Below are 229,092 nucleotides of genomic sequence, written 5' to 3' on the forward strand. Positions count from 1 at the left end.
TGGCACGTGGGAACAACAGGGAAACAGGGAGGCGGCAAGGCGAAGAGCCCTGCCCCGAAGCGAAACCCCACATCCAAGGCAAAGTCAGCCCCCAACTCCAAGGTCCGGGCTTCAGCCAAGGTGTACAGGCGACGCCGCCTGGTTGCCCTGGTTCTTGTGCTGTTGTTCGTCGCCGGCATCGCCTTCAGTGGGGTCTATGTTGCCGGGCTGTTCGGCATGGGCCCGGCCGCCAAGACGGAGACCCAGCAGGACGGCAACGGCGCCGCGGCCAAACCCAAGGCGGCAGACAACGCCGGAACCAAGCCGTCCGCCGTGTGCGACGAAGCCGGCATCCAGGTTACGGCCGCCACGGACAAGCCCTCCTACACCGTCGATGAGAATCCCGTCCTGTCGCTGCGGGTCACAAACACAGGCGCCGCCCCGTGCGACATCAACGTCGGCACCAGCCAGATGGAATACGTCATCACCAGCGGCGACGACATCATCTACAACTCCAAAAACTGCCAGCTCGACCCCAACGACCTCGTCAAAAACCTGGCCCCCGGTGCCTCGGAAACAGCCAACTTCGTCTGGAAAGTGAAGCGCAACGCCCCCGACTGCGCCCCGGTCGTCAGCGAACCGGGCCGCGGCGGAGCCACCTACGTTCTCGTGGCCACGCTGGGCAAATGGTCCAGCGAACGCGTCCCCTTCACCCTGCAATAGGCGATTGCCGCGGCTCGACAGAACTGCGGCACAGGTACGACAGCGGAGCCCGGGTTGGGTGCCTAGAGGAACCTGTCCAGCAGGCTGGCCTCGGCGATGCGGGAAAGTCCTTCGCGGACATTGCGGGCGCGGAGCTCGCCAATGCCGTCAACCATCATGAGCTCGTCGATGGTGGCCGCCATCAAGTTCTGCAGGCCGCCGAAGTGGTCCACGAGGCGGCCGGCGACCGCGCGGGGGACAGCCTTCAGGCCGGAGACCAGGCGGTAGCCGCGCGGCTGGATGATGGCGTCCAGTGAGTCGTTGCCGCGGGGCAGCCCAACGATCTCGGCAATCAAGTTCAAATCGATCAGGTCTGCCTGGTCGATATCCTTCAACGCGGCCACCGCAGCGTCCACGTCGGTGGTTTCCGGGTCCGTATAGTCGCGAATGACGGTGTCGGCCCCTGAGCCGCGCGTGGCGGAGAGCTCTTCCAGCTGAAGCGACAGCAGCCGTCCGTCAACGCCGAGTTCCAGGACGTACTGGGCGATTTCCTCGGAAATGCGCCGGACCATTTCGTGGCGCTGCAAGGTGACGGCGACGTCACGGACGGTGACCATGGCTTCAATCTCAAGTGCGGAGAGCGAGCTGGTCACCTGGTCGAGCCGGGCGCGGTAGCGCTCCAGCGTTGCCAGGGCCTGGTTGGCGCGGGCCAGCACCTTCTCGGAACCTTCCAGCACATAGCGCAGGCCGTCCACGTACAGGGCGATGATTTGCATGGACTGGCTGACCGACACCACGGGCACGCCCGTCTGGATGGCAACGCGTTCGGCCGTGCGGTGGCGGGTGCCCGACTCCTGGGTTTCAATGCTGGGGTCCGGGACCAGCTGGACGGCCGCGCGCAGGATCTTTGTGACATCCTTGTCGCACACGATGGCACCGTCCATCTTGGCGAGTTCGCGGAGCCGGGTCGGTGCAAAGTCGATGTCAATCTCGAAGCCGCCGGAACACAGGCTCTCAATGGTCTTGTCGGAGCCCAGCACAATCAGTGCACCGGTGCGTCCGCGAAGAATGCGTTCCAAGCCGTCTCGCAGTGCCGTCCCGGGCGCGACACGGGCAAGAGTGGCCTTGAGGGCCTCTTCGGGGCTGCGCAGCATTTGCGGTTCCTTCTTTTCAAGCGCGGGAATCCGGGCAAGTCACAAGCCCATAATAGTGTCAAAACAACGTGGTGCGGGTTATTTGGTGTACGGGCCGTCCGAACCGTGCAGGATGAGCTCGGTGGCCTCGGCAATGTGTTCAATCTGCTTCACGGTGAAATCCGGCGGGATTGTTCCCGGGCCCGTGGAACTGCGCGGCACCAGGGCGTGCGTGTACCCCAGCCGGCTGGCCTCCTGGATGCGCTGGTTGATGCCCGGAACGGGCCTCACTTCACCGGCCAGGCCCACCTCGCCAAAGGCCACCATTTTGGGGTGCACCACCTTGTTGGTCTTGGCCGACACAATGGACAGGGCCACGGCCAGGTCCAGTGCTGGTTCGCTGAGCCGGGCACCGCCCACGGTTGCCACATAGCTGTCGTCGGCATCCAGGCGCAGCCCGGCGCGCTGTTGCAGCACCGCCAGTAGCATGCCGATCCGGGTTGAATCGAGCCCGCTGACGGTGCGTCTCGGCGAAGAGCCCATGGCCGGGGTCAGCAGGGCCTGGACCTCCGCCAGCAGCGGCCGCCGCCCCTCCATGGTGACCGTGATGCACGTGCCGGATACCGGTGCGCTGGTGCGCGAGGTGAAGAGGCCGCTGGGGTCAGCCAGCCCCTCGATGCCGTCGTCCGTGAGGTCGAAGCAGCCCACCTCATCCGTCTGCCCGTACCTGTTCTTTATGGCCCGCAGCAGGCGCAGGCGCGAGTGCCGCTCGCCGTCGAACTGGCAAACAACGTCCACCAGGTGCTCCAGAAGGCGCGGTCCGGCAATGGAGCCGTCCTTGGTCACGTGCCCCACCAGCAGTGTGGTCATGTTCAGCCGCTTGGCGGCGGCAATGAGCGAGGCCGCCACCTCCCGCACCTGCGACACCCCGCCCGCGCTGCCGTCCACCATGGCGCTGCTGAAGGTCTGCACGGAGTCCACGATCAGCAGGGTGGGCTTGATGGCCTCCACCTGGCCCAGCGCGGTGCCAAGGTCCGTTTCGGCGCCAAGATACAAGGTGTCGGCGACGGCGCCAATGCGCTCTGCGCGCAGCTTCACCTGTGCGGCGGATTCCTCGCCCGTCAGGTACAGGACCTTTTGCGGCTCGCGGCCGTGCTTGTTGCGGGCAAATTTTGCGGCAACGTCAAGGAGCAGCGTGGATTTTCCGACGCCGGGTTCCCCCGCCAGCAGGATCACGGCGCCCGGGACCATGCCGCCGCCCAGGACGCGGTCCAGCTCCGGCACGCCCGTGAGGTTGTGGGCGGCCTTGGAGGCGTCCACCTCTGAAATCAGCTGGGCCGGGGTTACGACGGTGGTGGCGGCGGTGGTCCGCACCACCACGGTTCCGACCTCCTCCAGCGTCCCCCACGCTTGGCATTCGCCGCAGCGGCCCACCCACTTCACGGCCGTCCAGCCGCATTCGGTGCAGCGGAAGTTCTGCCCGGCGTTGTTCTTTGTGCTCTTTGCTGCCATGGTTCAACCCTAGCCGCGGGCACGGACACGCTGCGACGCCGCAGGCGGGAACCCCGCGGTGCCGCACCGGAGGACCCAAGGCGGGCCGGGCGCCGTCGTGCATATGGGGGAGAGGCGCTCAGAGGTCAGGCAGGAGCGAGCGGGCCTCGACCGGGTCCATCTTGGCGGCCTCGAGCAGGTCCACCATGAGCGTGCGGAACAGCAGCACCACGGTCTCGCCCTCCATGCGCGTGATCTCCAGTTCGCGGGGGTGCAGGCGGGTGGCGATGTCGGCGAGGGCGTCGCGGGCGTGGGAGAGGGTGGCGCGGGAGGTGGTGTCGGAGAGGGCGGCGCCGAGCTCATCGACGGCGGCGGCGGTCTCGCTCATGACCTCGGCCAGGTGGACGGAGCCGGAATCCGAGAGCGCGGCGTTGTTGATGACGCTGGCGAGGCGGCGGGCCAGGACCCGGCTGGAGCGCATGGCGTAATCCACGCGGACCATCAGTTTGGACAGTCCCTCGACCTCCTGCAGGTGGCGGCGGTACAGGGGCGAAAGCCGTGCGATTTCCACCGAACCGCGCAGCCCCTGGCGCATTTCGTCGATGCGGGGCTGTTGGCTGCGGGCCCGGACCAGGGCGTGCCAGGCGGTGGTGGAATCGTTGTAGGACAGTGCGGAGGCGCACTCGCGCAGCACGAGTGAGAGCTCGCCCAGGACTTCCTTGAGGTCGTCCTTGGGCTCGCGGCGGGGGTCGCGGGGGAGCAGCAGCGTTGCGGCCAGGGCAAAGCAGCCGCCAACGACGGCGTCCAGGCTGCGGGTGAACGGGCCGCCGGCCGGGATGGGAAGCAGCACCACGAGCAGTGACTGCAGCGCGAGCTGGGTGGTGAAGATGGCGCCGCTGTCTAGGAAGCGGGCCAGCAGGATGGAGATGAACAAGACCAGCACGGCCTGCCAGATCCCTGTGCCGAGCCAGTGCAGGAGCATGTCGCCCACGGAGATGCCAATGGTGCAGCCCAGGCCAACCTCCAGCACGCGGCGCAGGCGGGGATCCCGTGAGAAGCCGAGGGCGATGATGGCGCTGGTGGCCGCAAACAAGGGGCCCTGGTGGCCCAGCACCAGTTCGGAGAAGTAGTAGGCGCCCACCGCGCAAAACGCCATGAGCAATGCAGGCAGGACGGAGCTGGCACTGCGGCGCAGGCCCAGGCGGATCCGGCGCCTCAGGAACAGCACGGTGGCGGCCGGTTGGGCGGACCCTGCCGCATCTGGTTGGGACATGCTGCAAGTCTATGTGCCCGGCGCCCCCATCCCCGGCGGCCTGCGGCGCGAGCCGGCAACAGCGCCAGGCGGGCGCACAACGGTCCCATTGTGACCGGCGTCGCACATAAAACGGTGGAATAAACGCTGAATTCCCAAGAGTCCGGGCGGCGTTAACCTCCCGTTCACCTTGGTGGGGCCTCTGCTTTACCTCCGGCTCTTACGCTCAAGGAGCAATGAATCGCAAAGCAACCCATCGAAGAGGTAAAAACGTGAAGGCACTTCACATCGGCCGCGTGGCAGCAGTTCTGGCAGTCGGCGCACTGGCACTTACGGCCTGCGGCACTGACAGCGTTGTTCCCCCGGCAGCCGGCGGATCATCCAGCGCAGCCACCGGCCCCTCCGTCACCGGCACGCTGACCGGCACGGGCGCCAGCTCCATCTCCGCAGCCATGGACGCCTGGAAGGCCGGCTTCGAGTCCGCCAACTCCGGCGCCAAGATCCAGTACTCACCCGAAGGCTCGGGCGCAGGCCGCAAGGCACTCATCGCAGGAGCCGTGCAGTTTGCCGGTTCTGATGCGTACCTGAAGGACGAGGAGCTCGCCTCCGCCCAGGAAAAGTGCGGCCCCGACGGCGCCATCGACGTCCCCTGGTACATCTCCCCGATCGCAGTTGCGTTCAACGTTGAAGGTGTCAAGGACCTCAAGCTCGACGCCGACACGATCGCCAAGATCTTCCGCGGCGACATCAAGAACTGGAACGACCCGGCGATTGCCGCCGCAAACCCCGACGCGAAGCTGCCGGACCTGGCCATCACGCCCGTGCACCGCTCAGACAACTCGGGCACCACCGAGAACTTCACCGACTACCTGGCCGCGGCCGCCTCCACCGTCTGGACCGATGCGAAGTCCGGCGACTGGCCCGCAGCACTGCCCGGCGAGAACGCCAAGGGCACCTCCGGCGTGGTCAAGACCGTCACCGAGACCGCCGGTGCGATCACCTACGCCGACGACTCGGCCGTCACCGATGCACTGGGCAAGGTTGAACTGAAGGTGGGCGACTCCTACGTCCCCGTCACCGCCGAGGCCGCCGCCAAGGCCGTTGACGCAGCAACCGTGGTTGAAGGCCGCAGCGCCAACGACCTGTCCCTGAAGCTGGACCGCACCACCACCGTGGCCGGCGCCTACCCGGCAGTCCTGGTTTCCTACGGCGTGTTCTGCGCGTCCTACCCCGACCAGGCCACGGCTGACCTGGTCAAGGCCTTCGGCACCTTCGCCGTGAGCGAGGACGGCCAGCAGCAGGCAGCCGACGCTGCCAAGAGCGCCCCGCTGTCCTCGGAACTCGCCGCCAAGGCCAAGGCAGCGATCGAATCCATCAGCGTCGCCAAGTAAGCCCGGCACACGCCAAAAGAAAGTACTGGATTGTCCACCACCAAGCTCGCACCCGCCAAGGGGGCAGGGCCGCAACGTTCAGGCCGCATCGGAGACAAAGTCTTCTCCGGTGCGGCACTGGGCGCCGGCGCGCTCATTGTCACCGTGCTGTTTGCCGTTGCCCTGTTCCTGGTCGTCCAGGCACTGCCGACGTTCACGGCAAACCCCGCAGACATCACCGGGGGAGAAGGCTTCTTCGCCTACATCTTCCCCATCGTCATCGGCACGTTGATCGCAGCCACGATCGCCTTGTTGATTGCCACCCCCATCGGTGTGGCCGTGGCCCTGTTCATCTCGCACTACGCGCCGCGGTCCGTGGCCCGCGGCCTGGGCTACGTGGTGGACCTCCTGGCTGCCATCCCCTCCGTCGTGTACGGCGCCTGGGGTGCAAGCTTCCTGGCCTCGCAGCTCAAGGGCCCCTACGCCTGGCTGGCCGACAACGCCGGCTGGATCCCCATCTTTGGCGGTCCGGCCTCCGGAACCGGCAAAACCATCCTGACGGCCGGCATTGTCCTGGCCGTCATGGTGCTGCCCATCATCGCCTCCCTCACCCGGGAGATTTTCCTGCAGGCCCCCATGCTGCACCAAGAAGCGGCGTTGGCACTGGGCGCCACCCGGTGGGAAATGATCCGCATGGCAGTGCTGCCCTTCGCCCGCGGCGGCATCATCAGCGCCGTCATGCTCGGCCTGGGCCGTGCGCTTGGTGAGACCATGGCGGTTGCGCTGGTCCTCTCCTCCGGGCCCTTGATCGCCTCCCTGATCCGCTCCGGCAACCAGACCATTGCCGCCGAGATCGCACTTAACTTCCCTGAGGCGTTCGGCCTGCGCATGCATGAACTCATCGCGGCCGGCCTTGTCCTCTTCGTCATCACACTTGCTGTGAACATGGTGGCCCGTTGGATCATCAACCGCCACAAAGAATTCTCGGGAGCCAACTGATGGCCACGCTCATGACTGAACGCAAGCGCTCGGCGCTGACCCGCAACCGCCTCCCGCGCTACACCCCCTGGGCCATCGCCGCCGCTGCCGTCGTTGTGGCGGCCGCACTGATGTCGCTCATCGGCTTCAACGTCTTCGGCTGGGCAGTGCTCTCTGCCGTTATCTTCGCTGCAGCGAACGTCACGGCCGCCGCCATCGTGGAGGGCCGCCGCAAGGCCGTCGACAAGATGATGACCTCCCTGGTCTACGGCGCCTTCCTGGTGGCCCTGCTGCCGCTGGTCTCGGTGATCTGGACCGTGCTGGTGCAGGGCATCCCCGGCCTGCTCACCCCCGGCTTCCTCAGCACCTCAATGAATGGCGTGACGGGCGCTGTCGACAATGCCTCGGTGAAAAACGGCACCCCGGTACTGGGCGGCGTCTACCATGCGCTGGTCGGTTCCGTGCTGATCACGTTCTGGGCCACCGTCATCTCCGTCCCCGTGGGGCTGCTGACGGCCATCTACCTGGTGGAATACAGTGCCGGAAACCGCTTCTCCAAGGCCATCACCTTCCTCGTGGACGTCATGACCGGCATCCCCTCGATCGTGGCCGGCCTGTTCGCAGCCGCCTTCTTCGCCATGATCCTGGGCCCCGGCACCAAGACCGGCTTCGTGGCCGCCGTCGCGCTGTCCGTCCTCATGATCCCGGTGGTGGTGCGCTCCAGCGAGGAAATGCTCAAGATCGTCCCGAACGAGCTGCGCGAGGCCGCCTACGCCCTGGGCGTGCGCAAGTGGCGCACCATCCTGAAGGTGGTCATTCCGACGGCGATCTCCGGCATCGCTTCCGGCGTCACCCTGGCCATCGCCCGCGTCATCGGCGAGACGGCCCCGCTGCTGGTCACGGCCGGTTTCGCCACCACGATCAACATGAACGTTTTTGCCGGCTGGATGGCCTCGCTGCCCACCTTCATCTACACGCAGATCATGACGCCCACCTCGCCGTCGAACGCCGACCCGTCAACCCAGCGCGCCTGGGCTGCGGCGCTGCTGTTGATCCTGCTCGTCATGCTCCTGAACCTCGGTGCCCGCCTTGTGGCCCGCCTCTTTGCGCCGAAAACCGGCCGCTAACTTTTGAACGGAATTCCTGCCATGTCCAAACGTATTGATGTCAGTGACTTGAATGTCTACTACGGCGACTTCCGCGCTGTGGAGGACGTGAACATCACGCTCGACCCCAAGTCCGTCACCGCCTTTATCGGCCCTTCCGGCTGCGGCAAGTCCACGTTCCTGCGCACCCTGAACCGCATGCACGAGGTCATTCCCGGCGCCCGCGTCGAGGGCAAGGTGCTCCTGGACGGCGACAACCTGTACGCCGACGGCGTGGACCCGGTGACGGTGCGCAGCCAGATTGGCATGGTCTTCCAGCGCCCCAACCCGTTCCCCACCATGAGCATCCGCGACAACGTGCTGGCCGGAGTGAAGCTCAACAGCCGCCGCATGCCGCGCTCGGATGCCGACGAGCTCGTGGAGAAGTCCCTCCGCGGCGCCAACCTGTGGAACGAGGTCAAGGACCGCCTTGAGAAGCCCGGCTCCGGCCTGTCCGGCGGCCAGCAGCAGCGCCTGTGCATCGCCCGCGCCATCGCCGTCTCACCCGACGTGATCCTCATGGATGAGCCCTGCTCCGCCCTTGACCCGATCTCCACGCTCGCCATTGAGGACCTCATCAACGAGCTCAAGGACGAATACACGGTCGTGATTGTCACGCACAACATGCAGCAGGCCGCCCGCGTCTCCGACAAGACGGCGTTCTTCAACATCGCCGGCACCGGCAAGCCCGGCAAGCTGATCGAGTTCGCCGAGACCGCCACCATCTTCAACAACCCCGCCGAAAAGTCCACCGAGGACTACGTCTCCGGCCGCTTCGGGTAGTCCCCGCTTGCCGGCCGGGATCACAGTTCGGACGGAATCGCAGCGCCGCAGGCGCGTGGCTACGCTGGGAATATGACTACTCTTCCGGCCGTCCACGGGGCCCATCTCGTCGGCTCCATCAACCAGCCCGCCGCCAAGGACACCTTCGCGATCGTGGCCGAGAACCTCGGCGTGCACGCCGCCCGCATCCCCGACGGTGAAGTCGGCGAACGCTTCCACTGGATCCTGTTCCAGGGCACCCGCTTCGCCGAGACGCCGGGCCTGAGCCGCGTGGCCGGGGAGCCGTTCATGATTGCCGGATTCGACCTGCGCAAGATCGTCCTGGACGGCACCGTGCCCGCCGCCGAGCTGGTGTTCGGCCCGCTGGGCTATGCGGAAGCCGCACTGGCCAGCTACCGGGACTTCACGGCCCTGCGCGACGCTGGTTCCATTGCCCCCGGCACCCGCTTCCAGGTGGCCATCCCGTCGCCGCTGGCACCGCTGGGCTCCTATGTGGCAGCCTCTGACCAGGCGGCCGTCTACCCGGCCTACGCCGCCGCCATGGAACGTGAAATCGCGGAGATTGCGGCGGGCATCCCGGCCGAAGACCTGGCCATCCAGATCGACCTGGCCGTGGAGTTCAGCCACATCGAGCAGGTCCCGGTGGCAGGCAACAAGCCCGACATCTGGTACGTCGACGGCGACAACCCCGCCACGGAGGCGATCATCGACGCCGCCACCACCCTGGCCGCCGACATTGCCGCCGCGGTCCCTGCCGACGTCCAGTTCGGCATCCACCTCTGCTACGGAGACGTCGCCGAGAAACACTTTGCCGAGCCTGCCGACGCCGGCCACCTCACCGAGGTTGCCAACGCCCTGTCCGCGAAGATCACCCGCCCCATCGCCTTCCTGCACCTGCCGGTTCCCATCGAGCGCGACGACGCAGCCTACTTTGCGCCGCTGGCAGGCCTTGCGCTGCACGCCGAAACTGAACTGTTCCTGGGCCTGGTGCACCACGAGGACGGCGTTGCGGGCGCAGCCAAGCGCATCGCCGCCGCACGTCCAGCCGTGGCGGAGGCAGGGTTCGGCCAGTTCGGCATCGCCACCGAGTGCGGATTCGGCCGCGGCCCGGCGGAACGCACAGCCCCGCTGCTGCGCCTGCACGCCGAGATCATCGCAGCCGCCAACTAGCCTTCGGGCCACCCAAAAACGGCGCGGAGGCAGTTGTTGTGCCAGGATGCCCGTCCACCGGCATCCGAACATGACAACTGCCTCCGCAGCCTGCTCGGGGTGTCAGGCGAGCGGCGAGAGGGCCAGGAAGAACACCATGCCGCCCAGCACACAGGCCACGGGAGTGGCCAGCCACGCGACGGCCACCCCGGCCAGCGCCCGGCCGTTGGTGGCCGAGAAGCGCTGGTTCTCGCCGGCCCCCACGGTCGCGGCAGTCACTGTATGCGTGGTGGACAGCGGCATGTGCAGGCCCAGGGCGCCAAAGAACAACAGCCCGGCTGCCACCAGTTGCGCAACGAATCCGCGCATGGGGTCGATCCGCACCAGCCGGTGCCCCAGCGTGTAGGAGATCCGCCAGCCGCCAAACAGCGTCCCCGCGGCGAGCAGCACCGCCGTGAAGATCGGCACCCACAGCGGCATTTCGCCGGCCCCGACGACCCCGGCAGCCAACAGCGCAAACAGGACAACCGCCGTCGTGCGCTGGCCGTCCTGCAGGCCGTGGCCAAAGGCGACAGCTGCACCAGCCACGGACTGCAGTTGCCGCACCCGCCGGTTGACCTGGTTCGGTGCCGTGTTCCGTGCCGCCCAGGAAGCGGGGTAGACGGCCGCGAACCCCAGCACAAACGCCACCACGGGCGATACCACCAGCGGCAGCAGCACCAGCGCAAACATGGTGGTGTTGATGCCCTGCAGCGGCGGATGGCCGATCACCGCCGACCCCAGGGACGCACCCACCAGTGAACTGATCAGCGCATGCGTGGACGAGGACGGGATGCCGCGCCACCACAGGTAAATGCCCCACAGGCATGCACTGACCAGCGCCGCCAGGAGCAGGATCAGCCCGTTCCGGCCCGGCGGGACCGTGAACAGCCGCTCGGCAAACGCAGCGGTCAGCACCACGCTCAGCAGTGCGCCCAGGCAGTTGAACAGGGCCGCGAGCAGCACCGCGACGGACGGCGTCAGGGCGCGGGTCCGGACGGAAAGTGCGACGGCGGCCGAGGCATCGCGGAAACCGTTCAGGAACGCGAAAATCGCCGCCGCGACGATCACGGCACCGAGCAGGAACGCGACCAAGCCTAGGATTCCTTAACGATGATGCTGCCAACCTGGGTGGCGATGGCGCGCATTTGGCGGCTGCCGGCCGCGAACTGGTCGGTCAGGGCCTTGTACTTGGCGAAGGTGGTGGGGCTGTGGGCGTCGAGGAGTTCGGCAACCACCACCCGGTGGGTGTGGTCGGCGCGCTTGGCCAGGCGCAGCACCTCAAGCCAGTAGTCCTCCAGGCTGTCCAGGTCGTTGAGGGACTTCATGGCCCCGATGGTGAGTTCACTTTGGCGGGAGAGGATTTCCAGCTGGTCGCTGACACGGTTGGGGTTGCGGTCCAGGGTGTACAGCTCGATGATTTCGCCGGCGCCGGAGAGGATTTCGCTGGTTTCGTTGAGCAGCTGCCCCAGGGCGTAGAGGTCTTCACGGGGCAGCGGGTTGACGAAGCTGGTGCGCATGCCGGTCAGCAGTGTGGCGAAGTCGGCGGTTGAGGCGGCCTCGTGCTGGCGCAGCGACTCGGCCAGTTCGCTAAAGTCATTGCGCCCGGCGCCGAGCATCTCGGCCAGGGTGTGGGTGCCGGCCAGGATCTGCTCGGACATGTGGGCCAGCGCCTGCAGTCCGGCGGTCTCCTGGGGGAAAAGTCGCAGCTTCACCATGCAGCCCTTACGTTGGCGGATCCCGTCAGGTTCCAGGACTTTCCGGGCAAAAAAGTGGTGTCGAACCGGGAGCGCCTCTCGGCACTGGGCCGCTCGTAGCGGCTATAAAATGGAGCCCGGGGGTTCCACGGTTCGACACCGCTTTCAGTCTTGTACGTCTTGCCCCAAGTGTCAACCGGGACCCGGTGGCTCAGTCCAGTTCGCCCTTGCGCCACGACTTCGCGGCGCCCTCCAAATCCTCGGCCGTACGCACCAGCTGGTGGGCTTTTTTGGTCAGCGCCGCCGAGTGCTCGGCGTGGGCAGCCTCACGTTCCGAAGCCAGGGTTGCCTGTCCCAGGGCAATGACCCGGCAGAAGGCGGCGGAGCGTTCCAGGGCAACGTCGAAGTCGCCGTCGAAGGCGCCGGACAGGATGGCGTTGGCCATGTCGGTGATCTCCTCTGCGCCCGGGGGCTCGGCCACGCCGGCAACGGCATTGGCCACCTGCGCCGTCTGCTGGCCGGCGCGGAAGAACACGCTGATGCCTTCGGGATCCTGCAAGGTTGCCGCCCGCAGCGCATAGAGCCGCCACAGGGCGCCGGGGAGCGAGCGAGCCGGGCTGGCGGCCCACATCTCCGCGATCGCCTCAAGGCCCTGCTTGTCGGCGAGCTTGACCAGGCGCTTCGTCACCTCGGGGTCGTTGCTTTCACGGCCTCCGCGGACCAGCGCCCGGGCAGCAAGGTGCGCTGCTTCGGATACGCGCGCCGGATCGGTGCCGCCTGCAAACGGCTCAAAGTCGGCCGGGGCAAAAGGAACCGGCTTGTGCGGTCGGGGTGCGCTGCTGGCTGGTCGATCGTTCATGACACGACACTACCCCCGCCGCCCGGCGCGGTCGAGGGAGGCCGCGGCTGTGGCGCGGATTCGAGCGCCGGGGGCCGTGGCGAAATTGCATTCCGGCGCCGCCCGTGCGGTAGTCTGATATGCGTCAACTTTTGCAGCCGTGGATTCATGGCTGTGCAGGCTGGCAACAGGTCGGGCCTTTAGCTCAGTTGGTAGAGCATCGGACTTTTAATCCGTGGGTCGCGGGTTCGAGCCCCGCAGGGCCCACCGACACAACCGCAGGCCGGTGCCGTTTTCAGCGGCACCGGCCTGCGGTTCTTTTTTGTCCCTGGGGAGTTTTGGTGGGAGCCGTCCCCGGCTCAGTACCCCCGCGAGGAATCGGCCAGTGCGGAGGATGACTCCAGGGCGGCGATGAACTCGTCCGAGGTGGTCGGCGTGGAGAACATGGGATAGTCAAACTTCACCGCAGACTCGCCTTCTTCAATGCTCGTGGCCGCCACGGCGTCGGTCAGGGTCACCACGTTGTAGCCGCGTTCGTAGGCGGTGCGCATGGTCGATTCCACGCAGCAGTTCGTCAGGAAGCCGGCCAGGGCAACGGTCTTGATGCCCTTGGAACGCAGGATGAAGTCAAGGTTGGTGCTGCCGAAGGCGTCGAGCCCGCGCTTGCCTTCAATGACAATGTCCGACTCCGCCGGCGCAAAGCGGTCCATGATCTCCGCGCCCCAGGCACCCTTCACAAAGGCGGTGGCGTCCACGACGCCCTTGAGGATGCCGTAGGGGTGCTTGGAGATTTCGTTGTAGCCGGGTGCAAAGCTGATGGGGGAGTGGATGACGACCGCCCCGGCACCGCGGGCCGCGTCCAGCACCCTGGCAGCATTGTCCAAGGTGGAGTTGGCCTCCATGGAATCCTTCACGGCGGCGTGCAGCACCCCGCCCTCGGAGGTGAAGTCATTTTGGAACTCAATGAAAACCACAGCTGTTGAATCCGTGTCCAAGGCTATCTCCTTTGATGTTGTGGCCCGGCAGTCCGGCACCAGGGCTGAATCTACCGAAGTGGCGCAGAACGGGGAAGGCCTGTCCAAGGTGGCAAGATAGTTCCATGACACAAAATGCACCCGCACTTGCCCTGACCATCGCCGGATCCGAAGCGACAGGCGGTGCCGGCGCCCAGGCCGACCTCAAGACGTTCCAGGAGCTGGGCGTCTTCGGCATCGTGAACCTGACCTGCATCGTCTCCTTTGACCCGAAGGACAACTGGAACCACCGCTTCGTCCCCGTGGACCAGCAGGTCATCGCCGACCAGCTGGAGGCCACCACGGCAGCGTACGGCGCAAACTCCGGAGCCCCCACCACCCTGGACACCGTCAAGCTCGGCATGATGGGCAGCCCGGCCACCATCAGCACCGTGGAAACCGCGCTCAGCAACGCAAAGTTCAAAAACGTGGTCCTGGACCCGGTCCTGATCTGCAAGGGCCAGGAGCCCGGCCACGCCCTGGACACCGACCAGGCCCTCAAGACTCAGCTGCTGCCGCTGGCCACCTTCGTCACCCCCAACCACTTTGAGGCGGAGCAGCTCTCAGGCATGGCCATCAACAACGTGGCGGACCTTGAAGCGGCCGCCCGGAAGATCCACGAAATCTCCGGCGCAGCAGTCCTGGCCAAGGGCGGGGTGCGGCTGGAAGGTGCGGACGCCGTCGATATTTTCTTTGACGGCGAGACACTCGAGGTGCTCTCCGCACCGAAGGTTGGCGAGGTGGCGGTGTCGGGTGCCGGCTGCTCCCTGGCCGCCGCCGTGACCGCCGAGCTGGCCAAGGGCGCCACCCCTCTGGAGGCCGCCCGCACGGCCAAGGCGTTCGTCACGGAGGGCATCGCCAACCGTGTTGCTTCGGGTGCGCCGTTCACCGCGCTGTGGCAGGGCGGCGCCGGGGCATAACACGCGGCGGAGGGTGTTGCCACGGCCAGTGCGGTGTGCCAAGCTCACTTCATGAGTGTGAATGAAGCCTTGGAACCGGACCCTTTTGATGCCAATGTGCGCATGAGCCGCAACGATGCCCGGCACCGCTACGAGCTGTACGCCGGTGACGACCTGGCCGTGATCATCACCTTCAAGGACCTGCCCGGGCACATCGACCTGGAGCACACCATTGGCCAGCCCGGCTTTGAGGGGCGGGGGCTGGCGAAGGTGCTGGTCCGCTATGCGCTCGACGACGTCGTGGCCTCGGGAAAGCGCATCATCCCCCACTGCCCGTACGTGGCCCGGTTCATCGCCAACCACCCGGAGCCGTACGGACAGTACACGGACCAGCCCGGGGACCAGTAGGTGGCCCGGCCGCTCGCGCTGGTCACGGGTGCCACGTCCGGCCTCGGCGCCGAGTTCGCCCAGCAGCTCGGCCGCGCCCGGCACGACCTTGTGCTGGTTGCCCGCGACGCCGCCCGGCTCGAGGCCAAGGCGGTGCGGCTGCGCAGCGACTTTGGCGTTGAGGTGCAGGTCCTGGCCGCCGACCTGGTGACGGACGACGGCGTTGCCGCCGTCGCTGCCCGGCTGGCGGACCCTGCCGTCCCCGTCTCGGTGCTGGTCAACAACGCGGGGTTCTCACTCGTGGGGGCCTTTGAGCAGAACACGGTGGGGGAAGAGGCCGCACACCTGCGGATCCTGGTCCAAACCCCCATGGAGCTGGCGCACGCCGCGTTGCCGGGCATGCTGGCTCGCGGGCACGGGCGGATCATCAACGTCTCCAGTGTCTCGGCGTTCATCCCGAGGGGGACGTACGGTGCCGCCAAGGCGTGGGGTGTCAGCTTCAGCCGCTTCGCCAACCTTCGCTACGGCCCGCGCGGGGTGAATGTGACGGCGGTGTGCCCGGGCTTTGTGCACACCGAGTTCCACGCGCGCATGGGTGCGGACATGAAGGGCGTCAAGCCGTGGATGTGGCTCAACGCCGAACAAGTGGTCCGCGAGGGGCTGGCCGACAATGCCGCCGGCAAGGCCGTCTCCATTCCGTCCCGCCGGTACAAGGTGCTTATGGCGGCCAGCCGGCTCATCCCCGACAAACTTGCCGCCGCGGCAGGCAACCGCGGCCGCTGACCGTGGCCCCGCCGTCGAAGGCATAAGAAAGCCCGCACGGCGTGAACCGTGCGGGCGTCCTTTTTGCCAGCTGTGGCTACTGCAGGGCCTTGGCCTTGAGCGCCTGGTACTCCGGCTCCGTGATGGTGCCGGCATCGAACAGGGCCTTGGCCTTGGCGATCTCATCCGAGGGGCTGGTGCCCGCCACGGTCTGGATGTAGCTGTCGGCGGCCGACCGTGCCGCCGCGGCCTGCTGCTGGTCGCGTTCGGCCATGCCCGGCCCCCGTGCGATCAAGTAGACCAGGACCGTGAGGAACGGCAGGAAGATCATGAAGATCAACCACACCGCCTTCCACCAGCCGTTGAGCGAGTGGTCACGGAACAGGTCTGCGATCGTCCGGAACAGGGCGAACAGATAGGCGATGAAGACGAAGCTCCACAAGAAGATCCAAATGATGTTCCAAAAGCTGGCCCAAAAATCCATTGGGGTGTCCCTTCACGCGACGTGGTGTTCGAGGTGGTGTTGCTGCAAGCAACTCTATCGATGCACCACAACGGTGGGAATACCCGCATGGGGTGATATTGGCTGATGCTGCCGGCCGCTTGGCGGGCTACGCGTCGACAGTTTCCGGGCGGCCCACTGTGACCGGGATGCCGGTGCCGGGCGTGGGAGGTTCGTAGCTGTCGTCAAAGGGCAGGTAGTCCATGTCCAGCAGCGGGTTTTTGTCCTGGGTGGCCACCAGCTCCCGGGCCTCTTCCTCTGTTGCCACGCTCGGCATGGAGCCGGGCAGCGGCTTCTGGGCGGACTCCCGCAGGAAGTAGATGGCCACCGCACCAATGGCCGAGGTCAGCATCAGGTAGTAGGCAGGCATCATGTCATTGCCCGTCATGGTGATCAGGCCCTGGATGATGAACGGGGCGGTGCCGCCAAAGATCGCCACGGCAAAGTTGTAGGAGATGCCCATTCCGCCGTACCTGCTCGACGTCGGAAACAGCGCCGGCAGTGACGAGGCCAGGTTGGAGACGTAGAACGTGACAGGGAAGGCGATCAGGGCCAGCCCCAACAGGGTGGTCCAGACCGGCCCGGCACCGATGAGCAGGAATGCGGGGACTGCCAGCACCACAGTGCTCAGCGCACCAACCCACAGCACCGGACGGCGCCCAACCTTGTCGGAAAGCCGGCCGGTCAGCGGGATGCACAGGGCCATGGCAACCAAAATGGGGATGGTCAGCAGGGTTCCGTGCACGGGGTCGTAACCCTTTGAATCCGTGAGATAGGTCGGCATGTAGGAGGTGAGCGCGTAACCAACCGTGTTGGCCGCAGCCACCAGCACCATGGCCAGCACGATCTGCCGCCAGTAAACCCTCACCAGGTGGATGGGTCCGCGCGAGGTGTCCTCATCATTGGCGGCAGCGGACTTGGAGTTCTCCTCGTTGGCGTCCAGGGCGGCCTGGAACTGGGGTGATTCCTCGATCTTCATGCGGAAGTACACGGCAATCAGGCCCAGCGGTCCGGCCACCAGGAACGGCAGGCGCCAGCCCCACGCCTCCATGGCTTCCTGGCCAAGGGTCAGCTGCAGCACCGACACCAGCGCGGCGCCAATGGCGAAGCCCATGTAGCTGCCAAGGTCCAGGATGCTGGCAAAGTAGCCGCGGCGCTTGTCCGGGGCGTATTCGCTGACGAAGGTGGTGGCACCGGCATACTCGCCGCCGGTGGAGAAGCCCTGGACCAGCTTCAGCAAGACGAGAAGCACCGCGGCCCAGATGCCGATTTGTGCATATCCGGGCAGGAGCCCGACGGCGAACGTCGAGGCGGCCATGACGATCAACGTGGCGGCGAGCACCTTCTGCCGCCCCACCTTGTCGCCGAGCCAGCCGAACACAACTCCGCCGAGGGGACGGGCCAGGAACGTGGCGGCAAAGGTTCCCAACAGGAACAGGGTCTGTACGGACGGGTCCGATTCGGGGAGGAACACGGGCCCCATGGTGGCGATCAAGTATCCAAAGACACCGACGTCGTACCATTCCATGGTGTTTCCAACGACGGTTCCGCCGAGGGCTTTTTTGAGCATCGGGGCATCAACGACATTGATGTCGTCGACGCCCAATCTGCGTTTTTTCAGTTTGGGCGTGCGGGGCTTTTTGGGCCGGGCTTGCGAGCGTTCTGCGGTGTCCTTAACACCTGTTTCCGGGTGAGTCATGCTTCGGTCTGTGGGCATTTGTTTATCCCCTTAAGGAGTTCATTTGCTTGCGACTTTCTGCTGCATCGTTACGGGCAGACGTAAAACTCTAGCAGATGGACTAATTCGGGCCCGGGGGAAAAGGTGCTGCCGGGAACGCAAAAACCCCGCCATCACGGCCCGGAAAGGGGTGCGACACGGGGTTGTTGCGGGTTGGCCTGGAGGGCGTGGGGATCAGGCGTCGTGGTTGGTTTCCAGGATCTTGACCAGGGCGTCCAGGGCCTCGCCGGCGGAGTCGTCGTCGGTGCGCAGCACGACGGTTTCGCCGTGTTCCACGCCCAGGCTCATGAGGGCGAGCATGCTGTCGGCGTCCACGGCCTCATCGGCGGGCTCGCCGGTGCGGGCAATGGTCACTTCCGCGTCCAGTTCCCCGGCGGCCTCGGCAAAGATGGAGGCCGGGCGGGCGTGCAGGCCCACGGTGCTGGCAATGGTGGCGGTGCGTTCAATCATGGTGATCTCCTAAAGTTTTGTAAAAAGTGGGTCAGAGGCCGAGTTCGGCCAGGGCCGGCAGCCCGGCACGGACCAGTTCGCGGGCCTCCGCGGCGGAGGCTGCGGCGACGGCCCGGTCGGCCAGTGACCGCGCCTGCGCCGGGGTGACGGTGCGCAGCACGGCGGCCACGGCCGGCAGTGCGCGCGGCGTCATGGACAGTGAACTGACGCCCAGCCCGGCCAGCACGACGGCGAGGGCCGGGTCCGCGGCAGCCTCACCGCACACTCCCACCGGCTTGGGCGAGGTGGTCTCGAGCGACCTCGAGTGCTTCACCTGGGACACGGCGCCCTCAACGGTTGCCTGGACCAGGGCCAGCACGGCCGGCTGCCAGGGGTCGTTCAGTGCGGCGAGCGGGCCCAGTTGCCGGTCGGCGGCCATGGTGTACTGCGTGAGGTCGTTGGTGCCGATGCTGGCAAACTCCACGCGGTCCAGGATGTGGCGCGAACTCAGTGCCGCGGAGGGCACCTCAACCATGACGCCGGGGGTGCGCAGCCCGGCGGCCGTGCACAGGGCGGCAAAGTCGGCGGCCTCGGCAGGTGTGGAAATCATGGGGGCCATGACCCACACCTCGGCCGACGAGGAAGCGGCCGCGTCGGCGATGGCCGCCAGCTGCCGGGCCAGGACTCCCGGGGTGGTCAGGTCGGTGCGGTAGCCGCGGACGCCCAGGGCGGGGTTGGGCTCGGTGGAATCGGTGAGGAACGGCAGCGGCTTGTCCGCCCCCGCGTCCAGGGTCCGGACAACAACCTTCTTGCCGGGGAATGCATCAAACACGCCCTTGTAGGCAGCCACCTGCTCGTCGTGGCTGGGCTCGCTGTCGTTGCCGAGGAAACAAAATTCGGTGCGCAGCAGTCCCACGCCCTGGGCGTTGGCGTCTGCCGCCTCTTGTGCGTCTTTCGCCCCGCCAACGTTGGCCAGCAGCGGCAGCAGTGTGCCGTCGGCCAGTTGGCCGCTGCCGTCAAAGGTGCTCAGCAGGGAGGACTTTTCCTGCCACTGGGCCACAGCGGCGTGTTCGGCCTGGCCGGGTTCGGTGCGCACCTCGCCGGCCGCGCCGTCGACAAAAATGGTGGAACCTTCGGCGATCCCGGCCACCCCTGCCGCGGCGACCACGGCGGGCAGGCCCAGGCTGCGGGCGATGATGGCCGTGTGGGACTGCGGCCCGCCGCCGGCGGTGACCAGGGCAATGACCTTGGCCGGGTCCAGGGTTGCTGTGTCGGCCGGCGCAAGGTCGTCCGCCACCAGGATGAACGGGTCGGCAGCATCAGGAATTTCCGGGGCGGGCACCCCGCGCAGTGCGGCCACGATCCGGGACCGCACGTCCAGGACGTCGTGGGAGCGTTCGGCCATCATGCCGCCGAGGCCCTTCAGCATGGCGGCCACGGAGTCCCCGGCCTCCCAGACGGCCCGCTCGGGCGAGGCGCCGGCGTTGACGAGCTTGATGGCGGCCTTGATGAGCATGGGGTCGGTGGCCATCAGTGCCGTGGCACCAAGGACCTCCTTCCCGGCACCTTCGGCCCGTGCGGCACGCTCCAGCAGCAATTCCTTCACTGTTGCCCCCGCGGACTTGATGGCAGCAGCGGCGGCCTCGGGCTCCGTCGAACTGTCCAATTTTTCACCCACCGGGGGTTCTGCCAGGGCGGGCGGCATGTGCCTGGCGGGGCCAATGACACGGCCGCGGAAGACGCCGACTCCAACAAAGTTCTGCACGGGTGCTCCTTCGAGATTCATGGTGCGGGCCTAGGCGGCCTGGCTGGCAAGCTGCGTTGCTGCAAGGGTATCAACGGGCTTGCGCACGGCCCAGCGTTTCAGCGCCACCACGGCGAGTGCGGCGACCACGGTGCCGACCACGATGGAGATCGCGAACATGGCCAGGTTGCCGATGGCGAAGAAGACGAAGAATCCGCCGTGGGGGGCCTGTGAGGTGACATGGAAGGCCATGGTCAGCGCACCGGTGACGGCACCGCCCAGCATGGAGGCGGGGATGACGCGGAGGGGATCGGCCGCCGCGAACGGGATGGCACCTTCCGAGATGAACGATGCGCCGAGCAGCCAGGCGGCCTTGCCGTTTTCGCGCTCGGCGAGGGAGAAGCGCTTCTTGTCCAGGACCGTGGCCAGGGCCATGGCGAGCGGCGGAACCATGCCGGCCGCCATGACGGTGGCCATGATTTCCCACGGGGCCTGGTTGGCAATGCTGCCGGCGCCCAGGCCGGCAACGGCGAAGGCGTACGCCACCTTGTTGACAGGGCCGCCCAGGTCGAAGCACATCATGAGGCCAAGGATGATTCCCAGCACGACGGCGGACGTGCCGGTCATGCCGGTGAGCCAGTTGTTCAGGCCGTCGGAAAGCGAGGCGATGGGTGCACCCAGGAAGAGGAGCATGGCACCCGAGGCGATGATGGAGCCCAGCAGCGGGATGATCACCACGGGCATGAGGCCGCGGAGCCAGCGGGGCACCTTCCAGCTGCCGATCCAGTAGGCAGCGAGGCCGGCAAGGATGCCGCCCACCAGGCCGCCGAGGAAGCCCGCGCCCATGAACACGGCGATGGATCCGGCCGTGAAGCCTGGGGCGATGCCGGGGCGGTCAGCAATGCCGAAGGCAATGTAGCCTGCCAGCGCCGGGACTAGGAACGCCATGGACAGGGAGCCGATCTTGAACGCCACGGCGCCAAGGTAGGCGCCGAGCGGGCCCCAGGCCTGCGGCGGGAAGTCCGTGGGCAGGTTGGTCAGGCTGTTGCCGGTGAGGATCTTGTCCGCGAAATCGGGGATCTGGAAGCCGCCCAGCAGGAAGCCCAGTGCGATCAGCAGACCGCCACCGGCCACAAACGGGATCATGTAGCTGACGCCTGTCAGCAGCACCTTCTTGACCTTGGCGCCCAGGCTTTCGCTGGAGGATTCGGCATTCTGGTCTGCTGCTTCCTCCGCGCCAAAGTGCGGCACGCGGTGTGCGTTGGGGTTCTCGGATGCCGCAACGGCCTCCTGGACCATCTTGGTCGGCTCATCGATGCCACGCTTGACGGGGGAGCTGACCAGCGGCTTGCCGGCAAAGCGCTCCTTGCCGCGCACATCGACGTCGACGGCGAAGATGACGGCGTCGGCTGCGGCAATCACGGCCGGGTCCAGCGGCGTCACCGCGCCGGATCCCTGCGTCTCGACCTGCAGGTCCACGCCGGCCTCCGCCGCAGCGGCCACGAGTGAATCGGCGGCCATGTACGTGTGTGCGATTCCGGTTGGGCACGCCGTCACGGCAACAATGCGCTTGCGGCGGGGTGCGGGTTCCTGCGGGGCCGGGCTGGTTTCGCCAGCTCCGGCGGCCGCAGTCGTCTGCGCCGCCGCTGCGGTTTTCTCCGTGGCCGGCTTTGGCTTGTCTGCGAGGGCTGCCGCAACCAGTTCAACAATCTCACTGGGGGTTGATGCCGCGCGCAGGGCCGCCGTGAAGTCCTTCTTGATGAGGGAGCGGGCCAGCTTGGAGAGCAGTTTCAGGTGTTCGTTGTCGGCGCCTGCGGGGGCGGCGATGAAGAAGATGATGTCCGCGGGGCCGTCCTTGGCGCCGAAGTCGACTGCCGGGTTGAGCCGGGCCATGGCGAGGGTCGGTTCCAGAACCGCCTCGGACCGGCAGTGGGGGATGGCGATGCCGCCGGGGACGCCGGTGGCGGTCTTCTGTTCGCGTGCCAGGGCGTCGGCGAACAGGCCCTCCAGGCCTGAGGCGCGGCCGGTGCCGGCGATCAGCTCGGCAAGTTTGCGAATGACCGAGGTGGTGTCTGAGCCGAGATTGGCGTCAAGGAGCACCAGGTCGTCGTTGATGAGTGTAGTCATGTCAGTTCTCTTCGGCAGGGGCCAGGACCGTCACGGTGACGGAGGCGGGGTTGGTTTGTTCAAGGGAGGGAACCATGGTTCCCGGGAGGGAAGCGGCGGCCGCCCCATGGGCCGTTGCTTGCTGAAGGCAGGCTGCGGGGGAGTCCCCGCGGAGCGTTGCCAGCAGATATCCGGCCAGGGCGGAGTCGCCCGCGCCGACAGTGCTTTTTGCCTTGATGGCCGGGCCTCGGCCGTGCCAGCTGCCGCCGGCCGTGACCAGTGCCGCGCCCTTGGATCCGAGGGTGGCCAGCACTGCGCCAACACCGTTGCGGACCAGGTCTCCGGCAGCTGCTGCCGCCGCGGCGGGATCCGCCTCAAGCTCCTGTCCGGTGGCAGTGCCGGTCAGTTCGGCCAGCTCCTCGCCGTTGGGCTTGATCAGGTCCGGGGCCGCGCGCAGGCACTCACGCAGCGGCGCACCCGAGGAATCAACCGCGATCTGCGGCGCCCGGGAACCGTGGGCGGCCCGGACAGCGTCGATGACGGAAGCGTAGAAGTCATCCGGTGTCCCCGGCGGAAGCGAGCCGGCCAGCACAAGCCAGGCAGCGCCGTCGGACTTCTCCACCGTGAGCGCCAGGAGCTCCGCCAGCTGCGAGGGGGCGAGCGCGGGGCCGGGCTCGTTGACCTTGGTGGTGGTGCCGTCGGGCTCCGTGATGGCGACATTGCTGCGCAGGGCCGCGCCGATCGGCATGGCCAGGTGCGGGATGTCCTCGAGTTCCAGGGCGCGGACGACGGCGTCATCGGCGTCCCCGGGGAGCAGTGCCAGGGCGTCAATCCCGGATGCGGAGAGGGCGCGGACGATGTTCACGCCCTTGCCGCCGGGATGCTGGGAGGCATGCGTTGCGCGCTGGACTTCGCCGCGTTGCAGGGCGGAGGCCAGCTCAATGGTGCGGTCCAGGCTGGGATTGGGGGTCAGGGTGATGATCATGCGATCACGACCTCTACGCCGGCCGCGGCCAGGGCGGCGGCGAGCTCCCGGTCCGGCTCGGCGGTGGTGATGAGGGTGTCGATCTGTTCCAGCGTGGCGAAGCGGACCAGTGTTTCGGTGCCGAGCTTGGAGGCGTCGGCCAGGACCACCACCTGGCGGGCGGCCCTGACCATGGCGGTCTTGGTCGCGGCCTCGACGGGGTCGGGGGTGCTCAGGCCGAAATCTGCGTGGATGCCGTTGGTGCCGATGAAGGCGATGTCCGGGCGGAGTGCGCCGAGCTGTTCGGTGGCGCGGGCTCCGACGACGGCGCTGGTCAGGCCGCGGACCCGGCCGCCGACGATGTCCAGCAGAAGGCTCGGGTTGGTGCTCAGCGAGGCTGCCGTGGGGAGGGAATTGGTGATGACGAGCAGTTCGTCGCCGGTGTTGGCGGGGGTCCAGCCGGTGAGGCGTTCGGCCAGTGCGGCGGTGGTGGTGCCCGAGTCCAGGAGGACAGACGCGGTGGGCGCATGGGGGATGAGGGCCATGGCGGCTGCGGCGATCCGCTGCTTTTCGTCCAGGCGCTGCGTTTGGCGTTCGCTCAGGCTCAGCTCCGAGCGGGTCAGCCGGTCCGTGCCGACGGCACCGCCGTGGACGCGGCGCAGCTGGCCGGCCTCCTCGAGCGTGGCGAGGTCGCGGCGCACGGTTTCCTGGGTGATGGAAAACAGCCCCGCCAGCTCATTGACGCCGACCCTGCCCTGGGCGCTGACGAGATCGGCGATTCTCTGGTGCCGTTCCTCCGCAAACATGGTTTTCCTTCCGGTGGCGGCACCCGCCTGGTTGGTGGGGGCCTTTCCCGAGATGCCGGCCACGTGCTCGTGACGGGCATCACAGGATGTTGTTTCAGATGACTTTATCTGTGTTTATCTTTGAATGTCAAGATGAAACCCACATAAACGCAGATTGAATGCCCTGGCCGCCGTGAACCGGGCGGTCGGGCCGGCGGGATGCGCAGCCCCGGCGCCGGGCCCGCCCGGTAGTCTGGCCCCATGGAAACTGTTGCGTGGTCGTGCCCGGAGAACGAACGCGCCGGCAGGCCGCTGCTGCTCATGCTCCACGGCTACGGCTCGGATGAAACCCGGATGAGCGCCCTGTTCAAGGACATGCCGCGGGGGTTCGTGTGCGCGGCGCCCCGCGCTCCAGTGGACATCTCGGGGGACTTTGGCTGGTTCCTGCTGGATTACTTCCTGGCCAACGACTTCGCCGAAGTGGTCGCCGCTGCCACGACAGTGCTTGCCTGGCTGGACACCACCATGGCAAAGCACCAGTTCAGCTCCGTCTCCGTCCTTGGTTTCTCGCAAGGCATGGCCATGGCCACCACGCTGATCCGCCTGCGCCCGGAGATGTTTGCCGCGGGCGTCGGGCTGTCCGGCTTCGCCCTGCAAAACAATCTCCTCGGGGCCCTGGAACCACTGGATCGCAAGATCCCGTTCTACTGGGCCCGCGACACCGCAGACCTGGTCATCAACCCCGACGCCATCGAGTTCACCGCTGACTGGCTGGCCGCCAACACAGACCTACAGCAGGGCCGCTACGAGGGCATGGGGCACAACTTCAGCCCCGGCGAAATGACCGACGTGGCATCGTTCCTGACCGCCAACGTGCCGGGCTCCTTCGTGCCGCGCGGGTAGGAGGAGGAAATGGCGGGCCAGGCCGGCGGCTTCGAATTCACCACGGCGCACAACGGCGAGGTGTCCATCACCCACCACGGGCACCACGCAGCGACCCTGCGCGGCAGTGCGGCCCGGAAGTTCCTTGCGGACGTCGAGACTGCCGACGCCCAGGCCCTCATGGCCCGAGTGACCGGCAACTACCGCCGCGGCAATGAGCGCACGGCCAAAAACCACCCGCGCAATGCGGGCCGGCGCCGCTGAACCAGGCCCGAAAGCACCGTCCTGAATGCGCCGTCCCAAAAGCACCCCAACGGCGCCGGCGATTCAACCAAAAGGTTGATGGCCGCCGTCGTGCGCGTCCTTATGCTGGAGACACAGCCAACTAGCAAAGGACACCCCATGAAGAAGCTCTTTTATTCGTCGTTCGCCTACATGGTCATCGGCGTGCTCTCCGGCCTGTTTTACCGCGAGTACACCAAGGGGAAGGACTTCACCGGCTTCACGCAGCTCTCGGTGGTCCATACACACCTGCTGACGCTCGGCTTCATTGTGCTGCTGATTGTGTTGATCCTGGAGAAGCTGTTCACGCTGAGCAAGTCGCGCCTGTTCAACTGGTTCTTCTGGACGTACAACGCCGGCCTCATCCTCACCGCCGCCATGATGGTGGTCCACGGCATGCTGCAGGTCCAGGGCGCCACCGACGTTTCCGCCGCTATCCCCGGCATCGCGGGCCTCGGCCACATCCTGCTCTCCGTCGCGATGGTGCTGCTGTTCCTGGCCCTGCGCACCCGCCTGTTTGGTGCCGCCGTGAAGCACGACGCCGAAACCTCCTCAGCGCTCGCAGGCTGAGGCCCGCACGGGGCCGGGTTGGGCCGCCAGCCGCCCGACGCTTGAGGGCGGTGGCGGTTTGCGGAAAGACCGTGCTGTTCTGCGCAGAGTTTGGCGCCGGCATGACGCACAACACTGTTCTGCGTCACACCGGCCGCTAACTTTGCGCAGAACAGCACGCTGGCCCCGGCGTTTCTGCCGCGAGTGGTTCTGCATGGGCTGTGCAGCCCGGATGTGCCCGCCCCGGAAGGCAGGTTCCACCACTCCTGCGTGCCATTGAACCTGAATGGTGCGCAACGGCGGCGGGTGCGCACCATTCAGAATTAACCACGCGCGGGAGTGGTGAAACTGGACGGTGCCGGGCCCACCCAAGACGAGTTGGCCGGCGTCGGGCAAGAAAATCAGGGAACTGCGTCCCAAGCCGCGCAAGGCCAGTGCAAGGTCCGCGGCCAAGGCATGTCACCCCGCGCAAATTTGGCGGACCACCATGTGCCGGACACTGCCGTCGGGCCTGGCAAGAATATGGGGTGGCGCACAGGAAACGCCGATACGCTTGGGGAAGATCGACGGCAGGGGAGTCAATGGCAGGCAGTGAATTGAAAAAAGTGGACAAGAAGTCCGGCTTTGCCAAGGGCAAGGTGAATCCGGCGGTGGAAATGGCGGCCGGCGCGGCGTTTGACGCCAAGGGGAATCCCACGCCCGCGGTCCACGGCATGCTGCTGCGGGCCGTTGAGGTGCAGCGCCCGCTTGTCCTGGCCAACCTGCGCAGGCTGCGGCGGCGCCACCCCAACGCCACAGCCTTTGAGCTGAGCCAGCGGCTGGAACGCGATTTCCTCAACGCCGTCAGCAGCGGCGGTGCTGCGATTGGCGCCACGGCCATCGTCCCGGGTGTGGGAACGGTCGCTGCACTGTCCATCTCGGCTGCGGCGACGGTCGTCTTCCTGGAGGCCACGGCGCTGTACGCCCAGTCCGTCGCGGAGTTGCACGGCTTCCGGCTGGCCGATCCGGAGCTGGCCCAGGTCACTGTCATGGCGATCATTCTTGGCGACGAGGGCCTGTCGCTGCTGGCCGGCCTCACCGGCCAGGCCCTCGGCAAAGGCAAGACGCCCATGCAGGCCTGGGGGAAAACGGTCAGCAAAAGCGTGCCGCTTTCCGCCATCAAGGGCATCGTGGCACCCATGCAAAAGAGGTTCCTGCGGAAAATGGCTGTCAAGGGCAGCGCCTCGATTGTTGGCAAGGCGCTGCCGTTCGGCATCGGTGCGGCGGTGGGCGGCGTGGGCAACTACATGATGGGGCGTGCCGTGGTGAATTCGGCCCTGCACGCCTTTGGCCCGGCGCCACTGGAAATCCCGCGCGGGCTGCTTGCCGAGCTGGACGCGCCGAAGCCTTTGAAGCCACCAAAGCCGGCCAAGGCGATCAATCCCGGCAAGGCGCCGAAACCCGCGAAGGCCCAGAAGGCGGCCAAGCCGGGGAAAACACCCAAACAGCCCAAATTCAGGGCCCCGAAACTGCCTGGGAGGTAGTAGTTAAGATTGGACGCCGGTGGGCGGGCCTCCAATCTTGACAGCGGCATCCGGAGGGCGCGGTGCCACCCACCCAGGGCGGGCCGGGCGCCGTCGGGCTATCCGAAGATGAGCGTGGCCAGGGCGAAAATGGCCAGGCCGGCCAGCGATCCCACCACGGTGCCGTTGATGCGGATGAACTGCAGGTCCTTGCCCACCTGGAGCTCGATCTTCTGGCTCGTCTCCTCGGCATCCCAGCGCTCCACGGTGTCCGTGATGAGCGAGGTGATCTCGTGCTTGTACGTGCCCACGAGGTAGGCGGCGGCGTTGGAGATCCACGTGTTGACCTTGCCGGCCAGCTCGTCGTCGGTGGTGAGGCGGACGCCGAATTCCTGCACGGCCGAGGTGAACTTGCGGCGCAGTTCTGAATCGGGATCCTCGACGGCGTCCGTCAGCGCCGACTTGATGGTCTCCCAGGTGCGGCCCGCCAGCTCGCGGACCTCGGGGTCGCCCAGCACCTGCTCCTTGATGCCCTCCGCCTTGGCAATCATGGCGGGGTCGTGCTGGAGTTCCTGGGCCAGGTCCTTCAGGTACTTGTCCAGCTGCAGGCGCACCTCGTGGTTCGGGTTGTCCTGGACGGCACGGGCAAACTTGTAGATCTCGGTGTAGATTTTGTCGCCCACCAGCCCGTCCACAAAGCCGGGAACCCAGCTGGGGGACCGGTCGGAAACGAGGCCGGAAATGGTGTCGTGGTTGGAACGGATCCACGTGGTGGAGCGGTCCACCAGCAGGTCAACCAACGCGTGGTGGTGGCCCTCCGCGAAAATCCGCTCGGCCAGCCGTCCCACGGGCGGGCCCCACGGCGGGTCCAGCAGGTGCTTGCGCACCAGGGACTCGATGACGTCCTGCACGTCGTCGTCCTTCAGCACGGCGATCGCGCCGCGGATGGCGGCGGCGCCCTCCGTGGCCACGCGCTGGGCGCTTTCCGGCTTGGCCAGCCAGGCTCCGACCTTCTCGGCAATCTGCGTGTTGGCGAGCTTTTGCGACACCACCTCCTCGGACAGGAAGTTCGTCTCCACAAACTCCGCGAGCGAGGAACCGATCTCGTCCTTGCGATTGGGGATGATGGCGGTGTGCGGGATCTTGATGCCCATGGGGTGGCGGAACAGCGCCGTGACCGCGAACCAGTCGGCAAGCGCGCCCACCATGCCGCCCTCCGCGGCCGCCCGGACGTATGCCAGCCACGGGAATTGCGGCTGCAGGGCGAACGCGAAGCAGAATACCACGGCCATGAACAGCAGCAGCCCCAGCGCAATGTTCTTCATCCGCCTCAGCGCAGCCGCCTTTGCCACGTCGGGGTGGGGTGGGTGTGCGGCCGTGCCGAGCTGTTGTGTCTGCGCCATGAAGTAAGCGTAGCGTGGAGCCATGACGGTAAAGATTTTTGCCCACCGCGGATCCAGCGCCGCCTATGCCGAGCACACCCGCGCCGCCTATCTGCAGGCCCTGGCCGACGGCGCCGACGGGGTTGAGTGCGACGTCCACCTCTCCGCCGACGGCCACCTGGTGCTGCTCCACGATGAAACCCTTGACCGCACCTCGAACGCGAGCGGGCCGGTGGCCAAACGGACCCTGGCGCAACTGCGCGAGATCGACTTCAGCTCCTGGCACGGGGCCGCCATCCCGCCCGAATACGGCACGGCGGCGCAGCAGTTGCTGACCCTGCCCGAACTGCTGGACCTCCTGGCGGCCGCTGGGCGGGACGTTGCGCTCGCGATCGAGTTCAAGTACGGAGCCGCCTTCGACCAGGACCTGGTCGATGCCGCCCTGGACACGCTGCGCGGCCGCGGCTGGACCCCCAAGCCGTCGCTGGCCGGGAACATCGAGGTATCCTTCATGTCCTTCCACCCCGCCGCCGTGAAATATCTTGCCGCCCGGGTGGACCCGACCCGGCTCTGCCAGCTCCTGGAGGATGTTGACGTGGCGGAAGTCCGCGAGCAGCTGGACCTGGGGCCGCTCGCCGGCAGGGCCGCCGCGGCCGCGCTGAACTGGTCCATGGGTGAAGGGGAACGTGTGCTGGACGACGGCGTGGCGCACCTTGCCGGGCCCGGCGTCGAGTATGTGGGTGAGCACCCGGGGGACGTGGCTCGCTGGGTCGCGGCCGGGCGGGTCCTGCGGGTCTGGACGGTCAACACTGCCGAAGAGCTGGACCTTTGCCTGTCCGCCGGCGTCGCCGAGGTGACCACCAATGTTCCGCGCGAAATCAGGGAGATGCTCATGGCGCGCCAATAGCTGGGGTGGTGGGCCGACCAGCCTCGCGGCTCGCCAGTGAACACCGGCTTACCTTGACGGGAAGCAGACACCGTGTGGTTGCATGGAACCATGGCATCGAGAATTGAAGACTACGCGCTCCTGTCTGACCTGCACACCGGCGCCCTGGTGGGCCGCGACGGCAGCATCGACTGGCTGTGCTTTCCGCGCTTTGACTCGCCGGCCGTGTTCACGGCCCTGCTGGGGACCCCGGACCATGGGCGCTGGCTCGTGGCGCCGAGCCATCCTGAAGCGGCCGTCAAGCACCGCCGCTACCAGCCGCGCACCTTCATCCTGGAAACCACCTGGACCACCCCGGAAGGCTCCGCCAGGATCACCGATTTCATGCCGCTGGGCGACCGCCGCGCCTCGATCGTGCGCCGCATCCAGGGCCTGGCCGGCAGCGTGGATTTCCGCCAAAACATCACCATCCGCCCCGGGTACGGAAAGATCCTGCCTTGGGTGCGCCGCATTGACGAGGCCGACGGCACCGAGGCGATTGTTGCCGTGGCAGGACCCGACGCGGTGGTGCTCCGCGGCGATGAGCTGCCCCACGCCGTCGACCATGAACACGCAGGCACCTTCACGGTGGCTGCCGGGGAATGCGTGGAGCAGGAACTGACCTGGTACCCCTCGCACCGCTTGGTCCCGCCCGCGATCGACATTGACGCGGCGCTGGCACAGACCGGCCAGTACTGGCGGGATTGGGCAGCGCGCTACAACCAGGACGGCAAGTACGCGGAGATCGTGGAGCGCTCGCTGCTGGTGCTGCGGGCCCTGACGCACGAGGACACCGGCGGGATCGTCGCGGCACCCACCACGTCGCTGCCGGAAGACTTTGGCGGTGCCCGGAACTGGGACTACCGCTTCTGCTGGCTGCGCGATGCCGCACTGACACTGGAGGCCATGCTGACCCACGGCTACGCGGACGAGGCGCTGAAGTGGCGCGACTGGCTTCTGCGCGCCGTGGCCGGGGACCCCGAAGACCTGCAGATCATGTACGGGCTCTCGGGCGAGCGGGACCTGGCCGAAGGCGAGCTGGGGCACCTGCCCGGCTACGAGGGCGCCCTGCCGGTGCGGATCGGCAACGGCGCCGTGGGCCAGTACCAAGCCGACGTGGTGGGCGAGGTGCTCGTGGCCCTCGAGAAGCTGCGCCTGGCCGGCGGGCACGAGGACCACTTCTCGTGGCCGCTGCAGCAGGCCATGCTGGGGTTCATTGAGAAGCACCTGCAGGCCAAGGACCACGGCATCTGGGAGATGCGCGGGGACCTGCTGCACTTCACGCACTCGCGCGTCATGATGTGGGCCGCCTTCGACTGCGCCGTGCGCGCCGTGAGCGACCACGGCCTGAGCGGCCCGGTGGAGCGCTGGGTTGAACGGCGGGAGGAACTGCGTGCGGAGATCATGGAGTTCGGCTTCAACAAGGAACTGAACACCTTCACGCAGACCTACGGCGGCACCGCCACGGACGCCTCGCTGCTGGTCCTGCCGCAGGTGGGCTTTGTGGGGTACGGATCACCGGAGATGCTGGGAACCGTGGCCGCCATGGAGGCGGAACTGGTGGACGGCCACGGGTTGATCCTGCGCTACCAGACCACCCACGGGGTGGACGGACTGGAGCCGGGCGAACACCCGTTCCTGGCCTGCTCGTTCTGGCTGGTGGAGCAGTACGCGCACACGGGCCGCCGCCCGGAGGCGGTGGCGCTCATGGACAAGCTGGTGGGGCTGGCCAACGAGCTGGGCCTGCTCAGCGAGGAGTACGACATGGAGCAGGGGAGGATGGCCGGGAACTTCCCGCAGGCATTCTCCCACCTGGCCCTTGTGCGTGCCGCCGACGCCCTGCACGGCACCGAACACCTGAGCCTCTCGGATGAGCCCATCGACACCCACACCAAGCCCATCGCCATCGTGGCGCAGTGAGCGCGACGGCACTTTTGGCGAGCCTCAGGGCGTCGCCGGCGGCGAAGATCGGCGCCTCCATCGCCATCGCCACGGGACTGTACGGGGTCTCCTTCGGGGCCCTTTCCGTGGCATCCGGGCTCAGCTTTTGGCAGACCATGGTGCTGAGCCTGCTGCTTTTCAGCGGCGGATCGCAGTTTGCGTTCATCGGCGTGGTCGCTGCCGGCGGCACAGGGGTGGCGGCCATGAGCGCCTCCGCCCTGTTGGGAATCCGCAACGGCGTCTACGGCATGCAGCTCAACGCCCTGATGCGCCCCACCGGGTGGCGCCGCTTCGCCGCCGCCCATGTCACGATCGATGAGTCCACGGCCACCGCCACGGGCCAGTCCGAACCGCGGGAGCAGAAGATCGGCTTCTGGGTTGCCGGACTCGGCATATTCGTTCTGTGGAATATTATGACGGCCGTGGGCGCGGTGCTTGGCGACGCCCTGGGCGACCCCAAGCAGTGGGGCCTGGACGGGGCAGCCGTGGCCGCGTTCCTGGGGCTGCTCTGGCCGCGCATCAAGGCCTTCCAGCCGGCCGCCATTGCCGTGGTGTGTGCCGTGGTGACGCTGCTCGCCGTGCCCTTTGTGCCGCCGGGCGTGCCCATCCTGGTCGCCGCACTCGTGGCCGGTCTCATCGGCTGGTTCCGCAGCGGCGGCACCCCGGACCACGCCCCCGGCCACGTTGGCGACGGCATGGAACCTGACATCGACCCCTACCCTCATGCAGGGAAGCACGACGCCGGCGTTGCCGGCCCGGGTGCCCCGGGGCCGGCAACGCCGGGCACCGGCCAGGAAAGGGAAGAACCATGAGCATGTGGTGGTGGCTGCTGATTGCGGCCCTGGTTGGCTATGCCACCAAACTTCTGGGCTACCTTGTCCCGGCGAAGGTCCTGGCGAACCCGCGCATGTCGCGGGTGGCCGGCACCCTGACCATCGGCCTGCTGGCTTCCCTGACGGTGGTCAACGCTGCCGCATCCGGCACGTCCGTGGTGCTGGACGCACGGATCGGTGCACTCCTGGCCGCCGCCGTTGCGCTGTGGCTCAAGGCGCCGTTCCTCGTGGTGGTGATTGTGGGCGCCGCAGTCGCGGCGGGGCTGCGCCTGCTCGGCATGCCCTGATCTGCGGTCCCCGGCACCGGGGAGATAATGGGAGCAAACGCATCCAGGCGTGAAACAGGCATTAGAGGAGATCACCATGATCGTCGCATTTTCAGTGGCACCCAGCGGAACCCCAGCGGGCGAGCCGGCCGGCACGGGCGACGACGCCTCCGTCCACACCGCCGTCGCCGCAGCCGTTCAGGTGGTGCGCGAGTCCGGCCTGCCGAACCGCACCAGCTCCATGTTCACCGAAATTGAGGGCGAATGGGACGAGGTCATGGACGTGGTCAAGCGCGCAACGGAGGCCGTGGGCCGCTACGGCTCTCGCGTCTCCCTGGTCCTGAAGGCCGACATCCGCCCCGGCCACACCGGCGAGCTCGACGGCAAGGTGGCCCGGCTGGAAGGCGCCCTCGACACCTTGGGCGAGTGACCGCCGTCGGGCATCACAAAGGGCTGTTGCGAACAGCCCGGCGCGCCTACGCTTAGGCCATGGTTGAGCATGTGAGCAGGCCCGAATGGAACGAGGTCGAGGAGTACCTGTCGCGGACGCTGGTGCGCGGCGGGCCCGGTATGGACGCCGTGCTCGAGAGCATCGACGCCGCCGGAATGCCGCGGATTGAGGTGGCGCCCACGGCCGGGAAGCTGCTCATGCTGCTGGTGCAGATCCGGGGCGCGCGGCGGGTGCTGGAGATCGGCACGCTGGCAGGCTTCAGCACCATTTGGCTGGCCCGGGGCATGCCCGACGGCGGACGCCTCACCACCTGCGAATTCCTGCCCGAGCATGCGGCCGTGGCGCAGCGGAACATTGACGCTGCCGGGCTGGGGGACCGGGTTGACATCCGTGTGGGGGCCGCGCTGGACACGCTCGCCACGCTGGACGGCGGGGAACCATACGACTTTGTGTTCATCGACGCCGACAAGTCCAACAACGTCGAGTACCTGAAACGGGCGCTGGCACTGACGCGGCCGGGTGCGGTCATTGTCATGGACAACGTGATTTGGGAAGGCACCATTTTGGACCCGGCATCCGATCCCGACGCCGCCGCCATCCGCGCGGCGCTGGAGTTCATGGGCGCCAGCCCGCAGCTCGAGGCCACTGCCATCCAGACCGCAGGATCCAAGGGCTGGGACGGCTTCGCGATTGCCGTGGTGAAGTAACCGGTGGACTTTTCCCTGCGCCCGGCCACGGCGGCCGACGCCGAGGCGATCATGGTGATGCACCTGCAATCCCACGAGGAAACATACGGGCGGCAGCTCCCGGAATCGTTCTTTGCCATGCGCCGCCGGACCCTGCCTGCCCGGGTGGAGCGCTTGCGGAACACCATGTTCCGGGAACATATTCCCATGTTGGCATACGACGGCGGAGGACTGGTTGGGGTGGCGGGTGCCGGCCCCGCGAGGGATGCCGATGCGCCGGTCCCGCTGGAGCTCCACTGGATCTACACCCTGGCCCGTGTCCACGGCAGCGGCGCCGGGCAGCTGCTGCTCGACGCCGTGGTCGGGGAAAAGGCTGCGTGCCTGTGGGTGTTGGAGGACAATCCGCGGGCACAGGCGTTTTATGCCCGAAACGGCTTCGCCCTGGACGGGGAACGAAAGCTCATGCCGCCGGAGTGGAGCAGCCTGCCCGAGGTGCGGATGGTCCGGCCGGAGGCTTGTGCCGCGCCAGCCTCGGCTACGCTGGCAGGGTGAACAATCTGCCGCGCACCTGTTTCCGCCACACCTTTGGACGGCCCTGATGGGCCGCAAGCGCACACCCAAAAGGGGTGCCGTTGAACCCGAGGATGCCGCTGGTGCAACGACAGTGAAGGGACCAGTGGCCGGGTTCTTCCAGACAGATACCGGAACCGCTGAGCTGATTCCCGACGGCGACAATCCGAACGGCTGGCTGCTCATGCTCAACGGCGTGCAAAGCTCGCACGTGGACCTGGCCGACCCGCTGCGCCTGGAGTTCGAGTACATGCGCTGGATTGTGGCGCTCGTGGAGGACCGCTGGCCTTCAACGGAAAAGCTGAGCACGCTGAGTCTTGGCGGGGCCGCCTGCTCCATGCCCCGATACCTGGTTGCGGCCTACCCGAACTCACGCAACGTGGTGGTGGAGATCGACGGCAAGCTGGCCAACTATGTCCGCGACTGGTTCGAGCTGCCCCGCGCGCCGCTGCTGAAGATCCGGGTGGGCGAGGCCCGCGAGGTGACCGAATCGCTGACGGAGGCAAGCCGGGACCTGGTGATCCGCGACGTCTTCGCCGGGTCCAAGACGCCGTTTGCGCTGACCACTGCCGAATTCACCGCCGCCGCGAAGAAGGTGCTCAGCCCCGGCGGCGTCTATGTGGTGAACTGCGGCGACTCGCCCGCCCTGGCCACGGCACGGCGTGAGGCGGCAACCATCGCTGCAGCATTTGAGCACACCATCATCATCGCCGACCCGCCCATGCTCAAGGGCCGGCGCTCCGGAAATGTCATCATCGCCGGCAGCGACGCGCCACTGGGCAACGGTGCCGGCCTGCCTAGGACCCTGCTCGGCGGGGCTATGCCCGCCCAACTGTGGGACGACGGCAAGGTCCGCCAGTTTGGCCGCAGCGCCGTGGTGCTGACGGACGCCGAACCCCAGTAAACCCGGCACGCACCCCCACCTTCAGGGGCCTCTCCGACGGCAAGTTGCCCCTCAGCTTCGGGGCGATCCTCAACTGCAGGACCCTCCACCAACATCCGCGGTGGTTTGGGAATCGTTCCAACAGCAAGTGGGGTTGGGAGACCCATGATGCGGCCGGTCCTGCCCATACAGGATGCAATTTCGCCCGCGTTGGCGCCATGAACGCAAAACCGCGGGGCGGTAATATGGTGCAGGTCTCATAAAATGCGCAATCGCGGCTGGCCCACCCAACAGTGAACCGGACATCGGTCAGTGCAGCCACTCCTCGATTTGGGATGAGCATGCCAGCTTTCGGAACTGCAGCAACAGGGGACGGCCCACAGATCAACCGTGTTGCCCATGACGCGGTGGGCGCCGGTCCCGGGCCCGCCGGCAGGGCCGCATTACCCGCAAGGAAATTGCGCCGTTCGGTCGTGCCGGGTGCCTGAGTTCCAGCGGCCGGCAGGCAGGAGGAATGCAACCGTTGACCTGCTTCTCCTGGCCGTCGCGGTTGCGTGGGGGTCGACCTACTGGGTGACCAAGGAACTGGTTAGCCGGGACAACGTGCTGGCTGTCCTGGCCGTCAGGATGACACTGACAGCCCTGACCCTCATGTTCATCCTTGTCATGCGGCGGAAGCGCATCGCCAAATCGGAATGGGGCATCGGGCTTGTCCTGGGACTGCTGCTGTCCACGGTCTTCACCTTCGAGACCTTCGGCATCGCCGCCACGAGCGCCACCAACGCCGGACTCATCATCAGCCTGACCATTGTCATGACCCCGGCACTGGAGACAGTGGTGGGAAGGCGCAAGCTCAGCCGGCTCTTCTACCTGGCCGCGGTCATTGCCATTGCGGGCGTGTATTTCCTGGCCACCGGAGGTGCCGCGGCCTCATTCAACCTTGGCGACCTCTTGATTCTTCTTGCCGCCACGGCGCGGGCCGTCCACGTGACGGGAATGCACCGGCTCTCCGCTGGACGGCACATCGACTCCCTTCACCTGACATTCGTCCAGATGGCCACCTGTGGGATTGTATTCCTTGCACTGTCCGCAGTGTCAGGGGTGCGCGTCCAGGACTATGTTCCAACCATGGACAATTCGGCAGTCGTGCAGATGATCTACCTTGTGGTCGTGTGCACGGTGTTTCCATTCTTCATCCAAATGTGGGCCGTGCGAAAGACATCCCCGACACGGGTCAGCCTCTTGCTCGGCACAGAGCCGGTCTGGGCGGCGGCCATCGGCGTGACGCTCGCCGGCGACGTCCTGGGTCCCGTCGGGATTCTCGGCGTGGTGCTGGTGCTGGTCGGCACCATGTGGGGGCAGCGGCTGGAGCTGGGCAGGGCGCCCAAGGCCCAGGCCGGCGAAGCAACTCCGGGCGAGGCAGGCGCCAGTCGCGAGGGCGGGGAAATCAAGGATCCGGCGTTGTAGGTGCCGAGCCTTGTCCATGCGCGGGGTTCCGCACAAGTCACGCGCATGCGGCCCGGTTTACTTTGGGCATGCGCCAGCCAGGCCGCCTGCACGGCGCAGCAGTCGTGGTGGCGCAGTGGAGCACCTCAGGCAGGCGCAGGTCCAAAGTCGGTCGGGCAGGCGCCGGCCCAAGCCGGGCGGCTACGCGCCGGCGGCCGCAACAGGAATCTGCTCAGCCACGGCGGCAGGCGGGGTCTCGTCGATGAGGTCGGGCCGGCGTCGTCCATCACCGCGTACCCACAGCTTGAACGCAACAGCCAGCAGCACCAGCCAGGCCGTGCCCACGTACAGGGCTGTTCGGGTGTCGGGGTAGACGCCCAGCAGCACGATGATGCCCAGCATGAACACACCCGTCAGGATCGAGGCCAGCGGCCAGAACGGGACCGGGAACGCGGACGGGGCCAGGCGGTTGCGGGCGATCTCGCGCTTCATGGCCACGTGCGAGGCCAGGATCATGATCCACACCCACACCGTGGCGAACGTGGCGATGGAGGCGATCAGCAGGAACACGTCCTCGGGGATCGTGGCATTCAGGACCACGCCCACCAGCAGCACGCCGGTCATGAGCATCACGGTCAGCCACGGGACGCCGCGCTTGGAGATCCGGCCAAAGGCGGCCGGCGCATGCCCCTGCTGCGAGAGGCCGAAGAGGACGCGGCCGGCGCCGAAGATGTCGGAGTTGATGGCGGAAAGGGCCGCGGTGATGACCACGGCGTTGAGGATGTGTGCGGCCAGGGGAATGCCCAGGGCGTCGAAAATCTGCACGAACGGGCTGGTTTCGCCGGTGATTTTGTCCCACGGGACCAGGCTCATGAGCACGCCCAGAGTCAGCACGTAGAACAGCAGGATGCGCAGCGGGACCGTGTTGACCGCTGCCGGGATGGACTTGCCGGGGTTCTGCGCCTCGCCCGCGGTGACCCCGATGGTTTCTATGCCGCCAAAGGCAAACATCACGACGGCGAACGCGGCCAGGAGCCCGACCCACCCGTTGGGAAGGAACCCGCCGTTGTTGACGAGGTTGCCCAGGCCCGCGGTGGCTGCGCCGTCGATCTGGAAACCAAGCACGATGATGGCCGCACCGCCGGCGATCATGGCGATGATGGCGGAGACCTTCACCAGGGTGAACCAGAACTCCAGCTCGCCAAAGACCTTCACGCTGAGCAGGTTGATGGCCGCCAGGAAGAAGATGATGGCCAGGATCCAGATCCAGCGCGGCACGTCGTGGAACCAGAAGCCCATGTAGATGCTGAAGGCCGTTACGTCGGCGATGGCCACGATGGCCATTTCAAAGACATATGTCCAACCGGTTATGAATCCCGCGAGCGGGCCGAGGTAGCGGCTGGCGTACTGGCCGAAGGAGCCGGAGACGGGGTGGCGCACGGCGAGCTCGCCCAGCGCACGCATGACCATGAACACGGCCGCGCCGGCAATGATGTAGGCCAGCAGGACCGCCGGTCCGGCCTTCTGGATGGCACTCGAGGAGCCGTAGAACAAGCCGGTGCCGATGGCCGAGCCCAGCGCCATGAAGCGGATGTGGCGGGCGTTCAACCCGCGGGTGAGGACGGATCCCTTGGTGTTCATGCGTGAGCTTTCTAACACAAAGTGCTGGGTGGCCGGCGTCTCAGTGGGCGCGTGGGGCGTGAGGGGTGTCACGGAATGGGGCGAAAAGGGGCGGAAAATGGCCCGTGTGAGGCCAAAATCTGGGATTTCAGACGCCAGTATTCTATATTGGGCAGGAGCCCATGGCGATTTGGGCCAACGATGGGGGGACCATGACATCCACTGAACGCAAGCCCTCCAAGGTGCCGGCCGCGGAAAACACGCTGCGCATCCTGAAACTCCTCTCCTCCAAGCGGGGACCGCTCGCAGCCTCCACCATCGCCGCCACGCTGGAGCTGCCCCGCTCCAGCGTCTACCACCTGCTGGGCGTCATGGAGCAGAGCGGCTTCATCATGCACCTCCACGAGGAGCAGCGCTACGGGCTGGGAGTGGCCGCGTTTGAGCTCAGCAGCGCCTATTCCCGGCAGGAGCCGCTGTCCCGCCTGGGCCGGCCGCTGCTGGCCGCACTGGTGGACAGGATCGGTGAAAGCGCCCACCTTGCCGTGCTGCACGGGCGCGACGTGCTGTACATCGTCGAGGAGCGGGCCAAGAACCGCCCGTCCCTGGTGACCGACGTCGGCGTGCGGCTGCCCAGCCACCTCACCGCCAGCGGCCGGGCCATCCTTGCGGCGATGCCCAAGTCCCAGGTCCGCGCACTGTACCCGAACGCGGAGGCGTTTAGCGCGCTGACCGAGGTGCCCAACCCGATCAGCAAGTACTCCACGCTCTCGGCGCACCTGGACCAGGTGCGGATCAGGGGCTATTCCACCGAAAGCGGGGAGGTCACCCCGGGATTTTCCTCCGTCGCCGCCGCCGTGACGGACCACCGGGGCTGGCCGGTCGCCGCCGTCGCCGTGACGTTCCTGGAGGAGAAGGTGGCCGCCGACCAGTGGGCCGCCCTGGCGGCCCGGGTCACCAAGGTTGCCGGGGAGCTTTCAACCCGGATCTACGGCCGCCCCGCAAGCTGATGGTGGGATGCGGGGGCGGTTGGGCCCGACGGCGGCCGGCCGTCAGGCGGAATCCCTGACAACCAGCTCGGTGGGCAGCGTGACGGCTGAGGGCAGTTCCCCCTTGATGGCACCCAGCAGCAGGCGCACCATTTCAGCACTGATCCGCTCGAACGGCTGCCGGATGGTGGTCAACGGCGGGTGTGCGCTGGCCGACGGCGCGATGTCGTCAAAGCCGCCGACCGCAACATCCTCCGGCACCCGGATGCCTGCGGCGGCCAAATGGTCCATGGCACCGAGCGCCATGAGGTCGTTGGCGGCAAAGACTGCGTCGAGGTCCGGGGCCGCGGCCAGGAGCTGCGCCATGGCCGCGGCGCCGCTCTCCCGGCTGTAGTCGCCGGCTCCCACGAGCTGCTCCTGGAACTGGGCGCCCTGGTCGTCGCGGTAGGCGCTGAGCCTCCGGATGCCGCCCGAGGTGTCCTGCGGGCCGGTGATGGTTGCGATCTTTGTCCGGCCCAGGCTGCGCAGGTGCTCGAGCATGTCCCTGGCGCCCGTGTAGTCGTCGGCCGCCACGTACCCCATTTTGCGTTCGAAGCCGAGTGGCACGCCGCAGGAAATGGCGGGCACCCGCGCGTCGATGATGTTGGAGATGATGTCCGTCCTGTTGGCATGGGCTGAAACCAGCAGGACCCCGTCAACATGTCCGGCCGTGATGAAGTCGTTGGCGCGACGCTGTTCGTCCTCCGTGCCGGCCAGGATCAGCACCAGCGGAATGTCATGCACAGCCAGTGCATCGGCTGCGCCGCGCATCAGGACCGCAAAGTTGGGGTCCTCAAACAGCTTGTCGTGGGATTCCGTGAGCAGGAACGCCACAGAGTTTGCCCTGTTGGTGGCCAGGCTGCGGGCATGCGGGTTGACCCGGTAGCCGGTTTTCTTGATGGCTGCATTGACTGCTGCCAGTGCCTCGGGGCTGACCCAGTGCCCGCCGTTGAGCACGCGGGAAACAGTTCCCCGGGACACGCCGGCCGCCGCCGCGACGTCGTCGATTCTGGGGCGGGGGCGTTTGGTGGGCGGCGTCATGAGAAGAGCATATCTGGCCGGTTCATGCCTTGACCGCGCCCGCTGCCAGATCCACGCGCCAGTACCGCTGGAGCAGGAGGAACAGGAGGATCAGCGGAATGATGGAAAGCAGCGCCCCGGCCAGCACGAGTGTGTACATGGCAGGGGCCGTGGCGCCCTGGTTCAGCAGGCCGTTGAGGCCCACGGTGATGGGGAACAGCTGGTCGTTGCCGAGCATGATGTAGGGCAGCATGAAGTTGTTCCACACGGCGACGAACTGGAACAGGAAGATCGTGACCAGGCCGGGGAGCATCATGGGAACGGCGATCCGGTTGAAGATGTACAGTTCCTTGGCGCCTTCCGTGCGGGCGGCCTCGATGACGTCGTTGGGTACGGCGGCCGCCGCGTAGATCCGGGCCAGGTAGATGCCGTAGGGGCTGATGATCTGGGGGAGCAGGACCGACCAGTAGGTGTTGGTCAGCCCCACCTGGGCCAGCATGAGGTACTGCGGGATGGCAAGGATGACGCCGGGCACCAGGACGCCCATGAGCAGCACCTTGAAGATGCCGGCCTTTCCGGGGAAATCAAACTTGGCCAGGACATATCCGGACAGCGCGGAAACCCAGGTGGAGAGGATGGCGCCCACGCCGGCGTAGATGGCCGTGTTCATCATCCAGCGCCAGAAGAGCCCATCGCGGTACTGCGTCAGGTCCACGATGTTGTCCCACAGGTGGGTGCTCGGGGCCAGGGTGAACGTGGAGAACAGCTGGGAGCTGTCCTTGGAGGCGGCTGCAACGACCCAGATGATGGGGAACAGGCAGTACAGGGCGCCGAGGAGGAGGATGCCCGTTGAGATGGCGCTGGGCTTTTCCCTGGTGGCCATGGTGGCAGTGCTCAAGGCTAGTTCTCCTGTCCGAAGGCCCGCTTCTGCACGATGCGCAGGAAGAGGAACGAAATAATGAACGTTGCGGCGGCGATGACGATGCTGGTGGCCGACGCCGAGTAAATGTCGTTGCGAGTGAACGCGTCCCGGTAGACCAGCATGAGTGGGGACCAGCTCGTGGACAGGCTGTTCGCCAACGGCCGCAGCGTGGTGGGCTCGGCAAACACCTGGAGGGTGGCGATCATGGAGAACAGGCCCGTCATGACCAGGGCCGGGGCAACGATGGGAATCTTGATGCGCAGCGCCGTCTGGACCTCCGAGGCGCCGTCCAGCTTGGCAGCCTCGTAGATTTCGCTGGGCACCGCCTTGAGGGAGGTGTAGATGACGATCATGTTGAAGCCCACGCCGCCCCACAGGGCAATGTTGGCGATGGCAAACGTGACCAGTTCCGGCGACATCAGCGAGGGGACCGCCCAGCCGAGCCGGTCAAAGATGTAGAGGATGGGGCTGACGTCGGGCAGGTAAAGGAAACCCCACAGCAGGGAGCTGATGACGGCCGGGACGGCATAGGGCAGGAAAATTGCCGTGCGGGAGAAGGCGCCGGCGCGGGTCCTGCGTGAATCCAGGAGGAGCGCAAAGAGCAGGGCCAGGCCAAGCATCAGCGGGATCAGGATGAGCCCATAGGCCAGCACCCGCAGCACACTGGCGCCGAACTCGGGGTCCGTCAGTGTATTGACGTAGTTCTCCAGGCCCGCAAAGACCTGGGTCGTGGAACCCTTGCCCAGGCCCAGCCCGCTGACCTTCTTTTTCTGGAAGCTGAGGAAAAAGGTGTAGGCAATGGGGGCGGCCATGAACACCACGAACAGGACGATGGCCGGCGCCAGCATGGCGTAGGGCGTGAGAATGCGGGTCTTGGCATTCTTGCCCCGGGGGGAGGTCTTGGGCGGTGCGCCAGGTTCCTGGCGGATCCGTGTTGCGGTCTGTGCCACGGCTGGTCCTTCTTCGTGTCAGTGCTGATGGTGGTGGGGGAGCGCTGCGGGGAGGCTGGAGCCTTCCCGCAGCGCGGGTCGCCTTGTGGGCGTGCTACTTGACGGTGAAGCCGCTGTTCTTCAGGTCGTCGGTGGTGATGGACTGCATGTTGCTGACGGCCTTGGCAAAGTCGCTTTGCTTCTTGGACTGTGCCGCCTTGGCAAACTCGTCGTTGTAGGCGCTGTACGCGACGTTCACGTTGGGGCCGTAGGTGAAGTTGCTGACCGTGGCCGCTGCCTCGGCGATGACGTTGTAGAAGTCCGGCTGGTTGGAGAAGAATGCCGGGGGTTCGGTCAGGGCGGACTTGGCACCTGCGGTGTCTGCGGGGTAGATGCCGGTTTCGGCGACCAGGGCCTTGATGGCTTCGGGATCGGTGTTCAGCCAGGTGGCGAATTCGGCGGCGGCGTCGACGTTCTTCGACTGTGTTGTCACTGCCGTGGAGGAGCCGCCCCAGTTGCCGGTGGCAGGCTTGGCTGCATCCCACTGCGGCATGGGTGCCACCTTCCACTTGCCCGCCGTCGACTCGGCGTTGCCGGAGAGGACGCCGGGACCCCAAGCCGCGCTGAGCCAGCCGACCTGCTTTCCCGTGTTCAGTCCCGTGTTCCAGGCCGGGGTGTACATGGGCTGGTTGTCAATGACGCCCGATTCCACGAGCCCGCCCCAGTAGTTGGCCACCTTCTGGGTGGGCTCCTTGTCGATGTTGACGCTCCAGGCGTCGCCGTCGATGCCCCACCAGGAGGCGCCGGCCTGCTGCGACATGGCCGTGAACCAGCCGGCGTCATTGGAGGAGAAGGTGCCCAGGAACTGGGTGGGGTCGGCGTCATGGATGGTCTTGGCGGCGGCCGCGTACTCGTCCCAGGTGGTGGGCACGGACAGGCCGAGGCCTTCAAAGATGTCGGCGCGGTAATAGAACACCACGGGGCCGGTGTCCTGCGGGACGGCGTACAGGGCGTCCCCGCCGAGTGTGACGGAATCCCAGACGCCGGCGGGGAAGCTGTCCTTGGTCGAACCGGCGGCGGTGCCGGAGAGATCGGCGAGTGCATCCGCGGACACCAGCGTGGGGATCTTCTGGTATTCAGCCTGGATCAGGTCGGGGGCGCCGCTGCCGGCCTTGATGGCAGTAAGAAGTTTTGTTACGGCCGGATCGCCGCCGTCCTGCTTGTTGACGGTGACATGGATGTCCGGGTTTTTCTGGTTCCAGATGTCAATCACCTTCTCCAGGTTGGGGGCCCAGGCCCAGTAGGTCAGTTCAACCGACTTGCCGCCGCCGGAACCGCCCGCCTCCGGTGAATTCGCGGGTGTGGAACAGCCTGTTGCCAGCAATGCCGCTGCCGTGATGATGGCTGCAGCGCCTGCACGGAATGAATAACGCATGTGTCCTCCTTGAGAATGGCTTCGTTTGACTCGCCCCACCACCATCGATCCAAACCAAGGCCGCATGACTGTGAGCGGTTTCAGTAATTCACACAATGTGACCTGTGTCAACATCACAATTGCTGTGGACATCTGAGATATTCCTCTGTGATACTACTGGGAGCGCACACAGTTCAAAGGAGCCACTTTCATGACAGACGTTCTCAGCCGCCACCTTCAGGAGCCCTCTGCGGCCCCGGCGGCAGCCCCGGCACCCTGGCCTTCCGGTCCGGGCAAGATCCGCTACGGCGGTGACTACAACCCGGAGCAGTGGAGCAGGGAGACCTGGGTCGAAGACATCTCGCTGATGCAGGAGGCCGGGATCAACCTGGTCAGCATTGGCATCTTCTCCTGGGTGCTGCTCGAACCGTCCGAGGACCGCTACGAGTTCGGCTGGCTCGATGAGCTGATGGACCTGCTGGGCGGCGCGGGCATTGGCGTCGACCTGGGCACGCCCACGGCTGCCCCGCCCGCCTGGTTCTGGAAAAAATACCCCCAGGCACTTCCCGTGACCCGAGACGGCGTCCGCCTTGGCGGCGGCTCACGGGGAATGGCCAGCCCCAGCTCGCCGGAATACCGGCGGGCGGCCACCGCCATTGCTGAGCAGCTCGCCGTCCGGTACGGCAGCCACCCGGCCCTTGTCATGTGGCACGTCCACAACGAATACGGCGCCCCCGTCAGCGAATCCTACGACGACGCCTCGGTGGAGGCCTTCCGCATCTGGCTGCAGAAACGCTATGGCACCCTGGATGACCTCAACGAGGCCTGGGGCACCACCTTCTGGGGCCAGCGCTACGGGCAGTGGGATGAAATCGACGCCCCGCGGACCTCGGCCAGCGTCACCAACCAAACACAGCGCCTGGACTTCCGGCGCTTCACCTCCGATGCGCTGCTGCAGTGCTTCATTGCCGAGCGCAATGTGCTGCGGGCCCACACCCCGGACATCCCCATCACCACCAACTTCATGTCCACGAACTGCCTCTCGGCGGACTACTGGGCGTGGAGCAGGGAGGTGGACATCGTCTCCAACGACCACTACCTTGTGGCGCAGCGGGAGGACAACCACATCCTGCTCTCCATGGACGCCGACCTGACCCGTTCCTTTGCCGGAAACCGCCCGTGGATACTCATGGAGCATTCCACCAGTGCCGTCAACTGGCAGGGGCGCAACATCGCCAAGCGCGCCGGGGAAATGGCCCGCAACAGCACCGCACACGTGGCACGCGGCGCGGACGCCATCATGTTCTTCCAGTTCCGGGCCGCACGCTACGGGGCCGAAAAGTTCCACTCCACGATGCTGCCCCAGGCCGGCCGGAACTCCCGCATCTGGCGCGAGGTGGTGGCCCTGGGCGAATCCCTCGACACGCTGTCGGTGGTGCGCGGCTCCACCGTCAAGGCCAGGGTGGCGCTGCTGTGGGACGTCGAGTCCTTCTGGGCGATGGACCTGGAATGGCGGCCCAGCGACGACCTCGACCACCGCGAACGCATCGAGGCCTTCTATTCGGAATTGTGGAAGCAGGGTGTCACGGTGGACTTTGCCCACCCTGCCCAGGACCTCTCGCAGTACGACCTCGTGATCGCGCCAAGCCTCTACATGGTGGGGGCCGCGGCGGAAGCGAACCTGCGCAGCTACGTGGAAGGGGGCGGACACCTCCTGGTCTCCTACTTCTCCGGGATCGTGGACGCCAATGACTCCGTCCCGTCAGGCGCCTACCCCGGCGCGCTGCGGGACATCCTTGGCCTGGAAATCCACGAGTTCCTGCCGCTGCGCCTGGACCAGCCGGCGGCGCTGGACAACGGCACCTCCGGCACCGTCTGGTCGGAGGAAATCCATGCCGGAACGGCGCAGGTGCTTGCCTCGTTTGCCGGCGGTCCCGCCGCCGGCGGCCCGGCACTGACCCGCAACCGCCTCGGTGCCGGTGCGGTCTGGTATGTGGCCACCAAGCTGGAAGGCGGCGACCTTGCCAAGCTGCTGTCCGACGTCGTGCGCGGCGCAGGGCTGGAACCGGTGGACGGGCTGCCGGACGGGCTGGAGGTCGTCACCCGCTCCAACGCCGGGGAGAACTTCACCTTCCTCATCAACCACGCCGACGTTGACGCGCCGTTCAACGGCCGGGGAACGGATTTGCTGACCGGCGAGGAGATCGCGGCGACCGTTGTGGTCCCGGCCGGCGGCATCAGGGTCCTGCACGAACAGTAAGAAAAGGAATCACATGAACAATGAAGTCTCATTCCTGTCCCGCCGCACTGCGCTGGCCGCGGCCGTCTCGGTTCCCGGCGCCATGCTTTTGGGGGCCGCAGCAGCAAACGCTGCCCCCGGCGTGAGCGGTCCCGCGGTGCGCGGGGTCGACATGTCGTTCACGCCCCAGCTCGAGGCTGCCGGAGTGACGTGGCGGCACAAGGGGCGCACGGCACCGGTGGAGAAGATCTTTCACCAGGCCGGCGCCAACTGGATGCGGATCCGCGTGTGGGTCAACCCGCCGGCCGGGTACAGCACGCTGGAGACCGCCACGGAGCTGGCGCTGCGGGCCAAGAAGACGGGGATGAAGGTGCTGCTGGACCTGCACTACTCCGACTTCTGGGCCGATCCGGCGCACCAGAGCACGCCGGCGGCGTGGGCCGGGCAGGACCTCGCGCAGCTGGCCGGCACGGTTGAGCAGTACACGCGGGATGCCGTGGAGACGCTCTCCAACGCGGGCGCGCATGTTGACATGGTGCAGGTGGGCAATGAAATCACCTCCGGCATGCTCTGGCCGCTGGGCCGGCTGTACGACGGCTCGGCCGACCAGAACTGGCCCGGATTCACCACGCTGCTCGGTGCCGGACTGGCGGGCGTCCGCTCGGCCAGGGTTATGGGCCCCAAGCCGCGGACCATGGTGCACATTGACCGCGGCGGCGACAACGGCGGCTCACGCTGGTTCTTTGACAAGGTACTGGCCGCAGGGTTGGACTTCGACGTGATCGGCCAGTCCTACTACCCGTTCTGGCACGGCACCCTGGAGGACCTTGAGCACAACCTCACAGACCTGGCCACGCGGTACGGCAAGGACATCATCGTGGTGGAGACGGCCTACCCGTGGACGCTGGAGAACGGCGACGGCCTGGAGAACATCCTGGACCTCATCTCCGAGCTGCCGCAGGCCGCCACCTGGCCGCCCACGCCGGCAGGCCAGCTGGCCTACTTCGCGGCCCTGCGCGAGGTGTTCGCCAAGGTGCCCAACGGCCACGGCCTGGGGTTCATGTGCTGGGAGCCTGAATGGGTGCCCGGTGTTGGCTGGATGCCCGGTGAAGGCAACCCGAACGACAACCTGACGTTGTTCGACTTCAACGGGGACTCCCTGCCGGCACTTGCCGCGCTGACACCGGGTGCACTGAAGGCTGTGCAGCGGTAGTTCGGCTGCCTGCCCGTCCTGGGAGCATGCGACGGCGGCCGGCCCACCAAGGTGGGCCGGCCGCCGTCGTGCCTTGCCGTGTCCGGAATCCCGGACAGGCCCGCCGGAAAGGCGCAGACTTCCGTGCCCTTTAGCGGAATAGTGGGGTGCAAGGCCACTGCACACAAAGGATCCGCCATGACCGCCGCCGTTTTCTCAGCCACCCCCACCCGAGAAGTCACGCTCTCCTCTTCCGGCACCACACCCGGGGACGTCATCGCCGTGGCCCGCCACAACGCAAGGGTGGTGGTTGGCGCGGAGGCGCTCGCCGGCGTCGAACGCGTCAGGGAGCACATTGAAAAGCTGGCACACTCGGACACCCCGGCGTACGGCATCTCCACGGGATTCGGCGCGCTGGCCAACCGCCACATCCATGAGGACATGCGCACGCAGCTGCAGAAGTCGCTCATCCGCAGCCACTCCGCCGGCATGGGCCCGGCCGTGGAGCGCGAGGTGGTGCGCGCGCTGATGTTCCTGCGCGCCAAGACCCTCGCCAGCGGGCGGACCGGCGTGCGGCCCGTGGTGCTGCAAACCATGGTGGACGTGCTCAACGCCGGCATCACTCCCGTGGTCCGCGAATTCGGCTCGCTGGGCTGCTCCGGCGACCTGGCACCGCTCTCGCACTGCGCCCTGGTGCTCATGGGAGAAGGGGAAGCCGTTGGCCCCGACGGCACGCACTTCGGCGGCAGGGGCGAGCGCCCCGTCGCCGAACTCCTCGCCGAGGCAGGCATCACCCCGGTTGAGCTGGCCGAGAAGGAGGGCCTGGCGCTCGTCAACGGCACCGACGGCATGCTGGGCATGCTGCTCATGGCGATCGCCGACCTGCGCATGCTGCTGACGACGGCGGACATCACCGCCGCATTGAGCGTCGAGGGCCTGCTGGGCACCGACCAGGTGTTCCTGCCCGAGCTGCACATGGAGCTGCGTCCGCACCCCGGCCAGGCGCTCAGTGCCGACAACATGCTGCGCGTGCTCGCCAACTCGCCCATCGTGGCCTCGCACCGCATCGGGGACAACCGAGTTCAGGACGCCTACTCGCTGCGCTGCGCCCCGCAGGTTGCCGGCGCCGCCCGCGACACCGTGGACCACGCACTCATCGTGGCCACCCGGGAGCTCGCCGCCGCGATCGACAACCCCGTGATCCTGCCCGACGGCCGCGTCTCCTCCAATGGCAACTTCCACGGCGCCCCGGTGGCCTACGTGCTGGACTTCCTCGCGATCGTTTCCGCGGATGTCGCCTCGATTGCCGAGCGCCGCACCGACAGGATGCTTGACCCCGCCCGCTCCCACGGCCTGCCCGCCTTCCTAGCCGGCGACCCCGGCGTGGACTCCGGCCTCATGATCGCCCAGTACACGCAGGCCGGCCTGGTCTCGGACTCCAAGCGCCTGGCCGTCCCCGCCTCCGTCGATTCCATCCCCAGTTCCGCCATGCAGGAGGACCACGTGTCCATGGGCTGGCACGCGGCCCGCAAGCTGCGCCGCTCCGTGGAAAATCTGCGTCGCGTGCTCGCCATTGAGTTGGTCACGGCCGCCCGCGCCATTGACATGCGCACTTCCATGTCCGACGGCGAACTGGTCCCCGGCCCGGCCGGCGCCGCCGTGCTTGAGCTGCTTCGTGAGACGGTGCAGGGGCCCGGCAGCGACCGGTTCCTCTCCCCGGAACTCGAGGAAGCCGACCGCCTGGTGGGCTCCGGCGCCGTGCGTGCGGCCGCAGAAAAGGCGACCGGCCCGCTGAACTGACACCTGCCGGGGCCCGGAGGCCCATTGCGGGACCCGGTCACCCCGAAAGGGGCCGTGGATTATCAGGCTGCCACGGCGTTTCAGTGGAAGGCCGCGCGCAATCGTGGTGGCAGGCACCGGGCGCATCTGCGAGCCTGAACAGGCGGCGGAGCTGTAGGCCATGGTTTCGTGGATGCCGTAATTGTGGGTGGGCACTGCCGGGCGCAGCCTCGTGGGCAACCAAATGCAGCAGCCAGCCTGGGCGTTGGGAGCGGCGTTGGGAAGCAATGGGAATGCGCCGAACTAGGCAGGGGAGGTCCCGTCGCGGAGCCGTAAAAAATCACTTGTGCATGTCAGTGCCCCGGTGTTTAATGTTGGTACCCCGAAATTCAAACGTATATTCGAATGGGATCCCTTCGTGAAACTCCTCAGCCTGGCCATTCGCCACGCCAAACCGTATTGGATGTGGGTCGCCGCAGTGCTCGTGCTGCAGCTGATCTCCACCATCGCCGCACTCTACCTGCCCAGCCTCAACGCCCAGATCATCGACCAGGGCATCTCCAAGGGCGACACCGACTTCATCTGGTCAACGGGTGTCACCATGATCATCGTCTGCTTCATACAGGTGGCCGCTGCGATCGGCGGCATCTACTTTGGCGCCCGCACGGCCATGGCCATCGGCCGCGACCTGCGCCGCGAGGTGTACTACCGGGTCAACGCGCTCGGCGCCCTGGATGTGAGCCGCTTCGGCACCGCCACGCTGATCACACGCAACACCAACGACGTCCAGCAGGTGCAGATGCTGGTGCTCATGGCCCTGAACTTCATGGTTTCCACGCCCATCATGTGCATTGGCGGCATCGTCATGGCCCTGCGTGAAGACGTGGGCCTGTCATGGCTGGTGTGGGTGTCCGTGCCGCTGCTGTTCATCGTGGTCGGCTTCCTCGTGGTGAAGCTGCTGCCGCTGTTCCGTGAAATGCAGGACCGGATCGACACCGTCAACGGCGTGCTGCGCGAGCAGATCACCGGCATCCGCGTCATCCGCGCCTTCGTGCGCGAAAAGTTTGAGGCCGAGCGCTACCGCGACGCCAACCTGAACCTGACCCGCGTCTCCGTGCGTGTGGGCAACCTGTTCGTGCTGATGTTCCCCATGATCATGATGATCCTGCACCTGGCCACCGCCGCCGTGCTGTGGTTTGGCGGGCAGCGGGTCGACGCCGGCTCCATGCAGGTGGGTTCGCTCACCGCCTTCCTGCAGTACCTCCTGCAGATCCTGGTTGCGGTCATGATGGGCGTCTTCATGGTCATGATGATCCCCCGAGCCGCCATCTCCGCCGAGCGTCTCGACGACGTCCTTTCAGCCGAGCCGAGCCTCGCCGTTCCCGCAGCCCGGGAGCTGCCGGCGGGACACGCCGTCGAATTCTCCTCGGTCTCCTTTGGCTACCCGGGTGCAGAGCGCCCCGTGCTCAACAACGTCACCTTCACGGCTGAGGCCGGGCGGACGACGGCGATTGTCGGCTCCACCGGGTCCGGCAAGTCCACGCTGCTGAACCTCATACCCCGGTTGTTTGACCCGCAGGACGGCTCCGTGCGCATTGGCGGCGTGGACGTCAGCGAACTCAGCCGCACCCAGATGGCGGGGCTCGTGGGCCTCGTGCCGCAGAAGCCGTACCTGTTCTCCGGCACCGTGGCCTCCAACCTGAAGTTCGGCCGTCCCGACGCGGACGACGAAGACCTGTGGGAGGCGCTGCGCGTGGCCCAGGCCAAGGACTTCGTGGAGGAGAAACCCAAGCAGCTGGCCTCGCCCATCGCACAAGGCGGCACCAACGTCTCCGGCGGGCAGCGGCAGCGGCTGTGCATCGCCCGGGCGCTCGCAGCCCGTCCCAGGATCTACCTGTTTGACGATTCCTTCTCAGCCCTGGACGTGGCCACCGACCAGAGGCTGCGCGAGTCCCTCCACGGTGCCACGGAAGGAGCCACGGTCATCATCGTGGCCCAGCGCATCTCCACCATCCGGGAGGCGGACCACATCATCGTGCTGGACGACGGCGAGATCGTCGGCACCGGCACCCACGACGAACTGCTCGAGGGCAACGATACGTACCGCGAAATTGTTGAATCACAGCTGAGCATTGAAGGAGCAGCGTGATGGCGCGCAAGGACAAGCAGGGGAATTCCCCCAAGACGCAAAACCAGGCGCCGGAGATCGACGCCATGGAAGAGGAACTGGTCCCGGAGTACAAGCCCAGCGAGGCCGACGGTGACATGTTTGGTGGCACCCCGGCCAAGAAGGCCGAGCACTTCTGGCCGTCGGTGAAGCGGCTCGTGGGGCTGCTGCGCCCCGAACGCGTCATGTTCTCCGTGGTGATCGCCCTCGTGGCGGCCTCGGTGGTGCTGACCGTGATCGCCCCGAAGATCCTGGGCAAGGCCATGGACGTCATCTTCAACGGCGTGATCGGTGCGCAGCTGCCGGCCGGCGTTCCGCTGGCGACAATCATTGACGGCCTGCGGGCCGACGGAAACAACCAGATGGCGGACATGCTCGCCAAGACCAACCTGGTGCCCGGTGCCGGGATCGACTTTGTCCAGCTCAGCCGTTACATCATCTTCGTGCTGGCCCTGTACATGGTGGCATCCACCCTGATGTGGCTGCAGGGCTACCTGCTCAACGCCCTCGTCATGCGCGTGGTGTTCCGCCTGCGCGAAGACGTGCAACGCAAACTCAACCGGCTTCCCCTTGGCTACTTCGACACCCGCCAGCGCGGCGACTTGATGTCCCGGGTGACGAACGACGTCGACAACATCCAGGCGGCGCTGCAGCAGGCGTTCTCACAGTTGGTGCAGTCCGCACTGACGGTGATCGGAATCGGCGTCATGATGTTCATCGTCTCCTGGCAGCTGGCGCTCATCGCGCTGATTGCGCTGCCGCTGTCCGCCATCATCGCCGGCGTGATCGGCACGCGCTCCCAGAAGCTCTTCGCGGCGCAGTGGAAGCACACCGGCACGCTGAACGGCCACATCGAAGAGACCTTCTCCGGCCTCGAACTGGTCCGTGCCTACGGCCGCGACGAGGAAATGCTGGCCGAGTTCGACGACCGCAACGAGCAGATGTACAAGGCCTCCTTCGGCGCTCAGTTCGTTTCCGGCATGATCATGCCGGCCATGCAGTTCGTCTCCTACCTCTCCTACGTGCTGGTCGCCGTCGTCGGTGGGCTGCGCGTGGCCACAGGCGGCATGACGCTGGGCGATGCCACGGCGTTCATCCAGTACTCGCGCGAGTTCTCCCAGCCCATCGGGGAAATGGCGGGCATTGCCAACATGATCCAGTCCGGCGTGGCCTCGGCCGAGCGGACCTTTGAGATTCTCGATGCCGACGAACAGCCTGAGGAGGAGGACTCCGAACTGCTGCCCGAGCATACCGACGGCCACGTGCAGTTTGAAAACGTCTCGTTCAGCTACTCGGAGGACACGCCGCTCATCCGCGATGTCTCCTTCACGGTGCAGCCTGGGGAGACAGTGGCGATTGTTGGGCCCACAGGCGCCGGCAAGACCACGCTGGTCAACCTCGTCATGCGCTTCTACGAGATCACCGGCGGGCGGATCCTGCTCGACGGTGTCGACACCCGCGAGCTGTCCCGCGAGCAGGTGCGTGCCCAGGTTGGCATGGTGCTCCAGGATGCATGGCTCTTTGAGGGCACCATCCGGGAGAACATCCGCTACGGCCGCCTCGACGCCACCGACGAGGAGATCGTCGCCGCAGCAGAGGCCACCATGGTGGACCGTTTCGTGCGCCAGCTGCCCAACGGCTACGACACCGTAATCGACGCCGACGGCGGCACCGTCTCCGCCGGCGAACGACAGCTGCTCACAATTGCCCGGGCGTTCATCGCCCAGCCGTCGCTGCTGATCCTGGACGAGGCCACCTCCTCCGTGGACACCCGCACCGAGCTGCTCGTCCAGCACGCCATGGCTGCGCTGCGCACGGACAGGACCTCGTTCGTGATCGCGCACCGGCTCTCCACCATCCGCGATGCACACACCATCCTCGTCATGGAGGACGGGGACATCGTCGAACACGGCAACCACGAAGAACTCCTGGAACGCCGCGGTGCCTACTACGACCTGTACATGACGCAGTTCCAGGGCGGGCACGACCTGGACGACGAAGTCGCCGCCGGAGTCCACTGACGTAGAGCCGTCCGCAAGCTAGCGCAGGAGGGTGTCGACCAGCCGCGCGGCCACCTTGGCCGTGCGGCTGTCGATGTCAAAGGCCGGGTTCAGTTCGGCCACGTCACAGTGGAAGAGCTTGCCGCTCGCCGCGACCTGGCGGCAGAGCGCGGCGATAACCGGCAGCGGCACACCGTAGGCAGCGGGGGCGCTCACGCCAGGGGCTGTCGCGGCAGGCATGACGTCGAGGTCGATCGTCAGGTACACAATGTCCACGGTCTCCAGGAACGATGCCACGAATCCGTCCGTGCGCCCCGCCGAGCAGTCCTCGTCCAGCAGATACTTCACATCCAGCTCGTGGGCCGTGTCGAAGAGGGCGCGCGTGTTGTTCGGCTCGCTGATGCCCACGACGGCGTAGTTCAGTTCTCGCCCTGCGGCGGCTTCCGCCCGGGCCATCTGGAGAAACGGCGTGCCCGAGCTGGGCGACGGGGCCTCGCGCAGGTCAAAATGGGCGTCCAGGTTCAGCACGCCCAGCCGGGCGCCGTTGGCCACGGCCGCCGTGCCCGCCACACCCAGGTAACTGGCGTAGGCGGTTTCGTGGCCGCCTCCCAGGACAAACGTGAGGTGTCCGGCGTCGAGCAAGGCGGCAAGGGCGGCCCCGGCGCGGGCCTGGCCGTCTTCCAGTGCGTCCCCGGCGACCACGATGTCTCCGGCGTCCACCACGGTTCGGGTCCCGTGGAAGGCGAGCGAACCAAGTGCGGCGCGGATGGCGGCCGGTCCGTCGGCGGCGCCTGTGCGTCCCATGTTGCGGGCCACACCGGCATCGGAGCAGAAGCCGAGCAATGCTGCAGGGCCCGGCAGGGTCGCGTCTGACAAGGCGGGCGTTGCCACTGAGGCTGACACGGCCTGCCACCAGCGGCGGTGGGCGGGTGAACCGCCGTCGTCCCTCCCGGTCCAGGGTTGCGCGGGGGTGTCAACGGCGAGGGAAGTGTAGTCCATGGTTCCAGCCAAGCGCACCCGGCGCACGAACTCCAGCGCCCCGCTGGCGCGGCCGTCTCCCATGACAGACACTGCGCGTTGCGCCGAGAGTACAGAAAATGCGCATGTCCATGTTGAACATGCGCATCTTCTGTACTCTCGACGCAGCCCCGGGGGCGTGGAGGCGGGAGGCTACTGGATGCCGAAGAGCGCCTCAACAGTGCCGATGCCGAAGAAGAGCAGGAACGCCGCGGCGACAGCCCACATGAGCGGGTGTACTTCCTTGGCGCGGCCCTGGAACAGGCGGATCAGCACGAACGCGATGAAGCCCGCGCCGAGGCCGTTGGCGATCGAGTACGTGAACGGCATGAGCGTGAACGTCAGGAAGGCCGGGATGCCGATGCCCCAGTCGGACCAGTCGATCTTTCCCACCTGGGAGACCATCATGAAGCCCACAACCACCAGGGCCGGGGCCACTGCCTCGAAGGGGACCAGCTTGATTAGCGGGGTGACGAACATGGCCAGCAGCAGGAGCACACCGGTGACGATCGAGGCCAGGCCCGTGCGGGCGCCCTCGCCGATGCCCGCACCGGACTCAACGTAGATCTGGTTGGAGGAAGTGGAAGCGCCGCCGCCGGCGATTGCGCCGAACGCGTCAACCAGCAGGACCTTGTCCACGTCGGGGATGGTTCCGTCCTCGCGCATGGATCCGGCCTCGGAGGCCAGGCCCACCATGGTGCCCATGGCGTCGAAGAAGATGCTCAGCAGGATCACAAACGCCAGCAGGATGGCGGCCAGTGCGCCCAGCTTGCCGAAGGCGCCAAAGATGCTGACCTGGCCAATGAGGGACAGGTCGGGCATGGACCACTCGGACAGCTGCGGGGAAACCAGCGACCAGCCCTGCGGGTTGCTGTTCACGCCGTCGAAGGACGGGCCGATGTGCAGCGTCATTTCCAGGATGTTCGCCAGGACGGTGGAGACGATGATGCCGATCAGGATGGCGCCCTTGACCTTGCGGACCACCAGGCCGATCGTCAGGACCAGGCCCACCACGAACACCAGAGTGGGCCAGCCCATGAGCTTGCCGTCGAAGCCCAGACCCACGGGAACAGTGGTGCCGGCGACATCGGGGATGCGGCGCACGAAGCCGGCGTTGACCAGGCCGATGAGTGCGATGAACATGCCGATGCCCACCACGATGGCCGTCTTCAGGCCCTCCGGCACGGCCTTGAACACGGCGGTGCGGAAGCCGGTGAGGACCAGGATGAACATGGTGATGCCGGAAAGGACCACCAGGCCCATGACGTCAGGCCAGGTCAGGCCCGGGTTTGTCGCAACGGTGACGGCCACAAACGCGTTGACGCCCAGCCCCGTGGCCATGGCGAAGGGGTGCTTGGCCCACGCGCCCATGATGATGGTCAGGATGCCGGCCACGAATGCGGTGACGGCGGCAACGCGCTCCAGCCCCAGCACCTCGCCGGAGGAGTCTGCGCCACCCAGGATCAGCGGGTTCAGCACCACGATGTAGCTCATCGCGAAGAACGTGGCGAAACCACCGCGGATCTCCCGCGAATAATTCGAGCCGCGCTCGGTGACCTTGAAGTATTTGTCGACCGCTGAGAGCCTGACATCCGTTTTGACAGCCATATGAGAGCCCTCCGGGCAAAGTGGAATGGAGTTTAAGGTATTCGAGGAAATACTAGCCGGTAATTTCGCCGCGGAGCATACATGTCCAAGCTGGGTATTGTCCCCTTTGTGAAGAACGACGGCGGCACCCGGCCCGGTGCCGCGGCCCGCCCGGGTACCCGGTCTGTTCGGGATTCTCCCATTATTCTGGGATAGCGTAAGGTGCCGCCCCTTGACCGAACAAAGGAATTCCAGCCGTGATTTCGCCCGAAAACTGCCTCCCCCGTGAGACGAACATGACATCAAAATTTCCGGCCGTACGGATCCTGGCCGGGGTATTGGTCCTGCTGCTGATGCTTTTCGGCTCCGTCACGGCAGCCTCCGCCCACGATGCAGTCACGGGGACGGCGCCGTCGGACGGCGAGACCGTTGACACGGTTCCGGAGCAGGTGACCGTCACGATGTCCAATACCCCGGCCACCATCGGCTCGGAGATCCAGGTGGTTGACGGCTCAGGCACCAACTGGGCCACGGGCCCGGTGGACGTCCTGGACCAGACCGCCACGCAGGCAATCAAGCCCGGCGCCCCTGCCGGCGAGTACACGGTGAAGTGGCGGCTGGTCTCCTCCGACTCACACCCGATCGAAGGCGAATTCACGTTCACGGCCACGGCGGCCGGCACCGGCCAGGTTGTTGGTGCTGGCCCCATGGTCTCGGTGAAGCCGGTGCCGGAGAAGCCGCTGGAGCAGGTCAAGGATGAAAGTTCCGTGCCGTGGAGCGTCATCGGCTTGTTTGTTGTCCTTGTGGGCGTTGTCATCGCCATGGTCATTGTGGCCCGCCGCCGCCTGGGCAGGGACGAGTAGCCGGCCGCTTCCCCATGCCCCACGGCAGGACGGCGGTCCCGCCCGTGACCCGGCAGAGATGGCCACAAGAGTGACCGGCTCCCCGAACGTTGGACCGATGAATTCGGGCCGATGCCTTCGGGGAGTTTTTCATGCTTCCACGCCAGTCAACGGCGCGCGGCATGCCTAGGCTGCGGCGAACCCCACGTCCCGCGCGGCGACACGGGCGGCGATGGACTGGCCGGCACGCTTGGCCTGGTGCAGGATCTCGTGCGTGGTGGGGATCTCAAGATTTCCCACACCCACCAGGTACAGGCCCAAGGCGTGCATGCTGCTGCGCAGCTCGCCGGTGACCCCAACGCCGTGCAGGACCTTGCGCAGCTGGCTCAGGGCGCCGCGGGTGAAGACGACGCTGTGGGCGTTGAGTGTGCCCTCCGCGGTGTGGACGCGCCACTGGCGGCTGCTGGAACTGGCAATGCGGGTCAGGTCCAAGGCCTGGGTGTCCGGGCGGATGTCCAGCTCGTGGCGGCGGGCGTAGTGCTCCAGCAGCCGCACAATCTCGCTGCGCTCGCTCAGCTCTTCAAGGCTGATCCCGCCAGTTGTCGGCTGGATGGGGGAGGGCTGCTTCAAGCTGCACGCCCCATCCACCACGATGGCCTTGACACCCTGCCTGTTCAACTCCGCCGCAACGGCCAGGGCGGAGAACCCGGAACCGATCACTATGGTGGTGGTCATTTCCGCCTCCGGCGGGGCGGCACCCCGGTCAGGCGCGGTGGATGGCACAACACTCATGGCAAAAGCCTCCTCGAACGGTGGGAGAACTGGTGGTGGTGGCACAGCCGGGAGCATGGCTTTGCCTTGGGTTGAAACGCCGCAACGGTGCGGGCTTAGGGCAGGACCCGCTCCAAATACGTGTTCTTGAACACGCGCTTGGGATCGAGGCCATCTCGAACCTTACAGAACTTTTCCAGGTCTGGGTAGAGCCCGCGAAAGTCCTTTGATTGGAGGAAATGCCACTTGCCCCAATGCGGCCTTCCGTCGTAGCTGCGGAAGATCTCCTCCGCCGCACGGAAGTACGCAAAAGGGTCGGTTTTCACGTGCTGGTGGATGGCAATGTAGCCGCTTTCGCGGTTGTTTGCCGTGGACAGGACAATGTTGTCCGCCGCCGCACTGCGCACCTCAACGGGGAAGGAAATCTGGAATCCGCGGCGCTTGATCATGGTGTCCAGGTCCCGCAGCGCATTGGGCACCTGGTCCAGCGGGATGGCGTATTCCATCTCGCGGAAGCGCACGGTGCGGGTCGTGGCAAACACATTGTGCGAGGCGTCGCCAAACTCCCTGTTGCCGGTCAACCTGGAGGCGAGCCGGTTGACCCGCGGGATCACATCCGGGAACTTCCCCGTGACGTTGCACAGGGCCGAGAACAAGGTGTTTGACACCAGCACGTCATCCACCAGGTGCGCGCGCCTGGACAGCGGCCGCACCCCCGCAGGCAGACTCCCGGGGGCGTGCCGAGTGTTGGTCTTGGTCAGGGCGGTCTCGCTGTGCGGGAACCAGTAAAACTCAAAATGGTCCACGGCGGACTGCCGCTCGGCGAAGTTTTCCAGCACGCCGGCCAGCGGTTCCGGGCGTTCCACGGCGTGCAGCATGAACGCGTCCACGCACTGCAGCGTCACCTCGACAATGATGCCCAGGGCGCCCAGTCCCACACGCGCCACGGCAAAGACCTCGGCGTTCTCTGTCTCCGAGCAGCGCAGCACCTCGCCCGTGCCGGTCACGAGCGTCAATGCCCGGATCTGCGTGGCGATGCCGCCAAACGCCCTGCCCGTCCCATGCGTGCCCGTGGACACGGCGCCGGAAATCGACTGCCGGTCGATGTCGCCCAGGTTTTCCATGGCCAGCCCGTACGGCGCCAGCAGTGCGGGAATCTCATGCAGCCGCGTGCCGCCGGCCAAGGTCGCCTGCTTCTTTTCCCGGTCCACGTGGAGCAGCCCGCTGATCCCGTCCAGGCGCAGCTGCACGCCGCTGGTCAGTGCGATGTCCGTGAAGCTGTGCCCGGCGCCCACCGCCTTGAGTGTGCCGCCGGAGGCTGCCGCCGCGGCGGCCAAGGCGGATATCTCCGCCACCGTGCTTGGTTGTTCGACGGCGGCCGGCCGGCACCGCTGGTCCCCGGCCCAATTGCGCCACTCACTCATATGAACGCTTTCCCTTCGCCTCGGTAGGTGGGTGCCGCGCCCACCCTTTGGCCGCCGTCGATCATCTCCAGCGCTTCCACGTGTTCACAAATTTCCCCCGACTTGGCATGCCGGAACCACACCTTGTCCCCTATTCGCAGGGAGGCGGCCGCGGCGCCGCGCAGCGGGGTCTGCACCTCGCCGGCACCCTCCGTGCCGATCAGCGAGAGCCCGGGCGGGTGCACGGGGACGGGGGAGCGGTCCGCGCCGGACGGGCCCGAAGCGATCCAGCCGGCACCCAGCACGGTCACAATGTCGGGGTCCGGACGGCGGACCACGGGAACGGCGAAGCCAACGGCGTGGGCCGGGGTGAAGCGCGTATAGCCGTCAAAAAGGGTGGGGCCGAACAGTCCGGAACCGGCGGCGAGCTCCGTCACGGAAGGGTCCGCCGCGGTCAGTTCCAGGGACCCGGTTCCGCCGCCGTTGACGAATTCAAGGTCCGCCACGTTGCGCACGGCCGCCACCACGTTCGTGCGGCGGCGGGTGATTTCGGCCATCGAGGTGCGTTGCATCTGTTGGAGGACGGCGCCCTTTGCCAGGTCGGCCACCTTAAGGGAGCCGTGCGGGCTGTCCTGCAGCCCGGCCACCTGGGCCTCGTAGGCCATCATGCCGACGAGGGTGAAGAGGGCCGTTCCGGACTTCTTGAACCCGGCCATGGCCAGTGCCAGCCCCACGGCGGCGGATCCGTCGCGGATGGGCGAGCGGTACACGCCGATGTGGCCCAGGGCGCGCCCGCGGACGGCGGGGCGCCACGAGGCATCCAGGTCCACGCACAGGCGGATGGGTGCGGCGGGGGTGGTGCCGGCGAGGGCCGCGGCCATCCATTCCAGCTGCTCGGCGGAGTCCACCATGAGCGTGATGCGGGCGCATGCGGTCTCGCTTGCGGCCAGCTCGCGCAGTGCGCCAGCGTCGGCCGTCGGGTACGCCACCACGATGTCGGTGAAGTCGCCGCTGGGGTCGGCCGCCAGCCAGAGCGCCTCGGGGAGGGTGAAGCCGAGGATGCCGGCGAAGCCGGGCTGCTTCAGCACGGCGCGGAGCACTTCCCTGCTGCGGATGGACTTGCTGGCCACGCGGATGGGCCTGCCTCCGGCCCGGCGCAGCAGCGAGCCGGCGTTGAAGGAAAGCGCCTTGAGGTCCAGGACGGCCACGGGGCCGGGCAGGTCCGCGCAGGCAGCGTCCGCCGCAGGCCAGACGTCCGCGGGCGCGCGCCCGTTGTTCATCCCTGCAGCCAGTTCCGGTCCAAGCAACGTCATCATTGCGCCCACCTTCAAGTTACTGTCCAGTAAGTAGTTCCTAACCCAAGAATGGCACATCCCCGGAGTCAAGTGTGAAAAGTTAGGTTACGTGACTTTTCCGCTGCAGCGCGGGGCAACTTGACGCCACCTGCTGAAGCGGCAATAGTCACAAGTACAGGCCGCGAAGGGGAGGCGCCACGGCGTTTGGCCCATCCGGCAAACCAGAGCCAGGAGGCGCAGCATGAGCAGCCAAGACGACACTACGTCGGCACCCACGCCCGAATTCTCCCCCAACCCAACAGGCATTGTGGTCGGCATCGACGGCTCCGAGCAAAGCCACTGCGCCCTGATCTGGGCCGCCCGCGAGGCCAAGAAGCGCAACGTGCCCCTGCACCTGGTCACCGCCTACACGGTGCCCATATTTGCCGCGTCCGGGCTCGACGGCGGTTACGCCACCGTGGACGACGACGTCATTCGCCAGGGCGCCGAGGCGGTGCTCCGCGAGTCGGCCGCCAAGGTGGCGCACCTGAACGTCCAAATGGACGCCCGCGTTGAAAACGGCGATGCCGCCGGGGTGCTGCTGGACCTCAGCGAGAGCGCCGAACTGCTGGTGTTTGGTTCGCGCGGCCGGGGCGGCTTCATGGGCCGGCTGCTGGGCAGCGTCAGCACGGCGCTGCCGGCCCACGCAAAATGCCCCACCGTCACCGTCCCGCTCAGCTGCGCGCCGCGGTTTGGCGAGGAACTGGAGGCCGGGGACGCCAGGCCCGTCATTGAAAAGGTCGTCACGGTCGGCGTGGACGGTTCGGACCAGGCCCGGTATGCGGTGCTGCTAGCCGCAGAACAGGCCCAACGCAACGGCAGCACGCTACGCATCATCTGCGCGGTCCAGCCGTACACAGGTTCACTTGCCTGGATGCCCGCGCCCGTGGACCGGGAGGCATTGTTTGAAGAGATCCAGGTCCAGCTCGACGCCGGCAAGAAGTGGCTGCAGCACCACTTCCCCAATCTGCCGATCGTCCTGGACCTGCAGGAAGGCTCCGCCGTGGATGCACTGGTCAAGGCCAGTGAAACGTCCGAGCTGCTGGTCATGGGCACCCGCGGCCGCGGCGGCTTCGCCGGCATGCTGCTCGGTTCCACCACCGACGGCGTCCGGCACCACGCCAAGGGCCCCATCTTGGTGGTCCGAGACAAGGAAGACCCCCGCCAGGGCGACCGTTCCGCATTTGGCCCGCTGCTGAAGGCCTGACGCCTGGAGGCCCCCCACTTGCGGAGGCCGAACCGCTGCTTGGCTCGACGGCGCCCGGCCCACCCAGGGCGGGCTGGCCGCTGCAGGCCATGGCAGCCCGGCACAGAGTGCACTGTTCTGCGCAGCGTTCCGCGTTGACCTGACGCACAACACTGTTCTGCGTCATGCCGGCACCAAACTATGCGCAGAACGGCACGCTTATGCCACAAGAACCAGCCAGGCAGCCCAACTCGGCTTGCGATTTTTCATTGCGCGCCGTTCCCGGTTAACCGTGCGCAGGCGTGGTGGAGCTCGACGGCGGCCGGCCCACCCAGGGCGGGTCGGCCGCCGTCGGGCTGGCAGCCCGGCACAGAGTGCACTGTTCTGCGCAGCGTTCCGCGTTGACCTGACGCACAACACTGTTCTGCGTCATGCCGGCACCAAACTATGCGCAGAACGGCACGCTTATGCCACAAGAACCAGCCAGGCAGCCCAACCCGGCTTGCGAGTCTTCATTGCGCGCCGCTCCCGGTTAACCGTGCGCAGGCGTGGTGGAGCTCGACGGCGCCCTGCCCACCCAAGGCGGGTCGGCCGCCGACGGGCATGGAATTTTGGGCCTAGTACCTGGCCGCGTACGGATACAGGCTCATGCCCGTCATCCACTGCAGGTCCGTAACGCCCAGCGGCTGGGTCGGGTTCAGAGCCTGGACCACCTGGTTGTTGCCGATGTAGATCGCGATGTGGCTGAATGCTCCGCCGGACTCGTTGAACACCAGCAGGTCCCCGTACTGCATCTGGGAGATCGGGACCCGCACCGGCGCCGCCCAGAACTGATCTGTTCCAGTGCGGGGCACCCAGCGTCCGGCTGCTGCGAACGCCTGCTGGACAAGCCCGGAGCAGTCAAACGCCGTGGGGCCGGTGCCGCCCAGCAGGTATGGGCTGCCCACCTTGGACATCGCGTAGTTCACCATGACGTTGATGGAATTGTCCGAGGGCGGCGCAACTGGCGGCGCCGGAGGCTCCACCGGTGGTGTCGGCTTGGGTGCGGGAGGGGGCGGGGTGGGCTTGGGTGCCGGAGCGGGTGCCGGCGGCGTGGTTGGCGCTGGCGCGGGAGCTGGTGCTGGTACAGGTGCAGGTGCCGGTGCCGGTGCTGGGACCGGGGCCGGCTTGGGTGCAGGGGCGGGAATCGCCGGGGCCGGTTTCGCGGGCTGGGGCTTGGGCAGCTTCGCGGGTTCCGGATTGGCAGCGGCAGGGGTTTGGGCCAGTGGGCTCACGTCCGTGCCGAGCGGCCTGACAGGTTCGGGGGCCTGCGCGGATTCTGCAATCTGCCGGGCCAATGCCTCCGCCTGGGCCTTGCGTTCCAGTTCGTCCACGCGGGCGCCTTCCAATTCCACAGTGGTGTCGTGGAGGGTGGCCAGGCGCTCGAGCGTGAGTTGGCGCTGTGCAGAAGCGTCGGCAACCACGGCGGCCTGCGCCCGGGCTGCCTGCTCGGCCGTCGTGAGGGACGCCTGTGCGGCGGCAATGGCGGCGTCCGCAGCCTTGCGTGCCTCGGCAGCCTGGTCTGCCAGTGCCGTTGACGTTGCGGCAGCGGCTTCCGCCGTGTTGAAGGTTTGGGCCCGGTTGGTGCCCAGGACCATGAGGGTGGAGGCCTGGTAGATGGCGTCGTCGGCGTCGTCGCTGGCCAGGAAGGTCTGGACGCTGAGGTCCAGCCCGCCGTTCTTGTACAGGCTGCCCGCAAGCTGGCCCAGCTGGGTCTTGGCCTTGCCGTACGCCGCTGTTGCCTCATCCGCGCGTGCCTGTGAGGCATCCGCCTCGGCCACGCGCCTGTCCCTCAGCACCATGGCGTTCGTGTAGGCATCGTTGGCGCCCATGGAGGCGACGACGGAGGCGTCCATGCGCTGCTTCGCGTCGCTGATGGCCTGGTCCAGCTGGGCCGAAACGGCCGCGGTGGCGGACTCGGATTCCTTGGCCCGGGCAATGTCATCCTGGGTGGGCACCTTGGGACTAAACGGGCGCAACGAAAACTGTTGGGCCGCCGTCGTGCTTAGGGGCGGGGAGGCAAGTGCGGGGGAGAGGAGGGAGCCGGCGGCGAAGGTGGCACAGGCCAGTGCGGTGGTGCCGCGAAGCAAGAAGCGCCTTGTCATCCTGTGCCTATCTGGAAATGTGGGTGCGGAACTGAAACAGTGTGTGAATCGGTGCAGCTGAAGCCGACATTACGGCCCACCCGCACCTTTGGCAACATCCGCAACACAGGCCACATGAATCACATTCGTGTCATTTATCCCCAGCCAAGTTCGTGCAGCCGGTCGTCGCCGATGCCGAAATGGTGGGCGATTTCATGCACCACCGTCACCGTGATTTCCCGAATGACCTCCTCGCGGCTGTGGCAGATCTCCAGAATCGGCTCGCGGAAGATGGTGATGCGGTCGGGCAGGGAGCCTGAGGCCCACCAGGAGTCGCGTTCGGTCAGCGGGGTGCCCTCGTAGAGGCCCAGGAGCACGGTGTCGGGGTCCTCGCCGGGGCCGGGGACGTAGTCGTCCGCTGTGAAGATCGCCACATTGTCCATTTCGGCGCGCAGATCCGCAGGGATGGCAGCGATGGCGGCCTGGACGGCGTCGTCAAATTCCGCCTCGGTCATGCGGAACGGGCCAAACGACGGGATGGATGCCAACGGATTCACTTGCATGCCTCCAGCCTAGTGAGATGCGGCAAAAATGGCGTGTCCATGCGGGATTTTGGCCCGAAATCAGGGTTCATGGGCGGTTTCAGCGGCTGGCCCACTGGCAGGGACGGCGGCCCGTTTTGTGTTCTGGGCAAATAGGCCCTATAGTTTTTGAAGTCCGCTTCGAACCAAGGCGCTGGAAACTGCACCGAGGATTGAAGGCGACTTAGGCCCCCATCGTCTAGCGGCCTAGGACACCGCCCTTTCACGGCGGCGGCACGGGTTCGAATCCCGTTGGGGGTACTTCTCGAGAGAGTGGTAAACCGGCAAGAAAAATGCTGGTACGCTATAACTCGTGAAAATCACCCGGGAGGGTGAAAGCAACAAATGCAGTAAACGTATGGCCCTGTAGCGCAGTTGGTTAGCGCGCCGCCCTGTCACGGCGGAGGTCGCGGGTTCGAGTCCCGTCAGGGTCGCTTGGTTTTCCTAAACGTTAGGAAAGTCTGGTGACGAGATTTTCAGATCACCAAGGCTCTGTAGCTCAGTTGGTAGAGCGTTCGACTGAAAATCGAAAGGTCACCGGATCGACGCCGGTCGGAGCCACCAGCAAGACCCCTTAGAAATAAGGGGTCTTTCTTTTTGCCCGGAAACAACGCCGAGGCAGGGTTAGCGGCCAGAATGTGTGTAGGGCCCGGGCGTGTCATCGGAGGCACCCTCTGCAGGCGGCCCCGAGGCCAGCCCACGTCATGCAAGGCTGGGCAACGCGCCAAAACTCAAACCGGCGTTGCCGCTCAACTACGCTGTACATAGGCTTACCGTAGGAGCAACAGAAAGGGTGCGTCCATGGACTCGCACAATCTTGCATCAGCCGTTCCGCCGCCCGGCGGCGCGGACGACACCCAAGGCCGCACGGTCATTGCCGAGACGGCCGTGGCCAAGGTGGTCGGCATGGCAGTGCGTGGCGTGGACGGGGTCCATGCGCTGGGGTCGGGTGCCTCGCGGTCCATCGGCGCCATTCGGGAAGTGGTGGGTGCCACCGACCTCACCCAGGGCGTGCGGGTGGAAGTGGGCGAGTCGCAGGTTGCCGTGGACATTGTCCTGACCGCCGAATACGGCTACCCGCTGCAGACGCTGGCCAACATCGTCCGGGCAGCCATCTACTCGGCAGTGGAAAACCTGGTGGGCCGGGACGTCATCGAAGTGAACATTGAGATCACAGACGTGTTCATCCCCGCCCCCGACACCGAAAAGCCGACCTCCCGCGCGCGGCTCGCCGACCGGTTCAGCACCGCGGCCAAGCCAGCGGGCGGCCAGCAGGGCGCGGTGGAACCGGACGCGGCAGCCGCCGAAGCACTGCCGTTCCAGAAAGTCCCGGCACCGCCCGCAACCGGCCCGACCGGCCCGACACAAACAGGGGAGACCCCATGAATCTCAGCGTAGTGTGCGCAGCCTTTGGAGCCTTTCTGGCATTCATGGGGTTTGCCTTTGGATTTTGGGGCTTCCTGGTCTCGGCCATTTTCATTGCGGTCGGCGCCTTTGTCGGCCGTGCCGCGAGCGGTCGCCTTGACTGGCGGGGCGTGCTTGACGCCCTGACCGGACGGCGCTCTTCGTCGTGACGGAGGATCCGGTGGATCAGGCTCCCGCAACCGGGCTCCAGGGCACCAGTGCGGGTTCGGCCGGGCTGGCCGGGCACAACCGCATCAGCACCCAGGCCTTGACCTCGGTGGCGAAGGTTGCGGCCGCCGACGTCTTGGCGGTCGAACCGGGCCAGGTGCGTGTGAGCTGGTCGGATGAGGCCGGCGAACTGGCCCTGGCCATCACCTCAGCCATTGGCGCCCCCTCGCTCCAGGCGGTCCGCCGGAACCCCGGCCGCGTCGCCATCAGCGGGGGAAGCATCATGGCCCGGGCCACGGCCGCCAAGGCGCAGATACTGGAACAGGTCGAGTATCTGACGGGCTCGGTGCTCAGCCGTGTGGACATCAGGATTTCCGGTGTGATTCCACGCGACGACGGGCGGGTGCTATGACAGTCTTCATGCAGAAGGTGCTGCGCCGGGAAACCCGCTCGGCCCGGTCTCTGCTCGCCGTTGCCACAGCCATCGTGGCCGCCCTGATCGCCATTTACTGCGTGCTGGAACTGCTCCTGGCAGGCTTGGGCGAGCCCACCTGGCTGGTGGACCCCCTCACCTTCGCCCGCTGGGTGGCGGAGCTGCCCGGCGGCGTCCAGCCCGTGCTGCTCGTCGCGGCCGGGGTGCTGCTGGCACTGGTTGGTGCGGTCTTCCTTGGTAGCGGCCTGCTTCCGGGCCGCCGCGCCCGCCACGTCATCGACGACCCCCGGGTCGCCATTGTTGTCGAGGACGAGGTCATCGCCTCCGGCCTGGCCCGCATCGCCCGGATGGCTGCCGGGGTCACCCGCGAACAGGTCATGGTGACTGTGTCTGCCCGCGCCGTGCAGGTCAGCATCCGCCCCACCTCAGGCATCCGGCTCTCCGAGGAGGGCATCAAGGACGCCGTAGAGGCGGAATTGGCCTCGATGTTGCTAGATCCGGCGCCAACCGTCACGGTGAAGCTTGCCGACAGCGGGGTGATTGGCGTATGAACGGCACACCCCGAGTCCTTAACAGGACGCTTCTGGCCCTTGCTGGCCTTCTGATGCTCGCTGTCGGTGTCGGACTGGTGCTGATCGCCACGGTCCCGGCCATCGCACACTGGTGGCAGGACTACGCCGGCGCGCAGGTGGACTGGCTCGTGGACTATGAACAGCGCTCCCGGCTGATTGTCACCGGGCAGAGCTGGATTTGGCTCGCAGCTGCCGCCTACTTCGTCCTGGTTGTGGTCCTTATGGTCACCTGGATTGCCAACCAAGGCAAGGGCCGCGCCAACACGCTGGTTGCCCGGGCGGGAACTGCTGACGACGACGGTGCCGCCGGAGTGGTCAAGCTCAGTTCCGCCGTGGCCGAGCAGGCATTGAAAAGCGCCCTTCTGGAGCGGAAGGACCTGCTGGGGGTTTCCGTGACGAGTTATGACTTCAACAATGAGACCGCGCTCAAGGTCAGGGTGCTGCCGCGCCAGGGCGTGGCACCGCACGCTGTCGCGGAGGACGTGGGGGAACTCGTTGCCGCACTGGATGAGCTGCTGGGGGTGGAAGTCCCTGTGCTCCTGAGCATCGGCGCGGCGGCACGCTCACGCTTCACCAAAGCCGAAAGAGTCCGCTAGTCTCGTTTCACCACCGCCCTTTGGTGCTTTTGCCGGGGGCCAACAATGCAACAAGGAAGGCAACATGACTGAGAACAATGCCGACAACCTGGCCGACAACGCCGCAGAAGCAGCCGACAAGGCCAAGCATGTCGCTGCCGATGCGGTGGACAACGTCAAGGACTTTGCCGCCGATGCGGTGGACAACGTGAAGGACTTCGCAGCCGATGCAGGCGAAAAGGCCAAGGCCGTTGCCGGCGACGCCGCTGACAACGTCAAGGATTTTGCCGGTGACACCGTCGAAAATCTGAAGGAATTTGCCGGCGATGCCACAGAGAACCTGAAGGATTTTGCCGGGGACGCCACTGAGAACCTGAAAGACTTCGCCGGCGATGCCGCGGAGCACGCCAAGGGTCTTGGTGCCAAAATCTCCGGTTTCTTCAAGGGCGGCAAGTAGCAAAGGGCCTTCGGGCACAACAACCAAGGGGCGGTGGCTGCCAAAAAAGGCGGCCGCCGCCCCTTGGCGTTCCTAAACAATTGGTAACGAATGTATGCAAGCGCTTGCACACCCACCTCCGTGCCGATAGTGTGATTTTCACCACTCAAAAGCACCTCTTGCAAAAGAGCGTGCCGCGACCAGAAATCATTGAATTTAGGAGCATGGGCATGGGAATGAAGACGAATAGAATGCTGTTGCCGCTGGCGACCGGAGCGGTGCTGGCCATGGTGCTGTCGGCCTGCAGTGGCGGAACGGGCGGTGGCGGCGGCGGAGGCGACGCGTCGGCAAACCTTGACGGCCGGGGGCCCATCACCTACGTCCAGGGCAAGGACAACTCCAACGTCGTGCGTCCGCTCGTGGACAAGTGGAATGCCGCCCACCCTGATGAAAAGGTCACGTTCAAGGAGCAGTCCGACAACGCCGACCAGCAGCACGACGACCTTGTGAAGAACTTCCAGGCCAAAAACGTCGACTACGACGTGGCCAGCGTGGACGTGATCTGGACGGCGGAGTTTGCCGCCAAGGGATGGCTGCAGCCACTCAAGGACACCATGGCGGTATCCACCGACGGCATGCTGCCGGCCACAGTCCAGACCGGAACCTACAAGGACGTGCTCTACACGCTTCCGCAGACCTCCGACGGCGGCATGCTGTACTACCGCAAGGATCTGGTGCCCACGCCGCCGAAGACGTGGGACGAGATGATGGGGATGTGCTCCATCGCGAAGGAGAAGGGCATTGACTGCTACGCAGGCCAGTTCGCCCAGTACGAGGGCCTGACGGTCAACGTGTCCGAGGCCATCAACAGCCAGGGTGGGTCAATCGTCGACAAGGACGGCAAGGCCACGGTGAATTCACCGGAGGCCAAGGCCGGACTGCAAAACCTCGTTGACGCCTACAAGGACGGCAACATCCCCAAGCAGGCACTGACCTACCAGGAAGAGCAGGGACGCCAGTCCTTTGAAGCCGGCAAGCTGATGTTCCTGCGCAACTGGCCGTATGTGTACAACCTGGCCAAGACGGACGGATCATCCACGGTCAAGGACACCTTCGGCATAGCCCCGCTGCCCGGCAAGGACGGCCCTGGTGCTTCGACCCTTGGCGGACACAACCTCGGCATCAGCGTGTACTCCAAGAACAAGGCCACGGCCAAGGACTTCCTGGCCTTCATGACCACGGAGGAAACGCAGAAGTTCTACGCCACCCAGGGCTCCCTCGCACCAGTGCTTGAATCCCTGTATGACGACGCCGACCTGGTCGCCAAGCTGCCGTACCTGCCGGTCCTGAAGACCTCGATCCTGAACGCCGTCCCGCGCCCCGTGACGCCGTTCTACCCGGCAGTCACGCAGGCCATCCAGCAGAACAGCTTCGCTGCTCTGCAGGGCACCAAGACCGTGGACCAGGCCCTGACCGACATGGAAGCGGCCATCAACACCACAGTGTCCAAGTAACGGTTGTATCCGGTGCCGGCATCCGATGAGGATGCCGGCACCGGGCATGGACCGTTTCGACAAGCTTGAACGATGAAAGGGGCGGGCATGTCCGCAAACGTGGACCCGCAGGCCAAACCAGAAACCGCGGTGCCCAGGCCCGGCGGTGGCAGGGGCGGCAGCAAGGAAGTGGGCATGGATCGGAAGGAAAAGACCCAGGGCAGGCTGGCGGCACTGCTGATCGTGCCAACGCTGGTGGTCCTGGCCGTCGTGATTCTCTACCCGGTAGTCAACGCCATCATTATGTCCCTGGAACACGACGAGGGCCTGGATCCGGTAACGGGAACCTTCGTCGCCGGGGGGTTCGCCGGACTGGCCAACTACACGCACTGGCTGTTCCAACAGTGCACGGGGCCCGGCGGGGAAACCGTCAGCTGCCCGCCCGGAACCCTCGGTGCACAGTTTTGGTCCTCCACCGGAGTGACCTTCTTCTTCACCGTGGTGACTGTCTTCTTTGAGACCATCCTCGGCTTTTGGATGGCCGTCATCATGGCCCGGGCCTTCAAGGGGCGCAGCGTCCTGCGGGCCGCCGTCCTCGTCCCCTGGGCCATCCCGACAGCTGTGACAGCCAAATTGTGGTTCTTCATCTTTGCCTTCGACGGCATCGCCAACACACTGTTCAACACCTCCATCCTTTGGACGGGCAGCGAGGGTCGGCGCGCACCGCCATCATCATTGCCGATGTATGGAAAACCACGCCGTTCATGGCCCTGTTGATCCTCGCCGGGCTGCAAATGATCCCGGCCGACATCTACGAGGCGGCCAAGGTGGACGGGGCCACGGCCTGGCAGCGGTTCAGGCTGATCACCCTGCCGCTGGTGAAACCGGCGCTCATGGTGGCCATCCTCTTCCGCACGCTGGACGCGCTGCGCATGTACGACCTGCCCGCCATCATGACTGGCGGCGCCAACGGCACCACAACGCTGTCCATCCTGGTGGTGAACCAGATCCGCATCGGCTTCAACTCGGCGGCCGCCCTGTCCACCATCACCTTCATCATCATCTTCATCGTGGCGTTCATCTTCGTCCGGTTCCTCGGGGCCAACGCCGTTGAAACCGCCAGTGGCGGGGCAAAGGGGAAACTTAAATGAGCACCATGACGCAAACGGCCGCGGCGCATGCGGCCGCCGCCAAGGGCGTGGCCCGGCGCCGAGAACGGTGGGCCAGCGGGCGCACCTACATCAGCGCCGCCATCATTGTCATCTGGTGCCTGCTGCCGTTCTACTGGATGGTGGTCACGGCGTTCCGGGACGTTGGCTACACCTTTGACCCCACCCCGTTCTTCACGCACGTCACCTGGGACAACTTCGCCACGGCGTTTTCGTCCGAGATGGGCAACCATCTGGACAGGGCGCTGCTGAACTCGCTGTTCATCTCCGGGGTCACCACCGTTGTGGCACTCTTGTTTGGCGTGTTCGCCGCCTACGCCCTGGCCCGGCTCAATTTCCGCGGCAAGTTTCTGGTGCTGGGCGTGGTCCTGGGCGCCTCGATGTTCCCGGGCGTGGCCATCGTGACACCGCTGTTCCAGCTGTTCACCAACATCAACTGGACGGGCACCTACCAGGCGCTGATCATCCCGAACATTTCCTTCGTGCTGCCGCTGACCGTCTACACCTTGACGTCGTTCTTCAGGGAAATGCCCTGGGAACTGGAAGAAGCAGCCCGCATTGACGGCTGCACTGCAGGGCAGGCGTTCCGCAAGGTCATCCTTCCCCTGGCCGCCCCTGCGGTGTTCACCACGGCCATCCTCGCGTTCATTGCGGCGTGGAACGAGTACCTGATTGCCAGCATCCTCTCCAGCGACGCCACCCAAACCGTGACCGTTGCCATTGCCAGCTTCGCCGGTTCCCAGCCTCACCAGGAGCCGTACACGGCCGTCATGGCCGCCGGCACGGTGGTCACGATCCCGCTGGTTGTGCTGGTTCTCATCTTCCAGCGCAAGATCGTCGCAGGCCTGACGGCGGGAGCGGTCAAGTGACGCCGGAACGTGCCACCCCGAAGCAGCCCGAGGGCCCCAACGGCCTGCACATCCCCACCTCGCGCCAAAAGAGCGGGGAGGACTTTGACATCATCATCGGCTTCCTTGGCTTCTGGGCGGCGCTGCTGTTCGGGGTCACCGTGTGGATGGAGCTGACCGGGCAGCCGGCGCTGGTCTGGGCACTAGGATTGTTGCTGGTCTGCCTGGGCCTGTGGTTCATGATCCGCCTTCGCCGGAAACTTCCGGAACGACGCAGCAGGCGCCGGCAGTAGTTCCAGGCGGACAGAGGGGGAATCGCACACATGGGAGCAGGCATTGACGATGTTGCCCTTCGGGCAGGTGTGTCCACGGCAACAGTTTCACGCGCCCTGCGCGGCCTGCCCCGGGTGAGTCCCGAGACCCGGGCCCGCGTCCTTGCTGCCGCAAGGGACCTCGGCTATGTGGCCTCGCCCTCGGCAAGCGGGCTTGCCACGGGCCGCACCCGCACCGTGGGCGTCATGGTTCCCTATGTCGACCGCTGGTATTTCGGCCACGCCATCGAAGGCATCGACCAGGTGCTGCGGGAAAACGGCTACAACCTGCTGCTTTTCAGCCTGGGCGGCTACAGCCCGGGACGCCGGCGCAGCTTCACCGAGAGCATGGTCCGCAAGCAGATTGACGCGCTCCTGGTGCTGACCCTGTGGCTTTCCGACGAAGAACTGCTCCAGCTGCAGCGCACGGACATTCCGCTCATGGCCGTCGGCGGTCCCGTGGACGGCTGCGCGGGGGTTCACATCGACGACACCGCCGCAGCAGCAGCAGCCGTCGAGCACCTGATCGGGCTTGGCCACCGGCACATCGGCTACCTGCATGGCGCGGCGCAGGACGAACACAATTTCAAGGTTCCGGGGCTCCGCAGCGTGGCCTTCAGGAACACCATGGTGCGGGCCGGGCTGGAGCTGCGACCCGAATGGCTGGTACCGGGGGACTTCACCATTGCCGACGGCGCGCGGGCGGCGGCCAGGATTTTTGACCTGCCCGGCGACAAGCCAACTGCACTGTTTTGCGGATCGGACGAAATGGCCTTGGGCGCCATGTTTGAGGCCCAGCGGCGCGGCATCAGGATCCCGCAAGAGCTGTCCGTGGTGGGCATCGACGACCACGAGTTTTCCGAGCCCGCAGGCCTGACCACCGTGGCACAAAAGCCGGTGGAGCAGGGCAGGGCGGCGGCGGCCATGGTGCTGGCTGAACTCAACGGATCCCCGGCAGCCGTGCAGGAGACCATCATGCCCTTCGAGCTGGTGGTCCGCAGCACCACTGCGCCCCCGCCAAAGCGTCCGGCCTGAACCTTGTGCGGGTGGGCCCGCGCGTCCGAGGGTTCCCTCGTGAGCTTGCGAGCGGAGGGAGGATGTGGATGGGGCCACGCGTCCGAGGGTTCCCTCGTGAGCTTGCGAGCGGAGGGAGGACGTGGATGGGGCCACGCGTCCGAGGGTTCCCTCGTGAGCTTGCGAGCGGAGGGAGGACGTGGGGACTAGTTGGCGCGGGCCAGTTGGCGGATGGGCATCCACCGGTTTGCCAGGCGGCGGTATGCCGCGGCCGCACCGGTAAAGTCGCCGTCCGCCAGGCACTGCAGGCCCATGTGGACGTCGGCGGGGGAGTCGTCGGGGTGGACCCGGTTGGCGACGGGTCCGTAGTCAAGTTCCACCACGCCGTCCTCGCCAAACGCGGCCAGCCAGCGGCCCAGGTCCTCCAACTCCTCAAAGAGGTCAAGGTCCGGCGCCATCGCGGCCAGCATGCGCAGCATCCGTTCGGCGCGGCCAACCGCGGTGGACAGCGGCACCTGGATGCGCACCGTCAGGATCCTGCCGTTCGCCTCCACCACTTCCATGCGGTCATTCGCATACACCAGCGTGAACCAGCTGAAGGGTATGCCCCACGTGGACGAGCGGGTCTGCAGCGGCATGTCCAGTGCCGGCGTGGCCGTGGCCTGTTCGAGCTGCGCAGCCCACTGCTCCTGGCTCAGCACCATGGTTGCGAGCTGCTCCATGTTGCCGGCGAGAAGCTCCGCTGCACCGGCAATTGACCGGGCCACCGCCTGGTTCGGGGCATACAGCTCACCCTCGCCCCCATCGAGGGTGAGGGTGCGCACCTTGTCCGCGTCCGGCGTCGGCAGCGGGCGTGCGGCGGTGAGGCTGACGCGTTCCAGGGACTCGGCCAGCTCGCTGGCGTCAACACTGACGGGGTCCTGGCCGGGATCGATCAGGCTTTCGATGTGGGCGAACTCGGCCTTGGTATATGCCGTGCGGGGCAAGTACACGCGCAGGCTGGACACGAAAGGGAGTTGCACGCCGCCCAGATACAACCCGGATGCCATGGATCAGCCCAATTCCACAATGACCGGGGCGTGGTCAGACGCGCCCTTGCCCTTGCGTTCCTCACGGTCGATTTCGGTCGCGTCCACGCGGGCCGCGAGTGCGGGGGAGGCCAGCACGAAGTCGATGCGCATGCCCTCCTTCTTGGGGAAGCGCAGCTGCGTGTAGTCCCAGTAGGTGTAGACGCCCGGGCCGGGGTGCTGGGGGCGGACGACGTCGGAGAAGCCCGCCGCCTCAAACGCCGAGAACGCTGCCCGCTCGGGTTCGCTGACGTGGGTCAGGCCCTGGGTGCGGAAGTAGTCGATGTCCCAGACATCGTCGTCCTGCGGGGCGATGTTGAAGTCGCCCATGAGGGCGATCTGGGCGTTGGGGTCTTCCGCCAGCCAGCCCGCGGCCTGGTTCTTGAGCTCGTCGAGCCACTGCAGCTTGTAGGGCATGTGTTCGTCGTCCAGGGCGCGGCCGTTGGGCACGTAGAGGCTCCAAATGCGCACGCCGTTGCAGGTGGCTGCGATGGCGCGTGCCTCCTGGACGGGGTCCTTGCCGCCCTTGCCAAATGCGGGCTGGTTGACGAATGTGCGTTCCACATCCTCCAGCCCCACACGGGAGGCGATGGCCACGCCGTTCCACTGGCTGAAGCCAAAGTGGGCCACCTCGTAGCCGTTGTTTTCAAAGAGCTCCCAGGGGAAGTTCTCGTCCTTGCACTTGGTTTCTTGGATGGCCAGGACATCGGCATCGGTCCGGCGCAGCCAGTCCTCCACACGGTCGGCACGGGCACGCAGCGAGTTCACATTCCAGGTAGCAATCTTCACGTACCCAAGCTATCAAGTTAACCCGCCGAGGCAACGGCGGCGCCCGCCGCAACAGGTGTCCATGTGTGGGCAGAGACACCAGCACGGCTGCCCTGGCTGCCAAATGACGTTGCCCAGGGTTACAAAAGGGTAACGCCTGCCCTTCCCAGTGCCCGCGGCGCCAGATCGTAAATGCACCCGCCGCCGCAGGGTGCCGAATGGCTAAGATTGCGCTCTCCGCGAAATTGGCTCTGTTAGCGTGGGGCGTGAACCAGTAGACCGACAAGCCTGCGGGCAACTGTCCCATTGTGTGGGGATTACGACGAATCGTAGTTCGTACATGCGGGACAGCCAGACACAGGCCGTCGAACTGGCGGTAGGGATAGCTTCCCGATTTTTGCCTGGACAGGCAAAACCGTCTTTCCTTGCTGCCCCGGCCGGGGCGTGCGGGGGAGCGAAGAGTTTGACGCGTAACAACGCCTGCAGCACGAGCACACCAATCGCGAACGTTGGGCCAACCCGCCACATCTGGGCGCCCGGCCGCCGCGTAGATGGGTACTACGTGTACGAATCCATGAACAACTCCGCGCCTAAAAGTGGCGCGCTGCCGGTCCTTGACCACAAGGATGCGGCAAACCGACCCGGGGCACAGCAATCCGGGACAACCCCGGCCGGCGACATTGCCCTGAGCGTCAGCCACCTCTACAAGGTCTTTGGCAAGCGCCCCGCCGAAGTCATCAAGCGCCTGAAGGGCGGCAAGAAGCGCAGCGAACTTTCCGCACTCGGAACCGCCGCTGTCATCGATGCCTCCTTTGAGGTCAAGAAGGGCGAGATCTTTGTGGTCATGGGCCTCTCCGGCTCCGGCAAGTCCACCCTGATCCGCACACTCAACGGCCTGTGGGCACCCACCGAGGGTTCCGTGGTGGTGGGCGGCACTGATATTTCCAAGATCAGCGACAAGGAACTGCGGCGCGTCCGCCAGGAGAAAATCTCCATGGTGTTCCAGCACTTTGCCTTGATGCCACACCGCACCGTCGTGGAAAACGCCGCCTACGCCCTGCAGGTCCAGGGTGTTGCGAAGGCCGAACGACTGGCCCGGGCCGAGAAGATCCTCAGCCTCGTGGGCCTGGAAGGCTGGGGCGCAAAGTTCCCCGGCGAGCTCTCCGGCGGCATGCAGCAGCGTGTGGGCCTTGCCCGCGCCCTCTGCGCCGAAACCGACATCCTGCTCATGGATGAGGCCTTTTCCGCACTGGATCCGCTGATCCGCCGCGAAATGCAGGAACAGCTGGTGCTGCTGCAGTCCGAGCTGGAAAAAACCATCATTTTCATCACCCACGACCTCAACGAGGCCATGTTCCTGGGCGACCGCATCGCCGTCATGCGCGACGGTGAAATTGTCCAGATCGGCACCCCGGATGAGATCCTCACCAGCCCGGCCAACGACTACGTGGCCCAGTTTGTGCAGGACGTGGACAGGACCCGGGTGCTCACCGCCGGCGGCGTCATGGAACCGCCGCTCGCCGTCGTCAACCTCTCCGGAGGCCCTCGCAACGCCCTGCGCACCATGCGCGACCTGCAGGTGTCGGCCGCGTTCGTCGTCGACCGCCGCCGCAATTACCTGGGCACCGTCCGCGACCGCGACGTCATGAAGCAGGTCGAGGCGCACAGCTCCGACCTCAACGCGGTCATCCGCAAGAGCATCGACCCGGTCAGTCCGGACACGGCCCTGAACGACCTCTTTGGCCGTGCCGTGGAGAGCCCCATCCCGCTGCCTGTGGTGGACGACGCCGGACGGCTGGTGGGTGCCTTGCCGAGAGTCACGCTGCTGGCCGCCTTGGGCAACGTCCCGTCAACGACGGGTGAATTCCCCGTGGTTGATGCGGCCGTGGCACCCATCCCCGAACAAGTTGTCACCGCCGCGCTGGCGAAGACCGAAGGAGACGCATAGTGGAACCGCTTTTTAGGATCCCGCTTGGCGACTGGGTGGAAGTGGGCCTTGACTGGCTCACGTCCACCTTCGACGCGGTCTTCCTCTACATCCGCAATGTGCTGGTGGGCGCCTATGACGGGCTCGACTGGCTGCTGACCACCCCGCCATACTGGGCCGTGATCGTGGTGTTCGCCGCCATCGCCTGGTGGGCGAGCGGCTGGAAGCTGGGTGTCGGCACTTTGCTGGGCTTCGCCGTCGTGGTGGGCGTGAACCAGTGGGACAACGCCATGCACTCCCTGGCGCTGGTCACCATCGGCACCGTCGTGGCCGTCGCCATCAGCCTGCCGCTGGGCATCTGGGCGGCGAGCTCGGACCGCGCGTCGTCGATCATCCGGCCCATCCTGGACTTCATGCAGACGATGCCGGCCATGGTGTACCTGATCCCGGCCCTCGTCATGTTCCGCGTGGGAGTGGTGCCGGGCATCATCGCCACGATCATCTTCGCCATGGCGCCCGGCGTGCGCTTCACCGAGCTGGGCATCCGCGGCGTGGACAAGGAAGTGGTGGAGGCCGGGCACGCCTTCGGCTCCAGCCCCTCACGCATCCTGTTCCAGATCCAGCTGCCGCTGGCCCGGCCCACCATCATGGCCGGCATCAACCAGGTCATCATGCTGGCCCTGTCCATGGTGGTCATCGCCGGCATGGTGGGCGCACCCGGTCTGGGCGCCGAGATCGTCAAGGCGCTCAACCGCATTGACGCCGGGATGGGATTCGAGGCGGGCATCGCCGTCGTCATCCTGGCAATTTTCCTTGACCGGGTGACGGCCAGCTTTGGCGTCAACTCGAAGAGCAAGGTCCTCCAGGACGCCTAATCCGCGTCCGCACAGTTTTACAAACCAATCCCGGCAGCCGTGAACGCAGGGCAGCCAATGAAAGGAATGCATCATGAAGAAGAAGTTTTTTGGGGCAGTGGCCATGGCCGCAACGCTGGCACTGGGCCTGACCGCCTGCGGTTCCGGCTCCGACGCCGCAGCCACCGTGGAGAACGGTGACAAGAAGGACCTCAAGGTTGTTGTCTTCAACGGCTGGGACGAAGGCGTGGCGGCTTCCGAACTGTGGAAGGCGATCCTCACCGAGGAGGGCTACAACGTCAAGCTCGAGTACGCGGACGCTGCACCGGTTTACTCGGGCCTGTCCTCCGGCGACTACGACGTGGTGCTGGACACCTGGCTGCCCATCACGCACAAGTCCTACATCGAGGAATACGGCGACAAGATGGTCGACCTGGGCGCCTGGAACAGCGACGCCAAGCTGACCATCGCCGTCAACGCCGACGCCCCCATCGACTCGCTCGAGGACCTGGCTGCCAACGCAGACAAGTTTGGCAACAAGATCATCGGCATTGAGCCTGGGGCCGGCCTGACCGAAGTCACCACCGACGACGTCATCCCCGGCTACGGCCTGGACAAGATGGAATACATCACCTCCTCCACCCCGGCCATGCTCTCCGAGCTGAAGACGGCCACCAGCAAGGGCGAGAACATCGTGGTCACGCTGTGGCGCCCGCACTGGGCCTACGACGCGTTCCCCGTGAAGGACCTGAAGGACCCCAAGGGCCTGCTCGGCGAGGCCGAGGGCATCCACAGCTTCTCCCGCCTGGACTTCGACAAGGACTTCCCGACGCTCGACGGCTGGCTGAAGAACTTCAAGATGGACTCCGACACGCTCCACTCGCTGGAGAACGTCATGTTCAACGGTGAAAAGACCGACGACTACACGGAGGTCGTCAAGAACTGGATCGCCGAAAACCAGGACTACGTGGACTCCCTGACCGCGTAACCCTCCTGAAACGCGGCATCACTTTTCGCCCGTTCCACATCCAACGCTGTCGCAGCAATGGCCAGAATTTCGTCGAACGCTATCGCATACTGTGCGATAGCGTTCGACGAAAAGCAGCCATTGCCGCGACAGCGTCCTGGGTTAACGAGAGTGTCCCTGGTCAAGGGGTGGGGGTGGTGGGGAAGTCGGAGTCCTTGTATTCCTTGCCCGCGGGTGCTTCCGCACCGGTGCCGCCATGGCGTGCCTTTTCGTTGGCGCGCAGCTCCACGCGGCGGATCTTGCCGGAGATGGTCTTGGGCAGCTCCGCGAACTCCAGCCGGCGGATGCGCTTGTAGGCGGGCAGGTGTTCGCGGCAATACGCAAAGATCTCCCCGGCCAGCTTGTCGCTGGGTTCGTAGGCGGCGGCCAGCACGATGTATGCCTTGGGTACGCTGAGCCGCAGCGCATCCGGCGACGGAACCACGGCTGCCTCCGCCACGGCCGGGTGCTCGATCAGCACGCTCTCCAGCTCGAAGGGGGAGAGCCGGTAGTCGGAGGACTTGAAGACATCGTCGCTGCGGCCCACGTAGGTCAGGATGCCGTTCTCGTCCCGGCTGGCCACGTCACCCGTGTGGTAGTAGCCGCCGCGGAAGGCCTCGGCAGTCTTTCCAGGATCCCCGTAGTAGCCCTTGGTAAGCCCCACGGGGGCGGGGTCCAAGCGCAGGCAAAGCTCGCCGTCGTCCTTCTCCTCACCGGTGACCAAATCCAAAAGGACGACGTCGTAACCCGGGAGCGGGCGGCCCATGGAACCGATCTTGATGGGCTGGCCGGGCGTGTTGGCAACCTGGACCGTGGTCTCCGTCTGGCCGAAGCCGTCGCGGATCAGCTGGCCCCAGGCACGCTCCACCTGGCCGATGACCTCGGCGTTGAGCGGCTCGCCGGCGGAAACGACCTTCGTGGGCGGGGTCTTCAGGAGCGTGAGGTCGGCCTGGATGAGCATGCGCCAGACGGTGGGCGGTGCGCAGAAGCTTGTCACGTGCTCGGCGTCCATCTGGGCCATGAGGGCGGCGGCGTCGAAGCGCGTGTAGTTGTAGATGAACACGCAGGCCTCGGCGATCCAGGGAGTGAACACGTTGGACCAGGCATGCTTGGCCCAGCCGGGGGAGGCGACGTTGAGGTGGACGTCGCCCGGTTCCAGACCGATCCAGAACATGGTGGAGAGGTGGCCCACAGGGTATGACGTGTGCGTGTGCTCCACGAGCTTGGCCTTGGACGTGGTGCCGGAGGTGAAATAGAGCAGCATGGTTTCATCCGCGCGGGTGGGCGCGTCCGGGGTGAAATGTTCCGGGGCGGTGTCGGAGGCGGCATAGTTCAGGACGGACCGGGTGGCGGCGACAGTGGCGTGGGCGCCGGTGTTGGCGGCCCCGCCCTGCAGCCCGATGCCCACCAGCTGGTAGTTCCCGGGGACGCTGGCGAACTTGGCCATATCCTCTTCCCGGGCGGCGACCCAGCGGGCCTGCCCGCGCTCCACACGGTCGCGGAGGTCTGCCGGGCCCATCATGGTGGTGGTGGGGATCATGACGACTCCGAGCTTCATGCAGGCCAGCATCAGCTCCCACAGCTCGACCTGGTTGCCGAGCATGATGATGATGTGGTCGCCGCGCCGGATGCCCTCGCCACGGAGCCAGTTGGCGACCTGGTTGGAGCGGCGGGAGAGATCCAGGAACGTGCGCCGGGTGGCCGTGCCGTCCTGCTCCACGATCACCAGGGCGGGGGTGCCGCCTTTGTCGGGGTCCTCGGCGATCGCATCGATCCAGTCCAAGGCAAAGTTGAACTCGGTGAAGCGGGGCCAAACAAATTCATGCTGGGCCCGGGCGTTGTCCAGGCGCATCTCCAGCAGCTGGTTGCGGGCGTTGCGGAATTGTTCGGTGACATTCATGGTCTCCACCTTTGTCGCGTCGTTGCGGTGCTGGGTCTACCTTGAATATACGCCGGGGCCTGGGAAATGGGCCGTGCGCCGGCACAGGGGCCGCCTCCGGCGGTGAGCAGTGCAGGCCGAGGTCAGCGCCACCAGTTGTCGAGGAGCGAGACGGGCGTGGTGCGCTTGTGCCGGCTGCGCAGGAAACGGTGCTCAATGCCCTCAGCCGCTGCGTCGCTGACATCGCGGCCCTCGAGGTAGTCGTCGATCTCGTCGTAGGTGATGCCGAGCTCGTCCTCGTCGGTGCGCCCGGGCACGCCGTCAAGCAGGTCGGCCGTGGGGACTTTCGCCCACAACTGCTCGGTGGCGCCAAGTTCCTTGAGCAAGGCCCGGTTCTGACGTTTGTTGAGGGTAAACAGCGGCAGGATGTCGGCCCCGCCGTCGCCAAATTTCGTGAAGAAGCCGGTGACGGATTCCGCGGCGTGGTCTGTGCCAATCACCAGCAGGTTCTCCTGCCCGGCCAGGGCGTACTGGGCGATCATGCGGGAGCGGGCCTTGATGTTGCCCTTGTTGAAATCAGTGACATCTTTCGTGGCCGTCTTGGCGAACTCCGACTCAAAGCCGTCCACCGCCGGTGCGATGTTGAACGTCCACTCCGTCTTGGCGTTGATGAACTTCATTGCAGCCTGGGCATCGTCCTCGTCATGCTGTACCCCGTACGGCAGGCGCACGGCAATGAAGTTCGCCTCGATGCCCTCCTCGGCCAGTTCCTCCACGGCAAGCTGCGCCAGCCGCCCGGCCAGCGTGGAATCGAGCCCGCCGCTGATGCCCAGCACAAAGCCGCCCGTCCCCGTGGCCTTGAGGTAGTCCTTCAGGAATTGCACCCGCCGCGTGATTTCCGCCGCCGGGTCAATCGTGGGCTTTACGCCAAGCTCTGCAATGATCTGTCCCTGTAATTCGCGCATGGGACTAGGGTAGCCGGTGCAGGTGTCCGGCATGTTTCGGACCGGCTACCGGGTTTTCGCGTCGTTCTCCTCACGCCGGGCCTCGATGATGCGCCGCAGTGCGGCATCCGGCAGCTGGTGGTCCGCCGAGTAGTGGATGCTGCCGGTGGTTGTTTCAAAACCGTCCAGCACGTCGAGATTGTTGGCGACCACCACGCCGCTAAAGGGGTAGACCGACAGGAAGTTCCGGCCCCGCACCGTTGCGATGAGGCCCTTGCCGCGGTAGACCAGCGCGGCCATGCCGTAGCTGGTGCCTTCCACCGCCTCTGGCGCGAGCTCCCGGCCAACCGCATACACGTGTTCCATCGCGGCGCGCTCGCCGCCGTCGAATTGGTTCAAGTAGTCGCTGACTTCAGTTCCCATGGTGTGATGGTACGCCCGTCGCCGTGCTGCGGTCCCGTGTTTCGCGCCGCACGGTGGCGGGCCGCCGTTAGAATGGAACCCATGACTTCGACTCTCGCTGCCGACCGTGCCCGCCTCCTTGAACTGGTAAAGGAACTCGCCGTTGTCCGCGGCAAGGTGATCCTCTCCTCCGGCAAGGAGGCCGACTACTACATCGACTTGCGCCGCATCACGCTCCACCACGAGGCCTCGCGCCTCGCCGGCCGGGTCATGCTGGCCATGCTGGACGACGCCGGCATTGACTTTGAGACTGCCGGCGGCTTGACCATGGGTGCAGACCCGGTCGGCACGGCGCTGATGCATGCTGCAGGGGATGCCGGCCGCGCCATTGACGCGTTTGTCGTGCGCAAGGCGCAGAAGTCCTACGGCATGGGCCGCCAGGTCGAGGGCCCCGGCGTTGACGGTCGCAAGGTTGTTGTCCTGGAGGACACCTCCACCACCGGCGGCTCCGCGCTGACCGCCGTCGAGGGCGTGCGCAAGGCAGGCGGCAACATTCAGGCCGTGGCCGTCATCGTGGACCGCGACACCGGCGCCAAGGAGCGCATCGAAGCCGAAGCCAACGTGCCCTACCTGTTCATCTTCGGCAAGGACGAGCTCGGCCTTTCATAGCCTCCACGCCTTCCCTCCGCTCGCAAACTCGCGGCGGGGCCCTCGGGCGTGTGGGCCCACCGCGCTGCATTGATCCTCGCAAGCTCGGGCTGAAACCCGGCGCGTGACTGCGCAGGAGGACTCCGCCGGGCCCAGCCACCATTTGAAAGGCCTGTTTTGTCGAAGCTGTATTTTCGCCACGGCGCCATGAATTCCGGCAAGTCAACGGGCCTGCTGCAGGCCGCGTTCAACTATGAGGAACGCGGCCAGCGGGTGCTGCTGGCCAAGCCCGGCGTGGACACGAAGGGCGAGACGTCCATCGTGTCCCGGCTGGGCGTGAGCCGCGAGGTGGACTTCCTGATCCCGCCTGGCGCCAACGCGCGGGACCTGTTCGCCGCCCAGGTGCGCGGCGACGACCCCGACGCGCTGCTCAAGCACATGGACATGGCGCCGGTGGCGTGCCTGCTCGTGGACGAAGCCCAATTCCTGGACCCGGCCCAGGTCGACGACTTGTTCCGCATCGCAGTGCTCGACGGCGTCCCCGTCCTGGCCTACGGGCTGCGCACCGACTTCCGCACCCGCGCCTTCCCCGGCGCCGCCCGCCTGCTGGAAATCGCCCACTCGCTGGAGGAGCTCAAGACCATTTGCCGCTGCGGGCGCAAGGCCATGTTCAACACCCGCCGGGTGGGCAGCGAGATTGTTTTCGACGGCGACCAGGTCGCCATCGAGGGGGCCGAAGTCTGGTACGAATCGCTGTGCGGCAGCTGCTACCTCGAGGCATCCGGCGGAAAACTCGGTTCCTGACCGTTCCTTTTGGGGGTGTGGATAACCATCGGCCGGGCCCGGATTTACGCGGCAGAACGGCCATATCGGGGCAGGTTCTCCGCCAACGCGGTCTGCGCCGAACACTAGCCTGACATTGTGGCGGGCGATTTGGACCCGCCTTGATGGAGGGGAACCGCCATGTCACTACAACCGCCACCGCAGGGCCAGCCTGAATCCAAGGGGCCCCGCGGGCCGGCCCGCATGAAGAAGGGCGCACTGCCCTGGCTGCTGGCGGGCACCGGCCTGCTGGTGTTTGCGCTCATCGCAGGCGTCGCGCTGGGTGTCGCCGGCTCGTCCAGCGGAGTCAACTCCCGCCCGGTGGCCGGCTCCGACGCCAAGGCCGCCACCAGCGCCGGCACCTTCGGATTCGGCAGCCGTGGAAGGGTGCCCATGGTCGACTCCGCTACCGCCATGGCGTCTTTTCAATACCCCGAGGGGTGGGTGCAGGGAGGCGAGGAATTCACCACCGTCAACAGTGACGGCACAGTTCCTGCGGAGGAATTCGTGGCATTGAACCGTTTCCTGGATGGCACCGCGCTGCTGTCTTACACGGCCGAAAAGCCGCTGGTGCAGCAGCCCACGCAGCAGCAGATCCACGAGATCCTAGACCTGGGGCTCCGCAGCCAGCTGCAACTGCCGCAAGACCGCCTGGTCGAGCAGCGCAGCACCAGCGGGTTCGGGTGTGTGCAGGACTTTGCCTACACCGAACGGCCGTCCATCCTCGAGCGGGACCACATGTACGGCTTCCGCTACGGCTACGGGTGCATGACCATCTCCGGGCCTATCCAGGGGGAGTACCTGGTGGCCATCGACGACACCGGGGTTCTCCACACGTTCATCGTCGAGGCGCTGCAGTTCGAGTGGGACGCCAGCCGGGAGTCCATGACGGCCATCATCGATTCCTTCAAGCCAAGGCTGTGACGGCCGCCATTTTCAAGCTCGACGCCGGACTCCGGCTCCCAGCGCCGGCGGGAGGTGTGCAGCCCGCGAGCCCGGGACGGGGCCGTTGCCGTGGACCTCAGGGCTCCAGGAGCCGCTGGAACATGAGGTGGTCCTGCCACTGGCCGGCGATCTTGAGATACTTTGGCGCCAGCCCGTACCTGCTGAAACCGTTCTTCGCCAGGACACGCTGCGAGGCGGAGTTGTGCAGCAGGGTTTCGGCCTGGAGCCGGTGCAGCCCAAGGCCGCCGGCGGCCAGCTCAACCGCCTCGGCAACGGCGGCAGTGGCCAGTCCGGAGCCGTTGAACGCCTCACCGACCCAGTAGCCCATCGCGGCAGACTGGAGCACGCCGCGGACAACCCCGTTGAGGTTCAGCCGCCCGGCCAAACCACCCTCCCGGGTGAGGATGACCAGCGGAACTGCCGTGCCGGCGTCGTGCGCATCCAAAAGGGTGCGGGCAATTCCAAGCTGCGCGGGCTCGGTGAAGAACTCGTCGGTTCGGACCGGGTCCCACGGCCGCAGGAACTCACGGTTCCGGCGCAGCAGTTCCGTAAGTTCGGCGACGTCGGCCAGTTCCAGCAGCCGGGTGGTGGCCACGGTCTACAAGTGGTCGAGCAGGTCGGCGACCGAGTTCAGCGCCTGGTTGGGGCGGAACGGGTAGGCGTCGACGTCGGCCGGCTGGGTGATGCCCGTGTAGACGAGGACTGTGTGCAGCCCGGCTTCCATGCCCGCGATGATGTCGGTGTCCATGCGGTCCCCGATCATGGCGGTGGTTTCCGAATGGGCCTGGATGCGGTTCATGGCGGAACGGAACATCATGGGGTTCGGCTTGCCCACGATGTACGGCTCGCGGCCCGTGGCCTTGGTGATGAGCGCGGCGACGGCGCCGGTGGCCGGCAGCGGGCCCTCGCGGGACGGGCCTGTGGCGTCGGGGTTGGTGCAGATAAAGCGTGCGCCGTCGCCAATGAGGCGGATGGCCTGGGTGATGGCCTCGAATGAGTAGGTGCGGGTCTCGCCGAGCACCACGTAGTCGGGCTTCTGGTCGGTCAGGATGAAGCCGGCCTCGTGCAGCGCCGTCGTCAATCCGGCCTCGCCGATGACAAAGGCGCGCCCGCCGGGCAGCTGCGACTTCAGGAACTGGGCAGTGGCCAGGGCCGACGTCCACAGGTTTTCCTCGGGGACTTCCAACCCGGAGGCCTTCAGGCGGGCGGCGAGGTCGCGCGGGGTGAAGATGGAGTTGTTGGTCAGCACCAGGAAGCGCTTGGAGGTGTCAACCCAGCGCTGGATCAATTCGGCCGCACCGGGGACGGCCTTGTTTTCGTGGACCAGGACGCCGTCCATGTCGGTGAGCCAGCATTCAATGTCAGCGGGCTGGCGGTCAATCTGGGTGCTCATGGGTCTCCTCGTGATGGTTCAGGGTTCCAGTCTTGCAGAAAACCGCGTCCGCCCAGAAGTGTGTTCAGAAGTGCGTAAAGTTGAATGGTGACTACAACCGGTGAAACCCCTGCCCCTGACGCACCAGACACCCCGGAATTCCCGGAATTGCACCACGAGGTGGGCGTCGGCCCATGGGAGGGCGAACTGCCTGAGGGGGATCACTGGGACCCCGAACTACTGGCCAACGGCGACCGCCGCAACGTCCTGGACGAGTACCGGTACTGGACCATGGAGGCGATTGTCGCCGAGCTGGACACGCGCCGCCACGACTTCCATGTCGCCATTGAAAACTGGCAGCATGACATGAACATCGGCACCGTGGTGCGCACCGCCAACGCGTTCCTCGCCAAGGAGGTCCACATCATTGGCCGGCGGCGGTGGAACAAGCGCGGCGCCATGGTCACCGACCGCTACCAGCACGTCCGCCACCACCCCACGGTTGAGGACTTTGTCACCTGGGCGAAGGGCGAGGGCTTGGCGATCATCGGCATCGACATCTTCCCGGACTCGGAGCAGCTGGAGACCTACGAGCTGCCCCGCAACTGCGTCTTCGTGTTCGGTCAGGAAGGGCCGGGGCTCAGCGACGAGGTCCACGCTGCGGCGGAAACCACGCTCTCCATTGAACAGTTCGGCTCCACCCGCTCCATCAACGCCGCATCCGCCGCGGGAATTGCCATGCACGCCTGGATCCGCCGGCACGTGTTCAACCAGCGAGTGGGTTAGCCGGGAATATCACGGCCAGTGTCCGCTGGCACTGACACTGCACCGCTCGTCTATGACGCAGTAGTTGCCGTGGAATGCGCTTTCTACCGCGGATTTGATGCAACAACTGCGTCATAGACGGGAGGCGGAAGGTGCCCGGGGCGGGTCGGACGCGCAAGGTGACGTGTCCGGCGTCGTGCCTGGAAGGGCAGGGAAGAAAGTCCAAAGGCTGGGCGGTAACTTCATGTTCTTCGAGACTTTGGGCGCACTCGCTAGAATGGGAGAAGTCATGCGGGAGCTGGCCTGTTGCCAGACTCTTTGTATCATTCAGCCCATAGGAGCTTTTAATGGCCATCGCAACACCGGACAAGTATGCCGAAATGATCGACCGCGCCAAGGCTGGCGGATTCGCCTACCCGGCCGTCAACGTGACGTCATCGCAGACCCTCAACGCAACCCTTCAGGGCTTCGCCGACGCCGGCACCGACGGCATCATCCAGGTCTCCACCGGCGGCGGCGCCTACTGGTCCGGCGCCAGCGTCAAGGACATGGTTGCCGGTTCACTGGGCTTCGCAGCATTCGCGCGCGAAGTGGCCAAGAACTACCCGATCAACGTGGCACTGCACACCGACCACTGCCCGAAGGACAAGCTCGACGGCTTCGTGCTGCCCCTTCTCGAGGCCTCCGAGGCTGAGGTCAAGGCCGGCCGCGACCCGATCTTCAACTCCCACATGTGGGACGGCTCCGCCGAAACCCTCGAGGAAAACCTGCGCATCGGCCGCGAACTGCTGGCCCGCACGCACGCTGCCAAGATGATCCTTGAAGTTGAGATCGGCGCCGTCGGCGGCGAGGAAGACGGCGTGGAAAACGCCATCAACGACAAGCTGTACTCCACGATCGAAGACGGCCTGGCCACGGTTGAGGCCCTGGGCTCCGGCGAGCACGGCCGCTACATCACCGCACTGACCTTCGGCAACGTGCACGGCGTGTACAAGGCCGGCAACGTCAAGCTGCGCCCGGAGATCCTGAAGGAAATCCAGGCCGCGGTCGGTGCCAAGATCGGCAAGGAAAACCCGTTCGACCTCGTGTTCCACGGCGGCTCCGGCTCCTCCGAGCAGGAAATTGCCGACGCAGTCTCCTACGGCGTCATCAAGATGAACATCGACACCGACACCCAGTACGCCTACACGCGTCCCGTTGTTGACCACATGTTCACCAACTACAACGGCGTCCTGAAGATCGACGGCGAAGTTGGCAACAAGAAGACCTACGACCCCCGCGTCTGGGGCGCCTCGGCCGAAAAGGGCCTGGCGGCACGCGTTGTTGAAGCTGCACAGCAGCTCGGCTCCGCAGGCAAGACGTTCAAGTAAATGTCTGACGATTTCCGCAAGAACCTCCTCGGCCCGGAGCCCACGCTGCTCCCGGCCGAGGAGGAGGTCCAGGCCCGCCTGGACGCCGGGGACGAGGCCGTTGATTTGGCCGCCGCGAACCCGACGTCCTCGCTGTTGTGGGCCATCCTGGCCGACGAGGCGTTCGCCGAAGGTCGCACCATCGAGTCCTACGCCTATGCCCGCACCGGCTACCACCGCGGCCTGGACTCGCTCCGCCGCAACGGCTGGCGCGGCGTGGGCGAGGTCCCGTACTCGCATGAGGGCAACCGCGGATTCCTGCGTGCGCTCTATGCGCTGGGCCGTGCCGCGGGTGCCATCGGCGAAGCTGATGAGGCTGAGCGGATCGCCACGTTCCTGAACGACTCCGATCCGGCCGCCACGGCCGCGATTGAGGCCGCTCTGTAGCGTTCCGCTGTTTCAACGGGAAATGACACCGATCCCGCTTTCTGACACCGAGATATCGGCCTCAGAAAGCGGGATCGGTGTCATTTTTGCATGGGTAGGTGCGTGCGTGGTCGGTGGGAGCTAGTTGCGGACCATGCTCAGCTTCCACAGCTCCGGGCCGTCCTCCACGTAGGAGACCTCGAACTTGCCGGGCGAGCGCTGCTCCAGCTGGGCCAGCAGGGGCAGCGGGTTGTGGTTGGCCACCAGCAGGATGCCCTTGCCTGTGTTCAGGCCCTCCAGTGCGCCGAAAATGGTGGCGTGGCGGATCGCGTGCGGGATGACGCGGGTGTCGAGTTCGGCCAGGCCGGGCTCGTCGTGCCCGCCACAGGCGCAGCCGCCCGACGCCGGAGTTTGGGTTTCTCCCGGTGCACCGGCTTCTGCGGGGGCCGGCTTGGGCAGCAGGTCTGCGAGGGACACAGCGGTGTTTTGTGCCAGTGCCGGCAGGATCAGCTCCGTGGCCTCGGCGATGAAGGCCGTGGCCGCTTCCAGCAGGCGGCCGCCCGCGTTGACCATCTTGACCGGGGCTTCCTGGACTTCCAGGGCCTTGGCTGCGGACACGATCCGCTCATTGTGGCCCGTGGCGACCTTCGCCAGGACCCGAGACTCGGTGCTGGCGCCATGTTCCGGGAAGGCACCTGCCAAGGCGCCGGAGAGGGGAATGAGTTCCTTCTCGACAAAATCTACGAGTGCGCCCTGGTCGGACTGGGCCAGTTCGGCGGCTGACGCGTTGCCGGCTGCTGCCACAAGATTGCCGTTCAGAGTGCCCAGCGTTCCGGCGACTTCCGCCAGCCGGGTGCGGGCAGCTTCCAGTGAAGCGGCCTCGGCGGATGAGGAGGCAAGAACAAGATTATTCACGGGAAAACCTTTCGTAGCGCCACGATCTCGGTGTGAATGGAGATTCTGCGATTATATTACTACACTTAATTCCGTGGAAAATAAAAGCGTCACATCGCTGCCCCAGGGACCCAAGCCCAGCCGCGTCGAGCCGGTTGCGCCCATTTCCAAGGCCCGTGCGGCCATCCTGGCCTATCTCCGTGAAATTCCGGACACGCTCAGCGTCGAGCAGCTGGCGGCCCGCACCGGCCAGCATGCCAACACGGTGCGGGAACACTTGGAGGCGCTCGTCTCTGACGGCCATGCCACCAAGACAGCTGCGCCCCGCGAGGGGCGGGGCAGGCCTGCATGGTTGTACGAGGCCGCCACTGTTCCCTCCGGCCCCGTGGGCTATGCCGCCCTGGCTGTGGCCCTGGCCCAGCACATTGCCGCCACCAGTTCCAACCCCGCAGCCGAAGGTGAGGATGCCGGCCGCACCTGGGCCCGGGCCCTCCCCAAGAGTGGAAAGGCATCGGGGGGTGCGCGAGCCGGCACGAAGGTGCCAGGGCGCTCCGGTGTGGCGGCGTCCGGGGCCGCGCCCGCAGAAGCATCCCCAGCAGTACCCGCCACTGTCGCCCCGGCGGCGGCCAAGGCGGCCCGCGGCCGCGTCGTCTCGGCGCTTGGCCAGGCCGGGTTTGGCGTGCAGGGCAACCGGGACGCCACGGAGCTGACGCTGACCACGTGCCCCATCGTGGAGGCCGCGCGCGAGAACCCCGAGGTGGTGTGCGCCGTGCACCTGGGCCTGGCGAAGGAGCTGCTGGCCGACACCGGCCTGCCGGAGGACGGCGTGAGGCTGCTCCCGTTTGCCGGCCCCGGATTCTGCACGCTGCACCTCCCGGCCGCCGGCCCCGCCGCAAGCGGCACGGAGTGACCGCCACCGGGCAGCGGCAGAAGCCCCGGCGGAAGGTCCCGTTTCTGCGCCGGCCGGGCTTCCGCCTGCTCTTCCTGCTGCCTGCCGGCGCCGCACTTTTGGTGGGGCTGAATGCCGGGTTGCAGCTGCTCGGTGCCGACGCACCGCTGAAAGTCGACCGCTTCCCCCAGGTTCACGGGATGCTTCTGGTCCTGAGTTTTGTGGGCACCGTGATCGCACTGGAACGGTCCGTGGCGCTGAACAGGGCCTGGGGCTACGCATCGCCGGCACTTCTGGGGATCGCCGGACTCCTGCTCGTCTCGCCCCTTGACTTGTGGATCGGCAAGACCGTCCTGCTGGCCGGAACCATCGCCATGGCCCTGGTCTACATCCCTCTGTGGCGCCGCCAGTACGACAACGTCGTCCTGATCCAAATCCTCGGCGCGGTCAGCGCGGTCGCGGCCGCGGCACTGTGGCTCCGCATCCCCGGAATCCCGGTCCTGCTGCCGTTCCTGGCAGCCTTCGTCGTTCTGACCATCGCGGGCGAACGCCTGGAACTGGCGCGCATCGGCATCGGCAGCCCCAAGGCGGAGCCGCTGCTGCTCACCGCCAGCTTCGGACTTCTTGCCGCCGCCCTCGCCGCCCTCCTCTGGCCAGCTGCCGGCTACCCCCTGTTCGGCCTGGCGCTCCTGGCCCTCGTCGCCTGGCTGGTGGTCTACGACGCCGCCCGCAAAACCATCCGTTCCGAAGGCCTCCCGCGCTACATTGCCGCGTGCCTGCTGGCTGGCTATGGCTGGTTGGCGATCGCCGGCGTCGTGCTGGCCGTGCACCAGGGCCCGCTGACCGGCAGCGCCTACGATGTGGCCGTGCACTCCGTGTTCCTCGGCTTCACGATTTCCATGATCATGGCGCATGCGCCCGTGATCCTGCCCGCAGTATTGCGCAAGCCCCTGCCCTACACGCCAGGATTCTGGGTTCCTGCCACGCTGCTGCACGCATCGCTCGCGGTCCGGCTTGGGCTCGGCGACGCCGCCGGCATCCACGGCGCCTGGGTTTCCGGCGGCGTGCTCAACGTTGTTTCCATCCTGTTGTTCGCCGTCATGGCGGTCTGGCAGGCCACCCGTGCCCAGAAAGTTCCAGCATGAAGATCGGCTCAGCACCCCAGCCCGCCCCTGCCGGAAAGTCACCCATGAACCGCGCCGGATGGCACCTGCGCGCCAACGCCGCCGCCGTCGGGTGGCTCGTGGCGCTGGTCGTTGTGGTGCTTTTTCACCGGAACATCCCCGTGTCCGGCTGGCTCATGGTGCATTTGCTGCTGCTCGGCGCGGTGGCCAACTCAATCCTCGTGTGGAGCTGGCATTTTGCGCAGGCGCTGCTGAGAGGCCCGACGCCGGACAACCGGCTCATGGTTGCCCGGCTGGTCCTGCTCAACCTGGCTGTTGTGACGGTTGTGGCCGGCATGGTTTCCGGTGTTTGGGTGCTGACGCTGGTGGGCAGCATCGGGGTGGGCCTGGCCGTTGCCTGGCATGCCGTGGTGCTGGGCCTGCGCGCCGTCAAGGCCCTGCCTTCACGCTTCGGGCCGACTGTTTGGTACTACGTGGCAGCCTGCCTGCTGCTGCCGGTCGGTGCCGGGGTGGGCGCTGCGCTGGCGGCAGGCCCGGGCGGCGAACTGCACGCCCGGCTCCTGCTGGTCCACATGAGCGTGAACGTGCTGGGGTTTGTGGGCCTGAGCGTGCTGGGCACGTTGATGACGCTGCTGCCCACCATGCTGCGCACCCGGGTGGCCGACGGTGCTGAAAGCGTTGCGCGCCACGGCGCCGTCCCACTTTTGGTGGGCGTGCTGGCCATTGCCGGCGGCGCGGCCTCCGGGGCCATGGCGCTGAGCGTTATGGGCCTGGCGGTGTATATGGCCGGTGTTGTATATATCTGCCTTCCGCTGGCCAGGGTGGTGCGCACCAAGGCGCCGGTGTCCTTTGCGCCGCTCTCCGCAGTCGCGGCCTTGGTGTGGCTGCTTGTGGCGCTGGTGTGGCTGCTGGTGCTGGTCCTGACCGCCGGGAGCTGGCAGGGGTTGCACCGGGGAATCGAAGTGGTGGCACCCGTGCTGGCTGTCGGTTTTGCGGCCCAGGTTCTGGGCGGCGCGCTCACCTACCTGGTGCCGGTGGTGCTGGGCGGCGGACCCGCGCTGGTGAAGCGCAGGACAGCCATCCTGGACAAGGCTGCGGTGTTACGGGTGGTTCTGGTCAATGCCGGGCTGGTGGTTTCGCTGCTGCCGGTGCCGAGCATCGTGCGGGTGGGGACCACGTTCCTGGTGCTGATCGGCCTGGCGTGGTTCCTGCCGCTGCTTGGTGTGGCACTGTTCGCCAAGGTGCCGGCTGCGGGAGTTCCCGCCGTCGGCGGCGGCACGGCAGCCGCGCATGATCCGGCCCCGCGCAAACGGTGGGGCATGGCAGCTGCCGGGCTCACCGCCGTCGTGCTGGTGGTGGTGGCTGGCGTCCTGGTGGACCCAACCGCGCTGAAGGGCGTGAACCAGGCGGCCGCGGACACCGGCGTGGCGGCCACTGGCCAGACCACCACCGTGGAGATGAGCATGAAAAACATGCGCTTCCACCCGGACAAGGTGGAGGTGCCTGCCGGGAACAAGCTGGTCATCAACGTGGTCAATGAGGATGACATGGTGCACGACCTCGTAACCGAGTTTGGCGCGGATTCCGGGCGGCTGTACCCGGGCCAGAAGGCCACTGTGGACGTGGGCGTGATCGGTGCTGATGTGTCCGGGTGGTGTTCCCTGGTGGGGCACCGGCAGCAGGGAATGGTGTTCAGCATCGTGGCCGTGGGTGCGCCGGACACCGGCATCCCCGGTGCTGGCTCGTCCGCTGACTCCGGCATGCCCGGCATGGACCACGGAGCCGGGGACGGGCCCGCGGCGGATTTCGACTTCATGAAGGAGCCTGGTGCGGGCTTCACCCCGCACAGTGCGGTGCTGCCGTCGGCGCCTGAAGGAACAATGCATGAGCTGACCATGAAGGTCACGGAGGCGGAGCGAGAGGTGGCTCCGGGGGTCACGCAGAAGCTGTGGCTGTTCAACGGCATGGCGCCCGGGCCCACACTGCGCGGCAAGGTGGGCGACAAGTTCAAGATCACGCTGGTCAACGACGGCTCGCTGGGGCACTCGATCGACTTCCACGCGGGGGCCCTGGCGCCCGACCAGCCCATGCGCACCATCAATCCGGGGGAGTCGCTTTCGTACTCGTTTACGGCAACGCGCGCCGGAATCTGGATGTACCACTGCTCCACCATGCCCATGAGTCAACATATCGCCAACGGCATGTTTGGTGCCGTGGTCATTGACCCGCCGAATCTGGCGCCGGTGGACAAGGAATATTTGCTGGTGCAGTCGGAGATTTATGCCGGGCCACAAGGCGGGGTGGCTGACTTGGCCAAGATTCAGGCCGAGAAGCCGGATGCTGTGGTGTTCAACGGCTACGCCAACCAGTACAAGTACGCACCGCTGCCGGCCAGGGCCGGGGAGCGGGTGCGGATCTGGGTGCTCGACGCCGGACCGAACCGGGCATCGTCATTCCATGTGATCGGCGGCCAGTTCGACACCACCTGGAGCGAGGGGCGGTTCTTGCTGGACGGCTCCGATGCCTCGGCCGGGGCGCAGGTGCTGCCGCTGGCCCCGGCGCAGGGCGGCTTCGTGGAGCTGTCCTTTCCGGAGGCGGGCAACTACCCGTTCGTCTCGCACAGCATGGTCGACGCCGAACGGGGCGCGGCAGGCGTGTTCAGCGTTTCGAAGTAGCGCTGCCGCAAAAATTGATAGCGCAGTTGTTGGACCGATTCGCCCCCCATTTTTCGTCCAACAACTGCGTTGTCGATGGGAAAGCAGGGGACGTGCGGCGCGGGAGCCCATGCCGCCATCGACTCAGGGCCATGTTTCCGGGGATGATGTGCACATGGAAAAACTTGTGCCGTCGCCGGCCGCCGCCGAAGCCTTCGATTCCCTCGCCGCCGACGTTGCCGGAGCCGGAGTTGCGGTCGGCAAGATGTTTGGTGCCACGTCGCTGATGGTGGGCACCAAGGCCGTCGGCTGCCTCCATGGGGACGCGGTGGCGTTCAAGCTGGGCCGCGATTCCGCAGCCCACGCCGAAGCACTGGCGCTGCCGGGGGCCGCACTTTTTGACCCGTCAGGCATGGGCCGGCCGTTCAAGGACTGGGTGGTGGTGCCGCTGGCGTCCGCGGCGCAGTGGCCCGGACTGGCCGATTCAGCCCTGGCCGCCCTGCAGCCCTGACCACCTGGTGTCAGCCGGTGCGCGGCCTAATTGGTGGTGGCCGCGGCATCGGCCGCTTCGGCCGCGTGGACCTTCCCTGACGCCGCCGCCACGAAGAACGAGCCCACCAGCCCGATGAACAGGAAGATGGCCGCCGCGAGCACGGATGCGCTCACTGCCTGGGCGAACGCGTCGGACATGGCACCCGCCGCAGCCGGACCGGCGTCGCCCATGGGGCCGTGGGTTCCGGACTGGACCAGCTGCGGCACAATGCCGCCGGCGGAATCACGCAGCTGGCCGGCCAGGGTGTCCGCCTTGTCGGCGGGGAGGCCGGACGCCGCACCCAGCAGTTCAGTGCCCTTGGAATATGCGTAGTGGGCCAGCACGCTGCCCATGATGGCCGAGCCGAGCGCTGCGCCCAGCTGCCGGACAGTGCTTTGGGTGGCGGAGCCCTGGCCGGAAACGGCGGTGGGGATGTCGGCGAGGACAGTGCCCGTCAGCTGTGCAGAGGCCAGGCCAAGGCCCAGCCCGTACACCACCAGAAGGGCCGCGATCAGCCAGATGGATGTGCTGGAGGTGATAAACAGGCCCAGGGCCAGCAGGCCGGCCGTTTCCAGTCCCAGGCCGATGATGACGACGTTGGGCGGCCCCATCCTGGCGGCGAGGTGCCGGGCGGAGGCGCCGGAAAAGAAGGCCCCCAGCGCCATGGCCGCCAGCACGAAACCGGCGTTGAGCGTGCCGAGCCCCAGAATGTTGATCAGGTACAGCGGAAGGACCAGCAGCAGCCCGAACTCGCCGATGGCCACTGTGGCAGCCACCGCATTGCCCCAGGAAAAGGTGGGGACGGTGAACAGGGACAGGTCCAGGATGGCGGAGCGTCCAATGCGTGCCCGGCGCTTTTCCCACAAAACAAAGCCCAGCAGCAGCACGATGCCCGCGGCGAGGGTGACCGGCACGGCAGAGATGGCGGCATCGGCCGGCCAGCTGACCGGGCCCAGGTCGAGGGCGCCCTTCGCGCTCCACCAGCCAAGCGTGGGCCCCTCGATCAGGGCGAACACGAACAAGCCAAAACCGGACGCGCTGAGCAGCAGGCCCAGGATGTCCACCCCGGCCCTGTCATCGGGCGAGCTCGTCTCCGGAACCCACAAAACGGTGCCGACCAGGACGGCCAGGCCCAGCGGGATGTTGACAATGAAGATCCACTGCCAGGCGAAGGAGGAGGTCAGCCACCCGCCCAGCAGCGGGCCAATTGCCGCCATTCCGGAGATGACAGCGCCCCAGATGGCGAACGCCGTCGTCCTGTCTTTGCCAAAAAAGGTGGAGTTGACGCTGGACAGGGTGGCCGGCAGCACCGCGGCGCCGCCCACGCCCTGCAGCACGCGGCTCAGGATGAGTCCGGTTGCGTCCTGGGACAGGGCGGCGAAGATGCTGCCGGCCATGAACAGCACGACGCCGGCCATGAACAGTTTGCGCCGCCCGAGCCGGTCGCCCAGGCGCCCGCTGGTCAGCAGCAGCGCGGCCAGCACCACCGAGTACAGGCTGTTGACCCACTGGGCCTCGTTCAGGTCCAGGTGGAGGTCGTCGATGATGGTGGGCAGGGAGACGCCCACGATGGTGCCGTCGATGACGATCATGGACAGCCCGGCCGCGAGGACGCCGAGCCCGGCCCACTTGTTGCGGGAGGTGCCTGCTTGTGCGTTTTTCGTTAGCCGCTGCATAGTTCCAAACTATGCCTGCTACAAAGGCAATCAATCAACCATTCGGTTGAGCCGCGCCAACAAAATCGAGTAAGCACGTGCTGGACCTAAATCGGCCCAACACGTGCACACCCGACGGGCGGTCAGCTCCAGATGTCGTCCCCGCGCAGTGACGCGTCGGCGCCGCCGTCGGTGTAAATGGTCTGGCCGGTGGTGTGCGTGTTTTCCTCACTCGTCAGCCACGCGAGCAGCCGCGCAATGACCACGGCGTCCGAGTGCCCGTTGAGCGGCATCGGCACGGAAGAGTCCACCATTTCCCGGCCCTCCGGGGTGGCCAGCAGGCCGGCGGTCATGGCCGTTACCACGGTGCCCGGGGCCACGGCGTTCAACGGAATTCCGGCACCGGCGTACTGCGGGGTGATCGACGCGCGGCGCACCCAGCGGCTCAGTGCACGCTTGCTGGAGGGGTAGTTCAGGTATCCCACTTCGGGACCCTGGGCGGCCAAGGCCGCGCCGATTTCCACGGCCCTGGCCTCGTCTCCGGCCAGCATGGCATCGACCTGCTCGGGGGAGTTGGGCTGCAGGCTCGCCATGGAACTGACGACGGCGGCACGCGGACTTGCGCTGTTGGCCAGCGCGGGTGCCAGCCGGTCCAGGAACTCGGTGACGCCAAAGAAGTTCACACTGGCCGTCAATGGGATCGGCGCCGAGATGCCGGCGCAGGCAATCGCCGCGTCCACGGAACCGCCGGCTGCCGCGAGGGCGGCATCGGCCGCGGCAATGCGGCCCTCACGGGTGCTGAGGTCGCCCTGGACATCGGCGCCCTTGAGATCCACGCCGATGACTGTTGCGCCGCGTTCGCGCAGCAGTTCGGCTGTGGCCTGGCCAATGCCGGAGCCGGCCCCGGTGATGATGTAGGTACGGTTGGATGCGGTGGCAGTCATTGCTTTGCTCCTTCTGTAGCTCCCGGCACTGTTTGCTCGGGACGTGTGTGGTTCGCCCGCAGTTGGGCTGAAAAGGCAATCGTGGATTGCTCCAGCTGTTGCAGCAGCCGGGCCAATTCGGTCCGGTCGCCCGGGGACCATCCGCGCAGCAGGTCCTCCACGAGTCCGTCGCCCGCGCGGACAAAGGTGCCGGCAACCTGGTGGCCGGCGGGCGTCAGGCCCAGCAGGCTGGCGCGGGCATCGGCCGGGTCGGGGACCCTGTTGACCATTCCTGCGGCGGTCAGCCGGGCAGCGACCTTGCTGACGTTTGACGCGCCCGTCACCATCTTCCTTGCCATTTCCGAGGGGCGCATGGGGCCGTCGGTGGACAGGAAGGTGACCATGGTGATCGCGGCCGGGTCCAGGTCCACGCCCTCCCGGGCCACCACGGCGGACAGGAAGTCCGGTGCCGTCCACTCGCCGATGATCCGCGTCAGGGAAGCCATGAACTCCTCCTGGTATCCGGCAGCCCTAGGCATTGGTTCCCCCGTCCACGGGCAGCACCACACCGGTGACGAACGACGCCTCATCCGAGAGCAGCCATGCCACGGCGTTGGCAATCTCTTCCGGCTGCCCCAGCCGTTTCATGGGGATCTCTGCCGCGTACCCCGCCTTGGCATCGTCCGGGAGCGAGGCCAGGGCGGCCGTTTCAATGGCGCCCGGAGCCACGGCGTTGACGCGGATTCCGAGTGCCGCATTCTCCAGCGCAACACTGCGCGTCAGGCTGACCACCCCGTGCTTGGCTGCGCCATAGGGGGTGAGCGACGGAGTGGCCGAGATGCCGGCCGTCGAGGCAATGTTCACTACCGCGCCGCCGCCCTGGGACCGGAAGTGGGCTATCTGCGACTTGAGCGCCAGGAAAGTCCCGCGCAGGGTGACGCTGACAACGCGGTCCCATTCGTCGTCGGAAACGTCCTCAACAGGCTTTGGCATGGCCCCGATGCCCGCATTGTTCACGGCGAGATCAAGGCCCCCGAAGGTTTTCAGGGTGAACGCCATCAGGGCCGCCACGGCGCCCGCGTCACTGATGTCAGCGTGCTTGAAAGCGGCCGTGCCGCCGGCTGCCTTGATCAGCCCAACAGTCTCGGCCCCGGCCGCGTCATTGATGTCGGACACCACGACGGCGGCCCCCTCGGCTGCCAGGCGCAGCGCGATGGCGCGGCCAATGCCGGCACCGGATGCGGTGACAAGTGCGGTCTTATTCTGGAACGTCATGGTTTCTCCCTGGCGGTGGGGCAGCGGAAATTATTTAGTGTCCTAAGGACAGTATATAGCATTTGCTGTCCTTAGGACACTAAGTGTTGCCTGGACCAGATTGTGCCCGGCGGCTTCCGCGGGCAGGCGCCGCCGGACCGGCAGCGGCGGGCTGGCTGGGTGGTGCGATGGCGTTGGCCCAAAGCGGCGCTTATCTGATGCGGGGTCCGGGGAAAAGGGCGTTTATCTGATGCGGCGTCGGGGAAAGGGGGCGGGCGGGAGACCGCTGGGCGCGGCCAATGTGCACCCGCAGTGGCATTCCGGTAAACTCGGGGGGTAATACCCCCTTGATCGCTGGCCGGCCCGAATTTTTGCAGGTGAACGGCGGCGGTTCCCAAGGGGCATTTTCGTGCCCGGACGCTGTACGGCGGAACCTCTGCCGAACTCCGCAGCGCCCGGCTCAACTTATGAGCAAGGGGGAGGGTCCCATGCCAGCAATCGTAATCGTCGGCGCCCAGTGGGGTGACGAGGGAAAAGGCAAGGCCACAGATCTTTTGGGTGGTTTGGTCGACTATGTTGTGAAGCCCAACGGCGGCAACAACGCAGGCCACACGGTGGTCGTAGGCGGCGAGAAGTATGAGCTCAAGCTCCTTCCCGCCGGTATTTTGAGCCCCAACGCAACACCCATCATCGGCAATGGCTGCGTGGTGAACCTCGAGGCATTGTTCGAGGAAATCGAGGGCCTGCAGGCCCGCGGCGCGGACACGTCCAAGCTGCGCATTTCCGCCAACGCCCACCTGGTGGCCCCGTACCACCAGGTGCTGGACAAGGTCACCGAGCGCTTCCTGGGCAGCCGCGCAATCGGCACCACCGGCCGCGGCATCGGCCCGGCCTACATGGACAAGGTGGCCCGCCTGGGCATCCGCGTCCAGGACCTCTTCGACGAGTCCATCCTGCGCCAGAAGGTGGAGGGTTCGCTGAAGCAGAAGAACCAGCTGCTGGTGAAGGTGTACAACCGCCGCGACGTTGAGGTGGAAGAGGTCGTGGAGTACTTCCTGTCCTTCGCCGAGCGCGTCCGCCCCATGGTCATCGACGCAACCTATGTGTTGAACGAGGCCCTGGACCGCGGCGAAGTGGTGCTCATGGAAGGCGGCCAGGCCACATTCCTGGACGTTGACCACGGCACCTACCCCTTCGTCACCTCCTCGAACCCGACAGCCGGCGGCGCGTCTGTGGGATCCGGCATCGGCCCCACCCGCATCACCCGCTCCGTGGGCATCATCAAGGCGTACACCACGCGTGTCGGCGCCGGCCCGTTCCCCACGGAACTGTTCGACGAGATGGGCATCTACCTGCAGAAGACCGGCGGCGAATTCGGTGTCAACACCGGCCGCCCGCGCCGCTGCGGCTGGTACGACGCCCTCCTGGCCCGCCACGCCTCCCGCGTGAACGGCTTCACGGACTACTTCGTCACGAAGCTGGACGTGCTCACGGGCATCGAGTCCATCCCGGTCTGCGTCGCCTACGACGTTGACGGCGTGCGCCATGACGAAATGCCCATGACGCAGACCGAATTCCACCACGCCAAGCCCATTTTCGAGTACTTCCCGGGCTGGACCGAGGACATCACCACGGCCCGCACCATGGAGGACCTGCCCGAGAACGCGCGCAACTACATCCTTGCGCTCGAGGCCATGTCAGGCACCCGGATCTCCGCCATCGGCGTTGGCCCGGACCGCGACCAGACGATCGTGCGCCACGATTTGATCAGCGACACGAAGTAGCCAACCCGGCCACAGATCAAGGGAAGGACGACGGCGGAACGCAAGTTCCGCCGTCGTCCTTCCCTTTTTTGCGCTGCTTGGGTGATTCCCGCGGCGGCGGGACGGGCTAGGCTGGTTTGTACTGGAACCGAGCGGAAGGACCCACAGCCATGAAGGTCAGTGTTGGACAATTCAACCCAGGTGCGGATGTCGTGGAGAACCTGGCCACGATGCGCAGGCTGGCCGTGGCCGCGGCACAGGACGGCGGGAAGCTGGTCCTGTTCCCGGAGGAGGCCATGTTCTCAGTGGGCCGGGTCAAGGGCAGTTTCGCCGCCGCCGTGGATGCGCACTGGACCACCTTTGTGCAGGGGCTGTCCATGATCGCCTCCGACGTGGGCATCGCCGTGATTGCCGGCGGCTACGAGTCCAGCGGCGAGGAACGCCCGTACAACACGGTGGTGGCCGTGGATGAAGGCGGTGCCATCCTGGGCACCTACCGCAAGCTGCACCTCTACGACGCCTTCTCCTACCAGGAGTCCACCCGCATCAAGCCCGGCGACCGCGGCATCACGCTCGTGGAGGTTGGCGGCTTCAAGGTGGGCATCATGACCTGCTACGACATCCGCTTCCCCGAGCTGGCCCGTGCACTGGCCGTCTCCGGTGCGGACCTGATCTGTGTCTCCGCCGCCTGGTTTAAGGGCGAGCACAAGGTTGAGCACTGGGAGACGCTGCTGAAGGCACGCGCCATTGAAAACACCTGCTGGGTGGCAGCTGCCGGCACCTCCAGCGACCATTGCATCGGCCACTCTGCCATCCTGGACCCCATGGGCATCGCCATCGACTTCCTCAACGACGACGCCGAGGGCGTTGCCACGGCCGACGTCACCCACCGGCGCATCGAGGAGGTGCGCGAGTTCCTCCCGGTGCTGCGCAACCGCCGCTTCGAGGGCAGCACCGAGGTGGTCCCGGCGGGCTGAGTTGTGGCCGTTGACGCGGCCACCGCCGGTGGTTAGGGTCAAGGTTAAGGGCAGGAGGAAACCATGAACGACTCCCAGATCTGGGCGGTGCTGGAACCGATGTTTCCGGTCGCGCTGGATGATGTGCCGCTGGACGGGCAATGGCTCAAGCCGCCGTTTGCCGATGACGAGCGCGGGCGGGCCATCGTGTGCAACGACGGTGATTTCCAGTTTGTGGTGGTGGACCGGAACAGCGGAGCCGTGTTGTACGTCTGCGAAGACGACGAGTCCCTGATCGCCTCCACGCTTGAAACGCTGGCGCCCATTGTTGCCGCATGGGGGTCCATTGACAGGGACACGGCCGGCCCCGAGGACGACGAGGACTTCTCCGCGGTGAAGAAGTCCTTCCAGGAACAGCTGCAGGCGCTGGACCCGGCCGCGGCCGCCGTCAACGAATTCTGGTCCCTGTACACGGACGAGCTCACCAATGAGGACTACGTGGACTTTGACGAGGTGCCGGAGGAAGAAGAGGAACCGGAGATGGACTCGGGGGACAACGACCGGCCCAGCGCCGACGAATCCTACGTGGTCGCCTGAGCCGGAGGTCCGCTGAACAAACCGGCTGCCGCGGCGCGGGAATCCGGCAATGGCGGCCCGCAGGGCTAGGCTCGAGGCATGGCCCACATCAATGACCCGCAGCTCATCCGCCGGCTACTCACCACGCCCGGCCGCTGGGCTGTTGTGGGGCTGTCCAACAACCCGCTGCGGCCCGCCGTCGGGGTTGCCCTCTTCCTCCAGCAGCACCTCGGCCACGAAATCATTCCCGTCAGCCTGAAGGGCGACGACGTCCACGGCGCCAAGGGCTACAAAACGCTGGCGGAGGTGCCCGGGCCCATCGACGTGGTGGACTGCTTCGTGAACTCCACCAAGGTCGGGGCCGTGGTTGACCAGGCCATCGCCGTGGGTGCCAAGGCCGTCTGGCTGCAGCTGGGCGTGATCGACGAGGCCGCCGCACAGCGCGCCGCCAACGCCGGCCTGGACGTCGTCATGGACACCTGCCCCAAGATCGAAGCCGCCAGGCTGGGGCTCTAGGCCCCACAACCGGAGGGACACATGCCACGCCATCTCAACCGCCACCGCCGAACCGCCCGAGTGGCCGGGCCCGTGCTGGCCGTTGCCGGAGTGCTGGCCATTTCGGCCTGGCTTGTCCCGGCATCCGCCCCGAATGTTCCTTCCGCAGTCTCCCCGCGCACGACGGCGCAGCCCGCCACTGCGCAGGCCGGCACCACCGCGGCGCCCACCACCGGGACGCGGCCCAGCCAGGGAAGCCCCGCGGCAGGAGCGCCGACAGCGGAAACTCGGGTGCCGCCGTCGTCCATGCCGCCGACCACCGCCCCGCCCCCAGCCAGCGAAGCCTCGACAACCGCCCCGCCCCCGCCGAGCGAGGCACAGGGCAGCCCGGCCGCGGCGGACAGCCTGGGCGGGCTGGTGCCGGACTATGTGCTTCCGCCCATTGTGGACGGACTGGCCCCGGTGCTGACCAAGGTGCCCACGGAGCAGAAGGTGGTGTTCGTTTCAATCGACGACGGCGCCGTGAAACGGGACTCCGACCTGGCCCTCCTGGAGGAGAACGGGATCAAGGCGTCGCTGTTCCTGGCACACGCCTTTATTGCCGGTGAGCCCCAGTTCTATGCGAAGTACACGTCGGCGGGGCACCTCATCGAGAACCACACCATGACCCACAACCTGGCCTTCATCCACCTCAGCTATGAGGAGCAGAAGGCGGAGATCTGCGGCATGGCCGACTTTGAGGAGCAGCAGTACGGGCGCCGGCCGGTGTTCTTCCGGCCGCCGGGCGGGCCGTACACGCAGGACACGCGGGCGGCGGTGGCGGCGTGCGGGCTGAAGGCCATTGTGGACTGGGAGGCGAAGGCCAACGCCGGCCGCATGGACTACCAGGTGGGGTCGGGGCTGCGGCCGGGCGACATCGTGCTGATGCACTTCCGCCCCGAATTCCCAGCCGACCTGGCCGCGTTCGTGGCCGCGCAAAAGGCCGCCGGGCTGAAAGTGGTGCTGCTTGAGGACTACCTCGCCACCGGGTAGCCCCCTGCGCCGGGATACCGGTAGCGTTGGTGCCATGACGCGCACAGTTTTCTACACGGCCTCCACGCTCAACGGCTACCTCGCGGATGAGGGCCACTCGCTCGACTGGCTGTTTGCGGTCCCGGGCGCCGAGGGCCCTGACATCGCCGCGTTCATGGACACCATGGGCGTCTTTGTGGAGGGTTCCTCCACCTATGAATGGGTGCTCCGGCACGAGAACCTCCTCGCAGAGCCGGCCAAGTGGCAGCAGTTCTACGGCAACAAGCCCACCTACGTCTTCACCTCGCGCACCCTCCCCGTGCCGGAGGGCGCCGACGTCCGGTTCGTCAACGGGCCCGTGGCGGATGTGCTGGCCGAGATCCGGGCGGCCGCGGGGGAACTGGACGTGTGGGTCGTGGGCGGCGGCGAGCTCGCCGGACAGTTCCTGGACCTGGGCGCCCTCGACGAGCTGGTTGTCACCTTCGCGCCCGCCACAGTGGCCGGCGGGGCGCCGCTGCTGCCGCGCACCGTGGGCGCGGACCGGCTCACCCTGCGCAGCGCCGAGCAGCACGGCCAATTCGCCATGCTGACGTACGACGTCGGCCCGGTTGCCGGGGCTGCCGGCGCAGACTCTGCCGGTGCCCGCCTGGGCAACGCCGGCCAGTGAGCATCACGGTGGCGGTGCTGCGGGCCGCGGCACTGGCCATGCCCGGGGCCTACGAGGACTACCCCTTTGGCCCCGAAACCAGTGTCTTCAAGGTCAAGGCGCCCGCCAGCGGCGGCTCCGAACGGCCCGGCAAGGTCTTCGCGCTGGGCAACCTCGAAATCCTACCGCTGGGCATCAGCCTCAAGTGCGACCCCGAACTGGCCCCGGCCCTGCGGGCGGCCAACCCCGGCATCACGCCGGGCTACCACCTGAACAAGCGGCACTGGAACACCGTGGACACCTCCGCAGTGGAGGAGGAGATGGTGCTGGAAATGCTGGAAGATTCGTACGACCTCGTGGTGGCCGGGCTGCCCAGGAAACAACAGGAAGCATTGGAGTGGAGCGCACATGTTGCCAAAGGCTAGCCGCGGCAGGCTGGATTACCCGTCCCTGGGCCTGACGGAGCTGGCCGCCGCCCGGGAACCCGGGGCCACCACTTGGCCCGCCGGGTTCGCCCACCTGGACAGGGACATCACGGTGGGCAGCGGCCGCGCCGCATTCGACGCCCTGGCCGAGGGCATCATGGGCTGGCAGGTGCAGCGCCTGGCGGGGCTGAGCGTCAAGGCCCCGCCCCGCGCCGTCGTCGGGGCGCGCGTGGTGAGCGGCTTCGGCGTCGGAAGCCTCCGGCTCCCCGTGCCGTGCGAGGTGGTGTGGGCCATGGAACCGGCCGCCGTGGAGGGGCCAGGCGGCGAGACCATCCGTGCCGGCTTTGGCTACGGCACCCTGCCCGGGCACCCCGCGCTGGGCGAGGAGGCATTTGTTGCGGAGCTGGCCCCCGGCGGGGCCGTCCACTTCCGCCTGCTTGCCTTCAGCCGCCCCGCCGGGCTCATCTACACCTTGGGCGCACCGGTGACGCGGCTGGCCCAGTCGGGCGTGACGCGCTCGTACCAGCAGGCCGCGCGGCAGCTGGCCGGCGGCTTTTAGTGGCGCGTGGCCGGCGTGCGGTGCAATGGCTGCTGGTCGTGATGACCGCAATTCCCCTGGCAGTGGGCAGCTATGAGGTTTTCGTCGTCACCGCGCAATACACGGGCCTCGGGTTCGTGGAGTCCTACCGGGCGTTTCAGGGCGGATCGCATCTTGGCAACGTCATTTCAGCCGTCACCTGGTACGGCGCCGGCGTCCTGACATGCCTTTGGCTGTTGCGGGGGACGGCCAGGTCCGGGACCCTGAGCTGGTGGAGGGTCGCCGGCATGCTGTTGCTCGCCTATGGAATTCCGTCATTGCTGGTGATCTACCCGGATGCCACCATGGGCTTTGCCGTGTCCCATGTCAGGGCCTTTGCCGCTGATGCCGCACCGCATTCACAGGTCCTCACGGCCCTGGCCGGCAGCGGACTGCTGGCCACGGCCGCATCCCTGCCCCTGTTTGCGGTGGACCGTCTTGTGGCACAACTGCGGTCCAAGGAGCATGTGCAGGCCTGAGAACGAAAAAGCCCCGGCCAACTCCGTGAAGAGTTGGCCGGGGCTTTTGCGTTGGCGGGCTGTTAGCCGAAGTACTTCGGCAGGGTTCCCTCGTGTGCAACGCGCAGCTCGTCCAGCTCTGCGGTGAACAGGCCCTGGATGTCCAGGGCGCCGCCTGCTGCGTCCACAACGCCGATGCGCGAGACCGGGAAGTTCCGGGCGGTGCACATGTCGTTGAAGCGGACTTCCTCGCTGCGCGGGACGGAGACAATGGCGCGTCCCTGCGTCTCGGAGAACAGGGCGGTGAAGGTGTCCACGCCGTCGCGGGCGGCAACTTCGTCCAGTGCCACGCGGGCGCCGGTGTTGAAGCGCAGCGCCGACTCAACAAGTGCTGCCGCGAGGCCGCCTTCGGAGAGGTCGTGGGCGGAGTCGATCATGCCGTCGCGTGAGGCGTTGATCAGGATTTCGCCCAATTCACGCTCGCGCTCCAGGTTCACTGCGGGCGGCAGGCCGCCCAGGTGGCCGCGCAGGTTGGCCCACTCGGAACCGTCCAGGTCGTCCGCCGTGGTGCCCAGGAGGTAGATGGCCTGGCCGTCCTCGGCCCAGCCCGACGGCGTGCGGCGCGCAACGTCGTCGAACTTGCCCAAAACAGCCACCACGGGGGTGGGGTGAATGGGGGTGGTACCCGTCTGGTTGTACAGCGAGACGTTGCCGCCGGTGACCGGGATACCCAAAACCATACAGGCGTCGGAGAGGCCACGGATGGCTTCGGCGAGCTGCCACATGACATCCGGGTCCTCGGGGGAGCCGAAGTTCAGGCAGTCGGAGACGGCCATCGGGATGGCGCCGGAGGTGGCGACGTTGCGGTAGGCCTCGGCCAGTGCCAGCTGGGCGCCGTGGTACGGGTCCAGGAAGGTGTAGCGGCCGTTGGCGTCGGTGGCCACGGCGAAGCCCAGGCCGGTTTCCTCGTCAACGCGGATCACGCCGGCGTCGTCGGGGAAGGCCTGTGCGGTGTTGCCGCCAACGTAGCGGTCGTACTGGTTGGTGATCCAGTCCTTCGAGCACATGTTGGGGGAGGCGACGAGTTCCAGCACGGCGGCCTTGAGCTCCTCCGGGGTGGAGGGGCGGCCAGCGTCGGCGGCGGAACCGGTGAACTTGTCGGCCTGCAGGGCATCCTGCCACTCCGGGCGGGCGTACGGGCGGTCGTAGACCGGGCCGTCGTGCGCAACGGTGCGGGGATCGACGTCGACAATTACTTCGCCGTCCCACTTGATGACCAGGCGGCCGGTGTCGGTGACCTCGCCGAGCCAGGAGTACTCCACGGCCCACTTGTCCATGGTCGCCTCAAACGCGGCAACGTTGTCGGGGGAGACAACTGCCATCATGCGTTCCTGGGACTCGGACATGAGGATTTCGCCCGGGGTCAGGGTGGGGTCGCGCAGCAGGACGGAGGTCAGTTCAACTTCCATGCCGCCGTCGCCGTTGGAGGCCAGCTCCGAGGTGGCGCAGGAGATGCCTGCGGCGCCCAGGTCCTGGATGCCCTCAACCAAGGAACCCTTGAAGAGCTCGAGGCAGCACTCGATGAGCACCTTTTCGGCGAAGGGGTCGCCCACCTGCACCGCTGGGCGCTTGGACGGCTTGGAGTCGTCGAAGGATTCCGAGGAGAGGATGGACGCGCCGCCGATGCCGTCGCCGCCGGTGCGGGCGCCGAACAAGACAACCTTGTTGCCCTTGCCGGAGGCGTTGGCCAGGCGGATGTCCTCGTGGCGCATGACGCCAACAGCGAGGGCGTTGACCAGCGGGTTGCCCTGGTACACCGAATCGAAGACCATTTCGCCGCCGATGTTCGGCAGGCCCAGCGAGTTGCCGTAGCCGCCAATGCCGGCAACCGCGCCGTGCATGATGCGGGCGGTGTCGGGGTGGTCGATGGCGCCGAAGCGCAGCGGATCCATCACGGCAACCGGGCGTGCGCCCATGGAGATGATGTCGCGGACAATGCCGCCGATGCCGGTTGCGGCACCCTGGTACGGCTCCACCATGGTGGGGGAGTTGTGGGACTCGATCTTGAACGTCACGGCCCAGCCGTCGCCCAGGTTGGTCACGCCGGCGTTCTCGCCGATGCCCACCAGCATGTCCTTCTTCATCTCATCCGTGACCTTGTCGCCAAACTGGCGCAGGTGGTTCTTGGAGGACTTGTAGGAGCAGTGCTCGCTCCACATGACGGAGTACATGGCGAGCTCAGCGGCAGTGGGGCGGCGCCCCAAAACCTTCACGACGTCGTCGAACTCGTTCTGCTTCAGGCCCAGCTCGGCCCACGGCAGCTCAACTTCGGGGGTTGCGGCGGCGTTCGCGACGGTGTCGATGTTGAACTTCTTCGCGGACTCTGTTGAAATCTCGCTCATTATTTGTCTCCCAGAAGTGTGTTCAAGACTGAGGTGAAGAATCCCAGGCCGTCGATGCCGGTGTGGCCCGGGCCGTAGCCGTGCTCAACCGCGTGCTCGGGGTGCGGCATGAGGCCCACCACGTTGCCGGCAGCGTTGGAGATGCCGGCGATGTCGCGGCGCGAGCCGTTCGGGTTGCCGCCCATGTAGCGGAACACCACGCGGCCCTCTGCCTCAAGGGCGTCAAGGGTCTTCTCGTCCGCGATGTACTGGCCATCTTGGTTCTTCAGGGGCACGGTGATGTCCTGGCCCTGCGTGTACGCGTTGGTCCAGGCGGTGCTGTTGTTCTCAACGCGCAGCACGGTGTCGCGGCACAGGAACTTCAGGTGGTCGTTCTTGATCATGGAACCGGGCAGCAGGTGCGACTCGGTCAGGATCTGGAAGCCGTTGCAAATGCCCAGGACGGGCAGCTTGGCATCGGAGTTCGCGGCGTCGATGATCTGTGACATCAGGGGCGCGAAGCGTGAAATGGCACCGGCGCGCAGGTAATCGCCGTAGGAGAACCCGCCGGGGATGATGACGGCGTCAACATCGGCCAGGACGGTGTCCGCATGCCAAAGGTCGACGGCGGTCGCGCCGGAGAGGCGGACGGCGCGGCTTGCGTCGCGGTCATCCAGGGTGCCGGGGAACGTCACCACGCCGATGCGGGCGCCAGCCAGCCGGGAATCAACGGGAGCCGGGGCGGCTCCGCCAATCAGGGGAGTTTCGCTCATGACTAGTCCGCCACTACTTCAACGTTGACAACGTCTTCGATGACCGGGTTGGAGAGCATGGTTTCCGCCGCTTCACGGGCCTGGGCCAGGATCTCCTCGGTCACCTCGCCGTCCACGGTCAGTTCAAAGCGCTTGCCCTGGCGGACAGCGGAGAATGCGGTGAATCCCAGACGGGGGAGTGCGCCAACAATGGCCTTCCCCTGCGGGTCCAGAATTTCGGGCTTGAGCATGACGTCGACAACGATCCGAGGCATCGAAGGAACTCCTGGTGTTAAGAAGGGGTGCCGCGGAGGTGCCGTCTTACGCCAACTTATGGGGCCGCACAGTGGTGGCCTGAAATGTAATAAGGAAAGCGCTCCGCGAGCTTGCCATCCCATTCTACGCAAGTGTTTGCAAACTCAGGAATTCCAGTGGCGCACATCGCATGCGGGGCCAGGGCAATGTTCGATCCTAGCGGCGCGCCGGAATCCGTGCAAAGTCGTTTTGTGACCGGGCGCACGCTAATGTTGTGGGACGTTCCATGTCCTGTAAGTCACACGGGGGCATGGAACTCTTGTGAATTGGGGACAGCCACGCGGCCAATGACGGCCGCTTCGAAAGGACCACATGAAATCCACCGACCTCCAACGCCGATGGAAGAAGCGCCGGACGGCCCTCGCCGCCGGAGCCATCGCCGCAGGCATGCTGGCCACCCTGGCCGCCCCCGCGATCGCCGACGTCCAGCCCTCCGCAGCGGCCAGCTATGAAGAGCAGGTACTCGCCAAAAACGGGGACAACGCCATTGACCCCGTGCTGGGCCGCTACTACCGCATCCCCGCGCTCGCGCACCTGGGCGACGGCGTCGTCCTGGCCTCCTACGACGGACGCCCCGACGGCGGAGACTCACCCTCCCCGAACTCCATCATCCAGCGCCGCAGCACCGACAACGGCAAGACGTGGGGCGCACCCACCTACGTGGCCAAGGGCCAGCCCGCCGCCGAAGGCAAGCTGCGCTACGGCTTCAGCGACCCCAGCTATGTCGTTGACGACGTCACCGGCGACGTGTTCAACTTCTTCGTCTACTCCAAGGACGTCAGCTTCCAAGGAAGCGGCTACGGCAACAACGACGCCGACCGCAACATCACCAGCGCCGCCGTCGCCGTCTCGCGCGACAAGGGCCTGACCTGGTCCATGGACCCGGCAAACATGCCGGTCCTGCCTCCCGTTGACTACGCCGCCGGCTCCGCATTTGCCGGCTACGACGGCCCGCTGGTCACCGACGTCGCCAAGCCCGTCGGCGACTCCGCCAACGTGGGCGGCGTGCAGGGCGTCTTTGCCGCCTCCGGCCAGGGCATCCAGCTCAAGTACGGCGAATATGCCGGCCGCCTCATCCAGCAGTTCACCGGCAAGGTCAGGCAGGCCAACGGCAACGTGGAATACCAGGCCTACAGCGTGTACTCCGACGACCATGGCAAGACATGGCAGCGCGGCGAGTTCACCGGCACCGGCATGGACGAGAACAAGACCGTTGAGCTCTCCAACGGCGACGTCATGCTCAACTCCCGCGCCAGCTCCGGCGGCAACGGCGGGCGCAAGGTTGCGATCTCCAAGGACGGCGGCCACAGCTACGGCCCCGTCACCGTGGACACCCGCCTGACCGACCCCGTCAACAACGCCTCCATCGCACGCATGCACCCCGACGCAGCTGAAGGCTCCGACGAGGCCAAGATGCTGCTGTTCTCCAACGCCAACGCCACCAGCCGCAGCAATGGAACCATCCGCTACTCCTGCAACGACGGCGCCACCTGGAGCGCCGGCAAGCAGTTCAAGTCCGGCTCCATGAGCTACTCCACCGTCACCGCACTCGGCGACGGCACCTTCGGCCTCTTCTACGAGGGCGACAGCAACACCATGACGTTCGCCAAGTTCAACGCCGAATGGCTCGACATCGAATGCGGCGTGGAGCTCACCGCGAAGGCCGTCACCGGCGCCAACGGCGAAACCGTGCAGGCCGAACTGACCCTGGCCAACAACGGCAAGACCACCATCGCCGGCGCCAAGGCCACCTTTGCCGCACAGAACGCCTGGACCTTCGGCACGGCCGACTTTGCCGACGTCGCCGCCGGCTCCTCGGCCACCGTCACCGTTCCAGTCACGATCCCCGCCAGCGCGAAGGCCGGCAGCTACAAGATCACGGCCAAGGCAAGCTACGGCACCCGTGAATTCAGTGCAGTGGTCCCCGTGACCGTCACCGGCGGCGCAGGTGCCATGCTGGGCCTGGACGTCGCGGGCTCGCGCACCGATGTCTCCCGTGACCTCGCAGCCACCCCCTACACCGTTGGCGAGCAGGTCCCGTACCAGTTCAAGGTCACCAGCCTGAGCAACATCTCCTCCAACGTTGCCCCCACAGCCGGCAACTTCAACCCGTTCCTGCCCCCGGCCGGCGGCAACTGCCGCTGGAACAACCTCTCCATGTGGGCCGACTACACCTGCGGCACGCCCCGCCACGCAGTGACCGCGGACGAGCTCGCCAACGGCTTCTTCGTCCCGCAGACCACCTGGCAGGCTGCCGCGAGCGGCATGGAAACCCTCGTCCTGGACGTCACTGGCGACGAAGTTGACCTGCTGGTCCGCAACCCCGAGCTCACCGCAACGGCCGCCGCTGTGTGGAACGATGTTGACGGCAACGGTCTGGCCGGTGCCGGCGACACTGTCACCACCACGGCCACCGTCACGAACTCGGGCAATGTGGCCCTGACCGGCGTTGCCGGACTGGGCGCCGAGCCTGCCACCCTCGCCGTTGGGGAGTCCGCCAGCTTCACCGAAACCCGTGAGCTGACGACGGCGGAAATTGCCGCCGGTGCCGTTGCGGAGCGTTCCGTTTCCATCGCCGCCGCCAACGGCGCGAAGGATGCCTCCGCCGTCGCACAGACTGCTGCCGTTGAGCTGCCGGTCCAGCCCGCCACCCCCGAGGAGCCGGCGTTTGAGCCGTCCGTGGAGCGCGCGAACCTGAAGGGCCAGGCGCCGGTTGACCTGGGCTTGAAGGTTGGCAAGTACAGCGTGGGTGAGATGGTCACGGTGAAGAACCTGCCCGTGAATGAGTGGGCGTACGTTCACCTGAACCAGCACGGGGCCCGGATCGGCTGGTTCCTGGCGAACGACGAAGGCACCATCACCTTCGAGGTTCCGGAAGGCACCAAGAACGGCAAGGACACCCTGGTGGTTTCCGGCCAGGACGGCAAGTTCCTCTCCTTCGCCACCTTCCACACCACCCCGAAGTAGCCACACTGCCCGCTGAGCGGGCCTAAAGCCGCGGGCACCGTGCTGTTCTGCGCAACGTTGGACGCCGGCCTGACGCACAACACTGTTCTGCGTCAGGCACGGTGCCGGCATTGCGCAGAACAGCACGCTTGGCCGGGGTTTCCATGTCCGGCGGCGCCCGCCCCGCCCCGGGAGGGCGCCGACGTCCACCACTTCTGGACACGGTTTTGAAGGAATGGCGCGCAACCTCTGGGTTGCGCGCCATTCAGCATTAACAGTGTGCATCGGGGGGGGTCTGAACACATGCGCACCACTCAGTCTGGGTTCTGCGTATAGGTGTCTGGACGCGTCAGTCACAACGAGTCGTACGCATGTGTGCGGTGGCCTGCCGGCCAGGCAACGAGTCGTGCGCACGGCCAAAGTGAAAGCGCACGGCGGACTGCGTTGCGTGCCGGACTGGACGCTGCGATGGAAATACTTCACGCAATGGATGGACTTTGTGATGCATAACACGCTAATGTGTTGTGGGTCATCCTACGTCCGAGGTCTGGGGGTCGGCAGGGTGCCATGGAGCGTTTGCAACTCTTTGACGGCCAATGGTGGCCGCTTCGAAAGGAACCAATGAAATCCACACAAAAGGCGCGGCGCCTCGGGCGCGGCCAGACAGCTTTTGCGGCGGGGGTGCTCGCAACGGGCATGCTCGCCTCCATGGTGGGGCCGGCCTTCGCCGAAACTGCAGAGCCTCTTGCAACCGGCGGCAGCTACAGCGAACAGGTCCTGGCCAAGCCGGGCGACAAGGCCACCGACCCGGTGCAGAACTGGTACCGCATTCCTGCCCTGGTTGACCTGGGCGGCGGCGTGATCCTGGCATCCTACGACGGCCGTCCCGACGGCGGCGACTCCCCGTCACCGAACTCGATCATCCAGCGCCGCAGCACCGACGGCGGCAAGACCTGGGGTGCGCCCACGTTCATTGCCCGCGGCCAGGTTTCCTCCAAGACCGGCCTGCAGTACGGCTTCAGCGATCCCAGCTACGTGTACGACGCCGAGACTGACACCGTCTTCAACTTCCACGTCTACTCGAAGAACCAGGGCTTCTGGGGCAGCGTTATCGGCACAGACGACGCCAACCGCGACGTCACCGGCACCCAGGTCTCGGTCTCGACCGACCGCGGCCTGACCTGGTCCACCGATCCGGGCAACCAGCCCGTGCTCCCCACACCCACCAACTACCCGGCCGGCTCCCAGTACGCATCTTTTGACGGCCCCCTCGTCACCGACGTGGTCAAGCCCGCGGGCGAGACCGTCGGCGGCGTGGCCAACGTGGGCGGCGTCGTGGGCATGTTTGCCTCCTCCGGCGAGGGCATCCAGCTCAAGTACGGCGAGCACAAGGGCCGCCTGGTCCAGCAGTTCGCCGGCCGTGTGCGCAACACCGCAGGTGCAGAAGTCATCCAGGCCTACAGCGTCTACTCCGACGACCACGGCAAGACCTGGACCAAGGGCGGCAACGTGGGCGAGCGCATGGATGAAAACAAGGTCGTGGAACTCTCCAACGGCGACCTCATGCTCAACTCGCGCGACAACGCCAACGGCAAGGGCCGCAAGGTCACCATCTCCAAGGACGGCGGCCAGACCTGGGGCCCGGTCAGCTACAACGCGGAGCTGAAGGACCCCACCAACAACGCCTCGATCGCCCGCGTCCACCCCAACGCGCCGCAGGGATCCGCCGAGGCCAAGGTCCTGATGTTCTCCAACGCCAACAGCACCACGGCCCGCGAGAACGGCACCATCCGCTACTCCTGCGACGACGGCACCACCTGGAGCGCCGGCAAGCAGTTCAAGAGCGGCTACATGGCCTACTCCACCGCCACCGCACTCAGCGACGGCACCTTCGGCCTGCTGTACGAGGCCGACAACAACGCCATCACCTTTGGAAAGTTCGACGCCGAATGGCTGGGTGTGGATTGCCTCGGCACCATGAACGCCTCCCTCACCGCCGCCAACGTCGCGGGGGCCAACGGCGCAACAGTTGACGCCGAATTGACGGTGACCAACAACGGCGCCCAGGCGCTCTCCGGGGCCGTGGCCTCCTTCACCGGGAAGCCGGGCTGGGAGCTGGGCTCCGCCGTCGTGCCCGACATTGCGGCAGGTGCCTCGGCAACCGTCAAGGTTCCCGTGACCATCCCGGCCTATGCGAAGGCCGGCAGCGCGACACTGACGGCGTCGCTGGGCCACGGCGGGCAGGGCGTTTCAGCCAACGTGCCCGTCACCATCACCGGTGGTGCCACGGAGAATGTGGCCGGCCTGGAGATCAAGGGCTCGGCCACCGACCTGGCACGCGACCTGGCAGCAAGCCCCTACGCAGTGGGCGAGGCCGTGCCGTACCAGTTCCGGGTGGACAGCCTGAGCAACGTGACGGCCTCAGCGGTCCCGGTGTCGGGCAACTTCAAGCCGTTCATCCCGGCCGACGGCGGCGGAAACTGCCGCTACCAGGTGCTGAATGCCGGCTCCGGCTACACCTGCGCCACCCCCAAGCACTTTGTCACCGCGGACGAACTGGCCGACGGCTTCTTTGTGCCGGCGACCGAGTGGGAGGCCACCGCAACGGGCGCAACCACGCAGAAGTACTCCATCACGGGGGCCGAAGTGGACCTGCTGGCCCGCAAGCCCTCACTGTCGGCGACCCACACGGGCGGGGAGCTGGTGGATGTTGACGGCAGCGGCTTCGCCACGCCCGGCGACACCATCTCCTACACCTCGGTCATCACCAACAACGGCAACGTCCGCCTGACCGGCGTCACGGTGGCCGGCCAGAAACCGTTCACGCTGGCCGCCGGCGAGAGCAAGACTCTCGCCTCCGTCCACACCGTGACAGTGTCCGACGTCGCCGCCAACCGCGTCGTGGACGGCCTGGTCGTCACCGCGAAGAACGGCGCCAAGCGCGCGGCCGCCTCCGTCTCGGCGAAGGCCGTTGCCGCCTGCTCCGATGCGCTCTGCGGCCAGGCACCTCCCATGGACAACCTGATCCCGCAGGACCAGCTGTCCATCGCCGCAGTTTCCTCGGAAGAGCTGACGGGCGAATCCGCTCCGAGCGGCCCCGCCACAGCACTGCTGGACGGGGACATCAACTCCTACTGGCACACCCAGTGGAGCGGCACCGTGGCGAACTTCCCGCACTCGGTCGTCTTCGACCTTGGCCAGAGCTACAGCGTGACCGGCCTGGAATACACGCAGCGCCAGGGCGGTTCCGGCGTCAACGGCCAGTTCAAGGACTACGAGATCTACGTCTCGAACGATCCGTTGGCCTTTGGGGAAAAGGTGGCCAGCGGTTCCTTCACGACCAGCAAGGACGCCCAGCGGATCGCCATCGCCGGCGGCAAGGCCGGGCAGTACGTGAAGCTGGTGGGCCTGAACGCCACCAACGGCCTGGCCTTCGGCGGCGGTGCCGAGGTCAACATCGGCGGCCTGCCGGCTGACTCCACCGCGCCGACCGTTTCCGCAACACCCGGCACGGTTGAAGCCGGCAAGGACGTCACCGTCTCCGTCGCGAAGTTCCCGGCCAACGCGGCTGTGGAACTTGCCCTGGGCGGCACCGTGCTGGGCACGGCCACCACCGATGCACAAGGCAATGCCAGCAAGGCCGTCACGGTCCCCGCCGGCACCGCCGCAGGCAGCCACACCCTCACGGCCACCTCCGGGGCAACCACCGCCACGGCCCTGCTGAAGGTGAACGCGCCGGCAGCCGTGCTCAGCGCCACGATCGAAGGCGCGCGCGCCGATTCCGGCCGCGATCTTGCCGCGAACCCGTACGCCGCGGGCGAGTCCCTGCCGTACAACTTCGCGGTCAAGAACACCTCCGGCGCAACGGCCACGGTCTACCCCACATCGGGGGAGCTCACGGGCTTCAACATCAACGGCACGCCCAACTGCCGGTACCGCAACCTTGGCGCCGGCGCGGGCTACACCTGCACCACTGCCAAGCGCGTCGTCACGGCCGAGGATGTCGCCAACGGCTTCTTCAGCCCCGTCACCCAGTGGGCCGTGGAAGCTGCCGGCTCAGCCACCGTGAACTACACCGTCGACGGCGGCGAGGTGGATGTGCTGGTGCGCAACCCCGAGCTGACCGTCACAGCAGGCAGCGTGTGGAACGATGTTGACGGCAACGGTCTGGCCGGTGCCGGCGACACTGTCACCACCACGGCCACCGTCACGAACTCGGGCAATGTGGCCCTGACCGGCGTTGCCGGACTGGGCGCCGAGCCTGCCACCCTCGCCGTTGGGGAGTCCGCCAGCTTCACCGAAACCCGTGAGCTGACGACGGCGGAAATTGCCGCCGGTGCCGTTGCGGAGCGTTCCGTTTCCATCGCCGCCGCCAACGGCGCGAAGGATGCCTCCGCCGTCGCACAGACTGCTGCCGTTGAGCTGCCGGTCCAGCCCGCCACCCCCGAGGAGCCGGCGTTTGAGCCGTCCGTGGAGCGCGCGAACCTGAAGGGCCAGGCGCCGGTTGACCTGGGCTTGAAGGTTGGCAAGTACAGCGTGGGTGAGATGGTCACGGTGAAGAACCTGCCCGTGAATGAGTGGGCGTACGTTCACCTGAACCAGCACGGGGCCCGGATCGGCTGGTTCCTGGCGAACGACGAAGGCACCATCACCTTCGAGGTTCCGGAAGGCACCAAGAACGGCAAGGACACCCTGGTGGTTTCCGGCCAGGACGGCAAGTTCCTCTCCTTCGCCACCTTCCACACCACCCCCGCCTCCAAGTAATTGGGCCCCGGCCGCGAGGGCCCGCTGCAAGCAGTGGGATCGGCCGGGGAATGAGACAACAACGCTTCGGGCCCCTGCCAGCACCGCCGGCAGGGGCCCGAACCCATCCCGAAGGATCCCCATGGCTTCAGTTGCAGCGCAGTTCTCCGGAGTGTTCTCCATCCAACAGGAGCAGGGCGGCGCCCGGCGCTTCCACCGGCTGGACCGCGCCGGCTACCTGCCGCCCAGCACCGACGGCCTCGCCAACCGGGCAGCGATGGCAGCGGGAGTCCGGGCCGCCTGGCACACCAGCGGCGGGATGCTCACCCTGGCCGGGCACGGCGGCCCCGACTGCGCACCCTATGACATCCTCGCCAACGGCCGGCGCATCCACCGCCTGCCCGCCGCCGGCAGCCACAGGCATGAGGTGGAACTGGGCGGGCTTGAACCGGACACACTGGTGGAGCTCTGGCTGCCACACTTTGGCGACTTCACCCTGCAGGAGGCCATGCTCGACGGCGAAAATGTCACCGCGGCCTGGGGGGCGGGACGGCGGTGGATCACCTACGGCAGCTCCATCACCCACTGCCAGCAGGCCGACGGGCCCACCCAAACCTGGCCGGCGCTCGTGGCCGCCCGCAACGGCTGGCAGCTGTCAAACCTGGGGTTTGCAGGGGAATGCCAGCTGGATCCGACCGTTGCGGAGACGATCGCCCGGATGCCCGCGGACCTCATTTCCCTGTGTGTGGGGATCAACAGTTACAACGCATCGGTGTTTTCCAAGCGCAGCTACGGTCCTGCCCTGCAGGGATTCCTCAAGGCGGTGCGTGCGGCACACCCTGCCGTGCCGGTGGTGGTCATCACGCCGGTGCTGTCGCTGCCCCGCGAGGACAAGGCCAATGAGGTGGGCTGGACGCTGGCCGACTACCGCCGGGCAACGGCACACGTGGTTTCCGGCATGCAGGACGCCGGAGACACCCGGCTGCACGTCATTGACGGGACGTCGGTGCTGACCGAGCAGGAGGCCGCGGACCGGCTCCCGGATACGCTCCACCCGGACACGGCAGGCTATGCCATCATGGCCGACCGCCTCGCCCCGCAGCTCGCCGCCTTCCTCTAGCCCTGCCGACGCGGCATCACACCGCCCAAAAAGAGGGCGAACGCTGCATCCCGATGTGATGCAGCGTTCGCCAGAATGGGGCATTGTCTGATGCCGCGTCGGGACGGGGGAGAAAGTCAGAGGCCCAGCTCGGCCTCGAAGTCCCCGGCCTCAAGCCGGGCGGTCACAGCCTGCAGGAACCGGCCCGCATCCGCGCCGTCCACCAGGCGGTGGTCGTACGTCAGGCACAAATACATCATGTGCCGGATGGCCAGCTGGTAGTCCCCGTCGGGGCCTGTGACCACCACGGGCCGCTTTACGATCGCACCCGCGCCCAGGATGCCCACCTGCGGCTGGTTGATGATGGGAGTGTCAAACAGCGCGCCAACTGAGCCGATGTTGGTGATCGAGAACGTGCCGCCGCCCAGCTCATCCGCCTGGATGGTGCCGTTGCGGGTGCGGGCGGCAACGTCGGCGATCCCCGAGGCCAGGCCCGCCAGGCTCAGAGAGCCGGCGTCGCGCACCACGGGAACCAGCAGGCCCTTGGGCGTGTCCACGGCAAAGGCGAGGTGCTCGGCGTCGTGGTAGCTGATGGTGCCGGCGGCCTCGTCAAAGGACGCGTTCAGCATGGGATGCAGCTTGAGCGCCTCGGCCACCGCCAGCGCAATGAACGGCAGGTACGTCAGCTTCACGCCGTTCGCGGCCGCAAACTGCGCCTTGGCCCGTTCCCGCAGCCTGACGACGGCGGTCACATCCACCTCATGCACCTGGGTCAGCTGCGTTGAGGTGTCCAGCGACTCGCGCATGCGCCGGGCAATCACGGCACGGATCCGCGGCGCCTTCACCACGGTGCCGCGCAGGCTTTCGACGGCGGACGGCCCCGCCTGTGCGGTTGGTCCCGCGACGGCGGCCGCAACCACGGGAGCCGCCGCAGTTGGGGCGGAATTCGCGGCGGCCGGGGACGGCTGTGCAGCGGCTGCCTTCACATCCTCGGCCCGCACCCGTCCGCCGATGCCGGTGCCCGCCACGGCGGCCAGGTCCACGGTGAGCTGGCGCGCGAGCTTGCGGACGAGCGGGGTGTAGTAGCGTCCGGCTGGCGGAACCGCAGGGGCATGGACAACCGCAGGCGCCTCGGCCGCGGGCAGGGAAGGGGCCGCCGGGGGTTCCGCGGCCGGTTCCGCGGACACGGCCGGGACTGGCTCGTCCACGGCCGTGGCAGTCCCCGGGGAGATGACCGCCAGGGCCGCACCGATGTCTGCCATCTGGTCTTCAGTGACCAGGATTTTGGACAGGATGCCAGCAAACGGGGAGGGGATCTCGGTGTCCACCTTGTCGGTGGACACCTCAACGAGCGGATCGTCAATGGCCACGAGGTCGCCCACGGACTTCAGCCAGCGGGTGACGGTGCCTTCGGTGACGCTCTCGCCAAGGGCCGGCAGCAGGACCGATTCAGACATGGGCATCCTGTTCAACCGTGATCTCGCCGCGGCGCAGCAGCTTGCCGGTGGGCTCAACGCCGTCGATCTCCTGCCCGCGCAGGAAGGTGCGGCGGACCACGCCGGAGAGGGCGCGGCCGTCGTAGGGGGTGATCGGGTTCTTGTGCTTGAGCTTGGAGACGTCCACAACGTAGGCGTCGTCCGCGGCGAAGACAGCGAAGTCGGCGTCGTAGCCGGGGGCCAGCTTGCCCTTCTTGTGCAGCCCCACCAATTCGGCGGGAGCCGTGGACATCCACTGGATGACCTGCTCCAGTGCAATGCCGCGCTGGCGGGCCTCGGACCAGATGAGCGAGAGCCCCAGCTGCAGCGAGGACACCCCGCCCCAGGCCACGGCAAAGTCGCCGTTCTCCAGGTCCTTCAGGTCCAGCGTGCTGGGGGAGTGGTCGGAGACGATGCAGTCGATCGTGCCGTCCTGCAGACCCTGCCACAGCAGCTCGCGGTTGGATGCCTCCCTGATGGGCGGGCAGCACTTGTAGGCGGTGCCGCCGTTGGGAATCTCCTCCGCCATGAGCGTGAGGTAGTGCGGGCACGTCTCAACGGTGAGCCGCACGCCGTCGCGCCGGGCACTGGCGATCATGGGCAGGGCGTCGGAGGAGCTCAGGTGCAGGATGTGCGCCCGGGAACCGGTCCAGCGGGCCCGCTCAATGACCTCGGCAATGGCCAGGTTCTCGGCGCCGCGGGGCCGGGAGGCCAGGAACTTGTCGTAGTGGTCGCCCTCGGCGGTGGGTGCCCGGTCAATGGCGCGGGAGTCCTCGGCATGCACGATCATGATCGAGTCGAAGGACTTCAGCTCGGCCATGTCGGCTTCCATCTCATCCGCGTCCAGCGGCGGGAACTCGTCCACGCCGGAGTGCAGCAGGAAGCACTTGAAGCCGAACACGCCGGCGTCGTGCAGCGGGCGCAGGTCCGCCTTGTTGCCGGGGATGGCCCCGCCCCAGAAACCCACGTCGACGAAAGCCTGGTCCAGCGCCACGCTGCGCTTCAACTCAAGGGCGTCCACATTGGTGGTGGCTGGAATGCTGTTCAGCGGCATGTCGATCACGGTGGTGACGCCGCCGGCGGCAGCCGCACGGGTGGCGGAGGCGAACCCCTCCCAGTCCGTGCGGCCGGGCTCGTTGATGTGCACGTGGCTGTCCACGAGGCCCGGGATGAGGGTTTCGTCGTCGGCCAGTTCAATGACCTCGCGGCCCTGGAGGTTGTTGCCGAGGGGCTCCAGGGCAATCACGACGCCGTCGCGCACCCCCACTTCCCGCGGCACGATGCCGGCGGTGGTGAGCACGCGCCGGCCCCGGAACACAAGGTCAAAGAGGCCGCCCTGGGTGGTGTTTTCTTCGGTGTCAGACATGGGAATTCTCCTGTTCACTGCCGGTGCGGACCAGCTCTTCCCCCATCATCTCTCCGATGCGGGTCAGCAGGGCTCCGGCATTCTTCATACAAATGGTGGTGTCGGCTTCAAGGTCGGTCAGGGCGTGGGTGCGGGCGAAGCCGGCCGCAGCCAGGGTGTCGCGGTCCAGGGTGGTGCGCCCGCAGACTGCGACGGCGGTGACCCCGGCCGTGCGGGCCGCGCCGCTGACACCCATGGGCGCCTTGCCGAACAGGGTTTGTTCGTCCAGGCTGCCCTCGCCTGTGACGACGAGGTCGGCGCCCTGGAGGCGCCCGGCCAGGCCGGTCAGGCCCAGGACCACCTCGATCCCGGGGCGGCGCTTGGCGCTCAGCACGGCCAGGGCCGCGTAGCCGGTGCCGCCGGCCGCACCGGCGCCGGGGGCGTCGAGGGCGTCCACGGCAGCGGTGCCGAGGGCGTTGGCCATGATCCGGAAGTACCGCTCCAGGGAGGACTCCAGGTGCGCCACGTGTTCCGGGGTGGCTCCCTTTTGGGGGCCGAAGATGGCTGCCGCGCCTTCCGGGCCGAGGAGCGGGTTGTCGACGTCGCTGGCCAGGGTGAAGCTGGCGCCGCCGAGGCGGGGGTCCAGGCCGGTGACGTCGATGTTGGTCACCTGGGCGAGGGCGCCGCCGCCGGGCGGCAGGTGCCGTCCCGCGGCGTCCTTGAACGTGACCCCCAGTGCGGCCAGCATGCCGGCACCGCCGTCGGTGGAGGCACTGCCGCCCACGCCCAGCACGATCTCCGTGCAGCCGTGGTCCAGGGCGGCACTGACCAGCTGGCCGGTGCCGAAGGTGGAAGCGGCCAGCGGCGACAGGCGGCCGTCCGGCAGCACCGCCAGCCCGGAGGCTGAGGCCATCTCGATCACGGCGGTGGTGCCGCGGATCGCGAAGTCGGCCTCGACAGCCTCGCCGGTGGGCCCCTGCACCGTTGCCGGGACCCGGGTGAAGCCGGCGGCGACGACAGCGTCGACGGTGCCCTCGCCGCCGTCGGCCACGGGCATCAGCTCTATCTCCAGGCCGGGGTGGCCGGCCCGCAGGCCTGCCGCCAGGTGCCGGGCAACCTCAGGGGCGGAAAGGGACCCCTTGAATTTGTCGGGGGCGAGGATGACCCGCATGGCCGCCCCCTAACCCTGCAGCGCGAGGATGGCCGTGGGCGCGTCCGTGGCGTACTCGGCGATGTCCTCGATCTCGGTGACGTTGTCCAGCTCGGTGCCCATGGAGATGTTGGTGACCTTCTCCAGGATGGCTTCAACAACAACCGGGACCTGGAATTCCTCCATGAGCCGCTTGGCCTCCGTGAACGCGGCCTGCATGTCCTCGGGGCGCTCAACCCGGATGGCCTTGCAGCCCAGGCCCTCGGCAACCTTGATGTGGTCCACGCCGTAGCCGTTGGTCTCGGGGGAGTTGATGTTCTCGAACGCCAGGGAGACGTGGTAATCCATCTTGAAGCCGCGCTGCGACTGGCGGATCAGGCCCAGGTAGGAGTTGTTGACGACAACGTGGATGTACGGCAGCTTGAACTGGGCGCCGACGGCCAGCTCCTCGATCATGAACTGGAAGTCGTAGTCGCCGGAGAGGGCGACGACGGGCTGGCCGGGCTTGCCGCGGACAACGCCCAGGGCTGCCGGGCCGGTCCAGCCCAGCGGGCCCGCCTGGCCGGCGTTGATCCAGCGGCGCGGGCCGAAGACGTGGAGCATCTGGGCGCCGGCGATCTGCGACAGGCCGATCGTGGAGACGTAGGTGGTGTCCTGGCCGAACGCCGCATTCATCTCCTCGTAGACGCGCTGCGGCTTCATGGGGACGTTGTCGAAGTGGGTCTTGCGCTGCAGGGAGCCCTTGCGGGTGGCGCAGTCGTTGGCCCACTGGGTGTAGTCGGGGACCGTGCCGGCGGCCTTGCGCTCGCGGGCGGCCTCCAACAGCGCGTCCAGGGCTGCCCCGGCGTCGGAGACAATGCCCAGGTCCGGGGCGAACACACGGCCGATCTGGGTGGGCTCGATGTCGATGTGGACGAACTTGCGGCCCTTGCGGTAGGTGTCCAGTCCGCCGGTGTGGCGGTTGGCCCAGCGGTTGCCGATGCCGATGACGGTGTCCGACTCCAGGAACGTGGCGTTGCCGTAGCGGTGCGAGGTCTGCAGGCCCACCATGCCGGCCATGAGGGGGTGGTCGTCGGGGATGGCGCCCCAGCCCATCAGGGTGGGGATGACGGGGATCGACAGCAGCTCGGCCAGCTCAACCAGCTGTTCCGAGGCCTCGGCGTTGATGATGCCGCCGCCGGCAACAATGAGCGGGTGCTCGCCAGCCAGCAGGATGTCCAGGGCCTTGTCCGCCTGCTTGCGCGAGGCGGCGGGCTTGTTCGGGGCCAGCGGCTCGTAGGCGTCGATGTCGAATTCAATCTCCGCCATCTGGACGTCGATGGGCAGGTCCAGCAGGACCGGGCCGGGGCGGCCGGAGCGCATCAGGTAGAAGGCCTTCTGGAAGGCGCCGGGAACCTGGCCCGGCTCCTTGATGGTCATGGCCATCTTGGTCAGCGGTGCGGCAATGGTTTCAATGTCCACGGCCTGGAAGTCTTCCTTGTGCAGCTTGGCAACGGGGGCCTGGCCGGTGATGCACAGGATCGGCACGGAGTCGGCCCATGCGGCGTAGAGTCCGGTGATCATGTCGGTGCCGGCGGGGCCGGAGGTGCCGGTGCAGACGCCGATGTTGCCCTTGGCGGCGCGGGAGTAGCCGTCCGCCATGTGGGAGGCGCCCTCAACGTGGCGGGCCAGGGTGTGGTTGATGCCGCCGTGGGCCTTCATGGCGGAGTAGAACGGGTTGATGGCCGCCCCGGGGAGGCCGAACAACTCTGTTGCGCCCTCCTTTTCCAGGATCAGGATGGCGGCGTCAACGGTACGCATCGTGGACATGGTTTTCTCCTTTGGAAAGTCTGTTGGTGCCCCGGTGGGCCGGGGCGGAATGGTGCTGCTGGTGGCGGGCTACTTGCGCCCTGAGAGTGCCGCGGCCTGCTTGAAGAGGCCGGAATGGTCCAGGCCGCCGTCGCCCTGGGCGACCATGGCGGAGACGAGCTGGGCAACCGCTGCGCCGAGGGGGACGGTGACGCCGGCCTCGCGGGCCGCCGCGGTGACAATGCCCAGGTCCTTGTTGTGGAGGGCGAGGCGGAAGCCGGGGTCGAAGTTGCGGTCAAGCATCTTCTGGCCCTTCTGCTCAAGGACCTTGGAGCCGGCGAGCCCGCCGCCAAGGACCTTGAGGGCGGCGTCGGTGTCGACGCCGTAGGCCTCCAGGAAGACGATGGCTTCGGAGAGTGCCTGGATGTTGACGGCCACGATCAGCTGGTTTGCAGCCTTCACGGTCTGGCCCGAGCCGGAGGGGCCCACGTGGACGATGGTCTTGCCCACCGCGCCGAGGACGTCGCCGGCGTCGGCAAAGTCCTTCGCGTCGCCGCCCACCATGATGGACAGCACGCCGTCAATGGCGCCCTGCTCGCCGCCGGACACCGGGGCGTCCAAGGGGCGGATGCCGGCGGCAGCGGCGTCGTCGGACAGGCGCTTGGCCACGTCGGGGCGGATGGAGCTGGCGTCGATCCACAGGGTGCCCTTGCGGGCGTTGGCGAAGACGCCGTCGGGGCCGCCAACCACTGCTTCGACGTCGGGGGAGTCCGGGACCATGGTGATGACGGCGTCGGCGTCCTTGACGGCGTCCGCAATGCTGGTGGCGCCGTTGCCGCCTGCTGCCACGAGCTTGTCGATGGCGCCCTGACTGCGGTTGAAGCCGGTGACCGTGTGGCCTGCCTTGACGAGGTTGACTGCCATGGGCAGGCCCATGATGCCGAGTCCGATAACTGCAACGTTTGTCATGATGTGTCCTTCAAAAAGTGTGTGGGTTGGGGAGGGTGCCGGTCAGGCGTTCTGACGGATGGCCCAGGCGAAGGCCTCGGCTGCCGGGGCCTTGTACTCGAGGCCGATCGGGCCGGAGTAGCCAAGTTCGCGGCTGCGGGCAATCCACTCGCCGAGGGGGAGGGTGCCGGTGCCGGGGGCGCCGCGGCCGGGGTTGTCGGCAATCTGGATGTGGCCGAAGTCCTTGGCGCCCTGCTCGATCACTGCCGCGACGTCGTCGCCGTTGACGGCCAGGTGGTAGAAATCTGCCAGCAGCTTGACGTTTCCGACGCCGGACGCCTGGGTTTTGGCGATGACGGCCAGTGCGTCTGCGGCGGTCTTGAGCGGGTAGGCGGGGGTGCCGGAGACGGGTTCCAGCAGGACCGTTCCGCCGATCGCGGCCACACCCTGGGCGGCTGCCACGAGGTTGGCCACGGCCAGCTCATCCTGGGCTGCGGGGTCCTGGCCGTCCTGGCGGTTGCCGTAGAGGGCGTTGAAGGCCTTGGTGCCCAGGCGCTCGCCGATTCCGGCAACCACGTCGATGTTGTCCTTGAATTCGCTTTCGCGGCCAATCCAGGAAACCAGTCCGCGGTCCCCGGCAGGCATGTCGCCGGCGTTGAAGTTCAGGCCGGTCAGCTGGACGCCCGCATCGGTGATGGAGCGGGCAAAGGCGTCCACGTCGGCATCGGAGGGAACCGAGCCGGCAAACGGCCACCAAAACTCGACGGCGTCGAAGCCGGCAGCCTTGGCTGCGGCGGGGCGCTCCAGCAGGGGCAGCTCCGTCAGGAGGATGGAGCAATTCACTGTGTACGTCATCGTAAAGATCCTTCCAGGGGAACGTCTGCGTTCCTTTTTGCTTCATTCCATAATTTCACTTGATGGAATTTAGTTTCTGCTTTATGAAAAGTCTAGGCAAGGATGTGGAAGTAGTCAAGGTCACAATCATGGACATCGTGGAACCTGGAAACGGGCACAAAAAAGCGCCCGCCGGCGCCTTCGGCACCCGTTCGTCAACGAGGGCGGGCGAAAGCGCCGGCGGGCGCCGGGGCAATGCGGGTCCTAGCGGCCGGGGAAGTCCTGGCTGCCGGTGCCCGCGCCGCTGCCGAGAAGGCTGCGGGTGAGGGTGGAACTGTCATCCATGAGCTGTTGTGCCGCTGCGGCCAGGTGGGCATCTGCGGGAAGTTCCCCCGCCAGTGCGGCCGCCACCACGGCCCGCCGAACCAATTCCTTGGCAAGGGACGCCGTGGTGCCGTCCGTCAGGGCTGCCGCAGCCTCAAGGGCCGGGGCGGAGAAGGCCAGGTTGCGGGAGTAGAGCCGCAGCAGTCCCAGGCGTTCATGCTCGGTGGGCCTGGGGATTTCCACGGCCAGGTCCACCCGGCCGGGCCGCTGGGCCAGTGCCCGCTCGAGCATGTCGACGCGGTTTGTGGTCAGTACAAAAGCAACGTCGGAATCGTTGTCCAGGCCGTCCATTGCGTCGAGGACCTCGAACAGCAGCGGCTGCGGGCCATGGCCAAAACTTCTGTCTTCGGCGATGAGGTCGCAATCCTCCAGGACCACGATGGACGGAGCCAGGGCGCGGGCCAGCTTGGCCGCTTCCGTGATCCGGGCCAGGGCGCCGCCGGAAAGGAGCACGGCCGTGGTGCCGGGACTTTGGCCCAGCAGGTAGCGGACAGTGTGTGTCTTGCCGGTTCCGGGCGGCCCGTAGAGGAGCAGGCCGCGCTTGAGGTGCTGGCCGTGCGCCTTCAATGCGGGCCCCTGGCGGCCAATCCCCAAGGTGTGGTCTTCGACCCGGTCAAGGACGCCGCCGGGCAGGATGATCTCGCTCCGGTCCAATTCGGGGCGCCGGATGAACGTGACGCCGCCCATGCCGGGACCGAACTCGCTGATTTGGAGGGAAATGACCTGGCCCTTGAAAACACTTTCGTGCTCCATCCGGCGGCGCACTTCAGCCAGGAAGGATGCGGTGTCGCCCGGCTCTGCCGCAAGAACCTCCAGGGTGGCGAATTGACGCCCAAAGTTGGGCTTGGCCTCGCGCTGGAGCACGGCGATTGGCGCACCGCCGTAGCGAAAAAGCCGGAGCCCCAAGGCAACGCTCTGGCGTTGCTCGTCGGGGCCGACGGGCTGGTTGGTGTAGTCCGGCGGTGCCAGCGGGAAGGCTGCATGCATATGGCCGTACTGCACCATGTCGCTGAGGGACAGGTGGTTGCGTTGCTCGCCGCCCCCGATTCCCACGAGGCGGGCGCCGGGATCCCGGTCTGCGATGGACTCGAGCAGGATGTCCAGGTCAACCAGGCGGTGGGCGGGGACCTCTTCCACCACCACCGACAGGTTCCTGGACGGTGCGCCCAGATGGTCGGCAAGTGTTTGTAGCAGCTCATCGCCGCCCTCGACAGGATCCACGGCTGCTTGGGCCAGACGGACAAGCGCGCCAAAATCATTGATGAACGTCCCCATTTTTTCATCCATGGTGCGAGCCTAGCAGCGCCGTCAATGCCCCCGGCCGCCCGGCCCGGGCACAAGAAAGCGCCCGCCGGCGCCCGCCCCGACGCCGTTGGGCGGGAGGTGAACGCAGGGCGGACGCGAGGCACCCGGCCGGCCCTGCGCCGTCGTAGTGGCGAGAGGCGGGGCCGGCGGGCGGGGCGGGGTGCTCTAGGTGAGGCGGATCTGGCGGTTCATGTCCTTGTAGAGCAGGTAGCGGAACTCGCCGGGGCCGCCGGCATAGCAGGCCTGGGGGCAGAAGGCGCGCAGCCACATGAAGTCGCCGGCCTCCACCTCCACCCAGTCGTCGTTGAGCAGGTACATGGCCTTGCCCTGAAGGACATACAGGCCGTGCTCCATGACGTGGGTTTCCGGGAACGGAATGGCGCCGCCGGGCTGGAAGGTGACGATGTTGACCTGCATGTCGTGGGCGAGGTCGCTGGAATCCGTGAAGCGGGTGGTCTTCCAGGCGCCGTTGGTGTCCGGCATGGCGGTGGGTTCCACCTCGGCATCGCTGGTCACGAAGGACTTCGCCTCGTAGCCTTCGAGGCGTTCGTAGGCCTTGCGGATCCACTGGAAGGAGACGATGTCATCCGAGACGTTTGCCAGGCCCCACGTTGCGCCGGCGGCAAGGTAGGCGTAGCCGCCCTCCTCGAGTGCGTGCAGTTCGCCGTCGAGGGTCAGGTTGACCTTGCCCTTGGTGACGAAGACGACGCCCTCGACGCCCTTCTCAAACTCGGCGACGGGCGCCCCGCCGCCCGGGCCGATCTCAACGATCAGCTGGGAGAACGTGGTGGAGAAGCCTGCGATGGGACGGGCCAGGATCCACGAGCGGGTGTTGGTGAACCCGGGAAGCGTGCTCGTGACGATGTCGGTCATGACGCCCTTGGGGATGACCGTGTAGGCCTCCGTGACGATGGCCCGTTCCGTGGTGAGGTGGGTCTGCGGCGGCAGGCCGCCCTTGGGGTGGTAGTACTTGCCAGTCATCCTTGACTCCTTCTAGTTCGTTACGGTTTGGGCCAGCCGCGGGTGTGCCAGTGCGGTCAGGCGGGAAATGGTGAGGCCGGTCAGGGCGGCAACTTCGTCTTCGCCGACGGCGCCGCAGACCACGCCGCGCAGCACGAAGTTGGCCAGTGCGCGGGCCGTTGCGGGCTCGTCCATGACGGCCCCGGGGGTCTGCTCCACGTAGTTGCGCAGGCGTTCGGCCGACGCCGGCAGCCCCTCGCGGTAGAACGCATAGGCTGCGCTGAAGCGGCTGGGCAGCTGGGCTGCGTGCATGTCCCAGCCCTGGTAGTAGCCGCGCTCCAGGGAGCGGCGCACCAGGCGGCCGTGCAGCGCCCAGGCCGACTCCACGCCGTCGCCCATGGGGATGACGTTGGTGGAGCCGTCGGAGAGGCGGATGCCCGTGCCGGCCACGGCGAGCTGCATGACCTCCTTGGCGAAGTCCGCCACCGGGTGCTCCATGGACTGGTAGCCGGCGGAGATTTCCAGGGAGGCGCTGTAGTCGTAGGTGCCGTAGTGCAGGCCGCTGATCCGCCCCGGGATTTCGTGGGCCAGGCGGGCGACGGGGGAGGTGCCGTCGTGGGCCAGGATGAGCTGCGGGGTTTCCACCTGCACCTCAAAGCGGAGCCGGCCGGCGGGCAGCCCGTGGATCTGCTCGAGGCGGTTGACGGCGAAGTCCATGGCGCGGACCTGGTCCACCGTGGTGACCTTGGGCAGGGTCAGGACGAGGCCGTCCGGCAGCCCGCCGGTCTCCACCAGGGTGGAAACGAACAGGTCAAGGGTGCGGATGCCGCGGTTGCGGGTGGCGGCCTCGAAGCACTTGAAGCGGATGCCGATGAAGGGCGGGGCGGTGCCCTGCCCGACGGCGGTGTTCACGGCCCGGGCGGCCGTGACCGCCGCGGCGTCCTCGGCCTCGTCGCCGCGGTCGCCGAAGCCGTCCTCAAAGTCCAGGCGCAGGTCCTCGATGGGCTCGGCGGCCAGCTTGGCTGCCACGCGCGGCGCCACGGCGGCGGCGAGTTCCGCGTCCTGGCCCAGCAGGGAGCCGAGGCGTTCGAGTCCGCCGCGCCCCTCTGCCAGGGCCAATGCTTCCCGGCCCCAGTCAGCGGCCAGGGTGGGCGTGAACTTGTCGGCGGGGACGTAGACGGTGTGGACGGGCTGGCGGCTGCCGTCGTCGCCGGGGTAGTTGCGGGCCAGGAGTTCATCTGTGGGTGCCAGGGCGGCGTCGATGTGCGCCAGGTCGGCGGCGGAGAGGGAGAGTTTCGCGGCCATGTCAGCCCACCAGTTCGTAGGCGGGGATGGTCAGGAAGTCCGTGTAGTCCTCGGACAGGCAGATCTCGGAGATGAGGCCGCTGGCGGGTGCGTAGTGCTTGGTGAAGGCTTCCTCGCCCACCTCGCCGCGCAGCCGCTCCGTCTCTTCGGCGAGAATCTGCGTCACGAGCTCGCGGGTGACGGTGTTTCCGGTGTCGGCGAGCGTGACCTGGTTGTGGATCTGCTGCCAAACCTGGGACCGGGAAATCTCCGCGGTGGCCGCGTCTTCCATGAGGTTGTGGATGGCCACGGCGCCGTTGCCTGAAATCCAGACGGCGGTGTAGGCCACGGCCACGTAGAGGTTCAGGCGCAGGCCCGCCTCGGTGGCGCTGCCCGCGGCCGAGGCGATGTCCAGCAGCTGTTCGGCGGTGACGGTGACGTCCGGGCGCTGCTTGTCCAGCTGGTTGGGCTTGTCTCCCAGGACGGCGTCAAAGACCTCCTGGCAGATCGGCACCAGGTCGGGGTGCGCCACCCAGGAACCGTCGAAGCCGTCGTTGGCCTCGCGGGTCTTGTCGGCGCGGACCTTGTCAAAGGCGGCGGCCGTGACTTCGGGTTCGCGGCGGTTCGGGATGACCGCGGCCATGCCGCCCATGGCGAAGGCGCCGCGGTGGTGGCAGGTCTTGACCAGCAGCTCGGTGTAGGCGCGCATGAACGGTGCCGTCATGGCCACCTGGGCGCGGTCCGGCAGGGTGAAGGCCGCACCGGCGTCGCGGAAGTACTTGATGATGCTGAACAGGTAGTCCCAGCGGCCGGCGTTCAGCCCGGAGGCGTGGTCGCGCAGTTCGTAAAGGATCTCATCCATTTCAAACGCGGCCGGGATGGTCTCGATCAGCACGGTGGCGCGGATGGTGCCCTGCGGGATGCCGAGGTAGTCCTGGGCGAAGACGAAGATGTCGTTCCAGAGGCGGGCCTCGAGGTGGCTTTCCATCTTGGGGAGGTAGTAGTACGGCCCCTGGCCGTTGGCGATGAGCGCCTTGGCGGTGTGGAAGAAGTGCAGTCCGAAGTCGGCCAGCGCACCCGAGGTGGGTTCGCCGTCGAGCAGGATGTGCCGTTCCTCAAGGTGCCAGCCGCGGGGGCGGGCCACCACCACGGCGAGCGGGGCGTCCGTGCGGAGACGGTACTCCTTGCCCTCCGGGGAGGTGTATTCCAGCGTGCCGAGGGCGGCGTCGCGGAGGTTCAGGACGGCGTCGACCACGTTTTCCCAGAGCGGGGTGCTGGCGTCCTCAAGGTCGGCCAGCCAGACCTTGGCGCCGGAGTTGAGGGCGTTGATCGCCATTTTGGCGGGGGAGGCGGGGCCTGTCATCTCGACGCGGCGGTCCGTCAGCGCGGCCGGTGCGGGGGCGACCTTCCAGTCGCCGCTGCGCACGCTTTCGGTCTCGGGGAGGAAGTCAAGCTTCCCGGTTTCGGCCACCTTGGTGCGGCGGGCGGTGCGGGCGGCCAGGAGGTTCTTGCGGGCCGGGTTGAAGCGCGCGTTCAGCTCCGCCACAAAGTCCAGGGCCTCGGGGGTGAGGATTTCGCCCGCGCGGGGAATGGGGTTCAGGTCCGTAACGGTGACGGTCTGGTTGCTCAAGACTGCTTCCTCTCTGTGATGGTGCCGGCCGCGGCGGCAGCCACGGCGGCGGCGACGTTGCCGGCCACGTGCGGGTCGAAAACGCTGGGGATGATGTAGCTGGCATTCAGTTCTTCGTCGGAGACCCCGTTGGCGATGGCCTCGGCGGCTGCCACCAGCATATTCGGTGTGATGTCCGACACGCCCGCGTCCAGCAGGCCGCGGAAGAAGCCTGGGAACGCCAGCACATTGTTGATCTGGTTCGGGAAGTCGCTGCGTCCGGTGGCCACCACGGCGGCGTGGCGGGCGGCGATGACCGGGTCCACCTCCGGTGTGGGGTTGGCCATGGCGAACACAATTGCCTTCTCCGCCATGGCGGCAACCTGTTCCTCGCCCAGGACGTTGGGGCCGCTGACGCCGATGAATACATCTGCCCCGGCCATGGCCTCGTGGAGCGTGCCCTCGAAGTTGTCCGGGTTGGTGTTCTCGGCCAGCCAAGCGCGGTGCTCGTCCGTGTGGACCTCATTGCGGTGGATGGAGCCGTTGCGGCCGCAGGCCACGACATTGGTGGCGCCCTGGGCGATGAGCAGCTGGATGATGGCGTTGCCGGCCGCGCCGACACCGGCAACCACGATCTTCACATCCGCGATCTTCTTTTCCACGACCTTCAGTGCGTTCGTCAGTGCGGAGAGGGTCACGATCGCGGTGCCGTGCTGGTCGTCGTGGAAGACCGGGATGTCCAGCTCGTCGCGCAGGCGCTTCTCGATTTCAAAGCACCGCGGTGCGGCGATGTCCTCAAGGTTGATGCCGCCGTAGACGGGTGCCATGGCCTTGGCAATCATGATGATTTCCTCAGTGTCCTGCGTGTCCAGGCACACCGGCCAGGCGTCCACGTTGGCAAACTGCTTGAACAGCGCCGCCTTGCCCTCCATGACCGGCAGCGCGGCGGCAGGGCCGATGTTGCCCAGGCCCAGCACGGCAGAGCCGTCGGTCAGCACGGCAATGGTGTTGCGCTTGACCGTGAGGTTGCGGGCGGCTTCGGGATCTTCGGCAATCGCCATGCAAACGCGTGCGACGCCGGGGGTGTAGGCCCGCGAAAGGTCGTCACGGTTGCGCAGCGCAACTTTGGGGACGACCTCCAGTTTGCCGCCGAGGTGCATGAGGAAGGTTCGGTCGGACACGTGCAGCACCTCGACGCCGTCGAGCGCGTCCAGCGACTCCTTGATGCGTTGTGCGTGGGCGTCGTCGGTGGTGTTGGCCGTGATGTCCACGACGATGCTCTCATGCCGGGATTCGGTCACGTCCAGGGCGGTGACGGCAGCGCCGGCGGCGCCGACTGCGGCCGCGAGCTCGCTGGTGACCGTGAAGTTGGACGGGGCACTGACGCGCAGGGTAATCGAGTTGCCGGGACTTGGATTCGCCATTGAAGTTCCTTCTTTTGGGCCCGTGGGAGGGCTGTCGACAGTTACGATTGTTTTCGTATTATGGATATTATTATCTACCTAGTGAAAATTCAAGCCCGGAGCGCAACTTTGTTGCAGCGGCCCTACCGTAGGGTAAGTTGGTAAATTGAAACTAACGTGTCACCATGCGGATAACTTGCCGCGGCAACCAGGACCTAGGAGTGGATACCCATGGCGGTAAAAGCAAGCGGCGGCGTGCAGTCCGTGGAACGTGTCTTTGACCTGCTGGAGCTCATCACGGATGCCGGCGGCAACGTCACCCTCAGTGAGCTCTCCGCCTCCACCGACCTGCCGCTGCCCACCATCCACCGGCTGCTGCGCACGCTCGTCACGCTGGGGTACATCCGCCAGCTGCCCAGCCGCCGCTACGCCCTGGGGCCGCGCCTGATCCGCCTCGGCGAAGGCGCCACGAAGCAGCTCGGCGCACTGGCCCAGCCACAGCTGAAGACGCTCGTGGACGAACTTGGCGAGACGGCCAACATGGCGGTCCTCGACGACGACATGGTCATTTACATTGCACAGGTCCCGTCCCCGCACTCCATGCGCATGTTCACGGAGGTTGGCCGCCGCGCCCACACGCACGACACCGGCGTGGGCAAGGCCCTCCTGGCCCAGCTGGACGATGACACCGTCCGCAGCATCATCGCCCGACAGGGCATGCCCCGCCCCACCAGCTACAGCCTCGGCACGATCGACGAGCTGCTGGCCGACCTTGCCCGCATCCGGGAGCGCGGCTACTCCATTGACGAACAGGAACAGGAGCTGGGCGTTCGCTGCTTCGCCATGGCCGTGCCCGATTCGCCGACGCCCACCGCCATTTCCGTCTCCGGGCCCGTCTCCCGCGTGGACTCCGCCTTTGCCGACCGCGCCATTCCAGAACTGCGTCGTGCGGCGAGGGTGATTTCGGGGGAGTTGAACCGGAACTAGCGCTGGGGTGGTGTTGGTTGTTTGAGTGCGTGGGAAAGGCCCCCGAACGGTGTGTTTGGGGGCCTTTCCTGTGGTTGTTGCCGGGCCCGTGGGTGGGGCCTTTGGTGTGTGTTGGGTTAGCTGTCGCCGCCTGCGTTGCCGGTGGTGCCGGCGTTGACGTTCAGCAGGTCGTATTTCGCGGCGGCCTGGGCGGGGGCTTCGGCGGGGACTTCCCCGCGCTTGGCGAGCATTTGCAGGGTGCGGACGACCACTGAGTGGGAGTCGATCTTGAAGAAGCGCCGTGCTGCTGCGCGGGTGTCGGAGAAGCCGAAGCCGTCCGCGCCGAGGGTGGCGAAGTCGTTGGGCAGGAACTGGCGTACCTGGTCCGGGACGGCCTTCATGTAGTCGGTCACGGCGACCACGGGTCCCTGGGCACCGACCATTTTGGCGGTGATGTAGGGGGTCCGGGGCTCGTTCTCGGGGTGCAGGAAGGCGTCTTCTTCGGCGGCGAGGCCGTCGCGGCGCAGCTCGGACCATGAGGTCACGGACCAAACATCTGCTGCAACGCCCCACTCCTCGGCGAGGATTTGCTGTGCTTCCAGGGCCCAGGGCACGGAGACACCGGAGGCCAGAAGCTGCGTGGCCGGTCCCTGGATCTGTGCGGCCTTGAGGTGGTAGATGCCCTTGGTGATGCCTTCGATGTCGATGTTGTCCGGTGCCTTGGGCTGGATGATCGGCTCGTTGTACACGGTGATGTAGTACATGACGTTGGGATCTACTGAGTCCTTGCCGTACATGCGCTCGAGGCCGGCGTGCATGATCGCCCCGATTTCGTAGCCGTAGGCGGGGTCGTAGGTGATCACGGCCGGGTTCGTGGCGGCCAGGATCGGGGAGTGCCCGTCGGCGTGCTGCAGGCCTTCACCGGTCAGGGTGGTCCGTCCTGCGGTGGCGCCGATGATGAATCCGCGGGTCATCTGGTCCCCGGCAGCCCAGAAGGAGTCGCCGGTGCGTTGGAAGCCGAACATGGAGTAGAACACGTAGATCGGGATCAACGGTTCCCCGTGGGTGGCGTAGGAAGTGCCGGCGGCGGTGAACGCGGCCACTGAACCGGCCTCGTTGATGCCGGCGTGCACGATCTGCCCGCTGATGGACTCCTTGTAGGCCAGGACCAGGTCGCGGTCCACGGAGAGGTAGTTCTGCCCGTTCGGGTTGTAGATCTTCGCGGTCGGGAAGAACGCGTCGATGCCGAAGGTGCGTGCCTCATCCGGGATGATCGGCACGATCCGCTTGCCGATCTTCGGATCGCGCATGAGGTCCTTGAGCAGGCGCACGAAGGCCATGGTCGTGGCGGCGTGCTGCTTGCCGGAACCGCGGTTGGCGACCTCGTAGGTCTTCTCTCCCGGGAGTTCCAGCTCGGTGTGCTTGGAGCGGCGTTCGGGCACAAAACCGCCGAGTTCGTTGCGGCGGGCCATCATGTACTGGATTTCCGGGGTGTCCATGCCGGGGTGGTAGTACGGGGGACGGTACGGATCCGCTTCCAGGACCTCATCAGAGATGGGCAGGCGCAGGTGCGTACGGAAGTCCTTGAGGTCCTGCAAGGTGAGCTTCTTCATCTGGTGCGTGGAGTTGCGCGCCTCGAAGTGAGTGCCCAGCCCGTAGCCCTTGACGGTGTGGGCCAGGATCACGGTGGGCTTGCCCTTGAACTCGGTGGCGGCCTTGTAGGCGGCGTAGACCTTGTGGTAGTCGTGCCCGCCGCGCTTGAGGTTCCAGACCTCGTCGTCGGAAAGGTGTGCTGCCAGTTCCTTGGTCTGCGGGGTCTGGCCGAAGAAGTGCTCCCGCACGAACCCGCCGGACTCTGCCTTGTACGTCTGGTAGTCCCCGTCAACGGTGGTGTTCATGACGTCCACGAGTGAGCCGTCTTCATCCCGGGCCAGCAGGTCATCCCACTCCCGGCCCCAAAGGACCTTGATGACATTCCAGCCGGCGCCGCGGAAGAATGCTTCCAGTTCCTGGACGATCTTGCCGTTGCCGCGCACCGGCCCGTCCAGGCGCTGCAGGTTGCAGTTGATGACAAAGGTCAGGTTGTCCAGCTTGTCGTTGGCAGCAAGCTGGAGCAGGCCGCGGGACTCGGGCTCGTCCATTTCGCCGTCACCCAGGAACGCCCAAACATGCTGGTTGCTGGTGTCCTTGATGCCGCGGTTGTGCAGGTACCGGTTGGACTGCGCCTGGTAGATCGCGTTCATGGGACCGATACCCATGGAGACCGTGGGGAATTCCCAGAACTCCGGCATCAGGCGCGGGTGCGGGTAGGAAGACAGGGCGTGGCCCTCGTGGGACTTCTCCTGACGGAAACCGTCCAAATCCTCCTCGCTCAGGCGTCCTTCAAGGAACGCGCGGGCGTACATGCCCGGGGATGCGTGGCCCTGGAAGAAGACCTGGTCCCCGCCGCCGGCATGGTTCTTGCCACGGAAGAAATGGTTGAAACCCACCTCATACAGTGTCGCAGCACCGGCGTAGGTGGAGATGTGTCCGCCAACACCAATGTCGGGGCGCTGGGCGCGGTGCACCAAAACAGCCGCGTTCCAGCGCAACCAAGCGCGGTACTTGCGCTCAATCTCTTCATTGCCGGGGAACACGGGTTCCTGGTCGGCAGGGATCGTGTTCACATAATCAGTCGTCGTGACCATGGGCACGCCAACACTCTGCGCACCCGCCCGCTGAAGCAGGCTACGCATAATGAACTGGGCACGGCTCGTGTCCTTCTCCTCGATGAGGGAGTCGAGGGCTTCGAGCCATTCGGCGGTTTCCTCGGGATCGTGGTCGGGCAGGTGGCTGGTCAGCCCGCCAAGGATGGGGGAGTCGTTCTCTCGCAGTAACATCTGTCCTCTTTCCGTGATGCGTTCGAAGCCGCCCGGGGGCGTCGTCGTGGGAAGCGGCCACTCCCTGTGGAGTCGGCCCGTGGTGGCGCAGTTTTGCCCAGAAAGCCCCAAGGGGGCCGTTCGGTGCCGCCGGCCATGCGTTCGCCGTCGAACGCGGAGTGGACGGGCCAGACAAAGTGCTGCATCGAGTTTCGCTAGATGGAAACAAAATATTGTATGCCGAGAGTACTTCGTTGGGTGGCCGGATGACAAATTTTGGGCTATTGACACATTTTCACGGCCAAACCTTTGACTTGATGTGATCCGGCTCATAGACTTGTTTTCATTCTTCAAGAGTTTTCTTCCACCATACGAAAAAACCAACTTGTTGCGGAGCTATCATGGACGCTACTTCCACAAAAAATATCCACACGGATGAGGCAGGTGCCACCCGCCAAGGACGACGGGCCGCCTTGTCTGATCCAAGAAGAGGAACCGCTTTGTCTGAACCAATTGCAGGGGCAACGGTGTCGAAACCGCCTTTTGAAACCCCTGAGGGCTACACGCTCAGTGCGAGCCTCTTCAACCAGGACCTCGCCCCGACCAAGATGAAGGGCCGGCGCTGGTCCAGCTACAGCATCTTCACCCTCTGGGCCAACGACGTGCACAGCCTGGGCAACTACGCCTTCGCCATCGGATTGTTTGCCCTTGGCCTCGGCGGCTGGCAGATCCTGCTGGCCCTGGGCATCGGCGCGGTCCTGCTCTTTGGCCTGCTCAACTTCTCCGGGTTCATGGGGTTCCGCACGGGCGTTCCATTCCCCGTCATGAGCCGCATCAGCTTCGGCATCAAGGGCGCGCACATCGCCTCGCTGCTGAGGGGAGGGGTGGCCATCGTCTGGTTTGGCGTGCAGACCTTCCTTGCCTCGGTGGTGCTGCGGGTCATGCTGACCGCCCTGGTCCCGTCCCTGGGGGCGTTGGACCACAACAACATCCTGGGCCTGTCCACGCTGGGCTGGCTGACATTCATCGCGCTTTGGATTGTGCAGGTGGTGATCGTCAGCTTCGGCATGGACATGATCCGCAAGTACGAGGCCTTTGCCGGTCCCATCATCCTTGTCACCATGGCGGCGATCGCCATCTGGATGTTCACCGAAGCCGGCGGATCCATCGCCTGGCAGACGGACAACGGCCTGCACGGCGGTGAAATGTGGCGCACCATCTTCGCCGGCGGCGCGCTGTGGGTGGCCATCTACGGCACCTTTGTCCTGAACTTCTGCGACTTTACCCGCTCCGCCAAGAGCGCCAAGTCGATTGTGCGCGGCAACTTCTGGGGCATCCCCATCAACATGCTGGTGTTCGGCGCCATTGTGGTTGTCATCTCCGGCGCCCAGTTCAAGATCGACGGCACCATCATCGAAAGCCCGTCGGACATTGTGCAGACCATCCCCAACACCTTCTTCCTGGTGGCCGCCTGCCTGGCGCTGCTGATCCTCACGATCGCCGTGAACCTCATGGCCAACTTTGTGGCCCCTGTCTACGCGCTCACCAACCTGTTCCCGCGCCACCTGAACTTCCGCAAGGCAGCCCTCGTCAGTGCCCTGATCGGCCTGGTGATCCTGCCCTGGAACCTCTACAACAACCCCGTGGTCATTGTGTACTTCCTCGGCGGGCTCGGCGCGCTCCTCGGCCCGCTGTTCGGCGTCATCATGGCCGACTACTGGCTCATCCGCCGCGGCAAGGTCAACGTCCCCCACCTGTACACCAACGCCGAAGGCGCGGATTACTACTACAAGAGGGGCGTGAACCCGCGGGCGGCACTGTCCCTGGTACCGGCCTCCGTGGTGGCGATCCTGATCGCCTTCATCCCGGCGCTGCACGAGGTCTCCTCCTTCTCCTGGTTCTTCGGCGCAGGCATTGCCGCGGTGACGTACTACTTTGTTGCGGACCGCCACGGACGCTTCCGCGAGGTGTCGGGCGAGCCCATCGCCGTCGACAGCGTCCACTGACCACCACCCCAACGAAAGGCAACCATGCGCATCCTTGTAGTCAATGTGAACACCACGGCATCCATGACGGAATCCATTGCCGCCCAGGCCCGTTCCGCGGCATCGGAAGGCACTGAAATCGTGGCGCTGACGCCCCGCTTCGGCGCCGAATCCTGTGAGGGCAACTTCGAAAGCTACCTGGCCGCCGTCGCGGTCATGGACGCAGTCCAGTCCTACCCCGAACCGTTCGACGCCGTCGTCCAGGCCGGCTACGGCGAACACGGCCGGGAGGGGCTGCAGGAACTGCTGGACGTGCCCGTCGTGGACATCACCGAGGCGGCAGCCAGCACGGCCATGTTCCTGGGGCACAAGTACTCGGTGGTCACCACCCTTGACCGGGCCGTGCCGCTGATCGAGGACCGGCTCAAGCTGGCCGGGCTGACCGACCGCTGCGCCTCCGTCCGTGCCAGCGGCATGGCCGTGCTGGAGCTCGAGGAGGAGCCGGAGCGTGCCGTTGAGGCCATTGTCCGCGAGGCCGAACTCGCCGTCACCGCCGACAAGGCCGAGGTCATCGTCCTGGGCTGCGGCGGCATGGCGGGCCTGAATGAGCAGGTCCGCCGGCGCACCGGCGTCCCCGTGGTCGACGGCGTTGCGGCGGCGGTGGCCATTGCCGAATCGCTCGTCGGGCTGGGCCTGTCCACGTCCAAGGTGCGCACCTTTGCGCCGCCGCGTCCCAAGGCCTTCAAGGGCTGGCCGGTCCCGGCCGGTGCCGCTGAGCTGATCGCGCGCTGACGCCGCCCGGGGCGGGGCAGGCAGGGACATCCCCGCCTGCCCCGCCCTTTGGCGTCTCCGCCACACCCAAAGGCGCAACAATGGAAGAAACCGTGAGGAGCAAGCAATGAGTGAAGTACCAGCAAGCGGCAAGGTCATGGTGGTGACCGGAGCCGGATCCGGAATCGGCCGCGCCGTGGCCCAGTCCGCCCTGGCCGAAGGCTGGCGCGTGGTCCTGGCCGGCCGCCGTGGCGCGGAGCTGCTGGCCACCGCCGGCGGCCACCCCGGCGCAGTTGCCGTGCCCACCGACGTGACGGACGAGGCCGCCGTCGACGCGCTCTTCCGGCGCGCAGTGGAAAGCTCTGGCCGGGTCGACGTGCTCTTCAACAACGCCGGCATGTTCGGCCCGGCCCAGTCCGTCGATGAAATCTCGCTCGCTGACTGGAACGCCACCGTGGCCGTCAACCTGACCGGCGCCATGCTGTGTGCCGCAGCCGCCGTGCGCACCATGAAAAGCCAGCAGCCGCAGGGCGGCCGGATCATCAACAACGGCTCCATCTCCGCCCATTCCCCGCGCCCCAAGTCCACGGCCTACACCGTCACGAAACACGCCATCACCGGCCTGACCAAGTCCATAGAGCTCGACGGGCGCCCCTTCGGCATCAGCTGCGGGCAGATCGACATCGGCAACACCGCCACCTCCATCATGTCCACCCTGGATGTTGCCCGCGGCGCCCTCCAGGCCAACGGCGAACTCCTCGTCGAGCCCACGTTTCCCGTGGAAGAGGCCGCCCGCACCGTCCTGTTCATGGCGGGGCTGCCCGCCTCGGCCACCATCGGCCAGCTCACCATCACCGCAGCCGGCATGCCGTTTGTGGGGCGCGGCTGAGGCCTGCGGGCTTCCCCAAAACCATGCACGACGGCGGTTGGCCCACCTCGGGAAGGCGGGCCAACCGCCGTCGTGCATGGAATGAAAGGAGCCGCTAATGCGTGGGCGCATTGCCAAGCGGGATCTCGCCGGTGACGGGGACCTCGGTGCCGTCGGCCGCGATGAGCCTGCCGTTTTCGCAGCGGTCGCCGTCCTGCAGTGACGCGAGGATTTCCGCGGTGACCTGGCGGTCCGTGCCGGCGACAAACACCGATGCGTTCTCCGGGTTGCCGCGCTTGAAGTGGTTGAACAGCAGGTTCAGCAGGATCGCCATGATGGCGGCGGAGGAGATGCCGGAGTGGAAGATGGTGCCAACCCACGTGGGGAACTGGTCATAGAACGTGGGTGCAGCGATGGGCAGCATGCCGAAACCGATGGACGTGGCCACGATGATCAGGTTCATGTTGTTGCGGTAGTCCACCTGGGCGAGGGTGCGGATGCCGCTGGCGGCGACCGTGCCGAACAGCACGATCCCGGCACCGCCGAGGACGGAGAGCGGGACCGAGGCGACCACGCGGCCCAGGATGGGCAGCAGGCCCAGGACCACCAGGATGACGCCGCCGGCGGAGACCACGAAGCGGCTCTTGATGCCCGTGACGGCCACCAGTCCCACGTTTTGCGCGAAGGCGCTCTGGGTGAAGGAGCCGAAGACGGGGGAGACCAGGCTGGAGGCCATGTCGGCGCGGAGCCCGGCCGCGATGCGCTTGGAGTCGACCTTCGTGCCGACGATCTCACCGACGGCCAGGATGTCCGCCGTTGTTTCCGTCAGGATCACCAGCACCACGATCAGCATGGAGATGATGGCGGCGGCGTTGAAGGTGGGCGGGCCCAGGTGGAACGGCATGGGCAGTTCAAAGATGGCGCCCGCGCCCACCTGGGAGAAATCGGCCTTGCCCATGAACACGGCTGCAATGGTGCCGATGACCATGGCCAGCAGGATGGACAGGCGCGAGATGGTGGCGCTGCCCAGCTTGCTCAGGACCAGCACGACGGCCAGGGTTCCGGCGGCGAGCAGGATGTTCGAGACGCTGCCGTAGTCGGCGGCCTTCTTGTTCCCGCCCATGGACCAGTTCGCGGCCACGGGCATGAGCGTCAGTCCGATGGTGGTGATGACGCTGCCGGTGACAACGGGCGGGAAGAACTTCACGATCTTGGAAAACAGCGGCGCGATCAGCAGGCCGAACGCGGCCGAGACAATGACGGCGCCAAACACCGCCTGGATGCCGCCGCCGCCAACGATGGCCACCATGGTGGCGACGCTGGCAAAGGACACGCCCTGGACCAGCGGCAGCTGCGAGCCGAAGAACGGCAGGCCCAAAGTCTGCAGCAGGGTGGCCAGCCCGCCCATGAACAGGGCGGCTGTAATGAGGATGCCAATGTCGGGGCCGGACAGCCCTGCGGCCTGGCCAACAATGAGGGGGACGGCGACGATGCCGCCGTACATGGTCAATACGTGTTGGAATCCATAGGCGAAACTTGCGCCGATTCCGAGCTTTTCATCTTCCGGCCTGGTGGGAACTGTGGCCGTTGCCAGTGGTCTCTTGGTCATAGCGGACCTCCTTGTCTGCTTACCCTTGATAAGTGGCAACCCGCTTTGGGAGTTGGCACTGTCGGCAGGCGGGGGTTGCCGCCCCCGCCTGCCTTGCTGCTGGTGTGCCCGCACCGGCCCGCCGCGGCGGGTTTCGTTGCGGTGCCGCGGCTCAGCAGAAGCCGGCGATGCCCTCCCAGGCGCGACCGGCGTCGGACGCGTTTTCACGCAGCACCGCAGCCTCGATCAGGCCGTAGGGGCGGTCCGCGGCGAAGAACACCTCGTTGGGGTTGTCCAGGCCGAACGGCGCCAGGTCAACGACGAAGTGGTGCTTGTTGGGCATGGAGAACTTGATCTCGTCAATCTCCGGGTGGGCCTCCAGCACCTTCCTGCCCATGTTGAACATGGTCTGCTGCAGGGCTGTGGAGTAGTTCTCGGTGAAACCTTCCAGCAGGAGCGCCTTGACGTCGTCGTACGCCTTGTTGAAGTCCAGGCCCTCGACGGCTGCGGGGTTGTAGCGCCAGCGGGCGGCGACGTCGGTGGACATGATCCGGTCGTCGGTGGGCGCCAGCGTGGTGTACTTGTCCACCGGGAAGCCCTCAAAACCGGATCCCGTGGACTTCAGGACGGTCAGGCTGTGCAGCCCGGCGATGAGCTGGGTGGCGGGCCCGTCCTTGACCACGACGGCGGTGCGCACCTCCTGGCCGTTGCGGACAAACGCGTGGTCGTGCGGCTGGCCGTGCGCCTGGATGCGGTCCCAGCCGTACTGCTCCGCGGCCCAGCGCCCGCCGTCGACCCAGCTGAACTCGGTGGTGAAGTGCTCGCCGAGGCGGAGCAGGAACTCCTCAGGGGAACCCACCCCCTCCCGGGCCAGCGCGTAGACGGTGTTCTTCTGGGTGTCCGTGGGGACAACATGTGCGTTGTCGCCGAGGAGGTGGGCGTCGAGAAAGTCCCCGCGCAGCTGCGAAGTGACGTTGAGGTCCTCGATGGCGTGGCGCGCCGTGTCCCTGGTGATCTTGACGAGGCGCACTTCCGCCTTGCCGAACTGGTTGGCGCCCAGGATGATGTTGTTCTGGTTCATGGCTAGCTCCCGCGATACGTTGAAAAGGCGAACGGGCTCAGCAGTACGGGCACGTGGTAGTGGCCCTGGCCGTCCGCAACAGTGAAGGTGAGTGTGATTTCCGGGAAGAAGGCTTCCGTGGAGGTCGCGGCAAAGTAGGCCGCAGTGTCGAAGCGTAGGCGGTAGTTCCCGCCGGCCACTTCCTTGGGGCCCAGGTCGTTGACCCGGCCGTCGGCGTCCGTGGTGCCGCTTGCCAGCAGCGACCAGTCCTGCCCGTTGCGGGCGTGCAGCTCCACGGGGACTCCCGCGGCGGGCCGGCCCAGGGCGGTGTCCAGGACGTGGGTGGTGATGTGGGAGATTCTCATGGGTCAAGCACTCCTTGGAGTCTCAGGAGGGCGATCTCACGCAGCTGTTCGGCGACGACGAGGTCCTCCTCTGCGGGGGAATGGTGCAGCCGGGCGTCCAGGGCGGCGAGAATCTCGGCCGGCGGACGCCCTGCGGCGCGGATCAGGAACACCCGCCCGAACTTGGCCTCGTAGGCCGCATTGCCGCGGGCCAGGGCGGCTGCCGTGGTTTCGTCGGCCGGGTCGATGGCGCGCTGTTCCTTCCGGGACAGCGCGGCCTCCTCTCCCGATCCGGCAGCGCGCTCGCCGATCCTCGGATGGTGGGCCATGGCGGCGGCGACTTCTTCAGCGGTGAAGGGATCTGCCGCCGTCCGGGCCCGCTCGAGGATGTGTTCGGCGGAGGCGTACGGCCTGGCTTGGATGATTTCATGAACCCAGCGGTCGATGTCGATGCAGGGGCGCAGTTCTGCCGCAAGTGCGGCTTCCGGTGATTCGTTGAATACTTTCAACAGCATGGCAAGTAGGTCCTTGCGATTTGTCTGCTGGCATCCACGGCGTAGGCTATGCGAAGTGAAAAATGGATTTCGCATCGTGGAACTGTTATTTCAGCGTATGAATAGTGAACCGCATCACATTTCGATTGTCAACAGGGGTCCGGGATTCCGGTGCCGGCGTCAGGTGCGGGCGCGGTGGGCAATGGCCAATCCCGCCACTCCGGCTGCCGCCCCGGGCGCGCAGCGGCGCCTCGGCGCGGCCTTCGGTGGATGCCGCGCCGAAGCGCCGTTGAGTTTGGGGTTCGAGTGAGGCTCGTGGAGGGTTAGAAGCCCAGTTCTGCGCGCAGGCGCGCCACGTGGCCATCGGCGCTGACATTGTATTCCGCGCGGCCAATGGTGCCGTCGGCATTGACCAGCATGGTGGAGCGAAGCGTGCCGGTGACGGTGTTGCCGTTCACTACCTTCTCGCCCCAGGCTCCCCACGCTTCCGCTGCCTGGTGGTCGGCGTCGGAGAGCAGTGGGAAGTTCAGCTCGAAGTCCTTGGCAAATTCCCGCAGGGCCTCAGGTCCGTCGGTGGAAATGCCCACGACGTCCACGCCGGCGGCCTGCAGGGCTTCGAGGCTGTCACGGAAATCGCAGGCCTCCGTGGTGCAGCCGGGGGTTGCAGCCTTTGGGTAGAAGTAGACAATGACCTGGCGCCCGGCAAAGTCGCCGAGAGACACCGTGTTTCCGCCGGCGTCGGGAAGACTGAATCCGGGCGCGGGCTGGCCAATGGTGAGCGGGGTCGACATGGGTGGCCTCAATTCTCGTTATGTGAAACTAAATTATTGATGGGTGGAACTAGACTAGGTCCATCCGGCAGCCCCGGTCAACGCCGCATCACATAAGCGCCCCATAATGCGAACGCTGCATCACTGGGTGATGCAGCGTTCGTGAAAACAGTGACTTATCTGATGCCGCGTTGGAGGGGGAGGGGTGTTGTGGGTGCTGGTGGCGTAAAAGTCAGGGGGCGGTGATGGCCGCCACCGCCGAGGCCAGGCGCCCGCGCAGCACCGCCGCCTCGGCGGCAAACCCGCGCTGCGCCGCAACGTAGTCGGCCTTCCCGGCTGCTGTCTCAATCGCAATCGGCGGATACCCCCACGCCGCGAGGTCGTACGGCGAGGCCTGCATGTCCATGGCCCGGACCCGCCACGACAGCTCAAAGCAGTCCATTACCAGTTCACTGGGCAGCGCCGGCGAGAGCTTGTAGGCCCACTTGTACAGGTCCATGTTCGCGTGCAGGCAGCCCGGCTGCTCCATGTCGCGCTGGTTCTCCCGCGTCGGCGCCAGTTCATTCAGGCCAGAGGCCTGCGGGGTGTAGAAGCGGTACGCGTCAAAGTGCGTGCAGCGGATCCGGTTCTCCTCCACCACCCGGTCCGTGTCCGTCGATCCCAGCCGCAGTTCCAGGTACTCGTGCCGCACCTCGTTGGCTTCCTGCTTGTAGACCATGGCCCATTCGTGCAGCCCAAAGCAGCCAAAGTTCGCCGGCCGCGCCGCCGTGCGGCCCAGGATGATCGCGGCGAAGTCCAGCGCCTCCTTGCGTCCGGAGCTGAACTTTTCCATATCAAGCACGACGGCGGGACCCTGGCTGGGTGCCCCGCTCGCCTCGCGTTCGCCGTCGGAAGCTTCCCTGTAGAACTTCCAGCCCAGGCGCTCGGTGGCGGCGGGGCCGGTCAAAACCACACCGGCACCCGGGTGCCAGCGGGAGAGCTGGCCGGGCTTTTGGGTGTAATAGGTGAAGAGGAAGTCCTCGACGGGGTGCTTCTGGTTGGCGGAGCGGCGGGCCAGGTAGGGGGCTGCGTAGCGGTCGACCCTGGCATGGTGCGCTGCAGCCTGTGCCTGCCACGCATCCTGTGCCAGGGCTTGGAGGGCGGGGATCATGCCTTCAATTGTCGGTCATCGGCGTGGGTTGCGGCATCGATGAGGTCCATCATGCTCCGGTGCAGGGCCATGGCGCCGTCGCGGTCCAGTCCGAGCCGGGCCATCATGGTGCCGGGGACGGCGAGTGCCTTTTCGCGCAGGGCCGCGCCGTCGGGGGTCAGGTCCACGGCGAGGGCGCGCTCGTCGGCGGTGTCCCGGGTGCGCGTGATGTAGCCGAGGGCTTCCAGGCGTTTGAGCAGGGGCGAGAGCGTGGCGGATTCAAGCAGCAGGGCGCCGCCGATGTCCTTCACGCGTCGCGGCGCCTCCTCCCACAGGGCCAGCATGACAAGGTACTGCGGGTGCGTCAGCGCCAGTTCCTTCAATACCGGCTTGTAGGCGGCAATGACGCTGCGCGAGGCGACGCTCAGGCCAAAGCAAAGCTGGCGTTCGAGCAGGAGGTCGTTCTCTGCGGTGTCCACCATCACCCTTTCCTTGAATTGGTTAGTGCACTAACTAACAGGGTACTATGGATGTCATTGCCATGATCACCCGGGTGGTTTCCACCCCCGCCCCACGAGGACTGCCACCATGCCGAAGATGAACCCAGCCCAGCGGCTCATGCGTCTGACCGGACGGCTGCGCTACATCCTGGGGCCCGCGAGCAGCAGCCCGCTGGACCATGAAATGACGCCTGAAAACAAGGCGCTCCTCGCCTCCCAGCAGGCCGCCTCGGTGCAGTTTGTCACTGTGACGCGTGCCGACGGAAGCACGTACCTGGTGCCCAGGGACCCCAACGACCAGTCCCTGCGATAGACTCCTGCACCCTCCTCCTAGGCCGCGGATTCCCGTGCCTTTGCCAACTTTCAGGCGTAAACTGGATGTGTCTCGCACACATGGTTCTCCTGTGGAGAGGGGGTGTTGATGATGACGAGCGGTGAAAAGTTCGTGACCAAGATGATGCATGCCACTGATAAGTTTCAGAAGGTCTTCGGCCCCGCCGACCAAGGTGACATGGATTCCCCCGTGGTGCATCGCCATGATGAATTTGAAAACAGCAGCGACGAGCAGCTGTCGCACTTTGAAGAGCACACAGATTCAGCAGGCCACCATTACGCTGTCCGCAAGGATGGACAGCCGGCCGGCTAGAGAACAAAAAAACTGACCCGCAGAATCCTGCGGGTCAGTTCTTTTTCGTGTGGTGGGGATCAGCGGCCGGTGCCGCCATACACGGTTGCTTCGGCTTCGCCGTCAAGCCCGAACACCTGGTGGACCGCACGCACGGCCGTGTCCAGCAGGTCAGCGCGCGTGACCACGGAGATGCGGATCTCGGAGGTGGAGATCAAGTCGATGTTCACGCCGGCGTCGGACAGGGCCTTGAAGAAGCGGTAGGAAACGCCCGGGTTGGAGCGCATCCCGGCGCCGATCAGGGACAGCTTGCCGATCTTGTCGTCATACACCAGGTCTTCAAAGCCGACCTCGTCCTGCCGGGCGCGCAGGGCCGCCAGCGCGTCCTCGCCCTCGACCATGGGCAGGGTGAAGGAGATGTCGGTTTTGCCGCTTCCCTTCGTGGAGATGTTCTGCACGATCATGTCGATGTTGCTGTGCGCCCCGGCGATGATGCCGAAGATCATGGCGGCCTTGCCGGGGATGTCCGGCACGCCAACAACGGTGACTTTGCCTTCGGACCGGTCGTGGGCCACGCCGGAGATGATTGGCTGCTCCAAGGCAACTCCCTCTGAGATTTTGATTTTGTCGTCGGGGCTGGGCAGCACCCAGGTTCCCTCATTGTCGCTGAAAGATGACCGCACATGGATGGGCAGCCCAAAACGCCGGGCGTATTCCACGCAGCGCAGGTGCAGGATCTTGGCTCCGGATGCGGCCATTTCCAGCATTTCCTCGCTGGAGATCTTGTCGATCTTCTGCGCCGAGGGGACCACGCGCGGGTCGGCGGTGTAGACGCCGTCGACGTCGGTGTAGATTTCGCAGACGTCCGCGTCCAGGGCGGCGGCCAACGCAACAGCGGTGGTGTCGGAGCCGCCGCGGCCCATGGTGGTGATCTCGTGCGTCTGGCGGCTCATGCCCTGGAAGCCGGCCACGATGGCCACCTTGCCCTTGTCCAGGGCGGTCCGGACGCGGTGCGGGTCAACATCGATGATGCGGGCCTTGCCGTGGATGCCGTCGGTGATCATGCCGGCCTGGCTGCCGGTGAAGGACTGCGCCACCCCGCCCTGCGCGCTGATGGCCATGGCCAGCAGCGCCATGGAAATGCGTTCGCCGGCAGTCATGAGCATGTCCAGCTCGCGTGCCGGGGGATGCTCGGACACCTGGGCCGCCAGGTCCAGCAGTTCGTCGGTGGTGTCGCCCATGGCTGAAACAACCACGACCACTTCATGCCCGGCCGCCTGGGTGCTGACAATCCGGCGGGCAACACGCAGAATGCCTGCGGCGTCGGACACGGAGGATCCGCCGTACTTTTGGACAATCAGGCTCATGGGTGCACACTCATTGACTTACCTAACGCAACGCTCGGGGATAAGAAAATTTCTGCCGTTCACGCCGCGCCGCACGCGGGGCCGTAGCGGCATCATCAGCGCGGAAGGCAGTCTTCTTCAGTTTAGCCCCGCGCCTCCGGAACATGGAATTGAAGTGTCCACATGCTGGTCCATGACGCCGCCGATTCATTCAGGTAACACTTCCAATGCTTTCGGATAACACTTTCAATGTCCGACGGCGGGATGATGCCTTGGGTGCCTCCTCCGCCATAGGCTGGGCTCACGAGAGGCGACTGCGCCCCACAGGGAGGTAACGATGACCGAGAACCAGCCACTGCCGCCTGATCCGGATGCCCAGCAGCCGTCCGGTTCCCGGCCGCCTGAACCTCAGCTGCTGAAATCCCCGCCTGCGCAGGCCTTCCGCGGGCTGAGCGCCACCGGGCTGGCCCGCAGCTTTGGCCCGGTGCACGCCGTCGTAAATATGGACCTGCAGGCGCCGTCCGGGCAGGTCACGGCGCTGATCGGGCCCAACGGCGCGGGGAAGACCACGCTGCTGCTCATGCTGGCCTCACTGCTGGCCCCGGACAAGGGCAGCATCAGCGTCATGGGAATCGACCCGGTCAAGGATCCCGCAGCGGCGCGGGCCAGAATTGGCTGGATGCCCGACACCCTGGGTGTCTGGGAGGCGCTGACGGCCCGGGAAATCCTCACCACCATGGCCAAGTTCTACCACCTGCCGAAGGCCAAGGTTGCGGGCCGGGTGGAGGCGCTGCTGGAGCTGGTCAACCTCGCCCCGCTGGCCGACCAGAAGGCGCGTGTCCTGTCTAGGGGGCAGCAGCAGCGTCTGAGCCTGGCCCGTGCACTGATCCACGATCCGGACGTGCTGCTCCTGGACGAGCCGGCGTCGGGGCTGGACCCGGGATCGAGGGTGGCTCTGCGCAGCATCCTGAGGCGGCTGGCCGCAGAGGGCAGGGTGGTGGTGGTTTCCTCGCACGTGCTGGCGGAACTCGATGAAATTGCCGACGGCGCGGTGTTCGTCAACCAGGGCCGCACGGTCCTGGCCCAATCCGTGGAGCAGGCAACCGGGCAGGGCCGCAGCTACGCCATTGCGGCGCTCGACCCGGCCTCCCTGGCCGCCGCCCTGACCGGGCTGGGAGTGCCTTTTGAGGCCGGCAAGGGCCGCCGGACCTCCGTCACGGTGGCTGTGGAGCGTGAGGAACAGGCGGCGGCGCTGCTGCGCGACCTCGTGGGGGCGGGCGTGGACATTTCGTCCTTTGCCCCGGCCGTCGGCGCTTTGGAAGAGACCTACATGAACATGAAGGTGGAACAGCCATGACAACATTCCAGAATCCTCCGGCGCCACAGGCTTCCGCCCCCGCGCCGGGCCCGGGCAGGCTGGGCCGCTACACATCCGGCGTGGCGGCGGTGGTTGGCATGGAACTGCGCCAGCGGCTGCGCTCCCGCGGCTGGTACATCATGCTGGCCATTTGGTTTGGGCTGATCTGGCTGGTGACTGCCCTGACCTGGATCAGCTGGAAGGCGCAGTACAGTTACAACTTTGACCCCGGGTTTGGCAGGGTTGGCCCGGGCCCGTTGATCTTTGAAGCCGTTTTGGCGTTTGTGCTGCTCTTTGGGTTGCTTGTTGCCCCGGCATTCTCGGCCAACGCCATCAGCGGCGACCGCTCCGCCGGAACCCTGGCCATCATGCAGGTGACCCTGCTGCGGCCCGGGCAGCTCCTGTGGGGGAAGTTTCTGGCGTCATGGATTGCCGCGCTCGCCTTCCTTGTGGTGAGCGTGCCGTTCCTGGTTTTCGGCATCGCCCAAGGCGGGCTGGGTGTCGGCTACATTCTGGTTGCCCTGCTCATGCTCGCCATTGAACTCGGCGTGGTGTGTGCCCTGGGAGTCGGCATTTCCGCCTTGGCCTACCGGCCGCTGTTCTCCATTGTGGTGACATATTTGACGGTGGCGGCGCTGGCCTTTGGCACGCTGATTGCCTTTGGCTTGGGCATGATGCTGAGCAACGGCACGGTGCAGGCCAACCAGACCTACTACAAGGGCATGGAGATGTACCAGGGGGAGCTGGACCCCGAGGTGGAAGGCAGTGGCGAGGAGATGTATCCGGCACCACCCGCGCCCAAGAACATCACAGATGAAAATGCCGAGTACGCCTGTTTTGGCCCGCTGGTGGAACAGCCATCGCCGCGGTCGGAGCGGGTTGCGTGGATGCTGGCCATGAACCCGTTCGTGGTGGTGGCCGACGCCATCCCCTACCCTGACCGGCCCGACGACGGCCGTGACTATTACCCGACGGGTGTGTTCGAAACCATGAGCCAGGGTGCACGTTATGCGCAGGCCGGGCCAGAGGCAACGTATCCCTGCGCCAATGGCAAGGTGGCGACGGTGCACCTCGAGCAGAACATGCCGCTGTGGCCACTGGGACTGGGCCTGCAATTGCTGGTCGCGGCAGGAATCCTGGCCCTTGGCTGGCGGGCGCTGCGGACCCCGGCCGGCAGGCTGCCCAAGGGGACGCGGGTGGCGTAGGTAGCCAATCCGGCTCCTAAAGTCCGACGGCGTTCGGCCCACCTCAGGTGGGCCGAACGCCGTCGGACTTTTCAGCACTGCGTCCGCTCCCTGCCGCCGTCGCGGAGGGGAACGGAGGGGCAGCGGGTGGCTAGACTGCGGAAACCTCCGGGCGCGGGGCCTTCATCAGCACGACGTCCTCGGGGATGTGGCGGACGGCGCCCTTGTCGGCGCTTGTGGCCATGGAGCCGTACGCGCGCAGGGCGGCGGACACCTCGCGCTCGCGGCCCACGGGCTGGTAGCCGGTGGTCGCCTCGAGGCGGTCGCGGCGCTCGTCCAGCTCAACCGGGTCCACCAGCAGCTCGAGCGAGCGGTTGGGGATGTCGATGCGGATGAGGTCGCCGTCCTGGACGAGGGCGATGGTGCCGCCGGCCGCAGCCTCGGGGGAGACATGGCCGATCGACAGGCCGGAGGTGCCGCCGGAGAAGCGCCCGTCCGTGATCAACGCGCAGACCTTGCCCAGCTTCAGGCCCTTGAGGAAGGACGTGGGGTAGAGCATTTCCTGCATGCCGGGGCCGCCGCGGGGGCCTTCGTAGCGGATGACGACGACGTCGCCGGCCTTGACCACCTTGGAGAGGATCTTTTCCACGGCCTCGTCCTGGGATTCGCAGACCACTGCCGGGCCTTCGAACGTCCAGATGGACTCGTCCACGCCGGCGGTCTTGACCACGGCGCCGTCGAGCGCGATGTTGCCGCGCAGCACGGCCAGGCCGCCGTCCTTGGAGAAGGCGTGCTCAACGTCGCGCAGGCAGCCGCCCGCGGCGTCGGTGTCGAGGGAGGTCCACTCGGCCGACTGCGAGAATGCGGTGGAGGAACGCTGGCCGCCCGGGGCTGCGGTCCACAGTGCCTCTGCCTCCGGAGTGGCCTTGCCGCCGCGGATGTCCCAGTCGTCCAGCCAGTCCGTCAGGTTGTCGGAGTGGATGGAGTTGACGTTGGTGTGCAGCAGCCCGCCGCGGTTCAGTTCGCCCAGCAGGGCCGGGATGCCGCCGGCGCGGTGCACATCCTCCATGTAATACGTCTTGTCGCCTGCCACGTTTGGGGCAACCTTGGCCAGGCACGGCACCAGGCGCGACTTCGCGTCAATGTCGTCTAGGTCGTACTTCAGCCCGGCCTCCTGCGCTGCGGCGAGCAGGTGCAGGATCGTGTTGGTGGAGCCGCCCATGGCGATGTCCAGGGCCATGGCGTTGTCGAACGCCTCGAAGCTGGCGATGTTGCGCGGCAGCACGGAGGCGTCGTCGTCCTCGTAGTAGCGCTTGGCGATCTCGACGGCGGTGGCGCCGGCGCGCTCGTACAGCGCCTTGCGTGCGGTGTGGGTTGCCAGCAGCGAACCGTTGCCGGGCAGCGAGAGGCCAATCGCCTCAGTCAGGCAGTTCATGGAGTTGGCGGTGAACATGCCGGAGCAGGAGCCGCAGGTGGGGCAGGCGTTTTCCTCGATGAGCTGGATGTCCTCGTCGGAAACGGAGGAGTCAACGGCGTCGGAAATGGCGTTGACCAGGTCCAGCGAGCGGATGGAACCGTCGGTCAGGGTGACCCGGCCGGCTTCCATGGGGCCGCCGGAGACAAACACGGTGGGGATGTTCAGGCGCAGTGCGGCCATGAGCATGCCCGGTGTGATCTTGTCGCAGTTGGAGATGCAGACCAGCACGTCGGCACAGTGCGCGTTGACCATGTACTCCACGGAGTCGGCGATTAGGTCGCGGGAGGGCAGCGAGTAGAGCATGCCGCCGTGGCCCATGGCAATGCCGTCATCCACGGCGATCGTGTTGAATTCGCGGGCGATCGCGCCGGCCTCGTGGATGGCGTCGGAGACGATCCGGCCCACGGGGGCAAGGTGCGTGTGGCCCGGGACGAACTCGGTGAAGGAGTTGGCGACGGCAACGATCGGCTTGCCGATGTCGGACTTGGCAACGCCGGAGGCCATCATGAGGGCGCGGGCGCCGGCCATGTTGCGGCCGTGGGTGACTGTGCGTGAACGTAATGGAGGCATGGCAACCAGTTAACCAGCAATCGGGTTGCTTAATTGGCAAACCGGGCGTTCTGCGGAGACGGCGTCACTACTAGTAGTGGCAGTGCTAGTTTTGCTTGTATGAATGAAGAACGACGGCGTGAGCTGGCCCAGTTTCTCCGCGACCGCCGCGCCGGGCTGCTTCGGGCGGAGCACGGGCTGCCGCCCATCGGCAGTCGGACCATGGGCCTGCGCCGCGAGGAGGTTGCCGCCTTCGCCGCCGTCAGCGTCACCTGGTACACCTGGCTGGAACAGGGACGGGACATCAACGCCTCGCGCCAGGTCCTGGAATCCATTGGCCGGGTGCTGCGGCTGACCGCGGCCGAGCAGGCCTATGTGCTGGCACTGGGCGGACACGGCGCCGTCCCGGCCGGCGGCCCCGCCACCATCGAGGACATGCCGCCGCACCTGCAGGCGCTGCTGGATGCCTGGGATTTTCCTGCCTTTGCCGTCGCCCCGGACTGGAACATTGCCGGCTGGAACAGCGCCTATGAAGGGCTGTACTCGCACATTTCCGAGGTGGACCCGGACGGCCGGAACCTGCTCTGGCTGGTGTTCACCGACCCCCAGCTGCGGCAGATGCTCCCCGACTGGGACACCACTTCAAGGAACTTCGTGGCCGAATTCCGTGCCGAGGCCGGGCTCAGGCTGGGGTCCGAGGCACACACCGCGCTGGTGGACAGGCTGGCTGGTGCCAGCGCGGAGTTTGCCAGCATCTGGGCCGAGCGCGTGGTCCTGAACTTCTCCTCCCGGCGCCGCGTGTTCATCCATCCGCAGGTGGGGGAGCTGGTCTTTGAGCAGCACCGGCTGGTGCCCTCCGACGTGCCTGACCTGCACTTTGTGCTGTACGTGCCCACGGCGGGAACCCCCACCAGGGAGCGTCTGGCGGAGTTGTCCGCCCAGTCGGCCGCCAGCGCGGGGTAGGGGGAGAACGGCAGCCGGGCACCCGCCCCGCCCGTGAACGTACAGTTGATGCCGATGCTGACGCGCGTGATCGGCATCAACTGTACTTTCGAATTTATGTGAGGGCGTTGCGGCGGCCCTCAAACGCGCGACCCAGGGTGACCTCATCGGCGTACTCCAAGTCGCCGCCTACGGGCAGCCCCGACGCCAGGCGCGTGACGGCGATGCCGAGCGTTTTCAGCATGCGCGAGAGGTAGGTTGCGGTCGCTTCGCCCTCGAGGTTGGGGTCCGTGGCGATGATGATTTCCTGGATCTGGGCGTCGTTGAGCCGCGTCAGCAGCTCGCGGATGCGCAGCTGGTCCGGCCCGATCCCGGCGATTGGATTGATGGAGCCACCCAGCACGTGGTAGCGGCCGCGGAAGGCACGCGTGCGCTCCACGGCGAGCACGTCCTTCGACTCCTCAACGACACAGATCACGGTGGGATCGCGGCGCTCGTCGCGGCAAATGTTGCACAGCTCCGATTCCGTGACGTTGAAGCACACGGTGCAGAACTTCACCCGCTCCTTGACCGTCGTGATGGCGCGGACCAGGCGCTTCATGTCGTCGCCGTCCGCCTCAAGGATGTGGAACGCGAGCCGTTGCGCCGACTTCGGCCCGATCCCCGGCAGGCGCCCCAGCTCATCAATGAGCTCTTGAACTGCTCCTTCGTACACGATGCCTCTTGTCTATTGGTTCAAAAATGGTGTGGGCTAGTTGCCGGGATTCAGCGGGCGCTCTTCCACCAGCACTCCGCCCAGAATACGCTCCACGGCGGCCTGGCCCACCACGCCGGATTCCTCGATCGTGACGTCGTCCGGGCTGGGCACGTCCTCCACGTAGGGAACCTCCGCCGCGACGGACGGTGCCTTCGCGCGGCCGGCCTGGGCCTCGGAGCTGTTGGACAGGCGCTGGTACATGCTCAGCTTTCCGCCTGTTTCCATGCCCGACGCCGGAGCTTCCTGCTGCTGGTCCGGCACCTCTCCGCCCGGCTGGCCGGGAGACGGCTGCCCGGGCGGGCTGAAGGACGACGGAGTGGGGTAGGCGGACGAGGCGCCGAGCGGCTGTCCGTCCACGGGCATGGCCGCGTTGAACGGCACATCTGACGCCGGCAGTGCGCCGGACGCTGCATCCTGGGTGGCAGGTTCCGTGGTGAAGCCGCCGGCCGGGGAGGGGGCCGGTGCCGTGTCTGCGGCAGCTCCGCCCTGGGCCCAGTCGGGTGCGTCGGACATGGTGCCCCAGCCGGGGTCGGCCACGTCATTGCGGCGGCCCTGGCCCAGTGAAACGCCCCAGTCCTGGGGTGCCGGAGAAGCATCCCGCTGGCCGGACTGTGCGGCGATCTGCTGTGCCAGCAGCTCGCTGCGCCTCGGGGCCTCGGGGGCAGCCGGGGTCTCAGGCTCAGTGGTTGGAGTGTCCGAGGGCATGTCCCAGCCGGTGGTCCATGCGGCGATCGGTGAAACCTTGGGCGCGGTGTGCACAAACGGTGCCGCCGTGGTGTCGTGTTCCAGTGCCGGGACGGCCGGGGCTGCGGGTACCCCGGCGGAGGTGCCTGCCGCGAAACCCTGCGACTGGGGGGTTGCGCCGGGGGAGGGCTCGCCGTGGAAGGGCACGGAAGCGTAGGGGTCTTCGCCGATGAAGGGTTCCGCTGCGGCGTATCCGGGGTCATCGGAGTAGGGGTCCGGGTACGGTTCGTCCCAGGCCGGGGCGGGTTCGGCCGGGCCGTCCCACGCCTGTTGGGGCGCAGGGGCCTGCGCCGGGGAAGGCGCCGGTGACTGGGCCTGCTGCCTGGAAAGTGGTTCCGGTGCGGCCTGCGCCGGTGCAGCCTGAACAGGAACGGCTTGGCTCGGTGCCGCCTGGGCCGTGGCACCGGAAGCGGGCGCGGGAACATGGCCGGGGGCGGAATACACGGGCGAATCCGCTGGGGGAGCCGACGGAACGGCGCTGCCTACGGGGCCCGCAGCAGCGGTCCCGGGCCGGGCGGCCGGTTCGGGGTGAACGGGTGTGCCCCCGGCATGGCCGGTGCCCCCTTCGCGCCGGGGCGAAGGGCTACCAGTTTGTACTTTTGGGTTTGGCTCAGCGCTCGCCTTCGGGGCCTCGCCGTCCACGGGCAGGATGGAGATGCTCAACCCGAGGACCTGGTTGATGGCCTGCTGCAGGTTTTGCAGGTGGCCGCCGTTGCTGAACGTGCTGATCAGCCCGGTGGACGGCAGGCCGACACGCAGCTCCTTGCCGTCGAAGGTCTGCGGCACCACATTCTGGTTCACGATGACCCACGAGGCCATGCGGATGTTCCGCAGGGATCCCAGGATCTCCGGCCAGGCGCGGCGGATGACCTCGATGCCCGAAGGGTTTCCCGTGGGTGCCGGTGCCGAGGCCTCGGCCGGCGGCGCAGCCGATGCGGCTTGCGGTGCCGGGCTGGACGATGCGGCGGGTGCGGTCGGCGCCGCCTGGTGCTGCGGTGCAACCGGGGGTGCCTGCTGCTGGACCGGCTGCTGGGGTGCGGCCGCTTGGGTGGGCTCTGCCACAGGGGTGCCGGCAGGGGTGGGAAGGTCGTCCCAGGTGCGGCCCGTGGGGGTGAATGGTGCGTTTGGCGACGGTGCGGACTGCGAGGGTTCCGGTGCGGGGACCGGAGGCTGGGCCTGGATGCCCGACGGCGGTGCCGCCACGGGGGCTTGCACCGCAGCGGCGGAAGCGTTTGCCGCTGCGGGTGTCTGCTCCGGTGCCGCGGAGGATGGGGGGTTTGAACCCCCGGGGGTGTGCCGGGCCGCCACCTCGGCGCCTGCCGCCTCCTTGGCACGGGCCAGCTGTGCCCGTACGGCAGCCAGGCCGCCGCCGGAAGAGCCGCCGGACGAATCGGCGGGTGCCGCCGTCGTGCCTGGCGCGGTGAATGACGGGGCAGGGATGGACTGTTCCGGTGCGCTGCTTGACGGTGCGGGGGCGCTGCCGGCGGGTGCGCTGGGGGTGCCGGCGTAGTTGAGGCGGCGTTCGAGCTGGTCCAGGCGCGTTGCCATGCCGCGGGTGGAGGAATCGGCACCGGGCAGGAGCAGGCGGGCGCCGAGCAGTTCCAGGTGCAGGCGCGGTGAGGTGGCGCCGGTCATTTCGTTGAAGGCGGCGTTGGTGACATCGGCGGCGCGGGAGAGTTCGGCGGCGCCGAGCTGGGCGGCCTGGGTCTGCATGCGGGCGATGAGCTCGTCCGGGGTGCCGCGCAGGATGGCGTGGGCGCTTTCGGGCATGGCCTGGACGATGATGAGGTCGCGGAAGCGCTCCAGCAGGTCCTCGACAAATCGGCGGGGGTCGTGGCCGGTCTGGATGACCCGGTCGACTGATTTGAAGACGGTGGCGGAATCGGCCGCGGCGAGGGCCTCCACGACGTCGTCCAGCAGGGAGGAGTGCGTGTAGCCGAGGAGGTCGACGGCGAGGTCGTAGTCCAGGCCGGATTCGCCGGCGCCGGCCATCAGCTGGTCAAGGACGGAGAGGGAGTCGCGGACCGAGCCGCCTCCGGCGCGCACCACGAGCGACAGGACGCCGGGGGCAACGGCCACGTTTTCCTGTTCGCACAGTTGTGCCAAATAGGCCATGAGCGGCTCCGGCGGCACCAGCCTGAAGGGGTAGTGATGGGTGCGGGAGCGGATGGTGCCAATCACCTTGTCGGGCTCGGTGGTGGCGAAGATGAACTTGATGTGCTCCGGCGGCTCTTCCACGATCTTCAGCAGGGCGTTGAAGCCTGCCGAGGTGACCATGTGGGCCTCGTCGATGATGAAAATCTTGTAGCGGTCCCGGATCGGGGCGAAGGTGGCGCGTTCGCGGAGGTCGCGGGCGTCGTCGACACCGCCGTGGCTCGCAGCGTCAATTTCGATGACATCAAGGGAGCCGGCGCCGCCGCGGGCAAGCTCGATGCAGCTGTCGCACTCGCCGCAGGGGTGGGAGGTGGGGCCCTTGGCGCAGTTCAGGCAGCGGGCCAGGATGCGGGCCGAGGTGGTCTTGCCGCAGCCGCGGGGGCCGGAGAAAAGGTAGGCGTGGTTGACGCGGTTCTTTTCCAGGGCAGCCATGAGGGGCGCCGTGACGTGCTCTTGGCCAATCACAGAGGCGAAGGAATCCGGGCGATACCGGCGATACAGGGCTGTTGGTGCGCTCACGGTATTAACCCTATCTAATCCGCCTGACAAAATTCCGCGTGGAGGCCCGATTTCGGGGGCATCTGGGGATAAATAAAGACCCCCCATGCACCCGCCAGAGCCCGCTTACCCTTGCTACCTTCCGGTCCTGGGGGAGTTCACAGGATGACGCCACATGAGGGGCCGGGAATCAGCTTACCTGACATTGCCGCCCAGTTACGAATCAGGCCTTCCGGGCTGGGGCGGAGGGGAAGGAGAGGCCAGGTGGCGGGCCTGCCACGGAGCCGGCCGTGCGGTGGCCGTGGTGTTGCCGCGGGGAAGCTGTTTCAATTTTGCTGCGCCGGTGATACGTTCACCACAGGGGCACCTTAAATCGTTCGACGAACATGCAGCCTTGGGCCGCCGCGCCTCTCAGCGGAGCGGGGCGAGTAAAGGGGTGAAGATCATGCCGGACTATGACATCTTCAAGTGGCTCTTCTGGGTGGCAGCATTTGCCTTCGGCATTTCTGCGCTGGTGCGCATGGAAGCATTTTCCACCCATTCCACCCAACGCACGCACAGGCATGCCGGACAGCAGTTCCTTCTCGTGGTGCTTGCCGTCGCGTTTGCACTGGCCGGGTTCGTGACTGCTGCGATGGAAATGCGAGTCACCGGCCATTAAGGGGACTGCCGTCACGGCGCCTGGGAGGCTGGGGCACCACTGCCGCAGCCGTCCACGCGTCCGGGCCGGCAATGTCTCTGGAATGGCGCGCACTGCGACCTGCCCGGCTTTCCGTCTGCACACTGCGCCATGGCCCAAGTCCCCGCCCAGAACCTCCGCCGCGAGTACCCCCGACCGCCAGGCTTCAGGGGTATGGCCGTTTCTGATAGCCGGTCGGCTCTAGGGCCTGTCCTTTTGGCTCAATTATTGCCAAATTGGAGGTTTCGGCACACGTGAGCCACACGCTTGTTGTAAAGTCGCTGGTGTGTTGTAGTCACGGCGGGAGCACCGTTTCTACATCATGTAGCCGCCGCAAGGTGGCGCTTTCCCAATATTGTGGTCCGCTTCGCGCGAAGACCTCGGGGGGAAATCAGGGCAGTAGGGCTTGAACGGGGCCGTACTGCCCTTATTTCCGCCCAAAAGCAGCACCCTTCCACCCCGGCAAGAGCCGCCCCGGAGCCCCCAAAACATGGCGTGCATCACGTACCAGCACTTCGATTCGTGACTTCGGCACATTGTCAGGTACTCTTGAACCTGCCGTGTTTTGCACAGCAAGCTGGAGGATTCGCCTAGCGGCCTATGGCGCACGCCTGGAACGCGTGTTGGGTTAACGCCCTCGGGGGTTCAAATCCCCCATCCTCCGCCAATGAAAGGCCCGGAATCGCTAAGATTCCGGGCCTTTCGTCGATTAATGCGCAAGCACCGGCTCAGCCATCCCGGAAAGTCCTAGACTCGGGGTGTGACTACTCAAACTCTGAACACCATCCCCCTGACCCTGAACGACGGCACCGAAACCACCCTCGAAGACCTCGCCGGCAAGGCAGTCCTGTTGGTCAACGTGGCTTCCATGTGCGGCTTCACCCCGCAATACGACGCACTCGAGGCCTTCCACGAGAAGTACCAGGCCCAGGGCCTGGCCGTGGTGGGCGTGCCCTGCAACCAGTTTGGCGCCCAGGAGCCGGGCACGGCGGAGGAGATCGTGGAGTTCTGCCGCAAGAACTTCGGCGTGACGTTCCCGCTCGCCGAAAAGGCAGAAGTCAACGGCGACGGCGCCCACCCCATCTACGCGGCCCTGACCGGCAATGGCGCGGAGCCGGTCAAGTGGAACTTTGAGAAGTTCCTGATTACGCGCGACGGCGTTGTGCAGCACCGGTTCGCCTCCCAGGTAACGCCGGACTCACCTGAACTGATTGCAGCGGTGGAGTCGGCCCTGGCCGAGTAGCCGCCCAGCCGCCAATACGGCGGCACCGCCCGTTGCCGCTCCCCAACACGTCGGCACCCCCAAGGGACCCCATCGCAGCAATGGCCGGTTTTTCTCCAACGCTGTCGCATCAAGTGCGATGGCGTTGCCGAATTTCCAGCCATTGCTGCGACAGCGTCGAGACGGAGCGAGACGGGGAGGAATCCGGTCCGAGAGCGGTCAGGCCAGGGCGTCCAGCCAGGACTTGAGGAATGCGCCGCCGGCGAAGTCGTTGATGACGTCCCCGCCCAAGCCCAGATCCGCTGCGGTCCGCACCGGGTACGGCTTGGCGGGGACGCCTTCGGCGGGGCGCACGTCCACATGCTCCACGGCGTGGTCCTGGTGGTGCAGCCAGTCGGCCATGGCGTAGTCGGTGCGGGAATCGCCCACCGTGCGCCACGCCTGAGGCACGATGCCCTGGGCAGCCAGCAGTTCCACGGCCCGGCTGGCACCGAGATCCTTGCCCAGGCGCACCGACTCGATGTCGGTGGAAATGATGGACGGATCCACCCGGTAGTCGACCGTGCCGGCAGACGCCGGGGCGCGGTGCTCAAGGCGGGTCGCACCCAGGTCGTGCGCGGCCAGCAAAGCCAGCGCATCGGCGTCGAACTTGGCCTGCTCAAGAAGGTAGCTGGCGCTCTCAACCTCAACATGCTGCTCCACGGAGACCATGGCGCGCTTGGTTTCGTCGAAGAACATGTGGCCGTCGTAGCTGCGGGCCACGAGGGCGCGGATGTCGTCGCCGAAGGCTGCGGGCATGGCGAGCTCCCTGTCCACGTGGATGGGGCCGGGGCCGTCGGCGGTGAAGCTGAACCAGACCGCGCCCTTCTCACAGATGGCGTGGACCACGGAACCCGCGGGCAGGCCGGCGTCGAGCATGGGGCCCATGAGCTGGTCGGTGATGAAGGCATCTGAGCGGCCCGTGTTGAAAATGACGGGGATGCCGCGGTTCACGAGACCGATCAGTGTGCTGATGATGTCCTCAGGCACGCGGCGGGTCACGGGGCTGGCGAGCGGGCCGTCGACGTCGAGGAGCAGGGCGAGAGGCGGTTGGGTCAAAGTCATGCCCCCATGGTTGCAGCCCGAGCGCAGCAGGGCCACTTTGCATAACCTTTTCGCAACACACCCGCGGCACATATGGACAGCAGTTCCAATAGCTGCTTGCAGTCCCTAGGCTGAAGAGTGTGATCTTTAAAGCAGTTGGCGACCATCGCCCGTACCCTGACCATGGATACGTCACGCCCAAGGACTGGGCCGGCGTCGCTCCCCGACAGGTCCGGCTCGCCGACCTCGTGACCACGAAGGCGCAGCTGGACCTTGAAGCGCTCCTGGCCGAGGACTCCACCTTTTTTGGAGACTTGTTCCCGCACGTGGTCCAGTGGCACGACACCCTTTACCTGGAAGACGGGCTGCACCGTGCCGTGCGCACGGCCCTGCACCAGCGGACCATCCTGCACGCCCGGGTTCTGGTGATCGATGACTAGGCCGCCCGCCGAGGAAGCTGCCACAGGACCGGGAAAGCAGGACGACTCAGGTGTGAAGGCGGCCGCGGCGCAGAAGCCGGCCGAAGGCAAGGAAACCCCGGCAGTGAAGGCGGCCGTTGGTGCGGCGGATGCTGCCGGGCACCTGCCCCATGTGACGGACGACGACGTCCTGCTCACCGCCCGGCAGCGGCGCAAGGAGGAGCGTGAGGCGCGCAGGCAGGCCAAGGACACCGCCTACGAGCTGCGCCGGCAGCGAAAGAAGAACAACGACGGGACGTCCTCGCGGGGGCACAACATTGTGGACGGCAGCGGCTTGGCCGAGGCGTTTCCCGATCACGAATCGACGGAGCTGGAATCCGGCGCGGTGCGCCGGCGCATCACGCACGGGGTGGTGCTGGTGCTGCTGCTGGCCCTGTTGGTGACTGGCCTGGTCCTGGCGGGGATGATCCAGCGCGGCGAGCTCGAGCTGACACTCGGGCCGGGCAAGCCTACGCCGACGCCGGAAAGCTGCCCCTCAGAGAAGCTCGACTACCCCGCAAACAAGAGCGTGAGCGTCAACGTCTACAACGCCAGCACGAAAGAGGGCAGGGCCGGGACAGTGGCCGAAGAGCTGAAGAAGCGCGGCTTCACCGTCAAGACCGTGGCAAACGGCCGCACCCAATATTCGGCACCGGCTGTCATCATTTCCGGCCCGTCCGGCCATGCGGCTGCGTTTGCGCTGCAGCGGAACCTGCCCAACACGGACTATGTCCAGGACGAGCGCAAGGACAGCACCGTGGATGTGGTGCTGACCGGTTCATTTGCGGGTTTTGTGGCGGTGCCCAAGGTGGACGAAACGCCCGGTGTGCTCTCCTGCCCGCGCCTGGCCCCGAAAAAAACCGCCCCGGCGACTGCCCCGGCAACAGCCCAGGCGACCCTGCCGGCCGCAGCTCCTGCGAAATAACCGGTGCAACGGCTCCGGCGGCATGGGTGGAACGCCCTAAGACCCGAAGCAAGGACAAACGCGGATCCAACGACTTGGAGGGGGCCCGGCCCGCCGGGAACCGGACCCTTCCATGGCCGCGGCTACACGCCCGCCCCGGCCGGCACCACGCTGCAGTCGGCCGCTGTGCCTGCCAGCTGGGGAGCCCAGCCGTCGGATCCCTGCAGGTAGTTCTGTACCGTGAAATTGCCTTCCGCGGACTTGGGCAGTTGCGGACGGTCTGCGGTCACCCTGGCTCCGGGGCCGCGGTTGTTGTACTCGTGGAAGCGGGCCTCCCGCCAGGAGAAGCCGCCCATGTCCGTCCACGGCGAGTCGGCAATGTGGGCGCCCAGCCAACAGTCGCGGTACAGCACCTGGGCCACTGCCCGCGGGTCCCCGCCTGAATGCCACGGCCGCCCCAGGTGTGCGGACTTTTTGGCGGCGTCGGAAACTAGCTGGCAGCCGTCAAACAAGTAGCCATAGGGGATTGCCAGGTCCAGGCTGCCGGCGCTCACATAGCCGTTGTTGCTGGCCGAGCCGCGGTCCAGCGAACGGATTTCACAGCCGCTGAACACTGCGGTGCCACGGCCGAAAATGAAGTCGACGTCGCCTTCCACATGGCAGCCGTCAAAGAGGAACCTTGCCTGGACACCCACGCCCGGTGAATTGACGAGCAAGGTGTCCTGATTGCCCAGGCACCTGACATTGGCCAGTACCGACCGGTCCGCCGTGATGTGCAGCGCGACTGCCTGGCGGTCCTTCATGTCCATGTTCGCGGCCTCGTCGAAATCGTTGCTGAACGTGAGGTTCCGGGCCGTGAAGTCCGGCCCGTCAATCCGGACGGAGGCGCTTCCGGAGGTGCCGAAGTTGCCGCTCCCGTCCGGTTTGGGTGTGCCGGAGGCGTTGTTGTAGACAATCACCACGTCCTCGGGTCGGGCGCCCTGGCCTGCGAAGGAGACGCGCGGCTTGTTGCTGGGGACCCGCACCGCCTCACGGTAGTTGCCGGGCTGGATCCGGATCACTGTCCGCTGGCTGCTGTTGGCGGCAACGGCGTCGACGGCGGACTGCACCGTGGCGAACGGCTTGCCGGGCCCGACGTCGAGCAGCACCGGCAGGTCCACCGGCCGTTCAGCGGGCCAGTACATTTCCAGCAGCGGATCCAAGCCGCCGTCGAGGTTCCGGAACCATCCCGGCGGGACAATGCGCCGCTCCTGCATCTCACGGGCCACCAACCGGGACACCGCCAGCGCCCCGGCCGCCTGGAAGTGGGTGTTGTCTTCGGACCCTTGCGGGTATTGCGGATGCGCCCCGGGTTCCAGGAACAGGAAGTGCGACTTGGTCCCTTCCGGCCCCAGCGACTGCCACAGGGCAAGCGACGATTCCGTCAGGTCCACCAGCGCGGTGCCCGTCGCCGCGGCAAGTTCCCTCATGGCCTGCGGGTAGGCGCCATGGGAATCCCGGGCATTGCCAAGACCATCAAATCGGCGACGCTCCACGGGTGTGGCCAGGACGGGTGTGGCGCCGCGGGATGTCGCACCGTCAACGTAGCGGGCCAGGTACTCCTTGTACGTGGTGTCCGGAAAGGTGCCGCGTGCAGGGTCACCGACCTTTTCATCATTGTGGCCAAAGGAGATGAGCAAGAGGTCCCCGGGCTGCAGCAGCTCCAGCACGCGGTCCAGCATGCCGGTGTCGGCGAAGCTCTTGGAGGAGGCGCCGGACCAGGCCATGTCAAGGACCGTGGCCTGAGGACCCAGCAGCAGTGGCAGTGCCTGGCCCCAGCCGGCCCAGGGGCGCTCGGATTGCTGATAGGCCGACGACGTCGAGTCGCCCACCAAAAAAATCACCGGCTTGGTGCGGGGCTTGCCCTGGGAGGTCTCCGTGGGGGTGGTGGCCATGGCGGCCCCGGTTCCCGAGCAGGCCAGGACGCCGGCTGTCAGTGCGGCAGTGGCCAGGACGGTGCGGCGGCTGGGCATGATTGCGGCCATCAGGGGGTGCCCCCTGCTGTGTAGATGGGGCCGGTGGTGCCGTTCAAGATGCCCGGGACGGCCTGTGCCGGGTGCACCTTGGTGCGCAGCGTAGGTTTCCAGGAGGTGTCATTGGCCAGTTGGTTCTCCGGCGTCGCTGCTGCGTTGTAGGCTGCGCGGAGGTCCACGACCTTGCCATTGACGGCATTTTTGACCGTGGCGATGGTGCTTCCCTTGTAGCGGGAGATGATGCCGGCGGTGTTGACGCCCTCCGGAAGGATGAACGCGTTGGCCTCGGCATACAGGTGGGACTCAATGCCGGCGCCCAGGGTGTAGACGTAGGGGACCGGGCTGTTGGCGGCGCTTTCCTTGAAGAGGTTGTTGTAGACATCCACGTGGCCGTAGCGGACGCGGGGTGCGCGCTGGCCAATGTTCTCGAAGGTGTTGTGGTGGATCGTCACGCGCAGCTTGCCGGGGTCGCCGCGGGTGGGCGAGTCGGTGGAACCGATCAGCAGAAGCTTGTCGTGGTCGGCGAAACGGTTGAAGGACATGGTGACTAGGTCGGAGCCGTTGGTGACATCGACGGCGCCGTCGTGCACCTGGTAGGGCCGGCCGAAGTACAGGGGCTGCTCATCGTCAAAGTGGGGTGCGTCGGTAAATTCGGAATGGTCAATCCATACATTCGTGGACTGGTTGATGACCTGCAGCAGGTCGTACTCGCTGTTCCAGTTCCCTTCGTCGCCGTCCGTTGGATCCCATGCGGGAAAGCAGTCTGCCGAGTCGCGGAAGGACAGGTTGCGCAGGATCACGTTGGTGGCGCCGTTGATCCGAAGGGCCGCCCCTTCAACGGCGCTGTGGGCAGTGGCGCCGACAATGGTGGTGTTGCTGGGGATGTCGATGCGGATGGACTTGGCCTGCTTGCCGGCGGCGGCCCGCCGGGCAGTCTCCTGCGGACCGTCAGGCTCCTGGCCGGTTCCATAGGTGGCCGGGTCAAAGTCCGAAAGGTACTGCTCCAGGCTGAAGCCGGTGCCTGCGGCATAGTCCTCGCAGATGATGGGCGAACCGTCCTCCGCTGTGTTGGCGCTGATCGTGCCGTGGACCCGGACTATTTTGGGCAGTGATCCCGCACTGGCGAAGGCCGCCTGCAATTCAGCCTTGGTGGAGACGTCATACACGTTGGCGTCCGCTGCGGCCGAGCCTCCGGTTGTGCCCGGACCCAAGGAGGCCCAGCCGTCGCCCGGAGCGAGCACCTGGCGCTCCAGCGGGGTCCTGGCTGTTTGTGCTGCCGCGTCGGCCAGCGGACCCGGTGCCGCCACTGCCTGAGGCGAGATGACCATGGCGCCTGCCACCGCCAAGGTTGCGGAAATGGCCAGATATTTACCGTGTTTTCGCATGTTCCTTCTTCCGTCATTGGAATGGACGGCGCCCGCCCCGGCAGCAGCTGTGATGCCGGTCACTGCGGTGGCGCCACAAAGGACACTACAGAGAAAACGCTTTCTCGACAAGGGTTGCGACGTGAACGCAGGTGAATTCTACGGAGGTCCGGCGCGGCCCGGGCCGCGCCGTGGAGGTCCCGAGTGCGGGCTTAGGCCAGCTTGACCGGGTGCCCTTCGCCGTCGAAGGAAGCGCCCACGCCGGCTTGGATGAACCGGACGGCGGCCTCGATCCGCTCCTCGTCGGGGGTGTCGGCATTGCGCCGCGAGGCGCTGGCCGTCAGGGAGCCGTGGATCAGCTGGACGAGCCCGTCGACGTCGGCCGGCGGCAGGTACTGCTGGTCCATGCCGTCCTGCAGGATGTCCATGAGCAGCGTGTTCAGCTCGCCCACGTGAACGCCCAGCTTCTCAAACGACTCGCTGGAGAGCACCGAGCGCATGGCCGGGCCCGGCGGCAGGTGGCGGCGCGTGAGGTCGGCCAGCTGCGCGCGCACGTACACGGCGAGCCGGTCGACAGGATTCTCCAGCCCGTCCAGCTGAGACTTCAGCTCGATGACAAACTTGCCGGTCTCATCCAGCGCGTAGGCCACCAGGAGCTGTTCGAGGTCGGCAAAGTAGTTGTAGACGGCGGTTCTTCCCACGCCGGCGGTCCTGGCAACGTCGGTCATGGTCAGACCGGGCAAACCGTGCGTAAACAGCAGTTCGCCAAAGGCGTTCAGGATTTTACGCTGCGTCTGCGCGCGCTGCGCCGCGTTCGTGGGGGCGGCAATTCGAGGCATAGAGACATTTTAGCGTCATTTCGTCAGTAAAAGAACTTTCGAAGGCCCGCCGCGGGCCGCGCCCTCCGGCACCGCAGGCGTCTACTTCTCCAGTGCCGTCCGCCGGATGTCCAGGACGCGCACGACGGCGGCGCTCACCTCTCGCTCAAACGGCAGTTCCGCCGTGGTCATCTCCGAGGCGGCCAGGGCCTTGTCGATGCACTTGGCCACGAGCCGTTCCGGGATGTGGAGGCTGCGGCCAAACCTTAGCCAGTCCCGGCGGTCAAGGCCGGTGCGGCTGCCGGCGCTGCCGCCCACGGGCAGTGCCATGCCGGGGTCGCGCGAGGGGTCGCCGTCGATCAGCTCCGTCAGGATGCCTCCGGGCACGCCGGCCGCGAAGCCTTGTTCGATCTCTGCGGCGAGGGTGCACTGCAGGTCATAGGCGGGGGCCAGCCGCCATTCGCCGGAGGGCTGCTGCAGCACGGAGATGTTCTTTGCGTGCAGGTTGCCATTGCCGGTGAGCCAGGCGAAGAGGAACTGCAGGAAGATGTTCCGCGCGGCCAGGGCCTGGGAGGAGCACATGTTGATGACGGCGGAGGCCACCGCCTCACTGGGCACCGAGTATTTGCGGCCCGGCACCAGGCCCATCAGCTGCGCGCCGTCCTCAACCGCAAGCGGCCCGCCCGGGGACCGGTCAAAACGCGAGACGAGCAGCGCGGCCTGGCCGGCGCCGTCGTGCACCAGGCGGGCCTCCGCAACCGGGATGCCCAGGGCGCGGGCCTTGGTGAGCAGCAGGAATTCGGTCTCGACCTGGCGGGCATGGCTGCCGTCGTTGAATTTCAGGATGTAGGAGCGCGAGGGGTCCTTGTCGTGCTTGTAGGAGGCGGTGACCTTGTCCTGCAGGCCGGCCAGGGCGCTGAGGTCCACGGGGCCGGGGATGGCGGCGAAATCGGCAAACACCGTGCCCGGCATGGTGTTGGTGACGGCCAGCAGCGGCGCGATGGCCTCCGGTGCATGTCCCGCGGGGACGATCTGCACGTCTCCCACGGGGTTCTCCCCGGCGGCCAGCAGGAGCGAAAATTCGTCGGTGATGGTGGTCTTGACGGCCCAGCGCAGCTTGGCGAGGCGTTCGCCCTCGGGCAGCAGTCCGGCGAAGAACGCCGGGACGTTGCCGTGGCCCAGGTTCACGGGCACATCCAGCACGGGAAGGGTGGAGGCGATGGCGGGGCCGCCGTTGCTCAGGTATTCGGGCAGGTAGGCGAAGACCACGCCCAGCCCCGGATGCCGCGTCAGGGTCGCGGCGGGGCGGCCCTTCTTGTAGATGACCGCATCGGTGACGGCCTTGGCGTATTCCAGGTTCTTCATGGTGTGTTCACCTGCAGGTTCAGGCTCATGCCCAGGGCTCCTGCAACGGCGGTGAGAATGTCCAGCCGGACTGTTTCCCGCCCGTTTTCCAGGTCGCTGAGTACGCGGGTGGAGACGTCGGCGAGGTCTGCCGTTTCGCTTTGGGTCAGGTTCAGTGCGCGGCGACGGGCTCGCAGGGCCGATCCCAATTCACGAACGTCCAAGGTGGTCTCCTTTGCCGCGGCCGGTGCACACTGTGACTCATACTATGCCTGCATCCGCCAATTCGGCATGATCCTGCAGAAATATTGTGGCGTCCGCCAGTCCAATCAGGGGCGGACGGACCCTCTTTTCTCCCGTGCACGCTGCTGGGGCGAACCGCCTGCCATGCATTGGCTAGGGTTGGGCGGTGAACAATTTTCTGCAGAAGCGTCCGTGGACGGGCCGCATTGGCGCCCTGCTGGGCATCTTGGTCATGGCCCTGAGCCTGCGCACTGCCGTCTCCGTGGTGCCGCCGCTGCTGGGCGAGCTGACCGGGGAACTTGGCTTCGACGCCACCACCACGGGCCTGCTGGCCATGCTGCCGCCGCTTGTTTTCGCCATCTTCGGTCTCGTCACGCCGGCGCTGATCCGCCGCTTCGGCCTCGAAAAGGCGCTGGTGGCCGCCGTCGTGCTGGCCATTGCCGGGCAGCTGGGCCGGGCCGCCACCGACTCCGTGTGGCCCTTCCTGGCCCTGACCGCGCTGGTCATGGCCGGCTACGGGATCGGCAACGTGGTGCTGCCGCCGCTCGTCAAGAAGTACTTCCCCGACCGGGTCGGCGTGGTGACGGCCGGCTACGTGACGCTGCTGGCCGTGGGCACGGCGATCAGCCCGCAGCTGGCGGTCCCCGTGGCCGAGGCAAGCAGCTGGCGCGTGTCCGTCGGGCTGTGGGCATCCGTCAGCTTCCTGGTCCTGCTGCCGTGGATCACCCAGTTTGCCCGGGACCGCAGGCTCGACGCCGGAACCGGCCGCGGGCAGGCTGGTTCCCCGGGTGCCGGGCCCGCTGGTGCGGCGGGAGCAGCCGGAGCGCCCGGCGTGCCCGCCCCGGAGGCCCGCCTGCGTCCGTGGCGGTCCCCGGTGGCGTGGGGGCTGGCGATCTTCCTGGCCGGGAACTCCGCCCAGACCTACGTGTACTTCACGTGGCTTCCGCCCTACCTGTCGGGGCAGGGCCTGGACGCCGCAACGGCCGGGACCGCGCTGGCGTATTTTGCCATCCTGGGCCTGCCGGTCAGCCTGCTCGTGCCGCTGTGGGTGCCGCGCATGAAGAACCCGATCCTGGCCATCAGCCTGTTCGCCCTCTGCTGGGCTGCCGGGCACCTGGGACTGTATCTCTCGCCGCTGGACGGGACCTGGCTGTGGGTGACGTTCGCCGGGCTGGGACAGGGCACCTTCGCCACGGCCCTGCTCATGGTGAACCTGCGCTCGCGGACAACCCACGGCTCCTCGGTGCTGTCCGGCTTCAGCCAGGGGATCGGCTATGCCGGCGCCGGCATAGCCCCGCTGTTCTTCGGCACCATCCACGACGCCACCGGATCCTGGACCGCATCCTTCGCCATGCTGGGCGTGTGCATCGCGGTCATGATGACCGGCGCCGTCATGATCAACGCGAAGCGGTACATTGAAGATTCGGCCGAGCAGCCCGTTGCTGCCGCCCCCGCGGAACGCGCCGTCGACCTCAAGGAGTAAACCCGCATGGCACCGCGATTTTTGGTCACCGAACGCATTCCGGCCGCCGGCCTGGACTTGCTGCACGACGCCGGTCAGGTCACCTTGCTGCCCGCCGTCCCCTCCGCCGGTGAGCTGAGGGCGCTGTGCGCCAGCGGCGACTACGACGTCCTGCTCTCGCGGCTGGGCGACTGCGTGGATGCGGAGCTGCTGGCCGCGGCGAGGCTGCGCGGCGTCTCCAACTATGCGGTGGGGTTCAACAACATCGACGTGCCGGCGGCCACCGCCCGTGGGATCCTGGTGGGAAACACCCCGGGCGTGCTGACCGACGCCACGGCCGACATCGCCATGCTGCTCATTCTCGGCACGGCGCGCCGGGTCATCGAGGCTGACAGCCTGGTCCGCTCCGGCGGGTTCACGGGGTGGACGCCGGAACTGATGGTGGGGGCGGACGTGTCGGGACAGGTGCTGGGACTGGCGGGGTTCGGCCGGATCGCCCGCGCCACGGCCCGCCGGGCGTTGGCCTTTGGCATGGGCGTCGTCTTTTCGCCCAGGCCCCCGGCCGAAAGGCACGTGTCCGACGCCGAGCTGGGCGAGTTTGCGGGCAAGGTCCGGCAGCTGCCCTGGGGCGACGTCGCGGCCCGGGCGGATTTCCTCTCGATCCATGTGCCGCTCAACGAATCCACGCACCACCTGGTGGATGCCGCCGTGCTGGCGGCCATGAAGCCCACGGCCTTCCTCATCAACACGGCCCGCGGTCCGGTCGTTGACGAGGCGGCCCTGGTCCAGGCGCTTCGCAGCGGCGTGATCGCCGGGGCGGGGCTGGACGTCTACGAAAATGAACCCGCGCTGGCACCGGGCCTGGCCGAACTTCCCAACACGGTGCTGCTGCCGCACGTGGGCAGCGCGACGGCCCCCGTGCGGAACAAGATGGCCGTACTGGCGGCGCGGAACGCCATCGCGATGGCCAAGGGAGAGCTGCCCCCGCACGCCGTCAACCCCGAAGCCCACCGCCCCTAGATGCCGCATCACATAAGCCGCCGTTTTCACGGACGCCGCATCACATAAACGGCCGAATTTGCGGACGCTGCAGCACTTTTTGGCAGGCCGGGCACCCAGGCGGGGTCCGCCGTCGGACTAGAAGCTTGAGGAGCTGCCGGAACCGGAGAAGCTGCCCCCGCTGGAACCGTAGCCGGTGCTGCTGCCGCCCGAACTGGCGGACGTGCGTGCGGTGTCCACGGCGGACCGCCCGCTGATGTAGCCGGTGTTGAAGGCATGCACGGGGTAGAACATGTTCCAGGCGGAGACGGAACCGAGGATGGTTGCGGGGCGGCGGTCGATGTCGTCGCGCCGGCTGCGGTCCATGGCTTTTTGCATGGAGGAGCGTTCGGAGCCGGTCTTGGCGTAGAGGTTGATCATGGCCTCCGAATGCTGCGCCAGGAGGTTTGTCAGCTCCACGTGGATGTTCCGCAGCTCGTCCAGGGCCGCGTCGGGGGTGATGGCCCCGGCCTGGACGTCGGCGGACAGCCGCTGCAGCCCCTGCGTCCGCTGGGCCTGGAAGGACGCCAACGCCGCGGTGCTGGGCAGGCCCTGGGCCTCGGCCTGGGACAGCAGTTCCGGCAGGCGTGCCATGTCGTCTGCCAGCGATTCCGTCTGCCTGTCCCATGCGGCGCCCCAGCCCTGGTACTTGTTTAGCAGCGTGTTGGTGTCCGCGATGACGTCGTCGAGGCGGTCAAGCTCCTCCGCAAGGTCGGCATACTGGCCCGTCACCTTGACGTTGGCCGCCTTGGAAAGGTCCTTCTTGCTGAACGCGTGCGACTGCTGGTTCAGGCCGTTGGCCTCGGCGTACAGGGTGCTGAAATTGCGGTACTTTTCCAGCACCAGTGCGCCATAGGTGGATGACGCCGGGATGGTCTTGGCGTTCAGCTCCGTGACGGGAAGGTCCAGGCTGACACTGGCGAAGCCGGCGTCCCCGCGCTTGAGGTTCGCGGCGGCCTTGCTCCGGTTGTTTGCCCGGATTATGGCCCGGGTGCCGAAGCCGAGGGCGGCGATCCCGCCGGCAATACTTGAGAAGATGATGAATCCTGCCGACTGGTACCAAGGCTGGTTCATCAGCTTCGCGGCCTTCTTGACGCCCGCGATGGTGCCGTCGGTCCACTGGGCCTCACGGAAGAGGTCCTTCGTGGCCTCCTGGATGGCCTCCTGCTTCGACAGCGACACCTTCCGGTCCTCGCCCATGTAGGTGCCAACCTTGCGGGCGATGGGGTCCACGGCCATGATGAACAGCCCGTCGGCCCACTTCTGTCCGTCCGAAGTGATCCATTCCGGGTGCTGTGAGCGGGCGAGCTCGAGGACATCGGAATTGAGCTTGTCGGTGCCGGCCTGGCCCGCGATCGTCACGATGGCGACCTTCGTGGGCTCGTGGAACCTGGTGTCCTGCACGGCCGCCAGCAGCTGGGGCTGGTACAGGATGCCGGCGCCGTCTTCGACGACAATGTCAGTTGGCGGGGCGGATGCCGTGGCTGCCGGGGCCACGCCCAAGAGTGCCATGGTTGCAAGGGCCAGTGCTGCCAAGAGTTTCTTCATGTTCCCCAAATCCGTTCCTTCGCTTGCCACGACTCTACCGAAGAGTGTGCCAGCGTCCTTGACCGCACGACGACGTTGCTCGCCCGGGTGCCCGCGGCACCGCCGTGTTTGGCTGGATGGTGCGGCCGGTGCCCTGGGGGGTGTTGTTGCAATCCGCACCCCTTCGTGACGTCCGTTGCAGAGGCCGGGGGCAGCTATCGTATTTCGCCACGGTTGCACAGGGGGCGAAATGCGATAACTGCCCCCGGGCCTGACTTATCTGCCCCCGGACCGGACAGCCAGTACCTCAAATACCCGCTGGATGGTTGAGGACGGGGAGCCGTTGTCAGCGCAGGCGGGGGAGCACCCAGTCCCAGTCCAGCAATTCCTGTTCCAGGCGGACGGAAGGGCCAAACTCGCCTGCCACAAGACCCTCGTACACGCGGGACTCCTCGGCGGACAGGTGGTGCAGCGCCGCGCGGGTCGGGGAGCCCTCTCGGACCCAAAAGTCCCTGTGGACCAGAAGGGTTTCCTCGTCCATGAGGATGCTGCGCACGTGCGGATGGTGTGAGCGCAGCTGGTCCAGGATGTGGAATCCGTGGGTGTCGAGGTCGCCCCAGTACAGCAGCTCCACTCCGCGGATCCACGCCGCATCCCGGATCCCCTCAAAGCCGTAGCCTCCGCCAAACACGGCCAGCGTCCGGGGCATGTGCGGCAGGGCCAGGAAGTTGACCAGGTTTTCCGTGGTGACGATCCGCTCCACATCCAGGCGCAGCCCGGCGAACCCCGCCGCTGTCAGCTCCACGTCCAGCAATCCGGCGGCCGGCGCGGTGGAAGGGTCCAGGAAACGCACGCGCACCCGGTCCGGCGCGGCGAGGAAGCCGTGCCGCCGCGCGTAGTTCTTGCCGGACAGTTCGCGGTCTGGAGCCAACACGCCGAGCATCCCGTCAATGAGCCTCCGGTGGTTCTCCACGAACTTGGTGTGCACGCCGGGCAGCGACAACTGCCGCAGGTAAATACCGGGTGCCGGATTTTCCGCGAGCCAAACGGCCACGCTTGCCGCGGTCACCGCATTCTCGCCGTTCCGGAGCAGCTCCAGCGGCCGAGCCCGGGCCCATTCCGCCAGACCCGCATCAACGCCGGCCACCTGCCGCGCCAGGTCGGCAAAGCGGGCGGCCTCTCGCGCCAGCCCCAGAAACGCGATCTCGTCCGCGGCAGTTTCAAACACGACGGCCGCCGGCAGCAGGTTCGCCCCAATGGTACTGGCACCGATTGAAACACGCTCCACGGAACAGCCTTGCGGCGCTGGATCCCACAGCGCCGCCCAGTCCGCAGCCTGGGCATAGTGCGTGCGCAGCGCGGTGGCGCTGGGATGCTTCAATGGCCGACGGCGGGGATGGAGTCCTGTGGGTGCGCCCACCTCGCGCAGCAGTTCGCCGCTGTTCCACGAACGCAGCGAGGCAGCACGGACATCCGCCGGCGATGACCACGCGGGCAGTCCGCCCGCCCTGGCAGCTGTCCCGGAGCCGGTTCCCGAACCGGCCGTGCGGCCGGAACCCTTAACGGCCACGCTTTTCCCGTTCGTCGCGGTATTCCTGGATGGTCATGTTGCGCAGCTGCGAATCCGCGCCGGATTCATTGGCCACAAACCCCACGTTCGCAACGAACGGCTCAATGACGTGGATTTTCTGCAGCGGCGTGACGATCAGCAGCTGCAGTTTCAACCGCTTGAATAGCTCCAGCCCGTACCGCGCGGACTCGTCGGAGCCGCGCCCGAAGGCCTCGTCAATGACCACGAACCGGAAGGACCGCTGGTTGCCGGGCCCTGCCGCAATCCCAAACTGGAACGCCAGGGCGGCAGCCAGGATGGTGTAGGCCAGCTTCTCCTTTTGACCGCCGGACTTTCCGCCGGAGTCGGTGAAATGCTCGTGCTCCTCGCCGGTCTCCGTCCATTTTTCCGAGGCGGAAAACGTGAACCAGTTGCGCACATCAGTGACCTTTGCGGTCCAGCGGTCGTCAAGGTTGGTGCGCCCCTCACGGCCGCGGAAACGCTCGACGAGCGCCTCAACCTGCAGGAACTTCTGTTCCGAATACTGCTCCTGCGCCCCGATCGACCCCTCCGAGCATGCTCTCAGGTCCGTGCCGAACTCGCGCACTTCCGGGTCCGTGGTGGCCTGAGGCTCCAGCTGGATGTGCCGGCCCGGGTTGTATTCGATCCGGGCCAGCGACTCGTTGATCTCATCGATTCGGGAGATGATGTCCTGTCTGCGGGCGTCAAGGAACGCATTGAAGGCCACGATCTCATGGATGGTGTTTTGCGTCAGCGATTCCTTGAACCGTTCGGCAAAGCGGGGCAGGTCATTCTCCACCAGCTGGGCCAGGATCCTGTTGAACTCCCCGGCAGCCTCCAGCGATGCGTCAAGATCGGTGGTCTCTGCCGGGTATTTGTTGCGAAAATCGGCCATGAACTTGATGGTGGCCTCCGAGGACCGGATCACCTGCTTGTTCAGCGCATCGATCGCGGCCGTCAGCCGGTCGCGCACGCGGCTCTCCGCCTTGGCCGTGTTCTTGTATGTCAGGCCGCCCGTCTCAAGCACCGCCCCGGTGAGTTTTTCCAGCTCGGCCAGCAGCCCGGCGTCGGGCGTCAGGGGGAATTCGGCGAGTGATTCGCGGCAGTCCGCAATCTGCTCGTTGATGGACTTGATGTCCGCTGCGTTGGCCCCGATCCGTTCCATCAGCTTCCGCAGCCGCCCGTTGGCCGCCTCCACCTTGTCGGCCGCCAGCGCCTCGCGGCGGGTGAGCTCGCGGAGCACGTCGCTGGAGGATTCGAGTGTGGCCTTTTCCTCCTTCAGGCCCTCCATGGTGCGCGAGGTTGCCTGCCAGTTGAGTTCGGCAAAGCTTCCGACGGCGGTCACTGTTCCGATGAGCCGCTGCTGGCGCCCCAGGCTGCCCAGCTGCGTGTCGATGCGGGACAGGCCGTCAACGGCTGCCTTGGCCTGGCCCTCGGCCTGTTCCATGGAGGAGCGCAGGCGGGCGATCTTGTCGTGGTTGTCCCAGCCCAGCACGTAGGTGGAACGGTCGCTGAGTGCCTTGCGGTCGTCCTTCTCGTGACGCCCGCCGCCACTCTTGAGCTGGCCGTTGATGGTCAGTGCCTTGGGGTGGCGGCGAAATTCAGCCATGGTGTCGCAGCACTGGTGGTCGAAGCGGCGGCCCAGCTCGTCCAGCAGGAATTCCCGCAGTGGAGTGCCGGGCTTGATGCTGATCTTGGAAGCCAGGGTGCCCGCGGCTGCGGGGCGCGGTGACGGCTTGTCGCCGACACGCAGGTACACCAGCCGGGCGCGCAGGTTGTTCGCATCGACCCAGTCGCTGACGGGGCCGTAGTGCTGGCCCGTGACCAGCAGGGACAGTGCAAAGCCGTGCAGGGTGCGCTCGGCGGCGCCCTCCCACGCGGCCTCGGAGTCCCTGACCTTGAGCAGCTCGCCGGCAAACGGCAGCTCGGATTCGGCAATGCCGGTTCCGGCGCACAGTCGCTGCCGCAGCGCGATCAGCCAACTGGGCAGCAGGTTTTGCCGGCTCAGCAGGCTCTTGAGCTCGTCCTTGAATTCGAGGGCTTGCTCAGCTGATTCGGAACGTTGCCGGTCCAGGGCCGTGCGCTGTTCCTGCAGCTCGGCGTTGCTGTCGACCAGGCGCTGCTCCACATGCGGCAGCTGGGCGGCATTGGCGTCGAACACCACCTGGTCCGCCGGCTCGAACAGGCCCAGAACGGTGGCCGCCTCGGAGTAGGTGGTCCAGCGCTCCCGCTGCGCGCCCAGCTCGATGGACATGCGCGCCAGCTCCGCCTCGATCGCGGCGATCCGGCCGCCGCCGCTGCTGCGGATGTCGTCGCGCAGTTCCTCCAGTTCGCGGTGAAGCCGGCCCAGCTCGGCGGTGAGCTCGGCCTGCTGCCCGGCCACCTTGGTCCCGGCCCGTTCCAGCTCAAGCTGGTGTGTTTCGCTGAGCTCCAGCTTCCGGGCAGTGAACCACGGCGAGAGCTGCTCGCGCTGCCGGTGGGAGTTGTCGTACTCCACCGTCAATGACGCGTGCCGGGCAGCATGGTCGCGCACCGGCTCCAGCATGCGGATCTGGTCCTTGGCCCGCAGCACTGCATCGTGCGCCTTCTTCAGGTCGTCGAAGTGGTGGAGCAGGTTCTTGATGCGGGTGTCAACGTCGTCCTCCTCCAGCATGTTGGTGCGCACAAAGTGGGTGATGTTTTCCACCTGCTTCATGGACACGGTGCGGTGGAACAGGTCCATGGCCTGGGCGGAGCTGATGCCAAAGTGGCGCTTGAACGCGGCACCGTACTTCTCAAAGGTGTCGAAGGTGGTGGTCCCGGCGGCCCGCAGCCGCCGCTTCAGCTTGGCAATGTCGGCGCCAAAGTCGGCAAAGTCACCCTTGATCGACTGCTCACCCTCCGCGATCGAGTAGAAGCGGGTGGGCTGCCCGGCCTCCTGCGTGGCCCACAGTGTCAGGGCCAGCGTGACGGTCTTGCCCAGGGTGGCGTTGTGGAACACGCCCAGCACCACCGAGTACGTGCCGGGGCCGCGCAGTGCCACGGGCCGGGAGGAATCACCGATGCCGCTGCGGGCGCTCTTGTGGAAGCCGCGCACGTACGACATCAGGGAGCGTTCCTTCTTCTGCGCACCCGCCGCCTTGTTGTACTCGATCTTGTTCGCCGGCAGCAGCAGCGTGGTGATGGCGTCCACCACGGTCGATTTTCCGGAGCCGATGTCGCCTGTCAGCAGGCTGTTCTCGCCGTCCAGCCGGAACGTGCGCACATCCTTGTTGAACGTGCCCCAGTTCAGCAGCTCCAGGCGGTGAAGCCGGAAGCCCGGGCGCGTGCCGGCGTCGTCAACGGTCAGGTCGTCAAGGCTGAACAGGCCCGCCTGCGTTTGGGCGCTCATGCCGTGGCCGCCTCTTCACTCTTTTGCCCATGTCCGACGGCGGATGGCCCGCCCTTGTTTCCCGGCCGGCCTTCCAGCTCGGCCCGGTAGTCGGCGAGGCGGGCGTCGAATTCCTCCAGCCACTGCGCATCGACGTACGCCTTCAGGATGCGGGCCACCTCGTAGCTGCCCTCCTGGCCGCGGAGCTTGCGCAGGAAGCCGAGCTCCACCACTTTCTTGATGTTGCCGGCCAGCTGGTCAAGGATGCGGGCTTCGTTGCTGGATTCAGGGAGGAAGACGGAGACCATGTCGCCGATCTGGGCCGCCGTCATGATGAGCCGGGTTTCACTGTTTTGCTGGTCAAACTCGGCCAGCCGGGCGCGCAGCAGGGCCAGCAACAGGCTGACGTGGAAGGTGAGCTGGCGGCGCGGGATGAGCCGGGGCAGCTCGGGGTCCGCATCCGGGGAGGAGCGCAGGAACGCAAAGCCTTCGGCGTCGTCGAGCACCAGTTCCAGGCCCAGCACGGCCACGTAGTCGCGGGCCTGGGCGGAGCGTTCCATGAGCCGCTGCCACAGTTTCTCATCCGCGTCGCGGTACACCACGCCCTTGAACAGCTTGGTGACCACCAGGGGCAGGCCGTCCGGGGTGCGGTCCGCCGGCTCCGGGGCGTCGAGGGTGTCCTGCAGGTGGTCGGCGTAGCTCATGAGGGCCTCACAAAGATGACTTTTTCAACGGTGGCTTCGCGGAGGCTGCCGTCGGGGAGCGTCCAGGAAAGGGTTTGGGCGGCGTGCGGGTCGATGGTTGCCGTGGGGGATTCGGTGGCGAGCTGGAAGTAACTGACAATTTCCGCAAGTCCCTGGCTGAGCGGGAAGGCATCGGCGATGTCCGCCAGGGTGGCCTGTTCCGCGCCGTCGAGAACGGCGTCGATGTTGGCCTCCAGGCGTGCCGTGTCAACGTAGAACTGGTTGAAGAGGGCGTTGGCATCCACGCCGAGGTCCTCGGAGACACCCACGGAATCATCGATGGGGGTGGACCGGCTGGGTTCATAGAGTGGACGCTCAAAAGGCAGGGCCACGGGGACGTCATGGCCGGCAAGCTCGGCAAAGGGGCCTGTGGGCGGGGTGCCCCGGACCGCGACGGCGCCGGATTCAATGTTGCGGATCAGGGCCATGATGCGCTTGTTTTCCAGGAACACCTTGTCATCGAGCAGGCGCCGGATCTGGGCGGAGAGCTGGCGGACGGTGGACTGGGTCTGTTCCACGGCGGGCAGCCAATCCTTTTGCATGGACGTGATCTGCGCCAGGCCGTCCTGCGTGGCAAGTGCTTCGATCCGGGTGGCCCGCTCCAGGAGTTCATGCAATTCCGTGCGCAGAGCGGGGGACATGAGATAGTCCCAAAATCCCTGGAAGGTGCGCCCCTGGAGTGAGCCGCTGATGTCCTGCTGGGACGAGAAGATGGTCTCGAGAAGATCGCCCTGGCCGCCCTCCCACAGGGAGATCTGCTCGCGAAGGCTGCGGTCCAGCTTGCGGAAGTTGGCCTCGACCTCGCGGAAGTCGGAGAGCAGCTCCTTGGCCGAGGTGGTGAGCTGGTGGAAGTGGTCCACGGCCTCGGGGCCGCTCATGACCGGGATGTCGCCGGAGCGGATCTGCTCCATCTGCGCGTCGATGTCGTCGCGCTGGCGCTGCAGTTCATCCAGCCTGGCCTCAGGGTCCGTTTCGGATCCGTGGACGAGGGTCTTGAGGAGGTTGAAGATGCTGGAGAGCCTGGACTGTGTGGGCACAAAGTCACGTCCGCGCAATGATTCCACCCAGTGGATGACGTCCGCGGTGGAGGCGGTGAGGTCGTAGACGGGCTCGTCCTGGCCGTCGGTGTAGAACTTGCGCAGCCACGCCCTGCCCGGCTCGGCCCAGTCGTCCAGGTACTCCCCGGCGCTGCGAGGAAACTTGTCCTCCCCGAGGGAATCCCGCAGTGCGAAGAGGACATCGTCCAGGGCGTCGATGAGGTCCTGGCGGCCCAGGTTTCGCTGGTTGGGGCCCGTGAATGCGGCCATGAAGAACGCCAGTGCCAGGGGAGCGTTTTGGGCGCGGAGCAGCGACCACCCCGCGTGGCCCTCACGCAGGGCATTGATTGAAAAATAGTCCACGGCTGCTGCTCCCAAGTGCCCTCGGTGAATGCTTCTTCAATCGTAGACTCCGGGGCCCACAATGAAGCATTGTTGCCGGGCCGCACGGCGCCGGCCGGCATGGCATCCGCGGCTGAGGTTGAGCCTGCAGCACTGGCGATGTATACGGATGAAACGGCAGCACCTGCGATGAAACCAGTGTTTTCATCGCAGGTGCTGCCGTTCCAATTCTTGCAGCGGCTCACAGTCGCATTGGCTGCTGTTTCAACTTTCGAAGAGCCCAAAAGTTCGAGTTTGCCAGGTCAACAATGGCCTGCGCGCCAGGTGGTGGAGGCATTCCCAATGCCCCGACGCGGAGGAGGTGGCCGCCAGACGACAGGTGTGGCACCACATGCGGCGCACCGGCCGTGATGCGGTCCGTAAGCTCGCAATTTTGGCCATTCTTGGGCGTTCAAAGGGCGTAAATTACGAGCTGACGGAGAGCTGGTGGGGGGTGGCCTACTTGCGTCCGTTGCCCTTGCCCGGCTTCGTGCCTGCGCCGGCCGGGAAGATCTGGACCACGGACGGACGCGGCGCGCGCACCTGGCCGGGTGCCGGCGTCGTGCCTTCAGCGACGTAGTCCGGGAAGTAGGAGGTGTGCTTGCCGTAGGAACCGTCCTCGCCCGGGTGCTGCACGGCGACGTACACCATGGACTCGTCGTCGTGGATGACAGGCCCGCAGGTTTCGGCATCGCGCGGCATGGAGGCGAACTGCTGGACGTTGCCGCGGTTGGCGCCTTCCAGGCCAACCTTGAACAGGCCGTCGTTGTAGCCGATCACGGAGGGTGCGCCGTCGGTGGAGATCCAGAGGTTGCCGGCCGTGTCGAAGGCGAGGTTGTCGGGGCAGGAGATGGGGCTGACCTTATCCGCCGGGAAGCCGCTGAAGTAGGTTTCCGAGTTCTTGGCCGGGTCGCCGCAGAGCATCAGCAGGGTCCAGTTGAACGTGGTGGCCGTGGAGTCGCCGCGGGTTTCGGTGATTTCCACGATGTGGCCGTCGCGGTTTTCCGCGCGCGGGTTGGTCTCGTCGGCAGGTGCCTGGCCGGGGAGGCCGCGCTTGGTGTTGTTGGTGCAGGCGACGTAGACCTTGCCGGTGGCCAGGCTCGGCTCCACATCCTCGCAGCGGTCCATCTTGGTGGCGCCGGCCTTGTCCGCGGCCAGGCGGGTGTAGGCCAGGACTTCCTGCACACCCATGCCGGCGATGGCGCTCTTGCCGTTGACCACGAGGGGCAGCCAGGTGCCGGTGCCGTCAAAGGCGCCGTCGGCGGGGACCGTGCCGGAGCCGTCGATCTCCACGGCCGAGTTGCCGGTGAACTGGGCAACGTAGAGGTCGCCTTCGGTCAGCAGCGTCATGTTGTGCGCCTTGTTGTTCGGCTTGTACTTGTTCTTGGAGACGAACTTGTACAGGTAGTCGAAGCGCTCGTCGTCGCCGGAGTAGGCCACTGCCTTGCCGTTCTTGGCGATGATGACGTTGGCGCCTTCGTGCTTGAAACGGCCCATGCTGGTGTGCTTGCGCGGCACGGAGTATGGGTTTTCGGGGTCGATCTCCACGATGTAGCCGAAGCGGTTGGGCTCGTTGCGGAAGTCCGTGCCGCGGGCGTCAAAGCGGGGGTCCTCCTGCTCCCAGCCCATGCCGGTGGCGGCGTTGGCCAGGCCGTAGCGGCGGTCCTCGGCGCTGGTGCCGTTGGTGCGGAAGAAGCCGTTGAAGTTTTCCTCGCCGGAGAGGATGGTGCCCCACGGGGTGGTGCCGCCGGAGCAGTTGCCCAGGGTGCCCTGCACCTGGCGGCCTTCCGGGTCTCGGAGGGTCTTGACCAGGTCGGAGCCGGCCAGCGGGCCGGTCAGTTCGAAGAGGGTGTCCATGGTGATGCGACGGTTCAGCTTGCCGCCGCGGATGTACTCCCACGGGGTGCCCTTGTGTTCGCGCTCCAGTTCCACCACGGACATGCCCACGGCATTGCGGAAGATGTTCCGGCGGGACTGGGCCTGCCACTCGTTGGCGGGCGCGGCCGGGAACATGATCTGCGGGTTCACATACTCGTGGTTGCAGACCAGCAGGCCCTTCTTGCCGTTGGGCTGGCGAAGGATGTCCGTGTAGTCGTTGTTGTAGCCGAACTGTCCGGCCTGCGACGCCTGCGTCTGGTTGGCAAAGTCAAAGTCGGGGGCGTGGTCAAACAACGGGTCGCCCCAGCGGATGATCGGGGACCAGTCGTAGCCGGCCGGGACATTGAAGGCATCCACCGCGGCATCCACGGGGGCGATGGGAGCGAAAGCCAGCCTGCCCGCGGCAGCCTTGGGGCCGTCGTCGTTCTTCACCGGCAGCGCACCCTGGCCCGTGGCCAAAACGGCCGCGCTCAGGGCGCCCGCCAGGCCGATCCCCATGGCGGAGCGGCGCGAGAATTCCGCCGAGGCGATGTCGCGGAAGTAGCTGTTGGTGGAGGTGTTGCAGACGGCCTTGGAGCAGGCGTTGTCGCATTTCAGGGCGCAGGTGACGGCGCTGCGCTTGCCGCGGGTGTGGCCGAGCATGGGCAGGAGTTTTTTGGCGTTGGACACGGTAAACCTTCCGGAGGGGGTGCGATGCTGCAACATTGGCAGGGCCGGGCGACGGAAAGGGGCGCCGGGGGTGAACGGCGCGTGAATGCGATGCCAACCGTCGGGTTCGGGGGGCTGGTTGGGATGCCCTCTGGGATGTTCGACGGCGGGTGCCCGGGTTGGGCGGGCGGGGCGAGCGCGGGGCGGTGGCGTGGCTCAGATGCCCTTGCCGGGGTTGAGAATGCCGAGGGGGTCGAACACGGCCTTGATCTTGTGCTGCAGTTCCAGGGACAGGCTTCCCACTTCCTCTTCGAGCCAGTCCTGCTTGAGCACCCCGATCCCGTGTTCGCCCGTCAGCGTGCCGCCGAGCCGCTGCGCCAGGTGGAACATCTCGCCGAGTGCCTCCTTGGCCGGGCCCTCGGTGATGGACTCGTCGTGGCCGACCACCACCATGGGGTGGAGGTTGCCGTCGGCGGCGTGTGCCACCACGAAGATCCGCACGCCCGTCCGCTGCGAGATGTCCGCCAGGCCGTCAATGGCCTCGGCCAACTTCCTGCGCGGCACCCCGATGTCCCCGATGGAGACCCGGCCCAGCTCCTGCAGTGCGGGGATCGCGTTGCGCCGTGCGGCCACCAGTTCGGCGGCCCGGCCGGCGTCGTCCGTCTGTTCGATGGACAGTGCGAAGGGCGTGATGGCCTCAACAAGGACCTGCTGCTCCAGCAGGGCGCCGTGGCCGTCGGTCTGGGCGAGCAGGAACGCGCCCCCGCGGCTGCTGTGCTCGGTGCCCATCATCGCATCGACCGCGGCGAGGGTCCCGCCGTCGATGAACTCCAGGATGGCCGGCTGGATGCGGGCCGCGATGATGGCCGAGGCGGCCCGGGCCGCGGATGCGGCGTCCGCAAAATAAGCGGCGGTGGTGGCCGTGTGCAAGGGTTTGGGGCGCAGCCGCAGCGTTGCCTGGACAACGATCCCCAGGGTCCCCTCCGAACCGATCATGAGGGAGTTGAGGTCGTAGCCGCTGACGCCCTTGATGGTGCTGCGGCCGGTCTTCAGGATCCGGCCGTCTGCCAAAACCACCTGCAGGGACAGCACCGCCTCGCGGGTCACCCCATACTTGGCGCACCACATGCCGCCGGCGTTCGTGGCAACGTTGCCGCCGATCGAGCAGATCGCCGTGCTGGCAGGGTCCGGCGCGTAGAACAGCCCGAACTCGGCCGCCGCGGCATTCACCTCCGCGTTGAGCACGCCCGGCTCCACCACGGCCAGCTGCTCCTCGGGGTCGATGCTGAGGATGCGGTTCATGCGGCTGACATCCAGCACCACGGTGCCCCGGGTTGCGGAGGATCCACCTGCCAGGCCCGTACCGGCGCCGCGCGGCACAATGTGGACGCCGTGACGTGTTGCCAATTGCAGGGCCTGGACCACGTCGTCCACAGTTTCCGCGTACACCACCCCGTCCGGGACCTCGCCGGGATCGAAGCCGGAACGGTCAACGGCGGCGCGAGCCCGCTCCGCCGGATCCGTCGCGGCCAACCGGGCGGCGCTGAGCAGGGATTGGGCGCCGCCTGCAACTGGGAGCGTGGTCATGCCTCCACCCTTGCCCATGGCCGCGGCCGCCGCAAGGGATGCGGGGAGCTTTTGGTCTGATGTAGCGCCCCGCCGGCATATTATGGGCGCCCGGCCTGCCTTTTGCGGGTCATTTGCATGCCGCGCTCGCCGCCGGCCACCACGCCTGCGCACGGTTAATTCGGAACCGTGCGCCACCCCGGCGGTTGCGCACGGTTGTGAATTAACCGTGCGCAGGGCCAGGGGAATGGTGCCCGAAGTGCCCGTTCCAGGCTCCGCCACGCCTCCCAAAGTCCCAACTCCCAATTAACTCCCAACTTTTTTGGGAGTTGGGAGTTCGACGGCGGCAGTTGCCTCCCAGCGGCAGGTGCCGGTACCGCCGGGCTGCCAAGAGAGGCCACGCGATGCCTACACCGAGGCCCGCTCCTCCGCATACCGCGGAGCCATGGATTCCATCTGCTCCATGACCAGCTTGATCGCATCCGGCTGCTTGTCCGGCGGGTAGCCGTTGCGCACCAGCAGCCGCTTGATCGAGGAGCGCAGTTTCGCGCGCACGTCGTCGCGCACGGTCCAGTCGGTGCGGATGTCGCGCCGCATGACCTCCACCAGCTGCCGGGCAATGTCCGCCAGCACGCCGGTGCCCAGGACATCCACGGCGGAATCATTCGTGGCAACGGCGTCGTAATAAGCCAGCTCGTCGGAGTTGAGCGCCGGGCTGAACTGCTTCCCGCGGTCGCTCTCGGCAGCCACTTCCTTCGCCATCTCCACCAGCTCGGCGATAACCTCGGCCGATGTCAGTTGCTGGTTCGTGTACTTGCGCATGAGCTCGGTGATCCGCTCGGAGAACGCGCGCTGGCGCACAATGTTATTCCGGGTCGTGGCCACGGATTCCTCGGACACGAGCTTGCGCAGCGCCTCGATCGCCAGCTGCGGGTTCCGCGCAGTCTTCGTCTTGGCAATGAACTCCGGCGTCAGGTCGTCCAATGACGGCCTCGGCAGCCCGGCCGCCGCATAGATGTCCAGCACCTCGCCCGACGTCGTCGCCCCGTCAATCAGCAGCCCCAGCAGCCGCTGGATGTCGGCGGGGATGGGAGCCCCGGATGCCTGACGGTCGGCGGCGTCGAACTTCGCCATCCACACCCGGATCTCCTCGTACATCTGCACATCCAGCCGCAGCGTTTCCATCGCCGCCGAGCCGGAGCACAGCGCCCAGGCTCGGGATAGCTGCCCGCTATGCCGGCGGTAGCGGGAGGCGAGAGTTTCGGATTCCGACGGCGCGTTCCCCGGTGCCGCCGGGTCGCGCAGGTATGCGGTGGCGCCAGTTGCGGCATTGAGCCAGGCTTTGGGTCCGCCCTTGGCCAGCACGGCACGCCAGTTGTACCCGGCAAGCAGCCCGCCCAGCGTGTCCAGCAGCGAAACGGTCAGGGCGATGGCCTCGTCCACGTTCCTGCCGACCGGTTTGTGCTCCTGGTCGGACTGCGTGTACTCGCCCAGCGCCTTTGCCAGGTTGTCGGCCAGCGGCGCATAGGCCACCAGCAGCCCGTCCTGCTTGCCGCGGAAGGTGCGGTTCACGCGCGCCAGCGTCTGCATGAGCAGGGCGCCCTTCAATGGCCGGTCGAGGTACAGGGTGTGCAGCGGCGGGGCATCAAAACCGGTGAGCATCATGTCCTTGACGATCACCAGCTCCAGCTCGTCATCCGGATCCTTCAGCCGGGCCTTGACCGCGGCATTTTCCGAGTCGCGCCGCACATGCAGGGATACCGGGGGAGTGTCCGTGGCGTCGCCAGAGTAGACCACCTTGATCTTGCCTGCGGCCAGGTCGTCCGAGTGCCAGTCCGGGCGCAGCTGGACAATGGCGTCGTACAGCTTGGCGCAGATTTCCCGCGTCCCGCCCACAATCATCGCCTTGCCCGGGCCCTCGATGAACTTCTCCATCGTGGCCCGCCGGCCCTCCCAATGCGCCACCAGGTCCTCGGCCAGCGCCGTGATGCGCTCGGGTGCCCCATAAACGGCATTGACGACGGCGACGCTCGCCTCGATGCGGGCCCGCTCGGTCATGTCGAGGCCGCGCGTGGCGTCGTCGGCCGCCTCATCCAGCTGCTCCTCGGTCACCGAGCCGGCCAGGCCCACCTTGATGAGGCGCGGCTCGAAGTACACGGGGACGGTGGCGCCGTCGTCCACGGCCCTGGTCAGGTCGTATATGTCGATGTAGTCGCCAAAGACGTCGCGGGTGTTGCGGTCGGCAAAGGAAATCGGCGTGCCCGTGAAAGCAATCAGCGTCGCGTGCGGCAGCGCGTCGCGCAGGTGCCGGGCGTAGCCGTCGAGGTCGTCATAGTGGCTCCGGTGCGCCTCGTCCACCACCACGATGATGTTGCGCCGGTCGCTGAGCAGCGGGTGCTCGCTGCCGGCGTCCCTCTCTTCCTTGCTGCGGCCAAACTTCTGCAGCGTGGTGAAGTAGATGCCGCCGGTGGTGCGGTTGCCCAGCTCGTCCCGCAGTTCGGAGCGACGCCGGATCTGGCGCGGCTTCTCCGGCAGCAGCTGGCTCTGCGCAAACGACTCATACAGCTGCCCGTCCAGCTCATTGCGGTCGGTGATGACCACCACCGTGGGGTTTTTCAGCCGCGGGTGGCGGATGACCTTGTTGGTGTAGAGCTCCATTTCCATGGACTTGCCGGAGCCCTGGGTGTGCCAGACGACGCCGGCCTTCCCGTTGGATTCCACCGCCAGCACTGTGTTTCCCACGGCCTTGGTGACGGCGAAGTACTGGTGCGGCTTGGCGATGCGCTTGGTCAGCCCGTCGGCGTTTTCATCAAAGGCCGTGAACTCGGTCAACAGCTGCAGGAACCGTTCCTGGTTGTAGAGCCCCTGCAGGGCCGTCTCCATGGCGGTGACCGCCTGCCCGTCCAGCATGAAGCCAGGCGGAACGGGGACGCCGTCGTCATCAACATTCCAGGGCGAGAAGTGGTTGAACGGGGTGAAGGGGGTGCCGTACCTGGCCAGGATGCCGTCGCTGGCCAGGGTCATGACGCAGAAACGGAACGCCATGGGGAACTCGCGCAGGTAGGTCTGCAGCTGGGCGTGCGCGGCGGGGAGGTCTGCCGCTGCGCTGCCGGCCTTCTTCAGCTCGATGATGCTCACGGGCATGCCGTTGCAGTACAGGACCAGGTCGAAGCGGCGCTTGTAGTCGCCGGCCACGAGGGTCACCTGGTTGACGGCCATCCAGTCGTTGCGGTCGGGATCGGGGCTGAGCAGGTGGATGGTGGCGTTGACGTCGGTGCCGTCAATATCGATGTAGCTGAGCCGGTAGCCGTGGACCAGGTACTCATGGATGCGGTGGTTTTCGCTGATGGCGTCGTTGGACTTCGGCGCCGTGATTTCCGCCAGCGCCTGCTTGAGGTACTGCACGGGGACGGTGGGGTTGAACTGCTGCAGCGCCGCCAACATGCGGGGCCGGATGAGGAGCTCGGACCACGACTCCCGCTCTCCTTTACCGGGGGCGATGTCCTCGCCGTGCACCGGCCGCCAGCCCAAGTCTTCGTCCGCCAACCGCTCCAGGGCGAGGTCTTCCCAGTCGGCCTCTGAAAAACCGGTGGCGGTTGGTGTCATGGTGTTCTCCTGCTGGGCGGGGTGATCGTGCAAATGACGCTACCAGCCGGGGCGCACCACACTGCGGATGTGAACCGCTATCGGGGGTTATCAAGGGAAACACTTCAAATTTCAGCCCTCACCGGTGGCATGATTGAGGCATGAGCGAAAAAGTAGAGTCCGCCCAGCGTTCCGTAGAACTGACCCGCACGTCCACGGCTGTATATACAGTACGGAATGCCACGGGTGCCGAGATGCAGTTCGGTCACGGCGATGGCCTGTTCAGCCCCGTCGAATTGCTGCTGGCCGCCATCGCCGGCTGCTCGTCCATCGACGTCGACACCGTCACCGCCCGCAGCGCCGAGCCCACCAGCTACACGGTGACGGCAACCGGCGACAAGCTCTCTGAAGACGGCGCCACCCGCGTGGACAACCTGAATATCGCCTTCAACATCGAATTCCCCGACACCGAAGGCGGCCAGAAGGCGGCCGGCATGGTCGAGCGCCTGGCAAAACTCTCGCACGACAAGTACTGCACCGTCTCCCGCACCGTGGAGCGCGGCACCCCCGTCTCACACACGCTCAACGTCACCGTCGGAGACTCCACGGACTGACCCGAGCCTCCGCCGACTCAAAACAATGTTGCAAGCGGGTCTTGCAATGTTGCAGCCGGCGTCTGCAACATTCGTGAGGCTCCGGCAATTGTGCAGCAGGCTGTTGCACAATTGCCTTCACTCAGGCCTCACCAAGCTCCGCCTCCAGCAGTTCGATGCTCGGCAGGCTTGATGTGAACTCTTCGGGCAGCGACTCCACGATCTGTGTCTTCCATTCGGCAACCCCAATCGGAGCGCTGTACCCTCGCAGGGCGTACTCCGCCACTACATTGTTCTTGGTTTTGCACAGGAGCAGGCCGATGGTGGGCTTGTCGTCAGGGTGGGCCATTAGATCGTCCACGCCGGACCTGCCTGCCCACAAACGCAAAGCCTTGGCCGAGCTCCAGCAGGAACTTTTCAACGTGGTCGACGAGCTGCGATTCCAGCTCCGCTTCATCGTGCCGATCCGTCGTGGCCACGAAGTCAAAGATGTATGGGTCCTTCATGGTCTGCTGCAGAAGGTCCGAATCTTCGGCAGGAAGAACGGCATTGAAATTGCTGATGGCCTGGCCCGAGCGTTCGCGCAGCCGAGTCTCAATTTGGTGGACAAGTACGTTGCGGGACCAGCCATGTTCGACGGCGGCAGCTGCGTACCAGAGGCGGGTTTCGGGATCGCTGAGCTTCTGCATGAGTGCAATGTGGTGGTACCAAGGCAATTGTGAAAGCGGCGCTTTCACAATTGCTGCACCCTCCCAAATTGATGCGAAGGAACGCATGAAAAGGAAGTTTCGAGACGAAAAGCCCTTTAGGCCTGGAAACTTGTCTCGCAGGTCTGCTGAGAGCCTGTCAATGACCTTGGCTCCCCAACCTTCCTGACTCTGGCGATCAAGGATTTCCTTGCCAATCGCCCAGTACGTGGCTACGAGTTCCTGGTTGACTGCTGCAACTGCCCGGACCCGGCCGGTGGAGATCCTGCTAGAAACGGCATCCAGCATGTCGGGATACCAGCCAGGCATCCCGGTTCGTGTCGGAGTGGGTGGGAACACCGGGGCATTTTCATTTGGATCGTCGTGCGCGGACATGAGCAAACCTCTTTCGAATCTTGCAATGTCCCTATGGCTCAGAAGCCACTCCGAGGGTGAGACATCCAAGCGGCAGCCAATTGTGCAAGCGGCGCTTGCACAATTTCCTCTGGCGACTCGACTGCCAAACGCCGGCCTTCGGGGGGGGGCAGTCCCGATGTGACAGCATTGTGGGATGGCTAAGGACAGCAAGGCCCGCACATCAACCACATCGGTCAGCGGGCGGCGGGCGGCCCTCGCCGTGGACGCTGTCGCGCCGGCATTTGCCGCATGGTGCAACAACATGCCCGGCCTTCCGGAGGGTGCCGTCCAGGACCTGCTCGACGCCGTGAGGCTGCTGGCTTCCGCCTACTTCAAGCTGGTGCCGGCCTCTGACATCACCAGTTTCGAACCCCTTGCCTTTGGCCAGGCCATGTCCGCCGTCGTCCATGCTGAGGCCGAAGAGGACACCGAATTCATTTTCGTAGCCGTCCGCACCTACCTGCTGTTCCTTGAGGAAACCAAGGCGTGGACAGGCGGCCCGGAAGATCTGGCCCAGGTGTTCACGCTGTTTTACGATGACGGAGAGCCCCTGTTTCCTGACATCGACCAGCCGGAGCTGTCAGAGGAAGAGGAGCTTGCCGGGCTGGAGGCCACCTCCCTGGCCCAGCGCATGGAGGCCCTGCTGCGGTGGATCGGTCCCGGTGCCGCGGTGACTTCCACGGGGGCATTGAAGCTGAAGGACATTGAGGCTGCCGCAGCAGCGGTCGGTGTTGCCGCAAAGGGTGCCAAGGCCGGGGCCAAGCGGGAACAGCTGCCGGGCTTCAACCTGAAAAACATGCCCGAGGACCACGTTCCCACGGTGAAGTCCATGTATGAGGTTCCCCTGCTGGCCAAGATGTGGGCCGCCCTCGAAGGGGCCGGCCTGATCGGCGTCGGTGCGACCAAAGTGTGGCTGAACCCGAAAGCTCGGATTCTCCTCGAACCCGGCAACCCGGAACGGCGCATGGCGCTGGGCATTTTCATCACCGCCTTCCTTACGGTGGCAGTCACCGGAGAACAGGACTGGGCGCCGTGGGTGGGACAGGCAGCGGCCGCCCAGATCGCACTGCTGTATGCGGCGTGCCAGGGAGCAGGCATCCCCGCGATCGCACTCACAGATCCCGAGAGCCTGGACGCGGTCGGCCTCGACGAGTACGGAGCGCGGCTGCTGCGGGAGCGCATGGATGAACTGGCCGAACTGGGCCTAGTGTCCATGGGTGAGACCATCACCGTTCCTCCTGCGGTGGTTCCCTCCGTCGTTGCCTTGGCCCAGTCCGGCTACGCGGATGAAGAAGATGAAAGCTACGGCCCCGGCTTCGGCGCAGCTGCTGATCCGTTCGCCGGTCCCGATCCGTTCGTGCCCGCCGCGGCGTCCCGGAAACAGTCCAGGTCCGTCAAGAAGGACCCCAACGCGCCCATCTACCAGCTGAAGGTGACGCTCAAGCACCTGTCTCCGCCCATCTGGCGGAGGCTCCTCGTGCGCTCGGACGTGACCCTCGGGGACATGCACAGGATCTTGCAGGCCTCCTTCGAATGGGACGGTTCCCACCTGCATGCCTTCCAGGTCGGCGGGCGCGGCGAGGACGTCTACGGACTCTCGGGCGCTGACGCGTTGGGCAATGAGGACCTGGACGAGAACGCCTACACGCTGGGCGCGGTCCTGTCCGCGGAGGGCGATTCCATGGAGTACACCTATGACTTTGGTGACGACTGGGAGCACCTCGTCAAGCTGGAGAGGGTCCTGCCCGCCGATCCAAAGGCCCCGGTCGCGCGCTGCACCGGCGGCCGCGGCAGGGGTCCGGCCGAGGATTCCGGCGGCGCGTGGGGCTGGGCAAACGTCGTCGAGGCCGTCAATGATCCCAAGCACCCGGAGCATCAGGAATACCGTGACTGGCTGGGCCTGCGCCGCGGCGAGACCTTTGACGCCAAGGCCTTCGACAAAGAGGCGGTCACGACGGCGCTGGCCCGCCTTTTCTGACACCTGTTTTAACGTCCTGCAAAGCACGACGGCGGGCCCGCGCCTCCCAGCGCAGGCCCGCCCTGACATTGGCGCCGGCAGCGCGCCCCACCGGTGACAGTCTGCGGAAGACAACAGTTCCGCCGGGGCACGTGCTTAGTTCCTGTTGCCGGGTGCACTTAGTTGTTACCGCCGAGCAGCGGTCAAAATTCCGCGTAAACACGGGGCGCTTTCCCCGTTTTGCTTAGTTGTTGCCGAGGCGGTGATTAATTCCTGCCGCTTGGTCCCCGCCAGGAAAATTTAGTAATACCCGTCCACAATGGCCGCCGCGATCTCCTTGTAGGCGCGACGGGTGCCGGTCGAAACCCTGTCCAGGGAGATGATGTCGCCGTCGGCCACGGCGCGGTCATGGGGCACCGTGATCAGTTCCCGGCAGAAGCCGGAGAGGTAGTCCTCAATGGCCTTCTTGTCCACGCGGCTGGACACCTGTTCCTTGTCCGTGATGACAACAACCGCGTTGCGGGCCAGATCCTCGTACCCGTGATCGGCCAGCCACTGCAGGGTGTTCCGTGCACGCTTCGCCCCGCTCACGGCGTAGCCGGAGGCAACCACCACGTTTGAGGCGCGCTGCAGCACGCCGGCCATGGCCGGATGGGACACTCCGGTGCCGCAGTCGGTCAGGGTGACCGAGTAGTACTGGCTGATGAGGTTGTGGACGTCGCCGTACTCGGTGGCTGTCAACGAGTCGGACAACCCGGGGTCCTGTTCCCCTGCCACCAGGTGGAGCCGGCCGGCCCGGTGCGTGTATCCGCCCAGGGCTGTCAGCGACGTGATCGAGTCCAGGTCGCGGACAATGTCGGTGATGCTCCGCGGAGTTGAGCGCTGGTACATGACCTCCCCAAGCGCCCGCTCCGCCAGATCGCCGCTGTCAGGGTTGGCATCGATGCCGCAGGGGTTGTCGCCGCGGAACTCGGCCAGGGTCAGGCCAACGCCAACCGTCGTCGAGGTCTTCCCGATCCCGCCCTTGAGGCTGAGAACTGCCGTGTTGAAGCTGCCGGACAGCGGACGGGCGATCCGCTGCTCCAGGTCGACTTCCTCCAGTTCCCTGGAGCTGGGCCCCAAGTTCAGCCGGCCTTGCGACACGTTGTAGACGGCGCCGCGGACACCGCCGCGCGGCCGCTTGGCATCCCTGCGGAGCAGGGGCCGCTCCGGCTCTGGCGAGTCGTAGGAGCATCCCTCCGGCTCATCCTCCGGAAAGGTGAAGAACGGCGGATCAGCTGGGGTGATGGGTGGAGCGGAGGGGCTGAACGACGGCATGGCCGGCGGAGCCGTGTACGCCCGTGTGGAGCCGTCGCCGTGGACCTGGAACAGTTCTGTCTGGCCGGATGCGTGGTCGAATGCCGAGGCCACCACGGGGGAACCTGAGCTGCGGGCGTAGTCTGCAAGGACGGCCATGGCGGCTGCATAGGGGTCCGTGCCGGGCCGTGCGGCGATGGCCTCCCCGCCAACCAGCACGGAACCATCGGCACGCACATCCACCTGCGTGGGCTCTACATCCATCAAACTGCCTTCAATTCGTTTCCACGCATGCTTGGGTCCTTCGCGAGAAGTCTTGAAAACTGTTTTCGGTGACTTCAAGCACTTCCGCACCCCAGTTTATGCCGTCCCCCGGCGTGTCGGTGCCACGATACTCATCGGTACCGCTGTGCAGGGTGTAGTGAAGCGTTGCAACCGGTTGTCCATAACCATGTTCGACGCCGGCCCCCGCCGCCCAGCCCGGCCCACCCGCCGTCGGGGTTTCCTTGCAAGATACGGCCCTGCCAGGTGCGCCCTTGAGCGCGGCGTCCCCGAAGTCTTCGGCTCGGTGTTCGACGTCCGCCAGCTCCTCAAATCCACCAGGTACCTCCGGGACGGCAAGAAGCTCCCCGTCCCCGGCTTCGCCAAGCGCTACGTGGAACGCACCGAGGTTGGCCGGCTGCTTGAGGAGTTCGGCGTCATTTAGCGCCTGCCGCCTTGCTTTGGCGGCCCTGGCTGGGGCCCATGATGTTCGACGCCGGACGCGTGCGTCCCAGCCCCGGCCCGCCCGCCGCTGTGGTTCCACAGCCCTACTGGTGGGCCCGATGCGTCCCGATCGAGCCGTCCCGGCGACGTGTAAAGATAGTGAAACTTTCTTTACACGTCGCCGGGACGTTTAAACTTTTTGCCGTTTTCTTTACATGTCGCGATGGCTTCCCGAAGATCGTGGTATGCGTGTTTGTCCACGCAACCACGGTGATATGTTGCAGCTCGTCCACATCGTCTGAGGTGAACGCTAGTCTACTTTGCAGTCAGGCTTCGAGGCGGGCTCGAACGTGGGAGTCATCCTGACGTCCCTGCACTACGGTGAGCATGCGCCCTCCAGACTTGTCCGGCTGCCGTTGAATTTCCGGCCAGCGTGTCTGTAGGCGCCGGTATTCTCGAACCGAACGAAGAAGTCGGCCGCAAGGAGGCGTACGATGCCGCGAGTAACGATTGCAGACGCGGGTGCAGCGGTACCAACGGCGAGGAACCTCTGCCAAATATTGAAAGGATCCCGTCATGGGAATCTTCGAATCCAGCGATCCTGAGTATGCCAGGGTCTATGCGCAGGAATCGGTGATGGTGGACGCGAGCGAGCTTATAGCGGATGCCATGCAGAAGGCGGGAGTGGCACCGGTTGAACTGGCAGGCCTCCTGCGCAGCGATGAAACTAAAGTCTCAAACCTGTTGGCAGGTGAGCATGACATATCGGTGCGTCACCTGGCTGAAGTCCTGCAACTGCTTCGTCACCGACTCGAACTCCGCTCCATCGCTGAGCAATAGCAAAATGCCTGGCTGGTCGCCGGCTCATTGAGCCATGGGCGGCGCCGGACCTTGCGTCCCAGCCCTATCGCCGCCAAATGCTGGGGCTGGGACGCGGCGAATCAGACAGGCAACGCATCCGCGAAGTTCCAGTAGGAGTGGACGTCAGCTGTGATGCTCAACATCTACGGGATGTAGCTCATGGGCGGAAGTCGCGGAGGTTTCGGGGGAGACTAGGTCTACAGCCAACGTGGAAGATTCTTCAGAAAGGTCCGTGGTCTCGTTCGTCACTCCGTATGGAACATGGACCCCGGCGGCAAACCCGGCCGATGGAGTTAGATGCGTGGTCTGGTCGTCGAAGAAGATGTGCGGGCGCATGACCTTGAGTACTTTTGATTTCTCAATGCCGCCCAGGAAGAACGCATCGTTCACTGTCACGCCCCAGCCGCTAAGTGATCGAACAGCCCGCTCGTGTGCGGGTGCACTCCGCGCGGTGATGAGGGATATCCGGAGCCGTGGCTGATAGGCAGGATCCGATTCTTTACGTGCTGTTTCGATCTTCTGAATCATATTGAGGTCTTGAAGTAGCCGCTGGAGTGGACCAGGTGCCAGCGGCCTTTCACGATTCAGGGTCTCGTACGCGTAGTACTTTGAGATGTCACCGGGGTTTTCCTGGTAGACCCTCTCTGCCTCGTCGTCCCCGAGAACGCCATCAAAGTCGAATGCCACACGCAAAGAATCTCCCCCCGTGTAGATCGCTGTTGATGGGAGTACATGGCCAGCTGGGAAGCCCCGCTCGATGGCTGCATCCACGTCTTGTCGATTTCCCGACAGGAACAGCGACATGTCGAATGCCTCCACGTATTCGTACGGAGATTTGCCTTGTGTGAACACGGCTCTTGATATTTGAAGCTTATGTGCCGCCACTGAGCGCATTACCCGGAGGCCGGTCGACGGGTCGTTCTTCGACAGAACGAGTACTTCTACCAGGGGATCAGCCGAATCCCTGAGATCGTTGAGACTTAGCAGTCGCTGTATGAAAGGGAACGCCACGCCCGGTTGAAGGGTGTCGTCAATGTGCTCATCTTGGTAGGTGCGATACTTTTCTTCACCGTGTTCAAGGAAGTATTCGTCAGACTCCTTGAGATCAAATAGCGCGCTCGACGACACCCCAATGACGAGTCGGTTTTCCAGCTGGTATGCGATGGTGTACTCCTGACATGATGCTCAATCACTTCGATTCAGTGCAAGGTACTGAATCGAAACAAATGCTTAGACGTGGGAAGGCGTGGACGAGGCCGAAAGAACGAGGAATTAGACAGCTGCCGAGACGATGCTTTCGGCATCCTTGACGCGCAGCTTGCCGGACATTAACTGCGGGAGCAGTGCGTCACGGGTTGCGGCGAGAGCTTGGTTTTCAAGAAGAGCGGTCCGCGCTGAGCCGTGGAGTGCTTCGGCCTGCTTGCAAAATTCTGCCATCACCGCCTCGGACGCCAGCCTGACCCTGAACTTTTTGAAGTTGCCGCGGCTGAGCTCCAGGAATGTTGCTCCATTGGCCAGCGATATGAACTCGTCAACCCGACTACGCATTTCATGGAAGACCCAGAAATTCAGCGCCGGATCATTGGGCTGCACGACAATGAAACCCTGGTTCGTAGCCATTGGCACCTGGGCCAACGCAAACGCACCGATCGTGGCACGCGAGGTCATGAGAATAGACCCTTTCGGGTACAGCGATGATGCGCATGCTGCTAAGCCGTCCGCCGAAATCGTACGAGTCGTGGACTCCAGATAGGGGCCTTGCAACCCGGTGACATCGGTGGGCGTTGCCCAGGGGATATCTCCGTCCCAGAACTCTGCTGTCTTAGTGCTCGGTGTCCCGCCACCGGATACGAGCGAGATGTCGGCAAAAGTTTGCTCCGACCATGCTGCTTCCGCCAGTGCATGCCGGTACAACGAAGTTGTCAATTCATCCGCAGTCGCAGCGAGTTTGGTGTTGGCGGCGATCTTGTCGTCGAGGGCGCCCAGGACATCACCGATTGCTTGCTGCGTTGGAAGACCTGGTATGAGGAATGAAAAATTCGACAGGTCGGTCTTATTCACAATGGGAGTCGCAGAGCCGGCTGCATGTTGTTTGAGAGCACCGCTCCATCCCTTTATCAAGTAGTAGATAAACTTCGGGTCGGACTGGCCTTCAAGCGCAACGATGCTGTTGATTTGTTGATTAGTGACAGCCGGGGAAGTCGCCATTGATACTTTCCCAATGGTGGAACCAATGCAAGTTAGATTAGTCGCCTGCTTGGGAACGATGCGTGAGGAGAGCCGTTCGGCACCCGCCGGAGAAAGTCGGCGGGCAGGGGACGCTTCACGTAGAGCGTCTGATTGATCTGATGGGGTTATGAAATCCAGATAGTCACCCCAAGAGTCTGATTGGGACGCAGAAGGTGTTGCGCCGGTGATGACTGAAGCGAATTCGCTGAGTCGGTATGATTGCCACTCGCTCATGAAACCCTCCCCAGCTGTTCGCGGACTACTGCTGCCAGACGGTCGGACTCTTCGAATTGGGCGAACAGCTCTGCCGAAAGGCGGGCGATCTTTTCCTCGATCGGCTCGCCGTCGTCCTCGACCTCGGCGGCGCCGACGTAGCGGCCGGGGGTGAGTGCGTAGTCGGCGGCCTTGATCTCGGCGAGGGTGGCGGAATAGCAGAAGCCGGGGACGTCGTCGTATTCCTTCGTCTCCTCAGCGTCATCAGCGGCGACGGCGGGCGAGCCGCGCCAGGCGTGGAAGGTATCCGCGATGAGCGCAATGTCCTCATCGGAAAGCGCACGCTCGGCACGGTCCACCATGTGGCCCAGATTGCGTGCATCAATGAACAGCACCTGCCCGGTGCGGTCCACGGACCCGTGCGAACCGGCGGTCTTGTCCTTGGCGAAGAACCACGTGCACACGGGGATGCCGGTGGAGCGGAACAGCTGCGTGGGGAGGGCGACCATGCAGGAAACCAGGTCGGCCTCAACCAGTTGGGCGCGGATCTCGCCCTCGCCGCCGGAGTTGGAGCTCATGGAACCGTTCGCCATGACCACGCCGGCAGAACCGCCGTCGGCCAGCTTGGAAATGATGTGCTGAATCCAGGCGTAGTTCGCGTTGCCGGCAGGCGGGACGCCGTACTTCCAGCGGGGGTCGGACTCGGAGCGGGCCCAGTCCTTGATGTTGAACGGCGGGTTGGCCATGACGAAGTCGGCCTGCATGTCCGGGTGGAGGTCACGGGCAAAAGTGTCGCCCCAGCGGGAGGCCAGGTTGCCGTTGAGGCCGTGGATGGCCAGGTTCATCTTTGCCATGCGCCACGTTCGCTCGTTGAGCTCCTGCCCGTAGACCGAGATCTCCGAGCCCTCCTTGTTGTGCGCCTCGAGGAACTTCTCGGCCTGGACAAACATGCCTCCAGAGCCGCAGGCGGGGTCGTACACGCGGCCGTGGTCCGGGCGAAGCACCTCCACGAGGACGCGGACAACGCCGGCAGGGGTGTAGAACTCGCCGCCGCGCTTGCCCTCGGCACGGGCGAACTTCTCCAGGAAGTATTCGTACACCTCGCCCAGCAGGTCGCGCGCCTTCGTGGCGCCCTGGCCGGTGAACTTGGCGGAGTTGAGCAGGTCCAGCAGTTCGCCCAGGCGGCGCTGGTCGATGTTGTCCTTGTTGTACATCATCGGCAGCGTGGTGGCGAGCGACGGGTTGGTGCCCATGATGTAGGCCATGGCGTCGTCGATCAGCTCGCCGATGCCCTTGGCGTGCTCGTCCAGCGTGGCCGCGGCACCCTTGGCGTTCTCCGCCAGGTACGTCCAGCGTGCGCGCTCGGGAACCCAGAACACGCCGTGGCCCGTGTACTCGTCGACGTCGTCAATGAGCTGCGCGATCTGGTCATCGCCCAGCCCGTCCGCCACCAGCTCCGCCCGAATCGCCTCGCGGCGCTCGTCAAAGGCGTCGGAGACGTACTTCAGGAAGACGAGCCCCAGGATCACGTCCTTGTACTGCGAGGCATCCATGGATCCGCGGAGCTTGTCCGCAGCCTTCCACAGGGTGTCCTTCAATTCCTTCATGGTCGACGGCAATGCCTCAACCTTCGCCTTCTTCGCAGCCACTAGCCCGACCCTTCAATCGTCGTATCCAAAACCCTAAAACTTCCACGTGCGGTGCCGTCCATCAGCAGGCCGGCCAGCTCGTCGAGCCGCGCCAGCCGTTCCGCCAGCCTGCTGCGCTCGGCCGCTACCTGCGCCAGCGCGGCGCCCAGGGCGGGCCGTGCGCCGTCGTCAATCCTGCGAAGAGGCCACTGCTTCCAGTGCCCCGCCCCGCCGTTCCCCACGTCCCGCGCCAGCATGGCCGGCAGGAGCCCGCGCGGCCGGCGGGCGTCGATCCGCAGGATCCTTGCCGGATAAAGCACGACGGCCGCACCCGCCTCATCGACCATGGCGCCGCCTTGCGCTCCGGTTGCGAAGATGACGTCCCCAGGCTCAGTCAGCCGGCCCTGGGGGTAGGCGGCCGCGAACACCAGCTGGCTGATGTGCCGCGATCCTTGGGACCTGTGGCCGGCCAGCTCCTCAAGCCCAATGATGGGCAAGGGTGCACGTGCCGATTCTCCCACCTCCATGTGCTCACCGGCGATTCGGTGGCCCTGCAAGTACCGCACAGACCCGTCACGCAGCGCGGTACCCACCGTGGACGGGGTGGCGGCCGGCGCGGAGGCGGGAGCGAGCCCGAAGCTGAGCTGCCCGGGCGCCCCTGCCTGGGAGGATTCGTGGCTGAGTGCATCCAGTACGGACTCGGCGCGGATGTGCTCCGCGGCAGTGGCCCTGGCGTGCGTGGCCGCCGAGGCGCGGACCTTCGTGGCGAGTGCCGGCGCCGTCAATCCGCCGGTCCCTGCCACCAGTTTGCTGGTGAGCACGAGCCGGGCGAAGCGGAAGGAGTGGGCGCGGATCTGTTCGCGGGTGCCCAGCGAAGCTGCAAGGTCACCAACCACATCCGTGCTGGCAGCAGGGTCCAGGGCCGTACCTGAGAGGTCGGCCACCATGGTCCAGCGATCGGCAATGTTCACGTGCGCCGCGGCATCCCCCAGCACCCAAAGCGCCTGGGCCTGGCGGGGCCGCGAGGGGACCAGTCCCGATGGCAGCCGGACCATGGCCCGGACTCGGCCGGAGCGCAGGATGTCCGAGCGGATGGCCTCGGCCTCACGATTATGAGTCGTGCGCGCCAGGGCGTCCACAAGGACCGCTGCCGGGGCCAGGATGACGGCGGACGAGCGCGCGTCCAGCCCCAGCAGGATCTCGTCGACGGCCGACAGGATCGCGGCCGGGTCCATGGACGGCTGCACGGGGGAGGGGAACTGGGCCAGCCGGATGGTGGGTGCTGACACGCCGGCCGGGGCGTTGTTGGCCACGTACAGGTTGTCGCGGAAACGTCCGTGCACCCGCATGCGGCGGCGGGCCAGCCGGGCCGCATCGTTCTCCAGCGAACCGACGCAGAGCGTCCCTTCCGCGGCCTCGCCCAAAATGTCGGCAACGTGCAGCAGTAGGTCGCCGCCGCCGTCGTCCATGAAAACCGCCGGGCTGCCGCTGCCTGCAGCCAGCTCGACGGCGGTTGCGGCCACGAGGTCGACGGCAGCCGGGGCGAGCAGGGTGTCCGCGTGGACGGCCGGCGCGGCTCGGAAGCGGTCGCGGAGCAGCACCTCAAATGCGGCCGCGGAGGTGTAGGAGGCATCCGCGAGGAGGTCGGCGAAGGCGGCGAGGGGGAGCAGCTCCGGACCCAGCGCCTCGAGTTCGCTCAGGAGGAAGTTGTCGTCGGGGTCGATCTCGTCGGCGGTGTCCAGGAGGTCGTCGGCGTCCTGGCCGGCCAGGTCCGTGTCCGTCAGCGCACGCAGGGCCAGCAGCGCCGTGAGTGCTGTGAAGTGGGTGGTCTTGGTTTCCGGGCCCAGGGGTGCGGAGAACGCCGCCGCGTCTGCCGCCGCGTGCGGGTTGTTGCCGCGGCCCGTGGCGGCCAGCCAGTCGGTGACGGCGGCGACGCTGAAGAGTTCCTGCCGGCCGTGGCGGGCCACTGGGGCGGGGAAGGGGCTGGACGTGTCCTTGCTGCGCGAGCGCCACATGGTGACCACCGGGCGCTGGACCTGGGCGAGCTGGGCAATGTCGGAGAGGGTGATCTGCAACTGGCCGTTGGACAGCAGCTGCTGCCTTTTTCGGGCGGCCATGTGGATCTCCTTGTCTGCTCCGTGCCTGGTTCTGCGGCGGCTTGTGTGGATTCGCTTCGTGTGGGTCCGGCCGGAACGATCCCTTGCATCAACAAGCATAATTCACATGTGGATAAATGCTGTGGATATGTTGATAACCCGGGTTATCAGGGAGTTCCTAGGGATGTTTCACGTGAAGCAATAGTGTCATTCCACAGAGCGCTGAACCGCTGATCCGGTACAGGGGCTCGCAAGCATTGGAGGTTTGCCGGGCCGGCTGTTGGGGGTGGTCCAGATGCTTCCAGGGATCAACTTTTGAGAACGAGGAACCGCCATGAGCCACCCTGAACATTTGCCGGTGCCGCCACCGCCCGGTGCGGAAGTGGGGCGCAGCGTCCCGCACCTGCAGCCCGGAGTCGCGCCGGCACAGCCGGCCAAGAGCCGCAAGCCGCTCTACTTTGGCTTGGGCGGGCTGGCCATCGGGCTGGCTGTCGGCCTGACAGCCGGGATGGCCGTTGTTGCCATAGGCGGAGCCCTGGGGCAGTCCGATGACATTCCCCAGGCTGTCGAGGCATGCTCCGCGACCGGCATGGAAGGTGTGTACTCCATGGATGGCGGAAAGAGCCTGGACATGCAAACAGCGGGGAAGGACTCCTCCGGGACCACCATCACCACCGTGGCGTGTGTCCTGAATGAACTTGGTGCGCCCCAGAGCCTCTACAGCAAGATCGATTCGACCCGGGCCCTGGACGGCACCAAGTCCGCGGACTGGCCCGGCTTCACCGCCTCGTGGTCCTACCACCCGGACAGCGGGCTGAACATCATTGTGGAAACCGCCGCCAAGTGACGCCGGCACCTAAAGAAGGGCATAAGGCAAGGACAATGAAGATTTCAAAAGCCACCGACATGCGGGAACCTCAGCGCCAGGCCGAAAATCCGCTGCCCAACCCCGGCAAGGCAAACCCGGCCGGGCCGAAGCCTGCCAAGCCCAAGCGCAAGGGAATGGCCGCGCTTGCGGTGCTGGCCGGCGTCGTACTTTTTGGTGCAGGCTTCCTCACGGCGACCGCCACCGCCGACCCGACGGCCAGCGGTGAATACCTGGCACTGGACGCAGACCAGCAGCGGCTCATCAGCGACAAGAAGGCCCTGGAGAAGACCATCGCCGGGCAGGGAGAGCAGCTCGTCACGCTGCAGGGGCAGATCATTGGCCGTGAGGACGCCGTGGAGCAGCAGGCCGCCGAGGTGAAGGAGAAGGACGAGGCGCTGGCGGTCCGCGAGGAAGCGGTGAAGAAGCGCGAGGACGCCGTGGCGGGGGCGGAGGCGAAGCAGGCGGCGAACACGATCGGCGACGGCATGTGGGTGGTGGGCGATGACGTGGAGCCCGGCGTCTACAAGGCCAAGTCGGACGTGGGGTCCTCCTGCTACTGGGCCATTCTGGCCAGCGGCACGAACGGCGACGACATCATCAGCAACGATCTTCCAGGTGGCGGCACGCCCTCCGTGACGCTGGCGGCGGGGCAGGACTTCAAGTCCAGCCGCTGCGGGCAGTGGATCCGGCAATAGCGCCGGGCACTGCATTCCATGGCGCCGGCTGCAAGGCGGCCCGGCGCACCAACACTTCAAGCAACAATGACAGGCACCGGCGGCTTTGCCGTGCCCGAAAGGAAACACCATGACGAACGAAATGTACTCCCCGACACCCGAGCAGGTGCTCAACCATCCGGGCAAGCCGGCAGCGCAGGGACAGCCGAAGTCCTTTGTGGCGGCGTGGCTGCTCTCGCTGTTCCTCGGCTTCTTCGGCGTGGACCGCTTCTACCTGGGGAAGGTGGGGACCGGGCTGCTGAAGCTGTTCACGCTGGGCGGGGTGGGCGTCTGGGTGCTCGTTGACCTGGTCATCATTTTGGCAGGGAAGCAGACCGACAAGGCAGGCAACCCGCTGGCCGGCTACGCCAAGAACAAGGTGGTGGCCATCGTGGTGACCGTGGCGCTGCTGCTCGTGGGCGGGATCGGCAACGCCGTGAAGTCATCCGGTTCCGCGCCCGTCGCGGAGGTGGGCGTTGAGGCGCCGGCGCAGCCCGCGGGGGAGGCGCCCGCCGTCGAGCAGGCAGTGGAAGCCCCAGCCGCGGAGGCGGCGTGGGTGGAAGTGGCGGCGCTGTCCGGCACGGCGGACCAGGCAAGCCAGGTGTTCGCACTGTCGGGGAAGGAAACCCGCCTGGTCTACGAATTCAATGGGCCCGCGGAGGCACTGGCCGTTGGCGCCATCTACCTGGAGAAGGAAGGCACGGACATCATGGTTGACGGTGGCATTCCGGTGGTCATGATGAGCAAGCCGGAATCTAACACGACGGCCCTGCATAAGAATGCGGGGAACTATTTCCTGGACGTGAAGGCCGCCAACTTTGAGTCCTGGACCGTGCGGATCGAGGAGAAACAGTAGCCTCTTCGCAGCAGGCTGGATAAACGGCTGCTGCTCGCAGCCGGGCGCACTGGGCGGGCCCGGGAAGGCGCAGAAGGCTACTTCTTGGGCTCGTCCTTCGGGTTCGGGTGCTGTTCGCGGAGCTTGGCCTCGCGGGCGTCGAGCTCGGCCTTGAGCTTGCGGAGCCGCTCGGCTTCCAGCTGCTGCTCGCGGTTGACTTCAAGGTTGCGCAGGAACTGGGGGTCATCGTCGGGGGCCACGGCACGGCCATAGCCGGAAGCCGCCGGACGGGAGGGGCCGGGCACCTGCCCGCCAGAGCGCTGGGCGGCGCCGGCCGGGGCATACTGGGGGCGGCCAAACAGGAACCACAGGGCCACGCCGATCACGTTCAGGAACACGATCACCAGGACCCAGGCGGTTTTCGGAATGCTGCGCACGTCGCCGGGCTCGCTGCGGAGGCAGTCGATGAGTCCGTAAACAAAAATCACAACACCCAGGGCAACAGGAATGATATAGCGCATACTTCATTCTACCGTCGCAAGAAAAATCGGCACCGGGCTCACGCCCAGCTTCAGCGGCTAAACTTGGGGCGTGGCTTTCTTCAAATACTCCCTGATTCGCGGCATCCTGTTCCTGGCTTTCTTCCTCATCGCCTACCTGGCCGTGGACTTGAGCCCGCTGACATCCGCCCTTGTTGGCGCACTGTTCGCGTTCCTTGTCAGCTACCTGTTCTTCCGCAAGCAGCGTGAAGGCGCCACCGCCGTCGTCGCCAAGACCTTTGCACCCAACGCCGCCACCACCCAGTCGGCGGGCGCCGTGGCGGATGCCGACGCAGAAGATGCGCTGATCGACGCGAACCCGGACATCTGGATCGACGCCGACCGCAAGTCCGGCACTGCCGGCTACGACAAGACCGAGGAAGCCTGACCCGCAGGCGCGCCCCCTACAGGGTGTTGAGCAGGACCGCTGCGGCGAACAACAGGCTGAACCCGAGGTTGAGCATGCCCGTCTGCTGCAGGACGGGGATCAGGGCCTCGCGGGTCCTTCCCTTCAGCATGATCCAGCTGGGCAGCAGGATAAACGGCGCCTGAAGCAGCATCAGCAGCATCCACGGGTTGTCCGGCACCAGGCACAGGGTCAGGGCCATGGACAGCGCCAGCATCACCACGTAGCTGATGCGCGCATTCCTGTCGCCGAGCCGCACGGCCAGGGTCATCTTGCCCACCTGGGCGTCCGTGGGGATGTCACGGACATTGTTGGCCATGAGAAGCGCGACGGCGATCAGCCCGGTGGAGATTGAACCCACCACCGCGGTGGTGTCCACGGCGCCGACCTGGGTGAAGGTGGTGCCCAAGGTTGCCACGGGGCCGAAGAACACGAACACAAAGACGTCGCCCAGGCCCAGGTAACCGTAGGGTTTCTTGCCGCCGGTGTAGCCCCATGCGGCAAGGACGGCGCCGGCACCCACCAGCAGCAGCGTCCACTGCTGCGACAGGATGACCAAGACCAGCCCGGCCACCATGGCAAGGCCCAGCGAGCCGAACGCGGCCATTTTTACTTCGTGCGGCTTGGCCACGCCGCTGCCCACGAGCCGCAGCGGGCCCACCCGGTCCTCGTCGGTGCCGCGGATCCCGTCGGAGTAGTCATTGGCGTAGTTCACGCCGATCTGCAGCAGCAGCGCCACGAGGGCGGCGAGCACGGCCCGGCCCCAATGCAGCCCGCCCATGCCCAGTGCCGCGGCGGTACCAACTATCACGGGGGCTATTGCCATGGGCAGAGTCTTTACCCGGGCTCCGGCGACCCATTCCCCCACAGTGGCCACAGTGCTTCTCCTTCGGTACAGGTGACGATAGACCTGTACGTCAGGCCTCAGCCCCAATTCTGCCCTGTCCACCTGTCAATGGCTGTGAGCGGCATGGGCCAATGTGGCCAAAATTGCCGTCCTGTCGGGCTTTCCGTTCGGCAGCAGCGGAAGTTCGGAGACAAACACCACAGTTTTGGGCAGCAGATGTGCCTCCAGGTGCTCCGACGCGGCCGCCAGCAGCTCCGCCTCGGCCAGCGCGGAAACCACCATCGCAGCCACCTGCTGGCCCCATTCCTCCGACGGAACGGGAACCACAAACGCCTCGCGCACGCCCGGCACCTTGTGCAGTCCATCGGTCACGGCGCCGGCCGACACCTTCAGCCCGCCGGTGATGATGACGTCGTCAGCCCGGCCCAGCACGCGCAGCCGTCCCTCACTGTCCAGCTCACCCAGGTCGCCGCTGGCATACCAGCGCACCAGTTCGCCGTCGTGCTCCTCCTCGACGAAGTGCTCGTCCGTCAGCTGCGTATCGCCCAGGTAGCCGGCAGCGACCACGGGCCCGCCCAGCCAGATGCGGCCGTCGCGGATGGCGAGCTCCACGCCGTCGAGCGGGACGCCGTTGTAAACGGCGCCGCCGCAGGTCTCGGACATGCCGTAGGTGGTGACAACGTTCAGCCCGGCACCGCGCGCGGCCTCGAGCAGGGCGGGGTTGACGGGGCCGCCGCCCAGCAGGATTGCGTTGAAGCGGCGCAGCACGGTCAGCGTTTCGGCACTCGGGTTGGTGAGCAGGCGGGAGAGCTGCGTGGGCACCAGCGAGGTGAACCGCGTGTTGTCGGTGAGCTCCAGCGCGGCCTCGGTGAACGCTTCCGGGGTGAATCCGCCGCTCAAATCCATGGCCCAGGGGCGCGTTCCGGCGAACAGGCTGCGCACCAGGACCTGCAGCCCCGCCACGTAATTCATGGGCAGCGCGAGCAGCCACTGGCCCTCGCCCTGCAGCGCCATCGCGGTGCCCACGCTCGACGCCGCCAGCGCTTCAACGCTCAGCAGCGTGCGCTTGGGTGTGCCGGTGCTCCCCGAGGTAAGCACGACGGCGGCAATCTCGGTTTCGCTGCCGGCCGGCAGCCCCAGCGCGCTTTGCTCGATGAGCTCGAAGCTGCCGTCGGGCGCGATCTGGACCGCGGGGCCCTCGCCGGAGAGGGCTTCGGAAAGTGCCTTGAGCAGGGGTTCGATGTTCATGGGTACCTAATTGCTAGAAGTAGTACGGGAAGGAGGACCAGTCGGGGTCGCGTTTTTCCAGGAACGCTTCCTTGCCCTCCACGGCCTCGTCCGTCATGTAGGCCAGGCGGGTGGCCTCGCCGGCGAAGACCTGCTGGCCGGCCAGTCCGTCGTCGGCCAGGTTGAAGGCGAACTTGAGCATCCGGATGGCCTGCGGGGACTGGCGGGCAATGTCTGCCGCGTACTCCAGAGCGACTTCTTCGAGGCGTGCGTGGTCCACGGCCTCGTTCACGGCGCCCATGCGGACCATGTCCTCGGCGGAGTATTCGCGGGCCAGGAAGAAGATTTCGCGTGCCGATTTCTGGCCGATCTGGCGGGCCAGCAGCGCCGAGCCGTAGCCGGCGTCGAAGGATCCCACGGTGGCGTCCGTCTGCTTGAACTTGCCGTGCTCGCGGGAGGCGATGGTCAGGTCCGAGACCACGTGGAGGGAGTGTCCGCCGCCGGCCGCCCAGCCGTTGACAACGGCGATGACCACCTTGGGCATGGTGCGCATGAGCCGCTGGACTTCCAGGATGTGGAGCCGGCCGGCGCGGGCGGGGTCGATGGTTTCCTTGGTCTCGCCGTCGGCGTACTTGTAGCCGTCGCGGCCGCGGATGCGCTGGTCGCCGCCGGAGCAGAAGGAGTGGCCGCCGTCCTTGGGGGAGGGGCCGTTGCCGGTGAGCAGGACCGTGGCAACGTCCGGGGTCATGCGGGCGTGGTCCATGGCGCGGTACAGCTCGTCGACCGTGCCGGGGCGGAAGGCGTTGCGGACCTCAGGGCGGTTGAAGGCGATGCGGACCGTGGGCAGGTCCCTGACAATGGTGCCGTCGGCGCTGCGTTCCACCTGGCGGTGGTAGGTCATGTCCTGAAAGTCGAAGCCTTCAACCACGCGCCACTGGGTGGGGTCGAAGATGTCGGATACCTGGTCTGGGAGGTTTGTTGCGTTGCTCACCCAGTGATTCTAGCTGGCGGCAGCGTTTCGGGGGCTTGGCCCCATTGTGACGCCAATGTGACGGCGGCGCCGTGACACGTTCTCACCCCGGCCGTGCCGGGAACCGTGAACTGTCCAAACGGACAGGGGCAAAACCCTTGACGGTATTTCAGGGAGTCATTTAAGGTGCCCCGGCGGGATATGGGAACGGCCCCGTGTTGGGGCTATTTTTGGGGAGGCCGTCCACAAGACGAATGGCCGCTCCCCGTTCACTTTGAAGGTAGACAGAATTGATTAACAGCACTTCCCGTCCGCCGAGGAAGGCGTCGCTCCTCGCCGCCTCGGCCCTCACGGCAGCCTTGTCATTCGGCAGCTTTGCAGCTCTCGCCCCCGCAGCCATTGCCACACCGTCCGGCGATCAGTCCGGTTCCTTCTGCACCAACCCCGGTGGTGTGGAAGGTGGCATCACATCGTGGCGCACCAACAACGGCATCAACGTGTTTGCCGGAGGCAACTTCACCACGACAGCCGGTGCCACCGAAGCTGAAGGCGTCCTGGCTGTTGCGGGCAGCGCCTCATTTGCCCAGTCCTCCAACTACAACGTCGGCGTTGTCGGCGGCGGATCCGGATGGGCACCCAACGAGGGTTCGGACATGCTCCTGATCGGTGGCGACGCAAGCGCCGGCTCGGGCGTTGTCCACGTTGGCCTTTCGGCCGCTGTCAAGCAGGGCGGCCATGTGAAGATGGGCGGGAACAACAACGCCGCCGGCAAGATTCAAACTGGTGGCGGCACCGTCGCCGAGGGTGGGATCGAAACTAGTCTCGGCGCGGCGGGCGCATACGACTTTGGCTCCTTCGAACAGAAGTTCAAGAGCCTCTCGGCTGGATTCGCAGCCCAGCCTGCCAATGGTACCCACGCACTGGTCGGAGACATGCTGACCTTCACCGGCAACGGCAGTGACGAACTGCAGGTGTTCGAGATCTCAGGTGATGAGCTTGGAAATTCTGCCAAGAAGATCTCCATCAAGTTCGACCGGATTCCCGCTGACGCCAAGATTGTCGTCAACGTTTCAGGCGGCAGCGCAGAGACCTACTTCAACTCGGTGTTTGCTCCGAACAGCGCAGCTCTCCTCGCTGAAGGTGCGGACGGGTTCGGCCAACTGGCAGCGAGCCTGGTTTGGAACTTCAAGGACGCCACGAGCGTCCTCATTGACGGCGCTCAGATCCCGGGCTCCATCCTGGTTCCCGCCGAAGGCAGCCAGACGACGGTTGCTGCCAATGGCACCAACGGTCGTGTCTACGTCGCAGGAGACTTGAAGCACCAGGGCAACGGTGGCAACGAGTTCCACGCGTACCCGCTTATTGGAATTGACTGCGAAACCCCCGGGAAACCGGTCATTGAGGAACAGCCGGAGAAGCCCAAGGTTACTGAAAAGCCCAAGGAGCCTGTGGAGCCGGAAGGGCCGCTGGATCCGGTTGATCCAGAGAAGCCGGTTGTCCAGGAGGATCCAGAGAAGCCGGTTGTCCAGGAGGACCCGGAGGAACCCGTTGTCGACCCCGCACCGGCAGACCCGGAATCGCAGGAAGTGACTGACCCCAAGGTGCAGGCCGACGACGTCACCCCGCTGGCGCAGGAAAGCTCCCAGGCACCTGCCCCGCAGGAATCAAAGAAGTCCACGCCTGCGGCCACCACGCCGGCCGGCCAGGTGGCCGCCAAGGCTTCGCCCTCAGCCACCGGTGCTGCCGTTGCAGCCGACGGATTGGCGCGGACCGGAGCCAACAGCAACACGCTGATCCTCGGTCTGTCTGCAGTATTGCTGCTGGCCCTCGGCGGCATCGCCGTTGCCACAGTGCGGCGACGCCACTAACGGAGTCCACCTCCCCAAGAACTAATGGACGTTTGGCCGCGGATACCCCCGCCGTGGCCAAGCGTCCATTGTTGTTGGCTGGGTGGTGCCCGATGGTGGACGGCGGGTGCGTGTGGCTGAAATCACCCTGACGTTTTTTCATTGGCGGTTTCACGGCGGCGGAAGGTTTGGCCAACGAAACTTCTGTTTCCTGAATGAAAATGGCGTGGTTCACGGCGGAAAGTTCAGAAACGACCAGTTTTCAATGCTGGTTGCCGCAGGGCCGTGACGTGGTTTCATGGGCTATTTTCCAGCGGCCCCGGCTGGGGTGAAAGCTGCCTTGATTCCGGCTACCGTGGAGCTGGCCAGTCGGTTAGACGTCTGGCTAACTCCGTTCATACATGAGGTAGACAGAATTGACTAACAGGATCTCCCGCCGCCCGGGGAAGGGCTCCGTCATCGCTGCTTCGGCGCTGACGGCTGCATTGACTCTCGGCAGCTTCTTGGCATTGGTTCCCGCAGCAAACGCTGAAGGCGGCTTCACCTGCATCGAAGAGATGCCCGGCCTGGGCAACGGTGATTTCGCCGGGTTCGACAACAACACCAGCGTCTTTGTTGGCGGCAACTTCTCCGTGGCGGAAATGGCCGCAGAGGCGGAGGGACTGCTTGTTGTCATGGGCGATGCCGAATTCGCCAAGGCAGAGCGGGGGAACTACAACGTTGGCATCGTAGGCGTCGGCTCGCAGATCGTGCCCACGCCGGGTTCCGACATGCTCCTGGTTGGTGGCAGCGTCAGCAGCAACGGCACTGTCATTGATGTTGGCAACCCGAAGGCACAGCTCATCTCCGAGGGAAGCCCCGCGGGTGGCGCCGTCCGCATCGGTGGCTCCAACAACGCCGGCGACAAACTCTCCACCAACGGCGGCACGCTGACCGTTCCCGACGCAACTGCCGTGGCAGGGTACGCCGGATTCTCGGCCCTGCTGAAGGCGCGTTCTGAACAGTACTCCGGGCTGGAAGACACCGGAACCGTGGAAGTTGAATCCTGGGGCGAAGCTGTCTTGACCGGCGACGGTGTCTCCTCCACGCAGGTATTCACTGTGGATGAAGGCTTCCTCGGCAGCGAGCAGAAGGATTCTGCACTGCAGTTCAAGGACGTTCCGGCCGATGCCCGAATCGTTGTCAACGTCAAGGGTGAGCCGGCAGGCCTGTTCCTCAATACCCTGCTGAACGAGGCGGGACTGCCGGTTCTTCCCAACGCAGGCACTCCCGACGGAGCCTACTTCGGCTCCATTGCCTCGCGGCTGGTCTGGAACTTTGCCGATGCCAAGAATGTGGCCATCGGGGGAACGGCCCAGGTGCCAGGATCCATTCTCGTGCCTACGGCCGGCGGGACCACCGAGATTTCTGCGCCCGGCACAAACGGCCGCATCCTTGTTGCCGGCAACCTGGTGCACAGCGGCACAGGTACTGAAATGCACGCCTACCCGCTGATGGGCGACGAGGACTTTGGCTGCTCCGGCAAGCCCGCTGAGAAGCCTGAGGTGCCGTTGACTCCGTTGGTGCCGGTTGAGCCTGTGGTTCCGGGTGAGAAGCCTGAGGTGCCGTTGACTCCGTTGGTGCCGGTTGAGCCTGTGGTTCCGGGTGAGAAGCCTGAGGTGCCGTTGACTCCGTTGGTGCCGGTTGAGCCTGTGGTTCCCGGTGAGACCCCTGTGGTGCCGTTGACTCCGCTGGAGCCTGCCGACCCAGTTGTGCCCGACAACGTGCAGGACGCCCCGGCTCCTTCCACCCCGGCCAGTGCCAAGGCAACGGCCGCGCCGTCCGCTTCGGAGTCACCAAAGGTGGCAGCGCAGGCCTCGGACACTGAGCGCCTGGCCAACACCGGCCTCAATGCGAAGAACACGGCGATCCTTGGCGTGTCAGCCCTGCTGTTGCTGGCACTGGGCGGCCTGGCCGTCGTGACGGTTCGCCGGCGCCACTAAGAGCCTGAGCTCCCCTGAAACCCAATGGCCGTTTGGCCGCGGACGCCCCCTCCGCGGCCAGGCGGCCATTGTCATGCCCAGCCGCAGTTTCTTCCCTCCATCACCGTCAGGGATGTTGTACCGACTGGCAGCGCCACGTCAGCTGATGCAGAATTCGTTGCCTTCGGGATCTGCCATGGTGAACCAGGAGTGCGGACCCTGGCTGGCTTCCCAGAGAAACGTGGCGCCGCGGGACTCCAGCTTTCCCCTGACGGTTTCCTTGTCGTCTCCGCCGAGCCGGACGTCCCAGTGGATGCGATTTTTGGACGTCTTTGCGGAGTCTGCCGTTTGGAAGAGGATGCGCGGACTGTCCGCACCCGCATCCGGCCCCGGAATAATGGCCTGGCCCATGGCCCACACAAGCACTCCCTTGTGGACCAGTGTTTCGTCGTCAGTGGCAAAGCCCTTCTCCACCATGGAACGGATGAACGCCTCGTCGGAAGGCTCCACCTGCCAGCCCATGGTCTCGGCCCACCAGTCGGCCAGCTCATGCGGGTTGATGCAGTCAACAACTATTTGCAGCGAATAGGCCATGGAGAATATTCTGCCGCCGCCTGTTGCCCGTGTCCAGCATTCAGCGGGGCGCAGTGCACCGGAGGATGGTGCGCTGCGCCCATGTGGTGAAGCTAGGCCAGAACGCTCAATTTGGAACTCATGCGGCCGAAGAAAGCATTGTCCAGCGAGAGCCTGCCAGGGCCCATGAGCGCCACTGCAAGGGCCGAGGCGCCCAGAATCAGCACCAGCTCGAAGCCGCCGGCTTCGACGAAAATGCCAGCCGGGGCGTGGACTACCGCGATGGCGCCGATCATGTTCAGGGTCAACAGCATCGCGAGGGGGCGGGTGGCCAGGCCCAGGATCAGTGCGATGCCGCCCACCAGTTCCAGGGTGGCCACAATGGGTGCGACCAGGTCGGCGGCCGGAACGCCCATCTGGGCGAATGCGCCCTGGGTGCCTGCAACGGTGAATTCGTTGTATTTCTGCCAACCGTGGGCGGCAAATAGGAATCCAACCACGACGCGAAGGATGGTCTGGGCCGCTGTGGCAAGTGCGGGGTTCTTCATGGGGATCTCAACGTTTCTGTAGGGGTTTGTAACGGCCTTCGAAAAGAAGCGCCGCATAGCAAATAGTTGAAGCTTCAATAAAAGTCTCCCAGACAATCAGTTGATGCGTCAACTAATGGTGGTTCGAGTATTCCCCTGTGCATGCCACCAAGCCGGCGTCCGCTAGTGTTTTTTCATGACCTTCATTGCACCCGTCACCCTGGCCGGAAAGTACGTCACCCTTGAACCGCTGAGCATGGACCACCACGACGGACTCGTCGCGGCCGCATCCGACGGCGAGCTGTGGAACCTTTGGTACACCTCGGTGCCGCGGCCCGAAGGCATGCGCTCCGAGATTGAGCGCCGCCTGGCCGACCAAGAGGCCGGTGAACGGTTCTCCTTCACCGCCCGCGCAAACGACCCCGCCACGGGCAAGCCCGGCCGGATCATTGGCCTGACCAGCTACTACGACATCGACCCGTCCGTTCCTACTGTGGCTGTGGGCTACACCTGGAACGCCGCCAGTGTGCACGGGACCGGCACCAACGTGGACAGCAAGAACCTGCTCCTCCGCCACGCCTTCGACGTGCTCGGCGTCGAGGTGGTGGTGTTCCACACGCACTGGATGAACATGCAGTCACGCGAGGCGATCGCCCGCCTGGGCGCCAAGCAGGACGGCGTGCTCCGTGCCAACCGCCGCATGCCCGACGGCTCCCTGCGCGACACCGTGGTCTTCTCCATCCTCGCCGCCGAATGGCCGCAGGTGCGCAACGGGCTGAACTTCCGCCTGGCCAAAAAGCGTCCAGCCCTCCAGCCATGACCAGCCCCCACTGGGAAGGCGCCGTCAACGCCCGGCAGCTGGCCGGCGACATCTACCGGATGGGCCGCAGCGAATGGCTCACCGAGCGCGGTTGGCGCCAGCTCCATGACGACGGCGTCCGCACAGTCATCGACCTGCGGAACCCGGCGGAGCGCAAGCGCAGGCCGAGCGACCCGGTGGTGGCCCCGGCCGCGATGGCGGGGTTCGCCGTCGTCCACTCACCCACGGAAGACCCGGAGGACCCGCGCTACCGGGACCACTTCCACCCCTACATGAACCATCCGCGGCTGTACTCGGACATGCTGCGGCTGTTCCCGGAGCGCGTGGCGGCCGTGTTCAGGGAACTGGCGGCCGCGCAGGGCAAGGTGGTCATCCACTGCTCCGCGGGGCGCGACAGGACAGGGCTGGTGGCCACGCTGCTGTTGGCGCTGCTCGGGCAGTCGGAGCTGGCGGCGCAGGAGGACGAGCAGGCCACGCGCGGCATCAACGAGTGGCACCTGGTGGCGCCGGTGAAGCATCCGTACGAGCGGCACCTGGGTCAGGCCGAGCTGGCCGAGGTGGTTCAGGGGCGCGGGGAGGCTGTGGCGGAATTCATCGACGGCCTCGATGTGCGCGTGTTTTTGCTGGCCAACGGTGTAACTGCCGGCGAGATCGACGCCGTCATTGCCCGGTGCCGTGGAGAAGGCTGAACGGGCCGCCGCTTCCGTGTTGTGCCGGAGGCGGCACGCCATAGACTTGAGGGCATGTCTCAGACCAAAACCCCGCAATCAGCCACGTCCAATTCCAAGAAGATGGTGGTGCTTGTCATCGCCATAGTGGTGGCGCTGGTGGCCCTTGTTGGGGGAGGGGCGCTGCTCTTGGGTGCAATGGAGAAGTCCGACGCCGGACAGGTCGCCGCAGGCGGGTCGGGCGCCCCGGATCCGGCCGAGGCGGAAAACCGCGAATGGACCGGGACGCTGGACTTCAACGGCAAGGCCATGGACGTGACCCTGTTCGGGGACAAGGCGCCCCAGGCCGTGGCGTCGTTCCTGCACCTGTCCGAGACGGACTTCTTTGACGGGACGGCCTGCCACCGCCTGACCACTGGCGGCTTCGACATCCTGCAGTGCGGGGACCCCACCGGCACCGGAACCGGCGGCCCGGGCTATGAGTTTGGCCCCGTCGAGAACGCTCCTGCCGGCAATCTCTACAAGAAGGGCACGCTCGCCATGGCCCGGACCAGCGATCCAAACAGCAACGGCAGCCAGTTCTTCATCGTCTACGGCGACACCACCATCGATCCCGGTGCGGCCGGCGGCTACACGGTGTTTGGTGAAGTTGCTGGTGGCCTCGACGCCGTGGAGAAGGTCGCTGCGCAGGGAACTGCCAACGGTGCACAGGACGGGACTCCCGCCGCCGAAGCGGTGCTTGGGGCGGCCAGCTTCAAGTAGCCGCCCCGGCGCGGCAGGGCACCTAGCGGGCGGGTTCGACGTCGAGCAATTCAGCGGAGACGGCAAAAGCATCCGGTGCCGCAGCCAAAGGTGCCGGCCCGCCGAGCTCCTCGTTGAACACAAAGAAGCGGTAGGTGAGGAAGCGGAAGATGGTGGCCAGGACCAGGCCCACCACGCCTCCGGCGATGAAGTCGGCCGTGAATGAGGTGAAGCCCAGGACGTAGCGCGAGACAACCTGGCAGGCGAGCACGATGGCCAGCCCCAGGGCGTTCATCAGAAGGAACATGAGGAACTCGCGCCACACGTGCTCGGTGCGCCGGTGCCGGAAGGTCCAGTAGCGGTTGGCGAACCATGCGAACAACGTGGCAACGACCGTGGACACCACGCGCGCCTTGACCGTGCTGGATGACATGGGCCCGTGCCACAGGAGTGCGTAGATGCCGTTGTCGATGATCCAGCCCATGCCACCCACCGTCCCAAACGTCAGGACTTCCCGCCACAGGAGGCCGATGAGATTCCTGACTTTGTCGATGGCGTTCATGCGGCCTTTCCGTGGGGTTCGGGACCCGGTGCGCCCATGGCAATGCCCCTGTTGCAAGGGCGTGGCGGGGGCTGATCTGTGCTTACGGTAACGAAACTAACACCAGAATTTTGGGTGGTCGAACTGTTGCCGCCATTGTTCCGTTTGTGACGTGGATCATAGCCTGCGCTGGCTGCCGGGCGGGGTCGAAGACGGGCTGTTCATGATGGATGCCAGAGGCGTCTCAATGGCCAGGGGCTTGTCCGGCACGACGAAAAAGCGGCGCCCGAGTGAAGTATAGATTTTCATCTTTATGTCTAGTAAACTAGACATAAAGGTGTTTTCTTATCTGGCTGCCCTGTCTAGGAGGTGCCCCCATGCGACTGCAAAATCCCCTGTCTGCTTTGAGCTCGTCCTTGGAAATGGGCATTCTCTACGTCCTGTGTGGAGCTGATGAGAGCTTTACCGCTCCGCTGATTCACAGGCTGCTCCCGGAAGAAGGCTCTTTGCCGGGGGTGCGGTATGCGCTGCCCGGACTCGTGGATCAAGGGATTGTCCTTGAGCGCAAACTGGGAAGAATAAGCACCTTTGCGCTCAACAGAGACCACGTGTTGGCAGGCTTGCTCATGGACATGGCTCAATCCAAGGCTGTTCTCCTTGGCCGGATTGGGGAGACTGTAGCCTCGTGGAGGATGTCCCCAACCGTTGTCACACTCTTCGGCTCCGCGGCCCGGGGCGACATGCGCAGTGACAGCGACATCGACTTATTTCTGCTGTTTCCAGATGGCATGGTGGACGGCTCTGTGGAGGATGATGTTGCATCACTCGCCAGCATGGTTGCCTCCTGGACTGGCAATGATGCCCGGCCTCTCGTCTACACGCATGATGAGGTTGAAGACAATCCACTGTTCAGGGGCATAGTTGACGAAGGAATCCACATCTTTGGCGACCGCCGAGCCCTTGTTCGGCAAATGCGGCTAAAGCGGGACGCCGCATGAGAACTGTCGACGCGGACTCAAATGCCCGACGTGGACGCTTGGCCAAAGCCAAGCAATTTCAGCAAGTTGTTGCCGATGCGCTGACACTTGTGCAAGACGGTGAGAACATTGCCGACGCCGTTGTGACACTGTGTGTTCACGCTGGGATAGCAGCATCGGACGCCGTCTGTCCACGTTGCCGGCCATGAAAACCAAGGCTGGGTACGATTACCGGCCGGTGTCGGCAACGGAACTCAGTCGGGCTATTCGGGCCATGGATGCGTTGGTCGACCTTGCCACGATCCAAGCGAGTCGCTGAAGAGTCTGATTTCCCCGCCACAACCATGTCAGGGAGCCAAAGGCATTGGTGTGTGACTACGGTGGGACAACGGCAGCATGGCCACCCAAACGACTCGAGGATCCGTGGACCTTTCCAAGAAGTTCAAGAACTGGCTGTTCAACACCCCGGGAGTGGTCAACACTGCGGGCCTGGACAAAATTGCCGCCCGCGCCGCGGCCCGGGCAGGCGAGATGCTCCACGGCAGCCTGGGGCGGTCCGAAGCCCACCGCCTCTTGGACACCGTGGCAGCGGAAGCTGGCCCGGACACTCTCAACTGGAGCGATGCCGCACTTGAGGAATACCTGGCGGCTGCCAGCGTCCTCGCCCAGGAAGCCCTGGGCATGACACCCTTCGATACGCAGTTGCTGGCGGCAGCCAACATGTTGCGCGGAACCGTGGTGGAGATGGATACCGGCGAAGGAAAAACCCTGGTGGGTGCCTTGGTAGCCGGTGCCCACGCCCTGCGGGGGAACCGGGTGCACGTCCTGACCGTCAACGACTACCTCGCGCACCGGGACGCCGACTGGATGGGGCCGTTCTTTGGCCGGCTGGGGCTTGCCGCGGCATCGGTGACAGAGGCCAGCGCGGCGCAGGAGCGCCGGCAGGCGTACCTTGCGGACATTGTCTACGTCTCCGTCAATGAGCTGGGATTCGACGTGCTGCGGGACCGCTCGTGCACCGAACCGGGGCAGGAAGTCCTCCAGCCCTTCAACGTTTGCATCGTGGACGAGATTGATTCCGTCCTGGTGGACGAGGCGACGGTGCCGCTGGTCCTGGCCGGCCGGGCGCGCAGCGAGCTGGAAAGCGTTGACGTGGCGGACTTCGTCAAGACCCTCAGCTCCGGCACCCATTATGAGGTGGCCCCGGACAAGCGCAACGTGTCCCTCACAGACGCGGGCCTCGCGGCAGTCGAGGCGAGGTGGCCCGGCGTCGAACTTTATTCGGTGGCCGGCACGCCGCTTTTCTCCTCCGTCAACACGGCCCTGCACGCAGAAGTCCTGCTGCAGCGCGACGTCGACTACATTGTCCGCGACGGCAAGGCGGAGATCGTCTCTGACTCGCGCGGGCGCGTGGCCTCGCTGCAGCGCTGGCCGGACGGATTGCAGGCGGCGGTGGAGACCAAGGAGGGGCTGCTCCGAACCGAACAGGGCGAGGTCCTGGACCAGCTGCTGGTGCGTGACCTCATCAAGAGTTTTACGGCCGTGACCGGGATGAGCGGCACGGCCGTGGCTGTTTCGGAGTACCTGCGCACGCATTACGAGCTCGACGCCGGCCGGATCCCCTCCCACAAGCCGTGCATCCGCAAGGACCTGCCGGAGCGGATCTATGCCACCAGCGCCCACCGCGATGCCGCCGTGGTCCTGGCCGCCGTCGAGGCACATGCAACGGGCCGGCCGGTGCTGGTGGGGACACATGACGTGGCGGCATCGGAGCGTTTCGCCGGGCTTTTGGCGGCCAGGGGCCTGGAACCCCAGGTCCTCAACGCCCGCAACGACAGCGTGGAGGCGCAGGTGGTGGCTCAGGCCGGGCGGCGCAGGGCCCTCACCGTGTCAACACAGATGGCCGGCCGCGGCACCGACATCCTCCTCGGCGGGACGCCCGCCAACCCGTCCGCGCACGCGGATGTGGCCGGGCTCGGCGGCCTGCTGGTCATCATCGTGGGCCGCTTTTACTCACCCCGCCTCGACGCGCAGCTCCGGGGACGTGCCGGGCGGCAGGGCGATCCCGGCGCCAGCATCATCTACTCCAGCATGGAAGACCCGGCCGCGAACGGCCAGGAAGCGCACGGCCTGGAGCTCACCGAATCTGTGGCCCGGGATGTTGACGACGCCGGACTCGTCACCAGGGCGGGCCTGTCTGCCCTGCTGGACCGGGCGCAACGGCTCGCGGAGCAGGAACGGTTCACCACGCAGCAGAACTCCTGGAAGTACAACGAGCTGATTGCCTACCAGCGCAAGGTCGTGCTGGCCGAGCGGTCACGGGTGCTCCACGAGGCCGGTGCCGCACTGGAAATTCTGGCCGTCCTCGACGGCAGTCCCGCTGGCATCCCCGCCGGCGGCGCCCCGGGCGAAGGCGGCGGACGTCTGGCGGAGATGGCAGGAATCCTCGGGCAGGAGGAAATGGCGAGGGTGTGCCGGGAAGTGCTGCTCTTTGAACTCGATGCCTTGTGGAGCGACCACCTGGCACTGCTGTCCGAGCAGCGCGCGGCGATCCACCTACGCGCCCTGGGCCGGCAGAATCCGCTCGATGAATTCCGCCGCGAAACCATCCGCGCCTTTGAGGGTTTCCTGGACGACGCCCACGCCAATGCGCGCGAAACTGTGGAGGGCTTGGACGCCACCGGCGGGCAGGTGGACCTGGAAGCAGCCGGCATCCGCCGCGGCTCCACCACCTGGACGTACGTGGTGGACGAGAACCCCTTCGGGAACCCCACCGACCAGGCCATCAAGTGGCTGCTGAAAAAGCTGGGCAGGTAGCGGCGCCGGAGCCACCGACTCGTTGCGGCCGGGCTGCCGGCCTGCCCAAACCGCTATGCGGGCAGGCCAAAAGGGCGAATACTTGAAGGTGCCAACCCTTCAACACTGCAGGAGGCCGCAATCATGGCCAAGCTCATTTATATGGCAATGACGTCCCTGGACGGCTATACCAATGACCGTGACGGCAACTTCGACTGGGCCATGCCCGACGACGAGGTGCACGCCTTCGCCAACGACCTGGAACAGGGTGTGGGCACCCACCTGTACGGCCGCCGGCTCTACGAAACCATGAAGGTGTGGGAGGAATTCTACGGCCGGCCCGACCTCATCAAGGTGGTCCGTGACTACGCCGACGCCTGGCACCAGATCGACAAGGTGGTCTACTCCCGCACCATGGAATCGACGGCCACGGCGCGGACCCGGATCGAACGCGACTTTGACCCTGCCGCCGTCCAGGCCATGAAAGCCCAGGCCGGGCAGGACATCTCCGTGGGCGGGGCGAACCTTGCCGGCCAGGCGCTCGCAGCAGGGATCGTGGACGAGATCCACCTGCTCCTGTTCCCAGTCTTGGTGGGCGGCGGCACCCCGGCCCTGCCCGAACGCCTGAGCACCCCGCTGGAACTGCTGGGCCAGCGCACCTTCGGCAGCGGCGTCGTGCATCTCCACTATGCGGTGAAGAATGGGGCGGCAGGGGAATTGCCGGCTGGTGCCTAGATTGCCAGCATTCCCCACAGCAGCCAGGCCGAAACTGCCGCGGCGCCGAAGATGACCACGGCGAAGCCGCCGAGCCACAGGAACGGCGGCGTGCGGGTCGCCTGGGCGAGGAGGTACGCGTCCGAACTGCCGAGCTGGCCACGGCGGCGCGTGTGGACGGCGGCGACCTTGAAGAAGTCGCGCACGGAGCCCACGCCAAGCGCGATGCCGAGGATCAAGACCGCCCAGCCCACGGTTTCCGCGGTGGCGAACATGACCAGGCACTGGGCTGCGGCCGCGCTGAGCAGGGCCACCATGATGCCGGTGAAGTTGCGCAGGAAGATCAAGGCCAGCAGCAGGACCAGCGCGCCAATCGACGCCGCGGCGCCGGCCCAGCCCGCCGACACCGACCACACGAGCGCCAGCCCCACCACCGCCGGGGCTGGGTAGCCCCAGAAACCGGACCAGGTGGCGCCGAAGCCGCGGCGGCCGCTGCTGACCAGCTCGCCGGAATGGTCCAGCCCGATCCGCAGCCCGTGGACCACGCGGCCGGTCATGAGTGCGGCGAAGGCGTGCCCGAGTTCGTGCACGAAGGTCACGTACAGCCCGAACCAGCGCCAGGTGGCGTGGGGGATGCTCAGGACCACGGCGGAGGCAACGATGAGCAGGAGTGCGCCGATCGGGAAGCTGGGGACGTCGGTGCGGGTGAAGCCGTTGAGGATGGCGGACCACCAGCTGGCGGCGGCGTTGGTCAGGTCCCCTGCGGCGTCAGTCATTCCAGCAGCGTAGACGATGAAGCTGGCAGCGCCGTTTCGCCTCCACAGCGCCGCCGGCCGATCATGCCCCGAAAGGGATCAGCCCTGCGTGAAATATCCTTGCACCAGTGCCTGGCTCGGGGTTCGCTGAAGGCATGGCAAACATTTTGATTCTTGGCGGGACCGCGTGGCTGGGCAGGACCCTGGCTGAACTGGCGCTGGCGGCCGGGCACGCCGTCACCACCCTGGCCCGCGGGCAGAGCGGCGATTTTCCGGAAGGCGCGGACGCCGTCGTGCTTGACCGCGACAACGCGGACGGCGGGCCCAACGGCGGATACGCCCCGGTTGCCGCGCAGGACTGGGACCTGGTGGTGGAGTTGGCCCGGGTTCCCGGGCACGCCCTGGGCGCGGTGCAGGCGTTGTCGCCGCGGGCCCGGAACTGGGTGCTCGTGTCCTCCTGCTCGGTGTACGCGGACCATTCCAGGCCTGCCGGGGATGAGGGCGCGCAGCTGTTGCCGGCGCTCGGCCCTCGGGAGGCGTACACGCCGGAGCGGTACGGGGAGGCGAAGGCCGCCTGCGAACAGCTGACCGCGGCGGCCCGGGACGGCGCGGCGCTGCTGGTGCGGGCGGGGCTGGTCGGCGGACCGGGGGACCCGACCGCCCGCAGCAGCTACTGGCCCCTGCGGCTGGCGGATCCACACCGGCCGGCCCTGCTGCCCATCGACGACGGCCCACACTACCCGCAGCACGTGCAGCTTGTGGACGTCCGCGACCTGGCCGCCTTCATCCTCGACGCCGGGCTGGCCGGGCGAACCGGGCCGGTCAACGCGGTGGGCCGGGCGGTCCCGCTGTCCGAGGCGCTCACCGCTGCGGCAGGGGCGGCGCGGACGGGGCCCGGGCCCGCGGGGCGGGAGTTGTCCGGTTACCCCATTTCCGCCATGGAGGGCGACGGCGTTGCCCCCTGGAGCGGGCCGCGGTCCCTGCCGCTGGTGCTTCCGCCGGAGACGGCCTACGCCGGGTTTGCGCGCCGCTCGGATGCGCTGGCACTGGAGATGGGGCTGCGGCGGAGGCCCTTGGCGGAGACATTCCGGGACATCATCGCCGCCGGTGAACCATGGGCCGGGCGGCAGCTCGCCTCGGGTCTCAGCGCGGCGGACGAGGCCTCCCTGCTGGGGGCCCGGGCACGGCCGGCGGGTTGACAACCCACCCCCGCCGCATGCAACACTGGGAATGCTCTGTCCCCTATGTCAGGAAATCCGTTGACAATTTGGTTCGCTTCCGCCTAATCCGCGCCGAAGTAGTGCACGCCCGTCCTTAAAGGCCCGGCCTGCCCTCGGCGCATTCATTTGCCGAGGAGAACCATGCAGAACACCCATCCCATTTCGCTGTCCCAGCTCACCTTTTCGTGGCCGGACGGCACCCCTGTCTTTACGGACCTGACCGCCGTGTTTGCCGCGGGCCGCACCGGCCTGGTGGGCCCCAACGGCACGGGCAAGACCGCATTGCTGCGCCTGATCGCCGGGGAGCTGGCGCCGAACAGCGGCACGGTTGTGACGGCGTCGAACGTCAGTTATTTGCCGCAAAAGCTCACTTTGCGCACGGAGCAGACCGTCACCGACCTGCTGGGCCTGGCCGAGAAGCGCCATGCCCTGGCCGCCGTCCTGGCCGGGCACGAAGCCAACATGGCCGAAAACTTGGAGCTCATCGGCGACGACTGGGACCTGGAGGAACGCGCCGTTGCGCTGCTGGCCGGGTACGGGCTGCCCGCCGCCGGCCCGGACTTCCTGGACCGGACCGTCGGCACGCTCTCCGGCGGCGAGGCCATGATCACCGCGCTGGCCGGACTGGAGCTGGCCGCCCGGCCCATCACGCTGCTTGACGAACCCACCAACAACCTGGACCGTACCGCGCGGAACCGGCTCTACCAGGCGGTGGAACGCTGGCGCGGCACGCTCATTGTGGCCACTCACGACCGCGCCCTGCTGGACCGCGTCGACGCCATCGCCGAATTGCGCCCCGTCCGCAGCCGCGCGTGGGAGGGGGAGCGCGTGGAGCTCATCCGGCACGGCGGCAATTGGGAGGTTTACGAGGCCGAGGTCGCCGCTGAGCGTGAGGCCGCCGAGCGTGCGGTGCGCGACGCCGGCGCCCGGCTTGCCACCGAGAAGCGCCAGCGGATCGAGGCGGAGACCAAGATCGCCCGCCGTGCCAAGCAGGGCCGCAAGGCGGCGTCAGGGCTGCCGCCGATCATTGCGAATGAGCGCCGCAAGCAGGCCGAACAGTCGGCCGGGAAGGTGCGCGGCACCATGGGCAGCCGCGAGACCGACGCCGCCGAGGCGCTCGCCGACGCCCGCGACTCCGTCCGCGCCGACACCCGGATCCGGATCGACCTCCCGGACACAGCCGTGCCGGCGGGGCGGACGGTGCTGGACGTCCCTGCTGCTGTGGTTTCCCTCGGTCGGATGCACGACGGCGGCGCGCCCCTTGAGCCCGACGCCCGCCTGTCGCTACGCGGACCCGAGCGGGTGGCGCTGACCGGGCCCAACGGCGTGGGAAAGACGACGCTGTTGAATGCGTTGGGTCCGCTGGCCGCCGTGCCGGTGGGATACCTGCGCCAGCGCAACGGGGGAGCCGGAGGTGTCGGTCCAGACCTTGCTGATTCGTGGGAGGGCCTGGACGACTCCCTCACCGTGCTGGAAAACGTGCGGGCGGCGGCACCGGCGGTGTCCCTGCCGGAGGTGCGCGAGCAGCTCGCCCGGTTCCATTTCCGTGGCAACCTTGCCAACCAGCCCGTGGGGGAGCTCTCCGGCGGGGAGCGGTTCCGGGTGGCGCTGGCCAGGATCCTGCTCGCCAGCCCGGCGCCGCAGCTGCTTCTCCTGGACGAGCCCACCAACAACCTGGACCTGGTGTCCACGGAACAGCTGGTCTCCGCGCTCGCCGACTTCAAGGGTGCCCTGGTGGTCTCCAGCCACGACGAGGGGTTTCTTTCCGAGCTGATGCCGGAACGGACGTGGGAATTGAGGCGCGCAGAACCGCAGCCGGGGCAGGGAATGTAGCGTCAGCGCTCAAGCTGCGTATCGGGTGCCTGACGTGGCCGCGGAATATCCAGTGCGGCTGAAAACGTTGAACATGGTATCAATATTGATACCATTGACCATGGCAAGTGTAGCGAAAGTTCTTGCGAGAATGCGGCAAAACCCCGCATCGGTGCGCTTCGCTGACTTGGAACGGGTTTGTGAACACTATTTTGGTGAACCCAGGCAGCGGGGCACCTCTCACCAGGTATATAAGACGCCGTGGCTTGGAGACCCCAGGATAAACATCCAGGACAACCATGGAAAAGCCAAACCGCACCAAGTTCGGCAGGTGCTTTCGGCCATCGAGAAATTGAAGGAGTCATCATGAGTCACACTGACCACTACAGCTATCGAGTCCGCTGGTCGGCGGAAGACGGTGAGTTTGTAGGAACGGTTGCAGAAATGCCTTCACTGTCGTGGCTTGACGGCGACCGGGCGCAGGCCTTTGACGGCATCCAAAAGCTCGTCGCAGAGGTTGTGGAGGACATGTTGGCCGCCGGCGAGACTCCTCCCGAAGCTATTGCTGATCGTACGTATTCCGGAAAATTCTTGCTCAGGATTCCGCCGGAACTGCACCGCGAGCTTGCCATCGAAGCTGCCGAGCAACATATTTCACTCAACAGGCTTGCCTCTTCACGGTTGTTAGGCAACCAGTAAGTAGTGGGTGCCTGAACTCCGGATAGGCTGGCAGGCGTGACTCAAGCCTCAAAAGCAACGCACCGATTCGAACTGACCCTCCGCAAGCCGTGGCCGGGCTGGTACCCCAACCCCACCGTCGCGGTGAACGGCGACGCCCAGCCCACCCTCTGGGGCACGCGCAACTGGAAGGTGGCCGGCACGGACCCGGTGGAGGTCAACGTTTTCCTGTTCAACCGGCTGTGGAAGTTCGGTGAAGCGTCCATCACGGTGGAAGCCGGCGCGGTCGTGAGCTACCGGGCACCATGGCTGCCGTTCGGTCCGGGCAGGATCCGGGTCGCCTGATGAACGACGGCGAAGTGCAGCTTTGCTTCATCGGCGACTCCTTTGTGGCGGGCGTTGGGGACGAGACCGGGCTCGGCTGGACGGGGCGGCTGGTGGTGCACGCCGCGTCGGCGGGCAGGCCCGTGACCGCCTACAACCTGGGCATCCGTGGCAACACTTCAGCCGACATCCTGGCCAGGGCCGGGTCGGAAGTCGATGCTCGGCGGAACCCCATGCGGCGGACTGCGGTGGTCCTGTCGATGGGCGTCAACGACACCATTTTTGTGGACGGGGCACCTCGGGTGGCGCTGGCGGAGTCCTGTGCCAACCTCGGGCTGCTGCTGGACATGTTCGCCGACGATCCCGTTCTGGTGGTGGGGCCGCCTGCGGTGTCGCACGAGGATGTGAACGACCGGATACGTGAACTTACGCTCCGGTTCCACTCGCTGTGCCGGGACCGGGACGTTCCCTTTGTGCCGGTCTTTGAACCCCTGGAGGACAACCCCGTGTGGCGCCGGCAGGTGCTCGAGGGCGACGGCGCCCACCCGCGCTCCGAGGGGTACATGGAGCTTTATGAGCTTGTGGCGCCGTACTGGGAGCGCTGGCTGGAGCAATAGGGAGGCCCGGGTGGCGTGCAAGCCGGGCCGCCGGGAACGGGGTGCTTCCACCAGTTTGAACCCCCGTTCCCGGCGCTGTCTACCAGGTCTCGGCGAGCAGGCTGGCGAGGAGTTCGCCGTCGTCAACCTCCAAGCCGCGGGCGTTGAACCATGCGCACATGTTCCGGCAGTCGCGGGCCAGCAACTCAGCCGCCTGAAGGTTCCCAGCCAGGTCCACCAACTGCGGCAGGTCGATGATGACCAGGCGGTCACCGGCGGCCAGCACGTTGTAGGGGGAGAGGTCGCCATGGGCGAACCCCAGCCGGGCGAAGGCCTTCATGGCCTCCGTGAGCTGGTGCCAGTAGCTCTCCAGCAGCCCGGGTTCTGGCCGCACCGACTGCAGGCGTGGCGCCGCAACCCCGCGGTTTCCGGGGTCCTCGATGAACTCCATCATGATCTCCGTGCCGTAAATCTGCACGGGGTAGGGCACCGGGATGCCGTTCTCATGGGCCATGCGGAGGTACGTCCACTCGGCGTCGGCCCAGCGTGCGGCCTCCACCTCCCGGCCGTAGCTGCTGTTGTTCTTCAGCGCCCGGGCGTCGCGGGAACGCCGCACCGAACGTCCTTCCGTATAGATGGTGGAGCGCTGGAAGAGGCGCTGGTCGGCGGACCTGTAGCGCTTGGCTGCCAGCAGCGCGCGCCGTGATTCCGTGGCACGTTCAACAAGGAAGACATCCGCCTCCTTGCCGGTTTTCAGGACGCCTAGATCGGTGTCAATGGCGGCGGCATCCTCAATGACGAACGCGGGGTAGGGCTGCGGGCCCCGCATCAGCTTTTCCAGGTCCGGCCAGGTGGACCAGCGCTGGTTTTCGGCAAGTGCGTCGTCCAGGACATTCCAGTCCGGGGCACGGTCGGGCGACCCGGAAAACGCCTCGCCCAGACGGGGGTTGCGGCGGTTCGGGGACTTGCGGGAGATTTTTTCGAAGTGCTGAGTGTCAGCAGAAAACTTCATGGGTGAATCGACTCCTGTGGAGGAAAGCATGGGTGTTTTGGGCGCGGAAAGCTGCGAAAACAATCATTGGGTCCTCCTTAAGATCGATCCGGCTGCTGCATGAACGGGCCTGTGCGGCCGCAGCGGGCGCCTGCTTGCACAGGACCTTTTCATGAGACCATGATTCGCCCACAGCTGTCAACGAAAAGTCCGCACGGCCTCTACTCGGGGGAGCCTTGCCGCAACCATCACCGGCAGCCCGGGCCGCCAACCGCCGTCGGCCATGTCAATCAAAATCACACGTGATTAACGCCGCCAAAACGCCTCGAAGCCACCCCCGCGTGCTTGGATTGAGCCATACCTGCGAAAGGGAAGAAATTGACCATGTCCCGTGGAATTTATGTCAGCGCAACCACTCCCGGTTCCGGTAAAACGCTTGTGTCGCTGGGGCTGGCGGACGCCCTGCACAGGAGAGCAGACAGGATCGGGTTCTTCCGCCCGATCACCTCGGCCGCGGATCCGGAGCAGGACCCCACGGTGGCCATGTTGCGCCGCATGTATGAGCTGGACCCGGAGGTGTGCCGTGCCGGCATGACCACCACCGAGGCCCGCGCGCTGCTGGCCTCCGGCAAGCGCGAGGAAATTGATGCCCGCGCCGTGGAGATCTTCAGCGAAATCTCCAAGCTGGTGGACGTGGTGATCGTGGAAGGCACCGAACTCACGGGCCAGGATGCCGCCGTTGAATTCGACCTCAACGCCCGCCTCGCCAACAACCTGGGCCTGCCGGTGCTGGCCGTGGTGGGCGCCCGCGGCCTTGGCCCGGAGGAGATCGCAGACGCCGTGGACGTGGCCCGCAAGGAGCTCGCATCGGAGCACACCTCGCTGCTGGCCATGATGGTCAACCGCGCCGATCCCGCAGCCATGGACACCATCACGGCCGCCATCCGCCCCGGCCAGCGCCAGCTGCCCGTCTACGTGATCCCCGAGATCGCGGAGATCTCCCGGCCCACCGTGGGAGAGGTCGCCGCTGCCCTGAAGCTGCGCCAGATGGCCGGCAGCCCCGAGCTCGAGCGCGACGTCCACGCCATCAAGGTGGCCGCCATGACCGTGGGCAACTTCCTGAGCCAGCTCAACTCCAGCGACCTCGTGATCGTCCCCGGCGACCGCGCCGACGTCATGGTTGCCACGCTCGCCTCGGCGTTTTCCCCGGAGTTCCCCGTCCCCAGCGGCATGGTCCTGACCGGCGGACTGGCCCCGGACCCGCATGTGCTGCCGTTCCTGGCCCACGCGCCCTTCCCTGTTTTTGCGCACGACGGCGACACCTTCAGTGCCGCTCAGGCGGTCAGTGAGGTGCGCAGCGAGATCCATACGGGCCAGCGGCGCAAGGTGGCCGCAGCCATGGGCGCCTGGGCCCGGAACGTGGACGAGGCGGAGCTGCTGGAGCGGCTCTCCCTGCCCCGGCCCGCCACCATGACCCCGCTGCGATTCCTGCACGAACTCATTGAACGGGCCCGCAGCGAACGCAAGCACATCGTGCTGCCGGAAGGCACTGACTCCCGTGTGCTTGCCGCGGCCGAGATCCTGCACCGCCGCGACGTCTGCGACCTGACCGTCCTGGGCGCCCCGGCCGCCGTCGAGGAACTGGCCGCATCCCACGGCATCGACCTGCGAGGAATCACCATTGTGGATCCGGCCACCTCGCCGCTGCGCGAGTCATTTGCCGTGGAGTACCAGCGCCTGCGCGCCCACAAGGGCGTGGACCTCACCCGTGCCCGCGAGGTCATGCTGGACGGCTCCTACTTTGGCACCATGATGGTCCAGCTGGGCCACGTGGACGGCATGGTCTCCGGCGCCGCCCACACCACGGCCAACACGATCCGCCCGGCCCTGGAGTTTGTGAAGACCAAGCCCGGCGTCAAGATTGTCTCCTCCGTGTTCCTGATGCTGCTTGCCGACCGGGTCCTCGTGTACGGCGACTGCGCCGTCAACCCGGAGCCCAACGAGGATCAGCTGGCGGACATCGCGATCGCCTCCGCCGCAACCGCAGCCCAGTTTGGCGTGGAGCCGCGCATCGCCATGCTCTCCTATTCCACGGGCGGTTCCGGATCCGGCTCCGCAGTGGACGAGGTGCGCCGGGCCACGGAGATTGCCCGGGCCGCACGCCCCGACCTGGCCATTGAGGGCCCCATCCAGTACGACGCCGCCGTGGATGTCTCCATCGCCGCCTCCAAACTGCCCGCCTCGGATGTTGCCGGGCAGGCCACGGTGTTCATCTTCCCGGACCTGAACACCGGCAACAACACGTACAAGGCGGTGCAGCAGTCCTCGGGTGCCGTCGCCGTCGGGCCCGTCCTGCAGGGCTTGAACAAGCCCATCAACGACCTCTCCCGCGGCTGCACCGTGGAGGACATCGTCAACACCGTGGCCATCACCTCCATCCAGGCGCAGGCCCCGGCGGCTGAGCCCGCCGCGGGTCCGGCCGGTACCACCAGCGAAACCACCGAAGCGAAGGATTCCTAATGCGCGTGCTCGTCATCAACTCCGGCTCTTCCTCCCTGAAGTACCAGGTGCGCGACACCGACACGAACGAGGTGGCCGCCAGCGGGCTGATCGACCGCATCGGCGAGGGAGGCAGCGGGCCGGCCGACCATGGCGAGGCCATGGACCAGGTGGCGGCCGTGCTGGAAGGCGAGCTGGCTGCCCGGCCGCTGGACGCCGTCGGGCACCGCGTTGTGCACGGCGGGGAGCGTTTCAGTGAGCCGGTTCTGATCAACAACGAGATCACGCGCGCCATCGAACGGCTCAACCCGCTCGCGCCGCTGCACAACCCGGCCAATGTGCTGGGCATCCGAGCCATCACGGCGAAGTGGCCGGACATGCCGCAGGTGGCTGTTTTTGACACGGCCTTCCACCGCACGCTGCCCGAGCACGCCTGGCGCTACGCGGTGCCGGATGCGCTGTACCGGCAGTACGGGATCCGCCGCTACGGCTTCCACGGGACCTCGCACGAATTCGTGACGGGGCGTGCCGCTGCGCTGCTGGACGTTCCGCTGGACGAGTTCAACGCCGTCATCTGCCACCTGGGCAACGGCGTCTCGCTCACCGCCATCGAGGGCGGCGCCAGCATCGACACCTCCATGGGGTTCACCCCGCTGGAGGGCCTGGTCATGGGCACCCGCAGCGGCGACATCGACCCGTCCATCCTGATCTTCCTGCAGCGCCAGGGCATGTCGGCCGACGACATCGACAAGCTCCTGAACCGCGAATCCGGGCTCAAGGGCCTCTACGGCGACAACGACATGCGCGCCATTGTCGACGCCGCTGCCGCCGGGGACGCCCGCGCGAAGCTTGCCCTGGACATCGCCTCGTACCGCCTGGCGAAATACATAGGCGGCTACCACGTGGCGGTTGGCGGGGCGCACGCACTCGTGTTCACGGCCGGGATTGGCGAGAATTCCGCGGACTTCCGTGCGCTGGTGGCCTCCCGCCTGGGGGCGCTGGGCGTGAAGCTCGACGGCGGGGCGAACCTCGTGCGCTCGTCCGCGCCGCGTGTGGTGAGCGCACCGGATTCGGCGATCCCCGTGCTCGTGGTTCCCACGGACGAAGAGCAGGCCATCGCGGAGGCGACTGCCGCCGTCGTGCGTGGCGCCTGAGGGCCCTTAGCCTCCGAAGGCGGGCGGGGGTACCGCGACCGTGGCCAGGAGTTCGGTCAGCAGCCACGCGGCAATGTCGGCGGGCAGGGCCTCCACCAGGGCCAGGACCGGCGCCATGGCAGCGGGAAGCCCGCTGCCGGCCAGCCCGAGTCCGGCCAGGACGGTGCGGGCGGCCGCCGAATCCCTCTCACGCGGCCCGCTGCCCGCCAGCAGTGCGGCGAGTGGGGCGTTGGCGGCCAACAGCTGCTGCGGTTCAAGGCCGGGCACCCCGCGGACGGCTTCGGCGGCCCGGACCATGGCCCCGGTGAGTTCCGGCAGGCGCGATTCCGTCACCGGCGTGATGGTCAGGTGTGTGGTGCGGGGCAGGACCGACCCGTCCGCCTGCGTGAAGGCCGGCTGGAGCTGCGCCGTGAAGCCGTGGAGCTTCAGGTTGTCCGCCCAGTGGTGCGGATCGACCCGGCGGCCGGCCGGAACAGAGCCGTCAACCGCCACGGCAAGGAGCGGGCCCGTGGGCGTGCCCACCACGCGCAGGCCCTCGATGCCGGCCACAGTGCCCAGGACCGCCTCCGTGGAGCGGCGGCACGAGGCGGCCAGCTCCGCGAAACCGGAGGTGCCCAGCAGCTTGATGATGGCCCATGCCGCAGCGAGGGGTGCCGCCGACTTGGAACCGAGCAGGGTGGGGTTGACCACGGGGTAGCCCGGCCAGGAGGTGGTGGCGAAGTATTGTGCCCGCTGACGGTCCCGCCCGCGCGTCAGCAGCACGGAGGCGCCCTTGGGTGCATAGCCATACTTGTGCAGGTCTGCGGAAATGCTGGTCACGCCGGACACGCGCAGGTCCCACTCCGGCAGCCCTTCCCAGAACGGCAGCACGAGCCCGCCGATGCAGGCGTCCACGTGGCAGTCGATCCCGTGTTCCTGTGCGGCACGGGCCACCTCTGCCACTGGGTCAAGCACGGCGTGCGGGTAGGACGGCGCCGACACCACCACCAGCGCCACGTCCGGGCCCATCGCGGCAGCCAGGCCGGCAGCGTCTGCCCGCCCTGCGCCGTCGACCGGGACCAGATCCAGTGTGAGCCCAAAATAGTGGGCGGCCTTGTGGAACGCTGCGTGGACGGAGGCCGGTGCCAGCAGCCGCGGGGTGCCGGTTTTCCCGGCCCGGTGGAAGTTCTCCCGGGCCGTCTTGACCGCCAGCATGCAGCTTTCGGTGCCGCCGCTGGTCACGCTTCCGACGACGTCGTCCCCGCCTCCCAGCAGGGTGCGCATGAAGCCGGTGACATCGCGCTCCATGGCGGCGATAGAGGTGAAGGTGGTGGGGTCAAGGCCGTTGAGCGGCTGCACGGCCGCCATGGCTGCCGCGGCCAGCTCGTCCACCGCGGCCACGCCCGAATCGTAGACGTAGGAGAGGACCCCGCCGCCGTGGGTGGGGGCGTCGGCCGAGCGCAGGGCGGCCAGTTCGCGGAGGATGTCCTCCGGCTCGGCGGCGAAGGGGATCATGAATTTCCTAGGTTGGGTGAGGTGGGGGTTGAGGCGCCGGCATCGATGTCGCCCTGGCGCAGCGGATAGCGGCGGAAGACCAGCAGGCTGGCAAGGATCAAAAGTGCGGGGACCAGGCTGAAGCTGAGGATGATGCCGTTGACGGCGGCGGTGCCCTGGACCACGGTTTCCCCGGCCGTGGACTGGATGTAGCCGCTGGCGGCCAGCACCAGTGACAGGACGGTGCCGCCCAGGGCCATGCCCGTGGTTTCCCCTGCTGTCCAGACACCGCCGAAGACGCCGGCGGAGCCCTCGCCGTGGGTCTTGGCATCGTGGGTGATGACATCCGGCAGCATGGCCATGGGCAGCGACTGCATGCCCGCATATCCGGCCCCGGCAAGTGCCACGGGAACGTAGATCCACGTGCCGGGCGAGGCCAGCATGCCCAGCAGCGCCAGGGCGGCGGCGCCAAACATGATGCTGGCGTAGTTGAACGCCCGCTCCTTGCCGATTCGGCCCGCCACGGACCGCCACACGGGGGCAAACACCAGCGCGGGCCCGATGAGCGCGATGAACAGGAAGGTCACGGCGGATTCGGAGTGCAGCACCCAGGTGGCCACATACTGCGCGCCGGCCAGCATGCCGCCGGTGGCAAGCCCCTGCAGGGCAAAGCACAGCAGCAGAACCCGGAACGCGTGGCTGCGCCTGAGTGCGCCGAGGCTGTCGCGGTAGTTGGCGCCGATGCCGCCGCGCTCGGCCGGGCGGACGGGCCCCCGCTCCGCCACGCTCGAGGTCAGGAGCATGGCGACGCCGATGACGAGGCCCGCCACGACCGCCATGAGCAGGTAGCCGAGGGCTTCGTTCTCCCCGCCCAGCCCGCGCAGGGCCGGGCCGCCCGCACCAAACAGCAGGATGGCCAGGGCCAGCACCAGGACACGGACGGACAGCAGCCGCGTGCGCTGGTCGTAGCTGGCCGTGAGCTCTGCCGGCAGCGCAATGTAGGGGACTTGGAACAGGCTGAACGCGGTGGCCGTGGCCATGAACGCCACCAGGACCCAGACGCCCGCCCAGCCGGGGCCCATGCCGGCCGGCACGGCGAACGTCAGGATGAAGAAGAGCGGCAGCAATGTCCCGCCCAGGACCATGAAGCGGCGCCGGGAACCCGTCGCCGCGAGCGAGTGGTCCGACCGGGCGCCGATGACCGGGTCAATCACCACGTCCCACACCTTGGCCGCCGTGACCAGCAGTCCCGCGGCGATGGCCGCGATCCCCAGCGTGTCCGTCATGTAATAGATGAGGACCAGCCCCGGAAGGGTGGCGAAGCCGCCGGTGCCGAGGGAGCCGAGTGCGTATCGGGCAACGGTCCGGGCCGGCAGCGGTGCCCCGGCTGGTGCCTGTTCTGGCGTGGTCATAACCAGAAGTGTACGCAACCATCGGTGGGCTGCGTCACTTGTTTCGCGCGCCGGGCACACAGCCTTGCCGGCCGCCGTCCTTCGGGACTTCCCCCATGCCTTGCGGCCCTGTTTACCGTGCGTCTTCCATTGGGACTTCCCCCATGACTTGCTGCCCACGCTCCGGTCCCAAGCCTGACGGTGCCCGGCCTGGGGAAGGTGCGCTCCGCCGTCGTGCCGGACACGTGCCTTGCTGCCCCAAAATCGATGGGCGTAGGCTCAGGGCA

General features: G+C 66.4%; 199 protein-coding genes, 5 tRNA genes, 1 other RNA gene and 3 pseudogenes (1 of these 208 only partly in view). 111 read left to right on the plus strand and 97 right to left on the minus strand.

The window, feature by feature from the left end; translation table 11 throughout:
• Window positions 1-6: 6 nt before the first annotated feature.
• Entirely contained in the window at window positions 7-702 is a 696-nt protein-coding gene (locus JOF48_RS08445) for a hypothetical protein (protein WP_342591198.1), read from the plus strand.
• Window positions 703-764: 62 nt separating this feature from the next.
• On the opposite strand, the gene disA is transcribed toward JOF48_RS08445, so the two are convergent.
• From disA to JOF48_RS08460, 3 genes are all read right to left on the minus strand, one after another.
• A complete protein-coding gene (gene disA / locus JOF48_RS08450; RefSeq protein WP_209679540.1) occupies window positions 765-1,835 on the minus strand; it encodes a DNA integrity scanning diadenylate cyclase DisA in 1,071 nt (356 codons plus the stop codon).
• Window positions 1,836-1,913: 78 nt separating this feature from the next.
• Entirely contained in the window at window positions 1,914-3,326 is a 1,413-nt protein-coding gene (gene radA, locus JOF48_RS08455; protein ID WP_209679558.1) for a DNA repair protein RadA, read from the minus strand.
• Between the two features lie 118 nt (window positions 3,327-3,444).
• Window positions 3,445-4,578: an FUSC family protein gene (locus JOF48_RS08460; protein WP_209679561.1), complete on the minus strand. Its 1,134-nt coding sequence runs from the start codon at window positions 4,576-4,578 to the stop codon at window positions 3,445-3,447.
• Between the two features lie 251 nt (window positions 4,579-4,829).
• On the opposite strand from JOF48_RS08460, the gene pstS reads away from it, so the two are divergent.
• From pstS to JOF48_RS08485, 5 genes are all read left to right on the plus strand, one after another.
• Window positions 4,830-5,948: a phosphate ABC transporter substrate-binding protein PstS gene (gene pstS / locus JOF48_RS08465; protein ID WP_209679564.1), complete on the plus strand. Its 1,119-nt coding sequence runs from the start codon at window positions 4,830-4,832 to the stop codon at window positions 5,946-5,948.
• A 30-nt stretch (window positions 5,949-5,978) separates the two neighbouring features.
• Entirely contained in the window at window positions 5,979-6,926 is a 948-nt protein-coding gene (pstC, locus tag JOF48_RS08470) for a phosphate ABC transporter permease subunit PstC (protein ID WP_209679568.1), read from the plus strand.
• Window positions 6,923-8,032, plus strand: a complete 1,110-nt coding sequence (gene pstA / locus JOF48_RS08475) for a phosphate ABC transporter permease PstA (protein ID WP_209684340.1) — start codon at window positions 6,923-6,925, stop codon at window positions 8,030-8,032. Before pstC ends, pstA begins: the two co-directional genes overlap by 4 nt.
• 21 nt (window positions 8,033-8,053) lie before the next feature.
• The gene (gene pstB, locus JOF48_RS08480) at window positions 8,054-8,833 is read left to right on the plus strand and encodes a phosphate ABC transporter ATP-binding protein PstB (protein WP_203311907.1); all 780 of its coding nucleotides are present in this window, start codon (window positions 8,054-8,056) and stop codon (window positions 8,831-8,833) included.
• A 72-nt stretch (window positions 8,834-8,905) separates the two neighbouring features.
• Entirely contained in the window at window positions 8,906-10,003 is a 1,098-nt protein-coding gene (locus tag JOF48_RS08485) for a hypothetical protein (protein ID WP_209679570.1), read from the plus strand.
• A 102-nt stretch (window positions 10,004-10,105) separates the two neighbouring features.
• On the opposite strand, the gene JOF48_RS08490 is transcribed toward JOF48_RS08485, so the two are convergent.
• From JOF48_RS08490 to JOF48_RS08500, 3 genes are all read right to left on the minus strand, one after another.
• On the minus strand, window positions 10,106-11,116 hold the full coding sequence (locus JOF48_RS08490; RefSeq protein ID WP_209679572.1) for an inorganic phosphate transporter: 1,011 nt from the start codon (window positions 11,114-11,116) through the stop codon (window positions 10,106-10,108).
• Between the two features lie 2 nt (window positions 11,117-11,118).
• A complete protein-coding gene (locus JOF48_RS08495; protein ID WP_245346459.1) occupies window positions 11,119-11,739 on the minus strand; it encodes a nuclease PIN in 621 nt (206 codons plus the stop codon).
• Between the two features lie 190 nt (window positions 11,740-11,929).
• Complete coding sequence (locus JOF48_RS08500; protein ID WP_209679574.1) at window positions 11,930-12,577, minus strand: hypothetical protein; 648 nt, start codon at window positions 12,575-12,577, stop codon at window positions 11,930-11,932.
• 173 nt (window positions 12,578-12,750) lie between these two features.
• On the opposite strand from JOF48_RS08500, the gene JOF48_RS08505 reads away from it, so the two are divergent.
• Window positions 12,751-12,823 (plus strand) — tRNA-Lys (locus JOF48_RS08505).
• A 92-nt stretch (window positions 12,824-12,915) separates the two neighbouring features.
• Here JOF48_RS08505 and JOF48_RS08510 read toward each other — a convergent pair.
• Window positions 12,916-13,551, minus strand: a complete 636-nt coding sequence (locus tag JOF48_RS08510; RefSeq protein WP_209679575.1) for a cysteine hydrolase family protein — start codon at window positions 13,549-13,551, stop codon at window positions 12,916-12,918.
• A gap of 104 nt (window positions 13,552-13,655) precedes the next feature.
• Between JOF48_RS08510 and JOF48_RS08515 the strand changes: the two genes are divergently transcribed.
• The 3 genes from JOF48_RS08515 to JOF48_RS08525 are packed head-to-tail and all read left to right on the plus strand — an operon-like array spanning window position 13,656 to window position 15,638.
• Entirely contained in the window at window positions 13,656-14,489 is an 834-nt protein-coding gene (locus JOF48_RS08515; RefSeq protein WP_209679576.1) for a hydroxymethylpyrimidine/phosphomethylpyrimidine kinase, read from the plus strand.
• A gap of 51 nt (window positions 14,490-14,540) precedes the next feature.
• Entirely contained in the window at window positions 14,541-14,876 is a 336-nt protein-coding gene (locus JOF48_RS08520; protein ID WP_209679577.1) for a GNAT family N-acetyltransferase, read from the plus strand.
• Window positions 14,877-15,638, plus strand: coding sequence for an SDR family NAD(P)-dependent oxidoreductase (locus JOF48_RS08525; protein ID WP_209679578.1), 762 nt, complete (start codon window positions 14,877-14,879; stop codon window positions 15,636-15,638).
• A 76-nt stretch (window positions 15,639-15,714) separates the two neighbouring features.
• On the opposite strand, the gene JOF48_RS08530 is transcribed toward JOF48_RS08525, so the two are convergent.
• From JOF48_RS08530 to JOF48_RS08560, 7 genes are all read right to left on the minus strand, one after another.
• On the minus strand, window positions 15,715-16,101 hold the full coding sequence (locus tag JOF48_RS08530) for an SHOCT domain-containing protein (protein WP_209679579.1): 387 nt from the start codon (window positions 16,099-16,101) through the stop codon (window positions 15,715-15,717).
• Window positions 16,102-16,228: 127 nt separating this feature from the next.
• The gene (locus tag JOF48_RS08535; protein WP_209679581.1) at window positions 16,229-17,836 is read right to left on the minus strand and encodes an MFS transporter; all 1,608 of its coding nucleotides are present in this window, start codon (window positions 17,834-17,836) and stop codon (window positions 16,229-16,231) included.
• 195 nt (window positions 17,837-18,031) lie between these two features.
• Complete coding sequence (locus JOF48_RS08540) at window positions 18,032-18,307, minus strand: HPr family phosphocarrier protein (protein ID WP_209679583.1); 276 nt, start codon at window positions 18,305-18,307, stop codon at window positions 18,032-18,034.
• A 31-nt stretch (window positions 18,308-18,338) separates the two neighbouring features.
• Complete coding sequence (locus JOF48_RS08545) at window positions 18,339-20,051, minus strand: putative PEP-binding protein (protein WP_209679587.1); 1,713 nt, start codon at window positions 20,049-20,051, stop codon at window positions 18,339-18,341.
• A 30-nt stretch (window positions 20,052-20,081) separates the two neighbouring features.
• Window positions 20,082-22,157 carry a PTS fructose transporter subunit IIABC gene (locus tag JOF48_RS08550; RefSeq protein WP_209679590.1) on the minus strand — a complete coding sequence of 692 codons (2,076 nt, stop codon included), beginning with the start codon at window positions 22,155-22,157 and terminating at the stop codon, window positions 20,082-20,084.
• Between the two features lies 1 nt (window position 22,158).
• Window positions 22,159-23,121: a 1-phosphofructokinase family hexose kinase gene (locus JOF48_RS08555; protein WP_209679593.1), complete on the minus strand. Its 963-nt coding sequence runs from the start codon at window positions 23,119-23,121 to the stop codon at window positions 22,159-22,161.
• Window positions 23,118-23,906 (minus strand): DeoR/GlpR family DNA-binding transcription regulator, encoded by a 789-nt coding sequence (locus JOF48_RS08560; RefSeq protein WP_209679596.1) that lies wholly within the window; start codon window positions 23,904-23,906, stop codon window positions 23,118-23,120. Before JOF48_RS08560 ends, JOF48_RS08555 begins: the two co-directional genes overlap by 4 nt.
• Before the next feature lie 240 nt (window positions 23,907-24,146).
• On the opposite strand from JOF48_RS08560, the gene JOF48_RS08565 reads away from it, so the two are divergent.
• The 4 genes from JOF48_RS08565 to JOF48_RS08580 all read left to right on the plus strand — a co-directional run bounded on the left by JOF48_RS08565 (window position 24,147) and on the right by JOF48_RS08580 (window position 27,121).
• Window positions 24,147-24,788 carry an alpha/beta hydrolase gene (locus JOF48_RS08565; RefSeq protein WP_209679599.1) on the plus strand — a complete coding sequence of 214 codons (642 nt, stop codon included), beginning with the start codon at window positions 24,147-24,149 and terminating at the stop codon, window positions 24,786-24,788.
• A 9-nt stretch (window positions 24,789-24,797) separates the two neighbouring features.
• A complete protein-coding gene (locus tag JOF48_RS08570; RefSeq protein WP_209679601.1) occupies window positions 24,798-25,031 on the plus strand; it encodes a hypothetical protein in 234 nt (77 codons plus the stop codon).
• A gap of 138 nt (window positions 25,032-25,169) precedes the next feature.
• Complete coding sequence (locus JOF48_RS08575) at window positions 25,170-25,619, plus strand: DUF2871 domain-containing protein (RefSeq protein WP_209679605.1); 450 nt, start codon at window positions 25,170-25,172, stop codon at window positions 25,617-25,619.
• A 560-nt stretch (window positions 25,620-26,179) separates the two neighbouring features.
• Window positions 26,180-27,121 (plus strand): hypothetical protein, encoded by a 942-nt coding sequence (locus JOF48_RS08580; RefSeq protein ID WP_209679608.1) that lies wholly within the window; start codon window positions 26,180-26,182, stop codon window positions 27,119-27,121.
• Between the two features lie 98 nt (window positions 27,122-27,219).
• Here JOF48_RS08580 and JOF48_RS08585 read toward each other — a convergent pair whose 3' ends face one another.
• Complete coding sequence (locus JOF48_RS08585) at window positions 27,220-28,503, minus strand: DUF445 domain-containing protein (protein WP_245346461.1); 1,284 nt, start codon at window positions 28,501-28,503, stop codon at window positions 27,220-27,222.
• Between the two features lie 22 nt (window positions 28,504-28,525).
• Between JOF48_RS08585 and JOF48_RS08590 the strand changes: the two genes are divergently transcribed.
• The 9 genes from JOF48_RS08590 to JOF48_RS08630 all read left to right on the plus strand — a co-directional run bounded on the left by JOF48_RS08590 (window position 28,526) and on the right by JOF48_RS08630 (window position 36,504).
• Window positions 28,526-29,389 (plus strand): glycerophosphodiester phosphodiesterase, encoded by an 864-nt coding sequence (locus JOF48_RS08590; RefSeq protein ID WP_209679614.1) that lies wholly within the window; start codon window positions 28,526-28,528, stop codon window positions 29,387-29,389.
• A 72-nt stretch (window positions 29,390-29,461) separates the two neighbouring features.
• On the plus strand, window positions 29,462-31,327 hold the full coding sequence (locus JOF48_RS08595; RefSeq protein ID WP_342591199.1) for a glycoside hydrolase family 15 protein: 1,866 nt from the start codon (window positions 29,462-29,464) through the stop codon (window positions 31,325-31,327).
• Window positions 31,324-32,160, plus strand: coding sequence for an AzlC family ABC transporter permease (locus JOF48_RS08600; RefSeq protein ID WP_209679621.1), 837 nt, complete (start codon window positions 31,324-31,326; stop codon window positions 32,158-32,160). The genes JOF48_RS08595 and JOF48_RS08600 overlap by 4 nt, the downstream gene beginning before the upstream one ends.
• Window positions 32,157-32,468 (plus strand): AzlD domain-containing protein, encoded by a 312-nt coding sequence (locus JOF48_RS08605; RefSeq protein ID WP_209679624.1) that lies wholly within the window; start codon window positions 32,157-32,159, stop codon window positions 32,466-32,468. Before JOF48_RS08600 ends, JOF48_RS08605 begins: the two co-directional genes overlap by 4 nt.
• A gap of 76 nt (window positions 32,469-32,544) precedes the next feature.
• Entirely contained in the window at window positions 32,545-32,877 is a 333-nt protein-coding gene (locus tag JOF48_RS08610) for a thiamine-binding protein (protein ID WP_209679627.1), read from the plus strand.
• Between the two features lie 59 nt (window positions 32,878-32,936).
• Window positions 32,937-33,605: an O-methyltransferase gene (locus JOF48_RS08615; protein WP_209679631.1), complete on the plus strand. Its 669-nt coding sequence runs from the start codon at window positions 32,937-32,939 to the stop codon at window positions 33,603-33,605.
• A 3-nt stretch (window positions 33,606-33,608) separates the two neighbouring features.
• Window positions 33,609-34,136 (plus strand): GNAT family N-acetyltransferase, encoded by a 528-nt coding sequence (locus JOF48_RS08620; protein ID WP_209679633.1) that lies wholly within the window; start codon window positions 33,609-33,611, stop codon window positions 34,134-34,136.
• A gap of 46 nt (window positions 34,137-34,182) precedes the next feature.
• Window positions 34,183-35,058 carry a spermidine synthase gene (locus JOF48_RS08625; protein ID WP_209679636.1) on the plus strand — a complete coding sequence of 292 codons (876 nt, stop codon included), beginning with the start codon at window positions 34,183-34,185 and terminating at the stop codon, window positions 35,056-35,058.
• 378 nt (window positions 35,059-35,436) lie between these two features.
• On the plus strand, window positions 35,437-36,504 hold the full coding sequence (locus JOF48_RS08630) for a DMT family transporter (protein ID WP_245346462.1): 1,068 nt from the start codon (window positions 35,437-35,439) through the stop codon (window positions 36,502-36,504).
• Window positions 36,505-36,684: 180 nt separating this feature from the next.
• Here JOF48_RS08630 and JOF48_RS08635 read toward each other — a convergent pair whose 3' ends face one another.
• Window positions 36,685-38,124 (minus strand): amino acid permease, encoded by a 1,440-nt coding sequence (locus tag JOF48_RS08635; protein WP_209679643.1) that lies wholly within the window; start codon window positions 38,122-38,124, stop codon window positions 36,685-36,687.
• A 191-nt stretch (window positions 38,125-38,315) separates the two neighbouring features.
• Between JOF48_RS08635 and JOF48_RS08640 the strand changes: the two genes are divergently transcribed.
• Window positions 38,316-39,110: an IclR family transcriptional regulator gene (locus tag JOF48_RS08640; protein ID WP_209679646.1), complete on the plus strand. Its 795-nt coding sequence runs from the start codon at window positions 38,316-38,318 to the stop codon at window positions 39,108-39,110.
• A 42-nt stretch (window positions 39,111-39,152) separates the two neighbouring features.
• Here JOF48_RS08640 and JOF48_RS08645 read toward each other — a convergent pair whose 3' ends face one another.
• The 4 genes from JOF48_RS08645 to JOF48_RS08660 form a co-directional block, all read right to left on the minus strand.
• Complete coding sequence (locus JOF48_RS08645; protein WP_209679663.1) at window positions 39,153-40,169, minus strand: LacI family DNA-binding transcriptional regulator; 1,017 nt, start codon at window positions 40,167-40,169, stop codon at window positions 39,153-39,155.
• A 22-nt stretch (window positions 40,170-40,191) separates the two neighbouring features.
• Window positions 40,192-41,031, minus strand: coding sequence for a carbohydrate ABC transporter permease (locus JOF48_RS08650; RefSeq protein ID WP_209684344.1), 840 nt, complete (start codon window positions 41,029-41,031; stop codon window positions 40,192-40,194).
• A 17-nt stretch (window positions 41,032-41,048) separates the two neighbouring features.
• Complete coding sequence (locus tag JOF48_RS08655; protein WP_209684346.1) at window positions 41,049-41,918, minus strand: carbohydrate ABC transporter permease; 870 nt, start codon at window positions 41,916-41,918, stop codon at window positions 41,049-41,051.
• 196 nt (window positions 41,919-42,114) lie between these two features.
• Window positions 42,115-43,434: an ABC transporter substrate-binding protein gene (locus tag JOF48_RS08660; RefSeq protein WP_209679666.1), complete on the minus strand. Its 1,320-nt coding sequence runs from the start codon at window positions 43,432-43,434 to the stop codon at window positions 42,115-42,117.
• 190 nt (window positions 43,435-43,624) lie between these two features.
• Here JOF48_RS08660 and JOF48_RS08665 point away from each other — a divergent pair, with 190 nt between their 5' ends.
• The 5 genes from JOF48_RS08665 (at window position 43,625) to JOF48_RS08685 (ending at window position 52,811) form a co-directional block, all read left to right on the plus strand.
• Window positions 43,625-45,673, plus strand: coding sequence for a beta-galactosidase (locus tag JOF48_RS08665; protein WP_209679669.1), 2,049 nt, complete (start codon window positions 43,625-43,627; stop codon window positions 45,671-45,673).
• A gap of 13 nt (window positions 45,674-45,686) precedes the next feature.
• Window positions 45,687-46,865 carry a glycoside hydrolase family 53 protein gene (locus JOF48_RS08670; RefSeq protein ID WP_209679672.1) on the plus strand — a complete coding sequence of 393 codons (1,179 nt, stop codon included), beginning with the start codon at window positions 45,687-45,689 and terminating at the stop codon, window positions 46,863-46,865.
• 177 nt (window positions 46,866-47,042) lie between these two features.
• Window positions 47,043-48,644, plus strand: a complete 1,602-nt coding sequence (gene hutH / locus JOF48_RS08675) for a histidine ammonia-lyase (protein WP_209679674.1) — start codon at window positions 47,043-47,045, stop codon at window positions 48,642-48,644.
• A 397-nt stretch (window positions 48,645-49,041) separates the two neighbouring features.
• Window positions 49,042-50,772 (plus strand): ABC transporter ATP-binding protein, encoded by a 1,731-nt coding sequence (locus JOF48_RS08680; protein ID WP_209679677.1) that lies wholly within the window; start codon window positions 49,042-49,044, stop codon window positions 50,770-50,772.
• Complete coding sequence (locus JOF48_RS08685; protein WP_209679680.1) at window positions 50,772-52,811, plus strand: ABC transporter ATP-binding protein; 2,040 nt, start codon at window positions 50,772-50,774, stop codon at window positions 52,809-52,811. The genes JOF48_RS08680 and JOF48_RS08685 overlap by 1 nt, the downstream gene beginning before the upstream one ends.
• 18 nt (window positions 52,812-52,829) lie before the next feature.
• On the opposite strand, the gene hutG is transcribed toward JOF48_RS08685, so the two are convergent.
• Together hutG and JOF48_RS08695 are read right to left on the minus strand one after the other, a co-directional pair.
• Window positions 52,830-53,789, minus strand: a complete 960-nt coding sequence (gene hutG / locus JOF48_RS08690; RefSeq protein WP_209684348.1) for a formimidoylglutamase — start codon at window positions 53,787-53,789, stop codon at window positions 52,830-52,832.
• 171 nt (window positions 53,790-53,960) lie between these two features.
• Entirely contained in the window at window positions 53,961-55,415 is a 1,455-nt protein-coding gene (locus JOF48_RS08695) for an NCS2 family permease (RefSeq protein WP_209679682.1), read from the minus strand.
• Window positions 55,416-55,690: 275 nt separating this feature from the next.
• Here JOF48_RS08695 and JOF48_RS08700 point away from each other — a divergent pair, with 275 nt between their 5' ends.
• Window positions 55,691-56,257 (plus strand): copper resistance CopC family protein, encoded by a 567-nt coding sequence (locus JOF48_RS08700; RefSeq protein ID WP_209679685.1) that lies wholly within the window; start codon window positions 55,691-55,693, stop codon window positions 56,255-56,257.
• Window positions 56,258-56,422: 165 nt separating this feature from the next.
• Here JOF48_RS08700 and JOF48_RS08705 read toward each other — a convergent pair whose 3' ends face one another.
• From JOF48_RS08705 to JOF48_RS08715, 3 genes are all read right to left on the minus strand, one after another.
• Window positions 56,423-57,028, minus strand: a complete 606-nt coding sequence (locus tag JOF48_RS08705; protein ID WP_209679688.1) for an NAD(P)/FAD-dependent oxidoreductase — start codon at window positions 57,026-57,028, stop codon at window positions 56,423-56,425.
• 95 nt (window positions 57,029-57,123) lie between these two features.
• Entirely contained in the window at window positions 57,124-58,431 is a 1,308-nt protein-coding gene (locus JOF48_RS08710; RefSeq protein WP_209679690.1) for a D-arabinono-1,4-lactone oxidase, read from the minus strand.
• A complete protein-coding gene (locus JOF48_RS08715) occupies window positions 58,428-59,726 on the minus strand; it encodes a type III PLP-dependent enzyme domain-containing protein (RefSeq protein ID WP_209679693.1) in 1,299 nt (432 codons plus the stop codon). The genes JOF48_RS08710 and JOF48_RS08715 overlap by 4 nt, the downstream gene beginning before the upstream one ends.
• 220 nt (window positions 59,727-59,946) lie before the next feature.
• On the opposite strand from JOF48_RS08715, the gene JOF48_RS08720 reads away from it, so the two are divergent.
• On the plus strand, window positions 59,947-60,951 hold the full coding sequence (locus JOF48_RS08720) for a universal stress protein (RefSeq protein WP_209679696.1): 1,005 nt from the start codon (window positions 59,947-59,949) through the stop codon (window positions 60,949-60,951).
• Between the two features lie 596 nt (window positions 60,952-61,547).
• On the opposite strand, the gene JOF48_RS08725 is transcribed toward JOF48_RS08720, so the two are convergent.
• Entirely contained in the window at window positions 61,548-63,074 is a 1,527-nt protein-coding gene (locus JOF48_RS08725; RefSeq protein ID WP_209679698.1) for a C40 family peptidase, read from the minus strand.
• Window positions 63,075-63,208: 134 nt separating this feature from the next.
• Window positions 63,209-63,616, minus strand: coding sequence for a metallopeptidase family protein (locus tag JOF48_RS08730; RefSeq protein ID WP_245346463.1), 408 nt, complete (start codon window positions 63,614-63,616; stop codon window positions 63,209-63,211).
• A 206-nt stretch (window positions 63,617-63,822) separates the two neighbouring features.
• Here JOF48_RS08730 and JOF48_RS08735 point away from each other — a divergent pair.
• From JOF48_RS08735 to JOF48_RS08800, 14 genes and pseudogenes are all read left to right on the plus strand, one after another.
• Window positions 63,823-63,895 (plus strand) — tRNA-Glu (locus tag JOF48_RS08735).
• Between the two features lie 99 nt (window positions 63,896-63,994).
• A tRNA-Asp gene (locus JOF48_RS08740) sits at window positions 63,995-64,068 on the plus strand.
• Window positions 64,069-64,122: 54 nt separating this feature from the next.
• A tRNA-Phe gene (locus JOF48_RS08745) sits at window positions 64,123-64,198 on the plus strand.
• 237 nt (window positions 64,199-64,435) lie between these two features.
• Window positions 64,436-65,020 carry an Asp23/Gls24 family envelope stress response protein gene (locus JOF48_RS08750; protein ID WP_209679700.1) on the plus strand — a complete coding sequence of 195 codons (585 nt, stop codon included), beginning with the start codon at window positions 64,436-64,438 and terminating at the stop codon, window positions 65,018-65,020.
• Window positions 65,017-65,208 (plus strand): hypothetical protein, encoded by a 192-nt coding sequence (locus tag JOF48_RS08755; RefSeq protein ID WP_209679702.1) that lies wholly within the window; start codon window positions 65,017-65,019, stop codon window positions 65,206-65,208. Before JOF48_RS08750 ends, JOF48_RS08755 begins: the two co-directional genes overlap by 4 nt.
• Window positions 65,205-65,618 carry a hypothetical protein gene (locus JOF48_RS08760; protein ID WP_342591201.1) on the plus strand — a complete coding sequence of 138 codons (414 nt, stop codon included), beginning with the start codon at window positions 65,205-65,207 and terminating at the stop codon, window positions 65,616-65,618. Before JOF48_RS08755 ends, JOF48_RS08760 begins: the two co-directional genes overlap by 4 nt.
• Window positions 65,615-66,190 carry a hypothetical protein gene (locus JOF48_RS08765; protein ID WP_209679704.1) on the plus strand — a complete coding sequence of 192 codons (576 nt, stop codon included), beginning with the start codon at window positions 65,615-65,617 and terminating at the stop codon, window positions 66,188-66,190. The genes JOF48_RS08760 and JOF48_RS08765 overlap by 4 nt, the downstream gene beginning before the upstream one ends.
• Window positions 66,187-66,807, plus strand: coding sequence for a hypothetical protein (locus JOF48_RS08770; protein WP_209679706.1), 621 nt, complete (start codon window positions 66,187-66,189; stop codon window positions 66,805-66,807). The genes JOF48_RS08765 and JOF48_RS08770 overlap by 4 nt, the downstream gene beginning before the upstream one ends.
• A gap of 64 nt (window positions 66,808-66,871) precedes the next feature.
• Window positions 66,872-67,243 (plus strand): hypothetical protein, encoded by a 372-nt coding sequence (locus JOF48_RS08775; protein ID WP_209679709.1) that lies wholly within the window; start codon window positions 66,872-66,874, stop codon window positions 67,241-67,243.
• Window positions 67,244-67,458: 215 nt separating this feature from the next.
• Window positions 67,459-68,736, plus strand: coding sequence for an ABC transporter substrate-binding protein (locus JOF48_RS08780; RefSeq protein WP_209679712.1), 1,278 nt, complete (start codon window positions 67,459-67,461; stop codon window positions 68,734-68,736).
• An 87-nt stretch (window positions 68,737-68,823) separates the two neighbouring features.
• Window positions 68,824-69,866, plus strand: a pseudogene (locus JOF48_RS08785) (carbohydrate ABC transporter permease).
• Window positions 69,863-70,753 carry a carbohydrate ABC transporter permease gene (locus JOF48_RS08790; RefSeq protein ID WP_209679715.1) on the plus strand — a complete coding sequence of 297 codons (891 nt, stop codon included), beginning with the start codon at window positions 69,863-69,865 and terminating at the stop codon, window positions 70,751-70,753. Before JOF48_RS08785 ends, JOF48_RS08790 begins: the two are co-directional and overlap by 4 nt.
• Window positions 70,754-70,797: 44 nt before the next feature.
• On the plus strand, window positions 70,798-71,025 hold the full coding sequence (locus JOF48_RS08795; RefSeq protein ID WP_209684353.1) for a hypothetical protein: 228 nt from the start codon (window positions 70,798-70,800) through the stop codon (window positions 71,023-71,025).
• A gap of 30 nt (window positions 71,026-71,055) precedes the next feature.
• Window positions 71,056-72,078 carry a LacI family DNA-binding transcriptional regulator gene (locus JOF48_RS08800; RefSeq protein ID WP_209679718.1) on the plus strand — a complete coding sequence of 341 codons (1,023 nt, stop codon included), beginning with the start codon at window positions 71,056-71,058 and terminating at the stop codon, window positions 72,076-72,078.
• A 185-nt stretch (window positions 72,079-72,263) separates the two neighbouring features.
• On the opposite strand, the gene JOF48_RS08805 is transcribed toward JOF48_RS08800, so the two are convergent.
• A complete protein-coding gene (locus JOF48_RS08805) occupies window positions 72,264-73,106 on the minus strand; it encodes a DUF8083 family protein (protein WP_209679721.1) in 843 nt (280 codons plus the stop codon).
• A gap of 3 nt (window positions 73,107-73,109) precedes the next feature.
• Window positions 73,110-73,913, minus strand: a complete 804-nt coding sequence (locus tag JOF48_RS08810; protein ID WP_209679724.1) for an exodeoxyribonuclease III — start codon at window positions 73,911-73,913, stop codon at window positions 73,110-73,112.
• Window positions 73,914-74,454: 541 nt separating this feature from the next.
• On the opposite strand from JOF48_RS08810, the gene JOF48_RS08815 reads away from it, so the two are divergent.
• From JOF48_RS08815 to JOF48_RS08825, 3 genes are all read left to right on the plus strand, one after another.
• Window positions 74,455-75,840 carry a quaternary amine ABC transporter ATP-binding protein gene (locus tag JOF48_RS08815; RefSeq protein ID WP_425353710.1) on the plus strand — a complete coding sequence of 462 codons (1,386 nt, stop codon included), beginning with the start codon at window positions 74,455-74,457 and terminating at the stop codon, window positions 75,838-75,840.
• On the plus strand, window positions 75,840-76,694 hold the full coding sequence (locus tag JOF48_RS08820; RefSeq protein ID WP_209679726.1) for an ABC transporter permease: 855 nt from the start codon (window positions 75,840-75,842) through the stop codon (window positions 76,692-76,694). The genes JOF48_RS08815 and JOF48_RS08820 overlap by 1 nt, the downstream gene beginning before the upstream one ends.
• Window positions 76,695-76,767: 73 nt before the next feature.
• Window positions 76,768-77,661: a glycine betaine ABC transporter substrate-binding protein gene (locus JOF48_RS08825; protein WP_209679727.1), complete on the plus strand. Its 894-nt coding sequence runs from the start codon at window positions 76,768-76,770 to the stop codon at window positions 77,659-77,661.
• Between the two features lie 160 nt (window positions 77,662-77,821).
• On the opposite strand, the gene JOF48_RS08830 is transcribed toward JOF48_RS08825, so the two are convergent.
• From JOF48_RS08830 to JOF48_RS08840, 3 genes are all read right to left on the minus strand, one after another.
• A complete protein-coding gene (locus tag JOF48_RS08830; protein ID WP_209679729.1) occupies window positions 77,822-79,579 on the minus strand; it encodes an AMP-binding protein in 1,758 nt (585 codons plus the stop codon).
• A gap of 122 nt (window positions 79,580-79,701) precedes the next feature.
• On the minus strand, window positions 79,702-80,523 hold the full coding sequence (nadE, locus tag JOF48_RS08835) for an ammonia-dependent NAD(+) synthetase (RefSeq protein WP_209679743.1): 822 nt from the start codon (window positions 80,521-80,523) through the stop codon (window positions 79,702-79,704).
• Window positions 80,524-80,568: 45 nt separating this feature from the next.
• A complete protein-coding gene (locus tag JOF48_RS08840; RefSeq protein ID WP_209679746.1) occupies window positions 80,569-80,925 on the minus strand; it encodes an iron chaperone in 357 nt (118 codons plus the stop codon).
• A gap of 81 nt (window positions 80,926-81,006) precedes the next feature.
• Between JOF48_RS08840 and pyrE the strand changes: the two genes are divergently transcribed.
• The 3 genes from pyrE to JOF48_RS08855 all read left to right on the plus strand — a co-directional run bounded on the left by pyrE (window position 81,007) and on the right by JOF48_RS08855 (window position 83,298).
• Entirely contained in the window at window positions 81,007-81,573 is a 567-nt protein-coding gene (pyrE, locus tag JOF48_RS08845; protein WP_209679749.1) for an orotate phosphoribosyltransferase, read from the plus strand.
• Window positions 81,574-81,729: 156 nt separating this feature from the next.
• The gene (locus tag JOF48_RS08850; RefSeq protein ID WP_209679752.1) at window positions 81,730-82,356 is read left to right on the plus strand and encodes a thymidine kinase; all 627 of its coding nucleotides are present in this window, start codon (window positions 81,730-81,732) and stop codon (window positions 82,354-82,356) included.
• 159 nt (window positions 82,357-82,515) lie between these two features.
• Window positions 82,516-83,298 (plus strand): hypothetical protein, encoded by a 783-nt coding sequence (locus JOF48_RS08855; RefSeq protein WP_209679754.1) that lies wholly within the window; start codon window positions 82,516-82,518, stop codon window positions 83,296-83,298.
• A gap of 97 nt (window positions 83,299-83,395) precedes the next feature.
• Here the strand turns inward: JOF48_RS08855 and JOF48_RS08860 are convergent, their stop codons facing one another.
• Together JOF48_RS08860 and JOF48_RS08865 are read right to left on the minus strand one after the other, a co-directional pair.
• Entirely contained in the window at window positions 83,396-83,914 is a 519-nt protein-coding gene (locus JOF48_RS08860; protein WP_209679757.1) for a GNAT family N-acetyltransferase, read from the minus strand.
• 3 nt (window positions 83,915-83,917) lie between these two features.
• On the minus strand, window positions 83,918-84,712 hold the full coding sequence (locus JOF48_RS08865; RefSeq protein WP_209679760.1) for an HAD-IIA family hydrolase: 795 nt from the start codon (window positions 84,710-84,712) through the stop codon (window positions 83,918-83,920).
• Between the two features lie 84 nt (window positions 84,713-84,796).
• Between JOF48_RS08865 and JOF48_RS08870 the strand changes: the two genes are divergently transcribed.
• The 3 genes from JOF48_RS08870 (at window position 84,797) to JOF48_RS08880 (ending at window position 87,252) form a co-directional block, all read left to right on the plus strand.
• Window positions 84,797-85,477 carry a TrmH family RNA methyltransferase gene (locus JOF48_RS08870; protein WP_209679763.1) on the plus strand — a complete coding sequence of 227 codons (681 nt, stop codon included), beginning with the start codon at window positions 84,797-84,799 and terminating at the stop codon, window positions 85,475-85,477.
• A gap of 326 nt (window positions 85,478-85,803) precedes the next feature.
• Window positions 85,804-86,826 carry a class II fructose-bisphosphate aldolase gene (fbaA, locus tag JOF48_RS08875; protein ID WP_209679765.1) on the plus strand — a complete coding sequence of 341 codons (1,023 nt, stop codon included), beginning with the start codon at window positions 85,804-85,806 and terminating at the stop codon, window positions 86,824-86,826.
• On the plus strand, window positions 86,827-87,252 hold the full coding sequence (locus tag JOF48_RS08880; RefSeq protein ID WP_209679767.1) for a DUF3151 domain-containing protein: 426 nt from the start codon (window positions 86,827-86,829) through the stop codon (window positions 87,250-87,252). It abuts the gene before it with no gap.
• Window positions 87,253-87,372: 120 nt separating this feature from the next.
• On the opposite strand, the gene JOF48_RS20020 is transcribed toward JOF48_RS08880, so the two are convergent.
• Window positions 87,373-88,146: a DUF2249 domain-containing protein gene (locus JOF48_RS20020; RefSeq protein WP_342591202.1), complete on the minus strand. Its 774-nt coding sequence runs from the start codon at window positions 88,144-88,146 to the stop codon at window positions 87,373-87,375.
• A gap of 73 nt (window positions 88,147-88,219) precedes the next feature.
• On the opposite strand from JOF48_RS20020, the gene JOF48_RS08890 reads away from it, so the two are divergent.
• The 4 genes from JOF48_RS08890 to JOF48_RS08905 all read left to right on the plus strand — a co-directional run bounded on the left by JOF48_RS08890 (window position 88,220) and on the right by JOF48_RS08905 (window position 93,303).
• The gene (locus JOF48_RS08890; RefSeq protein WP_209679769.1) at window positions 88,220-89,035 is read left to right on the plus strand and encodes a helix-turn-helix transcriptional regulator; all 816 of its coding nucleotides are present in this window, start codon (window positions 88,220-88,222) and stop codon (window positions 89,033-89,035) included.
• Entirely contained in the window at window positions 89,032-90,159 is a 1,128-nt protein-coding gene (locus tag JOF48_RS08895) for a hypothetical protein (RefSeq protein WP_342591203.1), read from the plus strand. Before JOF48_RS08890 ends, JOF48_RS08895 begins: the two co-directional genes overlap by 4 nt.
• Window positions 90,156-92,813, plus strand: a complete 2,658-nt coding sequence (locus JOF48_RS08900; RefSeq protein ID WP_245346464.1) for a multicopper oxidase domain-containing protein — start codon at window positions 90,156-90,158, stop codon at window positions 92,811-92,813. The genes JOF48_RS08895 and JOF48_RS08900 overlap by 4 nt, the downstream gene beginning before the upstream one ends.
• Before the next feature lie 154 nt (window positions 92,814-92,967).
• Entirely contained in the window at window positions 92,968-93,303 is a 336-nt protein-coding gene (locus JOF48_RS08905) for a hypothetical protein (protein ID WP_209679771.1), read from the plus strand.
• A 26-nt stretch (window positions 93,304-93,329) separates the two neighbouring features.
• Here JOF48_RS08905 and JOF48_RS08910 read toward each other — a convergent pair whose 3' ends face one another.
• The 4 genes from JOF48_RS08910 to JOF48_RS08925 form a co-directional block, all read right to left on the minus strand.
• A complete protein-coding gene (locus JOF48_RS08910; protein WP_245346465.1) occupies window positions 93,330-95,000 on the minus strand; it encodes an MFS transporter in 1,671 nt (556 codons plus the stop codon).
• A gap of 122 nt (window positions 95,001-95,122) precedes the next feature.
• A complete protein-coding gene (locus JOF48_RS08915) occupies window positions 95,123-95,923 on the minus strand; it encodes an SDR family oxidoreductase (RefSeq protein ID WP_209679772.1) in 801 nt (266 codons plus the stop codon).
• Entirely contained in the window at window positions 95,920-96,408 is a 489-nt protein-coding gene (locus tag JOF48_RS08920) for a MarR family winged helix-turn-helix transcriptional regulator (protein WP_209679774.1), read from the minus strand. Before JOF48_RS08920 ends, JOF48_RS08915 begins: the two co-directional genes overlap by 4 nt.
• Before the next feature lie 25 nt (window positions 96,409-96,433).
• Window positions 96,434-97,177, minus strand: coding sequence for an SDR family NAD(P)-dependent oxidoreductase (locus tag JOF48_RS08925; RefSeq protein WP_209679777.1), 744 nt, complete (start codon window positions 97,175-97,177; stop codon window positions 96,434-96,436).
• 467 nt (window positions 97,178-97,644) lie between these two features.
• On the opposite strand from JOF48_RS08925, the gene JOF48_RS08930 reads away from it, so the two are divergent.
• The 9 genes from JOF48_RS08930 (at window position 97,645) to JOF48_RS08970 (ending at window position 104,084) form a co-directional block, all read left to right on the plus strand.
• On the plus strand, window positions 97,645-98,940 hold the full coding sequence (locus JOF48_RS08930) for an adenylosuccinate synthase (protein WP_209679780.1): 1,296 nt from the start codon (window positions 97,645-97,647) through the stop codon (window positions 98,938-98,940).
• 149 nt (window positions 98,941-99,089) lie between these two features.
• Window positions 99,090-99,896, plus strand: coding sequence for a carbon-nitrogen hydrolase family protein (locus JOF48_RS08935; RefSeq protein WP_209679783.1), 807 nt, complete (start codon window positions 99,090-99,092; stop codon window positions 99,894-99,896).
• A 63-nt stretch (window positions 99,897-99,959) separates the two neighbouring features.
• On the plus strand, window positions 99,960-100,472 hold the full coding sequence (locus JOF48_RS08940; protein WP_209679786.1) for an SUKH-4 family immunity protein: 513 nt from the start codon (window positions 99,960-99,962) through the stop codon (window positions 100,470-100,472).
• Window positions 100,473-100,550: 78 nt separating this feature from the next.
• Complete coding sequence (locus tag JOF48_RS08945; protein ID WP_209679789.1) at window positions 100,551-100,967, plus strand: CoA-binding protein; 417 nt, start codon at window positions 100,551-100,553, stop codon at window positions 100,965-100,967.
• Between the two features lie 21 nt (window positions 100,968-100,988).
• Window positions 100,989-101,978 (plus strand): polysaccharide deacetylase family protein, encoded by a 990-nt coding sequence (locus JOF48_RS19875; protein WP_281067965.1) that lies wholly within the window; start codon window positions 100,989-100,991, stop codon window positions 101,976-101,978.
• Between the two features lie 34 nt (window positions 101,979-102,012).
• Window positions 102,013-102,624: a dihydrofolate reductase family protein gene (locus JOF48_RS08955; RefSeq protein ID WP_209679792.1), complete on the plus strand. Its 612-nt coding sequence runs from the start codon at window positions 102,013-102,015 to the stop codon at window positions 102,622-102,624.
• Window positions 102,621-103,028: an MmcQ/YjbR family DNA-binding protein gene (locus JOF48_RS08960; RefSeq protein WP_342591204.1), complete on the plus strand. Its 408-nt coding sequence runs from the start codon at window positions 102,621-102,623 to the stop codon at window positions 103,026-103,028. Before JOF48_RS08955 ends, JOF48_RS08960 begins: the two co-directional genes overlap by 4 nt.
• Window positions 103,012-103,587 (plus strand): DUF1990 domain-containing protein, encoded by a 576-nt coding sequence (locus JOF48_RS08965; RefSeq protein WP_209679796.1) that lies wholly within the window; start codon window positions 103,012-103,014, stop codon window positions 103,585-103,587. The genes JOF48_RS08960 and JOF48_RS08965 overlap by 17 nt, the downstream gene beginning before the upstream one ends.
• Window positions 103,588-103,628: 41 nt before the next feature.
• Window positions 103,629-104,084, plus strand: a complete 456-nt coding sequence (locus tag JOF48_RS08970; protein WP_209679799.1) for a hypothetical protein — start codon at window positions 103,629-103,631, stop codon at window positions 104,082-104,084.
• A 62-nt stretch (window positions 104,085-104,146) separates the two neighbouring features.
• On the opposite strand, the gene purL is transcribed toward JOF48_RS08970, so the two are convergent.
• From purL to purS, 3 genes are read right to left on the minus strand one after another with little or no spacing between them, the layout of a single operon-like run.
• Entirely contained in the window at window positions 104,147-106,456 is a 2,310-nt protein-coding gene (gene purL / locus JOF48_RS08975; RefSeq protein ID WP_209684369.1) for a phosphoribosylformylglycinamidine synthase subunit PurL, read from the minus strand.
• Window positions 106,457-106,464: 8 nt separating this feature from the next.
• On the minus strand, window positions 106,465-107,217 hold the full coding sequence (gene purQ, locus JOF48_RS08980) for a phosphoribosylformylglycinamidine synthase subunit PurQ (protein ID WP_209679802.1): 753 nt from the start codon (window positions 107,215-107,217) through the stop codon (window positions 106,465-106,467).
• Between the two features lie 2 nt (window positions 107,218-107,219).
• Complete coding sequence (purS, locus tag JOF48_RS08985) at window positions 107,220-107,471, minus strand: phosphoribosylformylglycinamidine synthase subunit PurS (protein ID WP_038465086.1); 252 nt, start codon at window positions 107,469-107,471, stop codon at window positions 107,220-107,222.
• Window positions 107,472-107,823: 352 nt separating this feature from the next.
• On the opposite strand from purS, the gene JOF48_RS08990 reads away from it, so the two are divergent.
• The 3 genes from JOF48_RS08990 to JOF48_RS09000 all read left to right on the plus strand — a co-directional run bounded on the left by JOF48_RS08990 (window position 107,824) and on the right by JOF48_RS09000 (window position 116,320).
• Entirely contained in the window at window positions 107,824-110,478 is a 2,655-nt protein-coding gene (locus JOF48_RS08990) for an exo-alpha-sialidase (protein WP_209679805.1), read from the plus strand.
• Between the two features lie 600 nt (window positions 110,479-111,078).
• The gene (locus tag JOF48_RS08995; protein ID WP_209679809.1) at window positions 111,079-115,221 is read left to right on the plus strand and encodes a discoidin domain-containing protein; all 4,143 of its coding nucleotides are present in this window, start codon (window positions 111,079-111,081) and stop codon (window positions 115,219-115,221) included.
• A gap of 121 nt (window positions 115,222-115,342) precedes the next feature.
• Window positions 115,343-116,320, plus strand: a complete 978-nt coding sequence (locus JOF48_RS09000) for a GDSL-type esterase/lipase family protein (RefSeq protein WP_209679811.1) — start codon at window positions 115,343-115,345, stop codon at window positions 116,318-116,320.
• Between the two features lie 116 nt (window positions 116,321-116,436).
• On the opposite strand, the pseudogene sucB reads toward JOF48_RS09000, so the two are convergent.
• The 11 genes and pseudogenes from sucB to JOF48_RS09055 all read right to left on the minus strand — a co-directional run.
• Window positions 116,437-117,828 (minus strand): annotated as a pseudogene (sucB, locus tag JOF48_RS09005) (2-oxoglutarate dehydrogenase, E2 component, dihydrolipoamide succinyltransferase); the annotation flags it as partial.
• Window positions 117,749-119,140, minus strand: a complete 1,392-nt coding sequence (allB, locus tag JOF48_RS09010; RefSeq protein ID WP_209679817.1) for an allantoinase AllB — start codon at window positions 119,138-119,140, stop codon at window positions 117,749-117,751. The pseudogene sucB and the gene allB, both read right to left, overlap by 80 nt.
• Window positions 119,133-120,290, minus strand: coding sequence for a glycerate kinase (locus tag JOF48_RS09015; RefSeq protein WP_209679820.1), 1,158 nt, complete (start codon window positions 120,288-120,290; stop codon window positions 119,133-119,135). Before JOF48_RS09015 ends, allB begins: the two co-directional genes overlap by 8 nt.
• Before the next feature lie 9 nt (window positions 120,291-120,299).
• The gene (gene gcl, locus JOF48_RS09020; RefSeq protein ID WP_209679824.1) at window positions 120,300-122,078 is read right to left on the minus strand and encodes a glyoxylate carboligase; all 1,779 of its coding nucleotides are present in this window, start codon (window positions 122,076-122,078) and stop codon (window positions 120,300-120,302) included.
• Between the two features lie 69 nt (window positions 122,079-122,147).
• The gene (locus tag JOF48_RS09025) at window positions 122,148-123,026 is read right to left on the minus strand and encodes a 2-hydroxy-3-oxopropionate reductase (protein WP_209679827.1); all 879 of its coding nucleotides are present in this window, start codon (window positions 123,024-123,026) and stop codon (window positions 122,148-122,150) included.
• 42 nt (window positions 123,027-123,068) lie between these two features.
• Window positions 123,069-123,860, minus strand: a complete 792-nt coding sequence (locus JOF48_RS09030; protein ID WP_209679830.1) for a hydroxypyruvate isomerase family protein — start codon at window positions 123,858-123,860, stop codon at window positions 123,069-123,071.
• A 243-nt stretch (window positions 123,861-124,103) separates the two neighbouring features.
• Window positions 124,104-125,510, minus strand: coding sequence for an AAA family ATPase (locus tag JOF48_RS09035; RefSeq protein ID WP_209679834.1), 1,407 nt, complete (start codon window positions 125,508-125,510; stop codon window positions 124,104-124,106).
• A 183-nt stretch (window positions 125,511-125,693) separates the two neighbouring features.
• Window positions 125,694-126,509: a bifunctional allantoicase/(S)-ureidoglycine aminohydrolase gene (locus JOF48_RS09040; protein WP_209679837.1), complete on the minus strand. Its 816-nt coding sequence runs from the start codon at window positions 126,507-126,509 to the stop codon at window positions 125,694-125,696.
• 12 nt (window positions 126,510-126,521) lie between these two features.
• Window positions 126,522-127,793 (minus strand): DUF6986 family protein, encoded by a 1,272-nt coding sequence (locus JOF48_RS09045; RefSeq protein ID WP_209679839.1) that lies wholly within the window; start codon window positions 127,791-127,793, stop codon window positions 126,522-126,524.
• A gap of 1 nt (window position 127,794) precedes the next feature.
• Complete coding sequence (gene aceB / locus JOF48_RS09050) at window positions 127,795-129,402, minus strand: malate synthase A (protein ID WP_209679842.1); 1,608 nt, start codon at window positions 129,400-129,402, stop codon at window positions 127,795-127,797.
• Window positions 129,399-130,805, minus strand: a complete 1,407-nt coding sequence (locus tag JOF48_RS09055) for an NAD-dependent malic enzyme (RefSeq protein ID WP_209679846.1) — start codon at window positions 130,803-130,805, stop codon at window positions 129,399-129,401. The genes aceB and JOF48_RS09055 overlap by 4 nt, the downstream gene beginning before the upstream one ends.
• A 210-nt stretch (window positions 130,806-131,015) precedes the next feature.
• Here JOF48_RS09055 and JOF48_RS09060 point away from each other — a divergent pair, with 210 nt between their 5' ends.
• Window positions 131,016-131,771: an IclR family transcriptional regulator gene (locus tag JOF48_RS09060; RefSeq protein ID WP_209679849.1), complete on the plus strand. Its 756-nt coding sequence runs from the start codon at window positions 131,016-131,018 to the stop codon at window positions 131,769-131,771.
• A 116-nt stretch (window positions 131,772-131,887) separates the two neighbouring features.
• Here JOF48_RS09060 and aceE read toward each other — a convergent pair whose 3' ends face one another.
• Window positions 131,888-134,629 (minus strand): pyruvate dehydrogenase (acetyl-transferring), homodimeric type, encoded by a 2,742-nt coding sequence (aceE, locus tag JOF48_RS09065; RefSeq protein WP_209679852.1) that lies wholly within the window; start codon window positions 134,627-134,629, stop codon window positions 131,888-131,890.
• A 506-nt stretch (window positions 134,630-135,135) separates the two neighbouring features.
• Here aceE and JOF48_RS09070 point away from each other — a divergent pair.
• The 3 genes from JOF48_RS09070 to JOF48_RS09080 all read left to right on the plus strand — a co-directional run bounded on the left by JOF48_RS09070 (window position 135,136) and on the right by JOF48_RS09080 (window position 138,253).
• Window positions 135,136-136,614 carry an NCS1 family nucleobase:cation symporter-1 gene (locus JOF48_RS09070; RefSeq protein ID WP_342591331.1) on the plus strand — a complete coding sequence of 493 codons (1,479 nt, stop codon included), beginning with the start codon at window positions 135,136-135,138 and terminating at the stop codon, window positions 136,612-136,614.
• A gap of 24 nt (window positions 136,615-136,638) precedes the next feature.
• The gene (locus JOF48_RS09075; RefSeq protein ID WP_209679855.1) at window positions 136,639-137,385 is read left to right on the plus strand and encodes an aspartate/glutamate racemase family protein; all 747 of its coding nucleotides are present in this window, start codon (window positions 136,639-136,641) and stop codon (window positions 137,383-137,385) included.
• A 106-nt stretch (window positions 137,386-137,491) separates the two neighbouring features.
• Window positions 137,492-138,253: an SDR family oxidoreductase gene (locus JOF48_RS09080; RefSeq protein WP_209679857.1), complete on the plus strand. Its 762-nt coding sequence runs from the start codon at window positions 137,492-137,494 to the stop codon at window positions 138,251-138,253.
• Window positions 138,254-138,347: 94 nt separating this feature from the next.
• Here JOF48_RS09080 and JOF48_RS09085 read toward each other — a convergent pair whose 3' ends face one another.
• From JOF48_RS09085 to JOF48_RS09115, 7 genes are all read right to left on the minus strand, one after another.
• On the minus strand, window positions 138,348-139,841 hold the full coding sequence (locus JOF48_RS09085) for a nucleobase:cation symporter-2 family protein (RefSeq protein WP_209679859.1): 1,494 nt from the start codon (window positions 139,839-139,841) through the stop codon (window positions 138,348-138,350).
• Between the two features lie 151 nt (window positions 139,842-139,992).
• Complete coding sequence (gene pucL, locus JOF48_RS09090; RefSeq protein ID WP_209679861.1) at window positions 139,993-140,901, minus strand: factor-independent urate hydroxylase; 909 nt, start codon at window positions 140,899-140,901, stop codon at window positions 139,993-139,995.
• Between the two features lie 2 nt (window positions 140,902-140,903).
• On the minus strand, window positions 140,904-141,245 hold the full coding sequence (uraH, locus tag JOF48_RS09095; protein WP_209679863.1) for a hydroxyisourate hydrolase: 342 nt from the start codon (window positions 141,243-141,245) through the stop codon (window positions 140,904-140,906).
• Window positions 141,242-141,739 carry a 2-oxo-4-hydroxy-4-carboxy-5-ureidoimidazoline decarboxylase gene (gene uraD / locus JOF48_RS09100; protein ID WP_209679865.1) on the minus strand — a complete coding sequence of 166 codons (498 nt, stop codon included), beginning with the start codon at window positions 141,737-141,739 and terminating at the stop codon, window positions 141,242-141,244. The genes uraH and uraD overlap by 4 nt, the downstream gene beginning before the upstream one ends.
• A gap of 302 nt (window positions 141,740-142,041) precedes the next feature.
• Window positions 142,042-142,509 carry a thioredoxin-dependent thiol peroxidase gene (bcp, locus tag JOF48_RS09105; protein ID WP_209679867.1) on the minus strand — a complete coding sequence of 156 codons (468 nt, stop codon included), beginning with the start codon at window positions 142,507-142,509 and terminating at the stop codon, window positions 142,042-142,044.
• Between the two features lie 211 nt (window positions 142,510-142,720).
• The gene (locus tag JOF48_RS09110; protein ID WP_209679870.1) at window positions 142,721-143,638 is read right to left on the minus strand and encodes a 3-methyladenine DNA glycosylase; all 918 of its coding nucleotides are present in this window, start codon (window positions 143,636-143,638) and stop codon (window positions 142,721-142,723) included.
• On the minus strand, window positions 143,635-144,099 hold the full coding sequence (locus JOF48_RS09115) for a MarR family winged helix-turn-helix transcriptional regulator (RefSeq protein WP_209679873.1): 465 nt from the start codon (window positions 144,097-144,099) through the stop codon (window positions 143,635-143,637). Before JOF48_RS09115 ends, JOF48_RS09110 begins: the two co-directional genes overlap by 4 nt.
• A gap of 106 nt (window positions 144,100-144,205) precedes the next feature.
• Here JOF48_RS09115 and JOF48_RS09120 point away from each other — a divergent pair, with 106 nt between their 5' ends.
• Window positions 144,206-144,430: a hypothetical protein gene (locus JOF48_RS09120; RefSeq protein ID WP_209679876.1), complete on the plus strand. Its 225-nt coding sequence runs from the start codon at window positions 144,206-144,208 to the stop codon at window positions 144,428-144,430.
• Window positions 144,431-144,538: 108 nt separating this feature from the next.
• Complete coding sequence (locus tag JOF48_RS09125) at window positions 144,539-144,763, plus strand: hypothetical protein (RefSeq protein ID WP_425353711.1); 225 nt, start codon at window positions 144,539-144,541, stop codon at window positions 144,761-144,763.
• A gap of 59 nt (window positions 144,764-144,822) precedes the next feature.
• On the opposite strand, the gene JOF48_RS09130 is transcribed toward JOF48_RS09125, so the two are convergent.
• Entirely contained in the window at window positions 144,823-146,109 is a 1,287-nt protein-coding gene (locus tag JOF48_RS09130; protein ID WP_209679879.1) for an aspartate kinase, read from the minus strand.
• Between the two features lie 316 nt (window positions 146,110-146,425).
• Between JOF48_RS09130 and JOF48_RS09135 the strand changes: the two genes are divergently transcribed.
• Together JOF48_RS09135 and JOF48_RS09140 are read left to right on the plus strand one after the other, a co-directional pair.
• A complete protein-coding gene (locus tag JOF48_RS09135; RefSeq protein WP_209679882.1) occupies window positions 146,426-147,445 on the plus strand; it encodes an ABC transporter ATP-binding protein in 1,020 nt (339 codons plus the stop codon).
• The gene (locus JOF48_RS09140) at window positions 147,442-148,650 is read left to right on the plus strand and encodes an ABC transporter permease (protein WP_209679885.1); all 1,209 of its coding nucleotides are present in this window, start codon (window positions 147,442-147,444) and stop codon (window positions 148,648-148,650) included. Before JOF48_RS09135 ends, JOF48_RS09140 begins: the two co-directional genes overlap by 4 nt.
• Window positions 148,651-148,780: 130 nt before the next feature.
• On the opposite strand, the gene ilvD is transcribed toward JOF48_RS09140, so the two are convergent.
• Window positions 148,781-150,676: a dihydroxy-acid dehydratase gene (gene ilvD / locus JOF48_RS09145; RefSeq protein ID WP_209679888.1), complete on the minus strand. Its 1,896-nt coding sequence runs from the start codon at window positions 150,674-150,676 to the stop codon at window positions 148,781-148,783.
• Window positions 150,677-150,775: 99 nt separating this feature from the next.
• Between ilvD and JOF48_RS09150 the strand changes: the two genes are divergently transcribed.
• Complete coding sequence (locus tag JOF48_RS09150; protein ID WP_209679891.1) at window positions 150,776-151,618, plus strand: helix-turn-helix transcriptional regulator; 843 nt, start codon at window positions 150,776-150,778, stop codon at window positions 151,616-151,618.
• Between the two features lie 94 nt (window positions 151,619-151,712).
• Here JOF48_RS09150 and recR read toward each other — a convergent pair whose 3' ends face one another.
• From recR to ffs, 3 genes are all read right to left on the minus strand, one after another.
• Window positions 151,713-152,312: a recombination mediator RecR gene (gene recR, locus JOF48_RS09155; RefSeq protein WP_209679894.1), complete on the minus strand. Its 600-nt coding sequence runs from the start codon at window positions 152,310-152,312 to the stop codon at window positions 151,713-151,715.
• Window positions 152,313-152,348: 36 nt separating this feature from the next.
• Entirely contained in the window at window positions 152,349-155,771 is a 3,423-nt protein-coding gene (locus JOF48_RS09160) for a DNA polymerase III subunit gamma and tau (RefSeq protein WP_209679897.1), read from the minus strand.
• Window positions 155,772-155,842: 71 nt separating this feature from the next.
• Window positions 155,843-155,938, minus strand: an RNA gene (ffs, locus tag JOF48_RS09165) — signal recognition particle sRNA small type.
• A gap of 107 nt (window positions 155,939-156,045) precedes the next feature.
• Here ffs and JOF48_RS09170 point away from each other — a divergent pair.
• The 3 genes from JOF48_RS09170 to JOF48_RS09180 all read left to right on the plus strand — a co-directional run bounded on the left by JOF48_RS09170 (window position 156,046) and on the right by JOF48_RS09180 (window position 157,672).
• Window positions 156,046-156,411: a hypothetical protein gene (locus JOF48_RS09170; RefSeq protein ID WP_209679899.1), complete on the plus strand. Its 366-nt coding sequence runs from the start codon at window positions 156,046-156,048 to the stop codon at window positions 156,409-156,411.
• Window positions 156,412-157,008: 597 nt separating this feature from the next.
• Window positions 157,009-157,096: transfer RNA gene (locus JOF48_RS09175), tRNA-Ser, on the plus strand.
• 93 nt (window positions 157,097-157,189) lie between these two features.
• Window positions 157,190-157,672 (plus strand): glutathione peroxidase, encoded by a 483-nt coding sequence (locus tag JOF48_RS09180; RefSeq protein WP_209679902.1) that lies wholly within the window; start codon window positions 157,190-157,192, stop codon window positions 157,670-157,672.
• A 198-nt stretch (window positions 157,673-157,870) separates the two neighbouring features.
• On the opposite strand, the gene JOF48_RS09185 is transcribed toward JOF48_RS09180, so the two are convergent.
• The gene (locus JOF48_RS09185; RefSeq protein ID WP_209679905.1) at window positions 157,871-158,755 is read right to left on the minus strand and encodes a Cof-type HAD-IIB family hydrolase; all 885 of its coding nucleotides are present in this window, start codon (window positions 158,753-158,755) and stop codon (window positions 157,871-157,873) included.
• 119 nt (window positions 158,756-158,874) lie between these two features.
• Between JOF48_RS09185 and JOF48_RS09190 the strand changes: the two genes are divergently transcribed.
• Complete coding sequence (locus tag JOF48_RS09190) at window positions 158,875-159,174, plus strand: type II toxin-antitoxin system VapB family antitoxin (protein WP_209679907.1); 300 nt, start codon at window positions 158,875-158,877, stop codon at window positions 159,172-159,174.
• Window positions 159,167-160,117: a LytR C-terminal domain-containing protein gene (locus JOF48_RS09195; protein ID WP_209679910.1), complete on the plus strand. Its 951-nt coding sequence runs from the start codon at window positions 159,167-159,169 to the stop codon at window positions 160,115-160,117. The genes JOF48_RS09190 and JOF48_RS09195 overlap by 8 nt, the downstream gene beginning before the upstream one ends.
• 122 nt (window positions 160,118-160,239) lie before the next feature.
• On the opposite strand, the gene JOF48_RS09200 is transcribed toward JOF48_RS09195, so the two are convergent.
• From JOF48_RS09200 to JOF48_RS09220, 5 genes are all read right to left on the minus strand, one after another.
• Entirely contained in the window at window positions 160,240-162,120 is a 1,881-nt protein-coding gene (locus JOF48_RS09200; protein ID WP_209679912.1) for a pectinesterase family protein, read from the minus strand.
• Window positions 162,120-163,493 carry a pectate lyase family protein gene (locus JOF48_RS09205; RefSeq protein WP_209679914.1) on the minus strand — a complete coding sequence of 458 codons (1,374 nt, stop codon included), beginning with the start codon at window positions 163,491-163,493 and terminating at the stop codon, window positions 162,120-162,122. Before JOF48_RS09205 ends, JOF48_RS09200 begins: the two co-directional genes overlap by 1 nt.
• 191 nt (window positions 163,494-163,684) lie before the next feature.
• Window positions 163,685-164,311, minus strand: coding sequence for a TetR/AcrR family transcriptional regulator (locus JOF48_RS09210; protein WP_209679918.1), 627 nt, complete (start codon window positions 164,309-164,311; stop codon window positions 163,685-163,687).
• Between the two features lie 81 nt (window positions 164,312-164,392).
• Window positions 164,393-165,655: a type II toxin-antitoxin system HipA family toxin gene (locus JOF48_RS09215; RefSeq protein ID WP_209679921.1), complete on the minus strand. Its 1,263-nt coding sequence runs from the start codon at window positions 165,653-165,655 to the stop codon at window positions 164,393-164,395.
• Window positions 165,652-165,858: a helix-turn-helix domain-containing protein gene (locus JOF48_RS09220; RefSeq protein ID WP_203311975.1), complete on the minus strand. Its 207-nt coding sequence runs from the start codon at window positions 165,856-165,858 to the stop codon at window positions 165,652-165,654. Before JOF48_RS09220 ends, JOF48_RS09215 begins: the two co-directional genes overlap by 4 nt.
• A 185-nt stretch (window positions 165,859-166,043) precedes the next feature.
• Between JOF48_RS09220 and JOF48_RS09225 the strand changes: the two genes are divergently transcribed.
• On the plus strand, window positions 166,044-167,360 hold the full coding sequence (locus tag JOF48_RS09225; RefSeq protein ID WP_342591205.1) for an MFS transporter: 1,317 nt from the start codon (window positions 166,044-166,046) through the stop codon (window positions 167,358-167,360).
• 6 nt (window positions 167,361-167,366) lie between these two features.
• Window positions 167,367-168,359 (plus strand): 2-hydroxyacid dehydrogenase, encoded by a 993-nt coding sequence (locus JOF48_RS09230; protein ID WP_209679923.1) that lies wholly within the window; start codon window positions 167,367-167,369, stop codon window positions 168,357-168,359.
• Between the two features lie 117 nt (window positions 168,360-168,476).
• On the opposite strand, the gene JOF48_RS09235 is transcribed toward JOF48_RS09230, so the two are convergent.
• The 8 genes from JOF48_RS09235 to JOF48_RS09270 form a co-directional block, all read right to left on the minus strand.
• Window positions 168,477-169,925 carry a DUF5129 domain-containing protein gene (locus JOF48_RS09235; RefSeq protein ID WP_209679935.1) on the minus strand — a complete coding sequence of 483 codons (1,449 nt, stop codon included), beginning with the start codon at window positions 169,923-169,925 and terminating at the stop codon, window positions 168,477-168,479.
• 325 nt (window positions 169,926-170,250) lie between these two features.
• Entirely contained in the window at window positions 170,251-171,474 is a 1,224-nt protein-coding gene (locus tag JOF48_RS09240; RefSeq protein ID WP_209679937.1) for a Wadjet anti-phage system protein JetD domain-containing protein, read from the minus strand.
• On the minus strand, window positions 171,464-174,844 hold the full coding sequence (locus JOF48_RS09245; RefSeq protein WP_209679939.1) for an ATP-binding protein: 3,381 nt from the start codon (window positions 174,842-174,844) through the stop codon (window positions 171,464-171,466). Before JOF48_RS09245 ends, JOF48_RS09240 begins: the two co-directional genes overlap by 11 nt.
• The gene (locus JOF48_RS09250) at window positions 174,841-175,527 is read right to left on the minus strand and encodes a DUF4194 domain-containing protein (protein ID WP_209679941.1); all 687 of its coding nucleotides are present in this window, start codon (window positions 175,525-175,527) and stop codon (window positions 174,841-174,843) included. The genes JOF48_RS09245 and JOF48_RS09250 overlap by 4 nt, the downstream gene beginning before the upstream one ends.
• On the minus strand, window positions 175,524-176,966 hold the full coding sequence (locus JOF48_RS09255) for a DUF3375 domain-containing protein (RefSeq protein WP_209679943.1): 1,443 nt from the start codon (window positions 176,964-176,966) through the stop codon (window positions 175,524-175,526). Before JOF48_RS09255 ends, JOF48_RS09250 begins: the two co-directional genes overlap by 4 nt.
• Window positions 176,967-177,443: 477 nt before the next feature.
• Window positions 177,444-179,567, minus strand: coding sequence for a PhoX family protein (locus JOF48_RS09260; RefSeq protein ID WP_209679947.1), 2,124 nt, complete (start codon window positions 179,565-179,567; stop codon window positions 177,444-177,446).
• A 159-nt stretch (window positions 179,568-179,726) separates the two neighbouring features.
• The gene (locus JOF48_RS09265) at window positions 179,727-181,097 is read right to left on the minus strand and encodes an FAD-binding oxidoreductase (protein WP_209679950.1); all 1,371 of its coding nucleotides are present in this window, start codon (window positions 181,095-181,097) and stop codon (window positions 179,727-179,729) included.
• A gap of 387 nt (window positions 181,098-181,484) precedes the next feature.
• The gene (locus tag JOF48_RS09270) at window positions 181,485-184,682 is read right to left on the minus strand and encodes a type I restriction endonuclease subunit R (RefSeq protein ID WP_209679953.1); all 3,198 of its coding nucleotides are present in this window, start codon (window positions 184,680-184,682) and stop codon (window positions 181,485-181,487) included.
• A 140-nt stretch (window positions 184,683-184,822) separates the two neighbouring features.
• Between JOF48_RS09270 and JOF48_RS09275 the strand changes: the two genes are divergently transcribed.
• Window positions 184,823-185,275: an OsmC family protein gene (locus JOF48_RS09275; RefSeq protein ID WP_209679956.1), complete on the plus strand. Its 453-nt coding sequence runs from the start codon at window positions 184,823-184,825 to the stop codon at window positions 185,273-185,275.
• Between the two features lie 121 nt (window positions 185,276-185,396).
• On the opposite strand, the pseudogene JOF48_RS09280 reads toward JOF48_RS09275, so the two are convergent.
• A pseudogene (locus tag JOF48_RS09280) lies at window positions 185,397-186,621 on the minus strand (PDDEXK nuclease domain-containing protein).
• On the opposite strand from JOF48_RS09280, the gene JOF48_RS09285 reads away from it, so the two are divergent.
• On the plus strand, window positions 186,512-188,335 hold the full coding sequence (locus JOF48_RS09285; protein WP_209679960.1) for a plasmid pRiA4b ORF-3 family protein: 1,824 nt from the start codon (window positions 186,512-186,514) through the stop codon (window positions 188,333-188,335). The pseudogene JOF48_RS09280 and the gene JOF48_RS09285 sit on opposite strands and share 110 nt — an antisense overlap.
• Before the next feature lie 279 nt (window positions 188,336-188,614).
• Here the strand turns inward: JOF48_RS09285 and JOF48_RS09290 are convergent, their stop codons facing one another.
• Entirely contained in the window at window positions 188,615-189,874 is a 1,260-nt protein-coding gene (locus JOF48_RS09290; RefSeq protein WP_245346471.1) for a MinD/ParA family ATP-binding protein, read from the minus strand.
• A 175-nt stretch (window positions 189,875-190,049) separates the two neighbouring features.
• Here JOF48_RS09290 and JOF48_RS09295 point away from each other — a divergent pair, with 175 nt between their 5' ends.
• Complete coding sequence (locus JOF48_RS09295; RefSeq protein WP_209679962.1) at window positions 190,050-190,316, plus strand: hypothetical protein; 267 nt, start codon at window positions 190,050-190,052, stop codon at window positions 190,314-190,316.
• Window positions 190,317-190,891: 575 nt separating this feature from the next.
• Window positions 190,892-191,155, plus strand: a complete 264-nt coding sequence (locus JOF48_RS09300) for a hypothetical protein (RefSeq protein WP_209679964.1) — start codon at window positions 190,892-190,894, stop codon at window positions 191,153-191,155.
• A 144-nt stretch (window positions 191,156-191,299) separates the two neighbouring features.
• Here the strand turns inward: JOF48_RS09300 and JOF48_RS09305 are convergent, their stop codons facing one another.
• The 4 genes from JOF48_RS09305 to JOF48_RS09320 form a co-directional block, all read right to left on the minus strand.
• Entirely contained in the window at window positions 191,300-192,340 is a 1,041-nt protein-coding gene (locus JOF48_RS09305; RefSeq protein ID WP_209684379.1) for a 5'-nucleotidase, read from the minus strand.
• 108 nt (window positions 192,341-192,448) lie between these two features.
• On the minus strand, window positions 192,449-193,639 hold the full coding sequence (locus JOF48_RS09310; RefSeq protein WP_209679969.1) for a restriction endonuclease subunit S: 1,191 nt from the start codon (window positions 193,637-193,639) through the stop codon (window positions 192,449-192,451).
• Window positions 193,636-195,225 carry a class I SAM-dependent DNA methyltransferase gene (locus tag JOF48_RS09315; protein ID WP_209684382.1) on the minus strand — a complete coding sequence of 530 codons (1,590 nt, stop codon included), beginning with the start codon at window positions 195,223-195,225 and terminating at the stop codon, window positions 193,636-193,638. The genes JOF48_RS09310 and JOF48_RS09315 overlap by 4 nt, the downstream gene beginning before the upstream one ends.
• 41 nt (window positions 195,226-195,266) lie before the next feature.
• Window positions 195,267-197,363 (minus strand): hypothetical protein, encoded by a 2,097-nt coding sequence (locus JOF48_RS09320; RefSeq protein ID WP_209679972.1) that lies wholly within the window; start codon window positions 197,361-197,363, stop codon window positions 195,267-195,269.
• A 313-nt stretch (window positions 197,364-197,676) separates the two neighbouring features.
• Between JOF48_RS09320 and JOF48_RS09325 the strand changes: the two genes are divergently transcribed.
• From JOF48_RS09325 to JOF48_RS09335, 3 genes are all read left to right on the plus strand, one after another.
• The gene (locus JOF48_RS09325) at window positions 197,677-198,189 is read left to right on the plus strand and encodes a hypothetical protein (protein ID WP_209679975.1); all 513 of its coding nucleotides are present in this window, start codon (window positions 197,677-197,679) and stop codon (window positions 198,187-198,189) included.
• A gap of 35 nt (window positions 198,190-198,224) precedes the next feature.
• Window positions 198,225-198,905 carry an Rv1352/Rv1906c domain-containing protein gene (locus JOF48_RS09330; RefSeq protein WP_209679977.1) on the plus strand — a complete coding sequence of 227 codons (681 nt, stop codon included), beginning with the start codon at window positions 198,225-198,227 and terminating at the stop codon, window positions 198,903-198,905.
• A 109-nt stretch (window positions 198,906-199,014) separates the two neighbouring features.
• On the plus strand, window positions 199,015-199,779 hold the full coding sequence (locus JOF48_RS09335; RefSeq protein ID WP_245346472.1) for a TM2 domain-containing protein: 765 nt from the start codon (window positions 199,015-199,017) through the stop codon (window positions 199,777-199,779).
• A 77-nt stretch (window positions 199,780-199,856) separates the two neighbouring features.
• Here JOF48_RS09335 and JOF48_RS09340 read toward each other — a convergent pair whose 3' ends face one another.
• Complete coding sequence (locus JOF48_RS09340; protein ID WP_245346473.1) at window positions 199,857-200,279, minus strand: PLD nuclease N-terminal domain-containing protein; 423 nt, start codon at window positions 200,277-200,279, stop codon at window positions 199,857-199,859.
• 70 nt (window positions 200,280-200,349) lie between these two features.
• Between JOF48_RS09340 and JOF48_RS09345 the strand changes: the two genes are divergently transcribed.
• Complete coding sequence (locus JOF48_RS09345) at window positions 200,350-200,685, plus strand: DUF4229 domain-containing protein (RefSeq protein ID WP_209679980.1); 336 nt, start codon at window positions 200,350-200,352, stop codon at window positions 200,683-200,685.
• Between the two features lie 16 nt (window positions 200,686-200,701).
• Here the strand turns inward: JOF48_RS09345 and JOF48_RS09350 are convergent, their stop codons facing one another.
• From JOF48_RS09350 to JOF48_RS09360, 3 genes are all read right to left on the minus strand, one after another.
• The gene (locus JOF48_RS09350; RefSeq protein ID WP_209679982.1) at window positions 200,702-201,580 is read right to left on the minus strand and encodes a 1,4-dihydroxy-2-naphthoate polyprenyltransferase; all 879 of its coding nucleotides are present in this window, start codon (window positions 201,578-201,580) and stop codon (window positions 200,702-200,704) included.
• A gap of 75 nt (window positions 201,581-201,655) precedes the next feature.
• Window positions 201,656-202,798, minus strand: a complete 1,143-nt coding sequence (locus JOF48_RS09355; RefSeq protein WP_209679984.1) for an AMP-binding protein — start codon at window positions 202,796-202,798, stop codon at window positions 201,656-201,658.
• 13 nt (window positions 202,799-202,811) lie between these two features.
• On the minus strand, window positions 202,812-203,768 hold the full coding sequence (locus JOF48_RS09360) for a 1,4-dihydroxy-2-naphthoyl-CoA synthase (protein WP_209679986.1): 957 nt from the start codon (window positions 203,766-203,768) through the stop codon (window positions 202,812-202,814).
• A 269-nt stretch (window positions 203,769-204,037) separates the two neighbouring features.
• Here JOF48_RS09360 and JOF48_RS09365 point away from each other — a divergent pair, with 269 nt between their 5' ends.
• The 3 genes from JOF48_RS09365 to JOF48_RS09375 all read left to right on the plus strand — a co-directional run bounded on the left by JOF48_RS09365 (window position 204,038) and on the right by JOF48_RS09375 (window position 207,576).
• A complete protein-coding gene (locus JOF48_RS09365) occupies window positions 204,038-205,615 on the plus strand; it encodes a choice-of-anchor A family protein (RefSeq protein ID WP_209679988.1) in 1,578 nt (525 codons plus the stop codon).
• 112 nt (window positions 205,616-205,727) lie between these two features.
• Entirely contained in the window at window positions 205,728-205,883 is a 156-nt protein-coding gene (locus JOF48_RS09370; protein WP_209679990.1) for a hypothetical protein, read from the plus strand.
• Window positions 205,884-206,010: 127 nt separating this feature from the next.
• Complete coding sequence (locus tag JOF48_RS09375; RefSeq protein ID WP_209679993.1) at window positions 206,011-207,576, plus strand: choice-of-anchor A family protein; 1,566 nt, start codon at window positions 206,011-206,013, stop codon at window positions 207,574-207,576.
• Between the two features lie 138 nt (window positions 207,577-207,714).
• On the opposite strand, the gene JOF48_RS09380 is transcribed toward JOF48_RS09375, so the two are convergent.
• Window positions 207,715-208,149 (minus strand): VOC family protein, encoded by a 435-nt coding sequence (locus tag JOF48_RS09380; RefSeq protein ID WP_209679996.1) that lies wholly within the window; start codon window positions 208,147-208,149, stop codon window positions 207,715-207,717.
• A gap of 92 nt (window positions 208,150-208,241) precedes the next feature.
• Window positions 208,242-208,676, minus strand: coding sequence for a DoxX family protein (locus JOF48_RS09385; protein ID WP_209679999.1), 435 nt, complete (start codon window positions 208,674-208,676; stop codon window positions 208,242-208,244).
• Between the two features lie 175 nt (window positions 208,677-208,851).
• Between JOF48_RS09385 and JOF48_RS09390 the strand changes: the two genes are divergently transcribed.
• From JOF48_RS09390 to JOF48_RS09400, 3 genes are read left to right on the plus strand one after another with little or no spacing between them, the layout of a single operon-like run.
• A complete protein-coding gene (locus JOF48_RS09390) occupies window positions 208,852-209,475 on the plus strand; it encodes a GNAT family N-acetyltransferase (RefSeq protein ID WP_209680002.1) in 624 nt (207 codons plus the stop codon).
• The gene (locus JOF48_RS09395) at window positions 209,472-210,164 is read left to right on the plus strand and encodes a tyrosine-protein phosphatase (RefSeq protein WP_209680005.1); all 693 of its coding nucleotides are present in this window, start codon (window positions 209,472-209,474) and stop codon (window positions 210,162-210,164) included. The genes JOF48_RS09390 and JOF48_RS09395 overlap by 4 nt, the downstream gene beginning before the upstream one ends.
• A gap of 54 nt (window positions 210,165-210,218) precedes the next feature.
• On the plus strand, window positions 210,219-210,905 hold the full coding sequence (locus JOF48_RS09400; RefSeq protein ID WP_209680014.1) for a peptidylprolyl isomerase: 687 nt from the start codon (window positions 210,219-210,221) through the stop codon (window positions 210,903-210,905).
• 22 nt (window positions 210,906-210,927) lie between these two features.
• Here JOF48_RS09400 and JOF48_RS09405 read toward each other — a convergent pair whose 3' ends face one another.
• Window positions 210,928-211,446 (minus strand): GtrA family protein, encoded by a 519-nt coding sequence (locus tag JOF48_RS09405; protein ID WP_209680016.1) that lies wholly within the window; start codon window positions 211,444-211,446, stop codon window positions 210,928-210,930.
• A 401-nt stretch (window positions 211,447-211,847) separates the two neighbouring features.
• On the opposite strand from JOF48_RS09405, the gene JOF48_RS09410 reads away from it, so the two are divergent.
• From JOF48_RS09410 to JOF48_RS09420, 3 genes are all read left to right on the plus strand, one after another.
• A complete protein-coding gene (locus JOF48_RS09410) occupies window positions 211,848-212,423 on the plus strand; it encodes a nucleotidyltransferase domain-containing protein (protein WP_209680019.1) in 576 nt (191 codons plus the stop codon).
• A gap of 375 nt (window positions 212,424-212,798) precedes the next feature.
• Complete coding sequence (gene secA2 / locus JOF48_RS09415; protein WP_209680022.1) at window positions 212,799-215,219, plus strand: accessory Sec system translocase SecA2; 2,421 nt, start codon at window positions 212,799-212,801, stop codon at window positions 215,217-215,219.
• A gap of 123 nt (window positions 215,220-215,342) precedes the next feature.
• A complete protein-coding gene (locus JOF48_RS09420) occupies window positions 215,343-215,933 on the plus strand; it encodes a dihydrofolate reductase family protein (RefSeq protein ID WP_209680025.1) in 591 nt (196 codons plus the stop codon).
• On the opposite strand, the gene JOF48_RS09425 is transcribed toward JOF48_RS09420, so the two are convergent.
• Window positions 215,930-216,688 (minus strand): M50 family metallopeptidase, encoded by a 759-nt coding sequence (locus tag JOF48_RS09425; protein WP_209680028.1) that lies wholly within the window; start codon window positions 216,686-216,688, stop codon window positions 215,930-215,932. The genes JOF48_RS09420 and JOF48_RS09425 overlap by 4 nt on opposite strands.
• A 134-nt stretch (window positions 216,689-216,822) precedes the next feature.
• Here JOF48_RS09425 and JOF48_RS09430 point away from each other — a divergent pair, with 134 nt between their 5' ends.
• From JOF48_RS09430 to JOF48_RS09450, 5 genes are all read left to right on the plus strand, one after another.
• The gene (locus tag JOF48_RS09430; RefSeq protein WP_209680031.1) at window positions 216,823-217,866 is read left to right on the plus strand and encodes a Rossmann-fold NAD(P)-binding domain-containing protein; all 1,044 of its coding nucleotides are present in this window, start codon (window positions 216,823-216,825) and stop codon (window positions 217,864-217,866) included.
• Window positions 217,867-218,028: 162 nt separating this feature from the next.
• Window positions 218,029-219,720 (plus strand): ABC-F family ATP-binding cassette domain-containing protein, encoded by a 1,692-nt coding sequence (locus tag JOF48_RS09435; protein WP_209680034.1) that lies wholly within the window; start codon window positions 218,029-218,031, stop codon window positions 219,718-219,720.
• 345 nt (window positions 219,721-220,065) lie between these two features.
• The gene (locus tag JOF48_RS09440) at window positions 220,066-220,398 is read left to right on the plus strand and encodes a type II toxin-antitoxin system HicB family antitoxin (RefSeq protein WP_209680037.1); all 333 of its coding nucleotides are present in this window, start codon (window positions 220,066-220,068) and stop codon (window positions 220,396-220,398) included.
• A 36-nt stretch (window positions 220,399-220,434) separates the two neighbouring features.
• Complete coding sequence (locus JOF48_RS09445; RefSeq protein ID WP_209680040.1) at window positions 220,435-220,722, plus strand: hypothetical protein; 288 nt, start codon at window positions 220,435-220,437, stop codon at window positions 220,720-220,722.
• Window positions 220,722-221,318 carry a GDSL-type esterase/lipase family protein gene (locus JOF48_RS09450; protein ID WP_209680042.1) on the plus strand — a complete coding sequence of 199 codons (597 nt, stop codon included), beginning with the start codon at window positions 220,722-220,724 and terminating at the stop codon, window positions 221,316-221,318. Before JOF48_RS09445 ends, JOF48_RS09450 begins: the two co-directional genes overlap by 1 nt.
• Window positions 221,319-221,397: 79 nt before the next feature.
• Here JOF48_RS09450 and JOF48_RS09455 read toward each other — a convergent pair whose 3' ends face one another.
• Window positions 221,398-222,309 carry a serine protein kinase RIO gene (locus tag JOF48_RS09455; protein ID WP_209680045.1) on the minus strand — a complete coding sequence of 304 codons (912 nt, stop codon included), beginning with the start codon at window positions 222,307-222,309 and terminating at the stop codon, window positions 221,398-221,400.
• Between the two features lie 363 nt (window positions 222,310-222,672).
• Between JOF48_RS09455 and pta the strand changes: the two genes are divergently transcribed.
• Both pta and JOF48_RS09465 read left to right on the plus strand, forming a co-directional pair.
• Window positions 222,673-224,808 (plus strand): phosphate acetyltransferase, encoded by a 2,136-nt coding sequence (gene pta / locus JOF48_RS09460; protein WP_209680048.1) that lies wholly within the window; start codon window positions 222,673-222,675, stop codon window positions 224,806-224,808.
• Window positions 224,808-225,941, plus strand: a complete 1,134-nt coding sequence (locus JOF48_RS09465) for an acetate kinase (RefSeq protein WP_209680051.1) — start codon at window positions 224,808-224,810, stop codon at window positions 225,939-225,941. Before pta ends, JOF48_RS09465 begins: the two co-directional genes overlap by 1 nt.
• Window positions 225,942-225,947: 6 nt before the next feature.
• Here JOF48_RS09465 and JOF48_RS09470 read toward each other — a convergent pair whose 3' ends face one another.
• Both JOF48_RS09470 and JOF48_RS09475 read right to left on the minus strand, forming a co-directional pair.
• Entirely contained in the window at window positions 225,948-227,435 is a 1,488-nt protein-coding gene (locus JOF48_RS09470) for a pyridoxal phosphate-dependent decarboxylase family protein (RefSeq protein ID WP_209680053.1), read from the minus strand.
• Window positions 227,432-228,826: an MFS transporter gene (locus JOF48_RS09475; RefSeq protein ID WP_209680055.1), complete on the minus strand. Its 1,395-nt coding sequence runs from the start codon at window positions 228,824-228,826 to the stop codon at window positions 227,432-227,434. Before JOF48_RS09475 ends, JOF48_RS09470 begins: the two co-directional genes overlap by 4 nt.
• 265 nt (window positions 228,827-229,091) lie before the next feature.
• Here JOF48_RS09475 and JOF48_RS09480 point away from each other — a divergent pair, with 265 nt between their 5' ends.
• Window position 229,092: a 1-nt sliver of a GNAT family N-acetyltransferase gene (locus JOF48_RS09480; RefSeq protein ID WP_209680058.1), read on the plus strand. 662 nt of this gene lie beyond the right edge of the window; just 1 of its 663 coding nucleotides falls inside the window; the start codon is cut by the window's right edge — 1 of its three bases falls inside, at window position 229,092; its stop codon lies beyond the right edge, outside the window.

Origin of the sequence: Arthrobacter stackebrandtii (assembly GCF_017876675.1) — a bacterium.
Classification (GTDB): domain Bacteria; phylum Actinomycetota; class Actinomycetes; order Actinomycetales; family Micrococcaceae; genus Specibacter; species Specibacter stackebrandtii.

Coding starts and splice junctions, on each gene's coding strand:
- JOF48_RS09270 (WP_209679953.1), bottom strand. CDS start 184,682: ATGACACCAACCGCCACCGGTTTTTCAGAGGCCGACTGGGAAGACCTC.
- JOF48_RS08765 (WP_209679704.1), top strand. CDS start 65,615: ATGACAGTCTTCATGCAGAAGGTGCTGCGCCGGGAAACCCGCTCGGCC.
- JOF48_RS09465 (WP_209680051.1), top strand. CDS start 224,808: ATGCGCGTGCTCGTCATCAACTCCGGCTCTTCCTCCCTGAAGTACCAG.
- hutG (WP_209684348.1), bottom strand. CDS start 53,789: ATGGACTACACTTCCCTCGCCGTTGACACCCCCGCGCAACCCTGGACC.
- JOF48_RS09115 (WP_209679873.1), bottom strand. CDS start 144,099: ATGGTGGACACCGCAGAGAACGACCTCCTGCTCGAACGCCAGCTTTGC.
- JOF48_RS08730 (WP_245346463.1), bottom strand. CDS start 63,616: ATGCAAGTGAATCCGTTGGCATCCATCCCGTCGTTTGGCCCGTTCCGC.
- JOF48_RS08615 (WP_209679631.1), top strand. CDS start 32,937: ATGGTTGAGCATGTGAGCAGGCCCGAATGGAACGAGGTCGAGGAGTAC.
- JOF48_RS09450 (WP_209680042.1), top strand. CDS start 220,722: ATGAACGACGGCGAAGTGCAGCTTTGCTTCATCGGCGACTCCTTTGTG.
- JOF48_RS09125 (WP_425353711.1), top strand. CDS start 144,539: ATGATGACGAGCGGTGAAAAGTTCGTGACCAAGATGATGCATGCCACT.
- fbaA (WP_209679765.1), top strand. CDS start 85,804: ATGGCCATCGCAACACCGGACAAGTATGCCGAAATGATCGACCGCGCC.
- JOF48_RS08640 (WP_209679646.1), top strand. CDS start 38,316: ATGACATCCACTGAACGCAAGCCCTCCAAGGTGCCGGCCGCGGAAAAC.
- JOF48_RS09045 (WP_209679839.1), bottom strand. CDS start 127,793: ATGGCCGCGAAACTCTCCCTCTCCGCCGCCGACCTGGCGCACATCGAC.
- JOF48_RS08965 (WP_209679796.1), top strand. CDS start 103,012: ATGTTGCCAAAGGCTAGCCGCGGCAGGCTGGATTACCCGTCCCTGGGC.
- JOF48_RS09130 (WP_209679879.1), bottom strand. CDS start 146,109: ATGAGCCTGATTGTCCAAAAGTACGGCGGATCCTCCGTGTCCGACGCC.
- JOF48_RS08755 (WP_209679702.1), top strand. CDS start 65,017: ATGAATCTCAGCGTAGTGTGCGCAGCCTTTGGAGCCTTTCTGGCATTC.
- JOF48_RS08590 (WP_209679614.1), top strand. CDS start 28,526: ATGACGGTAAAGATTTTTGCCCACCGCGGATCCAGCGCCGCCTATGCC.
- uraD (WP_209679865.1), bottom strand. CDS start 141,739: ATGCTGTTGAAAGTATTCAACGAATCACCGGAAGCCGCACTTGCGGCA.
- JOF48_RS08805 (WP_209679721.1), bottom strand. CDS start 73,106: ATGGCATCCGGGTTGTATCTGGGCGGCGTGCAACTCCCTTTCGTGTCC.
- JOF48_RS09405 (WP_209680016.1), bottom strand. CDS start 211,446: ATGAACGCCATCGACAAAGTCAGGAATCTCATCGGCCTCCTGTGGCGG.
- JOF48_RS09150 (WP_209679891.1), top strand. CDS start 150,776: ATGAATGAAGAACGACGGCGTGAGCTGGCCCAGTTTCTCCGCGACCGC.
- JOF48_RS08580 (WP_209679608.1), top strand. CDS start 26,180: ATGGCAGGCAGTGAATTGAAAAAAGTGGACAAGAAGTCCGGCTTTGCC.
- JOF48_RS09380 (WP_209679996.1), bottom strand. CDS start 208,149: ATGGCCTATTCGCTGCAAATAGTTGTTGACTGCATCAACCCGCATGAG.
- JOF48_RS08645 (WP_209679663.1), bottom strand. CDS start 40,169: ATGACGCCGCCCACCAAACGCCCCCGCCCCAGAATCGACGACGTCGCG.
- JOF48_RS08605 (WP_209679624.1), top strand. CDS start 32,157: ATGAGCATGTGGTGGTGGCTGCTGATTGCGGCCCTGGTTGGCTATGCC.
- hutH (WP_209679674.1), top strand. CDS start 47,043: ATGACCGCCGCCGTTTTCTCAGCCACCCCCACCCGAGAAGTCACGCTC.
- JOF48_RS08530 (WP_209679579.1), bottom strand. CDS start 16,101: ATGGATTTTTGGGCCAGCTTTTGGAACATCATTTGGATCTTCTTGTGG.
- JOF48_RS08935 (WP_209679783.1), top strand. CDS start 99,090: ATGAAGGTCAGTGTTGGACAATTCAACCCAGGTGCGGATGTCGTGGAG.
- JOF48_RS09040 (WP_209679837.1), bottom strand. CDS start 126,509: ATGACTGGCAAGTACTACCACCCCAAGGGCGGCCTGCCGCCGCAGACC.
- JOF48_RS09120 (WP_209679876.1), top strand. CDS start 144,206: ATGCCGAAGATGAACCCAGCCCAGCGGCTCATGCGTCTGACCGGACGG.
- JOF48_RS08710 (WP_209679690.1), bottom strand. CDS start 58,431: ATGAGTGAGTGGCGCAATTGGGCCGGGGACCAGCGGTGCCGGCCGGCC.
- JOF48_RS09340 (WP_245346473.1), bottom strand. CDS start 200,279: ATGCGCTATATCATTCCTGTTGCCCTGGGTGTTGTGATTTTTGTTTAC.
- JOF48_RS08920 (WP_209679774.1), bottom strand. CDS start 96,408: ATGGCTTCCCTGACGCGGATCATCGGCGAGTGGACGGCACCGGACTTC.
- JOF48_RS08780 (WP_209679712.1), top strand. CDS start 67,459: ATGAAGACGAATAGAATGCTGTTGCCGCTGGCGACCGGAGCGGTGCTG.
- JOF48_RS09185 (WP_209679905.1), bottom strand. CDS start 158,755: ATGACTTTGACCCAACCGCCTCTCGCCCTGCTCCTCGACGTCGACGGC.
- JOF48_RS09110 (WP_209679870.1), bottom strand. CDS start 143,638: ATGATCCCCGCCCTCCAAGCCCTGGCACAGGATGCGTGGCAGGCACAG.
- JOF48_RS09425 (WP_209680028.1), bottom strand. CDS start 216,688: ATGACTGACGCCGCAGGGGACCTGACCAACGCCGCCGCCAGCTGGTGG.
- JOF48_RS09205 (WP_209679914.1), bottom strand. CDS start 163,493: ATGCGAAAACACGGTAAATATCTGGCCATTTCCGCAACCTTGGCGGTG.
- JOF48_RS08550 (WP_209679590.1), bottom strand. CDS start 22,157: ATGACTACACTCATCAACGACGACCTGGTGCTCCTTGACGCCAATCTC.
- JOF48_RS09135 (WP_209679882.1), top strand. CDS start 146,426: ATGACCGAGAACCAGCCACTGCCGCCTGATCCGGATGCCCAGCAGCCG.
- JOF48_RS09390 (WP_209680002.1), top strand. CDS start 208,852: ATGACCTTCATTGCACCCGTCACCCTGGCCGGAAAGTACGTCACCCTT.
- ilvD (WP_209679888.1), bottom strand. CDS start 150,676: ATGCCTCCATTACGTTCACGCACAGTCACCCACGGCCGCAACATGGCC.
- JOF48_RS09315 (WP_209684382.1), bottom strand. CDS start 195,225: ATGAAGGAATTGAAGGACACCCTGTGGAAGGCTGCGGACAAGCTCCGC.
- JOF48_RS08720 (WP_209679696.1), top strand. CDS start 59,947: ATGAGCAGCCAAGACGACACTACGTCGGCACCCACGCCCGAATTCTCC.
- JOF48_RS08635 (WP_209679643.1), bottom strand. CDS start 38,124: ATGAACACCAAGGGATCCGTCCTCACCCGCGGGTTGAACGCCCGCCAC.
- JOF48_RS08945 (WP_209679789.1), top strand. CDS start 100,551: ATGGCCCACATCAATGACCCGCAGCTCATCCGCCGGCTACTCACCACG.
- JOF48_RS09400 (WP_209680014.1), top strand. CDS start 210,219: ATGTCTCAGACCAAAACCCCGCAATCAGCCACGTCCAATTCCAAGAAG.
- JOF48_RS09140 (WP_209679885.1), top strand. CDS start 147,442: ATGACAACATTCCAGAATCCTCCGGCGCCACAGGCTTCCGCCCCCGCG.
- JOF48_RS08705 (WP_209679688.1), bottom strand. CDS start 57,028: ATGAGTGTTGTGCCATCCACCGCGCCTGACCGGGGTGCCGCCCCGCCG.
- JOF48_RS09300 (WP_209679964.1), top strand. CDS start 190,892: ATGGGAATCTTCGAATCCAGCGATCCTGAGTATGCCAGGGTCTATGCG.
- JOF48_RS08630 (WP_245346462.1), top strand. CDS start 35,437: ATGACGCGGTGGGCGCCGGTCCCGGGCCCGCCGGCAGGGCCGCATTAC.
- JOF48_RS09310 (WP_209679969.1), bottom strand. CDS start 193,639: ATGAGCGAGTGGCAATCATACCGACTCAGCGAATTCGCTTCAGTCATC.
- JOF48_RS09330 (WP_209679977.1), top strand. CDS start 198,225: ATGAAGATTTCAAAAGCCACCGACATGCGGGAACCTCAGCGCCAGGCC.
- uraH (WP_209679863.1), bottom strand. CDS start 141,245: ATGAGAATCTCCCACATCACCACCCACGTCCTGGACACCGCCCTGGGC.
- JOF48_RS09335 (WP_245346472.1), top strand. CDS start 199,015: ATGACGAACGAAATGTACTCCCCGACACCCGAGCAGGTGCTCAACCAT.
- JOF48_RS08575 (WP_209679605.1), top strand. CDS start 25,170: ATGAAGAAGCTCTTTTATTCGTCGTTCGCCTACATGGTCATCGGCGTG.
- JOF48_RS08625 (WP_209679636.1), top strand. CDS start 34,183: ATGGGCCGCAAGCGCACACCCAAAAGGGGTGCCGTTGAACCCGAGGAT.
- JOF48_RS08555 (WP_209679593.1), bottom strand. CDS start 23,121: ATGATCATCACCCTGACCCCCAATCCCAGCCTGGACCGCACCATTGAG.
- JOF48_RS08880 (WP_209679767.1), top strand. CDS start 86,827: ATGTCTGACGATTTCCGCAAGAACCTCCTCGGCCCGGAGCCCACGCTG.
- gcl (WP_209679824.1), bottom strand. CDS start 122,078: ATGTCCACGATGCGTACCGTTGACGCCGCCATCCTGATCCTGGAAAAG.
- JOF48_RS08535 (WP_209679581.1), bottom strand. CDS start 17,836: ATGCCCACAGACCGAAGCATGACTCACCCGGAAACAGGTGTTAAGGAC.
- JOF48_RS08750 (WP_209679700.1), top strand. CDS start 64,436: ATGGACTCGCACAATCTTGCATCAGCCGTTCCGCCGCCCGGCGGCGCG.
- JOF48_RS09475 (WP_209680055.1), bottom strand. CDS start 228,826: ATGACCACGCCAGAACAGGCACCAGCCGGGGCACCGCTGCCGGCCCGG.
- JOF48_RS08585 (WP_245346461.1), bottom strand. CDS start 28,503: ATGGCGCAGACACAACAGCTCGGCACGGCCGCACACCCACCCCACCCC.
- JOF48_RS08570 (WP_209679601.1), top strand. CDS start 24,798: ATGGCGGGCCAGGCCGGCGGCTTCGAATTCACCACGGCGCACAACGGC.
- pyrE (WP_209679749.1), top strand. CDS start 81,007: ATGACTTCGACTCTCGCTGCCGACCGTGCCCGCCTCCTTGAACTGGTA.
- JOF48_RS09025 (WP_209679827.1), bottom strand. CDS start 123,026: ATGACAAACGTTGCAGTTATCGGACTCGGCATCATGGGCCTGCCCATG.
- JOF48_RS09410 (WP_209680019.1), top strand. CDS start 211,848: ATGGGCATTCTCTACGTCCTGTGTGGAGCTGATGAGAGCTTTACCGCT.
- nadE (WP_209679743.1), bottom strand. CDS start 80,523: ATGCGCGAATTACAGGGACAGATCATTGCAGAGCTTGGCGTAAAGCCC.
- JOF48_RS08830 (WP_209679729.1), bottom strand. CDS start 79,579: ATGAATGTCACCGAACAATTCCGCAACGCCCGCAACCAGCTGCTGGAG.
- JOF48_RS08655 (WP_209684346.1), bottom strand. CDS start 41,918: ATGCTGGCGCCGGCCATCGTCCTGTTCGTGGTGTTCATGGCCGCCCCC.
- pucL (WP_209679861.1), bottom strand. CDS start 140,901: ATGAACCAGAACAACATCATCCTGGGCGCCAACCAGTTCGGCAAGGCG.
- JOF48_RS08800 (WP_209679718.1), top strand. CDS start 71,056: ATGGGAGCAGGCATTGACGATGTTGCCCTTCGGGCAGGTGTGTCCACG.
- JOF48_RS09455 (WP_209680045.1), bottom strand. CDS start 222,309: ATGAAGTTTTCTGCTGACACTCAGCACTTCGAAAAAATCTCCCGCAAG.
- JOF48_RS08840 (WP_209679746.1), bottom strand. CDS start 80,925: ATGGGAACTGAAGTCAGCGACTACTTGAACCAATTCGACGGCGGCGAG.
- JOF48_RS08665 (WP_209679669.1), top strand. CDS start 43,625: ATGACAGACGTTCTCAGCCGCCACCTTCAGGAGCCCTCTGCGGCCCCG.
- JOF48_RS09285 (WP_209679960.1), top strand. CDS start 186,512: ATGGCTAAGGACAGCAAGGCCCGCACATCAACCACATCGGTCAGCGGG.
- JOF48_RS09210 (WP_209679918.1), bottom strand. CDS start 164,311: ATGCCTCGAATTGCCGCCCCCACGAACGCGGCGCAGCGCGCGCAGACG.
- JOF48_RS09355 (WP_209679984.1), bottom strand. CDS start 202,798: ATGAACATCGAACCCCTGCTCAAGGCACTTTCCGAAGCCCTCTCCGGC.
- JOF48_RS08910 (WP_245346465.1), bottom strand. CDS start 95,000: ATGCAGCGGCTAACGAAAAACGCACAAGCAGGCACCTCCCGCAACAAG.
- JOF48_RS09080 (WP_209679857.1), top strand. CDS start 137,492: ATGAGTGAAGTACCAGCAAGCGGCAAGGTCATGGTGGTGACCGGAGCC.
- pstB (WP_203311907.1), top strand. CDS start 8,054: ATGTCCAAACGTATTGATGTCAGTGACTTGAATGTCTACTACGGCGAC.
- JOF48_RS08520 (WP_209679577.1), top strand. CDS start 14,541: ATGAGTGTGAATGAAGCCTTGGAACCGGACCCTTTTGATGCCAATGTG.
- JOF48_RS08905 (WP_209679771.1), top strand. CDS start 92,968: ATGGAAAAACTTGTGCCGTCGCCGGCCGCCGCCGAAGCCTTCGATTCC.
- JOF48_RS08900 (WP_245346464.1), top strand. CDS start 90,156: ATGAAGATCGGCTCAGCACCCCAGCCCGCCCCTGCCGGAAAGTCACCC.
- JOF48_RS08865 (WP_209679760.1), bottom strand. CDS start 84,712: ATGAGCACCCAGATTGACCGCCAGCCCGCTGACATTGAATGCTGGCTC.
- JOF48_RS08515 (WP_209679576.1), top strand. CDS start 13,656: ATGACACAAAATGCACCCGCACTTGCCCTGACCATCGCCGGATCCGAA.
- JOF48_RS08930 (WP_209679780.1), top strand. CDS start 97,645: ATGCCAGCAATCGTAATCGTCGGCGCCCAGTGGGGTGACGAGGGAAAA.
- JOF48_RS09265 (WP_209679950.1), bottom strand. CDS start 181,097: ATGACCACGCTCCCAGTTGCAGGCGGCGCCCAATCCCTGCTCAGCGCC.
- JOF48_RS09250 (WP_209679941.1), bottom strand. CDS start 175,527: ATGAGCTACGCCGACCACCTGCAGGACACCCTCGACGCCCCGGAGCCG.
- JOF48_RS08870 (WP_209679763.1), top strand. CDS start 84,797: ATGGTGACTACAACCGGTGAAACCCCTGCCCCTGACGCACCAGACACC.
- JOF48_RS09035 (WP_209679834.1), bottom strand. CDS start 125,510: ATGGATGAAAAAATGGGGACGTTCATCAATGATTTTGGCGCGCTTGTC.
- JOF48_RS08970 (WP_209679799.1), top strand. CDS start 103,629: ATGACCGCAATTCCCCTGGCAGTGGGCAGCTATGAGGTTTTCGTCGTC.
- JOF48_RS08610 (WP_209679627.1), top strand. CDS start 32,545: ATGATCGTCGCATTTTCAGTGGCACCCAGCGGAACCCCAGCGGGCGAG.
- JOF48_RS09395 (WP_209680005.1), top strand. CDS start 209,472: ATGACCAGCCCCCACTGGGAAGGCGCCGTCAACGCCCGGCAGCTGGCC.
- purS (WP_038465086.1), bottom strand. CDS start 107,471: ATGCCTCGGATCGTTGTCGACGTCATGCTCAAGCCCGAAATTCTGGAC.
- JOF48_RS09055 (WP_209679846.1), bottom strand. CDS start 130,805: ATGGCGAATCCAAGTCCCGGCAACTCGATTACCCTGCGCGTCAGTGCC.
- JOF48_RS08650 (WP_209684344.1), bottom strand. CDS start 41,031: ATGGCCACCAGGGAAAAGCCCAGCGCCATCTCAACGGGCATCCTCCTC.
- JOF48_RS08825 (WP_209679727.1), top strand. CDS start 76,768: ATGAAGAAGAAGTTTTTTGGGGCAGTGGCCATGGCCGCAACGCTGGCA.
- JOF48_RS09235 (WP_209679935.1), bottom strand. CDS start 169,925: ATGAAGAAACTCTTGGCAGCACTGGCCCTTGCAACCATGGCACTCTTG.
- JOF48_RS09260 (WP_209679947.1), bottom strand. CDS start 179,567: ATGTTGCAGCATCGCACCCCCTCCGGAAGGTTTACCGTGTCCAACGCC.
- pta (WP_209680048.1), top strand. CDS start 222,673: ATGTCCCGTGGAATTTATGTCAGCGCAACCACTCCCGGTTCCGGTAAA.
- JOF48_RS09195 (WP_209679910.1), top strand. CDS start 159,167: ATGACTAGGCCGCCCGCCGAGGAAGCTGCCACAGGACCGGGAAAGCAG.
- JOF48_RS08790 (WP_209679715.1), top strand. CDS start 69,863: ATGAGCACCATGACGCAAACGGCCGCGGCGCATGCGGCCGCCGCCAAG.
- JOF48_RS08500 (WP_209679574.1), bottom strand. CDS start 12,577: ATGAACGATCGACCAGCCAGCAGCGCACCCCGACCGCACAAGCCGGTT.
- JOF48_RS08660 (WP_209679666.1), bottom strand. CDS start 43,434: ATGCGTTATTCATTCCGTGCAGGCGCTGCAGCCATCATCACGGCAGCG.
- disA (WP_209679540.1), bottom strand. CDS start 1,835: ATGCTGCGCAGCCCCGAAGAGGCCCTCAAGGCCACTCTTGCCCGTGTC.
- JOF48_RS09215 (WP_209679921.1), bottom strand. CDS start 165,655: ATGAAGAACCTGGAATACGCCAAGGCCGTCACCGATGCGGTCATCTAC.
- JOF48_RS09275 (WP_209679956.1), top strand. CDS start 184,823: ATGAGCGAAAAAGTAGAGTCCGCCCAGCGTTCCGTAGAACTGACCCGC.
- JOF48_RS08995 (WP_209679809.1), top strand. CDS start 111,079: ATGAAATCCACACAAAAGGCGCGGCGCCTCGGGCGCGGCCAGACAGCT.
- JOF48_RS08565 (WP_209679599.1), top strand. CDS start 24,147: ATGGAAACTGTTGCGTGGTCGTGCCCGGAGAACGAACGCGCCGGCAGG.
- JOF48_RS08670 (WP_209679672.1), top strand. CDS start 45,687: ATGAACAATGAAGTCTCATTCCTGTCCCGCCGCACTGCGCTGGCCGCG.
- JOF48_RS09385 (WP_209679999.1), bottom strand. CDS start 208,676: ATGAAGAACCCCGCACTTGCCACAGCGGCCCAGACCATCCTTCGCGTC.
- JOF48_RS08915 (WP_209679772.1), bottom strand. CDS start 95,923: ATGACTGCCACCGCATCCAACCGTACCTACATCATCACCGGGGCCGGC.
- JOF48_RS09000 (WP_209679811.1), top strand. CDS start 115,343: ATGGCTTCAGTTGCAGCGCAGTTCTCCGGAGTGTTCTCCATCCAACAG.
- JOF48_RS09325 (WP_209679975.1), top strand. CDS start 197,677: ATGAGCCACCCTGAACATTTGCCGGTGCCGCCACCGCCCGGTGCGGAA.
- JOF48_RS09430 (WP_209680031.1), top strand. CDS start 216,823: ATGGCAAACATTTTGATTCTTGGCGGGACCGCGTGGCTGGGCAGGACC.
- JOF48_RS09435 (WP_209680034.1), top strand. CDS start 218,029: ATGCAGAACACCCATCCCATTTCGCTGTCCCAGCTCACCTTTTCGTGG.
- JOF48_RS08775 (WP_209679709.1), top strand. CDS start 66,872: ATGACTGAGAACAATGCCGACAACCTGGCCGACAACGCCGCAGAAGCA.
- JOF48_RS08700 (WP_209679685.1), top strand. CDS start 55,691: ATGACATCAAAATTTCCGGCCGTACGGATCCTGGCCGGGGTATTGGTC.
- JOF48_RS09230 (WP_209679923.1), top strand. CDS start 167,367: ATGGCACCGCGATTTTTGGTCACCGAACGCATTCCGGCCGCCGGCCTG.
- JOF48_RS08695 (WP_209679682.1), bottom strand. CDS start 55,415: ATGGCTGTCAAAACGGATGTCAGGCTCTCAGCGGTCGACAAATACTTC.
- JOF48_RS08990 (WP_209679805.1), top strand. CDS start 107,824: ATGAAATCCACCGACCTCCAACGCCGATGGAAGAAGCGCCGGACGGCC.
- allB (WP_209679817.1), bottom strand. CDS start 119,140: ATGTCTGACACCGAAGAAAACACCACCCAGGGCGGCCTCTTTGACCTT.
- JOF48_RS19875 (WP_281067965.1), top strand. CDS start 100,989: ATGCCACGCCATCTCAACCGCCACCGCCGAACCGCCCGAGTGGCCGGG.
- JOF48_RS08540 (WP_209679583.1), bottom strand. CDS start 18,307: ATGATTGAACGCACCGCCACCATTGCCAGCACCGTGGGCCTGCACGCC.
- purQ (WP_209679802.1), bottom strand. CDS start 107,217: ATGAGCGAAACTCCCCTGATTGGCGGAGCCGCCCCGGCTCCCGTTGAT.
- JOF48_RS08940 (WP_209679786.1), top strand. CDS start 99,960: ATGAACGACTCCCAGATCTGGGCGGTGCTGGAACCGATGTTTCCGGTC.
- JOF48_RS09290 (WP_245346471.1), bottom strand. CDS start 189,874: ATGGATGTAGAGCCCACGCAGGTGGATGTGCGTGCCGATGGTTCCGTG.
- JOF48_RS08770 (WP_209679706.1), top strand. CDS start 66,187: ATGAACGGCACACCCCGAGTCCTTAACAGGACGCTTCTGGCCCTTGCT.
- JOF48_RS09320 (WP_209679972.1), bottom strand. CDS start 197,363: ATGGCCGCCCGAAAAAGGCAGCAGCTGCTGTCCAACGGCCAGTTGCAG.
- JOF48_RS09085 (WP_209679859.1), bottom strand. CDS start 139,841: ATGACCAAGAGACCACTGGCAACGGCCACAGTTCCCACCAGGCCGGAA.
- JOF48_RS09200 (WP_209679912.1), bottom strand. CDS start 162,120: ATGGCCGCAATCATGCCCAGCCGCCGCACCGTCCTGGCCACTGCCGCA.
- JOF48_RS08685 (WP_209679680.1), top strand. CDS start 50,772: ATGGCGCGCAAGGACAAGCAGGGGAATTCCCCCAAGACGCAAAACCAG.
- JOF48_RS09470 (WP_209680053.1), bottom strand. CDS start 227,435: ATGATCCCCTTCGCCGCCGAGCCGGAGGACATCCTCCGCGAACTGGCC.
- JOF48_RS09075 (WP_209679855.1), top strand. CDS start 136,639: ATGCGCATCCTTGTAGTCAATGTGAACACCACGGCATCCATGACGGAA.
- JOF48_RS08460 (WP_209679561.1), bottom strand. CDS start 4,578: ATGTCCCAACCAGATGCGGCAGGGTCCGCCCAACCGGCCGCCACCGTG.
- JOF48_RS08560 (WP_209679596.1), bottom strand. CDS start 23,906: ATGTTTGCGGAGGAACGGCACCAGAGAATCGCCGATCTCGTCAGCGCC.
- JOF48_RS08725 (WP_209679698.1), bottom strand. CDS start 63,074: ATGACAAGGCGCTTCTTGCTTCGCGGCACCACCGCACTGGCCTGTGCC.
- bcp (WP_209679867.1), bottom strand. CDS start 142,509: ATGTCGACCCCGCTCACCATTGGCCAGCCCGCGCCCGGATTCAGTCTT.
- JOF48_RS09440 (WP_209680037.1), top strand. CDS start 220,066: ATGAGTCACACTGACCACTACAGCTATCGAGTCCGCTGGTCGGCGGAA.
- aceE (WP_209679852.1), bottom strand. CDS start 134,629: ATGTTACTGCGAGAGAACGACTCCCCCATCCTTGGCGGGCTGACCAGC.
- JOF48_RS09015 (WP_209679820.1), bottom strand. CDS start 120,290: ATGCGGGTCATCCTCGCCCCCGACAAATTCAAGGGGTCCCTTTCCGCC.
- JOF48_RS08855 (WP_209679754.1), top strand. CDS start 82,516: ATGTCACTACAACCGCCACCGCAGGGCCAGCCTGAATCCAAGGGGCCC.
- JOF48_RS08495 (WP_245346459.1), bottom strand. CDS start 11,739: ATGGTGAAGCTGCGACTTTTCCCCCAGGAGACCGCCGGACTGCAGGCG.
- radA (WP_209679558.1), bottom strand. CDS start 3,326: ATGGCAGCAAAGAGCACAAAGAACAACGCCGGGCAGAACTTCCGCTGC.
- JOF48_RS09245 (WP_209679939.1), bottom strand. CDS start 174,844: ATGAGCGCCCAAACGCAGGCGGGCCTGTTCAGCCTTGACGACCTGACC.
- JOF48_RS08925 (WP_209679777.1), bottom strand. CDS start 97,177: ATGACGTTCCAGAATAAGACCGCACTTGTCACCGCATCCGGTGCCGGC.
- secA2 (WP_209680022.1), top strand. CDS start 212,799: ATGGCCACCCAAACGACTCGAGGATCCGTGGACCTTTCCAAGAAGTTC.
- JOF48_RS08485 (WP_209679570.1), top strand. CDS start 8,906: ATGACTACTCTTCCGGCCGTCCACGGGGCCCATCTCGTCGGCTCCATC.
- JOF48_RS08715 (WP_209679693.1), bottom strand. CDS start 59,726: ATGATGACGTTGCTTGGACCGGAACTGGCTGCAGGGATGAACAACGGG.
- JOF48_RS09030 (WP_209679830.1), bottom strand. CDS start 123,860: ATGACGTACACAGTGAATTGCTCCATCCTCCTGACGGAGCTGCCCCTG.
- JOF48_RS09420 (WP_209680025.1), top strand. CDS start 215,343: ATGGCCAAGCTCATTTATATGGCAATGACGTCCCTGGACGGCTATACC.
- JOF48_RS09060 (WP_209679849.1), top strand. CDS start 131,016: ATGGCGGTAAAAGCAAGCGGCGGCGTGCAGTCCGTGGAACGTGTCTTT.
- JOF48_RS08955 (WP_209679792.1), top strand. CDS start 102,013: ATGACGCGCACAGTTTTCTACACGGCCTCCACGCTCAACGGCTACCTC.